The 230,686-nt window shown below is 37.8% G+C and carries 228 protein-coding genes, 1 pseudogene and 1 other annotated feature (1 of these 230 cut by a window edge); of the genes and pseudogenes, 39 read left to right on the forward strand and 190 right to left on the reverse strand.

Annotated features, from left to right (window positions below; translation table 11 throughout):
* The 10 genes from IGM09_RS11195 to IGM09_RS11240 all read right to left on the reverse strand — a co-directional run.
* Positions 1-567, reverse strand: the 5' portion of a protein-coding gene (locus IGM09_RS11195) for a Phi-29-like late activator (RefSeq protein ID WP_087548514.1). Its footprint begins 48 nt before the window's first position; 567 of the gene's 615 nt are visible here — the first part of the coding sequence; the start codon lies at positions 565-567; the stop codon falls past the left edge of the window.
* 77 nt (positions 568-644) lie between these two features.
* Entirely contained in the window at positions 645-1,928 is a 1,284-nt protein-coding gene (locus IGM09_RS11200; protein WP_002365210.1) for a replication initiation factor domain-containing protein, read from the reverse strand.
* Positions 1,929-2,250: 322 nt separating this feature from the next.
* Positions 2,251-2,658 carry a hypothetical protein gene (locus IGM09_RS11205; protein ID WP_002410060.1) on the reverse strand — a complete coding sequence of 136 codons (408 nt, stop codon included), beginning with the start codon at positions 2,656-2,658 and terminating at the stop codon, positions 2,251-2,253.
* Between the two features lie 9 nt (positions 2,659-2,667).
* Positions 2,668-2,955: a hypothetical protein gene (locus IGM09_RS11210; RefSeq protein WP_010827768.1), complete on the reverse strand. Its 288-nt coding sequence runs from the start codon at positions 2,953-2,955 to the stop codon at positions 2,668-2,670.
* Entirely contained in the window at positions 2,945-3,223 is a 279-nt protein-coding gene (locus IGM09_RS11215) for a hypothetical protein (protein ID WP_002371427.1), read from the reverse strand. The genes IGM09_RS11210 and IGM09_RS11215 overlap by 11 nt, the downstream gene beginning before the upstream one ends.
* 18 nt (positions 3,224-3,241) lie before the next feature.
* Entirely contained in the window at positions 3,242-4,750 is a 1,509-nt protein-coding gene (locus tag IGM09_RS11220; RefSeq protein ID WP_113826077.1) for a cell division protein FtsK, read from the reverse strand.
* Complete coding sequence (locus IGM09_RS11225) at positions 4,751-5,131, reverse strand: HepT-like ribonuclease domain-containing protein (protein WP_002402315.1); 381 nt, start codon at positions 5,129-5,131, stop codon at positions 4,751-4,753.
* Positions 5,121-5,447, reverse strand: coding sequence for a nucleotidyltransferase family protein (locus IGM09_RS11230; protein WP_002394268.1), 327 nt, complete (start codon positions 5,445-5,447; stop codon positions 5,121-5,123). The genes IGM09_RS11225 and IGM09_RS11230 overlap by 11 nt, the downstream gene beginning before the upstream one ends.
* Before the next feature lie 59 nt (positions 5,448-5,506).
* Positions 5,507-5,800, reverse strand: a complete 294-nt coding sequence (locus IGM09_RS11235) for a hypothetical protein (protein WP_002394269.1) — start codon at positions 5,798-5,800, stop codon at positions 5,507-5,509.
* Between the two features lie 41 nt (positions 5,801-5,841).
* Positions 5,842-5,994, reverse strand: a complete 153-nt coding sequence (locus tag IGM09_RS11240; RefSeq protein ID WP_113826078.1) for a DUF6906 family protein — start codon at positions 5,992-5,994, stop codon at positions 5,842-5,844.
* Between the two features lie 226 nt (positions 5,995-6,220).
* Here IGM09_RS11240 and IGM09_RS11245 point away from each other — a divergent pair, with 226 nt between their 5' ends.
* Complete coding sequence (locus tag IGM09_RS11245; RefSeq protein WP_002394271.1) at positions 6,221-6,409, forward strand: hypothetical protein; 189 nt, start codon at positions 6,221-6,223, stop codon at positions 6,407-6,409.
* On the opposite strand, the gene IGM09_RS11250 is transcribed toward IGM09_RS11245, so the two are convergent.
* From IGM09_RS11250 to IGM09_RS11265, 4 genes are all read right to left on the reverse strand, one after another.
* Positions 6,396-6,557 carry a hypothetical protein gene (locus IGM09_RS11250; RefSeq protein WP_002394272.1) on the reverse strand — a complete coding sequence of 54 codons (162 nt, stop codon included), beginning with the start codon at positions 6,555-6,557 and terminating at the stop codon, positions 6,396-6,398. The genes IGM09_RS11245 and IGM09_RS11250 overlap by 14 nt on opposite strands.
* Before the next feature lie 22 nt (positions 6,558-6,579).
* Complete coding sequence (locus IGM09_RS11255; protein WP_002380876.1) at positions 6,580-6,996, reverse strand: DUF961 family protein; 417 nt, start codon at positions 6,994-6,996, stop codon at positions 6,580-6,582.
* Positions 6,996-7,322 carry a hypothetical protein gene (locus IGM09_RS11260; protein ID WP_002365226.1) on the reverse strand — a complete coding sequence of 109 codons (327 nt, stop codon included), beginning with the start codon at positions 7,320-7,322 and terminating at the stop codon, positions 6,996-6,998. The genes IGM09_RS11255 and IGM09_RS11260 overlap by 1 nt, the downstream gene beginning before the upstream one ends.
* Before the next feature lie 85 nt (positions 7,323-7,407).
* On the reverse strand, positions 7,408-7,659 hold the full coding sequence (locus tag IGM09_RS11265; protein WP_113826079.1) for a hypothetical protein: 252 nt from the start codon (positions 7,657-7,659) through the stop codon (positions 7,408-7,410).
* A gap of 745 nt (positions 7,660-8,404) precedes the next feature.
* Between IGM09_RS11265 and IGM09_RS11270 the strand changes: the two genes are divergently transcribed.
* From IGM09_RS11270 to IGM09_RS11280, 3 genes are read left to right on the forward strand one after another with little or no spacing between them, the layout of a single operon-like run.
* Positions 8,405-8,788: a helix-turn-helix domain-containing protein gene (locus IGM09_RS11270; protein WP_002394275.1), complete on the forward strand. Its 384-nt coding sequence runs from the start codon at positions 8,405-8,407 to the stop codon at positions 8,786-8,788.
* A complete protein-coding gene (locus tag IGM09_RS11275; RefSeq protein ID WP_002365229.1) occupies positions 8,785-9,438 on the forward strand; it encodes an ImmA/IrrE family metallo-endopeptidase in 654 nt (217 codons plus the stop codon). Before IGM09_RS11270 ends, IGM09_RS11275 begins: the two co-directional genes overlap by 4 nt.
* A gap of 38 nt (positions 9,439-9,476) precedes the next feature.
* The gene (locus IGM09_RS11280) at positions 9,477-9,812 is read left to right on the forward strand and encodes a winged helix-turn-helix transcriptional regulator (RefSeq protein WP_002402309.1); all 336 of its coding nucleotides are present in this window, start codon (positions 9,477-9,479) and stop codon (positions 9,810-9,812) included.
* 37 nt (positions 9,813-9,849) lie between these two features.
* On the opposite strand, the gene IGM09_RS11285 is transcribed toward IGM09_RS11280, so the two are convergent.
* The 4 genes from IGM09_RS11285 to IGM09_RS11300 form a co-directional block, all read right to left on the reverse strand.
* The gene (locus IGM09_RS11285; RefSeq protein WP_113826080.1) at positions 9,850-11,181 is read right to left on the reverse strand and encodes an FAD-dependent oxidoreductase; all 1,332 of its coding nucleotides are present in this window, start codon (positions 11,179-11,181) and stop codon (positions 9,850-9,852) included.
* A gap of 99 nt (positions 11,182-11,280) precedes the next feature.
* On the reverse strand, positions 11,281-12,216 hold the full coding sequence (locus IGM09_RS11290) for an aldo/keto reductase (protein WP_205216848.1): 936 nt from the start codon (positions 12,214-12,216) through the stop codon (positions 11,281-11,283).
* Positions 12,217-12,230: 14 nt separating this feature from the next.
* The gene (locus tag IGM09_RS11295) at positions 12,231-12,650 is read right to left on the reverse strand and encodes a MerR family transcriptional regulator (RefSeq protein WP_002365234.1); all 420 of its coding nucleotides are present in this window, start codon (positions 12,648-12,650) and stop codon (positions 12,231-12,233) included.
* A 16-nt stretch (positions 12,651-12,666) separates the two neighbouring features.
* A complete protein-coding gene (locus IGM09_RS11300; RefSeq protein WP_002380883.1) occupies positions 12,667-13,248 on the reverse strand; it encodes a histidine phosphatase family protein in 582 nt (193 codons plus the stop codon).
* A gap of 221 nt (positions 13,249-13,469) precedes the next feature.
* Here IGM09_RS11300 and IGM09_RS11305 point away from each other — a divergent pair, with 221 nt between their 5' ends.
* Together IGM09_RS11305 and IGM09_RS11310 are read left to right on the forward strand one after the other, a co-directional pair.
* Positions 13,470-13,799: a winged helix-turn-helix transcriptional regulator gene (locus IGM09_RS11305; protein ID WP_002365236.1), complete on the forward strand. Its 330-nt coding sequence runs from the start codon at positions 13,470-13,472 to the stop codon at positions 13,797-13,799.
* A gap of 78 nt (positions 13,800-13,877) precedes the next feature.
* Entirely contained in the window at positions 13,878-14,486 is a 609-nt protein-coding gene (locus IGM09_RS11310) for a hypothetical protein (protein ID WP_002371732.1), read from the forward strand.
* A gap of 126 nt (positions 14,487-14,612) precedes the next feature.
* On the opposite strand, the gene IGM09_RS11315 is transcribed toward IGM09_RS11310, so the two are convergent.
* The 15 genes and pseudogenes from IGM09_RS11315 to IGM09_RS11385 all read right to left on the reverse strand — a co-directional run bounded on the left by IGM09_RS11315 (position 14,613) and on the right by IGM09_RS11385 (position 30,578).
* A complete protein-coding gene (locus tag IGM09_RS11315) occupies positions 14,613-15,662 on the reverse strand; it encodes a hypothetical protein (RefSeq protein WP_113826082.1) in 1,050 nt (349 codons plus the stop codon).
* Positions 15,663-15,912: 250 nt separating this feature from the next.
* Positions 15,913-16,140, reverse strand: coding sequence for a hypothetical protein (locus tag IGM09_RS11320; protein ID WP_002380886.1), 228 nt, complete (start codon positions 16,138-16,140; stop codon positions 15,913-15,915).
* A 90-nt stretch (positions 16,141-16,230) separates the two neighbouring features.
* Positions 16,231-16,430, reverse strand: a pseudogene (locus tag IGM09_RS11325) (cold-shock protein).
* A 748-nt stretch (positions 16,431-17,178) separates the two neighbouring features.
* On the reverse strand, positions 17,179-17,976 hold the full coding sequence (locus tag IGM09_RS11330) for a GH25 family lysozyme (protein WP_010824191.1): 798 nt from the start codon (positions 17,974-17,976) through the stop codon (positions 17,179-17,181).
* A 210-nt stretch (positions 17,977-18,186) separates the two neighbouring features.
* The gene (locus IGM09_RS11335; protein WP_010824192.1) at positions 18,187-18,684 is read right to left on the reverse strand and encodes a PepSY domain-containing protein; all 498 of its coding nucleotides are present in this window, start codon (positions 18,682-18,684) and stop codon (positions 18,187-18,189) included.
* 79 nt (positions 18,685-18,763) lie between these two features.
* The gene (locus IGM09_RS11340) at positions 18,764-19,051 is read right to left on the reverse strand and encodes a hypothetical protein (RefSeq protein ID WP_010824193.1); all 288 of its coding nucleotides are present in this window, start codon (positions 19,049-19,051) and stop codon (positions 18,764-18,766) included.
* A gap of 702 nt (positions 19,052-19,753) precedes the next feature.
* Complete coding sequence (locus IGM09_RS11345) at positions 19,754-20,533, reverse strand: TraX family protein (RefSeq protein ID WP_010824194.1); 780 nt, start codon at positions 20,531-20,533, stop codon at positions 19,754-19,756.
* Between the two features lie 161 nt (positions 20,534-20,694).
* On the reverse strand, positions 20,695-22,833 hold the full coding sequence (locus IGM09_RS11350; RefSeq protein WP_113826083.1) for a bacterial Ig-like domain-containing protein: 2,139 nt from the start codon (positions 22,831-22,833) through the stop codon (positions 20,695-20,697).
* Positions 22,834-22,843: 10 nt separating this feature from the next.
* Positions 22,844-23,836: a DUF916 and DUF3324 domain-containing protein gene (locus IGM09_RS11355; RefSeq protein WP_113826084.1), complete on the reverse strand. Its 993-nt coding sequence runs from the start codon at positions 23,834-23,836 to the stop codon at positions 22,844-22,846.
* On the reverse strand, positions 23,833-24,147 hold the full coding sequence (locus tag IGM09_RS11360; RefSeq protein ID WP_010824197.1) for an LPXTG cell wall anchor domain-containing protein: 315 nt from the start codon (positions 24,145-24,147) through the stop codon (positions 23,833-23,835). The genes IGM09_RS11355 and IGM09_RS11360 overlap by 4 nt, the downstream gene beginning before the upstream one ends.
* 87 nt (positions 24,148-24,234) lie before the next feature.
* On the reverse strand, positions 24,235-24,906 hold the full coding sequence (locus IGM09_RS11365; RefSeq protein WP_010824198.1) for a WxL domain-containing protein: 672 nt from the start codon (positions 24,904-24,906) through the stop codon (positions 24,235-24,237).
* Positions 24,907-25,524: 618 nt separating this feature from the next.
* A complete protein-coding gene (locus IGM09_RS11370) occupies positions 25,525-27,003 on the reverse strand; it encodes a helix-turn-helix domain-containing protein (RefSeq protein WP_113826085.1) in 1,479 nt (492 codons plus the stop codon).
* A gap of 766 nt (positions 27,004-27,769) precedes the next feature.
* Entirely contained in the window at positions 27,770-29,083 is a 1,314-nt protein-coding gene (locus tag IGM09_RS11375; RefSeq protein ID WP_002355107.1) for an NCS2 family permease, read from the reverse strand.
* 143 nt (positions 29,084-29,226) lie between these two features.
* Complete coding sequence (locus IGM09_RS11380; protein ID WP_113826086.1) at positions 29,227-29,997, reverse strand: SDR family oxidoreductase; 771 nt, start codon at positions 29,995-29,997, stop codon at positions 29,227-29,229.
* Positions 29,997-30,578 carry a DapH/DapD/GlmU-related protein gene (locus tag IGM09_RS11385; RefSeq protein ID WP_002375707.1) on the reverse strand — a complete coding sequence of 194 codons (582 nt, stop codon included), beginning with the start codon at positions 30,576-30,578 and terminating at the stop codon, positions 29,997-29,999. Before IGM09_RS11385 ends, IGM09_RS11380 begins: the two co-directional genes overlap by 1 nt.
* Before the next feature lie 107 nt (positions 30,579-30,685).
* Here IGM09_RS11385 and IGM09_RS11390 point away from each other — a divergent pair, with 107 nt between their 5' ends.
* A complete protein-coding gene (locus IGM09_RS11390) occupies positions 30,686-31,570 on the forward strand; it encodes a LysR family transcriptional regulator (protein ID WP_010776129.1) in 885 nt (294 codons plus the stop codon).
* Positions 31,571-31,589: 19 nt separating this feature from the next.
* Here the strand turns inward: IGM09_RS11390 and rbsU are convergent, their stop codons facing one another.
* From rbsU to rbsR, 4 genes are all read right to left on the reverse strand, one after another.
* Positions 31,590-32,477 (reverse strand): ribose/proton symporter RbsU, encoded by an 888-nt coding sequence (gene rbsU / locus IGM09_RS11395; RefSeq protein ID WP_113826087.1) that lies wholly within the window; start codon positions 32,475-32,477, stop codon positions 31,590-31,592.
* A gap of 20 nt (positions 32,478-32,497) precedes the next feature.
* Positions 32,498-32,893, reverse strand: a complete 396-nt coding sequence (gene rbsD, locus IGM09_RS11400) for a D-ribose pyranase (RefSeq protein WP_002355102.1) — start codon at positions 32,891-32,893, stop codon at positions 32,498-32,500.
* A gap of 15 nt (positions 32,894-32,908) precedes the next feature.
* Positions 32,909-33,826, reverse strand: coding sequence for a ribokinase (gene rbsK, locus IGM09_RS11405; protein ID WP_016616800.1), 918 nt, complete (start codon positions 33,824-33,826; stop codon positions 32,909-32,911).
* Positions 33,827-33,917: 91 nt separating this feature from the next.
* On the reverse strand, positions 33,918-34,913 hold the full coding sequence (rbsR, locus tag IGM09_RS11410; protein ID WP_033625158.1) for a ribose utilization transcriptional repressor RbsR: 996 nt from the start codon (positions 34,911-34,913) through the stop codon (positions 33,918-33,920).
* A 211-nt stretch (positions 34,914-35,124) separates the two neighbouring features.
* On the opposite strand from rbsR, the gene IGM09_RS11415 reads away from it, so the two are divergent.
* Positions 35,125-36,099, forward strand: a complete 975-nt coding sequence (locus IGM09_RS11415) for an alpha/beta hydrolase (protein ID WP_016616801.1) — start codon at positions 35,125-35,127, stop codon at positions 36,097-36,099.
* 62 nt (positions 36,100-36,161) lie between these two features.
* Here the strand turns inward: IGM09_RS11415 and IGM09_RS11420 are convergent, their stop codons facing one another.
* The 26 genes from IGM09_RS11420 to IGM09_RS11545 all read right to left on the reverse strand — a co-directional run bounded on the left by IGM09_RS11420 (position 36,162) and on the right by IGM09_RS11545 (position 63,941).
* Positions 36,162-37,529 (reverse strand): PTS ascorbate transporter subunit IIC, encoded by a 1,368-nt coding sequence (locus IGM09_RS11420; protein ID WP_002355097.1) that lies wholly within the window; start codon positions 37,527-37,529, stop codon positions 36,162-36,164.
* A gap of 14 nt (positions 37,530-37,543) precedes the next feature.
* Positions 37,544-37,843: a PTS sugar transporter subunit IIB gene (locus IGM09_RS11425; RefSeq protein ID WP_002367331.1), complete on the reverse strand. Its 300-nt coding sequence runs from the start codon at positions 37,841-37,843 to the stop codon at positions 37,544-37,546.
* Between the two features lies 1 nt (position 37,844).
* The gene (locus IGM09_RS11430; protein ID WP_010823962.1) at positions 37,845-39,854 is read right to left on the reverse strand and encodes a BglG family transcription antiterminator; all 2,010 of its coding nucleotides are present in this window, start codon (positions 39,852-39,854) and stop codon (positions 37,845-37,847) included.
* 165 nt (positions 39,855-40,019) lie between these two features.
* Positions 40,020-40,244: a hypothetical protein gene (locus tag IGM09_RS11435; RefSeq protein WP_002378909.1), complete on the reverse strand. Its 225-nt coding sequence runs from the start codon at positions 40,242-40,244 to the stop codon at positions 40,020-40,022.
* A 46-nt stretch (positions 40,245-40,290) separates the two neighbouring features.
* The gene (locus tag IGM09_RS11440; RefSeq protein WP_016616802.1) at positions 40,291-40,692 is read right to left on the reverse strand and encodes an LPXTG cell wall anchor domain-containing protein; all 402 of its coding nucleotides are present in this window, start codon (positions 40,690-40,692) and stop codon (positions 40,291-40,293) included.
* Complete coding sequence (locus IGM09_RS11445) at positions 40,673-41,806, reverse strand: DUF916 and DUF3324 domain-containing protein (protein WP_010707083.1); 1,134 nt, start codon at positions 41,804-41,806, stop codon at positions 40,673-40,675. Before IGM09_RS11445 ends, IGM09_RS11440 begins: the two co-directional genes overlap by 20 nt.
* 87 nt (positions 41,807-41,893) lie before the next feature.
* Positions 41,894-42,583: a WxL domain-containing protein gene (locus IGM09_RS11450; RefSeq protein WP_010713776.1), complete on the reverse strand. Its 690-nt coding sequence runs from the start codon at positions 42,581-42,583 to the stop codon at positions 41,894-41,896.
* 426 nt (positions 42,584-43,009) lie between these two features.
* Positions 43,010-43,981: a dimethylarginine dimethylaminohydrolase family protein gene (locus tag IGM09_RS11455; RefSeq protein ID WP_010713775.1), complete on the reverse strand. Its 972-nt coding sequence runs from the start codon at positions 43,979-43,981 to the stop codon at positions 43,010-43,012.
* Between the two features lie 111 nt (positions 43,982-44,092).
* Positions 44,093-45,538 carry an alkaline phosphatase gene (locus IGM09_RS11460; RefSeq protein WP_016616805.1) on the reverse strand — a complete coding sequence of 482 codons (1,446 nt, stop codon included), beginning with the start codon at positions 45,536-45,538 and terminating at the stop codon, positions 44,093-44,095.
* Positions 45,539-45,625: 87 nt separating this feature from the next.
* Entirely contained in the window at positions 45,626-47,539 is a 1,914-nt protein-coding gene (locus IGM09_RS11465; protein WP_010776133.1) for an endonuclease MutS2, read from the reverse strand.
* Between the two features lie 344 nt (positions 47,540-47,883).
* Entirely contained in the window at positions 47,884-48,627 is a 744-nt protein-coding gene (gene dagF, locus IGM09_RS11470; protein WP_002361094.1) for a 2-dehydro-3-deoxy-phosphogluconate aldolase, read from the reverse strand.
* 3 nt (positions 48,628-48,630) lie between these two features.
* Positions 48,631-49,734, reverse strand: coding sequence for a DgaE family pyridoxal phosphate-dependent ammonia lyase (locus IGM09_RS11475; protein WP_010776134.1), 1,104 nt, complete (start codon positions 49,732-49,734; stop codon positions 48,631-48,633).
* An 11-nt stretch (positions 49,735-49,745) separates the two neighbouring features.
* Positions 49,746-50,597 carry a PTS system mannose/fructose/sorbose family transporter subunit IID gene (locus IGM09_RS11480; RefSeq protein ID WP_010713771.1) on the reverse strand — a complete coding sequence of 284 codons (852 nt, stop codon included), beginning with the start codon at positions 50,595-50,597 and terminating at the stop codon, positions 49,746-49,748.
* Positions 50,597-51,346: a PTS mannose/fructose/sorbose/N-acetylgalactosamine transporter subunit IIC gene (locus tag IGM09_RS11485; RefSeq protein WP_002355079.1), complete on the reverse strand. Its 750-nt coding sequence runs from the start codon at positions 51,344-51,346 to the stop codon at positions 50,597-50,599. Before IGM09_RS11485 ends, IGM09_RS11480 begins: the two co-directional genes overlap by 1 nt.
* A gap of 23 nt (positions 51,347-51,369) precedes the next feature.
* Positions 51,370-51,864, reverse strand: a complete 495-nt coding sequence (locus tag IGM09_RS11490; RefSeq protein ID WP_010776135.1) for a PTS system mannose/fructose/N-acetylgalactosamine-transporter subunit IIB — start codon at positions 51,862-51,864, stop codon at positions 51,370-51,372.
* Positions 51,865-51,883: 19 nt separating this feature from the next.
* Entirely contained in the window at positions 51,884-52,285 is a 402-nt protein-coding gene (locus IGM09_RS11495; RefSeq protein WP_002367343.1) for a PTS sugar transporter subunit IIA, read from the reverse strand.
* Positions 52,286-52,356: 71 nt separating this feature from the next.
* On the reverse strand, positions 52,357-55,170 hold the full coding sequence (locus tag IGM09_RS11500; protein WP_113826088.1) for a sigma 54-interacting transcriptional regulator: 2,814 nt from the start codon (positions 55,168-55,170) through the stop codon (positions 52,357-52,359).
* A gap of 120 nt (positions 55,171-55,290) precedes the next feature.
* On the reverse strand, positions 55,291-55,818 hold the full coding sequence (locus IGM09_RS11505) for a histidine phosphatase family protein (RefSeq protein WP_002359138.1): 528 nt from the start codon (positions 55,816-55,818) through the stop codon (positions 55,291-55,293).
* 65 nt (positions 55,819-55,883) lie between these two features.
* Positions 55,884-57,332 carry an amidase gene (locus tag IGM09_RS11510; RefSeq protein WP_002409223.1) on the reverse strand — a complete coding sequence of 483 codons (1,449 nt, stop codon included), beginning with the start codon at positions 57,330-57,332 and terminating at the stop codon, positions 55,884-55,886.
* A 96-nt stretch (positions 57,333-57,428) separates the two neighbouring features.
* Positions 57,429-58,094: a helix-turn-helix domain-containing protein gene (locus tag IGM09_RS11515; RefSeq protein WP_033625162.1), complete on the reverse strand. Its 666-nt coding sequence runs from the start codon at positions 58,092-58,094 to the stop codon at positions 57,429-57,431.
* Between the two features lie 380 nt (positions 58,095-58,474).
* Positions 58,475-59,683, reverse strand: a complete 1,209-nt coding sequence (locus tag IGM09_RS11520; RefSeq protein WP_002367350.1) for an ABC transporter permease — start codon at positions 59,681-59,683, stop codon at positions 58,475-58,477.
* Positions 59,680-60,354, reverse strand: a complete 675-nt coding sequence (locus IGM09_RS11525; protein ID WP_002365285.1) for an ABC transporter ATP-binding protein — start codon at positions 60,352-60,354, stop codon at positions 59,680-59,682. Before IGM09_RS11525 ends, IGM09_RS11520 begins: the two co-directional genes overlap by 4 nt.
* Positions 60,347-61,513 carry an efflux RND transporter periplasmic adaptor subunit gene (locus IGM09_RS11530; protein WP_033625163.1) on the reverse strand — a complete coding sequence of 389 codons (1,167 nt, stop codon included), beginning with the start codon at positions 61,511-61,513 and terminating at the stop codon, positions 60,347-60,349. Before IGM09_RS11530 ends, IGM09_RS11525 begins: the two co-directional genes overlap by 8 nt.
* A gap of 171 nt (positions 61,514-61,684) precedes the next feature.
* A complete protein-coding gene (locus IGM09_RS11535; RefSeq protein ID WP_002355066.1) occupies positions 61,685-61,984 on the reverse strand; it encodes a rhodanese-like domain-containing protein in 300 nt (99 codons plus the stop codon).
* A complete protein-coding gene (locus IGM09_RS11540; RefSeq protein WP_113826089.1) occupies positions 61,977-63,626 on the reverse strand; it encodes an FAD-dependent oxidoreductase in 1,650 nt (549 codons plus the stop codon). Before IGM09_RS11540 ends, IGM09_RS11535 begins: the two co-directional genes overlap by 8 nt.
* Positions 63,627-63,941 (reverse strand): rhodanese-like domain-containing protein, encoded by a 315-nt coding sequence (locus IGM09_RS11545; protein WP_033625165.1) that lies wholly within the window; start codon positions 63,939-63,941, stop codon positions 63,627-63,629.
* A gap of 168 nt (positions 63,942-64,109) precedes the next feature.
* On the opposite strand from IGM09_RS11545, the gene IGM09_RS11550 reads away from it, so the two are divergent.
* Positions 64,110-64,370: a metal-sensitive transcriptional regulator gene (locus tag IGM09_RS11550; protein WP_002355063.1), complete on the forward strand. Its 261-nt coding sequence runs from the start codon at positions 64,110-64,112 to the stop codon at positions 64,368-64,370.
* Between the two features lie 45 nt (positions 64,371-64,415).
* Here the strand turns inward: IGM09_RS11550 and IGM09_RS11555 are convergent, their stop codons facing one another.
* Positions 64,416-65,675 (reverse strand): MFS transporter, encoded by a 1,260-nt coding sequence (locus tag IGM09_RS11555; RefSeq protein ID WP_002368361.1) that lies wholly within the window; start codon positions 65,673-65,675, stop codon positions 64,416-64,418.
* Between the two features lie 97 nt (positions 65,676-65,772).
* Complete coding sequence (locus IGM09_RS11560) at positions 65,773-66,981, reverse strand: pyridoxal-phosphate-dependent aminotransferase family protein (RefSeq protein ID WP_002355061.1); 1,209 nt, start codon at positions 66,979-66,981, stop codon at positions 65,773-65,775.
* 171 nt (positions 66,982-67,152) lie between these two features.
* Here IGM09_RS11560 and IGM09_RS11565 point away from each other — a divergent pair, with 171 nt between their 5' ends.
* A complete protein-coding gene (locus IGM09_RS11565; protein WP_002393997.1) occupies positions 67,153-68,778 on the forward strand; it encodes a PucR family transcriptional regulator in 1,626 nt (541 codons plus the stop codon).
* Between the two features lie 117 nt (positions 68,779-68,895).
* Here the strand turns inward: IGM09_RS11565 and allE are convergent, their stop codons facing one another.
* The 6 genes from allE to sylA form a co-directional block, all read right to left on the reverse strand.
* Positions 68,896-69,681: a (S)-ureidoglycine aminohydrolase gene (gene allE / locus IGM09_RS11570; protein WP_010713760.1), complete on the reverse strand. Its 786-nt coding sequence runs from the start codon at positions 69,679-69,681 to the stop codon at positions 68,896-68,898.
* Between the two features lie 21 nt (positions 69,682-69,702).
* The gene (gene allC, locus IGM09_RS11575) at positions 69,703-70,926 is read right to left on the reverse strand and encodes an allantoate deiminase (protein WP_010707067.1); all 1,224 of its coding nucleotides are present in this window, start codon (positions 70,924-70,926) and stop codon (positions 69,703-69,705) included.
* A 181-nt stretch (positions 70,927-71,107) separates the two neighbouring features.
* On the reverse strand, positions 71,108-72,472 hold the full coding sequence (allB, locus tag IGM09_RS11580; protein ID WP_002367359.1) for an allantoinase AllB: 1,365 nt from the start codon (positions 72,470-72,472) through the stop codon (positions 71,108-71,110).
* Positions 72,473-73,969 (reverse strand): allantoin permease, encoded by a 1,497-nt coding sequence (allW, locus tag IGM09_RS11585; protein ID WP_010707065.1) that lies wholly within the window; start codon positions 73,967-73,969, stop codon positions 72,473-72,475.
* A 593-nt stretch (positions 73,970-74,562) separates the two neighbouring features.
* On the reverse strand, positions 74,563-75,075 hold the full coding sequence (locus IGM09_RS11590; protein WP_033625166.1) for a GNAT family N-acetyltransferase: 513 nt from the start codon (positions 75,073-75,075) through the stop codon (positions 74,563-74,565).
* A gap of 18 nt (positions 75,076-75,093) precedes the next feature.
* Positions 75,094-75,546 carry a transcriptional regulator SylA gene (gene sylA / locus IGM09_RS11595; protein WP_010776144.1) on the reverse strand — a complete coding sequence of 151 codons (453 nt, stop codon included), beginning with the start codon at positions 75,544-75,546 and terminating at the stop codon, positions 75,094-75,096.
* 192 nt (positions 75,547-75,738) lie between these two features.
* On the opposite strand from sylA, the gene IGM09_RS11600 reads away from it, so the two are divergent.
* On the forward strand, positions 75,739-76,431 hold the full coding sequence (locus IGM09_RS11600) for a hypothetical protein (RefSeq protein WP_016615580.1): 693 nt from the start codon (positions 75,739-75,741) through the stop codon (positions 76,429-76,431).
* A 163-nt stretch (positions 76,432-76,594) separates the two neighbouring features.
* Here the strand turns inward: IGM09_RS11600 and IGM09_RS11605 are convergent, their stop codons facing one another.
* Positions 76,595-78,256, reverse strand: a complete 1,662-nt coding sequence (locus IGM09_RS11605) for a SulP family inorganic anion transporter (protein WP_002396652.1) — start codon at positions 78,254-78,256, stop codon at positions 76,595-76,597.
* A gap of 176 nt (positions 78,257-78,432) precedes the next feature.
* Between IGM09_RS11605 and IGM09_RS11610 the strand changes: the two genes are divergently transcribed.
* Positions 78,433-79,500: a choloylglycine hydrolase family protein gene (locus IGM09_RS11610; RefSeq protein WP_002367364.1), complete on the forward strand. Its 1,068-nt coding sequence runs from the start codon at positions 78,433-78,435 to the stop codon at positions 79,498-79,500.
* A 103-nt stretch (positions 79,501-79,603) separates the two neighbouring features.
* On the opposite strand, the gene IGM09_RS11615 is transcribed toward IGM09_RS11610, so the two are convergent.
* The gene (locus tag IGM09_RS11615) at positions 79,604-81,016 is read right to left on the reverse strand and encodes a glycoside hydrolase family 1 protein (RefSeq protein ID WP_010713756.1); all 1,413 of its coding nucleotides are present in this window, start codon (positions 81,014-81,016) and stop codon (positions 79,604-79,606) included.
* Complete coding sequence (locus tag IGM09_RS11620) at positions 81,009-82,310, reverse strand: PTS sugar transporter subunit IIC (protein WP_033625167.1); 1,302 nt, start codon at positions 82,308-82,310, stop codon at positions 81,009-81,011. The genes IGM09_RS11615 and IGM09_RS11620 overlap by 8 nt, the downstream gene beginning before the upstream one ends.
* Before the next feature lie 111 nt (positions 82,311-82,421).
* Between IGM09_RS11620 and IGM09_RS11625 the strand changes: the two genes are divergently transcribed.
* Positions 82,422-83,174 carry a MerR family transcriptional regulator gene (locus IGM09_RS11625; RefSeq protein WP_225592546.1) on the forward strand — a complete coding sequence of 251 codons (753 nt, stop codon included), beginning with the start codon at positions 82,422-82,424 and terminating at the stop codon, positions 83,172-83,174.
* A gap of 46 nt (positions 83,175-83,220) precedes the next feature.
* Here the strand turns inward: IGM09_RS11625 and IGM09_RS11630 are convergent, their stop codons facing one another.
* Positions 83,221-84,429: a chloride channel protein gene (locus tag IGM09_RS11630; RefSeq protein WP_016618049.1), complete on the reverse strand. Its 1,209-nt coding sequence runs from the start codon at positions 84,427-84,429 to the stop codon at positions 83,221-83,223.
* Between the two features lie 207 nt (positions 84,430-84,636).
* Positions 84,637-86,295, reverse strand: a complete 1,659-nt coding sequence (locus tag IGM09_RS11635) for a PucR family transcriptional regulator (RefSeq protein ID WP_050588852.1) — start codon at positions 86,293-86,295, stop codon at positions 84,637-84,639.
* Positions 86,296-86,422: 127 nt separating this feature from the next.
* Here IGM09_RS11635 and IGM09_RS11640 point away from each other — a divergent pair, with 127 nt between their 5' ends.
* The 5 genes from IGM09_RS11640 to IGM09_RS11660 all read left to right on the forward strand — a co-directional run bounded on the left by IGM09_RS11640 (position 86,423) and on the right by IGM09_RS11660 (position 93,001).
* Complete coding sequence (locus tag IGM09_RS11640; protein WP_033625170.1) at positions 86,423-87,289, forward strand: DUF2877 domain-containing protein; 867 nt, start codon at positions 86,423-86,425, stop codon at positions 87,287-87,289.
* Positions 87,267-88,826 (forward strand): acyl-CoA synthetase FdrA, encoded by a 1,560-nt coding sequence (gene fdrA, locus IGM09_RS11645; RefSeq protein ID WP_033625171.1) that lies wholly within the window; start codon positions 87,267-87,269, stop codon positions 88,824-88,826. Before IGM09_RS11640 ends, fdrA begins: the two co-directional genes overlap by 23 nt.
* Entirely contained in the window at positions 88,813-90,237 is a 1,425-nt protein-coding gene (locus tag IGM09_RS11650) for a DUF1116 domain-containing protein (RefSeq protein ID WP_033625172.1), read from the forward strand. The genes fdrA and IGM09_RS11650 overlap by 14 nt, the downstream gene beginning before the upstream one ends.
* A gap of 42 nt (positions 90,238-90,279) precedes the next feature.
* Entirely contained in the window at positions 90,280-91,461 is a 1,182-nt protein-coding gene (locus tag IGM09_RS11655) for a hypothetical protein (RefSeq protein WP_010776151.1), read from the forward strand.
* A 100-nt stretch (positions 91,462-91,561) separates the two neighbouring features.
* Positions 91,562-93,001, forward strand: coding sequence for a helix-turn-helix domain-containing protein (locus IGM09_RS11660; RefSeq protein ID WP_162782971.1), 1,440 nt, complete (start codon positions 91,562-91,564; stop codon positions 92,999-93,001).
* A gap of 5 nt (positions 93,002-93,006) precedes the next feature.
* On the opposite strand, the gene IGM09_RS11665 is transcribed toward IGM09_RS11660, so the two are convergent.
* The 10 genes from IGM09_RS11665 to IGM09_RS11710 all read right to left on the reverse strand — a co-directional run bounded on the left by IGM09_RS11665 (position 93,007) and on the right by IGM09_RS11710 (position 104,066).
* On the reverse strand, positions 93,007-95,559 hold the full coding sequence (locus IGM09_RS11665; protein WP_033625174.1) for a cation-transporting P-type ATPase: 2,553 nt from the start codon (positions 95,557-95,559) through the stop codon (positions 93,007-93,009).
* A gap of 149 nt (positions 95,560-95,708) precedes the next feature.
* Positions 95,709-96,971, reverse strand: coding sequence for a serine/threonine transporter SstT (sstT, locus tag IGM09_RS11670; protein WP_002355037.1), 1,263 nt, complete (start codon positions 96,969-96,971; stop codon positions 95,709-95,711).
* Between the two features lie 128 nt (positions 96,972-97,099).
* Positions 97,100-97,483, reverse strand: coding sequence for a potassium channel family protein (locus tag IGM09_RS11675; protein ID WP_002355036.1), 384 nt, complete (start codon positions 97,481-97,483; stop codon positions 97,100-97,102).
* 102 nt (positions 97,484-97,585) lie between these two features.
* Positions 97,586-98,326, reverse strand: coding sequence for a tRNA pseudouridine(38-40) synthase TruA (gene truA / locus IGM09_RS11680; protein WP_002409191.1), 741 nt, complete (start codon positions 98,324-98,326; stop codon positions 97,586-97,588).
* A gap of 243 nt (positions 98,327-98,569) precedes the next feature.
* Positions 98,570-100,336: a hypothetical protein gene (locus tag IGM09_RS11685; protein WP_033625175.1), complete on the reverse strand. Its 1,767-nt coding sequence runs from the start codon at positions 100,334-100,336 to the stop codon at positions 98,570-98,572.
* A 151-nt stretch (positions 100,337-100,487) separates the two neighbouring features.
* Entirely contained in the window at positions 100,488-101,414 is a 927-nt protein-coding gene (locus IGM09_RS11690) for an anti-sigma factor (protein ID WP_033625176.1), read from the reverse strand.
* A 2-nt stretch (positions 101,415-101,416) separates the two neighbouring features.
* Positions 101,417-101,881 carry an RNA polymerase sigma factor gene (locus IGM09_RS11695; RefSeq protein WP_113826090.1) on the reverse strand — a complete coding sequence of 155 codons (465 nt, stop codon included), beginning with the start codon at positions 101,879-101,881 and terminating at the stop codon, positions 101,417-101,419.
* A gap of 139 nt (positions 101,882-102,020) precedes the next feature.
* A complete protein-coding gene (gene gst, locus IGM09_RS11700; protein WP_002370068.1) occupies positions 102,021-102,530 on the reverse strand; it encodes a DinB family glutathione transferase in 510 nt (169 codons plus the stop codon).
* Between the two features lie 39 nt (positions 102,531-102,569).
* Positions 102,570-103,331: a hypothetical protein gene (locus IGM09_RS11705; protein WP_016618057.1), complete on the reverse strand. Its 762-nt coding sequence runs from the start codon at positions 103,329-103,331 to the stop codon at positions 102,570-102,572.
* A gap of 33 nt (positions 103,332-103,364) precedes the next feature.
* Positions 103,365-104,066, reverse strand: coding sequence for a hypothetical protein (locus IGM09_RS11710; protein WP_010707036.1), 702 nt, complete (start codon positions 104,064-104,066; stop codon positions 103,365-103,367).
* A gap of 327 nt (positions 104,067-104,393) precedes the next feature.
* Between IGM09_RS11710 and IGM09_RS11715 the strand changes: the two genes are divergently transcribed.
* Positions 104,394-105,797, forward strand: a complete 1,404-nt coding sequence (locus IGM09_RS11715) for a dicarboxylate/amino acid:cation symporter (protein WP_002387350.1) — start codon at positions 104,394-104,396, stop codon at positions 105,795-105,797.
* Positions 105,798-105,867: 70 nt separating this feature from the next.
* Here the strand turns inward: IGM09_RS11715 and IGM09_RS11720 are convergent.
* From IGM09_RS11720 to rlmH, 3 genes are all read right to left on the reverse strand, one after another.
* Positions 105,868-107,012 (reverse strand): IS3 family transposase gene (locus IGM09_RS11720; RefSeq protein WP_113826046.1). Its coding sequence is split into 2 segments (ribosomal slippage): positions 105,868-106,739 and positions 106,739-107,012, totalling 1,146 coding nucleotides; the frame shifts between segments, so codons are not numbered across the junction.
* A 137-nt stretch (positions 107,013-107,149) separates the two neighbouring features.
* Positions 107,150-111,268, reverse strand: a complete 4,119-nt coding sequence (locus tag IGM09_RS11725; RefSeq protein WP_430619676.1) for an EF3023 family LPXTG-anchored polysaccharide lyase — start codon at positions 111,266-111,268, stop codon at positions 107,150-107,152.
* A gap of 580 nt (positions 111,269-111,848) precedes the next feature.
* Entirely contained in the window at positions 111,849-112,328 is a 480-nt protein-coding gene (gene rlmH, locus IGM09_RS11730; protein ID WP_002355021.1) for a 23S rRNA (pseudouridine(1915)-N(3))-methyltransferase RlmH, read from the reverse strand.
* A 400-nt stretch (positions 112,329-112,728) separates the two neighbouring features.
* Here rlmH and IGM09_RS11735 point away from each other — a divergent pair, with 400 nt between their 5' ends.
* Positions 112,729-114,027 (forward strand): S1C family serine protease, encoded by a 1,299-nt coding sequence (locus IGM09_RS11735; protein WP_033625178.1) that lies wholly within the window; start codon positions 112,729-112,731, stop codon positions 114,025-114,027.
* Positions 114,028-114,073: 46 nt separating this feature from the next.
* Here IGM09_RS11735 and ytpR read toward each other — a convergent pair whose 3' ends face one another.
* The 10 genes from ytpR to pepA all read right to left on the reverse strand — a co-directional run bounded on the left by ytpR (position 114,074) and on the right by pepA (position 120,894).
* The gene (gene ytpR, locus IGM09_RS11740; RefSeq protein ID WP_002361057.1) at positions 114,074-114,694 is read right to left on the reverse strand and encodes a YtpR family tRNA-binding protein; all 621 of its coding nucleotides are present in this window, start codon (positions 114,692-114,694) and stop codon (positions 114,074-114,076) included.
* A gap of 103 nt (positions 114,695-114,797) precedes the next feature.
* Positions 114,798-115,622, reverse strand: a complete 825-nt coding sequence (locus IGM09_RS11745) for a PTS system mannose/fructose/sorbose family transporter subunit IID (RefSeq protein WP_002385250.1) — start codon at positions 115,620-115,622, stop codon at positions 114,798-114,800.
* Complete coding sequence (locus tag IGM09_RS11750) at positions 115,606-116,376, reverse strand: PTS mannose/fructose/sorbose/N-acetylgalactosamine transporter subunit IIC (protein WP_002365320.1); 771 nt, start codon at positions 116,374-116,376, stop codon at positions 115,606-115,608. Before IGM09_RS11750 ends, IGM09_RS11745 begins: the two co-directional genes overlap by 17 nt.
* A gap of 21 nt (positions 116,377-116,397) precedes the next feature.
* Positions 116,398-116,871, reverse strand: coding sequence for a PTS sugar transporter subunit IIB (locus tag IGM09_RS11755; RefSeq protein WP_033625179.1), 474 nt, complete (start codon positions 116,869-116,871; stop codon positions 116,398-116,400).
* A gap of 2 nt (positions 116,872-116,873) precedes the next feature.
* Positions 116,874-117,617 (reverse strand): BtpA/SgcQ family protein, encoded by a 744-nt coding sequence (locus tag IGM09_RS11760; protein WP_010710898.1) that lies wholly within the window; start codon positions 117,615-117,617, stop codon positions 116,874-116,876.
* Between the two features lie 11 nt (positions 117,618-117,628).
* Positions 117,629-118,039, reverse strand: coding sequence for a PTS sugar transporter subunit IIA (locus IGM09_RS11765; RefSeq protein ID WP_002359084.1), 411 nt, complete (start codon positions 118,037-118,039; stop codon positions 117,629-117,631).
* Between the two features lie 14 nt (positions 118,040-118,053).
* Positions 118,054-118,785, reverse strand: coding sequence for a GntR family transcriptional regulator (locus IGM09_RS11770; protein WP_002365323.1), 732 nt, complete (start codon positions 118,783-118,785; stop codon positions 118,054-118,056).
* A 103-nt stretch (positions 118,786-118,888) separates the two neighbouring features.
* On the reverse strand, positions 118,889-119,344 hold the full coding sequence (locus IGM09_RS11775; protein ID WP_002385249.1) for a universal stress protein: 456 nt from the start codon (positions 119,342-119,344) through the stop codon (positions 118,889-118,891).
* 147 nt (positions 119,345-119,491) lie between these two features.
* A complete protein-coding gene (locus IGM09_RS11780) occupies positions 119,492-119,806 on the reverse strand; it encodes a thioredoxin family protein (RefSeq protein ID WP_002355015.1) in 315 nt (104 codons plus the stop codon).
* Between the two features lie 11 nt (positions 119,807-119,817).
* Positions 119,818-120,894 (reverse strand): glutamyl aminopeptidase, encoded by a 1,077-nt coding sequence (gene pepA, locus IGM09_RS11785; protein WP_002355013.1) that lies wholly within the window; start codon positions 120,892-120,894, stop codon positions 119,818-119,820.
* A gap of 306 nt (positions 120,895-121,200) precedes the next feature.
* On the opposite strand from pepA, the gene IGM09_RS11790 reads away from it, so the two are divergent.
* The gene (locus IGM09_RS11790) at positions 121,201-121,542 is read left to right on the forward strand and encodes a PepSY domain-containing protein (protein WP_002355012.1); all 342 of its coding nucleotides are present in this window, start codon (positions 121,201-121,203) and stop codon (positions 121,540-121,542) included.
* A gap of 318 nt (positions 121,543-121,860) precedes the next feature.
* Positions 121,861-123,516 (forward strand): peptide ABC transporter substrate-binding protein, encoded by a 1,656-nt coding sequence (locus IGM09_RS11795; RefSeq protein WP_002355011.1) that lies wholly within the window; start codon positions 121,861-121,863, stop codon positions 123,514-123,516.
* A 66-nt stretch (positions 123,517-123,582) separates the two neighbouring features.
* Here IGM09_RS11795 and IGM09_RS11800 read toward each other — a convergent pair whose 3' ends face one another.
* The 7 genes from IGM09_RS11800 to IGM09_RS11830 form a co-directional block, all read right to left on the reverse strand.
* The gene (locus IGM09_RS11800) at positions 123,583-124,419 is read right to left on the reverse strand and encodes a PTS system mannose/fructose/sorbose family transporter subunit IID (protein ID WP_002396861.1); all 837 of its coding nucleotides are present in this window, start codon (positions 124,417-124,419) and stop codon (positions 123,583-123,585) included.
* Positions 124,391-125,164, reverse strand: a complete 774-nt coding sequence (gene agaW, locus IGM09_RS11805; protein ID WP_010713739.1) for a PTS N-acetylgalactosamine transporter subunit IIC — start codon at positions 125,162-125,164, stop codon at positions 124,391-124,393. The genes IGM09_RS11800 and agaW overlap by 29 nt, the downstream gene beginning before the upstream one ends.
* Before the next feature lie 24 nt (positions 125,165-125,188).
* A complete protein-coding gene (nagA, locus tag IGM09_RS11810; RefSeq protein WP_033625182.1) occupies positions 125,189-126,340 on the reverse strand; it encodes an N-acetylglucosamine-6-phosphate deacetylase in 1,152 nt (383 codons plus the stop codon).
* A gap of 45 nt (positions 126,341-126,385) precedes the next feature.
* Positions 126,386-126,862, reverse strand: coding sequence for a PTS N-acetylgalactosamine transporter subunit IIB (gene agaV / locus IGM09_RS11815; RefSeq protein ID WP_002355007.1), 477 nt, complete (start codon positions 126,860-126,862; stop codon positions 126,386-126,388).
* Between the two features lie 26 nt (positions 126,863-126,888).
* The gene (locus IGM09_RS11820) at positions 126,889-127,326 is read right to left on the reverse strand and encodes a PTS sugar transporter subunit IIA (protein ID WP_002396858.1); all 438 of its coding nucleotides are present in this window, start codon (positions 127,324-127,326) and stop codon (positions 126,889-126,891) included.
* A 146-nt stretch (positions 127,327-127,472) separates the two neighbouring features.
* Positions 127,473-128,567 (reverse strand): acyltransferase family protein, encoded by a 1,095-nt coding sequence (locus IGM09_RS11825; RefSeq protein WP_033625183.1) that lies wholly within the window; start codon positions 128,565-128,567, stop codon positions 127,473-127,475.
* 86 nt (positions 128,568-128,653) lie between these two features.
* Complete coding sequence (locus IGM09_RS11830; protein ID WP_016617012.1) at positions 128,654-129,469, reverse strand: carbohydrate deacetylase; 816 nt, start codon at positions 129,467-129,469, stop codon at positions 128,654-128,656.
* 143 nt (positions 129,470-129,612) lie between these two features.
* Between IGM09_RS11830 and IGM09_RS11835 the strand changes: the two genes are divergently transcribed.
* A complete protein-coding gene (locus tag IGM09_RS11835; protein ID WP_002365331.1) occupies positions 129,613-130,365 on the forward strand; it encodes a MurR/RpiR family transcriptional regulator in 753 nt (250 codons plus the stop codon).
* 68 nt (positions 130,366-130,433) lie between these two features.
* On the opposite strand, the gene IGM09_RS11840 is transcribed toward IGM09_RS11835, so the two are convergent.
* Positions 130,434-130,985 (reverse strand): DNA-3-methyladenine glycosylase I, encoded by a 552-nt coding sequence (locus IGM09_RS11840; RefSeq protein WP_033625184.1) that lies wholly within the window; start codon positions 130,983-130,985, stop codon positions 130,434-130,436.
* 76 nt (positions 130,986-131,061) lie between these two features.
* Complete coding sequence (locus IGM09_RS11845) at positions 131,062-131,838, reverse strand: peptidase C39 family protein (RefSeq protein ID WP_002355000.1); 777 nt, start codon at positions 131,836-131,838, stop codon at positions 131,062-131,064.
* Positions 131,839-132,054: 216 nt separating this feature from the next.
* On the opposite strand from IGM09_RS11845, the gene IGM09_RS11850 reads away from it, so the two are divergent.
* Positions 132,055-132,417, forward strand: a complete 363-nt coding sequence (locus IGM09_RS11850; protein ID WP_002354999.1) for a hypothetical protein — start codon at positions 132,055-132,057, stop codon at positions 132,415-132,417.
* 118 nt (positions 132,418-132,535) lie between these two features.
* Here the strand turns inward: IGM09_RS11850 and thiT are convergent, their stop codons facing one another.
* From thiT to IGM09_RS11865, 3 genes are all read right to left on the reverse strand, one after another.
* Positions 132,536-133,111 (reverse strand): energy-coupled thiamine transporter ThiT, encoded by a 576-nt coding sequence (thiT, locus tag IGM09_RS11855; RefSeq protein ID WP_002354998.1) that lies wholly within the window; start codon positions 133,109-133,111, stop codon positions 132,536-132,538.
* Positions 133,112-133,273: 162 nt separating this feature from the next.
* Entirely contained in the window at positions 133,274-133,927 is a 654-nt protein-coding gene (locus IGM09_RS11860) for a PepSY domain-containing protein (RefSeq protein WP_033625185.1), read from the reverse strand.
* A gap of 76 nt (positions 133,928-134,003) precedes the next feature.
* Positions 134,004-134,789 (reverse strand): hypothetical protein, encoded by a 786-nt coding sequence (locus IGM09_RS11865; RefSeq protein WP_002354996.1) that lies wholly within the window; start codon positions 134,787-134,789, stop codon positions 134,004-134,006.
* Between the two features lie 233 nt (positions 134,790-135,022).
* Between IGM09_RS11865 and IGM09_RS11870 the strand changes: the two genes are divergently transcribed.
* On the forward strand, positions 135,023-135,757 hold the full coding sequence (locus IGM09_RS11870) for a class A sortase (RefSeq protein ID WP_010713734.1): 735 nt from the start codon (positions 135,023-135,025) through the stop codon (positions 135,755-135,757).
* Positions 135,758-135,804: 47 nt separating this feature from the next.
* On the opposite strand, the gene IGM09_RS11875 is transcribed toward IGM09_RS11870, so the two are convergent.
* The 8 genes from IGM09_RS11875 to rpsO all read right to left on the reverse strand — a co-directional run bounded on the left by IGM09_RS11875 (position 135,805) and on the right by rpsO (position 143,250).
* A complete protein-coding gene (locus tag IGM09_RS11875; RefSeq protein WP_002383277.1) occupies positions 135,805-136,035 on the reverse strand; it encodes a hypothetical protein in 231 nt (76 codons plus the stop codon).
* Positions 136,036-136,123: 88 nt separating this feature from the next.
* Entirely contained in the window at positions 136,124-136,594 is a 471-nt protein-coding gene (locus IGM09_RS11880; RefSeq protein ID WP_002378799.1) for a low molecular weight protein-tyrosine-phosphatase, read from the reverse strand.
* A gap of 40 nt (positions 136,595-136,634) precedes the next feature.
* Positions 136,635-137,204 carry a TetR/AcrR family transcriptional regulator gene (locus tag IGM09_RS11885; protein ID WP_002354991.1) on the reverse strand — a complete coding sequence of 190 codons (570 nt, stop codon included), beginning with the start codon at positions 137,202-137,204 and terminating at the stop codon, positions 136,635-136,637.
* A gap of 177 nt (positions 137,205-137,381) precedes the next feature.
* Positions 137,382-138,800 carry a CHAP domain-containing protein gene (locus IGM09_RS11890; RefSeq protein ID WP_002386276.1) on the reverse strand — a complete coding sequence of 473 codons (1,419 nt, stop codon included), beginning with the start codon at positions 138,798-138,800 and terminating at the stop codon, positions 137,382-137,384.
* 331 nt (positions 138,801-139,131) lie between these two features.
* Entirely contained in the window at positions 139,132-139,641 is a 510-nt protein-coding gene (gene mreD / locus IGM09_RS11895; RefSeq protein ID WP_002359075.1) for a rod shape-determining protein MreD, read from the reverse strand.
* On the reverse strand, positions 139,638-140,498 hold the full coding sequence (mreC, locus tag IGM09_RS11900; RefSeq protein WP_002383273.1) for a rod shape-determining protein MreC: 861 nt from the start codon (positions 140,496-140,498) through the stop codon (positions 139,638-139,640). The genes mreD and mreC overlap by 4 nt, the downstream gene beginning before the upstream one ends.
* Positions 140,499-140,679: 181 nt before the next feature.
* On the reverse strand, positions 140,680-142,794 hold the full coding sequence (gene pnp / locus IGM09_RS11905) for a polyribonucleotide nucleotidyltransferase (protein ID WP_002367402.1): 2,115 nt from the start codon (positions 142,792-142,794) through the stop codon (positions 140,680-140,682).
* 186 nt (positions 142,795-142,980) lie between these two features.
* The gene (gene rpsO, locus IGM09_RS11910) at positions 142,981-143,250 is read right to left on the reverse strand and encodes a 30S ribosomal protein S15 (protein WP_002354983.1); all 270 of its coding nucleotides are present in this window, start codon (positions 143,248-143,250) and stop codon (positions 142,981-142,983) included.
* Positions 143,251-143,529: 279 nt separating this feature from the next.
* Between rpsO and def (IGM09_RS11915) the strand changes: the two genes are divergently transcribed.
* A complete protein-coding gene (def, locus tag IGM09_RS11915) occupies positions 143,530-144,093 on the forward strand; it encodes a peptide deformylase (protein ID WP_002354981.1) in 564 nt (187 codons plus the stop codon).
* A 170-nt stretch (positions 144,094-144,263) separates the two neighbouring features.
* Here the strand turns inward: def (IGM09_RS11915) and IGM09_RS11920 are convergent, their stop codons facing one another.
* From IGM09_RS11920 to IGM09_RS11930, 3 genes are all read right to left on the reverse strand, one after another.
* The gene (locus tag IGM09_RS11920) at positions 144,264-145,040 is read right to left on the reverse strand and encodes an HAD family hydrolase (protein WP_002361040.1); all 777 of its coding nucleotides are present in this window, start codon (positions 145,038-145,040) and stop codon (positions 144,264-144,266) included.
* 9 nt (positions 145,041-145,049) lie between these two features.
* Entirely contained in the window at positions 145,050-145,703 is a 654-nt protein-coding gene (locus tag IGM09_RS11925) for a DNA alkylation repair protein (RefSeq protein WP_010715463.1), read from the reverse strand.
* Positions 145,704-145,774: 71 nt separating this feature from the next.
* Positions 145,775-146,578 carry a formate/nitrite transporter family protein gene (locus IGM09_RS11930; RefSeq protein ID WP_002375588.1) on the reverse strand — a complete coding sequence of 268 codons (804 nt, stop codon included), beginning with the start codon at positions 146,576-146,578 and terminating at the stop codon, positions 145,775-145,777.
* A 323-nt stretch (positions 146,579-146,901) separates the two neighbouring features.
* On the opposite strand from IGM09_RS11930, the gene rpsD reads away from it, so the two are divergent.
* The 3 genes from rpsD to lepB all read left to right on the forward strand — a co-directional run bounded on the left by rpsD (position 146,902) and on the right by lepB (position 148,818).
* Positions 146,902-147,513 (forward strand): 30S ribosomal protein S4, encoded by a 612-nt coding sequence (gene rpsD / locus IGM09_RS11935; protein WP_002365342.1) that lies wholly within the window; start codon positions 146,902-146,904, stop codon positions 147,511-147,513.
* A 158-nt stretch (positions 147,514-147,671) separates the two neighbouring features.
* Positions 147,672-148,220 (forward strand): biotin transporter BioY, encoded by a 549-nt coding sequence (locus IGM09_RS11940; RefSeq protein ID WP_002354975.1) that lies wholly within the window; start codon positions 147,672-147,674, stop codon positions 148,218-148,220.
* Between the two features lie 61 nt (positions 148,221-148,281).
* Entirely contained in the window at positions 148,282-148,818 is a 537-nt protein-coding gene (gene lepB / locus IGM09_RS11945; RefSeq protein ID WP_010707024.1) for a signal peptidase I, read from the forward strand.
* 55 nt (positions 148,819-148,873) lie between these two features.
* Here lepB and IGM09_RS11950 read toward each other — a convergent pair whose 3' ends face one another.
* The 10 genes from IGM09_RS11950 to IGM09_RS11995 form a co-directional block, all read right to left on the reverse strand.
* Complete coding sequence (locus tag IGM09_RS11950) at positions 148,874-151,972, reverse strand: WxL domain-containing protein (protein WP_033625186.1); 3,099 nt, start codon at positions 151,970-151,972, stop codon at positions 148,874-148,876.
* Positions 151,959-152,321, reverse strand: coding sequence for an LPXTG cell wall anchor domain-containing protein (locus IGM09_RS11955; protein ID WP_033625187.1), 363 nt, complete (start codon positions 152,319-152,321; stop codon positions 151,959-151,961). The genes IGM09_RS11950 and IGM09_RS11955 overlap by 14 nt, the downstream gene beginning before the upstream one ends.
* A 381-nt stretch (positions 152,322-152,702) precedes the next feature.
* Positions 152,703-153,314 (reverse strand): YktB family protein, encoded by a 612-nt coding sequence (locus tag IGM09_RS11960; RefSeq protein WP_010713729.1) that lies wholly within the window; start codon positions 153,312-153,314, stop codon positions 152,703-152,705.
* Positions 153,315-153,348: 34 nt separating this feature from the next.
* Complete coding sequence (locus IGM09_RS11965) at positions 153,349-153,906, reverse strand: GNAT family N-acetyltransferase (RefSeq protein ID WP_002415462.1); 558 nt, start codon at positions 153,904-153,906, stop codon at positions 153,349-153,351.
* Positions 153,907-153,991: 85 nt separating this feature from the next.
* Positions 153,992-155,212, reverse strand: a complete 1,221-nt coding sequence (pepT, locus tag IGM09_RS11970) for a peptidase T (RefSeq protein ID WP_002408266.1) — start codon at positions 155,210-155,212, stop codon at positions 153,992-153,994.
* 21 nt (positions 155,213-155,233) lie between these two features.
* Positions 155,234-156,877, reverse strand: coding sequence for a peptide ABC transporter substrate-binding protein (locus IGM09_RS11975; RefSeq protein WP_002359061.1), 1,644 nt, complete (start codon positions 156,875-156,877; stop codon positions 155,234-155,236).
* 49 nt (positions 156,878-156,926) lie between these two features.
* Positions 156,927-157,172: a binding site (T-box leader), on the reverse strand.
* Between the two features lie 147 nt (positions 157,173-157,319).
* The gene (locus IGM09_RS11980; protein WP_002419600.1) at positions 157,320-158,273 is read right to left on the reverse strand and encodes a siderophore ABC transporter substrate-binding protein; all 954 of its coding nucleotides are present in this window, start codon (positions 158,271-158,273) and stop codon (positions 157,320-157,322) included.
* 38 nt (positions 158,274-158,311) lie between these two features.
* Positions 158,312-159,067 carry an ABC transporter ATP-binding protein gene (locus IGM09_RS11985; RefSeq protein WP_002354962.1) on the reverse strand — a complete coding sequence of 252 codons (756 nt, stop codon included), beginning with the start codon at positions 159,065-159,067 and terminating at the stop codon, positions 158,312-158,314.
* Positions 159,064-160,029 (reverse strand): iron chelate uptake ABC transporter family permease subunit, encoded by a 966-nt coding sequence (locus IGM09_RS11990; protein WP_113826091.1) that lies wholly within the window; start codon positions 160,027-160,029, stop codon positions 159,064-159,066. Before IGM09_RS11990 ends, IGM09_RS11985 begins: the two co-directional genes overlap by 4 nt.
* Positions 160,026-160,973, reverse strand: a complete 948-nt coding sequence (locus IGM09_RS11995; protein WP_002394759.1) for an ABC transporter permease — start codon at positions 160,971-160,973, stop codon at positions 160,026-160,028. The genes IGM09_RS11990 and IGM09_RS11995 overlap by 4 nt, the downstream gene beginning before the upstream one ends.
* Positions 160,974-161,157: 184 nt before the next feature.
* Between IGM09_RS11995 and IGM09_RS12000 the strand changes: the two genes are divergently transcribed.
* Positions 161,158-161,610 carry a YueI family protein gene (locus IGM09_RS12000; RefSeq protein ID WP_002383256.1) on the forward strand — a complete coding sequence of 151 codons (453 nt, stop codon included), beginning with the start codon at positions 161,158-161,160 and terminating at the stop codon, positions 161,608-161,610.
* A gap of 214 nt (positions 161,611-161,824) precedes the next feature.
* On the opposite strand, the gene IGM09_RS12005 is transcribed toward IGM09_RS12000, so the two are convergent.
* The 3 genes from IGM09_RS12005 to gshAB form a co-directional block, all read right to left on the reverse strand.
* Positions 161,825-161,926 carry a putative holin-like toxin gene (locus IGM09_RS12005; protein ID WP_162780856.1) on the reverse strand — a complete coding sequence of 34 codons (102 nt, stop codon included), beginning with the start codon at positions 161,924-161,926 and terminating at the stop codon, positions 161,825-161,827.
* Positions 161,927-162,256: 330 nt separating this feature from the next.
* Positions 162,257-162,358 (reverse strand): putative holin-like toxin, encoded by a 102-nt coding sequence (locus IGM09_RS12010; protein ID WP_229201437.1) that lies wholly within the window; start codon positions 162,356-162,358, stop codon positions 162,257-162,259.
* A 188-nt stretch (positions 162,359-162,546) separates the two neighbouring features.
* Positions 162,547-164,817, reverse strand: a complete 2,271-nt coding sequence (gene gshAB / locus IGM09_RS12015) for a bifunctional glutamate--cysteine ligase/glutathione synthetase (RefSeq protein ID WP_016618583.1) — start codon at positions 164,815-164,817, stop codon at positions 162,547-162,549.
* 170 nt (positions 164,818-164,987) lie between these two features.
* On the opposite strand from gshAB, the gene IGM09_RS12020 reads away from it, so the two are divergent.
* Together IGM09_RS12020 and IGM09_RS12025 are read left to right on the forward strand one after the other, a co-directional pair.
* Entirely contained in the window at positions 164,988-165,494 is a 507-nt protein-coding gene (locus IGM09_RS12020; protein ID WP_010707015.1) for a cysteine hydrolase family protein, read from the forward strand.
* Positions 165,495-165,683: 189 nt separating this feature from the next.
* The gene (locus IGM09_RS12025; RefSeq protein WP_002354953.1) at positions 165,684-166,580 is read left to right on the forward strand and encodes a YitT family protein; all 897 of its coding nucleotides are present in this window, start codon (positions 165,684-165,686) and stop codon (positions 166,578-166,580) included.
* 50 nt (positions 166,581-166,630) lie between these two features.
* Here IGM09_RS12025 and IGM09_RS12030 read toward each other — a convergent pair whose 3' ends face one another.
* The 20 genes from IGM09_RS12030 to IGM09_RS12125 form a co-directional block, all read right to left on the reverse strand.
* Positions 166,631-167,029, reverse strand: coding sequence for a VOC family protein (locus tag IGM09_RS12030; RefSeq protein WP_002361020.1), 399 nt, complete (start codon positions 167,027-167,029; stop codon positions 166,631-166,633).
* A 119-nt stretch (positions 167,030-167,148) separates the two neighbouring features.
* Positions 167,149-167,634: a cupin domain-containing protein gene (locus IGM09_RS12035; RefSeq protein ID WP_016618585.1), complete on the reverse strand. Its 486-nt coding sequence runs from the start codon at positions 167,632-167,634 to the stop codon at positions 167,149-167,151.
* Positions 167,635-167,792: 158 nt separating this feature from the next.
* Positions 167,793-169,121, reverse strand: a complete 1,329-nt coding sequence (gene ftsY, locus IGM09_RS12040) for a signal recognition particle-docking protein FtsY (RefSeq protein ID WP_002408272.1) — start codon at positions 169,119-169,121, stop codon at positions 167,793-167,795.
* A gap of 2 nt (positions 169,122-169,123) precedes the next feature.
* Entirely contained in the window at positions 169,124-169,951 is an 828-nt protein-coding gene (locus tag IGM09_RS12045; protein ID WP_033625188.1) for a Cof-type HAD-IIB family hydrolase, read from the reverse strand.
* A 24-nt stretch (positions 169,952-169,975) separates the two neighbouring features.
* Entirely contained in the window at positions 169,976-173,554 is a 3,579-nt protein-coding gene (gene smc / locus IGM09_RS12050; protein ID WP_033625189.1) for a chromosome segregation protein SMC, read from the reverse strand.
* Positions 173,555-173,574: 20 nt separating this feature from the next.
* A complete protein-coding gene (rnc, locus tag IGM09_RS12055) occupies positions 173,575-174,267 on the reverse strand; it encodes a ribonuclease III (protein ID WP_002354946.1) in 693 nt (230 codons plus the stop codon).
* 329 nt (positions 174,268-174,596) lie between these two features.
* Positions 174,597-176,375, reverse strand: coding sequence for an oligopeptide ABC transporter substrate-binding protein Opp2A (opp2A, locus tag IGM09_RS12060; RefSeq protein ID WP_002408275.1), 1,779 nt, complete (start codon positions 176,373-176,375; stop codon positions 174,597-174,599).
* 28 nt (positions 176,376-176,403) lie between these two features.
* Positions 176,404-177,327: an oligopeptide ABC transporter permease Opp2C gene (opp2C, locus tag IGM09_RS12065; protein ID WP_002365358.1), complete on the reverse strand. Its 924-nt coding sequence runs from the start codon at positions 177,325-177,327 to the stop codon at positions 176,404-176,406.
* Between the two features lie 27 nt (positions 177,328-177,354).
* Positions 177,355-178,317, reverse strand: coding sequence for an oligopeptide ABC transporter permease Opp2B (opp2B, locus tag IGM09_RS12070; protein WP_002354943.1), 963 nt, complete (start codon positions 178,315-178,317; stop codon positions 177,355-177,357).
* The gene (gene opp2F, locus IGM09_RS12075; RefSeq protein WP_002415658.1) at positions 178,317-179,261 is read right to left on the reverse strand and encodes an oligopeptide ABC transporter ATP-binding protein Opp2F; all 945 of its coding nucleotides are present in this window, start codon (positions 179,259-179,261) and stop codon (positions 178,317-178,319) included. The genes opp2B and opp2F overlap by 1 nt, the downstream gene beginning before the upstream one ends.
* A complete protein-coding gene (opp2D, locus tag IGM09_RS12080) occupies positions 179,261-180,301 on the reverse strand; it encodes an oligopeptide ABC transporter ATP-binding protein Opp2D (RefSeq protein WP_002367425.1) in 1,041 nt (346 codons plus the stop codon). The genes opp2F and opp2D overlap by 1 nt, the downstream gene beginning before the upstream one ends.
* 263 nt (positions 180,302-180,564) lie before the next feature.
* Positions 180,565-180,804: an acyl carrier protein gene (gene acpP, locus IGM09_RS12085; RefSeq protein ID WP_002354939.1), complete on the reverse strand. Its 240-nt coding sequence runs from the start codon at positions 180,802-180,804 to the stop codon at positions 180,565-180,567.
* A 136-nt stretch (positions 180,805-180,940) separates the two neighbouring features.
* Entirely contained in the window at positions 180,941-181,942 is a 1,002-nt protein-coding gene (gene plsX, locus IGM09_RS12090; protein ID WP_002354938.1) for a phosphate acyltransferase PlsX, read from the reverse strand.
* Between the two features lie 102 nt (positions 181,943-182,044).
* On the reverse strand, positions 182,045-184,081 hold the full coding sequence (recG, locus tag IGM09_RS12095) for an ATP-dependent DNA helicase RecG (protein WP_016618587.1): 2,037 nt from the start codon (positions 184,079-184,081) through the stop codon (positions 182,045-182,047).
* A gap of 115 nt (positions 184,082-184,196) precedes the next feature.
* The gene (locus IGM09_RS12100) at positions 184,197-185,873 is read right to left on the reverse strand and encodes a DAK2 domain-containing protein (protein ID WP_002354936.1); all 1,677 of its coding nucleotides are present in this window, start codon (positions 185,871-185,873) and stop codon (positions 184,197-184,199) included.
* 82 nt (positions 185,874-185,955) lie between these two features.
* Entirely contained in the window at positions 185,956-186,318 is a 363-nt protein-coding gene (locus IGM09_RS12105) for an Asp23/Gls24 family envelope stress response protein (protein WP_002354933.1), read from the reverse strand.
* 248 nt (positions 186,319-186,566) lie between these two features.
* On the reverse strand, positions 186,567-187,622 hold the full coding sequence (locus tag IGM09_RS12110; RefSeq protein ID WP_033625307.1) for an ABC transporter permease: 1,056 nt from the start codon (positions 187,620-187,622) through the stop codon (positions 186,567-186,569).
* Positions 187,623-187,707: 85 nt separating this feature from the next.
* A complete protein-coding gene (locus IGM09_RS12115) occupies positions 187,708-188,391 on the reverse strand; it encodes an ATP-binding cassette domain-containing protein (RefSeq protein WP_033625190.1) in 684 nt (227 codons plus the stop codon).
* An 87-nt stretch (positions 188,392-188,478) separates the two neighbouring features.
* Positions 188,479-188,760, reverse strand: coding sequence for a hypothetical protein (locus IGM09_RS12120; protein WP_002367429.1), 282 nt, complete (start codon positions 188,758-188,760; stop codon positions 188,479-188,481).
* Between the two features lie 95 nt (positions 188,761-188,855).
* Positions 188,856-189,611 (reverse strand): LytR/AlgR family response regulator transcription factor, encoded by a 756-nt coding sequence (locus IGM09_RS12125; protein WP_002367430.1) that lies wholly within the window; start codon positions 189,609-189,611, stop codon positions 188,856-188,858.
* 208 nt (positions 189,612-189,819) lie between these two features.
* On the opposite strand from IGM09_RS12125, the gene rpmB reads away from it, so the two are divergent.
* Entirely contained in the window at positions 189,820-190,008 is a 189-nt protein-coding gene (rpmB, locus tag IGM09_RS12130; RefSeq protein WP_002354928.1) for a 50S ribosomal protein L28, read from the forward strand.
* Between the two features lie 102 nt (positions 190,009-190,110).
* Here rpmB and IGM09_RS12135 read toward each other — a convergent pair whose 3' ends face one another.
* The 11 genes from IGM09_RS12135 to gmk form a co-directional block, all read right to left on the reverse strand.
* Positions 190,111-190,755 (reverse strand): thiamine diphosphokinase, encoded by a 645-nt coding sequence (locus IGM09_RS12135; RefSeq protein WP_002361010.1) that lies wholly within the window; start codon positions 190,753-190,755, stop codon positions 190,111-190,113.
* Positions 190,752-191,405 carry a ribulose-phosphate 3-epimerase gene (gene rpe, locus IGM09_RS12140; protein WP_002354925.1) on the reverse strand — a complete coding sequence of 218 codons (654 nt, stop codon included), beginning with the start codon at positions 191,403-191,405 and terminating at the stop codon, positions 190,752-190,754. Before rpe ends, IGM09_RS12135 begins: the two co-directional genes overlap by 4 nt.
* A 23-nt stretch (positions 191,406-191,428) precedes the next feature.
* Positions 191,429-192,322 carry a ribosome small subunit-dependent GTPase A gene (gene rsgA / locus IGM09_RS12145; protein ID WP_002359046.1) on the reverse strand — a complete coding sequence of 298 codons (894 nt, stop codon included), beginning with the start codon at positions 192,320-192,322 and terminating at the stop codon, positions 191,429-191,431.
* Between the two features lie 250 nt (positions 192,323-192,572).
* The gene (gene ireK / locus IGM09_RS12150; protein ID WP_113826092.1) at positions 192,573-194,729 is read right to left on the reverse strand and encodes a serine/threonine protein kinase IreK; all 2,157 of its coding nucleotides are present in this window, start codon (positions 194,727-194,729) and stop codon (positions 192,573-192,575) included.
* A complete protein-coding gene (locus tag IGM09_RS12155) occupies positions 194,726-195,475 on the reverse strand; it encodes a Stp1/IreP family PP2C-type Ser/Thr phosphatase (protein ID WP_002354922.1) in 750 nt (249 codons plus the stop codon). Before IGM09_RS12155 ends, ireK begins: the two co-directional genes overlap by 4 nt.
* A gap of 1 nt (position 195,476) precedes the next feature.
* The gene (gene rsmB, locus IGM09_RS12160) at positions 195,477-196,856 is read right to left on the reverse strand and encodes a 16S rRNA (cytosine(967)-C(5))-methyltransferase RsmB (RefSeq protein WP_010707003.1); all 1,380 of its coding nucleotides are present in this window, start codon (positions 196,854-196,856) and stop codon (positions 195,477-195,479) included.
* A 5-nt stretch (positions 196,857-196,861) separates the two neighbouring features.
* Positions 196,862-197,803: a methionyl-tRNA formyltransferase gene (gene fmt / locus IGM09_RS12165; protein ID WP_002383238.1), complete on the reverse strand. Its 942-nt coding sequence runs from the start codon at positions 197,801-197,803 to the stop codon at positions 196,862-196,864.
* Positions 197,796-198,290 (reverse strand): peptide deformylase, encoded by a 495-nt coding sequence (def, locus tag IGM09_RS12170; RefSeq protein ID WP_002371656.1) that lies wholly within the window; start codon positions 198,288-198,290, stop codon positions 197,796-197,798. Before def (IGM09_RS12170) ends, fmt begins: the two co-directional genes overlap by 8 nt.
* A 26-nt stretch (positions 198,291-198,316) precedes the next feature.
* Positions 198,317-200,749 carry a primosomal protein N' gene (gene priA / locus IGM09_RS12175; protein ID WP_010713714.1) on the reverse strand — a complete coding sequence of 811 codons (2,433 nt, stop codon included), beginning with the start codon at positions 200,747-200,749 and terminating at the stop codon, positions 198,317-198,319.
* A 154-nt stretch (positions 200,750-200,903) separates the two neighbouring features.
* Positions 200,904-201,206 (reverse strand): DNA-directed RNA polymerase subunit omega, encoded by a 303-nt coding sequence (gene rpoZ, locus IGM09_RS12180; RefSeq protein ID WP_162782963.1) that lies wholly within the window; start codon positions 201,204-201,206, stop codon positions 200,904-200,906.
* Between the two features lie 4 nt (positions 201,207-201,210).
* Positions 201,211-201,825 carry a guanylate kinase gene (gene gmk / locus IGM09_RS12185; RefSeq protein ID WP_002354915.1) on the reverse strand — a complete coding sequence of 205 codons (615 nt, stop codon included), beginning with the start codon at positions 201,823-201,825 and terminating at the stop codon, positions 201,211-201,213.
* A gap of 222 nt (positions 201,826-202,047) precedes the next feature.
* Here gmk and IGM09_RS12190 point away from each other — a divergent pair, with 222 nt between their 5' ends.
* Positions 202,048-203,529: a DUF1958 domain-containing protein gene (locus IGM09_RS12190; protein ID WP_002386255.1), complete on the forward strand. Its 1,482-nt coding sequence runs from the start codon at positions 202,048-202,050 to the stop codon at positions 203,527-203,529.
* A gap of 44 nt (positions 203,530-203,573) precedes the next feature.
* On the opposite strand, the gene IGM09_RS12195 is transcribed toward IGM09_RS12190, so the two are convergent.
* The 13 genes from IGM09_RS12195 to gnd form a co-directional block, all read right to left on the reverse strand.
* Positions 203,574-203,879: a hypothetical protein gene (locus IGM09_RS12195; RefSeq protein WP_002383233.1), complete on the reverse strand. Its 306-nt coding sequence runs from the start codon at positions 203,877-203,879 to the stop codon at positions 203,574-203,576.
* 55 nt (positions 203,880-203,934) lie between these two features.
* A complete protein-coding gene (locus tag IGM09_RS12200) occupies positions 203,935-204,819 on the reverse strand; it encodes a YicC/YloC family endoribonuclease (protein ID WP_010824017.1) in 885 nt (294 codons plus the stop codon).
* A 16-nt stretch (positions 204,820-204,835) separates the two neighbouring features.
* Complete coding sequence (locus IGM09_RS12205; RefSeq protein WP_002381076.1) at positions 204,836-205,054, reverse strand: YdbC family protein; 219 nt, start codon at positions 205,052-205,054, stop codon at positions 204,836-204,838.
* Positions 205,055-205,229: 175 nt separating this feature from the next.
* On the reverse strand, positions 205,230-205,700 hold the full coding sequence (locus tag IGM09_RS12210) for an ASCH domain-containing protein (protein ID WP_002354908.1): 471 nt from the start codon (positions 205,698-205,700) through the stop codon (positions 205,230-205,232).
* 167 nt (positions 205,701-205,867) lie between these two features.
* Entirely contained in the window at positions 205,868-206,521 is a 654-nt protein-coding gene (locus IGM09_RS12215) for a bifunctional 4-hydroxy-2-oxoglutarate aldolase/2-dehydro-3-deoxy-phosphogluconate aldolase (protein ID WP_002359031.1), read from the reverse strand.
* A 4-nt stretch (positions 206,522-206,525) separates the two neighbouring features.
* Positions 206,526-207,599: a mannonate dehydratase gene (uxuA, locus tag IGM09_RS12220; RefSeq protein WP_033625309.1), complete on the reverse strand. Its 1,074-nt coding sequence runs from the start codon at positions 207,597-207,599 to the stop codon at positions 206,526-206,528.
* A 23-nt stretch (positions 207,600-207,622) separates the two neighbouring features.
* Positions 207,623-208,075, reverse strand: a complete 453-nt coding sequence (locus IGM09_RS12225; protein ID WP_002354905.1) for a PTS sugar transporter subunit IIA — start codon at positions 208,073-208,075, stop codon at positions 207,623-207,625.
* Positions 208,076-208,151: 76 nt separating this feature from the next.
* Positions 208,152-208,658 carry a PTS system mannose/fructose/N-acetylgalactosamine-transporter subunit IIB gene (locus IGM09_RS12230; RefSeq protein ID WP_002354904.1) on the reverse strand — a complete coding sequence of 169 codons (507 nt, stop codon included), beginning with the start codon at positions 208,656-208,658 and terminating at the stop codon, positions 208,152-208,154.
* Positions 208,659-208,679: 21 nt separating this feature from the next.
* On the reverse strand, positions 208,680-209,552 hold the full coding sequence (locus tag IGM09_RS12235; RefSeq protein WP_002354903.1) for a PTS system mannose/fructose/sorbose family transporter subunit IID: 873 nt from the start codon (positions 209,550-209,552) through the stop codon (positions 208,680-208,682).
* A gap of 20 nt (positions 209,553-209,572) precedes the next feature.
* A complete protein-coding gene (locus IGM09_RS12240) occupies positions 209,573-210,409 on the reverse strand; it encodes a PTS mannose/fructose/sorbose/N-acetylgalactosamine transporter subunit IIC (protein WP_002354902.1) in 837 nt (278 codons plus the stop codon).
* A 12-nt stretch (positions 210,410-210,421) separates the two neighbouring features.
* Complete coding sequence (locus tag IGM09_RS12245) at positions 210,422-211,525, reverse strand: iron-containing alcohol dehydrogenase family protein (protein WP_010713712.1); 1,104 nt, start codon at positions 211,523-211,525, stop codon at positions 210,422-210,424.
* A gap of 14 nt (positions 211,526-211,539) precedes the next feature.
* Positions 211,540-212,541: a D-isomer specific 2-hydroxyacid dehydrogenase family protein gene (locus tag IGM09_RS12250; RefSeq protein WP_016617396.1), complete on the reverse strand. Its 1,002-nt coding sequence runs from the start codon at positions 212,539-212,541 to the stop codon at positions 211,540-211,542.
* A gap of 12 nt (positions 212,542-212,553) precedes the next feature.
* Positions 212,554-213,489, reverse strand: coding sequence for a phosphogluconate dehydrogenase (NAD(+)-dependent, decarboxylating) (gnd, locus tag IGM09_RS12255; RefSeq protein WP_002378821.1), 936 nt, complete (start codon positions 213,487-213,489; stop codon positions 212,554-212,556).
* Positions 213,490-213,863: 374 nt separating this feature from the next.
* On the opposite strand from gnd, the gene IGM09_RS12260 reads away from it, so the two are divergent.
* Positions 213,864-214,751, forward strand: coding sequence for a MurR/RpiR family transcriptional regulator (locus tag IGM09_RS12260; protein ID WP_002383224.1), 888 nt, complete (start codon positions 213,864-213,866; stop codon positions 214,749-214,751).
* A 257-nt stretch (positions 214,752-215,008) separates the two neighbouring features.
* Here the strand turns inward: IGM09_RS12260 and IGM09_RS12265 are convergent, their stop codons facing one another.
* From IGM09_RS12265 to yfmF, 7 genes are all read right to left on the reverse strand, one after another.
* Positions 215,009-216,793, reverse strand: a complete 1,785-nt coding sequence (locus IGM09_RS12265) for an ABC transporter ATP-binding protein (RefSeq protein WP_016617397.1) — start codon at positions 216,791-216,793, stop codon at positions 215,009-215,011.
* Positions 216,793-217,392 (reverse strand): MarR family winged helix-turn-helix transcriptional regulator, encoded by a 600-nt coding sequence (locus IGM09_RS12270; RefSeq protein ID WP_002359022.1) that lies wholly within the window; start codon positions 217,390-217,392, stop codon positions 216,793-216,795. The genes IGM09_RS12265 and IGM09_RS12270 overlap by 1 nt, the downstream gene beginning before the upstream one ends.
* 248 nt (positions 217,393-217,640) lie before the next feature.
* Entirely contained in the window at positions 217,641-218,219 is a 579-nt protein-coding gene (gene pgsA / locus IGM09_RS12275) for a CDP-diacylglycerol--glycerol-3-phosphate 3-phosphatidyltransferase (protein ID WP_002365382.1), read from the reverse strand.
* 98 nt (positions 218,220-218,317) lie between these two features.
* Positions 218,318-218,530: a hypothetical protein gene (locus IGM09_RS12280; RefSeq protein WP_002359021.1), complete on the reverse strand. Its 213-nt coding sequence runs from the start codon at positions 218,528-218,530 to the stop codon at positions 218,318-218,320.
* A 124-nt stretch (positions 218,531-218,654) separates the two neighbouring features.
* Positions 218,655-219,521: a helix-turn-helix domain-containing protein gene (locus IGM09_RS12285; RefSeq protein WP_016617398.1), complete on the reverse strand. Its 867-nt coding sequence runs from the start codon at positions 219,519-219,521 to the stop codon at positions 218,655-218,657.
* 167 nt (positions 219,522-219,688) lie between these two features.
* Positions 219,689-220,993, reverse strand: a complete 1,305-nt coding sequence (yfmH, locus tag IGM09_RS12290) for an EF-P 5-aminopentanol modification-associated protein YfmH (RefSeq protein ID WP_016617399.1) — start codon at positions 220,991-220,993, stop codon at positions 219,689-219,691.
* The gene (yfmF, locus tag IGM09_RS12295) at positions 220,986-222,254 is read right to left on the reverse strand and encodes an EF-P 5-aminopentanol modification-associated protein YfmF (RefSeq protein WP_016617400.1); all 1,269 of its coding nucleotides are present in this window, start codon (positions 222,252-222,254) and stop codon (positions 220,986-220,988) included. The genes yfmH and yfmF overlap by 8 nt, the downstream gene beginning before the upstream one ends.
* A 208-nt stretch (positions 222,255-222,462) precedes the next feature.
* On the opposite strand from yfmF, the gene mscL reads away from it, so the two are divergent.
* Entirely contained in the window at positions 222,463-222,912 is a 450-nt protein-coding gene (gene mscL / locus IGM09_RS12300) for a large conductance mechanosensitive channel protein MscL (RefSeq protein ID WP_016617401.1), read from the forward strand.
* A gap of 40 nt (positions 222,913-222,952) precedes the next feature.
* Here mscL and IGM09_RS12305 read toward each other — a convergent pair whose 3' ends face one another.
* From IGM09_RS12305 to treR, 3 genes are all read right to left on the reverse strand, one after another.
* On the reverse strand, positions 222,953-223,636 hold the full coding sequence (locus IGM09_RS12305; RefSeq protein WP_016617402.1) for a WxL domain-containing protein: 684 nt from the start codon (positions 223,634-223,636) through the stop codon (positions 222,953-222,955).
* Positions 223,637-223,724: 88 nt separating this feature from the next.
* On the reverse strand, positions 223,725-224,423 hold the full coding sequence (locus IGM09_RS12310) for a WxL domain-containing protein (RefSeq protein ID WP_010824023.1): 699 nt from the start codon (positions 224,421-224,423) through the stop codon (positions 223,725-223,727).
* Between the two features lie 379 nt (positions 224,424-224,802).
* A complete protein-coding gene (treR, locus tag IGM09_RS12315) occupies positions 224,803-225,516 on the reverse strand; it encodes a trehalose operon repressor (protein ID WP_002354877.1) in 714 nt (237 codons plus the stop codon).
* A 261-nt stretch (positions 225,517-225,777) separates the two neighbouring features.
* On the opposite strand from treR, the gene IGM09_RS12320 reads away from it, so the two are divergent.
* The 3 genes from IGM09_RS12320 to IGM09_RS12330 all read left to right on the forward strand — a co-directional run bounded on the left by IGM09_RS12320 (position 225,778) and on the right by IGM09_RS12330 (position 230,242).
* Positions 225,778-228,522, forward strand: a complete 2,745-nt coding sequence (locus IGM09_RS12320) for a glycoside hydrolase family 65 protein (RefSeq protein WP_016617405.1) — start codon at positions 225,778-225,780, stop codon at positions 228,520-228,522.
* A gap of 14 nt (positions 228,523-228,536) precedes the next feature.
* Positions 228,537-229,187, forward strand: coding sequence for a beta-phosphoglucomutase (pgmB, locus tag IGM09_RS12325; protein WP_016617406.1), 651 nt, complete (start codon positions 228,537-228,539; stop codon positions 229,185-229,187).
* A 461-nt stretch (positions 229,188-229,648) separates the two neighbouring features.
* Positions 229,649-230,242 (forward strand): PBECR4 domain-containing protein, encoded by a 594-nt coding sequence (locus IGM09_RS12330; RefSeq protein WP_010706987.1) that lies wholly within the window; start codon positions 229,649-229,651, stop codon positions 230,240-230,242.
* A gap of 240 nt (positions 230,243-230,482) precedes the next feature.
* Here the strand turns inward: IGM09_RS12330 and pepG1 are convergent, their stop codons facing one another.
* Entirely contained in the window at positions 230,483-230,626 is a 144-nt protein-coding gene (gene pepG1, locus IGM09_RS12335; RefSeq protein WP_002392696.1) for a type I toxin-antitoxin system toxin PepG1, read from the reverse strand.
* Positions 230,627-230,686 lie beyond the last annotated feature (60 nt).

Below are 230,686 nucleotides of genomic sequence, written 5' to 3' on the forward strand. Positions count from 1 at the left end.
CCATTTTGCAAAGTCTTGCTTAAATCCATCTACACTGTACAATTCTTGTAATCCAGCTTCTTCTCCATCAGTTGGATCTAAATAAGTTGGTTTATCTTTAGGTCTAGCATAAACGCCAATCCATCTTTCAAAATCTCCTTCAAATGGACTATCAACAATATACCCTTTCTTTTCTAGCAACACTCGAGCTTGTTTTTTTAATTCTTCACTATTTTTAGGCTCAAAATATTTATACTTCTCTTTAAAATTGGCAAATTCTGAAAGCTCTTTATCATACAATTTTTTTATACTGAAAAATTCTTCCCAAATTGCTTTCTCTTTAACCGCCATTTCTGCTTCATGAACCACATAAGTATATTCATATCTTGAAATTTCTTTTAAAAGCTCTTCATTTGATTCTGAAAGCTTTTCAAAAGTAATCTTTAAATAAGGAATAGTCAATTCCCCTTGTTCATCTAATTGAACAATTTTTTCTTTTGTTTTTTGTAAATCATTTTTACCTTTTTTCATTTTTTCAGTAATAGAAATTGCTACTTTAGTATTGCGTTCAATAAATTCTCTACTCATAAATCATACATTCCTTTCAACTAAACTAATATCTATTTAAAATAACGAATCAATTACATCTATATCCCACTTAATCTTTAAAATGGATATACTTCCTCCAAATCAAATTCTTGTTCCATATAAGATCGAACACTGCTATTTTGATTAGTGGTAAACAATAAATCTTTCGCATCAACACAGACCATTTCAATTATTTCTTCATGTTTCTCTTTTAATTCTGCTAAATCGATACGTTCCATCAGCTCATTTGTTCCTAACAAATGATCAATTTCTTTAATCATCTTTAATGAAGGGGCTAAATAATTTGATAACCACCGAAGTGTTTTCTCAATAGACGGTTTTTCACCTTGAACAGACAATTTTAAACCTTCCAATTTATCAACAACATCATACCAAGCTTTGCAATAGACTTTCATATCATCTTCAATGTCATAGACAGTCAAAGATTGATTAATAATTTCCTTGACTAGCCAATCCAACGTTTCACCACTAGAAAGAAAATATTCTACAAACAAAAACGCCTTTTCATCAGAAAGGCGAATTTCGTACCGATTTTTAATTTCATGTTTTTCTCTTGCTTCCTCAACACTTATACTTTCTTTTCGTGCTAACTCATAATCTTTTTGGTAAAAGTTAAAATACAATGGCGATTGACGACTACCAAAATAAAGAGACAAACCTTTATTTACCATTTTTTTATTTTCATAAGCAAAGCCCCCGCTAAAATCAAAATTCTTAAAAGTGGTATCCACAAGCCCCTGTTCCATTTTTTCTTTCAAAACATATAAATCAAAATTTTCTTGTTCTTTCACAATCAATTCATCAAGAGCAATATCAATTCGAGTTATTTTTGTATCAACTAAAACACCTTGCCCGAAAATATCATCATCATAGAGTGAGCGAAAAAATTCTGTCCACGATCGCTTGTTGTCTTCTTCAAAAATTTCTTCTAATTGACGACAACCTTCGCCAGACAAGTCCAACATAATTCCCATATTCACGTTTTCTGGATTCCGAAAAATCCGAATAGAGCTATACGAAAATGTTTCAGTATAATGATAAAACCCTCTAGGCTCATGAGTAAACCAGTTCATATCCATATGCAACAACTTCTCAATAACTGTCCGAACATCTAATGTTTTAAATCGTATTCTTAAAAAGTCAATTTTTGCTTCTACCGAAGCGTGCCCACCATCTAAGTTCAACACATCAATAATCTTTTGTTCTAACTCTTTAGAAATAACACGTTTTCCAGATTCTATTTTTGAAATTAACGAACGCTCAATTCCTAATTTACTTGCCAATTCTTGCTGTTTTAATTTTAGCTCTTTTCTATATCGCTTTAAATCAACACCTCTCACTGCTTTAAACCTACTTCCAAAAAAATGTGACAACTTTAGTCAAAAAATGTGACAAAAACAAAATCGCTCAATCCCTTGTGGGACATAGCGTTTAAGTAACTTTTTTATATGGTATGTTAAATTCTACCCCCATGTTATAAAACGGGGGGTAGAAACTTTCGAGGTGGGACAAGCCCACCTCACGACTAGAAGTATTTGGGATATACGTTGCTACTTTTGTTAACGATAGAATAGGGGCGGGCGCCTTAAGGCGCCGCCCCTATTCTATCTACAAAGCACGCAACAATCCCTAGCAACTTCTAGTCTACTCTCCTACCATTCCTTACTTCATTTCTAAAACTTTCAAGCGTTTTTTTATCTCTGCATTATCTGATAGTACGTCCTTTACTAAATCGATTAGCTCTTTCACTGTTGCTTGATTTTCTCGAAACTCTGCTTTTGTTATTGAAATAGTTTCCTTCTTCTTTTTCTCTTCTTCCGACATAAAAACATCCGAAATAGCTATATCTAAAGGAATATTTTTACTTCTTAGATCAATTAATTTAAAAAAGGATTCAACATCATTAGAACTGAAAACTTTAAACGAATAGGTATAACCTTTAGAATTTTTCGCATATTTCCTTTCAAATTTTTTATCTGTTAATCTCTCTATTTTATTCGCCCAGTTTTTTAATGTTTTTAGTGCAATTTTATTTTCAAGTTGTAAAATCACTTCCTCAAACGAAAACATACTTAACACCTACTTACCAAACATTTCTTTCCAAGCAGAATCCATATGCTCCTTAAATATTGTTTCTAAATACTTATCAACTTCTTGTGATGTTGAGAATTTCTTTTCCTCAACTGGTCTATCTTCATCATAAAAAGCTTCTGCATCTAAAATAGAAGTCACTAAAGACTTATAATCAAGCAATCTATTATTATCTGAAACTCCTTCTTTTTCTGCTCTTCGGTCAATTTCTTTAATTATTTTTTGTTCCTTCTCTTTTACATAACTTAGCATTTGTCCTTGCGATTTAAATTTCACTTTCTTTTTCCTCCTTTTTATTCAAAGCAAAGATTACTTCTTCAACAATTTTAGTTCCCTTATTTTCTATAAATTTTTCAAACTCAACAGGATCAGTTAATTTTTTTATTCGCTTTCCATTAGAAAATCGAACTAATTTTGCATAGCTTTCTGATTGTTCATAGAGAATGTCACGAATACGTGTATCTAAATCAGGCTTTTTATATCGTTTCTTGACTTCAACATATACTCGTTCTCTAACGTGTTTGATTATTTCATTAGAATCCAATAAAAAGCTCCTTTCTTATTATCCAAATTTTTTACTTAACTTAGCTAACTTTGCTTGCCCTGCTTCTAACTCTTCATCAATTTCAGCAAGGGCTTCTTTATCCACATGTTTTGATATTTTTTGAGATACTTCTTCTTGAACTTCTTTTGAAATTTCTTCATATCCTAGTTCTTTAGAAATCTTGATAAATTCCTGAATGAAGTCAAAATCTTGTGGTACTTGCGGGCTATAAAATTCTCTTGCTACTGAACCTCCTTGTGCAACATAACCACGACCATAGACTTTTTGACCGTCAACTTTTTCAACATATTTAAAGTTTTTATTTTTATTTTCATCACCAAAAATCATCAAAATACCTGTTTCTGAAAGACGGCCAACTGACATTCGAAACATAAAATTATCACGTAAAGCCGTTTTGATAAATTCACCATCTGGACGTTGCATTGCAACGATAAAGAAAATCCCTGCTTGACGAGCTTTTAAAATAAGTTGGGTTAAATATTCATCTACATCGCCATCAATCGCATAGTCATTCGCTAATTCTGCTTTAAATGCTGCAAATTCATCAATCACAATAAACTTAGGCTTTAAACCATAGTACGCATAATTTTTACCCATTTTGTAATCAGGGCTATTATTCATCATTTCAAAACGTGCATTCATTAATTCAACTGCATTTTTCAAGCAATTAACAATATCTATTTTTCCTGTATGCACTTTTCCTGCAAACATTGGTAACTTACCTAGTGCCATCAAGTCAGAATTTTTTGGATCACAAATTTCCATTTCACCCACACGGCAAAGTGCATAAATTAGAGATAAAATGGTAAAAGTTTTACCTCCGCCAGTTCCACCACCTAATAATAAATGTGGGTCTTTATCAAAGTACCAATAAAACCCTTTCATTAATTGAACCTTTCCTTTATCAGCTTGCATATCCTTTATCCAAATACGCTTATTGTAAACATCAGAAGCTAGTTCATAGGTAATAAAGCCTTTTTCATCAATTTTATTTAAATTGTCCGCATGAAACGCTGTTTCCAAAAAACCACCAATGGTTTCAAATTTTTCCTGAAATTTATTACCTGCTGTTTCAAATGAAACGAAAATACTATTTTTTGCAGACTTATAATAAATTTTTGGGAACTTTATTTTTTCTTTTGTTTTACCATCACTACCTTTAACTTGCTTCTTCGTATAATAGCCATTGTCGATAATCATACGAGCTAACACTTGACGTTGTTCTACTTTAGAAAAATAGCCCGAATTGATAATTGAAGCCTTAACAAGCAATGTAATTAGCACGATTGAGCCTATCGAGACACCTATAATGATTAACGCTGGTACAATATATATTTTCCAATCAGTTGGATTTGAAAGATATAAAGGATACATCCATTTATAGCCCACAAAATAGCCTAAACAAGCAAAAATTGGCATAAAAAATAACACTCTATAGAGTGCCAACAAATTTCTTGAAGAATAACGAATTCTTCTACCTCTATATCTAAATAATTTTTTTACCATTTACCTACCTTCTTTTTTTAACCGTGCTAATTCTTGTCTACAAAATTCTTTATACACTGGAATATATTCTGTAGCCATTCGAAAAATCTGACGTTCATTCATTGTGCTATACGAATGTGCAAACATATTCCTCATATTCCTAAGTCTTTTCCAATCAACTTTACCACTATTTTTCTCTTTAAATTCTTCTGAAAAGCCACTGTTCCCAACAGTATATTCACCAATTTGCATTAAACACATACTGATTGCATTAAAAAACACTCTATCATGATAGAAGGTTTCATAATCCCTTCCAAAACGATTGAGTGTCTGTTCTATATCTTCAATGTAGATCAGCGTTCCTCTTAACAAACGTAAATCCTTTGCTGTACTATCTCTCAAATACCTTTACACCTTCCTTTAAAATGGTAGCTAACAATTCTCTTCTTTCAGGTTTATCTTGTGTATCAACAAGAGTTTCTAGCTCCACTAAATCAATATCATGCGCTACAGCTTCTTTTAATTCTTCAAAGAAATCTCCATATAAATTCCAATAGGCTTCTTCTGATTGTCCTGTAATATCTACAGCAAAATCAATATCACTGGTTTCTTTCGCTTCATTACGTGCATAAGAACCAAAGACATAAACGACTGGTACATTGTGTTTTTCTGCTACAGGTTTCACACGCTCTTTAATTTCATTCATTGTCATCACCATTTTTCTCACCTCTTCTAACGTCTATTCTAAAGCCATTATAAAGCATTCAAATTTCACAATCAATTCACTTTACTTGTGTATTCCTCAAAGAAAACACCCTTATCAAAATCTTCATGCAGTTTATTATTATATGCTTTAACTAATTGTTCTAAAAAATTATCTAACAAGTTTAAAATAGCTTCATCACATTCAAAAAATAAATCATCTAACAATAAAAACTGGATAAGATACTCACTAGTTTCGTTATAAAGTTTTAAATACAATGTACTATAATAACTAAAACTTTGCCACATACGATAGACTCTAATTTTTCTCTCTAAAAACCTCCTATATTTTTCTTGTTTTACACCCATTCTTTCCGCCAAGTCTAACACTACTTCTCCGCCACCTACTTTCAATAATAAATTCCCTTCAAATTACCACTTTCTTTATGAAGAAAAATCACACTACTCTTCAACCGTCTTCCTACTAACCAATTTGTTGGATTCAATCGGCAACTTTTCAACAACTCTTTTTCTTTCCTAACTAGGCGTTTCCCTTGTTTCATTTAACCTCTCCTTTTCTTTATTATTAATGTCTATTAACAAATCTTGTTAACACAAATTAATAGTAAAAAGGGCACTCGTTAGAATGCCCTTTTTAGCTGTTAAACGGTGCTACCGATTCGTCTGAATATGATATTTACTTTCGTTTCAATTCCCACATCCAATTAATTTTTTCAGAAATTTCTGGTTCAGTGGTAAAATATTAACAAAAGGAGGTGTCCTATAATAATGCTAAAAACAATTGAAAAAGCATGTGAAATAGACATGCAATCCGTAACAATTATTCTTACCAACAATCAAAAACTCAAAATTGAAAAATTCCAATCAATTATTGATGATAAAATTTTAGAGTTTATCAGTTCTAATATTCAATACTACATCCCTGAAAAAAGTATTCTCTATTTTACAACGTCTTAAGAGATACCATTGTTCGTTTCATTTCATAATCTATTTTAATTGAAAGATAATCTAGCGTTACTTTTGCTTGTTCAAAGGTAACGTTTTTTTGTGCCAAAACTTCATACAATTCATCACCTATTTTTTTTAATTCTTCTCTTTTGCTCATTTAATCTACCTCAATCTAATATTTATTTTTGCTCATTTGCTTGATTCTTATTTTCTTTTTGTAGTGTAGGTTGAGCTGGTTTAACAGCTCCTACTTTTTTTATACCCACTGCACGGACTTTAAACGCTTGTTCTGTTTGTACATTGTCATTAAAACCTTTGTAAGCATTAAGCCATCCACGAGCTGTTACATTTCCAGTCAACTCGATTTCATCATCATAATTGATATCACTAACGTCATAGCCTGGATCAATCGCAATTTCTACTTGGTCATTTAATTTGCTAGAATAAACCGTTACTCGTTGTTCACGAACATCGTCAGTCACATTTCCTTCACCATCACGTTCATTAATTGCAACTACTTCTAAGAAATTCATCGTACCAAATGTTCCTACTACATCAAAATTTTCAATCGTGTTATTTTCAAATGATAATCCCATTATTTATTACCTCCAACTACTTCTAAACGTTTTGCATAAACTACCATGTCAATTGAGCGACTATTTCCAATGTTATTCCGTTTTACATTGATTCGTGCTACTGGATCAATTAATTTTACTTCTTCACGGCCATTCAACATTTGTGAATTTCGTAAATGAGGAACAAAAATCTCAAAATCACGTTGCTTTTCGCTTGAAGCGGTGAACACACGACCACGAACAGGTGCTCCATTTACATAAATATCACGTTCTGTTTTATAAACAGCTTTAATTTTACTTCCTAAATTTTTATCACTTAATGCAATTTCTTGAATTCTATTTGCCAAAATAATTTCCTTCTTTCACTAATTTTTATACAAAAATAAACAGTCAACCATTGACTGCCTTTCTCTCTTTATGCAATTCTTCTTATTAACTAAAAAACACAACTTGACAAGGTTTATGATAACCTGTCATTTTATATGTTCGTTGTAAAATCTGATTTTTTAATAATCGACTTTCAATTGTTAAGCGTTCCATGTTTGTTAACTTAACCGCACTCTTACCTAACTTCTTACGTTCTAAGTTATAGCTCTTTTCTATATCCAAAATAGAAAAAGTTTTTTTCTGTCGTTTCATACGTTCAACAAACTTCTCAACAAAAAGTAATAGCTCTTCTTTCATTTTTATCCTCCTTATTCACTTAATAACAAATTCTGTTCTTTCATTTAAAATAAAAAAGTACAACTAAAATAATACAGTTGTGCTTACTAAAGTTAATATTGAATATTCTTTTAGAAAAAATCTTTTCCACGCTTAAAAATAACAACTTTAATTGTATTTCAATTTTAGATTCTTACGTTCATCACAATACATAGAATCATCTTCAATGGCTAGTGACTCTTACATTCCATCACATCACGGCACATTAGATAGTACTGTAATATACGGTGTACAGCTCTCCTCCTTTTATTGAGCTTGCATAGATTTTTTTATTCAATCTAGTTCAGCAACTATTTCCAGCGTGTCTCACGACATGGTTATTGAAAATAATCTGACAGCTCTGCATTAATCTGTCATCAATATGGCTCTAGTTAAAGATACTACTGCCACCTTGCGTCCCATTCAACGGCTGGTACGCACCACCTCAACAAGACTTACAACATTTAATGAAAACTTCACCCTTGTTTTATCTCGTCAAATACCGTACAATAAAAGTGTCTAAGTTTTATTTTACGGCGTTTACGAAATGGAGATTCATTTTCTTCTCGTGAACGCTTTTTTGTTTATCCAATCGAAAAGTTAAACATTTTGTTTAACTAGTGTTAAGAATATACCTTTTAAAATAAATTGTCAACACTTTTTGTTTAACTTTCTCAATTTTGTACACAAAAAGTTTATAATGTACTTATAAGAGGAGGTAAAACCAGTGCAACCATTAGCAAAAAGACTACAGCTTTTAAGAGAAGAAAAAGAATGGACAAAAACATATGTTGCAAAACAACTAGGCTTAAATAACTTAGGAACCTATGCAAACTGGGAATATGGAACACGTGAACCAGATTCGGAAATGCTATCAAAAATTGCTTCCTTATATGATGTATCTACCGATTTTTTACTAGGTAGAACAGAGGAAAGAATACATCTAAACGACAAGGAAAAAATTGGAAAAAATATCATTTCTCATTTTCGTTTAAATACTTCTGATATGGACATAGAAGATATAGAAGAATTAGAAGAGGAATTAATCGACTTTCAAGATTTTCTTATAAAAAAAGCAAAAGAAAAAAAGGAACGTAACAAAAAAGATTGATTGGACTGTTGTTGGTGGATTTTATTAGTAAAGAACTCTATTTTGAAGCATTTAATTTTTCAAACGAATTAATAAAAGAAGTATCTTACTACTCTTCCAAAAATATTGAACAAGTTAAATGCTTTGATATTGAAAAATATGTAAAAGAAGTTGAAGATGTTGAATTTGTTGAATACACGTTTCAAAAACAACTTAAAAGACGGATGCTTGGTTCAATATCTAAAGTAGACGATGAAGTCATTATAACAACAAACAAAGAATTAATGTTAGAACGAAAAAATTTCACTAAAATGCATGAGGTTATGCATTACTACATAGATATACCTAAAATTAATAATGCAACTCATACTTTTTCTGATATTCTTTTAAAAAATGGTTACTTGATGGAAGATTTTCCAAAAGAATATCGTGCTAATGTCGGTGCTAGCATGTTAATGGCAAATGACCAAGCCTTGTTTTACGCATTAAAAAAATTTTATTCATTCGAAGAAATTGCACAATACTTTTTTATGAGCAAATCTGCATTAAGAAATAGACTCATCGAACATCTTATGTATGTAAATAACTGTACTTTTGCACACGCTAATACACTTTTTAACAATTATTACTTTCATAAAGAAACTGACATCTACAGATTTATTTTCAATTAGTTTTTATTTTTAATGATTCATAAAAGGAGTGTTATATAATGGATAAAAACGTAGAAAAAAAATGCCCTGTAGAGGCTTTATCTAATATACTTGGAAAAAAGTGGATCCCCCAAATAATAGAATCCCTAAACGGAGGATCTATGCGCTTTGGAGAAATTTGCCGATTGCTTCCGAATAGTTCTCCAAAAATGATCAAACAACAACTAAAACTTTTGGAAGACAATGAGATTGTTAAGAATGAAAAAGAAGTTTTCAATAATACTACTTCGTCTACTTATTATTTGTCTGAAAAGGGAAAAGATTTAGCAACTATTGTTTTACAGATGAAATTATGGGGTCAAAGAGAATTAGATTGTACAAATCTAAAAAATTGAAGTTCATTTCTATGGTTATGAAATGAACTTCAATTTTTTATTTTAGTAAATCATTTAAAGATTCCGACATAGTAGGGTGGGTATACACTCTATCACGTAATACTTTATAGTCCATATTAAAATCCATTGCCAACGAAATAAGATTTATTAATTCATGAGATTCTGCACCATATAAAGAAGCTCCCAAAATCTTTTCAGTTTCTGCATCTATTATTACTTTAAAAATTCCTATTGTCTGATCAATAATATGGGCTTTAGGTATAGCTTTTACAGGTAAACTAAAAACTTTATAGTTTACTTTGCTTTTTTCTAGCTCTTTTTCTTTTATTCCAACACTTGAAAAAGGCGGTGTTATAAATACACTGTATGGTATATTACCTCTATTCATAGTATTTCTCGTTTTGTCACCATAAAGATAATCCACGATTATTCTATAATCATCTAAAGAAATATAGGTAAATTGTAGGCCCCCTTTTACATCACCTATTGCCCAAATATTTTCGACAGATGTTTTTAAAAATTCATCTACAACAATAGCCCCATGACTATCCGTTTTTATATTTGTATTTTCTAATCCTAAGTTATCTGTATTAGGTCTTCTACCTGTAGCTACAAGCAATTTAGACACTTCTACTTTTTTTCTTTTACCAGCTTGAGTATATATTACTTCAGTATAATTATCTTTATCTATGATATGGTTTATAGATACCCCTAACTGAATATCAATTCCCTTATCTAAAAAATCTTTATATATTAATGTTGAGATATCTTCATCTTCTCTAGGTAAAAATTCAGAGCTAGCATCTAAAATACTAACTTTGCTTCCATAAGAATTAAACATTGATGCAAATTCTAACCCAATGTAACCAGCACCTATAATAACTATTTTTTCTGGTGCTATCACTTGTTCCATAGCAGTTGTAGAATCTAAAACATTTTTACTTTTATTTAACCCATCTATAGGTAATTTGATAGCTTTTGAGCCCGTATTAATAAAAATACGTTCACCTTCAACTTGGATTTTCGTATTATCTGTCTTAGTGATTTGTATGATTTTATCTGATAAAAATTTAGCTTTTCCATTTAAAATAGTTATATTCTCTTCTTCAAAAAGGTTATTGTAATTTTTTTCTCTCAACTTACTTGTCAAACTATTTTTTATTGAATGCGCCGTTGACATATCTAAATGTTTTTCTCCATTAATTATTAAAGATTTTGATGGTATACATCCTACATTAATACATGTCCCTCCATACATTAGTTCAGATTCTTCAATCATCAATACCTCTTCACCACGCATAGCAATTTCTTTTGCTAGTGTTTTCCCTCCCTTTCCAAAACCAATAATTATATTTTTATATTTGTTCATAACAATCACTTCCTTTCTAAAATAATTTTATAAGGTTTTATTATAGCTAGCAATTAGTTACTTTAAAGTAACCATATAGACCTATCTTTTTTAACTCCTTTAATCCACATTAGTTTCAGTGTCTAGCATTCTATTCATAAACCATTCCACTTGCTGTGGTGCGTCATGATCAAAGAAAGCAGATTCTTTCATGTCTAAATTCGCTATCTTTTCAATGTCTTCTTTTGAAAGCTCAAAATCAAAAATATCTATATTTTCAGACATTCGTTCAGGATGGACTGATTTTGCTAAAGCTACAATCCCTCTTTGCATTAGCCAGCGAAGCACAACTTGACCAATTGACTTGCCATATTGCTCACCGATTTCTTCTAATACTGGATTTTTGAATAGTTCATGGCGGCCTTCTGCAAATGGTGCCCAAGCTTCTATTTGCACTTCATATTTTTCGTGCCATTCCTGATCTTCAATTCGCTGATTCCATGGATTCACTTCAATTTGATTAATTTGAGGTTTTACTTCATTCAATCCAACAAACTCAATCATTTTAGCTGACTTGAAATTTGAAATTCCTATTGCACGCAATTTCCCTGCTTTTTGAGTAGCAACCATTGACCGCCATGCACCATAAATATCTCCATATGGTTGATGAATAAGATAAAGATCAAGATAATCCAATCCCATTACTTTAAGAGAATGTTCAATCGTTTCCTTAGCTTTGCCCTCTGATGCTTGAAGAATAAACAATTTAGAGGTAATAAAAAGTTCATCTCTAGTGACCAGATCTTCATTGATGGCACGTTTGATTCCCTCACCTGTTTCTTTTTCATTTCCGTAAATAGAAGCTGTATCGATCAAACGGTATCCTGCTTTAATGGCTTGATAGACTGCTTCAGCTGTTTCTTCTAATGGAATTTGATACACACCAAATCCCAATTGAGGCATTTCTACACCATTATTCAAAGTAATTGTTTGCATATTGTTTTCCTCCTCTAATTTCTTTACATGTTCTATCCTAAATCTTAGAGTTAAATACATAAAAAGAAAAAAATTTATTTTTTTCGTTCCCATAGTTTTTCGACTTTATCAGGATCCAATTCACCAGCTTTAAATTTTGCAATATGATCCTCATATGTTTCTATCTTGTACACAAGTAATTCTCTTGTTTGTTGCATTTCCTCTAGCTTTTTATCTAATTCTACTAACTGTTCTTTTAAAATATGCTTCTGCGCATCTTCTACATTTTGTTTATCTCTAAGTTGTGCTAAAGTTGAAAATTCAATCAAAGATTCTATAGATAAGCCTGCATTACGAAGATTTTTTACTAAATAAACCCAATTTAAATCTTTAGTTTTATAGTCTCTATATCCACTACTGTTTCTTGATACAGGAGGTATTATTCCCACTCGTTCATAATATCTTAACGTATCTACTGTTAAATTAAACATTTCTGCTGCCTGTTTTATATTCATTATTGTCTTTACCTCCTTACTCTAAATGTGAAAAATCATGATTAATAATCTCTTCTAAGTAAAACTGATCATTCTCAAAACAAAATTTCATAATACTACAGTTACCAATAGGAGCTTGCGGTGTAATATCACTTAAATGCGCCCACTCTCTTATAAATTGCCTACAAGCTGCTCCATGTGAGACTACTAAAATAGTTTTACCTTGTTCTTTCTGCATAATATTTACTAAGCATTTTGTTACTCTTTTTCTAAACTCTATTTCTTCTTCACCACCATATTGTACAAAAAAATCTCTATAAGGTAATGGTGGATTTAAATATTCATGCTCCGCTTCTAATCTGCCAAAATTCCATTCTTTTAAGCCTTTATGCCTCTCATAGTTTATTTCTGTAATTAATTCTAATGTATCTGAAGCTCGTTCAAGAGTAGAAGTGTGTGCACCATCAAATACAATACCGTTTTTTTCAAAAAATTCTTTAGCTATCTTAGCTTGTTCAATTCCTTGTTTTGTTAAAGGAGAATCGCACCATCCTTGAATTTTTTTTTGTTGATTGAACAATGTTTGACCATGTCTCATTAAATAAAGTGTCTTTTTCATCTATCTAACTCCCTACTATCTATTTTTCATCATTATAAACCTTGAAGTTAACTTCAAGGCAACTGATTATGTTTTAAAATATATATCTATAATTTTTCACACAATATTAGCTAAAATAGAAAGTCTATTAATAAAATTTTATTAGATATTTCCGTTGAAATTATCTATAAATTTAATTTATACTATAGATAAATTAAAAATTCTATTCGGAGAACAAAATTATGAAAAAAAATCCACAATTACCTATTTGTGATGTAGAAACAACAGTTAAACTAGTTAATAGTAAATGGAAGGTCTTGATTATCCGGGATTTAATGACTGGTTCCAAAAGAAATAGTGAGTTAAAAAGATCATTGAGTGGAATTTCACAAAAAGTTTTGACAGCTAGTTTAAAGTCAATGATTAAAGATGGCCTTGTTGAACGTATTGATTTTAAAAAAAATCCACCCCATGTCGAATATAAATTAACTAAACTAGGAAATACATTATTACCTGTAATTGAATCTATGAGAGAGTGGGGAGAATTTTACAAAACACAAGTTAACATATAGTTACATTTTTGTACCTACTTCTCATTCTAAAAAAAATAAGCTATCCTTATATTATAGAAAATTAGGGAGCGTGAAAACATGGATATAGAAATGTTTGATTTTGAGCAAGTAAATGTAAATGCCAAACTTACTACTTTAAAAAAAGATATTGTTTTAAGAGTTGTAAAATCAAATAAAATAATGGAATTTGATGAAAATACCTACGCTAAAGTAACTAATTTTTCTTTTCATAATGGTATAATTGAAGTAAAAATGTTAAGTAGGTTATTGTCGAATGCTCCAAACTTTGCTCGAGGTTTTATCGGTATTGCATTCAGGATAAATGATGATGATTCTAAATTTGAATCTTTTTATATACGCCCTACCAATGGTCATAGCGAAGATCCTATAAGAAAGAATAGAGCAGTACAATATTTTTCATACCCCAACTATACCTTTGAATATTTTAGAAATCTTAATATAGCGGATTATGAAGGTTCAGCTGATATTAAGCTTAACGAATGGATTACTTTAAAAGCCATAATTCAAGAATCTAGAGGTGAATTTTATATAAACAATAATGAAACTCCTTCTTTGGTTGTAGAGAACATGAAACTTGGGGAGGCTGCTTCTGGTAGTATAGGATTGTTCGTTGATATCGGTACAGAAGCGTTTTTTAAAGATTTAAAAATTATAAAATTCGATTAAATAATAACAATTGCATGCAATAAAAAAGTCTGAAAAGCATTAACAATAATGTTCTCAGACTTTTTTTATAAACAGTTCAAAATATTCATTACAGTGATTATTAACATTTAAATTACTTTAATGTTCTTACATTTTATGCTCTCTTTCAGGATTTTTTACTAAGTTAGCTCCTAATAATCCAAATAGGGAAGTAATAATTAAGCCAACGACCATTGCAACAAATCCCCAAATAGATGCTTTAGCTGTCGTGTTTGATGCATCCTCTGCCGCTTGTCTTGCTTCATCGATTGATTCTTTCAAATCATCTTTAGCTTTATCTAAATTAGTACGCGCAGTGTCAATTTGTTTTTGGGCTTCATCACTAGCAGTTTTTAATTCATTGTAAATATTATCTGTTGCTTGTTGTGCTTCTTCTTGAGATAAGTCACTATTTTTCGCTACAGCATTCGCAATCGCATTTTTATCTACGGAATCGCCAATTTTTTTCGCTTGGTCTTGTAAAGAATCCGCTGTAGAAGCAAAAACCTTATCTGCATTTTCAGGATTTTTTACAATTTCTTTACCAGCATCTTTGATTTTATCAGTAGCTTCACTCATTTGATCTTTTAAATAATCTGGTTGAAGTTCTGGAACATCCGTATCTTTTAAATATTTATTTACATTGTTTTGTAGTTCTTTTGTATTGACCGTGCCAATTTCATTAGTTACTTTATCAAAACCTTTTGAAATCGCATCGCCAGTAGTAGAAGCAACTGCCCCAACACTATCCCCTACACCAGAAGCAACATTTCCTAAAAGGGAACCGATTGCTGAAAATGTACTAACTGCTGTATAACTCACTAAAAGCATTACTACAATCATACTTGTTGCCCATGTTAAGAAACCGTGCAATAAACCAATTCTTTTAGCCGCTACACCAGATACAAATCCTGCAGCCATCAGAGATAACACAATAGTAATAATCGTCCAAATAATGAGTCCAGTCCCAACGCCATCTAAAGGGTTACTTGATGTCGGTTTTAAAGTACCGAACCCAATCGCTGATCCAATAAGTCCAAGAGTCATAAAAATAGATAAAAATGTGATTACTCCAGCAAAAACTGACCCCCAAGAAATATTATTTCCAGCTTCATCTTCTGTAAAATAAGTTCTGAATCTTGTATTTCTTTTCCCCATTATATATATCCTCCTAATTTTTATTTACAATAAAATTATATAGGATGTTATTTATCTATACAAATATTTTGATTTTCTATAATTATAAACTGTTATTTAAAATCATTTATTCAATTTGTTTTATGTGATAAATACCCTGTTATAATTCAATAAACTAATTACGAAAAAATTATCAAGTATAACTACTAGTTAATACTAGTTTGCATAAAATTTTTTTAGATTTTAATAATTCATTAATTGTAACTATTTATCATTCATGCTTAGATCCATATAATTTGTCATATCCAATCACAATTGTTTCATTTTTTTCTTTGTGACCTTTGATGCTGTCCAATTCTATAATTGCTGAATTGGTCAATAAATCTTTTATCTTACCACTTCTTATTTCTTTTCTATACATAAAAGACACATGTTGATTTTCAGAAAATTGTTTACTACTCTCAGAAGGCACACTTGGTTTCCATCCATTAAATCCCATAATTTTTCCTCTTTTCTGTAATTTCAAATTTTTTCATACAATAAATATTAAAAAATAACGGATCAAAAATTGATCCGTTATTACTCGTAATTAAGCTTTTGCAATATTAGCGGGTTGCGGCCCACGGGACCTTCTTCAGTATCAAACGTTACGATTTGTCCTTCATCTAAAGTTTTAAATCCATCTGTTTGGATAGCTGAAAAATGGGCAAATACATCATTGCCATCTTCACCTGTAATAAATCCAAAACCTTTGTCTGCGTTAAACCATTTTACTGTACCATTGTTCATATATATTTCCTCCTAGTGCACTAAAACATGCAAATTATTGCAAAAAATGTTGAGTGGCAAAAGGAGAAGTATAGTTTTTAGATATATAACTCAAATTACTTGTTAAAATTGATTACTTATTCACTATATCACATTAATAAGGAATAAACAAAACTAAGTCTTTTTGAGATATTTTAGATAGTAATTAATTCAAAATTATTAAGAATCAATTATATTTAAAAATAAAGGTAACTAATATGAAAATTAATGTTAGAATTTACTTGTGTCAGAAAGTAGGTGTTCATATGAATACTAATTTTTATCCAATAAAAGTTTACTCTTTAAACTACAATCTATATTCTTCACGCTCAAAAGCTTTTTTAACAAAAAAAATAAACAATAATCAAACAGTTGATTCTTTCTATGCCGTTTTAAATTTAAGGGAGATAAAAAATATTGAATTACGTTTATCCATATTAGATATTGATATTGATAAATATAAAAGACTTGATCACGCAATTAATCGTTGCAAGGAACTCATGTATATGTATAAGTAGTTAAAAAATTTATTCACTAATTAAATAAATTTTGCTCTAAAAACACTATTATTTGCCAATAGTGTTTTTATTTTATACTCCACTTATATCAATGGGATTAACTTTACTCAAATTATAAACAACTAAAATAAAAAAAGAAGACCAAAAATCGTAAAAAGATTTTTGGTCTTCTATTCTATGATTCTTAATCCTCATATCCTATTCTATTTTATTCACTTAGTAGTAAAGCGTCCTAAGTAATCCACGTTATAATCAAAGTTAATTCCAGGAACGAAATCAAAAGAGCCTTTACTGCTCCATTGCCAAGCAGCTGTGTCTGTGTGTAGTAAATTATTGGCACTTGGGTTCGCTGGCCATTCTGCCACCCAACTGTTTCCTTTACCTAAAACGTCATATTCCATCCAATTATTATTGAACCAACTAGCGCTAGAATAATGGACAACATTTTTGAAGCCGCGTTTTGCCAATTGATCTCTAAAGTAAACAGAAACTTTTGTAGCATCCGCGTTAATCATTGGCGCTGTTTCTGCATCATTAACCATGACACTGTTTTGGGATAGCCCTAATTCTTCTGCGTAATCTGCATAGTAATTAGCTTGATCGATTGCTTCTTGTTGATTTTCAAACCAAGAAAAATGATACGTTGAAACAGTTAGACCTGCTTTTTTTGCATTGGTAATTTGACTAGGTGCTAATGGATTTTTGTAGGTTGTTCCTTCAGTTAATTTGACTACTACTCCTTTAATTCCCATATTTTTCATCTTTTGAAATTGTTCTACAGAAATCTCTCCATTATGAGAGGAAATATCGATAAAATCTACTCTCGGAGGTGTTTCACTGAGGCTGCGTTTACTTCTTAGCAAGGAATAATTGACAGGGTCATTTTGAGCAAAACTTCCTAATTCATAGTTACTCGTCACAATATTTTTTGCTTCTGCTGGAACACTCGTTATAAGACCTCCAAAAGTTAGTCCTATTCCTAAAGCAAATAACTTAGTTGAAATATTCATTTAACCATTCCCTTCTTTTTTTGATATAAGGTACATTAACAGAATAGATCTTTAATGAAAAATACTAAACGCTTATAAAATTTCTGATTAACTATTCTTATTAATTACTACTGTGTGCTGAGGATAGATATATTTTTTAATTAAAAGAAATCTGATGTAATTGTCTTTTACAAAAAATGCTATTATTATGTTTTTAATCAAACTTAGAAATTATTTTGCATTAATTACAACTCTTTCAGATCCTGTATTTGTCTTAACATTAATATCATAAACTAATGTTCCATCTTTTTTCTCTAATCGCCAATCCAATACCCGTGGAGAAATCCCTCCAATTTTATTTTTAGCTTCTTCTAAAACTTTTTTTGTCGATTTAATCCCTTGAATCTCTCGTACGTTAAATTTCTCTTTATTATTCTCTCTACCACTAGTATCACTTTCTTTTTTTACTTTTTCATTTTGTGGATTTATATATATTTTTTCATCACTATTAATAAAAATATACTCATATTCTTTAGAACTCTCTCCGATGTCAAAGTTAACAGACAGAATTTCTGAATTATTCGTATTTGCTTTATAAATATTTGTTGCATTTTCAACATTAACTTTATAATCTGTGTTTGTAACCTCATCTTTTCCTATACCACAGCCAGTAAAAACAACAATTCCTCCTAATATAGTTATAGCAAAAAAGATTTTTTTTAACTTCATTCAATCATCTCCTAATCTATATTTGTCATGATATGATATTCTAATAAAAAAGAGTAGCTTATTAATATAGTGCATTACTTTATATTTTGTAAACACTTTCTAAACTGTAAGTTTCAATCATCCTAGTGACTTCTTCTTTTGTCTTAGGATTAACACGTTTAAATTCTTTCGCTAATTCTTCGAATTTTTTTATGGTTCCATCAGACATTCTAGTGAATATGAGATACGGATCACTTTCTTTTTTTACACTATTTCGATATAAAGATGCAGTTGTGGTCGATATTCTTCCGTTAGACATCTTTTCAATAGAATAAGCTGTCATCATTGGATTTCTTAGTAATTCAATAATGTCTTTTTGTGTACACATGTTTCTTTAGTCCTTTCTTTTATAATTTAATTGCAATTTTATCCAGAATAAGTTTGAAAAGTAAATCTAATTTAGATAATACATCGAGATATACTTAGAAAAAAAGTAATCATTCTAAAGATAATCATCATGATTTTCATAGCAAGACTTTATTCCAGCTAAAACAATTACTATTATCGAAACAAATTTTAACGATAGTAATAATAGCAAACTAAATTCTCCTTTATACATTTATTATTCAAAGTATTTCCCACCATCTTTTTCCTAACTTTAAAGTACCTAACACTATTAAACTATATTAAGAATAAACATGGCTATTGAATAATATAAAAATATACTAACAAAAATGAAAGATTAACTCCTCGTTGATACGAGTAATTCTGTTACAAAGCGTTAAAACGAACTATTAGTATTCCCATGATTTAAGTACGATTGAAAAGCTAAAAGATTTTATTCTTTTAAAGTATATCCGAGAGGTAACTGCATTGTTACAAAAAAATTAAAATTCAATTTTTCATCTTTATTTAATACGCAAAATATCAAGACAGTTTCAAACAATATATAGAATTTGGTTTAGATAATTTTAAGTTCTTAGACTATATAGATTAAAATACTACTTAAATGACAAATTTTAATCTAATCATATATAAACAAAGACAATATATTCAGGATTAGATTTCGCTTTTTAATTCTCTACTATACCTATTGACGAAGTAGAAAAGAGAAAATGGCAAAAACAATTATATGTGCAGGATAAAAATAGTAGAAAAAACTCTTTAATCCCTTACCTTTCTCTCCATTGTACAAAATAATAGGTATCGCTGAGAAAAACATCATCCATTGATAATTGTTAGAAAATAGATCTGAAAATCCGTTTGCCGCTGCCGATATTATAGATATAATGCCTAACGATAAAATTTGAAAATGTCTTTTTCCATGAAAAATATAAAACAGTACTCCTAATACTACCATCAAAAATCCGCCTTCTGTAACGAATAAAGATGGTAAAAATAAGGTGTATAGTTGTAAGCAAATCAGTTTTATCTTACTCATTTCACCCATCGTAAATATAAATGAAATTAATCCTATTAAGATCGGAATAAAGAACCAAAAGAAACTTGTTACAAATTTCCTTTCTTTTAAATATGCGATAGATTGCATATAAACTGTTCCTAAAAATAAAGTACTAAAAATATTATTTGCAATAATGTCTCCATTAACTAAAAAATATTCATTCAATATTAGATTGATAAAATTCATTCCCCAAAAACCTATTAGTAATCGTAGCATATATTTTTTTCGATTACTCGTATGAACAAATCCCTCAGAACTTTCAAATAAAAATATAGGAGCAGTAATTCTTCCAATCCAATGGAACCATACTGGCACCCCTAAAAAATTGAAAAATTCTGCTAAGTGATCAATTACCATTGTAATCAATCCAATAATCTTTAATTGAAATCCTGTTAAATATTTCTTCATGTTTACAAGCCTCACTATCAGTTTTTCAAGTATATCAAGAAGTTGAGATTCCAACTTCTTGATAACTTCTTTATTTAATTCAAAAATATACCCTTGTTCTTGATGAAATATATTATTCGTTTGAATAGTCTTTATTTCTATTCCAAGTCGCCATTAACACTTTATCCAGGTACATCTAGTAGTGTCCAATGCAATGTAGATTCATAGTTACCTGTTTTATTTTCTGATGGGACAGACAAAGTTATTCCTTTTGTTTCCAATTTATTTCTCCAACGACCTTTACCTTTTGTTTTCGTTCCATGCATTAAAATACTCGCTTTTCCATTTGCTTCTAATTGACAATCATATTGGGTGGGTTCCTCTGTTTCTAAATCAGATTCTAGTTTTCCTTTCGGAATAAACAAGCTTACTCCTTTTAAAATATTTTTTTTATTCTTTTTGTCTAGAAACGGAGATAATTCAACTTGTAATTGCCAATTTTTTCCCGTAATTGCAGGGGTTTCTAATTCAATTGAAGGATCTTCTTTCTTATTAACTACTGATTTATTTGTTGATGCAAGAATATTATCCTCAAAGTCAAAATTGGGCACCTTTTTTATTGTAAAACTTTCCTCTTTCACAGTAACTGTAACTGTATTGCTATAAATATACTTATTTTGTGCATTTAATATAGCTACATATACTGTATGCTTACCTGGTTTACTGGTATCTATTTCTCTGACTGGTTTCTGATCATCTATCCATACCCATTTTACCTCTTCTGGTTTAATTGGCTTTCCATCTTTATCTACTACATTTTCGAAGACTCTTCCCAAGTCCCATTTCTCACCTACGTATAACTCATCATCTTTTAATTTTGCTTTCGTTTGGTCTTCTTTTACCGTTACTGTAACTGTATTGCTATAAATATACTTATTTTGTGCATTTAATATAGCTACATATACTGTATGCTTACCTGGTTTACTGGTATCTATTTCTCTGACTGGTTTCTGATCATCTATCCATACCCATTTTACCTCTTCTGGTTTAATTGGCTTTCCATCTTTATCTACTACATTTTCGAAGACTCTTCCCAAGTCCCATTTCTCACCTACGTATAACTCATCATCTTTTAATTTTGCTTTCGTTTGGTCTTCTTTTACCGTTATCGTAGCTACATTTTTTACAGTTTCAAATTTCCCGCTAAAAATATACTGGATAGGTTGAACTCGTGGAGCACTTGTATCAAGTTTTTTAATATTCGTAGTAAGACGTGAGTGTCCCCAAGGAATGGATTTCCCGAATTCATTAGTTGCACTGACAAAATTATCTTTAGGGTCCCATTCTGTTCCCACATATATCGTACTATCTTTTGTTTTTAGAGTTGGTTTGTATGGTTTTACGGTTACATTAGCCTCAGATGTTACATATTCATTTTCATCGAGAAAGGAAAATTTGACTTTATAAACTCCTGGTTTATATTCATCCACACTTGCTGAATTGTATGTGATACGTGAAAAAGGGACATTTTTCCCCTCTTTATCAGTTGCACTGACAAAATTATCTCTAGCGTCCCAGTTTGTTCCCAGATATATCGTACTATCTTTTGTTTTTAGAGTTGGTTCGTGGTATTTTACTGATATCTTAACTTTATTACTAGATTTTATAAAGTTAGAAGCTTTCATCCTTACTTGCATTGTATACTCACTTGGTTTACTGGTATCTACTTCAGTAAAGGGCCAATCATTTATACGGATTTGACCGTCGTATTCTTTTAGTACTTGTTCCCAGGAAACAGTCTCGCCATCATGATTATATGCTTCTACGAAGGCCATTTTAGGGTCCCACTTCTCGCCTACAAACAGAGTGACATCTTTTAATACAATATTTGTTTTGTCTATTCTATGCGTTACTGTAACTTTAACTATATTACTATATCTATATTTGTAGCTTATTTGTACAGTGTACGTGCCAACCACATCAGTATTTAAGTTTTCTTTACCGCTTGGATCTCGACCGGTCCAATTGCCGTTTATATAGACATTTAGACTTGGGTCTCTGACGGAAATTGGGTTTCCATTTTCGTCGGTTACCTTATCAAAGAGATCAGTAAGATAAAGATTCGCTCCACTCATCACAGTTATGTCCTTTAATGATAATATAGGTGCTTGCAGTTCCATTGGAAACGGCTTTATTCCATGTTCTGCTGTTATTGTTGTTGGTGCTGATGAATTATTTAGAGTTTCTGATTCAGAAAAAGCAATACCTCCCTGAGTTATACAGAGGAAAGACACCATAAGTGATAATAAAATTTTATTCATATCTTTTCACCTACTTTTTTTTATAAAGTAAAAACATAATAGTTAATATAGAAAAAACCAGTGCAAAAATTAAAATTTTTATAATAAAATCTTCATTTACTTGTTCTTCCACATCTACTGCTTCTTCATTATATTTTTTTGCGTCGTCTTTTATCTCAAATTCTTTATTAAATGACCACTTATGACCAGCTTTATCAACTGCGGTTAGTTTCAAGCTGTACTTTCCTGGTTGAAATGATTGATTATCCCACGAAATAGGAAAGTCATAATTCGAATTAGGTGCCATTGATTGATTATTTTTCACCGTTTTATGAAAAACTTCTTTACTCTTTTCTTTATATACTTCAGCGGTAACAGTCATATCAGTAATCATTGTAGCGGTAGTATTTTGAAGATTAGCAAACAATGTCGTTCGGTAGTTGTTTAAACCAGGCTTAACTGAGTTTAGTTTTAATTCTGGCGTTACTTTATTTTCTGTTTCTGTCAGCTGTACCCCTATAACATAGGAATAATCATTTTTTATTTGAACTTTCTGATTCGTAGAATCTTCTTTCTCCTTCTTATGAATATGAAAACCACCTAAAAGAATTCCTTCAAAGGTTTTATCAGGCATCGTGATAGTATAAGGCACTTCTTTTTTTTCTTTACTATTCAACTTTATAATTTGGTCACCTGTTATCAGTTCTTTTAATTCATACTCTAGACTACTATCTTTTCTTTCTTTTGTTCCTTTATAATCAATAACACCATTGTCATTTGTTTGTGCTGTGTTATAATTCACTTCTAATTCAATTGGTTTTTCCAAATGATTTTCAAACGTAATACTTATTGTTTGTTTTTGTTTAGGTTTCATTAATAAATCGAAATAGGTATGTTCTTTGTTCCGCTGATTTTCTGGCAAGTTCGCCTTTACACTATACGCCATATCTGATGCACTAGCTTTATATGAAGGAAATAGTGTAATAAAACAAATTATACAGAGTGAACAGATGATTTTTTTCATAATTTATTCCTCCTGTTTTCTCTTCTTCTCGATAGAATAGTAGTACTTAGAAAAAATGCTAAAATACCCAATATAAATAATGACCAACTCGTTTTCGAACCTGTACTAGGCAAAAACATTTTTGAACTTCTACTTGGATTCATATTCTGAAAATCTTTTCTTATTATCTGTTCATGCTCTGATGAACTTTCTACAAATGTTATTGTGACTTGACTTTCAGCACTTGATTTTTGTTGTGCATTTGCAGCGTATGCTTCATCTTTGATTAAAAAACTACTTAATATACACAAGAGAACAGCTAATTTTTTCAAGATTCCTCACCTCTAACTTATATATGTTGTATGTAATCTCGCCAATAGCCAAAAACTAGTTTTTTGGCTATTGGTGAGTTTTTTTTATTAGGCTGGTGCATCGCTTAACTCCCAATGAATAATGCTGGAATAACCTTGCTTAGCTCGAGCTGATCCAGCGGGTACTTTTAATTGTACATTTGGATTATCATCTTTTTTCCCAGAAAATACATCTAACCAAGTTCCCATTCCTTGATCCGTTTGCGCTTGCATGATTACTTGTAAATCTTTATTTAAGGTAACATTACTTCCCTGAGGTTTTTCAGATACATTTCCACTTGTTGTCTTGATCTTTCCATTTTTTAATGAAAGTTCTGCTCCTTTTAATGTCTGTTTCTGATCTTCATTCTTAAATTCATCAATAGAGACTTTTAAATTCCAACCAGCTCCTGTAGCTCGTCGATCGGATACTTGAACATAAGGATGTTCTGTCTTAGCATTATAAGTAGCTTCTTTCTCTTTAATTTCCTGTTCGCCGAATTCAATGATAGGAACATGATCGATTGTAAGTGGTCCGGTATTACCTGTACCTGGTTTATCTGGATTTGGTTTATCTGGATCGGTAGGATCTTTAGGGACTATTGGATCAGTGGCATCTCCCGGAACTGTTTTTACTTCACTTTTTGATTCCGCTTTACTTTTCACTTCCGCATGCGTTGTTTGAGCACTAATGAAAAGTGACATGACAAGTACACTGGTTCCTAAAAATAGTTTTTTCATTCGTATATTTCTCCTCCTGTTTTATTTCTTCATTTCATTAAAAATTCTAAATTGCTTCTACTCTATTTTTTTTATATTTATAGACAAGGATTATCACTAAAACAATTTGTACGACATAGCATAGCTGTTTATTAATGGATATTAGTCTCTATGCGTGTGATTCAACTGTAATCCCTCCTTTCCTAAGATAACCAAACACATATGTCAGTCTGTACTTGTTTCAAAAATAGGGGGAATTTCTTATGCATCTACTATGGGTATAGTAATATTTTGTGTTTATATACCGAACATATGTGTTTGGGATACACCTATTATTAGCCTTAATGAGATACAGTATTAATTGTATTAACTGTCTAAAATATTGTTAACTTATGCATATGACTCTTTACCTCTAGTTAGATGGACAAAATAGGTGCATACTGGTATCTCAATTAAAAAATATCATCTTTTCCCTCCAATGTCTTATCCTGTTTTTTTTGTTTTTTTACTTTTTTGGATAAAAACCGATCTAATTGTATAGGTCAAAAAACTAGGGTTTTGTTGTAACTAATATATTCAATCGTATACTGATACAAACAAAAAAACCTCAAATTTTATTAATTGAGGTTTCGCTTAAATTTATTTAGTATCTAAATTATTGTTAACATATTCAATGATGGAAGAACACCAAGTATGTGGAGATAAAGCATGACGAATTAAAAAATAAGTTTTTCCTTTAAAAGAGGTCGAAGGGGTATCAGAAATAATAATATCTGCCAATATATAACTTTCTACTATTTCTAAAATTTTTGTACTATATCTGTGTTTTAATGCATTCACAACAATCATTCTGTCTTCTGAATGATGTTGGAATTCAACGTATATTTTTAGAGGCTGTTCCGCAGCTAGCTTCACATAACTAGTGACTAAAGGAATTAGGCTATATTTTAATTTTGCATATGACCTTTCATTTTGATAACTATAAAAATATTTATCAAATAATACTTCAACACGTCTATCAACAACACCTTTAAATTCTACAGTATGTCTCTCAAACATAAACTGGTGCAACCCTAAATGATGAACAACAACTAACCTTTTACATAACGTATATAGCAGTTCATAGTAACAATCTTGAGATATCGAAAAGTTTTGTTTGATATCCTCTAGAAAATACATACACATTTGTATGATTTCATTTTCTTCAAGTGTCGTATAATTCTTTCCAACTAGAATTTTCTGATTTCTATCTCGTAATTCTTGTATGAAATAATGAACCATGAATAAGAAATGAATGTTTCGATCATCATTTAATACGTCGACAGTTTGATTTATATAAAATGGAAATTCACCATCGTTATCCATTACTTCACCCATCTCAACAATACTCTTAGGTAAGTAAAGCAATGATTCGTTAGCATGAGAGGTTATTTTATAGATAGCTAAAATATTCAAAATTTTATCTCTATTACAGTTGGTGAGTAACTCTAATTTATCTAATATTTTTTGGGGTTGGTAAGATAACAGCACTTCTTTTTCACTATCTTGAAATACCCAATCATTTCCATGAGACACTAACATTACTAATAAATAGTGAAAAATTATTTTGGAAGATTCACTCCCCTCAATATAAATATCAGATTTATTAACTTTCACTAATCTTAAATCTGTTTCTAAATAATAGAAAAAATTTTTCAACCTTTTCATTATTTTATAAGTATAAGAATCACTATAGAACAAGTGATCTGCTAATTCTTGCAAACAAAAATAGCGTTGCTCTAATACGAATAGCAATGCTCTATAAACACTTGAAGAAAGTAAATATTTTTTTCTTAACTCCATAAGCAACATTGTATAGGTTGCTTCATTTATTTCAGAATTAAAAGAAATAAACTTATCATTAACTACTATTATATTGTTAACCTTATCAAAAGATTGAAGACTTTCAGCTTCTTCATTCAATATTTTTAGTACTCTCTTTAACTCATGTTTAGAGACTTGGCAAAGGTTTTCTAGCTCATTCATTTGCTTACCTTTAGGATATAAATTATAAACTACAATCAAACACTTTAATTGAGTTCGGCTTAATATAAGACTTTTTAATTTATCTAGTTGCATATAAATTCTCCTTCTTATCATCTATATTTGGAGTTATATACGCCAAATATAGGATTTAAATAAAGGTAGGATTCAAATACAAAGTAGGAAATCAACAAAATTTTAGAACATCAACCAATATACTTGAAGTGTAGTCCTAATACAATAGATAAAAAGATTTAAACATCTATCAATTTTGTAAGATATTTAATACATCCTAATATTATACATACTAAAAATACACGATTGAGTTACAGGTAATATTCTTTGATAAATTAAATGAAACATTCTTAATTACGAAAATATTTTTTTGTATTTTATTCTGCTCCTATACAGAAACTTAATTCTCTATATTATCTTAAATTCAACATAATTTTCTATGTTATGAGATAGAATTTCTATTAATGTTTGTCGGTAAAAATACTTAAATTTCAAGTTCTTTTAATAGCAATTGATTTCCATAGATTACATTGTCCCCAATTAAAAAAAGCAACAACCGCTAACACAAGAGCTAACAATCATTGCTTTTTGAACTTATTTACTGTACGAAAAAAGACCTTAAAAACCAGTATTCTCAATACATTTCAACAGAAACTACTACCTGAAATCATAATTTCTGTATATTTCACTCAATTAATTCCTCTCTGTTCCTGTATCTTCACAGGTCAATGTCTTTGCAAATTATACATCAAATAAGGGGCGTTTTTCTAGTGCTTAGTCGAAAAAAATAGTTGATTCATAAGTTCATTGTCTTATGAATCAACTATTTGATAACTTTCTCTCTTGCTTATTGCGCATTCAGGATCCACATGAATCCGACAAAAACAAAGAACAAGCCATACATAATTGGCGAAACTTCTTTCCCGCGTTTTGCCGCAATCATTGTAATTGGATAGAAGATAAAGCCTAAGGCAATCCCATCTGAAATGCTGTATGTCAATGGCATTCCTAACAAGATTAAGAAGGAAGGAATCGCAATTTCCATCTCGTTCCATTTAATTTTGCTTAAGGATTGTGCCATCAAAACACCAACAATAATCAACGCTGGTGCTGTAACTTGCGAAGTGACAACTGCTAACAAAGGAGAAAATAGCAAGCTGAAAATAAATAAAATCCCGGTTGTAATAGCTGTGATTCCTGAACGACCACCCACAGCAATCCCCGCAGATGATTCAACATATGCACCAACTGGCGATGTCCCTAGTAGAGAACCAGCTAACATCGCTGTTGAATCAGCGGCTAAAGCTTTCCCCACACGCGGCATTTTATTGTCCTTCATAAAACCTGCTTGATTGGCTAAGCCCACCAACGTACCAGCCGTATCAAAGAATGTTACTAATAGGAACGTTAAAACCACGACCCACATTTGAATCGTATTGATATCTTTCACATGTCCTAACGCCACTAAAAATGTTGGTTCTAAACTTGGCGCGCTTGAAATAATCTTATCAGGCATTGGAATAACCCCTGTCGCTAAACCAACAATCGTTGAAATCGCCATTCCAATAAAAATACCACCTGGTACTCGACGAACTAACAAAATTGCAGTTACGACTAAGCCGACAATGGTGACCCACGTTGAACCAACATTCAAAGGTCCTAAGCCAACAAGTGTCGCATCATTAGCCACAATTAAGCCACCTTGGCTTAAACCAAGAAAAGCAATAAACAACCCGATTCCACCTGAAATAGCAAATTTCAAGTCTGCAGGAATTGCATCAATAATTAGCTCGCGTAATTTAAAAATTGTAATTAAAATAAATATCAATGAAGCCACAAAAACGCCTGCTAATGTCGTTTGCCAAGGAATCCCCATACCAACAGAGACTGAATAAGCAAAGAATGCATTAATTCCTAAAGCTGGTGCTGTCGCAATCGGATATTTCGCCAACACACCCATTAAAATACAACCTAAAGCACTCGCTAAAGCGGTGGCAGTAAAAACAGCGCCTTCGTCCATGCCAGAAGCACCAAGTACGGTTGGATTAACGAACAAAATATACGCCATTGAGATAAATGTGGTGAAACCAGCTAACATTTCTCGTTTCATATTCGTATTCAATTGTTCAAGTTCAAAATATGAACTTATTTTTTCTTTCATGTTCCGTCCTCCTAAAATCTAAATATTTTACAATGTTCGTAAAATATTCAATTTATTAATGAAACAACGTGTTTAATCATATAATAAACCAACAAATAAGTAAATATCAAATTCTAAATTCTGTAAAAAACGAACAATCACGATTAAAAAAAGTATTCCTTTCTAGGAATACTTTTTTTAATCGTTTGTGTGGTCGGGCGAACAACCATTTCACTGATTGACATACGATCTGGCGTGTCTATGGCAAAGACCACTGCTTGCGCAATGTCTTCCGCCTTTAAGCCCCAACTTAACTGTTCTAGATGTAACGTTTCAGCTACTACTCGATTAGAAATTGTTTGATAAAGTTCTGTTTGTACAGCACCTGGTGAAATAATCGTTGATTTAATGTTATTCTCTCTTTGTTCTTGTCGCAATCCTTCCATAATTGCTCGAACAGCAAACTTTGTTCCACAGTAGACAGCCGAATCTGGATAAACGACATGTCCTGCCACAGAATCAGTAGCAATAATCTGCCCTGATTTTTGTTCAACCATAATTGGAAGAACTGCCGCAATGCCATTTAAAACACCCATAATATTAATATCTAGCATTTGACGCCATTCTCCTTTTGGTGCTTCAATAAGAGGCGCCGTTGGCATAACTCCTGCATTGTTAAAAAGAACATCAATTCGTCCATATTTTTCCATTGTAAGCTTGATTACACGCTGAACTTCCTCTTCTTTCGTTACATCTGCTTGTTGCACGAGAATCGTTGCTTCAGGAAGTTCTTTTTTTATAGCAATTAAACGTTCTTGTCGACGTGCTGCAATGACTAACTTCGCTCCTTTTCTGGCAAGTAAACGGGCTGTTGCCTCACCGATGCCACTGGAAGCGCCCATGATAACAATAACTTTTTCTGATAATGATTTCATTATATTTCCTCCTTATCTTCCTGAATCCAACGAATAATTTTAGCTGGTGTTCCTGCAACAATAGCGTTAGCTGGCACATCTTTAGTTACAGTCGCATTAGCTGCTACGATAGCATTTTCACCAATCGTAATACCTGGTAAAACAGTGACACCCGCACCTAACCACGCAAATTTTTTAATGGTAATTGGTGCTAGCAATACGCCTCGCCGTTTCATTGGCATTTCCGGATGATTGACACTTAAGAGATTAACGCGCGGACCAATTAAAACATTGTCTTCAATTATAATGCCCCCTAAATCAACAAACATAGCTGCCCGATTAATAAAAATATTTTTACCAAAATGTATATTGCGTCCAAAATCTGTATAAAAAGGCAATAAAATCGTAACGGTTTCGTCAATTTTGTCTTGGATAATCGTGGCAAGAAGATTCCTTACTTCATTATGTGTATAGGCTTGTTGATTTAATTCTATTAAATAGCGACTATTTTCCTCTTGAATCTGATGAATAAGTTGAAATAGTGGTTCATCTTTATCAATGCTACCTGTTGCAATTAGTTCTTGGAGATTTTTTGTAAGCATTCCTAATCGCCTCCTTTTGCTAAATTTATCGTAATACGTGACAACTCCTCTGTCTAATACTTATAATAAATAGATAAGTATGCGTTTTAGTTATAGGAGGGAAAGTAATGGAATTACGAGTGATTCACTATTTCTTAGCAGTGGTCCAAGAAAAAACGATTAGTGGCGCAGCCAAACAATTGCATGTATCACAACCAACATTATCTAAGCAATTAAAAGAATTAGAGGAAGAATTAGGCGTGACATTATTTATACGAGGAAATCGACAAATACAACTAACACCTGAAGGAGAATATTTAGCTAAACAAGGGCAAGATATTTTAAGCTTAGCGAATAAAACAGTCACCAACTTGTCGCAAAATGAATTCATTAATGGCGAAATCACGATTGGTGGCGGCGAAACAAAAGCTATGTCTTTTTTAGCGAATGCACTACAACAAATAACAAGCCATCACTCAGCTGATATTCACCTTCATTTATACAGTGGGAATGCAGATGATGTAATAGAACGGCTAGACAAAGGATTATTAGATTTTGGTTTAATTATTGAGCCTGCACCTAAACAAAAATATAGCTATTTAACATTACCAATTGTAGATACATGGGGCTTAATTACTGTAAAGGACCATCCCTTAGCCACTAAAAATGTTATTACTGCAGCCGATTTAAAAGAAGAACCTTTATTTATTTCTCGACAAGCACAAGTTCCGAGCCAACTCTCTGATTGGCTCGAAGCAAGTCTAGATCAGTTCCGAATCGTTGGGACCTACAACTTACTTTACAACGCTTCACTGATGGTAGAAGCTGGGCTAGGTAGCGCCCTAAGCATTGATGGTATTCTAGAAACAAAGCAAACAAATTTACGTTTTATCCCGCTATATCCTGCTTTAACAGCCAAAATTAGTTTAATTTGGCGCAAAAATACGGTTCTTTCCACAGCTGCTGCATTATTTTTAGAACAAATAAAAAAAAGTATTCAACGCCCTGAATAATAGGTCGTTGAATACTTTTTTAAATCATCACTGTGATCGTAGCTGCTGCCAAAATCAAAACTAAGCCGATAATCGTTACGGTCATTTCCTTGGCTGTTTTCTTTTGACCTAAGAACCAAATACCTGTCAACGTTGCAAGCACAACTGATGTTTGGGATAGAATAAAGCCCGTTGCCAAGCCGTTCATATCTGGCTGCGCTGAAATTAAATAAGTTAACGCTGCAAAGGCGAAGAAAAAGCCTGAAAAAATTTGTTTGTAAGAAACAGCTTCTATAAATGGCGATATTTCCCCACCCTTAATAGTGACAACTGCTGAGTAAATAACTGCGACAATTACCATGCCTATTGCTTGTGGTAAAAAGGCATGCATGCCATCAATTGCCGTCGCTTGGGGTGCTGCAGAGTACGCCCAATAGCCGATTTCACCAACGGCTAATAGAAGAACTGCTTTTTTCATAATCCCAACACTCTCAGCGGACTCCGTTTCCGACCAGACCGTCATTTTGGCACCAATCATGATTAACACTAAGGCAAATGCGCCTAACAATTTGGCTGTCGCACCTGGCCAGTTTCCTAAGAAAAAGACACCCCAGAGAGAAGCACCTAAAAGTTGGAACGCGGTCGTTACTGGCATAGCACGTGATGACCCAATCATCGTGAAGCATTTAAACGTAATGATTTGCGCACAGGCCCAACCGACACCAGATAAAATTGAAAAGAATAAATCCATGCCCGTTGGAAAAGCTAAACCATTAATCATTGAAAAAATAGCGGCAAAAATTAATGTTCCTAAACTGGTCCCGAGAATTTGATTCACTGGACGACCACCAATTTTGGAAGCGATTGTTGGGAAAAGCCCCCAACCTAGAAGCGGTCCTAAACCGATTAATAATGCAGTCGCATTCATCTCTATTTCCCCTCTCTCGTTTAAAAGACAACGTTACTTTCTAATAAAATATTTGCGTAAGGGGTCATTTCCCCTGTCCGAATAAATGCATGGCAGTTGTTTAATTCTTGTTTCATTTCTGTATGAGGAATAAAACTGATGGGAGTTTCTGGTAAACGAGTTTTAATTGCTGTCAACATATCAGGATTTTCTGTTTTAATTTCTTCTGCTAAATAAATTCGTTGAACTGCCAATTCCTCAAGAACATTGTTTAAAACTTCCATAAAACTAGGGACACCATTGGTAACTGCTAAATCAATTTTTTCTGTAGTTCGAGGCACTGGCATGCCCGCATCACCAATACTTAATTTATCAAAATGACCCATTTGTGCGATAACGCGGGAAATATCTGAATTAATAACTTTTGTTTTTTTCATGTCGCTCGCTCCTTTTTATTTGTCTGCCAATTCGTGTTGATAAGGAATCGAAGGTTGGGCTCCAAAACGTTGAACAGTCAGTGAGGATGCCTTGTTTCCATAACGAATAGCTTCTTCCAAATTGCTAAAGTCTTTCTCTAATATACTACTTAATGCGCCAATAAAAGTATCGCCAGCAGCCGTTGTATCAACCGCTTTCACTTTAAAAGCAGGCACAATACCACTTCGTTCATTGACGTCATAAAAGGCTCCTTTACTACCTACTGTAATAATTACTGCTTCAATCCCTAATTGATGAAGTGCTTCTGCGGCTTTACGCATACTCGCTTCATCTGTGATTTTAATGCCTGTTAAAATTTCGGTTTCTGTTTCATTTGGTACAATCATATCTGTCACGTTTAGTAATTCTTCAGGAACTTGTTCTAACGCAGGTGCGGGATTTAAAATCGTTTTGACACCTGCTTTTTTAGCAATTTTAAACGCTGCAATCGTACTATCAATCGCACTTTCAAATTGGGCAATCACAAAATCACTTTTTTCAATAATTTCTTGATGTTCCTGGACTTGTTTTGGCGTAAAGGCGTTATTGGCTCCCGCGTAAATCATAATGCTATTTTCACCAGCGTTATCTACCATAATAAAGGCTTGGCCAGTAGCTGTTTTCTCTAAAGTGGTGACCCCAGTTAAATTAATTTCATCTTGACTCATTAAATCAGTCATCATAGCTCCAGCGCCATCATTTCCCACAGCACCAATAAAATATGTTTCTGCACCTGAACGTTTCGCTGCGACTGCTTGGTTCGCTCCTTTACCACCACCCGCTGTAAAATGTTCAATGGCGTGAATTGTTTCGCCTGGTTTTGGCATTTCTTTGACTCTTAATGTTGTGTCTAAATTGATACTCCCGATAATTGTAACCGCGTTCATTTTCATCCACCTCAATAAAATTTATTTTTTCATTCTAATTAAAACGTTTTAGTAAAACGTTTTAATTCCACAACAAAAATATAGCACACCTTGAAAGCTATTTCAAGGGTGCTGTCGAAAATCGTTCAATCAGTTGGACCGGTAAGGTTTGCTCCTCCCAACCTTTTGCAGGCTGATGGATTCTTTCCAATAATAAAGTCGCCGTAGTTTGCCCCAATTGAAAAACAGGTTGAGCAATTGTTGTTAGCGGCGGCGAAACATACTCGCACATATCAACATTGTCATAACCAATAATACTATAATCCTCAGGAATTTTTTTGCCCGCTTCTGCTAATCCTCGATATAAACCAAAAGCAATTTCATCATTGATAGCAAAAATTCCGGTGCTCTCTGTTTTTAAAATTTCGGGGACAGCTTGGTAGCCGCCGGTTTTTGATAATTCTGTTTCGATCAACTGGACCTTTTCCGTATAAACAGAACAAAAACCTTTTAACCGTTGCTGAATATTGACTGGCGCATGTGGTGGCATTACCACGACGACCTGTTCATGTCGTTGCTCTTGTAAATGCTTTGCTGCTAGTTGCCCACCTCTATAATCGTCTGTCAAAACAGCGTCGCTAAAGCCTTCTGCTTTTTTTTGGTCAAGTACAATAAACGGAATCTTTTTCGCACGTAGCGTTTCATTAATCGTTTGATTGGAAATTTCAGAACTTGCAATCACAAAACCATCGACACTGCGACGAATCAACTCTGTTAAATATTCATGTTCTCTTGTAACATCTTGGTCCGCATTGCATAACATCAGTATAAAATTTTCTTTGTATAAAACACTTTCAATTCCTCGAATCAATTGCGCAAAAAATGGGTTGGTAATATCAGGTACGATTACGCCAATCGTCTTACTTTTTTTCATCACCATACGTTGCGCAAAATAGTCGGGTTGATAGTTTAATCGCTCTTTTGCAGCTAATACTTTTTCGACCGTTTTCCCACTAAACCGTGCCCCATTCCCGTTTAAAATTTGTGAAACGGTAGTAATAGAGACACCTGAGTCATTGGCAACATCTTTAATTGTAACCTTTTTATTTGTCATCCTACTTCTCTCCTTGCCGTGAACGCGCCCATTCACCGGACCTCTTAATCTCATTTAATTTACTACAATCATTTACTTTACGCAACCACAAATAAATACGTACATTCGTTTAAACCGTCCTTTCATCCCTTCAACAAATTTCGTTGTTCTACTTTTAAAATGTTATACTGTAGAAAAAATGATTTACTTTTTGCTGAATGGAGGGCCCTAATTGAAAAAGAAATCGATTGGTTTGTTGTTAGCTAGCGCATATTTGTTCCACGCACGTTCTCGTCAAAAATCCTTAAAAGCCTGTCTTTTTGAAGATTCTTTACGTCTTTCCCAAATTGCTCGACTTGAACGAAATCCGAAAGTCACCAAGGCTTTTTATCATTGGCAACGATCATTAAATGAACAAGTAACTTTGCCAAAACATTTACGTCATCTTTTTCCTCTTCAAGAAATAACTCAATTTCCTACGATGTATCGCATGTCAAACTCCGTTATTGCACCTACCAAGAAAGCTGTACTGTACCTGCATGGTGGGGGCTTTACATTGAATCTCGCCTATAGCCAATTAGACTTTAGTTATAAACTAATTGAAGATCTCTCTTTTGCAACAGATTATTTTATCCCTGTATATCCATTAGCACCAAATAAGTCTTTTGCTGATATTTATAATCATTGCTATGCTGCTTATCAAGAAATTTTACAGCATTATGATCCCGAAGATGTTATTTTATTAGGTGATTCTGCTGGTGGCACATTGGTTTTAAACGTATTGCAGAATTTAGCCACCGATTTCCCTGAACGCTTACCCAAAGCTGCTGTTTTAATTTCTCCTTGGTTAGATGGACATTTAGACATTCCTGTTGCCAAAAGTTATCAAAAAAAGGACAAAATGATTGGCATGAACTATTTACAATTAATTGCCCAAGAGATTGATGACACGGCTAATCACTCCACGCTTTCTTTAAATTGCTTGTCCTTTGATTATCAAAAATTTCCGCCACTTTTTTTCGTGGGCGGCACACATGAAGTTTTTTGTCCTTCCTATCACCAATTTTTAAAACAATTAGGGCCACGACCACAAGATACTTGCCGATTGGTGCCTGGCATGCAACACGTTTTCGCAATGAAACAATACTTGCCAGAAGGACGACAAGCGCGGAAACAAATTGCACAGTTTATCCAAGAACAATGGTAAAAGGCAAATGGGACAGAAGTCAAAACGACTTCTGTCCCACTTGCCTTTTTAGAACAAAGCACTTAGTTTTCTTCGGCGACTTTTTTCTCCCGCATAGTCAAAACAGCGCTAGCCAAAAGAACAACCACTACAAAAGCAATGATTCCTCCTACTAAAAGACTCGGACCTGCCTCACCTAATTTGCCTAAAAATAGGCCTGGGATTAAATAATCTGTATCCGCAAACGTTGAGGATGCTAACTGTAGATCACCCAAGACTGGTAAAATGAATAACGGTAACCAACTAATTAATAAGCCATTAAACGCAGCCCCTAAAATCGCTCCCCGACGTCCCCCTGTGGAATTTCCAAAAACGCCTGCCGCGGCACCACAGAAAAAGTGCCCGACAACACCTGGTATAATCACGGTGGTATTCAGACCAACCATCGCTAACATTGAAATAGTTCCCACAATAAAGCTCACAAAGAACCCAATCAAGACAGCATTTGGCGCATAAGGAAAGATAATGGGAACATCAAGTGCTGGTTTAGAATTAGGCACTAATTTTTTAGCAATTCCTTGGAAAGCTGGCACAATTTCTCCTAAAACCATCCGCACACCCTGTAAAACCACTACGAAACCAGCCGTAAAGGTTCCTGCTTGAATTAATGAAAAGATGATCGCATTTTCGCCATTGCTTAACTCATGCTCGACATAGCCTGTCCCAGCCAGCAAAGCCAAAATCACATAGACAATCGACATCAAAATCATAATTGAGATGGTTGAGTCTCTTAAAAAACCAAAACTTTTAGGAATTTTAATATCTTCCGTTGACTTTTCTTTATTCCCAAAGACTTTTCCAATAAAGCCACTTGCCGCATAACCAATATTCCCTGTATGCCCCATTGCTACTTTATCATTTCCAGTAATTTGTTTCATAAAGGGCTGACAAAGAGCAGGTGTCACTGTTAATAAAGTTCCTTCAAATAAACCACCTAAAAGAATCATTGGTAAACTAACGCTAAAACCGGCCCCCACTAAAATAACGGCTGTCAAACACGAAACGTACATCATCGCTTGACCTGTCAAAAAGATATATTTAAAACGTGTAAAACGCGCCAACAGAATATTAACAACCATGCCTACCAACATAATCAGAGCAGTTGGTGTCCCATATTGTTGCAAGGCAATCGCTACAACTGCTTCATTACTAGGCACCACGCCTTGTGTATTTAATGCGGTTTGAAACATCTCCGCAAAGGGCGTTAATGAGTTCGCCAATAGCCCTGCGCCACCAATTAAAACTAAGAAGCCGACGAATGTTTTCAACGTTCCTTGAACAACATCAGAAAATTTCTTTTTCTGTAAAACTAATCCCAACAAAGCAATTAATGAAACCAGAATCGCTGGCTGGCTAACAATTGAAACAAATAAATTCAATAAAGTTTCCATGTTTTTCCTCCTTCTTATTGATGTGCAATGCCATTGTCATCTAAAACTTTCAAGACTTTCTCCTTCGTTTCATCGTAATCAATAATCGCATTTAAAGGAATGATTTTTTCAGCAGGAATTGACCCTAAAGCATCTTGCAATGTTTTTTCGACAAAGAAGTAATCAGCCATATCACCACTGGCACTCCCGACATCTGTGTGATCAATTTGAAAATTATCTGTATCAACACCGACTTCCTCTAAAATTTGTTGGATATTCATTTGCACCATAAAACTTGTTCCTAAACCACTTTGACAAACTGTAAAAATCTTCATCTTATTTCTCTCCTTCTTGGATAATTGATAGTATTTCTGGGACGGTTTCAGCCGCCACTAAGCGATGTAATGATTCTTTTTTTGATAGAATTTTTGTCAGACTAGATAAGGCCCGTAAGTGTGTTTCGTTATCTGAAGCAGCTAAACAAATAAAAAGGTGAATTTCATGCTTAGGATCTTCTAATAAATCGACACTTTTTTGGATTTTTAGTAATGACATGCCTAACTGATTAACGCCATCTTCTGGTCGCGCATGAGGCAATGCTACGTCTGGACAGATATGGATAAATGGCCCAAACGATTCGACTTTTTGAATCATTGCATCAATGTACTTTTCCGTAATACTGCCATTTTTTAATAACGGCTTGGCAGCTTCTGTGATTCCCGCTCGCCAGTCTGCAACTTCAGGCAGGACTTGGACTGTTTCTGTTGTTAATAATTCCGATAACATTGGACGCAGATCCTCCTCTTTTTCTAAAATTTTGTTCATTTTACGATGCAAGACACGATATAACTGCGCTTCTGTGACTCCTTTTTTTAAGGAAATGTAAGGTTTTAACGCATCTAAAATATCTTTAACATCTGGCATGGAAATACCTGGCAATAACCAATCTGATTGAACTTGGTGCATCAATTGATTTTTCTCCAAAGAGCTCATAATGGGCTTGGTAAGATAAACCTTTTTGGCTGTTTCAATAGGGACCGTTGAGAAAATGATGTCATAACTTTTTTCAGATACATTCTCTATTTCCCTCACCGCATTCGTTTCTTTAAATTCAATCATTGGAAATAGCCGACGCAATTCCGATTGCAAAATCAACGAAGAACTGATACCACTGGGACAAACAATTAGCGCTTTTAGCTTTTCTTGCCGCTGTTCATTTTTTTGCCCGAAAATTTCTCCACCAAATAATATGGTGAAAAAACCGATTTCCTCTGGCGGGATTGAACGTTTCGTTAATTTTTCTAAAGGAGCTAACGCTTGTTCACAAAGATGATAAAGCGACCGATACGATTGTCGAATATCCTTGATTAAAACATTCGGCAAGTAAAAGCCATAGTTAATCCGAAAATAAGCAGGAACCAGATGATAATACACATTCATGAGCAATTCACGAGGCTGTTCAAATTGAACAACGGCCAACAATTCCATTTTCCGAATAATTTCACCAGAAATATCTAATAAAAACTCTAACTTCGTATCTCGCAATTCTCCTTGCAAGGCTGTCATTAAACAAATCGTGAAAAAAAGACTCTCAGTTTCTGCATTCGCCACTGGCCCAACTAAATCACTTAAAATACGACGACTGACGGGATAAGCGCGTAAGGACTGAATTAACTGGTTCTCAGGCCAGACGACTGTTTCATATTTGCCTAATCTTTTTTGAGAAAAAGCAAGAAAGTAACTAATTTCATCCAATCTGCTGGGTACCAGTTGAAGCTGCGCTTCCTGGACGGCTAATTGAATGCCGTCACGCATTTTTGCGTATTGGCTCATTTGATGCTGACTGAGCCAGCAAAATAAAGCAAAGGTGCCCGACTTTTGTTGTAAGAGGCGGGCAAGCCAATTTTTCCCGAAACGACGAATCCGAAATTCATCTCCTTCTAGGTAAAACCCTCGTTTTCGTTCGTAGGATAAAGCAATATTTTCAGTTGCTAGTTGGTGTCGTACTTTTTTGATGTCAGCTAAAATAGTACCTTTCGAAACATCTAAAAAATTTTGGTAATGATACACCGATAGTTCTTCGATTTCTGAATAAGTGAGCAAAAAAATAAGTGCTTGTCTTTCTGTTTCGCTATAAATCACTTGACGTTGTTGAAAAAGTTGTTTTCCCCATTCATTTGCGGAAAGGTTTGGAATGCTGACGATATTCTGTTGAACTTCTCCGCCTATTGTCGAAAGTTGCGTCACTAATTCTCGTTGCGAAAGATCGGTTATTTGTTGAGCCAAAGAGAGCGCAATTTTTTGCCCTGCATACTCGTCAAGGAGATAACTTATTTTATAATTCACAGCTGTGTCCTCCTCCTGTAATTATCATATAATGATAGCGCTTTATTTTCTATCTAAGTTGGGTACAAATGTCTACTGTACTTTTTTGATAAATTGTACCGTTCTTTATTTTAAAGTTAACAAAAACCCGTTGCAAGTTTCTCAAAAACTTACAACGGGTTGTCTTTATGTTAATTGTGTTTGTAATGCGATATTCAGCAAGATAGCTATTGCTACCCAGCCACCACACATCACCAGAAGCAGCCAACTAAACATTGATTGTTTTACTAAAGACTGCTTAGGCTTTGCTTGATGAACAAAATTCATGCTATTTACTAAGAACAGTAAAAATAAAGCAAAACAAAGGACGGCCAAGCCAGCACAAATCCAAATCCACATCGTAATCTCCATCTATATTCCTCCTTCTACAATTGACTCTGTTTATAAAAACAGCACATTATTTTTCCTTTTTCCTTTTTTTATTCAAATAATAGAAACTTATTAGTACTACGAGTAAACATGCAATACCAAGGCTGTAAAGCCACGTGCTATTTCGTTCACCTGTCCTTGGTAAGGACGTCTGTGCAGCTGTGGGATTCGTCTTAGCAGTGGTTTTTCTGCTCACTTTGTCTTGTTGTTGTGACGTTTTTTTACCTTTATTAGTGACTGGTTGTTCTGTTGACTTAGTGCCACCTTTCGTTTTTAGAGGTGCCTTCCCTCCATAAAACGTCACACCGATATTCGTTTGTCCCGCTTCTTCTGCAAAGCTCTCAGAAGAAGCGGTCAGAATCGCAATGCTGACGGTTAAAAGTATTCCCAATGTCACCAGAAGTGATCCTTTACTTTTCGCTGTCATCATCGCGCACTCCTTGTCTATTTTTCAAGGCTGCCTGTTTTTCTTGTTGTAAATAGGCTTGTTGTTTTAGTATCGCTTTCTGTTGTGTAAAACGCCAAATAGCTAGAATTAGACTCACAATTGTTGCAGCTAACAATCCATAAAAAGCTTGATTCCACCAAGTCGGTAGGACCAATTTCACTACTGCTTCTTTGTTTAATTTCTTGGCTTCTTGACTACTGATGGTAAATTCTTGCTTAAACGGCCACACTTGTTGTTCATCTTCTTTCAAGACCGCTTCTCCTTCAAAAATATAGGTTCCTGGACGTACATCTTCTTTTCCAAAATCTAAGTGGAAGTTCATCGTTGAATTCGGTGCAAAACGAACACTTGGTAAAATCCGTTTGGCATATTCTTTCGTTTCGCCTTTTTTCGTTACTTTTCCTTCTAAACGTACTTCAGGAAAAATAGCGGATGTCGGATTCTGAATAACCGCTTGGACCGATTTATTTCCTAAAGCAATGGTCGGAACTAATTTAACTAATTGAAGAGTCTCTGCTAGATACATCGGTGTATCTTCTGACATTCGTAAAGCAATTGCTACATTAAATCCATATCGACTGGTTAAACCCGTTGATTTTCCTTTTTCTTCCTTTTCATCTTCTGCAAGCGAAGCATAAACACCACCCAAAACTAATCCTTGGAAACCATTCGCTGGAATTTCGACAGTCATTTTGGCTGTTACGGTTTTCTTAGCGGGAACTTTTACATGTTCCTCAGGTAATTTAATTAATGTTGTCAATGGTACTTTTAAACTTGAATCTGGTTTTTTCTCAAAATCATTGTACACAATTAAACCATTGTCATTCGTCACAGCATTCGCCAAATTTAAATCAATCGTTAATTCTTCATTTGTTTTATTAATTAATGACAGTTCTACTTCTTGTTTCTGTCCTGGTTTCACAATGAGATCGTAGTAGGATTGCGTATTTTTCGCTTGATTCTCTGGAATATTGGGTTTAACTGTAAATTTTGTATTCATGTTGTCATCCGCTTCTTCTGCTTGTACAGCAGAAGGGATGCTTAATGCCATCACACAAATAAAAACTGTGACGATTAGCCAGCGCATTGTCTTCATTATTTGTTCCTCCTATGTATCGAAAAGGAGCCGTGCACCAGTGCGCAGCTCCTTTTCTAGTAATGCAGTATTCTCGTTAGTAACTGTTTATGGCGCAGCCACTAATGTCCAAGTTACGTTACCTGTATACGCACCATTTGTAATTTTTGAACTAGGTGTTGTAATGTTTAATTTTACATTTGATAATTCAGAATCCCATGTACCTTGACCTTTACCAACTGCTGCTGTAGCAATTGATACAGCTGCTCCACCTACTGGAATAGTTGTTCCAGCAAATTCAGGGCTTCCTGGGTCTGCTGCAAAGGCAGCCACATCACGTGAGTATGTTTTTGCTGTTTCATCGTATTTAGCTACCGCACCTGTTTGCGCAAAGGTAATTGAACCTTCTAAAGTAGCAGTACCATTTTTCATTTCAGCAACGCCTGCAGTAACTGACCAACCAGCTTGTGTTCCACGAACATCCCCGACCGCATAACGTTTTGTTTGTGTACCATTTGCATCTAATGAAATCGCTGATAAATCAGAACTAACTTCTGTCGAAGCAAATTTGAACTCTGTTGGAACATATAACAAATCAAAATTTGTATTCGAGCCTGGTTCTGGTTCTTGTGTGCTTCCGTCATCTCCATCACCATTACCACCTGGCAATGAACCACTTGTCATCTCTACGTTTGCTGGTGTTGTACCAGTCGTTGTTGCATGTGCTGCTGCAGGAGCGATGCTTGCCCCTAAAATTGCCGTTCCTGCAAATAAAGTTACCAATGTTTTTTTCTTCATTTTACTCTCTCCTTTATTATCTTGGTTGATTAATGAATAAAAAAGTGAAAAACTTTTCTATCTCAGTAGAACGTAAACTAAGTATAGCGAAAAAAAGACTGCTTGTGATTTCAAATTTTAAACACCTCATGCAAAAAAAATGAATTTACTATAACATCACGGTTCCAACGACTTTTCGTGTCTTTGAAAACGTAATTTTCAAAAGAGATATTGTTTTTCCCCATTTATAAAGTGGTAATTTTATAAAAAAACAGCGAGAAAACGTCAAAACATTAGTAATGAACACTAACATTTTGACGTTTTCTCGCATTTATTAAATCAAAATTTCCTCAATATTTTAAAAAAAAATAGTGAAAACTAAAATTATATCGTTTTCATAGACAAAACGTACATTTTTTCTTACGAAAATTGATAATCACTCGCTGACTATTCTCTAATCAACGCTTGCGTTGTACAACGGAAAGAACCACCTAACATTCTAGAAACATGGTAATCAATTGCCTCAACTTTGATACCTTTTGCTTCTATTTGAGGAATTAAGGTTGTAAACGATTGGTCCGTTATATACGTTTCTTCGTTAAGCGGTAGACCATTTGTCACTAAATACGCTGCTTCTTGCAAAGTAACGTGAATTTTTTCCCAGTTTGCTAATTGCGCAGGAAGTCCATCCAAAAAGGCCTCTTCACAAACAATCATCAAGCCTTCTCTCAACAAGCTTAACGCACAATCTAAGTGGAGAATATGCGGATGTAACCGAACCGGTACCACTTCATAACCAAAATGACCAATCATATTGGCTAACCACTGAATTCCTGCTAGGTTACTTGCCAAGCCAGAGTAGCCCACAAAAATTGTTTTTCCTAGAACTAAAACATCGCCGCCTTCAATAAAGGGACCTGCTTCACTTAAAGCCCCTTCAGAAATGTCAGGTTGTGGCGCAGCAAAATAATAGCCTTCTGCTTCTTGTGTCCACTGCTGAATAATCGGACGAATTGGTAAAATTTCTTGTCGACGGTGTTGAAATCTTAAGTTTCCTTCTATTAAGAGATTGCCAATTGTAAAAAAAGGGTCTCGTGAAAAGAAGTTACTATATCCTACGCCCAATTCCTTGCCATGTTCTTTTTCATAGTTTGTCAATAAACGTGGACGAAATACTTCTACGCCATAAGATTCTAATACTCCTTGCATGACTTCTTTTTCTTTTTCCCAACGAACTTGTTGTTCTGGTGCAAAGTCTGCTAAATCACGCCCTTCATTATTCTGTGTTAAACGGGCATTTTCCTCTGTTAAAAAAGTCGTATCCGCTTCATCAAATTTATCTGGTAAACAAAATTGCGATTGTGCTAAAACAACTGAACGCAACGGTGCAAATTCACTTTCAACATGCATTTTTTTCATTATTTGACCTCACTTTTATCTGGTTACCTTCATTATAACAGAGATAAAATTTTTATGCCTTTAATGAAGAAAAAGCAGAACGTATAGAAGTTCTGCTTTTTCTTTATTTTGTTATTTGCCAATACCTTTATCTTTAATCTCAGCTTTTTGCCCGGTGCCATCTACTAAGCCAAAAATAATCTTAGCTTGGTCTGTATTATCAATTTGTCCTGAAAAAGCTTCTGCTTGTGGGCCATAAGCATAGACATTTACATCTTCTCCCGTGTGTCCGCCAGTAGTCCAACCAGTATTCGATCGTTCATCAAAAATCTTTCTTAATGCCTGAGCGATTTTTTCAACATCTTTTGACTCCGCAGCTGTTTTCACTGCTTTCAATTCAGCCTCACTTAATTGAAAATCAATATACTCAGTCACTGTTTTTTCCACATTACCATTTTTAATAATTTCTTCTGCCATGAAATCAGGCGTGCGTTTTGCCGCATGTAAAGGCTCCGTCAACCAGTTGTATTGATCTCCTTTGCCTAAAGACAAGCCACCTGTTGAATGATCTGCAGTTGTAACCACCAATGTTTCACCATCTTTTTTGGCAAAATCGATAGCCTTTTCAAACGCCGCTTCGAAATCTTGCATTTCGCTCATCGCGCCAACAATATCATTGCTATGCCCGGCCCAATCAATTTGACTACCTTCAACCATTAAAAAGAAACCTTTTTCATTTTTATCTAACCGTTGAAGAGCCGCTTCTGTCATATCAGCTAATGAAGGGACTTCTTCCGTTCGGTCAATCATTTTAGGTAGCCCGCCTGGTGCAAACAAGCCTAAAATTTTGTCGTCTTGGTTCTCATTTAACGACTTTTTATCTGTGACATGACCATAACCCGCTTGGGAAAATTCTTTGACTAAATCACGATCTTTCCGCGCAAATAATTCGGAGCCGCCGCCAAGTAACACATCGACTTTGTGTTGTCCGTCGATTTTATCATCAAAATAGTCATCGGCGATTTCTGCCATATTTTTGCGTGAAACATTATGTGCGCCATATGCAGCAGGGGTTGCATGTGTTATTTCAGATGTTGCTACAAGCCCCGTTGATTTCCCCACTTTTTTCGCACGTTCCAGCACTGTTTCTGTTTTGGACTTGTCATTATCGAGCGCTATAGCATTATTATAGGTTTTTACTCCGGCAGCCATCGCTGTCGCTGCGGACGCTGAATCGGTGACATTCTCTTCTTCATCTTCTGGATAAGTGGCTTGTTGCCCAACCAAATAGGTATCAAAAGCTGTTTGGGGAACACGCTTGTCTGAGTGATTGGCTTTGAAATAGCGATAGCCCGTTGTATACGGATTCCCCATGCCATCTCCAATCATAAAAATAACATTTTTTACTGGTGCTTTTTCAGATTCAGTTGCCTTCGCTTCAGCAACCTCTGTTTGTTTTTCGCCGCTTTTCTGTTCAGATAAATTTGTACAACCCGCTAATGTTGTGAATGTTAATAAGGTAACCCCTAGCAAAGCTCTTTTCTTCATTTCCTTGTTTCCTCCTTCATATCTACCCATACATTGACTATAACAAGTCTTAGTTGATTTCTGATAAATAACAAGTAAACAAAGTGTTAAGTTGTTGTATTGCTTCTGTTAAGTTCCTTATTTGTCGCGTCTTGCTGCTCTTTTTTCGGCCTCTTTGCGTAATTGTTTCTGCGCTTTTTTTGAGCCGCGTTCAATATCTTTGAGTTTCTTTCGTTCATGGAAATCTGTAAATAAACTTTCTAAATCATAGTCTTGCGGATATAGATCTTGTGCTTTCGCTTGTAATTTCAACCGTCTTCGTGGTACATTTTCAATTTTATCATTCACAAATACTTGGATTTCTTGTTCACCCTCATCTGTAAAAACCAACCCAATTTGTTGTGTTTCTGTCAATAGGACACGATCACCTTTTTGATAACGGTGTGTTTCTTCTACAAACGTGGCAAAGGTCGTTTCTTTTGCTTTCAGGGGTTTAAATAGACTTCGATTAGTAGGGTATTCTTTCCGCTGAATATAATGAGCCGCCTTTTCAATGAGCTGTGGCTCCATCTTCATTTTACGTGCAATCCAAAGCGCCTGACTATCGCCAACTTCACCAATTTTCAATTGATATTTGGGCGTTAATGTTTCACGATCGAAGGCCATTGCGGCGGGCACAAAATCGTCATGCTCTTGGGCAAAACGTTTAATTTCACCATAATGGGTCGTTGCAACTACCAAGGCTCCCTTTTGATACATCGTTTCCATGATCGCAATCGCTAAGCCAGCTCCTTCGTTCGGCTCGGTGCCACTGCCAATTTCATCTAATAAAACAAGTGTGTGTCGCTTAACGTTACGCAACATTTCCGCAATATTTTTCATGTGCCCAGAAAAAGTGCTTAACGCATTTTCCAGATTTTGCTGATCACCAATATCGACAAAAATTTCATCTAATACTGGAATCTCTGTGCCCGCTTGTGCTGGAATTTGCAACCCAAATTGTGTCATGACAGTCAATAAGCCCACCGTTTTCAAGACAACCGTTTTACCACCAGCATTGGCACCTGTAATGACAAGTCCTCGATACTCTGCTCCTAAAGAAAACGTCAATGGTACTGCGTGTTCTAATAAAAGAGGATGTTTTCCTTGAACAATGCGCAAGCGTTCTTCTTTGTTTACTTTTGGCGTAATCCCACCAATTTCGCGACTATACTTTCCTCGTGCAAAAATAATATCTAAGGTGGTCATTGTATCGACGGCTTGATCGACTAGTCGTTCTTGCTCATTGATTAACCCTGTTAGTTCTGCCAAAATTTGATATTCTTCCGCTGTTTCTTCCGCTTTTAAGAGTGTCAATTGTTCATTTAATTTACTAATTGCTACAGGTTCAATAAAGACCGTTTGTCCTTTATTGGATTGCTCAATGATTGTGCCTGAAACCTTATTTTTATAGCTAGCTTTGATTGGTACCGTGTAATGTTCCCCTTTTTTCACCATCATATTTTCTTGAATATACAGTTGATTATTTTTATTGCGTAAAAATTTGGTGACTTTTGTTTCAATGTCTTGTTGGCATTCATTGATTTGACGCCGAATTTTTCGAAGTTGACGGGAAGCATCGGTGGCAACTTTTTGGTTATGGATTTTCGTATAAATTTGTTCTTCGATTGCTCTGAAATCAGCTAAGTGCTGACTGTAACTAAATAGGCGTGGTGTTTGGTATTGATTTTTTTCAAAAAACTTCTGGATTCGCTGACTACTTCTTAAAAAGTCAGCCACCTCAATCAATTCGTTTGGTGTAAGAATTAAGCCTTTTTTCACTTGTTGAAGCAAGCGGGTAATTTGACTCAAGCCCATGAAAGGGACGTGTTGTCCGCTATCAATAATTAAGCGGGCCTCGGTTGTTTCCGTTAAGCGGGACTGCACTGTTTCTAAACGTGTTGCAGGGACCATTTTTGCCAACCGTTCTTTACTATACTCGCCAATCGCACGTGTTTGAACTTCTTTAAGAATTGTTGTAAATTGTAATTTTTGAATGGTTTCATGATTCATTTTTTTTCTTCCTTTCTATCACGAAAAGAATACCTGGCGCCTTTAAATAAAAACCAGTTTCTATAGAAAAAAGAGGACAGCGTTCTACCGCTGTCCTCTTTATCGTTGGATAAAGGTTACTAAAGAAACCTCTTTTAAGTGAGGTATTTAGTAAATGAGATGACTGACAGGTATCACTTTCTAAGCACACCAAATAAACCTTGCTTGGTTCACTGGTTATTCAACTTATCAATTAGATACCTACGACACTCACCAAAATACCCCACATTCATTTGTTGGTTTTTATTTATTCTCCACTTGAGAGTAGCAAATCTGGCGGAGAAAGTCAACTAAAGATTGGCCCTTTACTTATTCAATGTGTTTTTCATCATGGTTAGTAACGTTTTCACGTCTTCTGTTCTAGTGTCCCCTGTTTCTTGATCGATAATTGAGCTGTAAACATGAGGAATGATTTTTTTAACGCCCGCATCCACCGCAATTTGAACAATTTCTTCAAAGTTTTCTAAATCAATGCCCCCTGTTGGTTCTAAATAAAAGTCATACTTGGCACAAGCTGCTGCTACTGCTTGGTATTCTTCTTTGTGAGCCAAGCCTTTCATCGGGAAATATTTAATGGAACTGCCCCCCATGTCTTTCAACAATTTGATGGCGGTTTCGATAGGTACTTCCGCCGCTGGCGCACCAGAGCTTAACGGACCTGTCGCAATGTTGACATAGCCAACTTTGCCTGTGGGTGAAACCAAGCCATTAATCACTGTTTCGTCTTGACGAAGTAAGGCCCGCGAAGCGCCGACACCTGTGAAGACTTGGTTCACGTGTTGCGGTTGTAAAACTTCTGATAAGCGAGCCACCATTTGACTTTGATTAGGATCGCCAGCCCCTAAGCCAACAGATAAAGCGTTGTTGGTTGCTGCTTGGTATTTTTTCATATCGTCAATGGCTGCTTCATCGGTTTCATAGTTTTTTGAAAGGACGCCTAACACAACATGCCCTTCTGCTGCTTCATAACAGGCTTGGGCATTTTCTACTGAATTGGCTAAGACGTTTAAACAAATGCGTTCTTCTAAATAATTAGGTTTTAATGACATGACTTATTTCTCCTTTGTGTCCATAATTTCTTGTAATCGTTGCACGATTTTGTTCATTTCTTCTTGATTGACAGAACGAATGTCAAACTCAATGATGCCATTGTTGGCTTGATATTCTCGCGTATAAATGGCTGGACTTTTTGCTTTTAATGCTTGGATGACTTCCTTGGCGGTTTTTCTGCCGTTCACTTTGACACTGGCGCGATAAATGTCTCGGCCAGCGCCATCTTGGACGATTTTGGCGGTTAAATCTGACAGGTTGTTGATGGCTTCAACAAACGGTTTTAAGCGTTCTTGCATCGAAACCCCTGATTCACTGCCATGCGCCAAGTATTCTTCCACTGCTTGCGTAAAGCCCAGGATATTGTCTTTGCCAATTTTCATTGCTCGACCAATGCCTTTACCTTGTAGGCGCACCCAGTCAATGTATTCTTTTTTCCCGACCACTAAACCGGCACTTGGCCCTTCAATGGCTTTGGCGCCGCTGTAAATCACCAAATCAGCGCCTGCTTCAGTGTATTTGAAAAGATCTTCTTCTGCTGCCGCGTCAACAATTAGCGGCACCTTGTGGCGTTGCGCCACTTTGGCCGCTTCGGCCACCGTCAGCATACTTTTTTGCACGGTATGATGGCTTTTGATGTATAGAATGGCCGCTGTTTTTTCGGAAATCATCATTTCCACGTGTTCTGGACTGCACATGTTGGCGTAGCCAGCTTCCACCACTTGGCCGCCGCCTTGCGCTACCATGACTTCTACAGGCGTGCCGTAGTCCACGTTGTGCCCTTTAGGTAAAACAATCTCTCGCTGTTCGATTTTTTCTGTATAGGGATGATATGCGTGGTACAAGCTGCCTTTTCCAATCAAGGCAGCCACCGATTGGGCAATCCCCGCCGAAGCCGAGGAAACGATTTGGGCATCTTCTACCTTCAACAAGTTGGCTAAAAAGGCCCCTGTTTGCAGACTAAGTTCACTCATTTCAAAGAAATGTTCGCCGCCGAATCGTTGAGCCGCTAGGACTGCCTCCGAAACTTTGGAGACACCTAGAATGGTCATTTTCCCAGAAGCATTGATGACTTCTTTTAAGTGGAATTTTTCGTAACTATTCATTATTTTCTCCTTTATAACAAACCAAAGAATGAAGTGACCAAACTAACTAAGACTATCGTGCCGATAATGATACCGTAACGTGGGCCTTTTTTTACCATGAAAAAATAAATAGCCATGACTGCTGCTAAAGGAAGTAAGCCTTTCATAATTTGATCTAGGATATCTTGTAAAACAATTGTGGCACCGCCAGTAACTTTAAACGTCATCGGGCTAACAATTTTAACATAACTCGCACTTAAAGCGCCCATCATCATCATTCCTAAAACATTCGCTGAATAAATGACTTGCTTAATTTTGCCGTCTTTTAACAAACTTAAGATTGAATTACGCCCTAATGTATAGGACTTATTCACTAACGTCCAACTGATGTATAACGTAATGGCTGTGTACAGAACCAACGGACCGATACTTCCAATCACGTTACCTCCTTTAGCCATTGGAATAAAAATGGAAATGATTAACGGCATTAATGCTGCCCAAATAATTGAATCGCCAATCCCAGCCAGCGGACCCATCAGCCCAGTTTTAATCGATGTGATCGCCGTATCAGAGATCGCTGCGCCATTGGATTTTTCTTCCTCCATAGCAATTGCAATCCCTTGAATGGAAGCTCCTACTGTTCCTTCAGTATTAAAAAAATTCAAATGACGTTTCAGAGCTTCTCTTTGTTGTTCTTCATCGTCTGCGTAAAGTTTTTTAATTGCAGGAATCATCGATGCACAAAAAACTAAACTTTGAAGACGTTCATAAGAATTTGATAATTCACAGCCTAGTTGATAAATCCAAAAGGCTTTGGATAATTCTTTTTTAGTAATTTTTTTCTGTTCCAATTGTTGTTCATTTGCTTGTGTCATTTGTTCCATTATGCTGCCTCCTCACTCAATGCCTTGTTTCTAACTAAAAAGGCAATACAGATTCCTAAAATAGCGACGGCCATAACTTCTGCGCCAAAATATACTACTGCAACAAAACCGATTAAAAAATAAGGAATCAAATTTTTCTTGCCAATTACCATAATTGTTAAGGCGAATCCTAACGCTGGTAAAATACCACCCATTACTTCAAAGCCGTGCATCAACCATGCTGGGATAACTTCTAAGACTTTATTCACCACAGATTGACCAAAAAAGTTCGCCGCAAAAACCAAAGGAAAGCGAATTAAAAATCCCGCTAAAGCTGGATAAACAAACGCAGCTCGGTAAATCCCCCCATAATTTAACTCTTCTGCATATTTATCAGCCATATGCACCCACGTCGCATTGATGGTCCGCCGTAATTGATCCATAAAGACGCCTAACACACCAAAAGGAACAGCTAGTGCAACAGCCGCCTCGGCATTCATTCCCACACCTAAAGCAATTGGAATCGCAATTGCTGAAGCTAAAGCCGGATCACTAGGCACATTGCCGCCCGGTGTGGAGGTGACTCCTAGATAAACAAGTTGAATCCCCGCACCTACAACCATTGCTTCACTAAGTTTTCCTGTTGCTAAACCAGCCACCAACGCTGCACCTAATGGCTGAGACAGCATGCCTGAAAATGTGTACCCAAAACGCAAACGTGCAAACCAATAATAAAGTCCCATAATAATTGAAACACCTAAAACGCCCATATGATTCTCTCCTTTTTCTCTGATTATAGTGATTGATATTTTTCAATTAATTTTTGAATTGGTAGGGGATTTTCTTCGGGAATCGCTTGGAAGAAAACATGGATGCCCTTCGTTAAAAGTTCAGTCAAAATTGCAACATCTTCTTCAGATAAATTGATATTTTTTAAAACATTTTTCCGATTTGGTCCGCCACCTAAGCCACCAACTTGAATCTCCTCTTTAATAATTTCTTGGTCCACCATCGCTTTTAAGGTCGTTAAATCTGGCACTAAAAATAACACCTTTTTCTCTTCCTTTTCTTGCGATCCCCAATATTCTTTGGCACTTTCAATCCCTTTAATTACTACAGAAACCCCTGGAGGCGCCGCCATTAAATAAATACTTTGTAAAAATTCATCTTGCTCTAGTTCATCACTCACTACCAAAATTTCATTTGCACCTGATTGTTGTAACCATTTAGTCACTACTTGTCCATGGATTAAACGGCTATCGACTCTTGTTAATACGATTTTTGACATTCTGTTCACCTGTACTTTCTTATTTTGGAATTTCTAAAATTTGACAACTGTCTACTGCTGCTTGTTGAATCATCTCTGCATCTTGTAAACGAAACCCAGGACCACTTTGTTTCATGACGGATTCTAATAATAACGATGTGCATAATCCGGACACAATCAAGAGATCATAATCTTTTGATAAACGCAATGCAACATTACTAGGTGTGCCGCCTTTAACATCTGTTAAAATTAGCAACTGGTTGTGCCACGTTAATTGTTCAATTTTTTCTGTGACTCGTTCTAAATAATCCCCCAGTGAATCCTCTGCTTGTAATGCTACTTCATGTACATTTGTGACTTCTCCTACAATCATCTGGACGCTTTTGACTAATTCCAAGCCCCAACCATTGTGTGTTAAAAGTAAAATTGGTTCATTTTCCATAAACAAACTCCTTTGCTAATTAATCATTTTATTAAAAGCAATAAGTGTGCCAACTTTCATTTCCGTTTGAATTAAGCCTTTTCAAAGAGCAATTCATAAATATAACGCACTTCCAAAGGTGGAATCAACAAATTATAGGACACTTCAATCGGTCGAAACGCCATTTTTATGACAGATACTGCTTCTGGCAACTCTCGATATGACACTTCATAAGCTGTCGGGTCATATTCTGGATTCAACAATTGCCGTTCTAACATACAAGCACAATGAATGATAAAACGAAGTAAAACCTTTTCGTCACTTTTTATTTTAGTTTGCAAGCAAATATCTGAATAAATCTTAGCTAATTCGATTGAAATGGTTGTAGGATTCAAAACCGTTAGTAAGTCTGTAATAGCTTCGATTGATAATCCTTGAATATATTTAGCTGAAACTTTTTTTAGTAACTCTTGGTTTTGTTTTTCTTCTAAATGATGGCCTAATAATTCGAAAACTAGCTGAATGCCCCGCTTCGATAGTAAATCTTGTAAAGAAATAAACGGAATATCTGGCACTTCTGTCTTTACGGTGCCAATGATACCAACGATTTTCTCTTCTTTTCGAACAAAAGAATGCAAGCGATCAATGTCTTCCACTTCTCTTTTCTCTAAAGTAATGATGCGTACATTCGTTAGTAATTCATTGGGAAAAGTTTTTAGTAACAACTGTTCAATTTTAATAGCAGTCCCCATACCAGTTAGACAGGAAATAATGAGAACTTTTGCCTCGTTGAAGCGACCTTTACTGCAAATCAAGGCGCGATGATTTTTTTCTTTTAAGACTGGTAATAGATACTCAAACGCCGTCGATTCATAAATGACTTCTCGGGCCACTTCTAGCAATGTTAAGAGATTGATATTGCTAATTAGCAGCACTTCCATTTGAAACGTTTGACTGATAGCATTACCAAAGTAAACCAGGGAACCGATGTCCACCATTAAAATAATTTTTTTATACTGATTTTGCTTTACAATTGTACGGACTTTTTCTAATGTTTCTTCCACTGATTGATTAATCGGCATATCAACTGCACGCATGACAGTTGTTGAAAACAGAAGGTTGGTGTACTCAACCATGCTACTGGCCGTCGCGGCACCATGTGCAACGACGATAACGCCACAGTTTTCTTCAACTGAGTGCGCTCTTTTTTTAGCTGTGACTTTACGAATAAATAGATCAAAAAAGAGGATTTCCGTATCAGCAAAAGAAATCCCAAACAATGTTTGTAGAAAGTCTACCATGGTCTTAGCAGCTTGATACTGGGTTACTTTGCCAGAATAGATATTTTTGGTATCTGAATAAAATGTTTCATTCATTTGTGCAGAATAAAAAACAGCAGAATAAAGGTGGACAATTAAAATATTCTGGAAATCCTCTGTCAATTTTTCTTGGATTAATTGTTCAAAAAAGACAATGGCTTCTTGAATTTTTGGCTGCAATGTTTCGTCAATGGCCTCTATGGCTAGCGGTTCTTGAGCAAAAATATCCATATCATAAAGTTGCTCGACTTTGTTTTGCATGATTGCTAGCGCATCCTCTGTCGAAAGAGTTAATTTTTTCAAATCCGCATATTCTTTCAATAGAAAATTATAAAAACGATCATTTTTCAGACTTTCCGATTTGAGTAACTCTTGACTGCTTAAATAAAAATGGTTGTATTGAATCGTGAGGCCATCGTTAGGTATCCACTCATTAAAAGCCAGCAGACTTTCTACATCAGGTTGCTCTTTGACTGTCCCCTCGTTTGCTTCAATGCAAATAGTTTCCGTTAATTGATCGAACACTTCTAAATAGGCTTGTGCGCTCATAAATTGAATCGCCGCTTTCAATTCGCCAACGTTGGCTTCAAAATGAGTAAACGTTAATTGTTTCAACGCCTCATAACGAATATGGATATTCTTTTGAATCCGTTGACTTTCTTCTAAGAAAAAGGACAAAATCAATTGAATTTTTTCTTTCATAGAGCGCTCGGCTAAAGCTGGAATGGCTAATGTCACAGGGATCCTTCTTAAAAACGTTTTCAAAAAATGTTGATTGACTGCTTCGGTTGTTGCAAAAATAAATTTTATCGATACATTTCTTTGTTTTTCGGCTTCGCCCATCCGTGTAAAATACCCTTTATCCAAAACTGTAAACAATTTTTCTTGGCCTTCGCTCGTTAATCGATGGACTTCATCTAAAAATAAAAAACCGCCATCTGCCAACTCCACTAAGCCTTTTTGGTCATTGACGGCACCAGTAAAACTGCCTTTTTTATAGCCAAACAGATGCGAAGTTAATAATTCTGGATTGTTGAAATATTCTGCACAATTAAAATAAATAAACGGGACTTCTTGGTTCATTTTAACTTGATAAAATTGGTGTAATTGTTCTGCAATTAAGGTTTTCCCCACCCCAGATTCTCCAGTAAGTAAAATATTCAAGCCATTAGGCGGATATAAAATAGCGGCTTTCAACTTCTTGATGGCGTCTGCTAAGCTCCCATCAAAACCAATTACGTTCGCAAATGGATTCATTTTCAGTAGCTGCTTTTTATTATGTATCTGTTCTGCCTGTTGATAAATGTCCTCTTGCAGCGAAGCGAGGGAATCGTAGCACGTGCTACTTTTAAAAAAAGGAAACTGTTCCTCTAAGTAGTCTTTATCAAAAAATAACACCGGTCTTGATTTAACTTTAACGACTTGGTCTTTTCTCACTAATTCTGAAAGCTCTTCACTAACAGCGGTTCGGGTATAGCCAGAGGCCTGACTTAATTGCGAAGCCGTTGCGGGCAACAAGGTTGCTTTGCTACTTGGATTTTGTACGTGAAACTGTTTTAACGCTTGATGAATATTATCAATTCTCATAGTCTTTTCTCCATTTCTTTTTTGATCCAAAAGTTAATTTATTATACATTAAAACGGAAGCGGTTTCTTATTTACCATAAAAAAATCAAGTCTTTAACCAAAAGATTAAAGACTTGATTTTTATTCTCCGTATTGTACAAGTTGTGTATTTTCACAATGAAAGTCCAAGAAATCTTGGATTTTTTTGCCATTGAAGTAGTTATCAATGACTCGCATAACCGCATTGTGGCAAACAAATAGGTAAGTTTCCTCTGAAGCCAAGGCTTCCTCAATCAAGGGATAAATTCGACCCGCGACATCTAGGACTGATTCCCCTTCTGGAAACGGCAAGGAAATCTCAGAACGATTTTCTTGGAAAGCCGTTGTTTCAATCGGTTCACCATCATAAATGCCAAAATTCATCTCAATTAAACGAGGTTCTGTTTCAATCGTCAATTGATTTCGTTCCGCAATTTTACGGGCTGTTTCTTGCGCCCGTTTTAAAGGGGATGCCAGTAAACGGTCGATTTGAATTCCTTGTTTGGCAATTTTTTCAGCTACCAATTCCGCTTGTTGATAGCCTTTTTCGGTCAATTGCGCTTCCGCATGACCACAAATTCTACGGGCCACATTATAATCTGTTTCACCATGTCTCACTACGTACAGCATTTTTCCACCTCAGTTTTTTGTCTTGTGTCTATTTTATCTGAAATTTGGTCACAATAACACCCTATTTAGCGGTAACTTTCTGGTAATTTAAATTTGCCTTCTTGCTCAAACTGTTCACCTACTTGGAACAAGAGATCTTCACGTCCACGAGCAGCCAACAATTGAATACCTAAGGGTAACCCCGTTGCTGTCACATGTGTGGGCAAGCTGATGGCTGGTTGTCCTGTCAAGTTAGCTAGTTGAGTATACGGTGTTAGCTGTAAACTTTTATCAAAATAATCATAGATTAATTCAGCTAGCTCTGCTTCTGTTAATTCTGCTGCTTGCGCCATTCGTTGACGAATGTGCTCACTTTGCAAATCTTCGTTAATTTTTGGTGCTGAAAAAGCCGTTGTTGGGGATAAAAACAGATCAAATTTTTGAAAAAGTTCTTCCATCGTTACTGCTGCTTGATCCCACAACTGTAATGAATGAACATAGGTGGCTGCTGGAATCTTTTGGCCAAATTGATGCATGGTCCATGAAAAAGGTTCGATTTCTTCTTTACGAATTGGGCGCCCGAGCCCCTGTTGAATGCTATTCATCATCGCTGTAGTTTCTGCGCCGTTCATTTGATAATAGGAGCGAATCAGCGCTGCACCATCGACTGGATAAGGAATCTCAATGATTTCATGACCAGCTGCTGCCAGAAAATCAGCCGCTTGTTTCGCCGCTTGTGTTGCTTCTGGCGAAATCAGTGAGCCGATAGGCGAAGCGGTACACAGAGCAATTTTTAGCCGTTGTTTTTTAGGGTGTGTTTGCCATTCTGCCAAGGGCGCTTGGTAGGGGGCGCCACTGTGGCTACCACGTAGGCCATAAAATAACGCTTTGGTGTCTCTCATAGAAATAGTCAACGCAAAGTCAATCGAGGCACCTTGCCAGCCTCGCCAGCCTTCTGGGCCGACAGGCATGGAGCCACGGCTAGGTTTTAAGCCAATTAAGCCACTAAAAGAGGCGGGAATTCGGATGGAGCCACCGCCATCGCTAGCGCCAGCGATAGGAACAATCCCGCTAGCGACAACTGCGGCAGCGCCGCCACTGGAACCGCCTGGCGAATGTTCCAGGTTCCAAGGATTGCGGGCTGGCCCGTAAAGCGCAGGATCCGTAATATTTTTAAAGCCAAACTCTGGAGCGTTGGTTTGTCCTAAGGGCATCAAACCAATCGTTTCTGCTTGTTTGACAAAGTTAGAGGTCGTTGTTGCAGTACTATTTTTAAAAAGTTGCGAGCCGGCCGTTGCTGACCACCCCGCTTTTTCTTGGCCTAACATTTTCAATGGAAATGGCAAACCAGCAAATAGTGTGTCCTGCTGTTTATTTTTTTGATAAGTTGCTTCTGCTTCTTGGCTATCAAAAGTTACAAAGCCATTGATCTTTGGATTTAACTTTTGGACTTTTTTCTCAATATCCTTTAAGAGTTCTGTGCGACTTACTTTCTGTTCTTTTAATTGTTGTACCCAATATAGTCCGTCTTTCATACAGACCCACCTCCTATACTATTCCGTATTAGTATAGCATGGTTTTTAGGGGGCATCCTGTGATGGTGATTTTCATTCGTCAAGTGCTTCTCTAATTTAAGTAAATAATTCGCCAATGTAAAGAAGCAACTGCGGATGCAGTTTGTAGCCTTTATACCGTGTATTTTGGATACCTTGTTTTTTAAAGCCCCCTACTTGAATTTTTTTATTTAATTTTGTCAGCTGTTTGGTCATTTTTTTTCGATTATTGGCTGTTTCTTCTGTGTCATATATTAATTTACAAAGGCGCTCCATTGGTAAGTGTTCTTTTGGCGTACTATACAAGACAGCCAGTAGTGCACGTTCTGTGGCTGTTAGCTTTATTCCCTCTACATCTAACTTTTCATCTTCTCGTTGGATGGGTTTATTTAATTCTGCCAAAAGGAGATTTTCTCTTAATGTATCCAAAGTCGCATCCAATCGTAACCAATTGAGAATGCCATATTGATAGCTAATGCTCAATTCTTCCGAGGTAGGAATGTCTTCCGAGCGAAGAAACAACGGCGTTTTAACTCTGGCTAATTCCTTTAGATATAAATATTGTTCTTTGCGAGGAATCGTTTCGCTGAGAATGATGGCATCAAATTTTCGATAAAACAAATGACTTTCCTTAATTTCACCAATCAAACACGTCGTACAAAAAACTTGGTGATCTAAATGCTGTAAGCGGTTTTGAAAAGCAGTTTCTGATAAAATATTTTTTGTGATGACCATTATTTTCATTCTTGATTCCTCCTTAATTCTTTTTTAGTTCAAAATTTTCTCAATTTTCGTGTTTTGTTTTGATATATTTAGTATACTGGAAATTTTTCGAATTAAAATTTAGAAATTTACAAGCAAATCAGTCATTAACAGTCATTCCTATAATCCCTGATTTATAAAGGCTTTCTAATAGTCTTATTTAAAAAATATTTGTTATTTAATCCTCAACGTGCTATTTTTTCAATTTTTTTCTTTTTTATTTAGCTGACAAACGTCAAAAGGTTGGTAGCTAATATCAACCTTTTGACGTTTGTCAGCTATTTTCTCTTGAAATCTTTGGATTTTTTTCTACTTTCACTAAAAAAAACAGCCAAAAGTGGCTGTTTTTTTGCTGTTTGTATTTATTTCATAATATCGATCAAGTCTTTTTTCGAAGCTGCCGAGGCAGGGAAATAGCTAAATACAACCCCGATAAAGACAGAAATCCCAATGGCTAATGAAACGGTCATTAAATCTGGACGAACAGAAAACGGTAGTGCCATTGATGCTAAGTAGGCAATAATCATTCCTAAAAGATAACCAGTAATTCCGCCGATTAAGGTCAAGGCAATTCCTTCTGTTAAGAATTGCTTTTTAATATCACTGGCTGTCCCGCCCAATGCACGTCGGATACCAATTTCCTTAATCCGTTCTGAAACCGAAATGTACATCATATTCATAACGCCGACCCCAGCAATTACCAGTGAAATGGCCGCAATTGCGGAAATAAACAAGGTTAAATTATTTAATAAAGAGCCCATTTCTTTGATGGTATCTTTAACATTATATTCTTGATACGTCCCGCTGTTTTTCATGGTTCCTTGTTGAGAGAGAGTTTTTATTGTTTCTTTCAATACTTGATCTGGTTGATAGCCAGGTGCTACTGTTAGCTTCAACGTAGATGTATCTTTTAGCTTGCCGAAATAATGTTCATAGGTCTTTTTGGGAAAATAAAGCAATGAGTCATCATTACCTGGACCAATGGCACCGCTGGTATTGGTTGTCACGCCAACAATGGTAAAAAGTTGATCTTTATACGGAAAAGTTCGATTAACTGCTGCAGTTGGGTCTTGGTAGAGTTCTTTGGCAACCAGTTCATCCACCACCACTGTTTTATCCAGTTTTGCATTGTCTCCATCATTCAGTTGGCGTCCCGCCAACAATTCTTTGGTGGTTTTGTTGGCAAGTTCATAGGTTACAGAAAGATTTTTCGGTCCTGCTTGAAAATTCAGTGTACCTTTTTGGGCGCCATCAACTTCTCTTTGATCAAAATCAATTTTTTCTACGCCAGGAACCATGCGCACGACCCCTAAATCATTGTCGGTAAACATCGCTTGGTCACTAAACATATCCGAAGTGTTGTAGGCCGAAAAAGAAATCTTTTTCACATTTTCTTTTTGTTTTTCAGCAGATAATTTATCGACCATGTCTTCTTTAAAGCCGTTACCGATAGCCACGATGGTAATCACCGAAGCGATCCCGATGACAATCCCTAGCATCGTTAACAAGCTGCGTCGCTTATTTTTCAAAATGGAACGGAAGGCGGTTTTCCAAATAATTGAACGTTTCATGTCAGCACCTCCTCTAAAATCTTTCCATCACGAACTTTAATCAAACGATTGCAGTATTCAATTGTTTCTTCATCATGTGTCACTAAAATAATGGTGACACCTTCATTGTTTAATTGCTGAAAGAGCGTTAAAATTTCTTCCGATGTTTTACTATCTAAAGCCCCAGTTGGTTCATCTGCAATAATAAAACTTGGCCGATTGACAATCGCACGCGCAATAGCCACACGTTGTTGTTGTCCGCCCGAAAGCTGTTTTGGATGCTTCTTGCCTTTATCTGGCAAGCCGACTTTTGTCAGAACTTCGTGGACACGATCTTTGGCTTCTTTTGGGGTTAACCCACTATATAAAAGAGGTAATTCAATGTTTTCTTCAACTGTTAGTGTTTCAATTAAACTAAAATTCTGAAAGACAAAGCCGACTGCTTCATTTCTAATTCGGGATAGTTCCTTATCAGAAAAGTCGCCAATTTCACGGTCTTCAAATAAATACGTTCCTTCAAACTTTTTATCAATAAAGCCTAGCAAATTAATCAAAGTCGATTTCCCAGAACCAGAAGGACCCATAATCGCTAAAAATTCTCCAGCGTCTACTTGGAGGTTAATATCATCTAACACATGCAGTGTTTCTTCTTCGGAATAATAATATTTATGAATATGGGCTAGCTTAATCATTGGCAGCTACCTGAACATCTTGATTATCTTTTAATTCTTTATTGGGATTGGCAATCACTTGGTCTTTCCAATTCAAGCCACTTTTGACAACTTTACGACCTAAATTTGTTTCTGTTTCAATCGGTGTTTTTTTCGCTTTGCCCGCTTTGTAAACATAGACAAATTCTTTTTCGCCTTCTTTTTGGATTGCTGCTGTCGGTATAATCATTTGCTTTTGTGGCACAGCGATACTAGTAGACAAGCCTTCTGCCCAAGGAAAATCACCTTCTACTGTAAATTGATAACTCACTACTGGATTGCCTTCATTTTTAGCTATTGGGGTTTGCGCAATGGAAACAATTTTGCCTGGCGCTGATTTGCCTGAACCAACGGTCGTCACTGTTACTTCTTCCCCTGTCTGTAATTTATCGTAATCATATTCGGTTACTTTTCCTTGAATATTTTTCTTTTGTGTTGCAATTTTAATGACTGGTTTGTCGGTACTACTCATGGCACTAGCATCGACAGTGACTTGGCCATCAATTGGTGCTGTAACGACTGTGTTAACTTTGCCACGTGTTTGTTCAAGCGTGTTTGCTGCTCCGACGGCATCACTGTTGGCTAATTGAAGGGCTTGGTTAGCTTGGGCGACTTCACTATTCGCAGCACTAACGGCTTCATTCAATTGCTGAATTTCCGCATTTAGTGTTTCTTTCTCTTCAGCCTCTTTTGCGGTGTTTAATTTTTGCTTGGCTGCAGCAACTTTGTTTAACGCTTCATTGTATTTTTGAGTGGCTAAGTTAACGTTCTCTTGTGCTTGTTGAACTTGAAGATTGTTCCGATTAACGGCATTCGCTTGTTCTGTTTCTGTGGCTTGGATGTCTGAGTTATTGTACGTTAACAATGGACTATCTTTCTTGACTTCTTTACCATTTTCAACATTTATTTCGGCAATTTTTCCTAAAGAAGGATCAAAGAAAATATCCCGAGTATCTAGAAAACTCACTTGACCATCTAATTTTAATGAGGCCATTTCTGTAATGGTATACGTTGTGTATTCAGGTTCAACTTCTTTTGAAGAAAAAACTGTTTTTGCTCCGATAAATCCGACGACGACCACTGCGGCACCAATACCGAACCACACTTTTTTATTTCGCTTCTTCTGGCCTAACTTTTTCATTTATTTGTTCCTCCTTGATTTCTGTTGACGAGTTTGTCATTTTATTTAGTATATAATGAATAAAAAAACTGGTCCCTTCATCTTCCTATCATTCCTCTTACAGTTTTGACACATCTTTATCTAACAAAAAAACGTTTATCCTGTGTAAAAGGATAAACGTTTTTTGTTATTTTATTGTTCTAATTGACCCAACCAGCCAGATGTACCGCCTAGAACATTGGTTACTTGATACCCTTGTTGACTGAGAAACGCACATGCTTGTGCGGAGCGCGACCCCATTTGACAAATCAGATAATAGGGTTGGTTTTTATCTAATTGCTGATAATTTTCGGTTAAAGTACTTAAAGGTAAGTTGATGGCCTGAGGGACATGCCCCAGTTGGTATTCCATTTCTTCTCGTACATCAATAATCGGTAATTTTTTTCGTTTTGCTTCCTGATAAAATTCAGGCATGCCAATCGTGTTATACATTTTCTAGTTCCTCCGGTTTTACCATTCGATATAACGCAAAAGCACCATCTAAATTTTTGGCTGAGATGCCTGCTTGTTTTAGCATCCGTTCTGCGATATAACTACGCAAACCGCTGTGACAACTAACAATGTACTCCGTTGACTTGTCTAATTCCTCCAAACGTTCTCTTAACTCATTTAAAGGAATAGACACAGCATTTTTAAATTGACCATTGGCTCGTTCGGCGGGATTACGGACATCTAATAAAACAGCCCCATTAGCTAATTCGTTGGATAACTCATACCATTGAACGTTTTCACTCAATCCTTCTACAAGGTTCATCGCTGCATAGCCTAACATGTTCACAGGATCTTTAGCTGAACCAAACGGCGGCGCATAGGTAAACTCTAATTCAGGCAAATCAAAAATAGTTAACTGTCCTTTAATAGCGGTCGCAAGAATATCAATCCGCTTATCTACGCCCTTGGCCCCAATTCCTTGTGCGCCATAAATTTCCCCTGTCGTAGGATGGAAAACTAATTTTAACTGAAGATCTGTTGCGCCAGGATAATACCCCGCATGGTCTTTTCCACTGATATGCACAACAGCTGTTGTTAGTCCAGCAGCTTTAGCAGCTCGTTCGCTTAAACCAGTTGAAGCGGCGGTTAAATCAAAGACTCGCACAATGGCGGTCCCAATGCTTCCTTGATTTTTTCTCTCTAACCCAGCAATCACATCCGCTACTTGACGTCCTTGGCGATTGGCAGGAGAAGCTAAAGAAATCAGCGCATCTTCTTGAGTGATTTGTTGTTTCACTACAATAGCATCCCCAACCGCATAAATATCGGGTTGATTCGTTTGATAGTGTTCATCAACAACAATACCGCCACGTAAACCAGTTGCTACACCTGCTTCAACTGCTAAGGTATTTTCTGGTTGGACCCCCACCGACAAAATGGTTAAATCAGAATCTAATGTTTGACCGTCTTCTAAGCGAATCACTTGCCCTTCTTCTTCAAAAGCAACCGCAGATTGTCCCGTAATTACTTGAACATTGTTTTTGCTTAATTCAGCTTTGACAAAAGCGGCCATTTCTTCGTCTAATGGCGGTAAAACATGGGGTGCATTTTCCACGAGAGTGACTTCTAATCCGCGTTTTTGCAAGTTTTCTGCCATTTCCAAGCCAATGAAGCCTGCGCCAATCACGACGGCTCGTTTTGTTTCTGGTGTCAAGGCTGTCATAATTTGATCTAAATCAGGAACATTTCTTAATGAAAAAACATTTTTGGCTTCTGCCAATCCTGTAATTGGTGGCACAAAAGGTTTCGCCCCTGGTGATAAAATTAATTTGTCATAGTGTTCTGTTAAAATTTCTGTTTCATGTTTCACTGTGATCACTTTTTCTATTGGATCAATCGCCACCACTTCATGGTGAGGACGAACATCTAAATTAAACCGTGCCTTTAACGCTTCGGGTGTTTGAACAAGCAGTTGCTCTCTTTCTGCGATTTCGCCAGAAACGTAGTAAGGCAAACCACAGTTTGCAAATGAAACAAAAGGGCCTTTTTCCATGACAACAATTTCAGCATCTTCCATTAAGCGACGTAAACGTGTCGCTGCTGACATACCACCAGCCACGCCTCCGATAATTACAATTTTCATTTATTTTCCTCCTTTAATTTGACCAGACCATTGGGACATCCCACCACGAACGTTAATCACGTGATAGTTTTTTCTCGCTAAAATTTTGGTCGCATTTTTGCTGCGCATGCCGGACTGGCAAATCACATAGACTTCGTTAGCGGATTTGTTGTAGGCGGGAATTTTGTTAAGTGGGACATTAATCGCTTGTGGAATATGCCCTGCTCGGTATTCGCTAGGTGTTCGGACATCTAATAACGTTATCTCTTTAGATAAACGTGACTGCAATTCCTTTGCTGAAATACTTGGCGTTTTTTTAAACAATTGAAATAACATCTTTTTCTCCTTCTCTTATATACCTTATGGGGTATATTTAACATGAAAAAGTTAGACTTGTCAACTGAAGAGATTTCTGCCATTTTTAGATTCAAAGAAAAGATAGTTGACAAAAATACCTCGTGTAGGTATATTTTAAACCAATCACTACTCTTAAGGAGGGGCAAAATGACTGAAGAAAAAAAGAAAGTGCTGAATCGTTTACGCCGCACAGAAGGCCAAATTCGCGGGATTCAAAAAATGATTGATGAAGAAAAAGAGTGTATCGATGTTATCACTCAGTTGAGTGCGGTCCGTTCTAGTATTGATCGCGTAATGGGGATGATTGTTGCGGAGAATTTAAAGCATTGCTTTGAAAATCCTGAAAAAGATCCTAAAGAACAAGAAGAGCGATTAGCACAAGCGATTAATATGATTGTCAAAAAGTAAAACAACGCAAACTTATTCAACGAAAGATAAGTTTGCGTTGTTTTTTTATTTATTAGACGAATCTGCCCCGCGTTTTTTTAAATTGACAAGCATAAAAAGAATCGTGCCAATTAGTAAAATCACGACGGCGATATAAAAGCCCATGACTTTCGAACCCGTTGTGTCTGAAATTTTCCCAGTCAAAGCTGGGGCGATCACAGATGACATCATGCCGAAAAAGTTAAACACGCCCAAAGTAGTGCCAATTCCAATTTTTGGTGCATTTTCACCTAGCCAAGAAATAATAATCGGTTCTACAGCTAATTTTCCTAAGAACCCATACATAATTAAAGCAATTAATAACAACGTCGCATTACTTACTTGTACAGTTAACAAGAGCATGGCTGTTGCTAAAAATTCTAAAACAACGATGAATTGAACTTTTTTATGCATGTACTTATCCGCCAACCGACTAAAAAATAACGCTCCTGGAATAGAGGCAAATGCGACCAGCGAAGAGGATAATCCTATCGCCGCTCCTTGGAAACCACGTTCGGTACTTAAAAAATTAGGTAACCAAGTCACAATCATATAATATGCATAACAAGTGCCAAAATATAAAATATACGCAAATAGCATATGTGGCGCAAACAGTTTTTTAAAGGGCACTTTTTCTTTTACCGCTCCGTTATCTTTTTCATCAACAACGGTTGGCTGAATCAAGGCCATGTCTTCTTTATGATTGCGAATAATCACTTGAAAAGCCACTAACATACAAATAATCATAAAGGCGGAAATGTACATCATCACTTGCCAAGGCAATCCTTTTTGGGCAACTAAATAACTAGATAAAATCATCCCTAAACCTGAACCAACGGCTGAACCACTGTTGACAATAGCTGTTGCAAAACTTTTTTTGGCTTGAGGAATGTTTTGCGACGTCAACGAGTAAGCCGAGCCATAGAAAGAACCACATCCTAAGCCTGCCAATAAGCTACCTAAGTAAATTGTTCCAATCGTTTGGGCTTGGGCAATCAGTAATGCTGCCAGCGCAAACAAGATAAAGCCTGGAATTAATACACGTTTTTTCCCAATCTTGTCTACCAAGAAGCCTGCAGGAATCTGCATGACTACGTAACCGAGAAAATAAAAGCTAGAAATGGACCCTAGGGCCGTATCGGAAGCGTTACCATTTAGAGACGCACGAATTTGTGGATAAACGGGAGAAAGCGCGGAACGATAAATCCAGATTGTTACCCAGCCCATACATAGTAAAATAACGATTTTTTTCCAATAAGCCAACGAACTTTTTGTCTTGTCTGTCATTTTCTTTTCCTCCACCAATCATTTTTTTGGTTAACGTTTCACAAGGAACAAAAGCACTACGCTTTTTTACGTAGTGACCTTTGTCCTACCTTCTTTTTTAGTTTAAATACTCAGCCAATGCATGAGTACTACCGCTACCGCCTTCAAATTGATAGCCTTGGTGTTTCAGTACAGTCTCAAAGGCACTTAAGAAATGCAACACATTGTCTTCGCGACTGCTGTAACCCATATTACCGACCCGCCAAATTTTTCCTTTTAAATCACCGAAGGAAGAGGCAATTTCAACTTTAAAATGATCCAGTAATAAGCTCCGCACTTTTTCACCATCAATTCCTTCTGGAATGACCACAGGAATGACTGTTGGTGTTTTTGTGTCTAACTTCCCGAAAATTTCTAAGCCCATTTTTTGCAGACTTTCAACTAAAATACGATCGTTTTTCCGATGGCGTGCGTAGACATTTTCCATGCCTTCTTGAAGTAACAAGCGCAACCCTTCATGTAGCCCATAAATCATTGTAGTCGCTTCTGTATGGTGATTTAAGCGCTCTGGTCCCCAATATTTTTCTAATTGCGATAAATCCAAGTAGTTACTTTGAATGAACCGTTCATTCCGCGCATCCGCACCAAGTCCTAACTCTTTTTGGTAACGGCCCGCCAGATAATCGGCCACACGTTGGTTGTAAGTAATCAAAGAAAGGCCTGAAGGTACACTGACACATTTTTGAGTGCCTGCTACCGCAATATCAATCTTCCAATCATCGACCTTTGTTTCGACACCGCCGTAAGTCGCCACCATATCTACTACGAAGAAAATTTCATTTTCCCGACAAAAGGCGCCAATTTGATCCAGCGGTTGCATTTGTGCATTCGCCGTTTCGCCGTGGACCATCGCAACAATTTTTGGTTGATGTTCTTTAATCGCTTCAATCACCGTTGTTTGTTCAAACGGTGCGAGCCAGTCCTTTTCTAAATAAATGACTTCGGCCCGGGCGCGTTCGCAAATTTCACCTAATAAATAAGCAAACCGTCCATACGCAGGCACAAGCACTTTGTCACCTGGCTCAATCAATGCAAATAACCCCGCTTCTAAGCCTGAACGTGACGTGCCATCAATGGCAAAGGCTTGTTGATTCTTTGTGGCAAAAGGTACTTTAATCATTTCCCGAACTTCGTCCATAATCTGTAGAAATTCTGGATCAAATTGCCCTAAAATTGGTTGACCCATTTGACGAAGTACCGATGGATGGGCTTCGACTGGTCCCGGCGTCATGATTGTTCGCCGTACAAAATTTGGTTGTTGATACATAGTAATCCCTCACTTCATTTTTAATTCTTCTCTTTTATTATCTTTGGAAAAACCCAGAAATTCATTGTTCAATTTGCACTATTTTGACTTTGTTTTTTAGACATATTCAATAACTATCTTTTGTACTCCTTTTTATTCTTCGCTATACTATAAAAAAAGGAGGTTGTTGTGATGAAAATATTAGCTGAGGTCTTGGCTTTACCAAGATTTTCTGACTTACAATTATTATCGTCTCACTCAAACTTAACACAGCCCTTGGAAAGTGTAGAAATCACGGAAACACCTGATGTGGCTGATTTTATCCCTAAAAATGTCATGATTTTAACAACGGCAATGATTTATAAAGATGATCAAGAAAAATTGAAACCTTTTATTGACTCGCTAAAACAAGCAGAGTGTACGGCTTTAGGAATCAAAGTTGGGCGGTTCCTTGACGAAATTTCACCAGAAATTGTTGCCTATGCCAGTGCCGTTGATTTACCCCTGATTAAAATTCCTAGCACACAGCCACTAGGCGGGTTGTTGCATGAAATTGTAGGCTATCTTCGTGATAGCAAAACCGAACAGATGTCTGTAGCATTTGACATCCAAAAGCGTTTTTCAACATTATTAATGCAAGATGTTGATGCTACGCGCTTCATCGCTGAATTTGCGAAAATTTTAAATGCGCCAATTATTTTATTAAGTCCTTGGCAACAGGTGATTGCCCACTCGAATTATTTTTATGGCAATCAAAAATCAGCGGAGTTTTTTATCAAACAATTATCAAAAGACCACTTTCAACAATTGGCACAAGAAAAGAAAATCTTTCGTTTACAGGATGAGCGACAAGAAAACATTCAAGTAGCTGGCTTTCCAATTCGTGTGAACGATTATTTTCCCTATTATTTATTGGTCTTATCTCCTGAACAGATTCCTTATCCTATTTCTGAATTTGCCATTGATCAGGCCATTTTAGTTTTGACTTTTATGTTATTTAAAAACCAGAAAATTGCTGAATCTTTTGAACATCTCAAAACAGACTTTTTGGACCGCTTGCTTGATACACATCAAGAAGCACTGAGTAAACATCAAAATTGGTTGGAACTTTGGAAAAATTATCGTTTAATCAACAGTGATTATTATCAATTAGCGATTGTCTACGGCGTGACTAAACCAGAAAATGAAACCCATATTCGTTATCAGCAAGCGGAAGGGCAACTAATTTTCCAATGGCTCAAAGAACAATTGCCGGAAATCCTGCCAGATGTCGCCTTGTTTAAATTAAAAAATCAAAATAAAAGTATCTTGATTTTTCAATCTAAGAAAAATGACCATTTGATGATTTTGCAAAACCTCGCTGAACGTTTGCAACAGGCTTTGCCTATTACCATTCGCTTTGCTTTAGGCAATGCTTATGAAAACCTAGAAGATTTGCCTAATTCTTATATTGAAGCTTCCTCGACATTAGAGGCTTCTTTACACGCTCAAAAACCAGCAACTGTGCAATTGTTCCATCCCAAAGGCCTAGCTGGACTTTTTGAAAAGATTGGCACTGAAGATGTTGAATACTTTTGCCAGCAACAATTGAAAGAGTTGGCCTATCCGACGGAACCGACGTTACAAGAATTACGAAAAACCTTGAAAGTTTTTTTAGATTTCAATTGCGAAATTACTAAAACGGCCAACGCTCTTTACCTTCACAGAAACACCATTAAATATCGCATGAATCAATGTGAAAAATTATTAGACACCTCTATTCAAGAGCCTGAGACGAGTTTACTCTTACGGGTAGCGCTAGAGCTTTCAGAAAAATAATTAACAGGAAAATAGCCGAATAAAAGTAACGTCTACCAAGAAAAAGGACTCTACCGTTCACCACTGCGTGTTCAAATCCTATTGTTCCGAGGTCATTACTTTACATTCGGCTTTTCGTTATAATTCTGGTTCACGATTGGCATCTTTGGAATAAACGTACATTAGCGGTTCTTTACGGCCAACCGCATAGGCTGCTTGTGGCACATAGGCACTCATGAAAATATAGTCCCCTTTTTCCACTGGATACCATTCATTGTCCAAATTGTACATCCCTTGGCCACTAATTAAATACGCACCATGCTCTTGGACATGCGTTTCAATATAGGCATGACTAGCGCCTGGTTCAAAAGATAAGATATGCATATTCATATCAAAGTCAAACTCTTTCGGCAATAAACTCCAAAGTAAAACGTCTGTCATTCCTTCATATTCTTCGGGTTGTTGGTCATGAATTGACCCAACCACTTTATAAGGTTGATGGCCCGCCAACGGCTGATAGCGTTTTTTATATAAGAAAACTTCTGTGTCCGCTTCCTGTGCGTTCGCTAAATACATTTTCATTTCAGGCGTAAAGTAGGCGTAGCCCCCGGCTTCAAGCTCATGGGTTTCTTGACCATCTGAAACGCGCAAACGACCGTCAATGACATAAACCAACGTTTGAATCCCGTCGCCACCAAAACCAGTTGTTTGTTGACCATTTTTATGAAACGTAGCAATGTAATCCACAAATGTCGCACCTAATTTAGGTGATCCCAAAATGGAAATATCGACATTTTCAAAACCAGGTACTGCATTTTGCACCAAACCATCATGGGGAATAATGGCGTAATTGTCTTTTTTTATCACAGCTCTTGATGTTAACAATTCTTTTTGGTAACCAACTCGATTATTTTTATAACCCATCACAATTCTTCCTTTTCTATCTTATTTATACGCTAATTCATATAAGGTATCTGCTAAAAGCTTGACGCCTTCAACCAAATCTGGAAATGCCGTTGCTTCTGCTGGATTATGACTAATCCCACCAATACTTGGCACAAATATCATCGCTGTCGGGTAATGGGGCGCAATAATTTGCGAATCATGCCCAGCACCACTATGCATCATACGATACTGATACTTGCCTTCTTTGGCTTTTTGTTCAATAACTTCTACAATTGCTTGATTCATCGGTACAGGGGCTTCATCCATCCAGCGGTCAATTGCAATCGTCAAGCCTAATTCTTGAGCAATTGTCTTCATCCGTTCTTCTAATTCACCTGTAAAATGTCGTAAAAAAGCAGCGTCGGTATGACGGCAGTCAATTGTAAATTCCACTTCTCCAGGCACCACGTTGACTGTATTGGGTTTCGGAATGACTTTGCCGAATGTTAAAACTAACGGATCCCCAATTTCGTTCGCACGATCAATGGCTTCTGCACAAATTTTAGCAAAGCCATATACCGCATCATGACGGTAACTCATTGGCGTAGTGCCTGCATGATTGGCTTGCCCTTTTAAGGTAACCGTGTAGCGACGTTGCCCTACAATACTATGAACAACACCGACTTGGAGCTTTTCGTTCTCTAAAATATTGCCTTGTTCAATATGAATTTCGACAAATGCTTCAATGTCCTCACGTCTTGTTTGCTCCTGCCGAAAATCAAAGCCTTGGCGATGCATCTCATCAACAAACTTTTTGCCTTCGTTGTCAGAGATGTCGACTACTTCTTCACGTTTGGCTTCACCAACGACATTTTTGCTTCCCCAGAAAACCGTTGGAAAACGACTCCCTTCTTCTTCAGCCATGGAAAGCACTTCTAGAGAACGCCGTGGTTTCCCATATTTGTCTAATAAATATTGAACAGCCGTCATGGAAGCAATAACACCATATTGACCATCTAAGGTCCCACCATTAACTACTGTGTCGATATGTGACCCAGTTAAAATCGTTTCCTGAGGAAATTCCGTTCCTGCCACTCGACAAAACAGATTCCCGACTTCGTCAAATTGCGTTTCCAGTCCAAACGCCTCAGTTTGGCTTTGCACATACTTTTGTGCTGCCAACCACGAATCTGTATAAAGTAAGCGTGTCATCCCTCCTGCAGGATCACTCCCAATTGCTGACAACTCTTCGATTCTTTGTTTTAAAACTTTTTCCAAGTCCATCACAAAACCTCCTGACTGATTACACTCTGATTGTAAACGTTTCCCTAGCTATCTTCATTGTACTTATCAAACAAAATTAAGCCTTTTTTTGTGCAAAACAGCCAACGAACATCCTCTAACTCGTGGACAGAGGCGCTAATTCAATCACGCTTCTGTCCCTTTCCATTTCTAAAATAGGTGTTTAATTTTTGATAAATACGCCGTTAAATGCCTCAGTTACTCCAGTTTCTTGTGCGTAAATTGTTTCGCCTCTTAAAATTGTTTGAATCACTTGGGCCCCAATTTCACGACCAATGTAAGGACTAATTTTATTTCGGTATTCTAAATCTTCTGCTTTTAAGATATACGGCGCATTAGGTTTAATTAGTACAAAATCGGCATCCTTACCAATGCTGATGCGGCCCTTTTGTGCTAAGTGATAACGGTCAGCTGGGTTTGCTGCAATCATATCCGCGAATTGTTTCAAGGATAAACCACGTTTTTGGACGGCTTCATCGAATAACACATCGACGTTATTTTGAACACCAGAAATGCCGCCCCAAGCTTCAAAAGCATTGGTTGTATCTTTTAAGTCTGGCGTACAAGGAGAATGGTCAGAGGTTACAAACGCGATGCCGCCTGTTTGCACGTGGTTCCATAAGGCGGCTTGTTGATCCGCGTCACGAATCGGCGGCGAACATTTGACAACTGGACCAATGGCATCAAGTTCATCCGTAGTAAAATATAAATAATGCGTACATGTTTCACAAGTCACATCTACCCCTTCTGCTTGGGCTTTCAAAACTTCTTCCACGCCTTCTTGACAAGCCACATGACAAATATGAATCCGACAACCTGTTTCTTTGGCAAATAAAATGGCTTTTTGAATCGCTTCAACTTCGGTAAACACAGGACGTGTAGCTACATATGCCGCTAAAGTCGTTTCACCATTTTGATAAGCTAACGCGCCTAATTTATCCGTAATAGGTGCATTTTCTGCATGGATTGCTAGCACTTTGCCAGTCTTGGCGACTTGTTTCATTCCTTCATATAGTGAATAATCGTCGACATTTTGAAAGTCTCCTTCAATTGAACGATCGCCACACGTTCCTAAAAAGCATTTATAGCCGGAAACGCCTCCTTCATCAAGTTCCTGAATCCCACCAGCCAAATTGGTCGGGACAACGCCGCCAAATGACCCTACATCTACTTTTAGTTTATTTTCTCCTGCCTTGTATTTGATCTCAAGAGAGGTCTTATCCACAGTTGCTGGAATCTGATTTAAAGGCATTTCCATAAAGGTCGTCACGCCCCCTTTGGCACAAGCGGCCGTTCCTGTGACATACCCTTCCCATTCATCGCGGTAACCACCACCAGGATCGGTAATATGAACATGAGCATCCACCATCCCAGGACTAACGACTAAACCCGTCGCATCAATCACACGTTCTCCTGACAAGTCTTGCCCAATCGCTACGATTTTTCCTCCTTGAACGGCGACATCCGTAATGACTTCTCCAGTTTCTAAAATAACTAACCCGTTTTTAATCACTAACTCTGCTTGCATTTATTTTCCCTCCTGATAAGCTGTTTCTTTCACTTTTTTTGAATCCCAAGTCCATTTTTTTAACACTAAGTACAGCACAAAACCTGTGGCAAAGCCCACAAACCACGAAATATCAGCAATGATTTTAACCTGTGGAATAAATTGACCACTTAAGGAAAGAACCAACGCCAGAATAGTAGCGACATACGCCGGCTTGTTTAATCCGTAAAAAGGATTGGCTTCCTCTTTTTTGCGTTTATCTACATATAAAGCATTTAAATCTATTTGTTGCTTTTGAACAAAATAATAATTCGCAATCATCACGCCAGCGACTGGTCCTAAAACAGCCCCAATTGCGTTCAGAAAAATAAAAATACTATCGGCGTTTTCCATCAGTTTCCAAGGCATAATGAGAAAGCTAATAACACTGGCAATCATGACGCCTTTTTTATACGTCATTTTTTTAGGAAATAGCGCCGCCAATTGATAACCTGCCGGAATGATGTTCCCTGTTGCATTCGTTGAAATAGTCGTTAATAAGAAAACCGACATGGCTAAGACCACCACCGCCACATTATCTAAACGATCAATAATGTTTAAAATATTCCATTCTTGAATCCCAAAATACAGCGAACCACCTAACAGAATAACCACACTGGAAAAAGCGAAAATCCCATAACCAACAACTAAACCTGCTGTTTGCCCCACAACCTGAGCACGTGTCGAGCGCGCATTCTTAGTAAAATCCGCCACACTCGCACCAGGCGCTGACCAAACGGCCACAACCGAGTTAAAAATAATCAGATACGCCACCAGTGGATTGACTGAACGAATCGCACCAGAAACTTGATAGGACAAAATTGGTGTTAAACCGCCCCCAGCTCGAATGGCCCAAATCGTTAATCCAATAATAACGACATAAATCAACGGACTTAAAATGGCGGTAAACCGGTTCAAAATTTTGCTACCACCGAAACCTATTGCCACATTTAAGAGCCAGAAAAGAGTAAACGCCATTAATTCAGGTAGCCTGAGACCAAAAAACTGGAATGATCCACCAATTTCTAAAAAGTTCGGCCAAAATTTCCCGAGAATAATTAATAAAGCCAGCGATCCTGTAAATGTTTGCAGACCAAACCAAGCAATCGCGGCCACACAACCTCTTAAGAACCCTGGCAGTTTTGCCCCGAGACTGCCGTAAGTAGACTGTAAGTGCATCGCAAAAGGAATGCCATATTTAGAGCCAGCCACGCCATTCAAATTCATGAAAGTTGCTACAATGAATGAGCTTAACACAACTGCCAGCATAACTTGCAGCGGCGATAATCCTAAGAAAATAAAGCCGCCCACTGCTGCATAATTCGGGATATTATGAATCGAACCCATCCATAATGTAAAAAAATTGCGCGCGCCCATCGTCCGTTGTTTCGGGCTACTTGGCAACAAATCCTCATTGTAGCCACGTGCTTTCAGCGCTGTTTCTTCTTGAGCTGTTACTTGAGACACATTTTTCTCCACGACAAACTCTCCTTTTTATTAAAATTTTTTTCTATTAAAACACCCTGCCTTCTCTTTTTTGTCACTTTTGCACAAACATGCGTACTACTCTCATCACACGAATTGTAAGCGCTTTTTATAACAAGAATCATTAGTTACCCCAACTAAATAACAAACGATTCTTTGTTCACTTTGAACGAAAAAATAGCAACCTTTTTTATATCGCCCTCTCACTCTAAAAAATAAGAAACAAATCTTTTTATTCACATATTATGTACAACTTCTCTTTTTCAATGCTAAAATACGCTTATTATTAAAAATGACATAAATAAATTATACAGTTAAATGAAACCCAACACAACATTTTTTAATCAAACACACACAAAACAGATAAACTGAAGTGGATTTTCAGGAAGAGACCCATCCTGAAAAAAGACACTGACAAAAGAGTTTTCTCACAAGATCGACAACTTTTCACAGATTCAAAATCTTCTTTTTCAATTTTTACGTTTTTAAAAATAACATTTTGAAAATAAAAAAATGCTTAATTTTAGTCAAAAAAATAAACAAAGATTTCTGATTTTATCAGAAATCTTTGTTTCTAAATTTTCTTGCTACAATTCCTTTAACAAAATAAAATCCGTCTGTTCATCGTCTCCCATAAAAAATGAATGTTGACTATAATAGCGGTAGCCAATCGTTTTATAAAATGCCCGCGCCGCATCATTGTGTTCCCAGACACCTAGCCACAGTGCGTTTTTACCAAATTCACGAGCTTTTTCTTCCGCCAGTTCTAACAATTGTGTTCCCAGCTTCTTTCCTTTAAATGCAGGTAAAATATACAATCGCTCAACCTCGAGCTTTTCTGACCCCATCGGTTCCGTTTGTGCCGTCTCACGATTTAATTTCATGTAGCCAGCTAATTGATTATCGACAAAGATAAAATAAAAGTCAGAGTGGGGATTAGCCAATTCCTTTTGTAATTTTTCTAAATTGTAAGCTTCTACTAAATAGGCTTGCATATTTTCTGGGGTATTATATGGTCCGAAAGTATCTGTATAAGTTTCAATGCTGATTTCTTGTAACGCTGGTGCATCTTCTATTGTTAATTGTTTTATTTCTCCCATCAATCAGTCGTCCTTTCCTTAATAATTTCGAGTGTTCCCTTTTTTGACAAATTCCCAATCTTCGCTGACATTTTTACGCATCCGGACTAAGTACTCTGCCAATTGTGAAATTTCCACTTCTGACAAGCCTTGCAAAGCAACTTGATTCGAGTGTTGATTTTCGCGCACAATGATTGGATAAACGTTTTTCCCTTTTTCTGTGGCATAAATCCGCTTAATTTTTTTGTTGATTGCATCTTCTTGACGATAAATAAAGCCTTGTTCTTCCAAACGCTTAATCGCCCGCGCCGCTGTGGTTCGATCAACTTTAATCAGTTCGGCGATCTTTTCTTGGATAATTCCAGGATTTTCACAGACCCTGACCAAATAAAGATATTGTCCTCGTGTTAAAGATAATTCCTTAAATTCAATATTACTGATTGAATCTAAGGCCCGCGCAATCATGCCAATTTCTCTTAAAATATCTGTCACTAGGACACTTCCTTTCGCTAATATTTTATGATTGTCATTACTTTAACTTATTTTTGTTGCAAATGCAACAAAAATAAGTATAAAAACTACAGATTTAAACAATTTGAGCATTCGTGAAAATAAAATAATTATTTCTTTTGTTATATTAACAAGTAAGATAAAATTAGTTATAGCGTCTATAGGAGGAATAGTATGAAAAAATTATTTTGTGTTATTTTAGTTATTTTTTTAACAGGTTGTAGTTCTCAAAAAGCGAATGAACCTAAAAAACAAGAAAATTCTACCAATCATACAACATCAATGAAAAGCAGTGCTAATCATTACAGTTCTGGCACAGAAACAAGCTCTAATAATAAACTAAAAGAAACTTCAGAAAGTGCCAGTACCACTCAAGCTTCGGCAAAGTCTAAAAATGAAGTATCCACAAATGTCGAAGAAGCAAATTCTTTAGAAGCAACACCTTATGCTGTCGATCTTAGTAGTTTAAACAATCCACTCGTATTTAATTTTAAAGGAATGAATGTGCCAACTTCAATTACGTTAGAGAACTTAAATTCAACACCAACTGCTACCTTCCGAACTAAATTGTTTGGGGCTGAAAATGGTCAAGTGAAAGAAGCCATTAATAAATATGAGCTATCTATAAATACAATTCCTACAAAAGAGATTAGAATATTTTCAGCGGCCGATAACAGTATTCGCACCGTTAAAGTAAATACAGAATTAATTTTAGGAACTAATATTTCTTCAAACGATGAACAAAATAGATCGGGCACTTTATACTTATTCAACAATAAAAATGGTTCGATATCTTTAATTACTCCTAACTACGCAGGCAATGTTACGGATGATCAAAAAGACGTTATGCTAGAAGCAATTCAATAAATAACAAAAAAAATAATAAAGAGAAAACTTCATACTGAGAAGTTTTCTCTTTATTATTTTTTAGGAACTCCTCTAGAAACTCGTTTTAGTCCCCACTTATTTTTCTTATTTCTTCACCCATTAAGCATGCAATAGAAAATAGAACATTTCATTTGAAAATGAATTATTGTTCTGCAACATGCACCGTTTGTAAAAATTCTGCGACTGAGAAATGGTATTCTTTCTCTTGATTTCCTTGAATGGTTCGAATCATTTTTTCAACTTCTGGTTGCAGAGCGGCAAATTGAACTTGTTGTCCACGACCTTCTGCTGCAAGACAAAATTCTTCTAAAATATCTAACGCCGTACTATCAATGCTAGGAACTCCTCGCATTGAAAATACTACACCACTTTTTGTTTCCAATTGCAGTAACGTTTGTTTCAATCGTTCAGAAGACATGAAAAATAACGGGCCACTCAAATAAACCACCACCCAATTTTCCGTACAATCGGTCGGTACTAGCCCCATTCTTGACCAATCAACTTCCTCGACATTAATCGTAATCACGGCACTTTTCGCAATGAAAAACAGGCAACCAGCTAAGACCCCTAAAACAATCGCTAAACTCAAGTCAAAAATAACGGTCGCTACCATCGTTAAAAAGAATAAACATAAGGCTGTGTGGAAACGTTTCTGGAAGAATTCTTTAATCACCGACCATTCATTCATTCGCCACGCTGTCACCACTAAAACACCAGCTAACGCAGGCATGGGAATTTTAGACATGACTGGCGATAAAAGCAACATCGATAACAATAAAAAGACTGCATGAAAAATACCCGCTAAACGTGTTTGTGCACCAGATTTAATCACTACGCTTGTGCGGGCAATCGCTGCTGTCGCAGGAACGCCACCGAAAAATGGCAAAATTAAGTTACCAATTCCTTGTGCCACTAGTTCCTGATTACTGTCTAATGGTTTCCCTGTCATGCGACCAGCCGAAGCGCCACAAAGCAAACTTTCAATCATACCTAACATAGCAATGCTAATTGAAGGCACCAAAATATCCTGAAACGCACTTAATTGAAGCGAACCAAGTTCTAAACGTGTATCACTAAAAATACTTGTCGGAATTTTCCCTACAGTGGCCACTGGCAGTTGAAAAACCACTGTTGCTAACGTAGCTAAAATAATCATCACCAATGAAGCTGGTATCATCGCATTCCACTTTTTCGGAAAGAATACTAATCCAAGCACCACTAAAATCGACATCACCGTCGTTGGTATACTTAAATCAAAGCCCAATGAACGATAACTGCTGATTTTCTCAATTAAATTGTGGCCTTCTGAACGAACCCCAAAGAAATTATCAAGCTGCCCCAACGCAATAATAATAGCAATTCCTGAAGTAAACCCGGTAATGACCGGTGACGGAATAAAAGAAGTCAAGCTCCCTAAACGCAAAATCCCTGCCAAAAGCAAGAAAATCCCCGCCAAAAAGGTGGCCAACAAAATCCCTTGCATGCCATGCACTGCCGCAATTGACATTAAAATAGCTGCCATCGCACCTGTTGGTCCTGAAATTTGATAAAATCCACCCGAAAGGCTCCCAATCACAATTCCAGCGATAATCGCCGTGATCATGCCAGCTGCTGCAGTGGCGCCGCTAGAGACCCCAAACGCTAACGCTAATGGCAACGCGACGGCTGCGACAGTCAAACCTGCCAAGAAATCTTTTTTCAATTTTTTTTGATTATACCCTTTAAATTCATCCCTTATCATTTGTGTGTACTTTTTAAACATTCGCATCCTCTTTTCATGAAATTTCCATTCTAAAGATATCATATTTTCGGAAAGATAATAAGGTGTTTTGTGAAGGAAATCGCTAAAAAATTTTTTTCACCTCATTTAGACAAAATTGTCTAATATTTTAGGAATTTAGCCACCGCTGTTTCCTAGAGTATGATATGCTTAACTAGTAAACAGGCTTCACAAACTTACATTAATTGGGGGAAACTATTATGTGTACAGGCATCAAGATTATTTCCAAAACAAATGATATTTTTTATGGACGTACGATGGATTTTACGTTTGACTTTTTTGGCAACGAAGATCCAATTGCACCAAAAATCCCTACTCTAATTGCTCAATTTCCAAAAGGTACAGTTCTAAACAGCCAACTAAATCCTTGGACGGCAAAATATGCCTTTATGGGACTAGCAATGTCAGGCACAGATCAACCAGCGAACGATGGTAAAACCGTCAGCCTTGCTATCACAGATGGTATCAACGAAGCCGGCTTATCTGGTGATATTCAATATTTAATGGAATCTTCAACAGCACCTGCTGAAAGTTTAGCAGATCGTGGTTTAACACCTCATATTGCAGAAGAAGTACTTGCTTATATTTTGAGTAATTTTGAAAGCGTTGACGAAGTAAAAGTAGCTTTTGAAAAAATCGGCCTGTTAGATCAAAAATTCCAACTTGATTCATTGGGGGAAGTTCATTTTACCTTACACTGGACCATTAATGATAAAAATAATAATAGTATCGTTTTGCAACCAACAGATAACGGAGCGTTCGTCATTTATGATTCGATTGGCGTAGTCACAAACAGCCCAGAATACAATTATCATTTAACCAATGCACGAAACTATATCGGAATGCGCAACTACGCTATTAAAGAACCTTACACTTTAAAATCAGGCGCAACACTTGACCCAATTGAAGGCGGGACTTCTTACGGACTACTAGGAATCCCAGGAGACTTCACTTCGCCGTCACGCTTCATTCGTGCGTTATACTATTCTGACAATCTCCAAGAATTTGATAGCTCTGAAGGGATTATGCAACTCTATCGCGCCTTCCAAACAGTGATGATTCCTCGGGGGATTGGCCATTTAGGTCAAAGTAATTCTCTGTCTGATTTCACACATTATTGGTCAGGATATGATGTGACTAATCTAACCATGTATGTCCAACCAGAAAGTACTACCTCATTTACAAAATACACTTTGGATCCAGCTTTAACAGAAGTTACTACTTTTGCTGTTTCTAACGAGCTACTACTAACAGATTTAAATCAATAAAAACACAAACAACGTCTCTGACCAGGTAATTGGTCAGAGACGTTGTTTCGTTCATGCGTTTAGTTGTTCAGTTATTTTATCATACCACTCCGGAAAATAGAGCTTACAACTCTGCACCATTGGACTCAATGATCTTTTGATACCAATAAAAAGAGGCTTTCTTTTTTCGAGCCAGCGTCCCCTGACCTTCATCATCTAAATCTACATAAATCAAACCATACCTTTTACCAATTTCTCCAGTTGAAGCACTAATTGAGTCGATGGCACTCCAGACGGTAAAACCAATTACTGGCACACCATCTAAGACAATCGCTTGTTTCACTGCCAGCAAATGTTGTTGTAAATAATCAATGCGATAATCATCATAAATTTCACCATTTTCTGAACAATGATCAACTGCTCCTAAGCCATTTTCAACAATCATAATTTCTTTCTCATATCGTTGATACAAACGATTTAAACTAATCCGCAGTCCCAGTGGATCCACTTGCCAGCCCCATTCAGATTGCTCTAAAAATGGATTTTTCCCTCCTGTTGCCATATTTCCTGCTGCTGTTTCTGGTGCAGTAGTCCAACTCATATAATAACTTATACTAACAAAGTCCACCACACCTTCTCGTAAGTCTTGTTCATCTTCTTCTGTAATAACTAGTTGGACACCCAGTTGCTCCAACATTTTTTTAGCCCACGGAGAATAATATCCTCGAATCTGAATATCACCAAAATAATAGGTTTCCTCATCATCCATCATTGCTTGAAAAACAGATTCAGGGTGACAATTGTGCGGATAAGTCGGGCCATACATAAGCATTGTTGCAAAACGATAGTTACTTGAATATTTCCGACCTAATTGAACCGCTTTTGCACTTGCTACTAACTGATGATGCGCCATTTGGAAAATTTCTTGATAATTTTCCGTATGAATCCCAGTAGAAAAATAAGGCATATACGTAATAACATTAATCTCATTAAACGGAATCCAATAGCGGACACGATCACTGAATCGTTGAAATAGCGCTTCACAAAAGCGTAAATAGAACGTAATGACTTGGCGATTTTTCCACGAACCATATTTTGTCACTAAATTTTCTGGTAAATCAAAATGTGAAATCGTTATAATTGGTTCGATTCGATGACGCTCTAGCTCGTCCAAAATTTTTTCATAAAATAATAAACCTGCTTCATTAGGCCGTTCCTCTTCTCCAGTTGGAAAAATGCGTGACCATTGGATTGAAAATCGAAGACTTTTAAATCCCATATCAGCGAACAGTTGGATATCTTTTTGATAACTTTCATAAAAGCCAATCGCTCGATGAGAAGGATAGTATTGATTTACATCCACTTGTTGAGTTATTTGACGTTTCTCCCCTTTTTTACAACGCAAAGCTAAATCTAAATTACTCAAGCCTTTTCCGTCACGGTTATAGGCGCCTTCTACTTGAGTAGCAGAAATTGCACCACCCCACAAAAAATCATTTGGCATACTGCTCAATTGTTTTTTTTCACTGCTACTCATTTTCTTGTTCTCCTGTCGCTAAGGTCTGCTCTTCTTTCACTGCTCGTTCATCAGCCATACGGAAAAACGGATAATATAACAACGTCAGAGCAATTACCACAGCAATCATTGCCAACCCAAAGCGAATGCCGCCATAGAAAGTTTCTGCAACAACTGGTGGTGTCACCCAAGGTAATTCAACCGTTGGATTATAGTAATTTAAGAAACCAACTTTATAGAATAAATGTAACACCAAACCACCGACAGCTGTTGAACTTACCAACGGAATAAAGAAAATAGGGTTCAGCATAATCGGAACACCGAAAATCAATGGCTCATTAATATTGAAAATACTTGGTACAACACCTAATTTACCAAGGGATTTGTATCGTTCTGATTTTGCTCTTAACATACAAAAGGCTAAACCAATCGTATTCCCAGTTCCGCCAACCATAATAATACTAGAGAAAAACATAATTTCTGGATAAGGCAACGCTTGACCAGCAATAAATGCATTAATATTAGCTAGAAAGACTGGCGCCATCACAGCAAAGAAAATATTAATAATTGGACTTGGATGAATACCAAAAAACCATAATAGATTTGCTAGTGTAAAGACTACAATAACCGTCATTGGTGATTGACCTAATGATGCAATTGGTTTACTCACTAGCTCGGTTAAAAAGCTCATCGCATCCCCCGAACCAGTATATGTGAAAATAGCTTTGACTAATAAAGCTACCACAAAAATTATCATGGCTACAAAGGTTGGACTTAACGAATCTGTCACCATCGTAGGAACGGAATCAGGTAATTTAATTCGTAAAAATTCTTTTTTCATTAAATAACTATATAACATAGTTACACCTAAACCGACTAGAATAGCTACAAAAATCCCGTCAGTCCCAATTGATGCTGTTTTAATGACAACTGTTTCTTCTCCACCTAATTTAACGGCAAACTGTGGTACCAAGATCAAGAAAAATGCCAAAGATAAAATAACACTAGTGATGGGATTTTGTTTTTCCATCTTCGCAGTTTCATACGCAATAGTACAAACAATGTAAACAGCGTACAAGCCACTGGTCATAGCAATGACTTCTTGAATGATTGGAGCTAACCCAATGGATGTTAAAAATTCTTGCCAAATTGGAATAGGAAAATTCCCTACAATTGCGATAAAAGCAACCCCTAAAGAAACGGGTAAAACAGCCATCATCCCATTAGTTAGTGCTTGAATGACCTTACTTTTTTGCATTCTTTCAGCGATTGGACCAATAAACTTTTCTAAAAAACGTTGAAACTTATCAAACATACAATTCTCTCCTCTTTCAAATTTACGTTGAGTATACACCTTAAAGTTACTTCAAGGTAAAGCGGTTTTATAAACTAATTTTGTGTTATACTAAAATTGAGGTGAATGCTGATGAACCAAGACCATCTTTACTCGCTAGAAACGATTGCTTCCTTGTTGAAACTTCCTAAGTCCACATTGCGCTATTGGGAAAAAGAACGGTTGATTCATTCTGTTCGAGGCGATACAAATGATTATCGACAATACACAACAGAACAGCTGATTGCTATCTGTGAAATCAAGTTTTATCGCGACTTAAATTTTTCCATTAAAGAAATTAAAAACTTATATACCAACCCATTATCAGATACCCAGAAATTACTAGAAAATGCACGTCAAGATTTAGAAGAACGCATTACACAGTTAAAACAAATTCACAGAAACTTAATCACTTATCAACAAAAATATGAAGAAGTCAGCCAACTACAAGAGGAAGTCTTGAAAGAAGAAATACCGCCGTTTAAAACTCTTTACTATTTCCACCCTGCAAAAGCAGAAAATCTTTTGCTTTACTTGAATGATCCAAGTATTTTAGGCTTTGTTTTATCACCAGATGAACAAACTATTGAACATTTTTCAACGACTAATAAAGACAGCGCCGCTTTCCCTTTAGTCTTACACTGGGAATTCGATGCTTCTAAAAGCTACTATAGTCAACTGATTCGTATAGAAGAAAGTAGCAATCAGTTGCAGCCACAACAAATTCAGAAAAATCTAATTTACTTAAAAGAACAAGGCTATCAAGTCCATCAACTATTGGGCCGCTATCTGCTTTCAAAAAAACATCAAGATTACTATCAACTATGGTTTGAGTGTTCTAATTAGAAAAACGTCAAATCGGCTTAATCCCCTAAGTCGATTTGACGTTTTTCTAGTTACTCTTAATAATTTTATTTTTCAATAGCCATTGTAAAAATAACACAAGGACTACAACTGGCCAAAGCGTGATTGGGAAAAAGAGCCCCACAAAAATGCCTGGTACAAGAATCGTCCCTAAAATCTGGGTTGTTAAACTCGTAGCAAAAATTGCGACAACAAAAAGCGAGTCAATTGTTGGGAAAAATTGTGCGACCGCAAACCCGATTAAAATAGCTGAAAAAACGACGGGAAAAATATCGCCACCTATCCAACCTGTCTGTAAACAAACTTGTAAAAATACTAGTTTCATTATCGCAGCGACCACCAAGATATACCAGGCTTGTTGACTACCAAAACTAGGAACTAAATGCATAAAAGATTGTCCTGAAAATAGTAATCTTGGCATTAAAATAACAAAGAGAAAAATACAAGCTGCGCCTAAACTTACCAGTATGCTTTGCTTTTCTTCAAAAGGTTGGCATAGTTTAGCCAGAGCAGCTTGCAACCATTGATAGGCGTTACCAATCACAAAAGCAGTTAATAAAGCGGGTAAAATCAGCCATAACGAAGCCATTTCAACTTTTCCAGTTCCTAACTTCGTAATAAACGATGGGTGTCCCACCAATTTCATTAAAAAGGTAAACACCACCAACCCGTTCACAATAAATAACCCGTTCATCACTTGTTTCAGTTTCTTTTTATCTACAGGAGCGAGCATCGTATCGTAGCGCTGAACAAACTGTTGCGGATGCAGCAAGCGCTGAATTTTTGTCCTAAATGCTTGCTGTTCTTGCTCGTCATAATGAAAATAAAGGTACCTTAACTTATCAGATTGCCAGACTGACAACGAAATAATTGCTCCCAACAATGCGGCTTCAGGACCGACACCAGCCCCGAAAATTAAAATTACCAAGGCGGCCAATAAATTTCTAAACACTCCTGAATAATCGACCGATTGTTTCGCCTTCAATTCTGTCAGCGCCTCGTGCGCCGTTTGTGGTACTTGTCCGAAGCGTTTCTTCAGATAACTTAATACCAACGCTCCTAGCACACACAAGATAAAATAATAGAGGATTGGCCATTTCATTTGCGCTGGCAACACCTCCCAGAGCAGAGTCGTTAGCTCTCCTTCAATGATTAAAAACGCTCCTGAAATTCCCGCGATGATACTACTTAAAAATAACCCACTGACGATAATTGTCCACATTTTTCTGTTACGCATACTTCCTCCAAATGATAGTTGTTTCTTTATAGTAGCAGATAGTTAGTGGTTTGTGTTTGAAGATTTTGGGAAGGATTTATTTTTTTGAAAAAAATTGAGGTTATGAAAAGATTCCATTTTTTATTGATTAAATTATCCTTCTTGTATAATCGTTTCTTTTAGCTATATATATTCCATTAAATTAAAAACCGCCACTTATATTGCTTCTTAAGTTCCCACAAACAACGCCACTTCCAGCGCCAACAAGTCCACTTCCTTATCAAAATCCAACAGCACTAGCTGTTCAATTTTCTCCAATCGTTGTAACAAAGTATTACGATGAATAAAGAGCTTTTTGGCTGTTTGAGACAAGTTTCGTTTTGATTGAAAATAGACATTCAGTGTATGGACAAAGTCGGTATGTTGCTGTTGATCACTTTTCTGCAATGGTTGAAGATATTTGTTTCTGAGGGTTGCTTGTCCTTCTTCTAAAAAATAACATTGTAGTGTCTGTCTAAAATGAAAATTCGCGTAGGAAGCAATCCTCATTTCAGGTTTTTCCGCAATGAATTGACGTTGAAAGGCTAAAACGTCAATCGCTTGTTGATACGATTCATGAATCTGGGTCAGACCTTGAATCTTAGGTCCTATTGTTAGGAAAAGTTCCACATCTTCTTGTACTTTCATTAACTGATTTATGCTACTTTGCGCTAGGCGTTGCATCATTTTCAGATAATCGCCTTCTTTTTCAGGTGGATCGTCAACTAATAAAATAAAGGAACTATCAATTTCAATACAAACAATTTTTTGTTTATCCCCTAAGATAACTTGGTTTAGCTGGTTACCTAAAATAGACATTCTTTCTTGCCTTTGGCGTTCATTTAAGGTTAATGAAATTAGCAAAATCGCATAGGGCTTATCTATTGCCAAGCGATAATATTGTTGAAATTGTTGGAAGACAGCTTGGTCCCTCTTTTCATGCGCAATCAGCTTAAAAAATAATTCGTTTCGTTGTTGGTATTCTTCAAATTTCCGTGAGTATTCCAATTGCAATTGTAAAAGTAAGTAATGAGCTGTGATTTTAAAATGAGCCACGTCGACTGGTCGTAATGGAGCCAAGGTGTTCCAGACGAGTAAATAATATAAAATAACATTTTTCTTTTTAATTGGATAAATTTCAATTGGCACCACTTGGTTCTGGAGTTTCAACTGTAAATGAATCGGTTCTTGATAAAAGCGTAATGATGGATGACTTTGTTCAAGTAATTGTTTTTGGAACTCTGAGGTTTCTTTTCTATCTTCTAAAATGCTAGAAATACGAATTGGATTTTTAGGCAAGTCAAAAAAATTAACTCCTTCAAAGTGGTCATTCAATAACAAGACAGGATTTTGAATGGTTTCTGCTAGATCCTGCAGCAAATGAAAACTGCTACTTCCCGTTTCTAAGATTTGATAAATTTTATTATGCAATGCGGTTTCTTGCGCATTCATGTCAAATTGTTCTAACGTGACACGACTTTTCAACACGTCAGCAATTTGCGAAAAGGTGTAATTGTAAGGAATTGCTAAAATAGGAACGTTCATTTCATCTGCTAATTTGATTAGGTCTGGTGGAACTTCTTCAAAATAACGTTGGGTTTTAAATCCTAAGGCAGCACAATGGTGTTTAGCTAGTTCTTTCAAAAAATTTTTCTGTAATTTCCGATCATCTTTAAATATGTACCCTGTCGTTAACAGCAGCTCACCTGCTGTTAGCCAATCTAAAATATCAGGATTTTCTAAAATATTGACTTTTAAAATCGGTTGGTCCTGATTTTTATGTCCTGCCACTAAGGTAATGCCAGGTAATTCTTCTAACGTTAATAAATCACTCACTTTTAACATCATTTATCCTCCCAATGTACAAATTGTCCATTCAAACTTGTAAATCAATGTCATTTTTAGCAATTGTTTAGCGTGCTGGATTCTTTTATTATGAAATTGTGAAAGCGCTATTAAAAAGGAGGTCGTTGGAATGACAAAAATTTTAGCTTATGACCAAACGATTTTATCGAAACTCCCTCATCAAACATTGACTAGTTTGCAATGTTTTACGCACGCTATTAATTATGGTCATGTAGACACCCAAGAAATTCTCTTGACCATTTCAACGCATCCCGAACATATAGCACCTAACACGATTATACTCGATGAAAAAAAACTTAGCCATTTCGCTGATTTACCTGTCCAAATTGAGCCCCTGTTTATCCGGTTAGGCCGACGACAATTAACCCTAGCCGATGCCCAAATTTGGCAACCAACGCCACTTTATTTAACACCCAGTAAAATAAAGATAGCTATTTTTTTAACGTATATTCAGCAAACTCGTTTCAATCCTTGGCAAACGCTTTTTCCTGCTTCGTCGTCAACCTTTCTTTTTGATTCTTATAGTCGGACCCAGATTCAAAAAGAAATGGTTCATTTTCAACAAGCTTGGGAGCAAAAATCTTTTAAAATAGCTCTTGATTGTTTAACGAAGATTTTGGGATTGGGGATTGGTTTAACTCCCACTGGCGATGATTTTATCACAGGATTACTTGCTAGTTTTTCTGCATTACAGCAACTTCCCTCGAATTTCCAACAGCTGGCTGTGCTAGCTAAGGAACGAACGAATGCGGTCAGTTATGCGGAAATCCATGAAGCAGTGAACGAACAGTTTTCTCAGCTAGTTCAGCGTGTTTTTTTATCAATTGAAAGTGGAAATACAAACGAAATGGCTCAAGCGGTTTCAGCTTTAGAGGAGGTGGGCTCAACTTCAGGAAGCGACATACTTTGCGGCATTATTTTTGGTTTAAAACTATTTTGTGAGGAGAATAATCATGACAATTCAAACAGTAATTAAAGAGAACGCCTATTTTGATTCAGTTACTTTAATGACCATTTCAACACGAGCCAATGAACTGGCTGGAGTTAAAACCGCAATGATTGGGATGGGAACCGACATGAATCTTGAAGTGATTCGGAATGTTGGTTTATATACACCCGCCTTGGATCATGTTACAACAGGTGATTTATTAATTGTTTTAGATCTTGATGACCAAGCGAACTCAGAAGAAATTTTACAGCAAGTCGACGAGTTATTTACGAAGAAAAAGAAAACCGCTTCTTCTGAAGTAACCTATAAGACGTTAGATTCAGCCCTTCATGAAGAGCCTGATGCCAACTTAGTTGTAATTTCTGTCAATGGAAAATTTGCTGCACGGGAAGCGCATAAAGCTTTAGATCAGCAAAAACACGTCATGCTCTTTAGTGATAACGTGACGGTTGACGAGGAATTAGCGTTAAAACAAAAAGCACACGAAAAAGAACTGTTTGTGATGGGTCCTGATTGTGGAACAGCGATTATTAATGGCGTTGGGTTATGTTTTGCTAACGAGGTACGTTCAGGAGATATTGGAATTGTCGGCGCTTCTGGTACAGGTAGCCAAGAAGTTAGTGTCCAAATCCATAAATATGGTTATGGGATTTCACAATTAATTGGTACTGGTGGCCGTGATTTGTCTGCTGAAATTGGTGGGCTGATGATGCTTGACGGGCTGGATGCTTTAATGGCTGACGAACAAACTAAGACAATTTTGCTTATTTCTAAACCGCCTGCTCCAGAAGTAACAGAGAAAATTTTAAAAAAATTAGCTGTTTCAACTAAACCAGTTGTTATTTATTTTATCGGCAGTGAACAAACGGAACGAAAAATAGACAACGTCACTTTTGCTACTTCTTCTCTGGATGCAGTTCAAAAAGTGATTCAATTTAGTCAAACACAGGAAGCGGAAACCAGCCTCTATCAAAATCCGACAGGCGCAACGTTAACAGCCATCCAACAGCAACAAGCCCCTTCTCAAAAATTTGTTCGTGGGTTGTTCTGTGGTGGCACTCTTTGTGATGAACTTTTATATGCTTTAACAGAAGTCTCTGATGATGTTTATAGTAATATTCATAAAATTCCTGAACGACAATTAGCAAATCCTGACCACAGCCAAGCACATACATTGATTGATTTCGGTGATGATCGTTTCACAGAAGGCCGCCCACATCCAATGATCGATCCGACTTCTCGGATTACTCGCATTCTTCAAGAAGCCAAAGATCCTGAAGTGGCGGTTTTAGCGTTAGATTTTGAATTAGGTTATGGTTCTCACGAAAATCCCGTTGGCGTGTTAGCGGAGGCGTTAAAGGAAGCCAAAGCAATAGCGAAAGCAGATGGTCGTGAGTTAGCCATTATTGGCTATGTTTTAGGGACCGAAGAAGATCCACAAGATATTCATGAACAGCGGAAAATTTTAGAAGATTTAGAGGTTCTCGTTGTCGACAGCAGTCATCAACTTTGCGAAGCCACCAAAACTTTTGTAAAAGGAGCGAACGAACATGAGCAGAAATGATCTTTTTAAACAGCCTTTAGATACGATCAATGTAGGCATTGACTTTATTCATGAAGATATGAAAAAACAAGGGATTCCTTCACATCAAGTAAATTGGGCACCGCCAGCCAATGGTGACCCAGAGCTATTGAAATTATTGGATCAATTAAAAAATCCAACGCTTTATGAAAAAATCCAACAAGCCAACGAAGAAGCGGTTACCCGCATTATTCAATCAAAACCTATTTTAGTGGGATTTGATAAAGCAATTAATGTCATGCCCAATATGACTGAAACGACCATTTTACATGCTGGTCCACCCATTACTTATGAAAATATGTGCGGACCGATGAAAGGTGCCGTTCAAGGAGCGCTTGTTTTTGAAGGATTAGCAAAAGATCTAGCTGATGCCGATCGGGTTGCTCGTTCTGGCGCGATTACGTTTTCTCCTTGTCATGAACATGATGCCGTTGGTTCTATGGCTGGCGTGACTTCTCCGAATATGTACGTTCATATTATCAAAAATGAAACGTACGGCAACACAGCTTTTACTAATTTAAGTGAACAATTGGCGAAAGTTTTACGATTTGGTGCAAATGATCAATCCGTCGTGGATCGCCTGATTTGGATGCGCGATGTTTTAGGTCCATTACTTCATGATGCCATGACTTTTTGTCCAGAAGGCATTGATTTACGCTTAATGCTTTCGCAAGCCTTGCATATGGGCGATGAGTGTCATAATCGCAATGTAGCTGGAAGTACGTTGTTAGTCCAAGCATTAACACCTTACATGGTTCAAACTGATTTTTCTCGTGAACAATTAAAAGAAGTATTTGAATTTCTTGGCAGTTCTGACTATTTTTCTGGTCCAACTTGGATGGGCGCCGCTAAATGTGCGTTAGATGCTGGGCATAATGTGGAGAATAGTACAATTGTCACCACCATGTGTCGCAATGGGGTCGAATTTGGAATTCGTGTCAGTGGGATTGGTGGAAATCACTGGTTTACGGGGCCTGCCCAACGGGTGATTGGTCCGATGTTTGCTGGTTACACACAAGAAGATGCTGGTTTGGATATGGGCGATAGTGCTATTACAGAAACGTATGGTGTTGGCGGATTTGCCATGGCAGCTGCACCAGCAATTGTCCCATTAGTTGGCGGAACAGTGGCAGAAGCATTGAATTATTCAAAAGAAATGCTGGAAATTACTACGAAAGAAAATCCCAATGTCACGATTCCTGTTTTAGATTTTATGGGGATTCCTTCAGGCATCGATGTCTTAAAAGTCTTAGAAACAGGGATGCTGCCTGTCATTAATACTGCTATTGCTCATAAAGAACCGGGGATTGGTATGATTGGCGCTGGATTGACTAATCCGCCAGCGAATGTCTTTAACGAGGCACTAAAGGCTTTAGTAGTTACAATAAACTAATTTCAAAAACTTAGTAAAATGTCATTTTTTTGGAGCGATCATATGAAAAATAAATCGATCAATTACGAAGCCGTTTTAGCTCTTGTTGTAAAATTTTTTTTGGGAATGTTCCTGTATTGGATCATGAATGGCTTTCGGCATGTGTCTAACTTTTTCCCTTACAATGACGTAGTTACCAAAGTGAATCAGCAGGGATTTTACAAATTTATCTATTTTGTTATGAACTTCACGGAAGGGGAATTTTACGGTGGACTTTTTACAACGCTTTTCTTACTAATCGGCGGTCTGATTGCTTGGCAACTTTATCGAAAAAATTCAAAATGGCAGGGATTTGCAATTGCTGGTGGCTCTGGTGCTTGGCCTTGGGTACTTGCTTCTCAGCTACTTTCCCTCTTTTTAACTATTTATGTTTTTGATTTTACACGCTTTTTTACAAAAGAAGTGTTGTGGTTACCAACATTTATTGTGGTGGTCGGCACGCCGCCAGCTTTAACGCTCGTTTATGGTCCTGGCTGGAAAAAATTAGGAACGATTTCTCTGTTGAGTGCGCTTTTCACCTTTCCGTTTGCCAATTGGCTGAATGCGCAATTGATGCCCCTTTTAAATGTACCTGGGACAGTTTCCAACGTTACCACAATGGCTTTTGTTGGCTGGATTGTTTCAGCCATCTGTCATCAACTTCCTTGGATGGTTCCTTCTGTTGCACCAATCGCTCAGAAGCGGCAAAAACAACCTAAAATTGAAAATACGCAAACCTTTCAATGGTCAATACGACGCACTTTTGCTGACTTCTCCGAAGCTTGGTTTTATGGAAATGAGTTAGTTGGAGGTTTGGTAATTCTAGGCGTTTTAACAGATTGGTTTGTCAATATTAATCATATTACAAATGGTTCTGGCTTGGTTCCTGACATTTTAATGGGACAAATGATTGCTTCGGCTGTGGGTGTTTTTCTTTATCGAAAACATTTCGCTGAAGAAGGTTGGTATCCAACATTTATGCCACTGGTCAGTATTGTTCCTGGTGTGATTTTAATGATGGGTGGTGGCTTTTGGCTTTCCCTGACCATCGCCGTTTTAGCAGGAATCAGTGCGGCCCCTGTCGGTAGCTATATTGCTAAACGATTACCTCCGTTTGTTCCTGGTGCTGTCGGCTTTGTATCAGGAATGGCTGTTGTAACCATTTTATTGTCAGCCGTTTTGCATACATTTGATATTTTTGTATAGTGAATAAAAAGAAGCGAATGACGATTCGCTTCTTTTTTTAATTGACCAATCCCCTTTTTATCCGTATTCTTAAGCAAAAGGAGGTTTTGCCATGTACTCCATGTTAAAACGTGTGATAACGGAAAAAGATTTGCTTCGGCAAATTCGTTTGTTGGAACAGTTGTTAAATGTTCCTCAGCTGACAGCCAAGCGTTTAGCCACGCAAATCCAGACGACAGAGCGAACCGTTTTTTCGGATTTACAGTATATTCGCAGTCAATTACCCGCCGACTGGTCCATTGAAACCGATAGCAGTGGTATTCGGTTACGTAATCAGGGGAATGCGCAAACCAATGAGCTTTGGTCATTATTTTTACCTCAATCCATTAGTATTCAACTATTAAAAGAGCTACTATTTACGAAAGAGTTAGTAACAACTTCTTTTTTGAGCACTAGTGGTGTTTCTTATGAAACTTTGAAGCGACATATCAAAAAAATGAATCTGGCCTTACGTGATTTTCATTTAACGATTCAACTAACCACGACGACCATTCAGCTAATTGGGGCAGAAAGCAATATTCGGATTTTTTATCACCGTTTGTTGGTGCCTTTTACTCATAATAATTATTTTTTTGACGATTATTCTATTCATGAGGAGCATTATTTTCAATTTTTGAAACAAGTTTACAGTAGTGAGTTGATGGTGGAAACGGAAGAAATTTTTGGTGCTTGTTGGTTTTTCATTAACACGATTCGCAACAAAGCCAATTGCCGAGTGAGTCAATTTTCTTTTGACTCAAAAGATGTCTTGTTTCAACTTTATCAACCGTCCTTGGCAAAGCTTTATGCTTCTGAAGGCATCTATTTGCAAGGGGAAGAAAGTTTTTTTGCCTTCTTTTGTTTCTTAGAAAGCTGGAATTACGATAATGTCTATGGCGAAACGTTGGCTTCTGCGCTCCACACTCATTACAGTCAGCTGCGAAAGTCGTTACAACAGTTTGTCACTAATTTGTCCACTGAAGAAGCCCGGCCTGATTTAATCCAAACAAATTTATTGGATAATCTGTTATTGTTATTCATTAAATATACCGAGTCCCCAACACTTTCTGAGCAATTTCAATTGGAATATCAAGAATTAATGACCGAACAAGCCGCAGAAGACCTTGCGTTATCAAAGAGCAACCAAGAACTTTTGGAGATTTTATCTCGCTACACCACGATTGAAGAACCAACTTATTTTCTTAGTTTGGCTTCTTTGTTAGAAAAACAAGCCAGTTATTCTATTCAGGCGCAAACGATGACCGCCTATTTCCTCTTTCAAGGGGAACCTGCTTGGAAAGCTTTTTTGCAACAAGAATTAGCTGCTTATTTAGGTACTCGTGTGAAATTACAAGCTATTGAATATGTGGAACTAAGCCAGTTGACGTTAAATGAAGCCGACATAATTATTTCCAATTTCCCCTTGGATCATCTTGATCTTCCTGTCTTTTATCTCTCTTTAATTCCAACAAAAAATGAACTCCGCCGACTAGCAGAGCTCACTCTTCATTCTTATTTTTAAAGGAACTAGCGAGGACATTCGCTAGTTTTTTGGCTTTCTTTCGTCATGAATCGTTTGGTTATATATTTTTCCCCTTCAACAAGGAAAAACAGACTCACAACATGGACGAAAATCATTGCTAATTGAAGGCCATTTAAAGAAGTTGTGCCAATTAATTGCTGCGCTACTGGCCAGTAAACTACTAGCGCTTGTAGTAAAAAGAGGATTCCTAATGAAGCAAACAACACTTTATTTTGGAAAAATCCTGTGCTTAACGACGGATCAACCAACTTACGACAGTTGATCATATACGCTGCTTGCGCTAAGACGATACTTTGTAAGAGGAACGTTTGCTGTAAGGCTTGGCCCTCAAATTGTAACGCCATGAGGTAACCTGGTACCATAATGAGTACCGACACATAGATGATTCTAAAAATACTGTACTTTGTTAAAATGCCTTCGTTGACATCTCTTGGTGGTCGTTTCATGGTATCAGCACTCGCTTTTTCAAAACCTAATGCATAAGACAAAGTAATCGTAGTTACCATGTTTACCCATAATATCTGGACAGGTGTCAACGGTAGAGGATGATTCATTAAAAGCGCCCAGACAACAATTAAACCTTGTGCTAAAGAGGTTGGCAAGAAGAAGGTAATCGTCTTTTTCAAGTTATCAAAAATGCGGCGTCCTTCTTTCACGGCTTTAGCAATCGTATGGAAATTATCATCTGCCAAAACCATATCTGCGGCTTGTTTGGTTACTTCACTTCCTTTAATTCCCATGGCAATTCCGACATCGGCTTTCTTTAGTGCTGGCGCATCGTTCACGCCATCGCCGGTCATCCCGACAATTTCACCATTGTTTTGTAAAGCCGTGACAATTCGTAATTTATGTTCTGGCGTCGTTCGTGCAAATACATCGACTTTTTGAACGTGCTGAGCTAATTCTTCATCTGACATAGCATCAATTTCTAATCCTTCAAGGACTTTTTTCGTATGCTTTAAACCAACTTGCTCGCCAATGGCTTGCGCTGTATCTTTATGGTCTCCGGTAATCATTTTGACGGAAATACCTGCTTCTTGAGATTCTTTGACGGCTTGAATGGCACTTTCTTTTGGCGGATCGATGATGCCTGCCAGTCCAGCAAACGTCAATCCTGACAATGTTTCATGTGTCAGTTCCTGTTGTGACGTAACTGTCTTATAAGCGAAACCTAATACCCGTTGTCCTTTTTGCGCTAATTGCGCAGCTTGTGCTTGCCAAGCACCTTTTTGATTATCAGATAACGTAGAAAGTTGTAACAATACTTCTGGCGCACCTTTGACATAAATAATTGAACCTTCTGCTTGCGGATGGCGAGTGGCCATGTATTTATAACTTGAACTAAACGGAATTTTCTTTTCTACAGGGCGTAAAGACAGTTGATCCTGATCAACATATTGTAGTAAAGCTAACTCGGTAGGATTCCCTTGCAAGTCGGCGATTTTTTGTTGGTCTTGTAATTTCAATTCTTGACAGTTGGCCATAATCTCTTTGACAATGGCCATTTCTTCAGTCACTACATCCATTACCGTCATTTCATTTTTAGTTAGCGTTCCTGTTTTGTCTGAACAGATAACTGTCATTGAACCTAATGTTTCAACGGAAGGCATGCCTTTAATAATCGCATTTTCTCTAGCCATCTCATGAACACCCATCGATAAAATCATCGTTAACACAGCAGGTAAGCCTTCTGGAATCATTGCTACAATTAATGCAATCATCGCAGAAAATAAGAGGCTCCATTCCATGCCATGACGAAAAGTGGTAAAGAAAATCAGAAACAAGATCAAGACCATAATCCCTTGGAAAATTTGCTTGTTTAATTGGTGCATTTTCCGTACGAGCGGCGTTGTTTTTTGATCTACTGACTGCAACGCGTGATTAATTTTTCCAACTTCAGTGGAATCTCCTGTTTCTACTACAACACCTAAGGCCGAACCTGCTTGGACAAGTGTTCCTGAAAAAGCCAAATTCTTTTGATCGCCTGTTGGCAATTCTTCATTCAAGGAACCGGTAATTTTCTCCACGGCTTCTGATTCGCCTGTCAAAATTGATTCTTCAATCATCAGATTATGAACATCAAATAAGCGCAAATCTGCTGGAACTACATCGCCAGCTTGTAACGTGACTACATCTCCCAGAACCAATGTTTCAGAAGAAACGGTTGTTTTTTGTCCATCAATTAGAACGACTGCCTCTTGGCCCATCATCTGTTTCAGGCCGTCTAATGATTCTTCTGCTTTACGCTCTTGCCAATAACCGACAAAGCCATTGACAAGCACCACTAGAAAAATGATACTTCCTTCGACCACTTCGCCTGTGGCAAATTTTAGAATTGCGGCAGCGAGTAAGACTACCATTAGTAAATCTGTAAAATGTTTGGCTAGCTTTTGCCACGTTTTCAGTTGTTGTTTTTCTTCAATTTTATTTGGACCATTCGTTTGTAAACGTTGCTGACGTTCTTTGCTAGAAAGACCCGTTTGCTTCGTCTTAGTCTGCTCGATTACTTTTGTTGAGGAAAGTTGATACCATTTCATTTCGTGTACCTCCTATTTACTTGATACCTTTATTATAGAGAGGATTTTCTTCACAAAATGGTCGATAATTTCAGTGGCCCCTGAAAAAAATGGGGCCGAGATTATTAAAGAAAGGAACAACCCGCATTTTAGCGGGTTGTTCCTTTCTTTTAAATATTTTCTTGTTCGACCACCAATTGACTTTTGCCAATTAACGCTTTGACATCAATAATTTCACCATTTTTACGTCGGTCTGCTAACTCAACTGAGGTGGTAAACAACAAGTCACTAGAAGAGTTCAACGCTGTTTCAATGGAATCTTGGACTACGCCGACGATAAAGCCAACGCCGACGACTTGCATGGCAATGTCATTGGAAATGCCAAACAAACTACATGCAAGCGGAATTAACAACAAGGAACCACCAGCAATTCCTGAAGCCCCACAAGCAGAAACAGCGGCGATGATACTCAACAATAATGCTAAATAGATTGGCACGGACATGCCTAATGTGTGGACTGCCGCCAATGTCATAATGGTAATCGTAATGGCTGCGCCGCCCATATTAATCGTTGCGCCTAGCGGAATAGAGACCGCATAAGATTCTTCATTTAAATCCATTGCTTTCGCCAATTCCATATTAATGGGAATATTGGCCGCAGAACTGCGTGTAAAGAATGCGGGAATCGCACTTTCCTTTAATACAAAAAAGACTAACGGATACGGATTTTGCCGAATATTCCAAAAAACAATCGCTGGATAAACGACTAAAGCAACCACGGCCATCGTACCAATTAACAATAATAATAACTGACCATACTTGGCTAACCCTGCAATGCCTGTGGTTGCCACCGAATGAAACACCAAACCTAGAATTCCAATTGGCGCAATGCCGATAATCATTTGAACGACCGTGGTAATCCCTGTTGAAAGATTGGCAATCACATCCTTGGTAGCGACCGAACTTTGACGTAACCCAATACCGATTAATGAGGACCAAAATAAAACAGATAAATAATTGCCTTCAATCATCGCTTGAATCGGATTTTGGACAACGCTTGTTAACACATTACTTAAAACATCACTAAGTTGCGTTGGGGCTGCTTGCGCTTCCTGCGCCGCCTCCAAGACAATCTTAACGGGAAACAGATAGCTTGCCGTCACGGCAACAACAGCTGCCAAAAATGTCGCTAACAGATACACAACTAAAATTGATCCAACATATGTTTTCGCCCCAGCCTTTTGTTGGGCTAGCGACGCAATAATTAAGACAAAAACTAAAATCGGCGCAATTGCTTTTAAGGCGCCCACAAACAATTCACCAAGAACGCTGATGAAGGTCCATTCAGGCACCAAGAAACCCAAGGTGGTTCCAATCACAATCCCTATCATGATTTTTTGAATTAACGATAATTTCCGAATCGCTTTGACCATTCACTTCACGCTCCTTTAAAATAAAATACAGTTTGGGACATACTACCATAATTATTAAGATAAAAAAAGAGTGTTTCTCAAAAAACTTTCATTTTTCGAGAAACACTTGGTCAACTCATCAATTTCGTCTATTTTTCTGAAGACTTTTCCGCTGAATGTTCTTTGTTTTTATGGTGATGGTGGTGATGACTTTGTTTAGAATACAAGTAGGATTTTGCTACGACCGAAATAAACATAGCCATAATCCCCAAGCCTACTGTAGCATAAACCATGGTGAAAATTTTTCCCAAGTCAGTAACTGGATGCACATCTCCATAACCAATCGTGGTTAACGTCATGAAACTTAAATATAACGAATCTAATGGCGACAATTTTTCCACTGTTGAATAAAAAATGGTCCCACTCAACAACGTGGTTGCCAATAAAAAGAACAAGGCACGAGTGTCTTCTTTTTTTAAGATACCTAAAAAAGATGAAAATAATTTTTTGACAGAAATAAGTAAAGATAGCAAAAAAATGACCTCTTTCTATTGTTAATCTCTTCTTAACGTTAGCACTTTTTAGATGAAGTTCAACTTTTTAATTGGTGTGGTTAAAGAAAATTTATTTTTTTGTTATTTATAATACACTTCATCTAAAAATAACCCTTGTGCAGGAGCCGTTTCACCTGCGCCTTCTCGGACTTTTGTTGCGAATAATTCGTCAATTATCGCTAATTCTTTGGTGCCTGCACCAATTTCTAAAAGTGTCCCAACGAGGATGCGGACCATTTTATGCAAGAAACCATTGCCCACAAAAGTGAACTGTAACATTTCGCCGCTTCTTTCAATCGTAATCTTTTCAATCGTTCGAGTAGTTGATTTTTTGGTTTTTTTCAATGCTGAAAAGCCAATAAAATCATGGGTCCCTATTAATTTTTGGCAAGCTTGTTCCATTTTTTCTTGATCCAACGCTTTGGGAAAGTGAAAACTATGATACCGTTCAAAGGCATTAGGAATTGGGCTATTCCAAACATAGTAGCTGTATTGTTTGCCTGTGGCGTTATACCGTGCATGAAAACGTTCAGGCATTTCTGTAACTTCTTTAACAACAATATCGCCAGGTAAATATCGATTTAAAAAGGATAACATTTCGGTTGTTGTTAGTGAACTAGTCGTTTTAAAATTCGCTACTTGACCACGTGCATGTGTGCCGGCATCCGTTCTGCCTGAGCCAATAATTTCAATCGGTTCACCTGTCATTTGTGTTAAAATACTTTCAATTTTCCCTTGAATCGTTTTCTCTGAATTGCCTAGTCGTTGCCAACCTGAGTATCTTTTACCATCGTATTCAATGGTTAATTTTATGTTGCGCATGGGCGAAGCTCCTTCGTATTCTTTTTCTCTCTTATCATAGCAGAAATAAGTGGATTTTTCTTCTTTTCCAAGAGAGCCTGGGACAAAAATCACTTTGGATTTTTGTTCCAGGCTTAAAAATTGATAAACGGCGGGAACAAAAGCAACTCCTTCGGAAATAAGCCGAAATTCTCCAAAAATTAAAGAACAATTTTCGGAAATTCCTTCTTATTTCTCGGAGTTAAACACTTCTGTCCCGACCTCTTAGTTTAATCCTGCAATTTTCAATTCTTCAACATTCGCTGCTTTAGCATTTTCAGTCACTACGGCTTTAAATGTCACTTGGTCGCCCTCTTTTAAGAATAGCGCCAGCGGACTGTTATTAGTCGTTACGCTAAAAATGGTTTTTTCATCTTCTAGTAAAAATGAAACTACCGTTTGCGCTTCCCCAGCTACTACTGAGACACGAGCTACTTTACCTTGCATCGTTTTCAAGTTGGCTTTGTCTGTATTTTCATTGTTGCTTCCTTTGGTTACTAACTCAATTCGATAAGCGTCTAATGCGCCTTGTGCCGTGTCTGCATCAATCACAATATCATTATCTACAGCATTTATATAGACATATTTTTTGAAAATCCCTTTACTGTCCATTAACGAAACAATCCACGTTGGCACGCCATCAATATTATAAAGGACTGGCATACTAGCTTTCCATTTCTTTTCTGGATAAATTTTTGAGGCGATAGAAATGGCGCCATCACTATCCATAATGCCGACTTTAGTATCACGATAATACGTAACTTGGCCTGTTCGGGCATTGATTAAGGAGTAGCCTAAAGCGGAATCTTGGTCTTTTTCACTACTTGTAAAGTCCGTAAAATAAAGCAATTGGTTCCCTTCCTTGTTCATCATCGGCGTAATTTGCCCTGATGCATAAATACCATTTTCAGTTGGAATTTTAACATCTTTTTTGGCGCCAAACATTGTCTGGTTCCACCAGCCTTGACTGTAACGACCAAAGAATTCATTTAAGCTATTCGCCGCTGAGCTAGTAATCGGCGCATCAACGAAACTTGGGGCTTTTTGACTGTCATAAACGTTAACTTCTCCTGTTGTAGCATTTAATACCGCCGTTTTAAATTCATTATAGTGCATGCGACCAGAAACCCCATACTCTTTGTAAAGCGTTTGAATATAGTAAGGATTCCCTTGGTCGTCCAGCTCTAAATTGATTGTGCCAGTTGCTGCATAACCTGGATAAGCGGAATAAATTTTTCGTGCGGCATCTTTGCCAAAGTAAGCTGAAGGAGTATAAACAATTGGTTTTTCTACAAATTCTGGCTGTGCGTTGATATCTGTCGCACTAATGATGAAATAGCCAGGTACTTCCCCCAGTTTTAGCCATTTAAAGAAGCCATTAAATTCGACTGTTGCTACATAAACATACTCGCCATTGACGACTTGTGCCGTTATACCATCCAAAGTAAACATATTGGAATTGGGAATGACAGAAAATTTCTGTAACATTTTTCGTTTCGCCGTTTGTGGTGCAATCGCAATGGGTGTTTCTTTCGCCGAAGTTAAAACTTCAGCTTTTTCTTCCGTTTTTAAAGGAATTGTTTGATAAATTTCATCAATGGAAGAAATTCTGGTAATACTACTGACAATAGTCAACAAAATCATTGCCAAAACGGCAACACCCAAAATTTTGCCAGACCAGTCTTTGTTAGCCGTTTTGTTGGTATTCTTCCCTACTTCTTTGCGGCCCACTTCGACTTTACTAGCTAAGCGTGTACTTAATAACACCCCACTAGCAATCACTGCGCCAATCAGATTAATCCATAACACGGTTGAAAGATTTTTACTTGGCAAAGTCACAAATAAAAAGATACCTAACAAGAGCAATTCCATCACCATTAATAGAATGGTCCCCTTACTCTTTTTCCCTTTATTCGCTACAATTTTGGCGCCATTCGCAACTAAGATCCCGATACCAAAAAATAACGTTAACCCAATAAAATTAAAAAACATTCACTTGCCCTCCTCATAGATAAGTAAAAAAAGTGCTCCCACGCATTGTAGAAGCACTTCCTGTGATCCATTCTATTATAACGTTTTCTATTTTTACTGACAATATCGTTGAAGCAAAATCAGTCGGAAGGCTTAGAGTTCTGAAGAACGTTTATTTCTCTGGCTGAATATAAGGAACGATAGGTGCGGTCACGCCAATTGAAGCACCACGAACAAAAGGTTCATTTTGTAAGGCTTTGAAATTTTTAGTTTGTCCGGTGAGCATGACTCCCCAAACAGGTAATTTTTCGACTTTTTTATTTTTATTTTGTTGGATAAACTTTTGGCCTTCTTGGTTGTCAGCAAACATGGGGGATTTTTCTAAGGTTTCAAAAAAGTGTTGCTTGTCGTTTTCAGGATCAAATATTTCGTTTTGATCGTCCATGCTTAATTGAAAACCATAAGGCAGCGTACCAGAAGGACCCTCTTTTTCATTAACCGTTTCGGAGTAAACATAGAGCCAAACTAAGTTGACATTGCTCGGTAACATTTTGCGGACTTCTTCATATGGATAAGGTTTATCAAAAGAAATCGCCACTTCCGCTACTTGGTTTTCCATTTTATCTAATTCACTTAATTCGTTTTTAACATCATCATAGTAATTGGTAATCGCTGGGTTATAAAAAGTTGCCACTTTCTGCTTGGTTTGTCGGTTGTATTCATAGGAATTCTTAGAAGAATAATAGCTACCAAGATAGGCTTCATTCCGGTCAATCGAATTTCTGAAAAAGCTATATCTGCTACGTAAATTACTCCACTCCACCGTGTAACCATCAATATTTTTTGAACGATTAGTTACAACTTCGCCCCCAAAAGGCGAACTATTAGCAATTACTTGGGAGTCTAATTGAGTGTTTGGAGAAGCAATCATTTCTTGATCATTAATTACTTCTAGTAGGGTATGATAGTTTTTCGTCGAAAGTTTATCCATTCCCACAAAAAAACCGACAAACAATACAGCAAAACTAACAACGGTTATGGCACCAATCACGATAAATTGTTTTCTTTTCGCTTTACGAATACTTTTTTTTAAATCCACTTCTATTCCTCCAGTTCTTTTTTTAGTTTTTGACGTGTGCGATACAATTTTTTGCGAACATTTTCAACAGATAATTCTAAAATCAACGCAATCTCGGCATACGATAATTGATAATAATATTTCAAAAGCAATAGTTCTTGTTCCTCATCTTTTAAGGAATCGATCAATAATAATAGCTCTTGCCCTTCCATTTTTTCTATTGATTGCACAGGATGGCTGTTTGCCACAAAAGTGCGTTCTCGTTTCTTTTTTCGATACATCGTAATGTAGTAATTAAATGTTACTCGGAAAAACCACGGGCGTAGATTTTCTGATGTAATTTCAGGTAATATTGAAAAAATCGTTGTATACGTTTGCGACACTGCATCTTGTGCATCTTCAAGACTTGCTCCTCGGTGAATCAAGACTTGGATGACTTCTTGCCCAAAAGAAAATAGTACTTCGTCAAAATTTGCCTCCTTTTTCATCTGATTTCTCCTTTCACTTATACAACGTTTCAACTAGGGAAAAAGTGGACAGTCCTTCGTTCATTATTTTTATGTATTTTTTCTCTCAATAAAAAATACTCCTGCTTAGGCAGAAGCATTTTTTGTTTTTTCTTATTTATCATTTTCCAATGACTAATCTTCGTGTATAAACGGCTTGCCCAGAATGCATCACTGCATCATCAATCACTGAAACTAAACGCACTTGTCTAGTCACCGGCGGGGTCCAATTTTTATCAATCACGTCTGACAATTGTTCTTCTTTGATTTGGTCTAAATAGCTTTTGGTAAGTGCCACACTGGCAGCCAAATAGTCACTAAGCAATTGCTTTTCTGCCACCACGACTTTCGCCGCTTCTTCTGGTGTGTGATGCCAGTCTTCTGTTTCATCTGGCAAATCCAAGGCAAATTTTTCTGTCCAGTGTTGGCTAAGCCATAACGGTTCACTATGATTAAGTGCGGAAATTTGTAGGTCTAATTCTCTGGCTGTGTGCCACATCAGCCAAGTAACAGACTTGATTAATGGTGCGGGCATCGTGTTTGCTTCGGCAACGGTCATTTGCGCAAGTGTTTCTTCAAAACGTTCATGCGCTCGGTCAAGAGTTTCACTAGAAAGTTGAGTGACTTTCATAAAAATACCTCCTTTGTGTTGGTGCCTGTTCTTTCGTTTCTATTTTCTATTATACTGCAAAAGAATCCGTTGTAGCTCTTTTTTGGCTGCGGTATCTGCGGAAAGGGTAAATGTTTGAATAGGCCTTCCATTTTCTTGCCGATTGCCTTTATCATCCATCTCATAAAAACCATCTGTAAAAGAACCACTACTGTGATATTCATAAATTTCACCATCATCACCAAGTAAATATTTTATAATTGGTTTTCCTAAATCAGCAACTTCATTATAGCCTGCTGCTAAAGCCGAAGTCATTACTTTATCAGACCGGCCCAAGGTGCCATCTTTCGAAGTATAAAATGTTACCCCACCCAAGGCTTGAATAGGGTAGCTATTTTGCCTAGATGGATCTTGCCGCTGAACTAAAATAGCTTGCCGATCTGGTGTTAATGCATACCAATCACCTTTACCACTCGCTCCATGATCAAAAAATCTAGTGGTAACAGCCATTCCACCAATTTCTGCTCGTTTACTAGCCCAGAGCAGAAATTCATTAGTTATTGCTCGCTTCTCTGACTCCGTATAATTCATTTCGTTTAATCTTGTTGAACTATTTTGCTGTGAACTCATTGTTTGAGGTATGGTTTTCAAACTCTCTTTACTAATTTTTGTTGTTTGGGTTGTTTTGCTGGAACTTTTTGTTTGTTTTTCAGAATTTGTCCCACCAGTAACAATAAGAAAAATAAGTAAGCCAATAATGACTAGTAGCAGTATAATCACAACAAAGAAGTATTTATTTTTTTGGTGACGATGATTAAACATACGCTTTAACTCCTTTTCTAAATCAGTGCTCTATTACTTTATAACAATCTGATCCGCCACTCGATTCATACTACTTAAATCACCCACATCAAAAAAATTTTTCCAAATTTTATTCATATTAGCTTGTCCCAAGTTTATCGCTGTTGGTTGAGCGGATGAATTATCCAGTTTCGTTTTAACAACATAATAGTAAATCATTTCCCCATCACGTCCGAACGCATAGATTTGCGAAGGAACACCGCCAACACCTTGTATATTTTTTCCAGTTGCAAAAAACATTTGATCATTTTCACTAGTGTTATCACTTAACTTACTACTTACTTTGGTTAACGTTATGGTATTCATATTGGACAAAGCAATCTCTTGAACTGATTGATTCGAATTTTCTTGAGCTGGATAGCCATTAAACCGCCATCCTGAAGGCGCACCCAAAATAACTAGCGCCGCACGTTGGCTAGTGGAGAGTTTTTTTACTGCTTCTGCAGCCACATTTTCTTCATCTGAAATAGTAGTAACTTCTGAACTACTTTCACTTTCTTGCACCACTGAGGTACTTGAATAACTGCTAACGGTCTTTGTAGAGGAAGATGGTGTTGCATCTACTTCTTCTACCGTCTTTCTTTTTAAATTTGTTTGCCCATTCACTAAGATGAATACTAATAATCCAATAATAACAATTAATAATCCAATCACTATTCCTAAATACTTGTTATTATGATGTCGATCACTTCTCATTAAAAATACTCTCCTATCATATAGAAAGGTAATATTTCCTTTCACTTATTCTACTAATGATTATTTTAACACAATCATTAAACAAAAAATGAAAAACGTCTGTTTCTTTCCTTTCTTTCTTCAAAAATAACACCCCCCCTAAGTAAAAAAGAATTGACAATTCTCTTAGTTTCCCTTAGTATGTGGAAAAGTACCTTTAAGATAGTCCGAGAGGCTAACAAGGCAAAGTTCTGTAAAATTCTGTATTTTTGTATAGTGAATGATACGAGATGTCTTGCCCTTTTTTTGTGTGCAAGGCTTTTTTTGCGCGGTGCTTAATCAATTTATTTGGGAGGCAACAAAGTGGAAAAGAAAAAACGTGAAGTGAAAGGTATCTCATTTACCAAAAAAATGGTGATTTCATTGGTGGGAGGATTAATCGTTGGGCTCGGCTTTTTATTTTTAAGAGAGCACCTTATTCGCAGCAATCAAGGCGCTGTGTGGCAGACAATCAATCAGATTCTTTTCCAAGATATTTCAGATCCTGAAAAAGGACAATCTGCGATTGGGCTTTTCTATATTATTGGTCAACTATTTATCAACGGCCTACAATTAGTGATTGTGCCGATGGTCTTTACTTCAATTACTTTAGCCATTTGTCATATTACCGATACGCAAAAATTAGGACGAATTTCCTATAAAACGATTTTTGGCTTTTTATCGATGTCACTGATTGCTCTATTAACGGCTGGAATTGTGGGCTATAGCGTATATTTAACTGGCGCTTTTAATGTGTCGTTATCTGAAACGCTAGCTCCTGTCGAAGTAAGTACGAGCGGCAACCCATTAATGGTGATTGTCAATGCTGTCACGAAAAATATCGGTTCTGCATTTAGCGACAATGGTGCGATTTTAGCCGTTGTTGTGTTGGCAGTGATTACTGGTTTATGTATTAATGCATTAGGGGATAAAATTCGTGTTTTCAAAAAATTAATTGAAGAAGTCAATGCGATGGTCACGTTATTTTTAACCTTTGTAATTACTAAATTTGCTCCTATCGCCGTCTTTATGTTGTTAGTTCGGACGTTTGCTTCTTACGGGATTGATTATTTAAAACCAGCGTTAGTCTACGTTGTAACAACGACAGCGACGCTCTTAGCCTTTTTGATGATCGGTTACCCATTATTTATCTTATTTGCGACAAAATTAAATCCTGTTCCTTTTATTAAAAAGATTATGAAAGTTGTGGTTTTTGGATTTTCTACTTCTTCTTCGGCAGCCACTTTACCGTTAAATACAAAAACAACGGTTGAAGAGTTAGGTGTCGACAGTGATGTTGCCGCCTTTGTCTTGCCGTTAGGAATGACTATTAATATGAACGGCACAGCGATTATGCAAGTAATTGCGGCTATTTTTGTAGCGGGCGTAGCTGGTTATGAAGTGACACCAGCTAATATTGCCTTGATTGCCATTTTAGCTTTAATGTCATCCATTGGTACACCGGCGGCACCTGGCGCTGGCGGAATTATCCTTTTCACTATTTTAACTGGTTTAAACTATAACAATGAGATTGCGATTGCGACGTATTCATTAATTTTAGCCATTAATCGTCCAATCGAAATGCTCGTTACTAGCCTAAACGTGGTGGGTGATAGCGCCACTGCGATTTATGTCGCACATTCGGAAGATTTGTTGGATGAAGCCACTTATCTGACTGATGTTGCTGACTTGCAAAATGCGGAAGCGGAGTAATTAATAAAAAAGCAGACTTCTTGTATGGAACTGACCTAAGATTGTGAGACAGGAATAAAAAAGCATTTTCCTAGACTGCTGATTTCCGATAGTCTATCGGCGATTGGTAGTCTAGTTTTTGTTGAATTCGACTTTCATTATAATAAGTAATGTATTTTTTTACAATTTCTATTACAATAGATGTAGGTTCACTTGTGAGCCCATCTAAGTAGAACGTTTCAGACTTTAGTGAGGCATGAAACGATTCGATGCAGGCATTATCTGAAGGTGTCCCTTTGCGGGACATACTCATGGTAATGCCTTTTGCTTTTATTTGATTCTGGTAGTCAAAAGAAGTATAAACAGAGCCCTGATCACTATGCAATAGACAATCCGTTGTTTGGGGCAATTGATCAAGTGTATCCAGAACAAAAGCCGTATCTTGCTTATCACCGATGGTATAGGCAATAATTTCACCATTGTATAAATCCATAATTGAAGACAAATACAATTGCTTTTGACCAAAAGGCAGATAAGTAATATCTGTTACCAATTTCTTTAAAGGAGCGTCTGAAGAAAATTGTCTATTTAGCTTGTTCTCGACAACCGTGTAAGGTTGTCCCACTTTACTGCGTTTCTTCATTTTCACGCGACAATTCCAATGATATTTCTGCATAATCTTTTGTACGGTGTTTTTGTTTACTTTGTATTCCTGATTAATCAACGCAGTAATCTTTCGATAGCCATATCGAAACTTATGCTGGAAGCAAAGTCGACGAACGGCTTCTTCAAGAGGTGTTAACTTTCCTAAGTCTTTTCGATGAGTCCAACGATAATAAGTAGCTCGCGAAACGCCGAAAAGTTGACACAATGCAGTAATGGTTATTTTTCCTTTCATTTTTTTAACTAATTCTACAAATATTTCTGGCTCCACGTCCTTTCCAATTCTTTGTACTTTTTTAGCACCTCAATATGCATTTTTAAATAGTTATTTTCATTTCTAAGCTGTTGTTCATTTGATAGAATTTCTGGACCTTTTCCATAAGCATATTGTTTTCCAACGGGTTGAACCAGACGATGATTCTCGCCATTACGGTACCAACGCCACCATGTTTCAATTTGTGTTTTGTTTTTAATGCCTAATTCTGCCATAATCGTTTTTACAGGAATATTCTCTTTTTTCATCTGTATAGCCATTTCTTTGATGTGAATCGGATAAGACACTCGATTTCCCATTGAAAAAGCACCCCCTAGTTAAATTCATTTTAACGTGAATTCAACAAGAGGTGCTTTTTTATTTTGTCTCAGTTTATTGGGTCAGTTCCGTATGGAAGTCTGCTTTTTTATTATGTTTTTAGTGAATCCGTAATTTTTTACTTCTTCGATTTACTTTTACGAAAAACTAAAAGACACCCACTGGCGATAACTAGAAGACCAATAATCACAAGCGCGATCGATTTCTTTTCTCCTGTGCTCGGTAAAAATTGGCTAGCTTTTCTGAAACCACCTTGGCTTGATGGCTTAACTTGTTTCGTACCAGTTTGATCAACTCCCGCACTAGTATTTAAGTGTCCATTATTCCCCCCATTTTTTTGTTCCGTTTTATTTTCCCCACTATTTTTCAATGTTAATTGCTTCACTGCCGAACGTAGTTTTGCTTCTGCTTGGTCTACTTCTGCTTGCGTTGCTGTTGTTTGATCTGCCACAGTTTGTGCTTGTTTCAATGCTTCACTGTAGACTTTCCAGCTACTTGCGGTGTAGTCTTTTTCTTGGTGTTTCTCGTTTTCTTTGATGATTTTCAACAAGTTGGTTTTATCTACTTCTTTAGTTGGCACTTTTACCAATTGCTTCACTGCCGAACGTAACTCTGTTTCTGCTTGGTCTACTTCTGCTTGCGTTGCTGTTGTTTGATCTGCCACAGTTTGTGCTTGTTTCAATGCTTCGCTGTAGACTTTCCAGCTGCTTGCGGTGTAGTCTTTTTCTTGGTGTTTCTCGTTTTCTTTGATGATTTTCAACAAGTTGGTTTTATCTACTTCTTTAGTTGGCACTTTTACCAATTGCTTCACTGCCGAGCGTAGTTTTGCTTCTGCTTGGTCTACTTCTGCTTGTGTCGCTGTTGCTTGATCTACCACAGTTTGTGCTTGTTTCAATGCTTCACTGTAGACTTTCCAGCTACTTGCGGTGTAGTCTTTTTCTTGGTGTTTCTCGTTTTCTTTGATGATTTTCAACAAGTTGGTTTTATCTACTTCTTTAGTTGGCACTTTTACCAATTGCTTCACTGCCGAGCGTAGTTTTGCTTCTGCTTGGTCTACTTCTGCTTGCGTTGATGTTGCTTGATCTACCACAGTTTGTGCTTGTTTCAATGCTTCGCTGTAGACTTTCCAGCTGCTTGCGGTGTAATCTTTTTCTTGGTGTTCTTTTTGTTCCTGAATTAATTTTTCTAACGCTTCTTTCGTTACTTCAGGAGTTGTTTTAACTGTGATTGAACGCGAGCTGCCATTTAACCCCGCACTATTTAAAGTGATAATATTTTGGTCAACAGAAATTTCTGGGTCCGCTGCGACTACTTCAAGAATGCCCTTATCAAATTCAATAGAAACGGATGCATTATTTTGTAAAGGATTCGCAAGAGTTAAGCGATAAACACCGTTATCAATTTTTTCTGAAATAACCGACATTGGATCATACGCATACAGTCCTGCAATTTCTTGGTCATTATTCCATGTATTCATCATGACATAATTACCTGCTTCAATGGCTTGTAAGTTTGCTGTATTTTCTAGAACAGTATAGCCTTTGTTTTTAGAAAGAGCTGCGATTTCTTCATTCGTTTTCCCAACCACTGTTAAATATTCGTAAGTACCATTTTCAACAGTCTTGCCATAATTTTTACTAATTTTAGCAAATGTATTTGTATAGGTTTTATCATTAACAAAGTATTCGTTAATATCTCCGTAGCGACCAGAGCGTTCTTCTATTTGAACATCAAGCGTATTCATTGAATTAGGAAAAACATAGCCAATGTTATTCAATGGATTCGCTGCGCTTAAACTAATCCAAGAATTATCTTTGTCTGAACCTTGGTTAAGCTTCACTTCCTGTGGATGAATCATCCGATTATCGAGGATTGTTTCAATCGAAGCATCTGTCGTACCAGTAATGCCACTTCCCAAATTAATGATTTGACCATCTAATAAGAACCAAGATTTTTTAGCAACTAAGTTCATTCCTTCATTATTTTTATCTAAAAACATTCCTATAGAGGCAACCTGTCCATTATTTGAGCCACCTACCCATGACTGGGGACTGCGTTTCCCTGTATAAGCACCATTTGCCAATTCTCTTGTGTCAACTGTCGTTCCTGGTAATCGATATGGATCGATCGTTGCCCAGTATCCTTCATCAAACTGAGCAAAGTCTTGATTGTATAAATAAAGCATGCCGTCTGCTGTATGCCAGCCTTTTTTATTTTCCGTATTCCCAAATTCATAGTTTCCGACACGTTGTGAATACATACTGATCCCCACCGCATATTCGTTATTTTTCTGTAGGACTCGATCCATCGAACCATATACATTTAAAGATTGCATTGGTGTCGCTTGGGCAGGTGACGCACTATTCACCACATTTTTCAAGTCAATTAACGCTTCAAAATCTCTTGGTTTTTTAAAGAAATGATAGTATGACCCACTTTGTTGAAGCCACGTTTGGACAGATGTATAAATGTCATTTCTTAAATTTTCTGGTGCAAATTTTGCAATTAAGGTTAAATTAGCTATTGTTTCTTTACCCGATTCAAACTCTGTAGTAAAAGGATTCGTTTCTGGCGCTCTGGAAATACTTCTACCAGAAACCATCGATGGCATTTTTCCATTTACCATCAATTGTAAGTAACCTTTATCAACAACATTAAATAAATTACTAATGTTAGGGTCATTCATCTCCCAGTCGGAACCTTGTAAAATAGTCTGAATTCGTCCAAACCCTTTTAGCAACTCATTCCCGTAACTGCCGTTGTACGGAAAATAACCATGTTGAATCAAGGAACCATCAGGATATAAGCCATCACCAGAGGAAACACTTTTTAAAACGGACGGAACAGCTTCTTGTACTTGTACTAGGCGTTGATTATCTTCTAACAAAAGTCCAGTACCTAAAACGGTGATTGAAATATCTGTTAAGTTAGCCCCTGTTGCACGATAAATTGGCCATTGTATGTTTGGATCTTTTGCATACAGCATCAGCGGAGCAGTAAATTTATTTAATTTTTCTGCATCTGTATTCAATAGGTCATCATGTAATAAAATCAATGTATCTGTTAGCGGCTGCGCGGAACCAATTTGCCAATCCCACCAGTTACCTGTGTAATACGTTCCATTGTATTTTTTTGTATCAATCATAAATTCAATGCCTTTAACAATCGCATCATAAACTTCTGGTTTTTCAAAAAGCTCACTTGATGGTTCATAGTAGCCTAACGCTAATTTTTTAATATTGGTAAATTGAGTCGTGTAATCAGCAGACACTGTATCCGATGGTTTTCGTTCCCACAGATACCCACGATCTGCTGCTTGATTAAGCGTTTGCCACAATGCTAAACTCTCCGTAGCAATCTGGGCACGATACTGTTGCACATCTGTATCGTTATCATACTGCGTAGTACCCAACAATCGCATTTTCCATTTTGCTCGCATTTCCGCATATTGTTTATTTTCTGCTACAACAGTCACAGGAATTGTATCACTAATTTCTGTTCCTTTAATTTTGACTGTTACTTTCGCTTCACCACTCTTAACTGCTGTTAAATTACCCGTTTGGTCAACCGTCACAACAGTAGGATCACTACTTGACCACTCAATCTGATCCTCTGTGATATCTACTCCAGCTGGTGACACTTCAAAGGCTAGCTGTTGCTTTCTTTTTTCACTAATAGTCAGGTTCTCTGTTAAAAGTTTAATCGCTTCTGGCAGTCGTTTTTTTTCATATGCTTCAAACGAAATAATACTTGAACTGTAAAATTGCTTATTTGTGTGTTGCCACATTTTCATCTGCTGATATTTTACAAAACGTGCTTGGACATTATTGCCATCAATATATTTTTTAGTAGGTTGGCCGCCTTGCCCATTCTCTTCTTTAAAGATAGATTGATAGCTTTCACCATCTGTTGAAACTAAGATTTCATACACAGGACTTTCTGCATGCAACTGTAAAACGAGTTCGCCAATGTTTTTTACTTCACCCAAATCAACAATTAACCATTGTTCATCTTGCTTATCAGCGGACCAGCGTGTTGTTTCATCGCCATCGACAGCTTTTTCGCCAACAAATTGAGGGTATTTCCAATTCTCTCCAATTTTTCCTCCTTCTACACCAGAATATGTCACTTCTTTTTGTAAAAATAAATCAGTTATTTCTTCTGCAGAGGCACTCATCGCAGTTAGCGAGAAGCCTGTAAGCATGAAAGCAACAACGACTATTATTTTTTTAATCATATTTTTCCCCATATCTTTCTATTTTTAAGCAACCAATCCGACTTTTCCAAACACTTTTTTCTGATAATTTAATCAACTTCCTCCTCTACTAAGTATTCTATATAAAAATTAGGCATGAAAAGACAACCTAAAGTAATTACTTCAGACAGACTTTTCATGCCTAGTTTTCCCTAGTCACATGAAATATTATACATGTTTACGCTTTCACTTTAAGGTAATTTTTGGTTACTGTCAATAGCGTTTTCTTCATTAAAGAGCTTATTCAACTTTTCACGTTAAAAATATTGATTTTTATGATAATCCCTTAATTTTTTCTCATTTTAAAATAATAATTATGGGTGCTGAACCTATTTCTGAGGCACAACAATCGGACAATTTTAAAAAAAACGAGAGGAATGACCATTGTTTTTTGCCATTCCTCTCATTTTTATTTATTGTTTGAACGGTAACGTTTCTCTCAATCCAGTTTGATTGAATTTTTTTATTTTCTATCAAACAAACAGACTAAAGATATTTTACTTCATATATTTTTCAAGCAATGACTTGATTCATAGAACTTACTGAGCAACCAGCCTACTTCCTATTTATGATACGGTTCCCCTTTCATAATCCGAAAACCGCGATAAATTTGTTCCACTAATACCAAACGCATTAACTGATGTGGATAAGTTAAGCGGCCAAAAGAAATTTGTTGGTTACTTCGCTGAAGGACTGAATCACTGAGACCTAAGGAGCCACCAATGACAAAGGTTAGATTACTTTTGCCACTAATCCCTAATTGTTCAATTTCTTTTGAAAATTCTTCACTAGATAATTGTTTGCCATTAATGGCTAAAACAAAGACGTATTCGTTGTCATTAATTTTCCCCAAAATACGTTGGCCTTCTTTTTCTTTGACTTGAAGCATTTCAGCGTCACTGAGTTTCTCCGGGGCTTTTTCATCTGGTACTTCAATGATTTCCATCTTGGCATAGCTATTTAAACGTTTCAGATATTCATTAATGCCTTGAATCAGGTATTTTTCTTTCAGTTTTCCGACTGTTACTAGTTTAATTTTCACCTATTCCACTACTTTCTCGTTTTCTCTTCTTTCTTATTTTAGCACGAAGTTTGGCTACTTTCCACAACGTTTCCACATACTTATACACATATACACAGAGTTATCCACAGAACAAACTAAAAAATTACTTTATTTAACAGCTTTTTCAATACAAACACATATTCGCCACTGATTTGTCCACATTATCCACATTCTGTGGATAACTTTCTTAAAAACTATACACAGAGTTATTCCCGATTTGTTCACATTTTTCTGTGTATAACTTTTTCATTCGTATTTTTTCTGTAATTTTTCCCTAAGTTGTTCATAAAAAATTCAAAGCTATTCGATAGACTAAAGGAGTAGGAAACAGATATACTTAATATAGAAAATTCAGATGCACTTATTGGGAGGTTATTTTATGCAACGAAAAGATGTTACACCTAATTCAGATAAAAAAAGTTTATTGCAAAAATTTGGAATTGGTTTAGCTGGCGGCTTACTTGGTGGCGCCCTTATTCTAGGAGGCGCTTATTCTGGGATTATTCCCACACCCAACGGCGGAAATAATGCAGCGACGACGACGTCCACTAATCACGGCGACACAAAAGTCAGCAATGTAAGTTACAATGTTTCTAGCGATGTCACAAAAGCCGTGAAAAAAGTTCAAAATTCTGTGGTTTCTGTCATTAATATGCAAAGTGCTAGCAACAATTCTTCGGCAGATGATCCTTTTGGGGGATTGTTCGGTGGGAATGAAGGTACTCAAGACTCTTCCAGCAACAATGGTAACGATTTAGAAGCAGCCAGTGAAGGTAGTGGGGTTATTTATAAGAAAGATGGTAAAACGGCTTATGTCGTGACAAATAACCACGTCGTAGATAAAGCGCAAGGATTGGAAGTTGTTTTATCTGATGGTACCAAAGTGAAAGGCGAATTAGTCGGAACCGATGCTTACACGGATTTAGCCGTGATTAAAATTTCTTCCGACAAAGTTGATCAAGTCGCTGAGTTTGGGAATTCTAGTAAAATCACAGTCGGTGAGCCTGCTATTGCGATTGGTTCCCCGCTAGGTTCTGATTATGCTAACTCTGTCACACAAGGAATCATCTCTTCTGTGAATAGAAATATTACCAATAAAAACGAGTCTGGTGAAACCATCAATATTAATGCCATTCAAACCGATGCTGCCATCAATCCAGGAAACTCCGGTGGTCCACTAATCAATATTGAAGGACAAGTCATTGGCATTAACTCAGTAAAAATTGTGCAATCAACTAGTCAAGTGAGCGTTGAAGGGATGGGCTTTGCCATTCCAAGTAATGACGTAGTCAACATTATCAACCAATTAGAAAAAGATGGTAAAGTGACACGGCCAGCTCTTGGGATTACGATGTCTGATTTAACAGGTATCTCTTCACAACAACAAGAACAAATTTTAAAAATTCCAGCTTCTGTAAAAACTGGCGTAGTGGTTCGTGGTGTTGAAGCAGCGACCCCTGCTGAAAAGGCTGGATTGGAAAAATACGATGTTATCACGAAAGTTGACGGCCAAGACGTAAGCTCTACTACAGATTTACAAAGCGCGCTTTACAAGAAAAAAGTTGGCGATAAAATGGAAGTGACTTATTATCGTGGTTCTAAAGAAATGAAAGCAACGATCGATTTAACCATTGATAAATCAGCTTTAACACAACAAAATAATCGCAGCAATCAATAAAAGAAAGAAACGACCTGTTGTTCAGACAACAGGTCGTTTCTTTCTTTTATTCTCCTACCGCAAATGCAGAACCAACTTCTGCATCAAAAGGCAATTCTAAGATTCCTTTTTTAGCAGGTGCATTTGGTAAACGTAATTCTTTTGCTGAACAAATCATTCCAAAACTTTCTTCCCCACGTAAAACCCCTGGCCAAATCATTAAACCATCAGGCATCATTGCGCCTGGTTTGGCCACAACTACTTTTTGTCCTGCTTTGATATTCGGTGCGCCACAAACAATTTGTAAGATTTCGCCGTTGTCTACTTCTGTTTGTGTGATAGATAAATGATCTGAATCTGGGTGTTTTTTACATGATTTGACAAAGCCGACCACAATTTTAGGGGTGTCGTCTTTTTCAAGGGTTTCTGAAAATCCCGCATCTTTAATCGCTGTATTGACTTTTTCGATTTGTTCGTCTGTTAAAGTCACTTGGCCAGTGCCATTAATGTCACCTAGAAGCGCTGAAGCATTGAAAATATTCCAAGCTACCACTGTTTCTGGCGCCTCAACTAAACTTACACGTGCCACATCGCCGACACGTTTTACTTGGTTTTCCGCCCCTTGATCGTCCGCAACGATGACAAGTAAGACATCGCCAACGTGTTCTTTGTTATATGCAAAAATCATTTTTGTTCCTCCTAAATTTGAAAGCTATAGGCTGGATAGCTAAATTCTCTCCTGTCCTATAGTAACAAAAAAAGTGGAAAGTTGCACTTACAATTATTGAATTTTAGGCAATCCCTAATGCTGCCAAAAAAATAGATAATAGAATAACCCCAACTAAAAGTGTCGTTGTTTTCACTTTTTTCCCTAATAACCAGTAAATAACTAAGAAGAATAAAGCCGGGAAAAAACCTAACATAATTTGGTCGATATATTCTTGTAATGGCGTGGCGATTTTTCCAGAGCCAACTTTGGCAGTTAACTCAAACACGACATTAGAAGCCGTCATCCCACCAATAACCATTAACCCTAAAATAGAGGCAGCTGTGGTAACTTTTTCGATTACGCCGCTATCTTCAACATCACTAAAAAATTTAGCACCTAATTTAAACCCTTTATCCAAACAGATATACCGTAAAGCAAAATGCGGAATATTGATAATCAGTAAAAAGGCAATCGGACCAAAAATATTTCCTTGTTTAGACAATGAAATAGCTACACCTGTTGCGATAACTTTTAAGGTCCCCCAAAAGAAAGAATCCCCAATCCCAGACATTGGTCCCATTAAACTAGTTTTCACTGCATTAATACTAGCTGAGTTAAATTCATGATTTTTAGCATTTTCTTCTTCCATTGCTCCAGAAATTCCTAATAATAAGGTAGAGATATGCGGGGTGACAGACATAAACTCTAAATGTCGTTCTAAGGCCGCTTTCTTCTCTTCATTATTTTTATACAACCTACGTATAATTGGAGCCATTGCATAAGCATAAGCTAAATTTTGCATCCGCTCATAATTCCATGATGCATCTAACGTTAAAGAGCGAAAAAATACAGACCAAAAATCTTTTTTAGTAATGACAGATTTTGTGTTTTTAGAATTCATTGTCATCGACAACAGCCTCCTTTGTTTGACCATCACTCATATTCATATATAGTAGGACAATCACGATGCCAAACAAAGCAATCCCCACTACTGAAATTTTTAAATAAGCAGCGAATAAAAAGCCTAATAATAGAAATGGAATCATCTTTTTTGTTACCATCATTCTTGCTAACATCGCAAAACCAATTGCTGGAATAATACCTGCCGCAATATCTAATCCATGCGTAATAAAGTCTGGGACATAAGACAATACCTTTTCAATAAACGGCACGCCTAAGTAAAAGCCTAATGCCACAATTAGAGCTAACAAAACTTTATTGCCAATTCCTGCAATTAGTTGAATTCGCTCTACCCCTTGAATATTGCCTCGTTTTGCTTCCTTATCAGCTAAATGGCTAGCGCCTGTAAGTAAAAATGTCATCTGAAGATTATCGATTAAAAGTACTAATGTAGCGATTGGAACAGCTAAAACAACCGCACTAGAAATTGATTGCCCACTCATAATTACATAAGCTGTTGCAATAATCGTTCCTGAAACAAAATCTGGTGGATTACTTGCGCCAACAGGAAATGCACCCATAAATACCAACTCTAATGTTGCGCCAAGCTTAATTCCCGTATCTAAGTCTCCTAAAGCTAACCCTACTAGCGGAGCGACAACAATTGGACGGTTCCACATCGTTGAACCAAACCAGCTATGCATGTAGGCAAAAAAGGCAATTAAAAACATTAATAGAACCTTGATAAATGTCACTTCCATCTATTTGACCCTCCTATTTATTTAATTTAATAACTTGTTTATGGCAACCTTTTGATCGTCAGGGACTAATTGAACGGTTAATTCGATTCCTTCATTAGTTAGTTCTTTAATTTGTGCAATGTCGGTTTCTGATAAATGAACAGCTTTTGAAATTTGTTTGCGCGTTCCCCCATTTTTCATTCCACCTAAATTAACTTCCTTAATTGTTGGCACTTCTTTGACCAATTGATACATATCAGCAACTGATTCACATAAAATAAATAGTTTATATTTATCTGTCACCCCAGAATTTAACGCCTTAATTGAATCATCAATCGTTTTCATAACTAATTTAACACCTGAAGGTTTTGCCATTTTCATAGCGCTCATTCTTAATGGATCCTCAACCAACGTATTACTAGCAATCAAAATACAATCTGCTTCTAAAAATTTTGTCCAAGTAAACCCGACCTGACCATGAATCAAACGATGGTCCACTCTTGTCATTTTAATCATCCTTATTCACCTCTCAGTTCTTTCACAATTTTCATAAACGAATCAACATAAGGAGCATAAATATCTCCCGTATCTTTTCTCGTATCTTTGAAGTTACTCCCTACAATTGCTGCATCGCAAATCGCCAATTGTTCTTTCACATTTTTGTCATTTAAACCCGCTGCGACAATTAACGGAAACTCAGGTAATTGTTTTCTAAACAACTTAATCTTTTCTAGTGATGTCTCTTCACCCGTTGCATTTTCTGTCACTGCAATAGCATCACAACGTTGCTGTGCAATTTTCAAATCTTCTTCGACTGATTTTTCAGACAACATTGGTTGATATTTGAAGCGCACGCCACCAATTAATTTTGCTGTTGTTTTTGCACGATATAAATCAAAAAAAGCTTGTAAGGATGCTTCATCCCGCGGTTTCACATGACCAACCACAGAATCAATCTGTAAAAATTGTAAATGATATTTATTGGCTAAATGAAAACCTAATGGGTCAACATTTAACACATTTACACCAATAGGAATCGGTAAATCTAATGAAGTAACATATTGGAGCGCTTTTTCTAGCTGAACATAATCCCCATAATAGTTCTCCATCAAAATTGCATCTATCCCATGTTCACTGTAAATTTGAATCTCTTTTTTTGCTCGCTCTTGAATCTCCTGATCTGTTTTACCTTTTAAATGAATCACCCCAATAATTGGTTTTTCAACTGCAAACAGCTCTAAAAAATCAGCTTTTTTCTTCATTAATACTCCTCCTAGAAATCATCATTTTCTATCTCTTCGATATGAACGCGTTGAATTCCTTGTCGTGCATTTCGAATAATTACCTGAATCTTTTCATCTGTTAATTTTTCTGAACCTGCTAGCATAAGCTCTAGTGCCAAATTCAAATTAACGCCAGAGAAAACGATTACATTTTCAAGCACAGTTAGCCCCATCATAGCTGTAACCACACTTGCACCAAATAAATCACCCATGAGGATAAATTCATCTTCTGGCGCTTGTTCGGCTTTCTTTTTTAACTCTCCAAAAAAATCAACTGCACTTTCACCTGGATACAGACTATATGTATGAACGGCAGCTGCAGAGTGTCCCGCAATCATTTCTAGCGAGTGTTTAATCCCCTTAGAAAAATCACCATGTGAAGCAATGTAAAACCTTCTCATTTCATAAACCTCCTTTATTTATTATATGAACGAATGGCTACTTTGTAGGATTCGCTACGGATATATTGCTCATTAAAATATAAAATTTGATTATCATTATCCACAACTGTTTGATTAATTTTGACCAACGCTTCTTCTTCACTAATCGCTAATGCTTCTGCCAACTTTTCATCGGCCAAGGCAATTTCAATGATATTATCAAAATAGCTAGCAATTACCCCTCTATATTGCCGTAAAATATCTAATAATGAAGTATCTGTTAATTCTAAGTCCAACATAAACTGATCTTCTTTTCTAAAATAATCAATCTCGAAAATTGCAGGCATATTATCTAACGAACGGAGGCGCTCAATAACAATAACTTCTGTCGCTTTTTCAACACCCAATGCTTCTGCAACATGCCCTGTTGCTTTTTTCAAACAAATTGATATGATCTTAGTTGTTGGTTTACGATTCATTTTTAAACCTGACTCAGTAAAACTCCCACCAGCTGTCATGCTCTCAACATAGGATGGCATTGAAACAAATGTCCCTTTTCCATGCCGTTTAATTAAAATATTTTCATCAACTAATTGTTTAATCGCATTACGAACGGTTACTCGGCTCACTCCGTAAATGGTCATCAATTGTTCTTCTGAAGGGATTTTTTCTCCTACTTGATATTCACCACTTCTAACTTTATTTAAAATAGCATCGTATAATTGTTGATAAAGCGGTGCTTTTTTATTTGATTCTAATTTATCCATTAATCATACACCTCATTTTAATACGTCTTAATACGTCTTAAAAATAGCAAATAAAAAAGAGAATGTCAAGAAAGAGTTTCCTTTCTTGACATTCTCTTTTTGCTTATTTTTCTTCAGAGTGAACAATTAAGACATCGCAAGGTGCTTGACGAATAATGTAGCTACTGACGCTTCCCATGACCACACGTTCGACTGCGTTTAATCCTGATTGTCCCACCATAATTAAATCAACATTGTATTTTTCAGGTAATTCATGACTCATGACTTCTTTGGGTGAACCAAACATGGTAACTGTTTCAACATTATGAAAATCAACGCTTTCAGCATACTTTTTACAATCGGCCATTAATTCTTCCGCAGCGGCTGTTTCTTGATCAATTAATTGATCATTTAACGTCGAATACCCCATCATTGTATACACTTGATTTTCTAAAATATTTGCAACAATGACTCGGCTTCCGTTTCGACGAGCAACCTCAATTGCACGTTCATAAGCTAAATTGGCTTGATCACTACCGTCTACGCCGACAAGAATATTTTTATACATTTGTTCTTCCATTTTCGTCACCTTCCCGATGGAGGCTGATCTAAAAGGCTTCTTTGACTAAGAAACTAGAGTCAAAAATGAATTTAGGACCCTTGCGCAGAACGCCCTTTTGTCCAGCTGATTCTCTCTTAATTTAATGGTTCCTCTGGTTCATGAAAATTAGCCTAAGCTAGTTAAAAATGCACTGATTTCTTCTTTTGTTTTTCGATCTTTATTTACTAAGCGTCCTAACTCTTGACCGTTTTCAATTACGACAAAACTCGGAATACCAAAAATATTCCACTCGGCAGCCACGTCAATAAACTGATCACGGTCGACTTCGATAAATTGAAAAGCTGGAAATGCTTCTTCAATTTCAGGCATGACTGGTTTAATGAAACGACAGTCTCCGCACCAATCAGCAGTAAAGAAGAAAACATTTTTACCTTTTTCAACATAAGTTGCTAGTTCTTCTAATGAATTGGGATAAATCATTTAAACATCCTCTACTTTCCGTAAACAATTGTATTAACTGTTGATTTATCCAAGCCACGTAATGCTTGTAACAACATTTCCCGCGCTGCTTCATAATCCGCAATACTAAACATTGTTTGATGCGTATGGATGTAACGACCACAAACGCCGATAACTGTACTTGGTACACCATTATTAGTTGTGTGCGCTGCCCCAGCATCCGTTCCGCCTTTAGAAACAAAATATTGATACGGAATATTGTGTGTCGCAGCTGTATCTAATAAATATTCACGTAAGCGAGGCAATGTGATCAAACCTGGGTCGAAAATCCGTAATAACGTTCCTTCACCTAAATGACCATATGTCCCTTTTTTCGTGTGAATATCATCTGCCGCTGAACAATCCACCGCAAAGAAGATATCTGGATTAAATTTATGAACAGATGGTTTAGAACCACGTAAACCAACTTCTTCTTGTACGTTTGCTCCAGCAATTAATGTGTGGCCTAATTCTTCATTTTGTAACGTTTCCAATGCATCTAATACCAACGTACAACCATAGCGGTTATCCCATGATTTACTGATAATATTTTTGCCATTGGCTGTTTTAATCGTTTCTGTTTGTGGAACAATGGAATCCCCTGGACGAACACCAAAGCTTTCAGCTTCTTCTTTTGAAGAGAATCCTGCATCAAATAACACATCAGAGACTTCTAATTGTTTTTGACCACTCGTACCACGCAACAAGTGTGGCGGAATAGATGAAGAAATACATGGATAGTTCCCTTTACTTGTTTTTAACGTAAAACGTTGTGCTGAAACAACATAGGGATTCCAGCCACCTAAAGGAACCACTTGGAATAAACCATTATCGTTAATTTGAGTTAACATGAAGCCAACTTCGTCCATGTGGGCTGCTACCATTACGCGTGGCGCTGCTTCCACTTTTGAACGTTTAATCCCAAAAATACCACCTAAACCATCATATTGAACATCGTCCACTAACGGGGTGATATGTTCTTTCATGTACGCGCGAATGTCGTCTTCAAATCCGCTGGTTCCTTGTAATTCAGTTAATTCCTTGATTCGTTGAAATGTTTTTTCTTCCATAGATGTATGTCCTATTGCTTTTGATTTGTTGGAAATTACGCCAACCAAGCGTCACTTTTTCTCTAAAAAGTCACTTTATCCTGTCGATAAAAATAGGTACTCCTTTCATATGATTTCACTCTTATTATAACGCAAATACTAGAAAATGCACATCGCTTTCTCTTTTTAAACGTGACAATGAGAATGCCCTAAAAGAATGATTGAAAAACTTTTTTTATTTCTCAGCGGCCCCTTCTCTATGGTAAAATAAGAGTGATACTGACAAAAGTAATAGTAAGCAGAAACCGACCAAGGGAGGTCATACAAATGAACGAAGAAAATGAGTTGACATACTTTAAAGGCGGCTTAGCGCTAGGCGTTGGTCTTGGTTTAGTAGGCGGCATTGCCTCAACCTTGTTCTACCATAAGAAAAAAACAATCTCCGCTGATCTCGTCTTAGAAAATGTAAAAGCTGCTTTTTTAAAAGAAGGACCGATTGAAGGTTCGTGGATTGAGTTTGAGAAAAAGCCCTTGCGGAAATTCGCCATCCACTCCAAAACGTATACTGGAGGAATTTGCCGCATTGAAGACGACGGCATTGTTCAATACGAATTTACTGCAGATGCCTACACAGGAACTGTCATTGACATCCAACGATTAAAAGATTAAAAAGATTGTTACAAAAGCACTTATTTGCTTTTGTAACAATCTTTTTTTCTTCTCATTTGTTTTTTGTAAAAGGGATGTTTATTTTATGTCAAAAAAATCAAATCAATGATGAATAAATACTCAAAAATCGAATGTTTTCTGTATGGAAATCACCTCAAATCTTTACTTATCAACGTTTGTCCACTTTTTTCATAAAAAAGATTAGACATTTTTTAAAAATTGATAAAAGAATAATCATTTCTAACGATTTTTTAATTTCTCCTTTTCATTTTTACATTATACTGAGAGTATTGCTAAAAATGAAAAGGAGCGTGTCAAATGAAGAAATCTGTTTTATTTACTTCATTACTTGTATTATCAAGCTTAGCTTTAGCGGCCTGCGGCGGTGGCAGTGACGATAAAGGAGCAAGCAACGGCGGCAGCGACAACCAAGTATACACAATGGTTGAATCCCAAGAAATGCCTAGTGCCGATCCGTCCCTTGCGACAGATGAAGTGAGTTTTACCACTTTAAATAATGTCTACGAAGGAATCTATCGTTTAGATAAAGACAACAAACCCGCGCCTGCTGGTGCAGCCGAAAAAGCGACTGTTTCAGAAGACGGTTTAGTTTACAAAGTTAAATTACGTGAAGAATCAAAATGGTCTGATGGCAAACCAGTTACTGCTGCAGATTACGTTTACGGTTGGCAACGAACAGTGGACCCTGCCACTGCTTCAGAATATGCCTACATGTTTGAACCAGTAAAAAATGCTGAAAAAATTTCTAAAGGGGAACTACCTAAAGAAGAATTGGGCATTAAAGCAATCAATGATCATGAATTGGAAATCACTTTAGAAACAGCAACACCATATTTTGACGATTTATTGGCTTTCCCTTCTTTCTTGCCGCAACGTCAAGATATCGTTGAACGTTTTGGTAAAGATTATACAAAGAGTAGCGATAAAGCAGTCTACAATGGTCCGTTTACGCTAACTGAGTTTGATGGTCCCGGAACAGATACTAAATGGTCTCTAACTAAAAATGAAGAATATTGGGACAAAGAGACTGTCAAGTTAGATAAAGTCGCTATCAACGTGGTGAAAGAAGCCCCAACTGCCTTAAATCTTTATGAAACTGGTGAAGTGGATGATACGTATTTATCTGGCGAACTGGCCCAACAAATGCAAAACTCGCCTGACTTGGTCCAATTAAAAGCCGCTTCTTCTTTCTATTTAGAAATGAATCAAGCAGATGAAAAATCACCATTGACCAACGCAAACTTACGTCGTGCTATGTCTTATGCCATCGATCGCGATTCATTAGCTAAAAACATTTTAGCCAATGGCTCTCTTCCTTCACAAGGCTTCGTCCCTGTGGATGTCGCGAAATCACCAAAAACGGGTGAAGACTTTGTTAAAGAAGCTGGTAGCGACAAATTAGTCAAATACGACAAGAAAAAAGCTGTGGAATACTGGAACAAAGCGAAACAAGAACTTGGTGTTTCCAACTTAACGGTTGATTTAATGGTAGACGACTCTGAAGGCGCTAAAAAAATGGGCGAATATCTTCAAGGATCACTGTCTGATACTTTGGAAGGCTTAAAAGTAACTGTGACGCCTGTCCCTATGGCTGTTCGCTTAGATCGTACCTTAAAAGGGGATTTCCAAATCGCTGTTCGTGGTTGGAGTGCCGACTATTCAGACCCAATTAACTTCTTAGATTTATTAGAAAGCTCAACTTCTAATAACCGTGGACGTTACAGCAATCCTGAATACGATAAATTCATTGCTGCGTCCAAAACCACAGATGTTAACGACCCTGAAAAACGCTGGGAAGATCTAATCAACGCTGAAAAAACAGTAATTGCTGATATGGGTGTTGTGCCAATTTACCAAAAAGCAGAATCACACTTACGTGCACCAAACGTGAAAGAAATTATTTATCATCCAACAGGTGCTAAATACGACTTCAAGTGGGCGTATAAAGAATAATCACTCGATTAAATTTAGAAAAAGATTTGGAACAATAGCGATTTTGGCTATTGTTCCAAATCTTTTTTATATAATCCCGATTAAAGAACCTAACAACCCAAAAATCACAGTAAAAATAATTAAAGCAATCGGCGTACGTCCTTTTTTCAACATAATAAAACAAAACAGCGTAAACACTAAAGGTAATAAATTGGGCATGATTGTATCAAACAATTGTGTTTGAAGGTCTAACTTAGTGTCTTTCAAGCGAAAAACAAAAGTTGTCGTTAATTGTACACTCTTCGGAATCAACGCGCCCACCACGGAAATTCCTACAATTGTTGCTGAACGAGATAATTTTTTAGTACTTTCGCTTAAAACTGAAATTGCTTTGACACCCATTTTATAACCTAGATTAATTAACCCAATTTTGGCAGCCATATACGGAATATTAAATAACAACAAGAAAACAATTGGTCCTAAGATATTGCCTTCTAATGATAGTTGTGAACCAATCGCTGCTGCAATCGGCAAAACGGTTAAATAAAATAGCGCATCCCCAATTCCGCCTAACGGGCCCATCAACGCTGTTTTAATCGCTTGAATGGATTTTGGTGATTCTTTTGACTCTTCCATTGCAATAATCACACCATGCATGAACGTCACCAATTGTGGATTCGTGTTCATAAATTGTAAATGATTTTCCAAAGAAAGAGCTAAGTCTTCTTTATCACGATGAATCTTTTTCAATCCTGGAATTAATGAGTAGGTCCAGCCGCCTGCTTGCATTCTTTCATAATTAAATGAAGATTGTAGCAGATACGAACGGAACATTATTTTTTTTAACTCTTTTTTTGTTATTACTTTTTCGGATATCGTATCATTATATGTTTCTTCAGATGCCATCTTCTTCAAACCCTCCATTATTATTTGATGCAGTGACTGTATTATTTCTTTGTGCGTAAAATTCATATAAAGCAATTGCGACAGCTAAACCTGCAACCGCTAATGTATCTAATCCTAGATAGGCAGCCATAACAAAACCAAAAATAAAGAACGGCGCGTAGGATGTTTCCCACATCGTTTTTAATAACATGGCGAAACCTACTGCTGGCATCATACCACCTGCAACGCTCAAGCCATGAATACTCCATTCGGGTAGAATAGAAATGAAACTAGATGCTTTATCAGCACCAAAGAAAATACATAAAAATACTACAAAAAAATAACAAATGAATAAAACGATTGGTAAAAAACTAGACATTCTTTCGATGCCTCTTGTATCTGCTTTTTTTGCATAAGCATCAAATTTATGCATAATTGGTGACATCGCTGTATATAACAAGGTAATTAACGCTTGCGCTGCAACTGCGAAAGGAACAGCCAACCCTACGGTCACTTGTGGGTCAGATTTTGTGATAATTGCTAACGCTGTTCCAATAACTCCCCCAATTACTACGTTGGGTGGTTGCGCACCGCCGATTGCTACTGCACCAATCCAAACTAACTCTAGCGTTGCCCCAGTGATTAACCCTGTGTTGACATCTCCCAATACTAAACCAACAATCAGCCCTGTAACAATCGGACGATGAATATGTGTCTGTAAGACAAGCTTATCAACCCCTGCTATCCCAGCCCAAATTCCTACCAAAATTGCCTGTACTAACATTTTTTTCCTCCTATTAGACTTCGTCTACTTTTTATAAACTGTTTCACCATTTACTAAGGTTTCTAGCACTTCGTATTTCTCATCAATAATTGTAAAATTACCTAAAAGCCCTAGTTTGATTTCTCCCATAGATTCGTTCACATTCAACAAACGAGCTGGATTTTTCGTGACTGAATTAATTGCAATCACTTCTGGAAGTAATGCTTTTTCAACAAGGTTGCGAACCATATTATTTAAATGGTTCGTACTTCCAGCTAACTTGCCATTGGCTAAACGGACCACATTTTGTTCATCAATAACCATTTCGATCCCTTTTTCTGGTTTTGGATAAACGCCTGGTTGACATCCTTTGGCCCAGATAGAATCTGTCACAGCAATTAAATAGTCCTTGCCTTTTAGTTTGGCTAACACACGTACTAATGAATAATCAACATGTACCCCATCAGCAATAATTTCAGCAAACGTTTCTTCACTATCCAAAGCAGCAACTACTGCGGTTGGTTTCCGGTGACTGATATCTTCCATCCCATTAAACGTATGGGTAAAACTTTTTGCACCTGCTTCGACAGCTGCCATTGCTTGTTCATAGGTCGCAGCCGTATGGCCAATTGAAATGACTACATCATGTTCATGACAATATGTAGTTAAGGTATTCTCTACATCATTTTCTGGTGCCAACGTCATTAATTTTATGTGCCCTTTTGCTAACTCTTGCCATTTTTTAAATGTCTCAACGGATGGTTTTACTAATAACTCTGGATTATGAGAGCCACGAAATTCTTCAGAAATCATTGGGCCTTCCGCATGAATCCCTAAGATTTGTGCCCCGTTGGTTCCTTGGTCTTCCTCAATAAATGAACCAATCACTTCAAATGAATGTTCCAAGTCTTTTGGAAATGTGGTTGACGTTGTTGGTAAAAAAGCTGTAATCCCTTCTTCTGGAAGGTAAGCTTGCCACTCTTTGATAAATTCATGATTGGCATGATTGGCATCCCCACCATGCCAACCATGATCATGAATATCAATAAATCCTGGAAGAATGCGATTTTCTCCGTATTCTTTGTCGACAGCTTTTTCATTGTACGGTAGAATTGCAACAATTCGTTGTTCTGACACTTCAACTTGAGCTGGTTGAAATTGTTCGTTAATCCATACGTTTTTACTTTGAATAATCATTCTTCCCACTTCTTCTCTTCAAAATTATTGTCCAACATTACTTTTTTATGAAAATAATGCATCTAAACTTTCTTCTGGCGTTGACGGGACACGTTGAATCGAAAGTTTAACACCTAATTCTTGTAGCTTTTTAAAGGCGTCTACATCTGTTTTATTAACCGCAACAGCGGTAGCTACTTGTTTTTTGCCTTCTTCCATATGCATATTACCAATGTTTAATTTTTCGATTGGCACACCACCTTCTACCAAGCGCAATGCATCAACAGGATTATCAACTAACAGAAAAATCTTTTGTCTTTCTGAGGCTTTATGAATGACCTCAATCGTTTTCTTAATGGAGAAAAAACGGGTTTGTACTTCTGCAGGGGCCGCCATGTTTAACAATTGTTGGCGCATTGTATCCTCAGAAATTGCATCATTTGCGACTAAAATTAAGTTGGCGCCTAAAGAACCGTTCCATTGTGTTGCGACTTGACCATGAATCAAGCGATTATCAATTCTTGTTAATAAAATATTCGGCATAGTGCTTCCTCCTCTTTTCTAATTGGTTAGATTCCGTCTGCTTCTTCTTGAGTATTTGCTTGTGGTTGTTCTAGTTTTTTATGAACAATCCCGTCTCTGGCTGAATCTGTGACCATTGAAACAAAATCTTCTACGTTCGTGCTGATTGTGCGTAATGCAAGCCCTTCAAGAACCATCGGTAAATTTGTTCCTGCTAACACTTCAACATTTTGATAATTACTTGCGACAGTCATTGAAATTCTAAACGGTGTACCCCCTAAAAGATCAGTTAAAATGACCACTGCTGGACACGTCTCCAGCATAGAGTCAACGGCTTTACGAATGTTTGACTCTAATACATCAAGCCCTGTATCATTGAAAAAAGGGACCGCCTGAATATTTGGTTGTTCTCCTGCAATCATACTAACTGATTGATGCATTCCAGTTGAAAATACCCCATGTCCCGTTAAAATAAGACCTATCATTTATTCTTTCTCCCCTAACTATTTACTGAGCTTACTATTTAATTGGATAAGCAGAACTTATTCCTCAAAGAGTGTAACAATTCTTGTAACAATTGAGTATGCTTTCCCATGATTTTGGACGATGATTTCTATTTAAGAACATGTCCCTATACAGATACAAGGCGTCCCAACTTAAAGATGCTTTTGAAAAAATGCTCGATTACAACCGTGAGTCCAAACGAGCCAACAAATGTACCCATATACAACACAAGAATAACCAAGCTGACTGGTTGATTGGTTAAAAACGGGTGGACCAGTTTCAAGACCACTTGAAAAATAAAAACATTCGCTAGATAACTGCGATACGCATAAGTGGCTATCCATTTAACCATTGGTAAAAGACGAATCTTTTTGGCTATTCCTTGCGTTCCCAAATAAAAAACCAACCCGATAATCAATAAACTATAGGCACTTTGAAGAGGATCCAAATAAGGTAGATCGTTCGGAGTCATCTGTGTTCCATCAAATAAATTCCCTTGGACTGCCTGCCAAAAAATAAACAGAAACAACAGAAATAGTGCCACTCTCGTCTTTTTCAAGAAAGTAAAAATTTCCCACTGATACTTCGCTGCGATGACCCCGAAAATACCATAAATGAGATAACTAAGCCCTAAACGATCTATTAAGTACCAAAGAGAAGTTTCTGCATATGGAAAAATCATTTTCTGGTACCAGAAGCACCAAAGGATATGCGCACCGATTGTAAAAAAAACAATTGGTAAAATCACTTTTTTGTTTTTTGTAATTCTTGTTGCCAACCAAATAAAATACGGCATAAATAATTGGAATTGCAACATCATTACGGCATACCATAGATGTGCCGCGCCATCACCACTAAGAATTTCCCCTAGAAATCCTAGGGGCGTTTCATAGGGTATTCGTTGTTGTAAACTAGGAAAAGCATATAGATAGAGACTGGACCAGACCACATAAGGAAGCACCAATTCATAAAATTTTTCCTTTAAAAATTCAAGATACGATTCAGCTTGACTCTTTAACACCGTGTTGTAAATAATTGCAAAAATAAACATGGGTGCCGAATATTTAGACATTCGGTAAAAACTACCGATTGAATTCATTGCTTCCGTTTGCGGAGAATGTGTCAACACGTATGATAAAACCGTTTGTAAAATAACTGATGCTACAGCGAAAACTTTTAAAAAATCGCTGATATTCAGATTTATTGGTTGTCCTTTACTCATGTACGTCCTCTTTCTTTCAATAATTTAGCGTGTAAGTAAGCGCTCAGATTAAGAACTTACTCACACGCTATTCACGCTTCTTTGATTTACATTGCTAGCGATTCATAATTGGCTAACAAGATGCCGCGTTCTTCAATCGCTTCTTTGACTTCTTGAGACGTTAATATTTCCACTTCACGAATTCGAGGCATACAATACCCTGATTGCTTTTGTAAAATAGTATCGATAAACGCAGGATGACAATTGATTTCAAAGACCTCTCCTTCACTACAAACAACCATATCAAGCAATTGCAAGATGGTTTCAGTTGAAATCGCCTTGTCATAAAATTGGTACAACATTTCATCTGGCGTGCGAACATCCTGATATAACTCTAAATAGTCTTTTGTTTCAATACTTCTTGAAGCGTTACGTAAAGGTAATTGATATTTGCGAGCAAGTGCCAAAGCTACGCCTAATAACTTTTTATTTTTTCCGTGAACGTTATGATGAGAATCAATATGATCAGGGCGTCTGCCACTTTTCATAAATGAAATAATTTGAGCATCCCATTCGTTATAAACCTCTTCTAAATTGACTTTTTCTTCAAAAATCGATTGATGCCAAAAATAACCAGCTTCATCTACTAAGGAAGGAACCATTTCTCGAGGTAAAATAGGTTTTGCTTGGTTCAATGTCAATGTTAAATGGACACCAATAGCTAAAGTCGGTGCACTGATTCGAGCACTCTCCATGGCCTCTAAAAAATAAGGAGAAGTTGGTAATGCGGTTGTTGAAGTAACCACGCCACGTTTGTGTGCTTCAATGATTCCTTGCGTTACCGCTGGCGTGTAACCAAAATCATCAGCGTTGATAATTAATTTTTTATTGCTCATTTTTCCCCACTCTCTCTTCTGTTTCATGAATTTTTAGTTGTTTCTCTATTGATTGTAGCTAAGTGACGCCTTTTTTTATAGCTAGTTTTCTGATTGAGTGCTATAATCTACAAATAAGACCATGTCCCTAAAAAAGGACATTACGTTCACAAATGACAGGAGGGATCAGCATGCTGTTTTTAACCTATGATCCACAATTAAATCCAACAGAATTAGAGATTTACAAGTATATTAGCCACAATATTGAAAAAGTTCCTTATATGACAATTCGAGAATTAGCAGATGAAATTCATTTCAGTAAAACGGCAATCTGGCGTTTTTGTCAAAAATTCGAGTGTGAAGGCTATACAGATTTTAAATTTAAATTGAAGAATTATCTAAGCGAACGAAAAAAAACAGCCCAACCAAAATCTTTAGATGAAACAATGCTGATTCATTTTTTGCAACGCTCATCAGAAGAATTATTAGAAGGACGGATTGTTCAAGCTGCGGAATTACTGGCAAAAAAAGAATTTGTTCTTTTTATTGGCGAAGGAACGTCCAAAGTCCTAGCTGAATTTGGTGAAATTTATTTTTCCAGTATCTATAATTTATCTGCTTCTGTATCCCACCTTTTTTCCCATCCCGTTAGCAAATTATCCGAAGAAACGGCTAAAAAAGTGGGCGTTATCGCCTTATCAGTTTCGGGTGAAACACAAAAAGTTCGGCAAAATATTGATTATTTTATCGAAATGGGGATTGATGTAATTGCTATTACAAATAGTGAAAAAAGCACGATTGCTCAACTTTCAACAGTCACGATCCCCTACTATATAACAACCGAGAAAAGTTCCATTGCAGACGTAACGTCCCAACTACCTGCACTATTCTTAATAGAAAAGTTGGCGAAAACTGTTTCAACGATGTTAAATGAGTGTCCATAATCACTGCAAAAAAAGGAAGGAACTAGCCATTCGTTTTGCTAGTTCCTTCCTTTTTAATTCTTCTATACTTATTTATACTGACACATTTCTAAATGATCATTCACCAATCCCGCCGCCTGTAAAAAGGAATAGACTGTCGTGGCACCTAAAAATTTAAATCCTCGTTTTTTTAACGCTCGACTAATCTGTTGCGATAATTCCGTGGAGGCTGGAACCTCTTCTGGGTGCTGCCAGTGATTAACGATTGGTTGCTGATCGACAAAGTTCCAGAGGTAGCGATCAAAGGAGCCAAATTCTGCCTGAACTTCTTGAAAAACTTGCGCATTCGTGATGGTCGCTTGAATTTTTAAACGATGACGAATCACACCAGGATTTGCTAGTAAAGCTAAAATTTTTTCCTCATCATATCGCGCAATTTTCCGATAATCAAACGCATCATAAGCTGCTCTAAGCGTTTCTCGTTTATTCAAAATAATCGCCCAGCTTAAGCCCGCTTGCATACTTTCTAAGGTCAATAACTCAAATAACTGTTGCTCTTCATGAACTGGACGTCCCCATTCATCATCATGATAGGCTTGCATCTCTTCAGTTGTATTCGTTGCCCAAGTACATCGCTCCATTGTCCTGCCTCCTTTTATTTGCTAAAAAAGATGCGAACAAAGGGTACTGCCTGTTGTTCCACACCTTTTCTTATTCCTAATAAAATGCCCAGAAGTTTAACGCTTCATTCATCACTTCTTCGGCTGTAAATGTCCGTTTTGAATGGCCCTTTTCTTCTGAATCATTTGGATCATTAATCCAGAAATCGCCTTTTTCATCCACACCACTCATCACCATAATGTGACCAGTTGTAGTGAAATAGCCCGGTTTTACAGAAATAATGACTGGATGACCTTCCTTCAAGAAAGCTGCCACTGTTTCAATATCCCCAATTTCTTGACAGTTATAGCCTTTCATTTCAGCATATGCACTAAAAATAGACCACGCCGTCCCTTGTCCTTCCATAAAGAAGTCATTTTTTGCCCAAGCTAACACATCCAGAGGGGTAACTTCTTGGTGATCCATGTATGAACCAACCATTGCAAGCGACACAATCGCACAGCCATTAATTTCGATTGTATTCGGCTTATCTACATTGCCAAATCCGTACGCGGTGTCTTTCCATTTAGCATCTGTCTGCAATTCTAACGGCAAATCCAGATGTCCATTATATTGCTTCTTTTCAATTTCTTGATTGACCTGTTGTCCATAGCTTAAAGGTTTGACTTTTTTCTCAATTTTAACTGGTGCTGGTTCTTTTGTTTTACTTGATTCAGCACTAGCTTTGACATATGAATCATCAAACCAACTTGAAAACCCACCTGATTTCATCGGCGAAAACTGCGCTAACAACCCGCCAAAGCCAAACGATACCAACAACACCGTGAGAACTTTTTTTTGGTAACCTGATGGTTTTTTTGACATACTATTCATCCTTTTCTATCTATTGACTACATCCGATAATCTTATGTATTTCTTATATGCTCACACATTATACTACTTTCTTTTTCGAAAAACAGAAACGTTGGTAAATTCTCATAATTATTGAAGGCGAACATATTTTCTTGAATTTTATCACAAAATTAGGTAAAATACAGGTAATTAGTCATTTGAGTTTTATTCTATTTTATTCGTAAAGGAGGCAGAAGAATGGATCAACATAAAGCTACCATCAAGAGCATTTCTAAACTGATTACGCTCTCTTCCCAACATTTCTTTTCGGCATTTTTAGAAGATTCTCAAGATCAAAAGAATAAAGAAAAGGAACGCAGTGCGCTTTTACAAGAGCTCCAAGTCGCTGCCGCCCAAAAATCCTTAGTGGTCTTACAATTGAAAGAAGTCCCTACAGCGCATAAATTCGAAACGGTGATCGGCTGGATTGTCTCAAAAAATATTTCGGACAATATCGTTGTTCGTTTACAAACGGATGAACAACAGTTGCGCATGATTCCTGTTGCTTCTGTCATGAAAGTCAGCACGTTAGCCAATCGTCACCAACGTCAAATTCACTAGAATATTGAAGTCTTTATAAAATAAATGGAAACCACCAACCCTGGCGATTGCAGGTTGGTGGTTTTTTTATTTATGACTTTAGTCAAAATCCCATGAAACTTCTGACTTAGGACTCAACTTATTTCTTAGGAACAAATAATTGCGGTGCTACTTTTGCCAATAAGCCTAGAACTAGACTTACATATAAACAATTGACGACGGTACTTGTACCGTTTAGAACAAAGGAATAGAGATATGGGCTCATTCCTTCTGGTGCATACATGCCCCAAACCAATACACCCGCCCAAAAATGCCAAAACCAGCGGGCGAAGACTGCGACAACACTTCCTAAAATAATCGTACGAATGGCTGATTTTAAACGATTCGCTTGAAAATACAGTTGAATTTTTCTAGCGAATACGCCACCCATTCCTCCAAACGCAAAAGCAAAGGGATATTCAAAAATAATCTGTGGAACGGACAAGAAATTTTTCATGGCTGTACCGAGAATAATATTTAACATGCCCCAAACAAAGCCTGCTGCAACTCCAGGAAGCAACCCACGACGAAACGAATAAAGAACTAATGGGACCATTCCCAACGATAGGTCCAAGCCACTATTGGCAAATTCAATCGGTAAAAAAGAGAGGGCCATTGCCATTGCTGCGACGACTGTTCCTTCTACCCAAATACGTAAATCCATTTTTCTAGCCAAACAAATTTCCTCCTATGTTCTGACGCTCTCAACCACTAATACATCGTTATTTTACCATAGGGACTTTAGAAAAACACGTTTGTCGAACAAGCAAAAAATAGCTGGACCAACGTTTAAGGGAATCAGCTCCTACTCAAACGCATGCCAGCTACTTTTTATCCATTAATCGTCCCGCTCAGTTGTCAAAATTTTACCAGAATGAGCATCGATTTTTACCTCTATTTTTTGTTGCCCTTCTTTCACTTTCACTTCCCAATAGGTGATTCCTAATTCTTTCTCTAACTTCCAATCTGTTGCCTGGCCGACTTTCGCTTCTTTTTCAGCCAAGGTTGTGGCTTGTTCTCTGGAAATGATCTTTGTTAAATCAAGTGCCTCTTCTTGCATTTTAACGCCATTTTGTTCATCGGCATCCAAGGTTTCGACTTTTTCTTTTGTGAATTCGCCTGTCTCTGCGTTCACTTCAACTTGATATTCTTTTTGCTGATCCACGCCTTCTATTTCATAAAAATAACGTCCAAAATCTGTATCTAACTGCAGACTTGTTATTTTAGCTTCTGGATATTTTTTCTCAAATGCTGTCGTTACTTTTTCTAAAGAGACAGCTACCGCGCTTGTCTTCTCTGATGTCGTCGTTGCTTCTTGTTGTACGGATGAACTTATTTCACTAGTTGATATTGCTGTTTCTTTTTGTTCATTTGTTGATGAAACAGCAGTAGGCGTTTTGGGTGTACAGCCAGCTACCAAAAAGAGTGCCAAGCCAGTCAGAGCGCCATAGAGTATTTTTTTCATTAAACAACCTTCTTTCCTTTTTATCATTTTATTATACTTGATTTCTCATTCAAATCATAGCTACAAAAAGAGCCCTACTTTAGTTGATAAAGTTAGAGCTCTCTCAGCCTTCATGGGCTAACATAAAAATTTCACCGAAATCATTCTCTTGTTCAATGTGCCAAATGCGTTTTTCACTATTATAGACAAGCGTTGCCAAAATTTCTTCTTTTTGGTAAGAGGTATTTTTCATCTTGCTAAGTGAATCTTCCACCAAGTAAATAGGAATCCGATATTCTTCTTTATCCACTTCCGTTTGTTGGAAGCAAAAAATAACACCTTCTTGCAAGATACCTTTCATATTTTTAAGTAATTCAGGACTTAATTTTTCGACAGGCGTATTTCGTTTAAAGAAGGCCTTTTTCTGATTCACTTTTTCTAAAACAACACGTGTAATTTTATCAGCAAAGATTCGATAAAATTCATCAATATAACGATAATAGACACGCGTCATCTGATCTGCAAATTCAAAAAAGACAAAATCATTTTGTAGCTTATAAAAGAAAGGCGAATGCAAACTATTCTTCATGTGTCCAAAATAAAGAAGTTCCGAAATTTCTAATGGCGTTAGCTCTTTTAGCATCGTCACATCGGAAAAGTCAATCCATTTAATTTCTTCAGTCATCCAACGACGTTGTAGCGATTGAAAATAGCGATTGACGCTTTCTTCTCCACGAATAATTTTCAAACCTGAATGCATATCGTATTCGCCAGCTTCGGCAGAAGGATCTAATAATAGTAAGTTCTGTGGATGATGCACAATTGAACGAACAAAATCGGAATGGGTAATTCCTTTAGATAAAACCGCATTGCTGGTTACATCTATATGTACATAAATTAAATCAAGCAAATTCCCATCTCCCCTCTACTAGCCTCCTTACCATTTTACAATATTTTCAAAAGAAAAGCTTGTTTCTTTTACTTTAAAATTCCATTACAAAATGAGGATTTTTTTGAAAAATCAATCGATTCAGTTGTTTTTTATTAAATCAAGGTCCGGTCTGCTTACCTATTCCCCAAAGAAAATAAATAGGTTTTTCAAATAAATTGTGGTAAACTTGATACATTAAAAGGAGGGAGAATATGCGCCCAAAAGAGAAAAAAAGAGGAAAAAATTGGTTAATCAACAGCTTATTAGTTTTACTATTTATCATTGGCTTGGCCTTAATTTTTAACAATCAGATACGCAGTTGGGTGGTTCAACAAAATAGCCGCTCGTACGCCGTTAGCAAGTTGAAACCAGCTGATGTGAAGAAAAATATGGCTCGTGAAACAACGTTTGACTTTGATTCAGTTGAGTCCTTGAGCACAGAAGCGGTGATGAAAGCCCAATTTGAAAACAAAAACTTACCTGTGATTGGTGCCATTGCGATACCAAGTGTCGAAATTAATTTGCCCATTTTTAAAGGATTGTCAAATGTCGCTTTATTAACTGGTGCCGGGACCATGAAAGAAGATCAAGTCATGGGGAAAAACAATTATGCCTTGGCTAGTCATCGAACGGAAGATGGTGTTTCCTTATTTTCACCTTTAGAAAGAACCAAAAAAGACGAACTCATTTATATCACTGATTTATCTACTGTTTATACATACAAAATAACTTCTGTAGAAAAAATCGAACCAACCCGTGTTGAGTTAATTGATGACGTTCCTGGTCAAAATTTGATTACCTTAATTACCTGTGGCGATTTACAAGCAACGACGCGAATTGCTGTTCAAGGAACATTATCAGCAACGACGCCTATTAAAGACGCCAACGACGATATGTTGAAGGCTTTCCAATTGGAGCAAAAAACCTTAGCCGATTGGGTGGCTTAATAAAAAAATCCTTGAAAAGTTTTGACACTTTTCAAGGATTTTTTGCTTTATTTCATCGCTTGACGTTCTTGCTGTTTCAAACGAGCAAAACCATAACGAATACCTGCAAATAATAAAACTAACGGAGATAAGAAAACAGAGATCATTAACCATTCACTTGTATACATACTACTAAAAGATAAATGATACGTGACAGCATACACTAGCGGCAGACTCATTATCAACAATAAATAATACAAACTCAATTCAAAAACATAGGATAAATAACTACTGTTCATCTTACTTCCCTCCTGTCTCTTTTTCCCTGAACAATTTGTTAACACTATTGTACCAAGGGGAAACAGAAAGTACTATCGGACTATAGTCCTAATCTTTCAGCTGTGCTTTTATTTTTTTCAACCATTCTGAGGTACCTGCTTCCACTAAGCGGTAAGTTTCCTCAAAATCTCCAGTATAATAAGGATCAGGTACGTCCATGGTTTCTTTACCAGCCACAACTTCCATAAATAAATGAATCCGCCGTTGCTCTTCTTGAGGAGCTAATGCTTTTAAATCTGCCACATTATTCGCATCCATCCCAATGATATAGTCATATTTTTTAAAATCACTTGGCTGAATTTGTGTCGCCCGCATTCCTTGATAGGAAATTCCTTGTTGCTCCAAAATTTTTCTGGTTCCCTTATGTGGCTGACTGCCAACTTCCCAGTGACTAGTAGCTGCTGAAAATACTTGAATAGTCGATTCTAAACCAGCTTGTTGGACTTTCTGACGAAAAATCGCTTCTGCCATTGGCGAACGACAAATATTGCCTAAACAAACAAATAACACAGTTACCACAACGTTTCACTCCTTCATAAAACTTTTTATCCTTCACACATTACTCATTGGCTTCTTGTTCATACAAATGATAAGCCATAAATTCTGTATCTTTCGCTAAACGGAATAATTGCGTCGCCATTTCCAAAGGAGTCTGAGGATATTCCTCAAGAATCCATTTCGTTAAGACGCCGCTACATCCATAGGAAAAGAAATTCGCATAAAATTGTTTGTCTTTATCTGTTAAATGGTTCTCAACATCGACTTGTTCAAATAATGATATAAATAAGCGATTGGTCGAAGCGGAAAAAACATTAAGAAGAACTTCTGAATCTGAGGTCACCGTTGTATAGTAAAAATGACTCTTCTCTTTAATCGCTTTTAATAACTTCAGGGCTTGTTCCTCCCAGTTTTCCAAACAAATATCTGTTTCCAAGTAAATCAATGCATCGTGACGATAAATCCAACGTAATAAATCATATTTATCTGTAAAGTGATAATAAAATGTTTGACGATTCAAGCCCACTTTTTTGGTAATATCTTGGACACTTATTTTACGAAAATCCTTTTGTTCACATAATTCTATTAAAGCTGAAGCGATTGCTTGTTTTGTATCGTGCGTTCCGCTCATGCTGATTCCTCCGCTCCTAATATGTATATACCTCTATAATTGCAAAAAAATGGCCAGATTACAATATTTTCAGATACATTTTATGCATATATTTAAAATTAAATGAATAAAAAAAGCGGCAACTAACGATTTTTGTTAGTTACCACTCCTTGTTATCAATTATTAATAGATGACTATTTAGCCTGGAAAACGCCATACAACAGCGCGGAATCCTGCTGGTGGTGCTGGTGACCAGTTAGAGTTAGAAGAAACATAACCAGAACCTCCTGGGTTGTTTGCTTCAACGATTTGGACACTTCCACCACTTACACCTGTAACTAAGACAGTATGCACGCCACCAATCCAGCTATCTGGACTATAGGCACTTTCATATTGAACAACATCGCCTGGTTGCACGTTACTCCAGCTAACTTGTGTTGCGCCAGAAGCAACATAGCCACTGTTTGGACCACCATAACCGAAGTTAATACCGCCTGCCGCTAACCAGCGACGAACAGATACTAAACATTCGCCTGGTTGATTCCAACCTGTTGCATAAGAATTACCAACATCTGCTAAAGCTGCATTAATTGCGGCTTGTTTTCCTGAAGTCACGCCACCATTCCCTGGTTTTGCTTCATTACCTTTTTCAGGAGTCGTTGGGTTAGTTACAGGAACTTCTTTTTCTTTTTCAGGTGCTGCTGCAGGTGTTGTTACAACACTTTCTGTTTCAGTACTTGAAGTTGTTGTTTCTTGCGTTGTGGTACTTTCAGTAGTTGTTGATGATTCTACTACTGGTGTTGCGGCTTTTTCTTCAGCAGCAGATGCTGCTGCCTCATTGGCTGCTTTTGTTGCTTGCGCTTGCTCTGCTGCCGCTTTTTGTGCTGCGGCTTGTGCTTGCGCTGCCGCTTGTTCTTCTGCTTTTTTAGCAGCTGCACGTTGGCGTGCTTGTTCTTCTGCTAAACGTTTTTCCGCTTCTTTTTTCTGTTTAATGAAGCCATCTTTTTTCCCTTGTTCTTCAGAACGTTGTGCTTCTAAATCATTTTTAGCCACTTCTTGTTGAATCTTCAATGTTTTTAATGATTCTGTTTTATCATTTAATTCTTTTGTTGCTGCTTCTAATTCAGCAATTTGTTTTTCAACATTCTTTGTTTTCTTTTCAACAGTCGCTTTGTCTTCTTTTTGTTGTTCTAGTAATTCATTGTTGGCGCTCATCATTGTTGAGACCGCTTGAACGCGACCAATTGCATCTGCTACTGAATCTGCATCTAAGACAGCATCAATAATTGAATCACTTTGACCATTCACTTGGACATCGCGTGCTTGTTTTGTCATTTGTACTTCACGTTTTTGAATACGGACATTCAAATCAGAAATTTCACTATATAATTTAGATACTTCTGATGATAGCTTGTTCTTTTTAGCTGTTAATGTATCGATTTGTTTGGCCGTTTCAACCATATCATTTTCAATCGCAGCAACTTTTGCTTCTGCATCTGACATTTGGCTAGTTAACGCATTAATTTTTTGATCTTGTTGTTGAATCTTTGTATCGTATTCATCTGCAAATGCTGCGGATGGCAACGCTACGCTTGTTAAGGTAATGGAACATACCATTAGAGCCGATAATACACTTTTCTTCAATCTGTTGTCCTCCGAAAATCCTTTTTTGTTAAGCTTTTTTATTATTTATTAAAATTTGAATAAATTTCTCTTTTTCAACGATAGAGCAATTGTAGCATAGCTGTATGTCACTGAGATAATATGGATGTTACAGTAATATTTCAATTTTCTTCTTGTAAATGACAAAAAAAAGCTTCACTTTTTTCACAACTTTCTTCATGGCTCCAGGGTAAGCTTCTCATTGTTTTGTTATTTTAAAAAAATAAAAAAAGCGAGAAATGCTAACAAATTAGCGCTTCTCGCAAACGAACAAAATTTTCAATTTTTATTTTACGGAAAACAGTTTTTTCAGCGGATAAGATAAAATAACATACCACACCATGTTCAATAGCAATGTAGGGCCCAACACACGCGTAATAAATAAAATCGGGCTGACATCCGCTAAATGAAAGGCCACTTGAATCAGTACCGCAATCAGTTCATACAACGTGGTAAAAATAACGATCCCAAAAAAACCAGTTAGTAAATTTGTTTGAATTACTTCTTTAAATGTATACATCAACATAACCGAAATCGTCAGTGCAACTGTATAAATCCCGATAATGCCAATGTAGTAGCTATCGCAAATAAAGCCTAAAATTAACGAAGTAATTAATAAATAACGTTTAGAGAAATTAGGAACGGCAAACATAAACGCAAGTAATAGCAGATGAGAACTGGCGAAGTAAACATTACTTGTCCACGTTTCAAAAGACTTTGTTAAATGAGCATCAATTAACATTAAGAAAAACAAGAGAATAGGTGTGACGTATTTTAAATACTCTTTCCGAATCATTCGCTTTCCCCTGCCGATCTTTTCACGACCGTCACAACGGAGATACCATAGACATCCGCATAAGGTTTCACATACACTTCACGATCTAAACCAAAACTATCTGGTTTCACTTTAATAACTGTCCCTACCGCTAAATCGGCTGGGGAATTACCACCTAAGCCAGAAGTCTGAACGACATCGCCTTCTTTCAGAGTAGCATCGCCAGTTAATTGTGACACAATTAATGCATTTGTCTTATTGTCGTAATTTTTAAGTAAACCAAACGATTCGCCATTTGCGGAAGTTACTCGCACAGGGAAATGGTTTGAGTTAACATTTTTAGACGTTAGTAGTTCCACTTTTGCAGTCGTTGCATTGACTTCAATAACACGCCCCACTAACCCTTTTTGCGCCATGACCGCCATGCCCGCTTCAATGCCGTCATTGGTTCCTTTATCGATAATTAATAAGTCTTGCCAAGTATCCGGCGAACGCGTAATGACATTCGCAGTTACTTTTTCATAGTTGGCCAACGTTTCGTTCAGATTCAATTCTTGTTTTAAACTATCAATTTCACGTTTATAGTTATTGTTTTGGACAGCTAATTCATTATAGCTATCAATTTTTTCTTTTAGACGTTCGTTTTCTTTAAACGTGTTAATTAAATTGCCCATTGAAGACAAGCCATTTTCCACCACACGAGCTGGAAAAGAAATCACACGATCCACCATACTAACGCTATTGTTGACACCACCTTGAACGACATTGGTTTTGCCTTTTTCAGAACGTTGCGCAGCAGTTAAACTAATAATGGTTACTAAAATAATGACTAAAATTAAGGTAATGATTATATTTTTATTTGGATTAAATTTTTTCACAAAGACACCCCAGATATTCTTCAGACTGATAGTATTAATTTTACCACTAATTGACTATAAACAAAAGAGTTGGCGATCGTCTTTAGCTTTTTTTATCATTTCTTTTTTAGGGCTTGTTTTCAACGAAAAAACCAACGAAAAGAAAGGAAGCTTCCTTGGTTTTCGTTGGTTTAAAAAGAAATTATTTTTCTTTGTTTTCTTCGTTTAATAATGCTTTTCTTGACACGTTGACACGGCCTTGTTTGTCAATTTCAGTTACTTTGACAAGGACTTCGTCGCCTAATTTCACGACATCTTCAACGTTGTTCACACGTTCGTTTGCTAATTGAGAAATATGGATCAAGCCATCTTTGCCTTTAATTAGGTTAACAAACGCACCAAATTTTTCAATGCGGACAACTTTTGCTAAGTAAACTTGACCGACTTCGACTTCTTTGGTTAATTCTTCAATAATCTTGATGGCTTTTTTAATCATTTCAGCATCTGATGAAGCAATACTTACGTTACCGTCTTGATCGATATCAATCTTAACACCAGTTTCATCAATGATGCTGTTGATTGTTTCGCCACCTTTACCAATGACATCTTTAATTTTCGCTGGTTTAATTTGAATCATTTCAATTTTCGGTGCATATTGACTTAATTCTTCACGAGGGGCAGCAATCGTTGTTGTTAATTCTTCTAGAATTTCCATCCGTGCTTTCTTCGCTTGGTCTAATGCTTCCGTTAAAATTTGTTCTGTAATTCCTTGGATTTTGATGTCCATTTGTAAAGCAGTGATTCCGTCTTTCGTTCCCGCTACTTTAAAGTCCATATCGCCAAGGTGGTCTTCTAAACCTTGAATATCTGTTAAGATTGTATAGTTTTCACCATCACTAACAAGACCCATTGCAATACCTGCAACTGGCGCTTTAATTGGCACACCCGCATCCATTAATGCTAATGTTCCCGCGCAAATACTTGCTTGTGAAGAAGAACCATTTGATTCTAACACTTCTGCTACTAAGCGGATTGTGTAAGGGAAGTCTTCTTCTGATGGAATAATTTGTGCTAAGGCACGTTCACCTAACGCACCGTGACCGATTTCACGACGACCTGGTGAGCCCGCGCGTCCTGTTGAACCAACAGAGAATTGTGGGAAGTTATAATGATGGATGAAACGTTTGCTATCTTGGACACCCAACCCATCGATAATTTGATGTTCCCCTAAAGGCGCTAATGTACAAACGGATAAAGCTTGTGTTTGACCCCGAGTAAATAAGCCAGAACCATGCACACGTGGTAAAATACTTACTTCTGATGATAAATGACGAATTTCGTCTAATTTACGGCCATCCGGGCGAATCTTATCGATCGTGATTAACTCACGTACAACATCTTTTTCAAGATCTTCCGCAATTTGTTTCACTTCTTTTAGTAATTGTGCTTCTTCTTCGTGTTCCGCAAATTTTTCAGCGTAAACTTCTTTGACTGTATCTTTTACTTTGTCAATTTCAACTTCACGTGCTAATTTTTCTTCCGTCATTACGGCTGTTTTCATTGTATTGTAGTACGCATCAAAAATTTCTTTTTTAAGATCAGCGTCCACTTGTAATAAGTCCACGTCCATTTTTGGTTTACCTACAGCGGCAACGATTTCTTCTTGGAACGCCACTAGTTCTTTGATGGCATCAAAACCGAAAAGTAAGGCACCTAACATATCTTCTTCTGATACTTCTTTGGCACCACTTTCAACCATGTTGATGGCTTCTTTTGTTCCAGCAACAGTTAATTCAATATCTGTTTGTTCTGCTTGTTCTACCGTTGGGTTTAAGACATATTCGCCATTAATACGACCAACGTCAACGCCAGCAATTGGTCCGTCAAACGGAATATCTGAAATTGCTAACGCTAAGGAAGACCCAAACATTGCAGCCATTTCTGGTGTACAATCTTGATCAACACTCATAACGATGTTCGTAATTTGGACTTCGTTACGGAAGCCTTCTGAGAACATTGGACGAATAGGACGGTCGATTAAACGAGCGGTTAATGTCGCACGTTCACTTGGACGACCTTCACGTTTAATGAAGCCGCCAGGAATTTTTCCTACCGCATACATTTTTTCTTCATAGTTTACAGTTAATGGGAAAAAGTCTACATCTTTTGCTTCTTTAGAGGCAACAGCAGCACTTAAAACGACCGTATCGCCGTAACGTACTAAGACAGCTCCATTGGCTTGTTTGGCTAATTGGCCGATTTCTACTTCTAGTGGGCGGCCGCCCCAAGTTGTTTTAAAGACTTGTTTTTCTGTCATAATTCTTCTCCTTTACTCTTGCTCTTTGGAAAAGTCAGACGGCTACTAAACAAATGAAAAAGTAACAAGTCGTTGCTGCTCTTTCATTTGGTTAGTAGTTCCTAAAAACTTTCCAAAGAGGACCTTCAATAGTGACAATAAGATAAAAAGCGAGATTCTGATTGAACCTCGCTTTATACGTAATGATTAACGACGTAATCCTAAACGTTGGATCAATTCGCGGTAACGTTGGATGTCAGTTTTACGTAAGTAAGCTAACAAGTTACGACGGTGACCGATTTTTTTCATTAAACCACGGTAAGAATGGTGATCTTTTTTGTGTGTACGCGCATGTTCGTTCAATTGGTTAATGTCTTCAGTTAAGACAGCAATTTGTACTTCTGGAGAACCAGTATCTCCTTCATGACGTGCGTATTCTTTAATGATTTCGTTTTTTCTTTCTTGTGAAATTGCCATTTGTTCCACCTCTTTCTCTATTATTCGTCTGATCACTGAGTGAAGCGTTGGTGACTCGCTAAACCAAGTGATAGATGGTGTGTTTCCACACAAGCTTACTTTACAGGAAACACCGCTAAAATGCAAGCTTAATCTCTATTATTCGATAGTTTTTTTAAACAATCTAGCCCCTTTTTTGGTGATTTTGTGATACACTAAATGGTGGTAAACAACTGATTATTTCAGCGCATGAATAAATAAAAGAAGAATTTTTTTATGTTTCAAAGGAGGAACCATTGAATGATTACAATGAAAGATATTATTCGTGAAGGGAATCCCACACTTCGTGCTGTGGCAGAAGAAGTGCCTGTCCCTATCACTGAGGAAGACCGACAATTAGGTGAAGACATGTTGACTTTCTTAAAAAATAGTCAAGATCCAGTCAAAGCTGAAGAATTACAATTACGTGGTGGCGTTGGTTTAGCTGCACCACAATTAGATATTTCTAAACGAATTATTGCTGTCCATGTTCCTAGTAACGACCCAGAAAACGAAACGCCTTCATTAAGTACGGTGATGTACAACCCTAAAATTTTGAGCCATTCTGTGCAAGATGTATGTCTAGGTGAAGGGGAAGGCTGTTTATCTGTCGATCGGGATGTACCTGGATATGTCGTTCGCCATAACAAAATTACCGTCAGTTATTTTGACATGGCTGGCGAAAAACACAAAGTTCGTTTAAAAAACTACGAAGCGATTGTGGTTCAACATGAAATTGATCATATTAATGGCATCATGTTCTACGATCATATTAACAAAGAAAATCCATTTGCTTTAAAAGAGGGCGTTTTAGTCATCGAATAAAGGAGCGTGGGACAAAAATCACTTTGGATTTTTGCTCCACGCTCAAAAACTAATAAACGGCGGGAACAGAAGCAACTCCTTCGGAAATAAGCCGAAATTCTCCAAAAATTAAAGAACAATTTTCGGAAATTCCTTCTTATTTCTCGGAGTTAAACACTTCTGTCCCGACCTCAAATGGCCTTCATTTCTTTTAAGGCTTTCCAAATCCCATCATTATCATTGGTATCTGTGACCATCGTGGCCACTTTTTGAATGGAAGGACTCGCGTTGCCCATTGCGACGCCAATTCCTGCATGACTTAACATTTCTCGGTCATTTTCGCCGTCCCCAAAGGCAATGATATTTTTTGCATCAATGCCCACACGTTTGGCTAAATACGTTAACGTAGCTGATTTTGAGCCATCTTTAGGCACAACATCTACGCTATGTTGATGCCAGCGAATAAAGCGAAATTCTGGGTATTCTTCTTCAAACGTACACTGATCTTCTGCGTCATAAAATGCCAGCGCTTGATAAATATCATTTTGACGGTAAAAGTGTTCATCATAAGCAGGTGAATGAAAATGAAAAGAGTTCATCGCAATTTCCATTTTTTCAGCACGGTGCTGGTTGCTCTTCTTAATATCATCTAAGCCCACACAAGCAAACCCTAAGCCGCGTTGATCACTATCTTGTGCCAAACGTTCCAACGCTTCAGCGTGCAATAAATTTTGATAATATTGCTCATGATCCACAAAAGCCGCGGCGCCATTACATAATACGTAATTGGTAAAATCTAAATCCCAAATCACCTCTTGCGCCATATAACGACTTCTGCCAGTTGCCAGCGTAACTAAGTGTCCTTGCTCCCGCAATTTTGCTAGCGCTTCTCTCGTGCTATCCAATGCTTTCTTCTCCGAATTTAACAACGTCCCATCAATATCAAATGCAAAAAGTTTTCTTTCCATCATTTCTCCTTATTCGCTCGCTTTCGCTAAATATTTACTGCCTTCTCGTTGTGCTAAAGGACTCAACACTAATTCATTCATCAATTCCTCGACCCATTGCGGATTCGTTTTACTATATTGGCGTAATGACCAGCCAATCGCTTTTTGAATGAAGAACTCCTCTGTAGTTCTATCATAAATAATCGCCTTTTTCAACAGGTCCTGATTGGTCTTTTCTTTCAACATCAACTGTAAATTCAGCGCAACACGCCGATTCCAGAAATTTTCAGCGCCATAAAAAAGGGCAAAAATCGTTGGCAATTCAGTCAGATGCAACGCCACCCACGACCCAAAAAATTTTCGCCAAGCATCCACACTATCCCACCACGCTTTTTGTGGAACATAGGCTTTAAACGCTACGACCTCTTCTAATGAAAATCTCCGAACATTTTGAAGGGCTAAATCAATAGCGACATACTGATATTCTCGTTCTGTTTTTTGATAGTAAGCCTCAATCTCTTGGCATAATTTTTCCTTTGGCCACGTATGACTTTCTTTTAAAAGTTGTTTACTTAACGCTTGACGTTCTGGGGCGGGGATGCCTGCAAAAACAAATTGGTGTTTCATATAAGCAGACATTTTTGCTGCTGTTTCTGGGTTCTTCTGAAATTGAAGTGTGTCCATTCCTTCGCTCCTCATAATAAAAAAACTATACTAAAACAGTGTACCATGTTTTAGTATAGTTGGTTGGTCAATTAATCAAAATACGTTAAGTTTTTGTTGTCTTTATCTAACCAAGCATAGCCGAGACCCATAATTAAGCCACCACCGATAAAGTTACCGATAAAGGCCCAGAAAAGATTATGAATAACATTACCAGCTGTGAAAGCTTCAATTGCGCCGTTTGAAGCAAAGTAAGCTAAACTGAAGGCTGGGAAGTTGGCAATCACGTGTTCAAAACCAAGGAAAGCAAAGATAAAGATAATGAAAATAATGGCCGCGACTTTGCCGGCGTCATCTTTCATTCGCATACTCACTAATACGGCTGTATTAACCACAATATTGGCGAACATAGCTTCAACTAAAATTTGCAGGGTGGTTTTTTCTAATTTTCCAGCAATCGACGTAAAGAAGAAACTATCTTTTGGTAAATCTTGGAACGGCACCGTAAGTGATACCAAGAAACCAAATAAGACACCACCAATTAAATTGAATAAGATACAGGTAAATAAAATTTTTGCAGCTAAGGAAAAGTTGACTTTTTTACGATAGACGCCAACAGTCATGTACAACATATTCGAGGTACCAAGTTCGGCATTCATATATAAAATCATCACAAGTGACCAACTGAACATGAAGGCGTAAAGCATTTTCCCTAAACCATGAGAAATTCCTTCTCCTTTAATTGCGATTGCAAAAGCAACGGCTGTTCCCAACGTTAAAAATAGACAAGCAAGCATTGCACGAACAGCGTAGCGGGAAAAGCTGTTTGAGAATAAATTCACTTTCTTGTCGATGGATTTATCAATTTGTTCAAACAATGGTGAACCAGACTTCATTGTAAACTCCCTTTCATTCCGTTTTCAACTTATATTTTCAAAACATCTCTCCTTATTCTAATGAGGAAAAGTGTTTTTGTCTACCTTTTTTTCATATTTCACTTTAAAACCTTGACGTTTCCTATCCTATTAAGTATACTAGATTTTGTGTAAAATAATTGCAGCAGAAGAATAATAACTCGTCAACAGTTCATTGCCAAACTTGGTTCAACTGCGTAACCGCGGCTGCAAAGGCGAAGGTTGAAGAATGAACTGAACGAATATGAATTTTTCATCTAATTATTTTACTCCAAAAAAACATTTATTTATTGGAGGAATTTTTAATGTCTCGTTATACTGGACCATCATGGAAAGTATCTCGTCGTCTAGGTATCTCTTTATCAGGTACTGGTAAAGAACTAGCTCGTCGCCCTTACAAACCAGGACAACACGGACCTAACAGCCGTGGTAAAGTTTCTGAATACGGAATGCAATTAACTGAAAAACAAAAATTACGTCATATGTATGGCATGAACGAACGTCAATTCCGTACGTTGTTCATTAAAGCAAGCAAAATCAAAGAAGGTAAACACGGTGTTAACTTCATGGTTTTACTAGAACAACGCTTAGATAACGTTGTTTACCGTTTAGGTCTTGCAACTACTCGTCGTCAAGCACGTCAATTAGTTAACCATGGCCACATCACTGTAGACGGCAAACGTGTTGATATTCCATCATACCACGTTGAAGTTGGTCAAGTGATCGGTGTTCGTGAAAAATCTCAAAACATCTCAACAATTAAAGAAGCGGTTGAAGCAACTGTTGGACGTCCAGCATTCGTAAGCTTTGACACTGAAAAATTAGAAGGTAGCTTCACTCGTTTACCAGAACGTGATGAACTTTACCCAGAAATCGACGAAGCACTTGTCGTTGAATACTACAACCAAAAACTTTAAGATTTCAAAAGGTCGAACTGCGGTTCTTACCTTCTTTCAAAACCTTGCCTTTCTTGGCAAGGTTTTTTCTTTGCCCTCTTTACAAAATTGTTTACTTCCGCTAAACTATTGTTAACCAAATAAAAATAATTGGTTAACAATAGAAAGTGAGGCTTCTTATGAATAAAGCATCGTTACGCTCTTTAATTTTAGCAGCAGAATTCGCTGTGATTATTGCTGTACTTTCACAATTTACAATTCCATTGGGGATTGTCCCCTTAACTGGACAAACATTTGCCATCGGCTTAACCGCTACCGTTTTGGGCAAGCGAACGGGGACCTACGCTATTTTAATTTACTTCTTATTAGGATTAATTGGTTTACCCGTTTACGCTGGGATGTCTAGCGGGTTCGGTGTACTCTTTGGACCAACTGGCGGCTATTTAATCGGCTTTATCTTTAACGGCTTATTAACTGGTTATATTTTAGAAAAAACAACCTTTAACTATACTTGGGCCATTATCGCAAATATTGCCGGCGCCTTAGTTACCTTAGTTTTCGGTATGATTTGGTTGAAATATTCCGCAAATCTACCGTGGCCAAATGCTTTCGCGGGCGGGTTTGCTCCGTTTATTATTCCTGGTATCATCAAGGCTGTCGCAGCTGCTTATGTTGGTATTTTAATTCGCCAACGCTTTATGAAACGTTTTTTAGCACACCTTTCTTAAGGGGAAAACTTTTTTCTTTTCCTTGTCTGTAGTACACTAAAAGGACAAAGGAGTGAAGTCCATGTCCTCATTATTAAAACGATTGGTTCAGTTGGTTTTGTTAGTCGGCGCTGTCTTGCTAATTCGACACTATGTTTTCTCCCCTGCTGCGGTGAACGGCTCTTCAATGGAACCAACACTTCATAACAACGACCGTTTATGGGTGACCTCGATTAAAAAGCCACAGCGCTTTGATATTATCGCTTTTCCCAGTCCTCGCAACGGCCAACGAGTAGCCAAACGTTTAATTGGTTTACCTGGCGAAACAGTCGAGTATCGCGATGATACCCTTTATATTAACGGTGTATCACTTAGTGAAGATTACTTAGCAAGTGCTAAACGAAATGTCTCTAAAAATGAAAATTATACCCAAGATTTTACGCTAGAGACCTTAGAAGCAACCCAATCCCTGACCGTTCCAGAAGGCATGTATTTTGTCTTGGGGGATAATCGCCCACGCTCAGATGACAGTCGTTACTTTGGCTTTGTTAAACAAGCGAGCGTGGAAGGTGTTTTGACTTTTCGTTATTATCCGTTAGATAAAATTGGCTTTCCATAAAAATAATAAACCGCCCTCAAAAAGTTAGACTTTTTGAGGGCGGTTTACTATTTTTTTAAGGTCCAGTGACTAAGTTCCACGTCACCGTTCCTTGATATTTCTCATTTATTTTCCCTTGATTGGCAGGGACTTCTAATTTCACATTGGCAAAATCAAAATCTAATTGATAGACATCATTACCTGTAAATTGGTTATTAAGAATTACTGGTGTAGATGTGCCGTCACTCGTCAAAGCTAACGGCTCCGTAATTCCAACTTTATTCGTTAATTCTGTGACTTGATTATAGTTTTCGATTGTTGCAACGTCTGCATTGCCTAATAATAAGCGCGTACTAGTTGGCAAACTATCGGCAGACGCTTTTAGCTGTGATAATTGTGCTGTCAACTGCCAATTGGGTTGGCTTTTCTTTATCCGCAAATACGGATTACGTGTGCCATTCCCATAATAATCAGCTGCTTTTTTCAGGCCGTACTGCTTAGTACTACCGCTAATCATAATTTTTCCAAAGTCAAACGTCGGCGTACTAATGAAGCCTTCTTCTGCTGGTGTTGGCTCAATCGTTTGATCTTCGCCTTGAATACGTACAAAGTTACTAGCTGTCACTGGGAAAAAATTCCCACTTGCTGTCATTTCTGCGGTTAAAAGTTGTCTTGGTTCCCCAGTGATTTTCGCTGTGTTCACTGTCACTAAAGCTTCACCATTCACCGGAATTTCCACACCCAAGTTAACTCCTGTGCGCCATTGTTCTGCCGTCACTGGAATAATTTTATTTGGCGTATTACCAAGGCGAACAGCTAATTGGGTCGGCGCCGAAATACCTGCCGCCCATTTGGCCGTTGGTGCTAGTTTAACGTTGGTCAATGGAACTTCACTAGTGTTTTTTAGCCTAACTGTCCAAATCATAGAAGCTTCATTGGAGACAACTTCTAGTAACCGACTAACGGTCATTTCTGCCGTTGCTTGGACTTCCTCATAGACTGCCGTCATGTCGTCTTTATCATCGTAAGTTACGGCATAACTTGGCGTTTTCGTCGTTTTCAACGCAGTTTTATCAGTACCTTTGTACCAACCTTTGAACTTGTAGTTTTTGTCCCCTACTGTGTAGGTGGCTGGCAAGGCTTTGGCACTGGTGTAGGTGAAGCTGTTACTTGTCATTGGTGTTTGTTTCCCTTGCGTGAAACCTGTCGGTGGCGTAATTTTAGCACCAGTGGCATCAACAAAGTTTTCGGTGACTTGTTTTCGTGTGACTTTATAGTTTATCGTTTGCTTGTAGTCGCTAGTTCCATCGAAACCAAATAATCTTGGTTGGGAATTTGCACTAGTTAGAAATAATAGACTAGGAAGGACATCTCTTGTTAGTCCTGATTGGCCCCACCTTGCCTTAACAGAAAAAGTATTGTTCGTCTCTCTGTTAAACACTGTTTCAAAACTAGTAAAACTAGTCGTTGCTGAATCTGATAGAAGGTTGGTGCCAATGTCACTAATGGTCTCGTAGTCGTACAACGTAATGGTTTTCGTTGTTGCTTCCACTTTGTCAACATACTTCAATTCATTCGTAATATCAAAGTTGTTCAACGCAAAACCTTTATTTAAAACACCTGTTGGTAGATCAGAAAAAAGTTCATAATCATTAGGAATCAAGACGTTTTGCTTGGTTTCTACTTTATAGCGATTAGCAACGGTTGCCTCTTTACTTCCCACCATTGGGTAAAGCGAACCTGTTGCTTCAAAGGGACTAGTGGCGGTTTTTCTGAAAAATTCTGTATAGTTTCCAGAAAGCGTAAGTGGATTCGTGAACGCTTGACCTTGTTCATCGACAAACTCTGCGTAGAATCCTGGGTGAACAGTGATTTCTTGCACTTCTTCATAGACTGCCGTCATGTCATCCTTGTCATCGTAAGTGACGGCATAACTTGGTGTTTTCGTCGTTTTCAGAGCTGTTTTGTCAGTACCTTTGTACCAGCCTTTGAATTTGTAGGTCTTGCCGCCTGCCTTGTACGCATCTGGCAAGGCTTTGGCACTGGTGTACGTGAAGTCATTGCTCGTAATACTTGTTTGTTGTCCTTGCGTGAAACCAGTTGGTGGTGTAATTTTGGCACCTGTAGCATCTACGAAGTTTTCGGTGACTTTTTTGTGGGTAACTACTAAAGCGTAATCTTGTTGTGTAACATAAAATGCGCTAGCAGAAATATTATAATCTTCAGTACTAGCTGCTGGAGATGAGCGGATTTCTGCTTGATAACCAATTGGTGGTGCTGGCGATACTGGCCAAACAGATGCTTTAGGTTGATTAATTACATACGTATCGTTCGTTTTCACTAAACTAACATTCATAGGATAATCTCCAACATTTGGAGGATTTCCTATTCCCGTAGCACCAATATAGCGTCTGTATGTGTAGCCATTCGCAGGTGCTTTCAATTCAACCGTATCTATATACTTGGGTACAGTCAACTCAGGATCTTTCAGATAGTAAAGGCTTATATCTGATCTGTAAACAAAACCAATTACGGCTGTTTGACTAGGTAAAATAATATCAATCCCCGTCTCTGTGGGGATATTAGGGGCTACCATAGTTTGATCAGAATGGACAAACCACCCACTCGTAGTAGTAGTTTGAATCCATCTCGTTAGGCCCATCTCTGTTTTTAATTTGAAGTCTGATGTATTTAATGGCGTGTTATCCTTCGAAGTAAGATTAAGTCCCAACCGTGCTTCTGGAGTGACTAGTTGCGTCCTATTCCTTTCATTTCTAGATAACTCCCTAAATTGGGAATCAAGCGAGGCTAAATTTCCTGCCTTAACCCCAATCGCTCGATTCTGGATTTGTACTGGGAGTTGCGGTGTGAGTTGCACCTCCTGCTGAGCTTCCGCTTCTTTTTGCTCCGCTTTCACTGGCGGTGCTTCCTTCTTTTCTACCGCCACTTCTGCTTGTTTCTCTATTTCCTTTGTTACTTCTTCTCGACTTGTTTCAGTCGTTGTTTCTTGCGTTTCACTACTTGCTTGCGTTTCTTCCTTGACGCTACTTTCAGCGGTCGGACTACTTTCAATCGTGACGGTTTCCGCAACTGCCGTCACGCCCGAAAAGGCATTCACTAGCAAAGAACCACATAAGCCAATAGCTGCAAGACGTTGCCATTTATTTCGCTTCATGTCGTCCCTTCTTTCTATGTACCATTCCGACAAGGCCAATTAAGACCAAGCCGAGAATGCTAAGATTTGCCTGCCGCTTACTCCCTGTGCGCGGTAGCTGTTTATTGCCAGTGGTAATGGCGCCTTGACCACCTGCCATACCTTGATTAGTGCTCGTCTGTCCTGGTCCTTTCCCCTTGGGACTTGCCCCTGGTTGATCTGTTTTCGGTGAGGGCTCTTCTTTCGGGGGTGCCTTTTTGTAAAATTCAATCCCCACCGAACTAGAACCACGTTCAGACGCTTCAACATTTATAAAAAAACTAGGGGAAAATAGTAGGAACACAATCATTAAATAACGCTTTTTTTTCATTTAAAAACCTCCTTTTAATTCAACAACAGATTTGAGTTTCTCTACAATTACTGCTCAAACCACCTTTTTTCATATCTCTATAATAACAAAGAAAAAGCTTTCCAAAACACCATTATTTTCCATTTGACAACCCTATTTCCCACAAAACCCTTATATAACAAGCGTTTCGTGCTTTGTTATTTAAAATTATCCTTTGAAAATGATTGTCGAAACACGTTTATCCTTTAGAAATCGCCTTTAATTTCTTAAATTTTTGCTAACCAAACCTCAGAAAAGCTCACAATGTTAGTTTTCGATACTAACATTGTGAGCTTTTCTCATTTTTGACGATTAGATAATTCGATAAAATAACACTAAAACACAAAATGCTGTCTGTTTCTCTTATTGGGCAATAGCCAATTGGTACAATGGCAGGAGTTGTTGATAGGTTGCCAACATATACGCTCGTGCTTTTTCAGGGTTTTGCCACAAAGCACTATCTTTGGGAATGATGCGCCCAATTTCAAACTCACCTTTTTTTACATCTCTAAAACGAGTTAAGGCTTTTTCTAAATCCGTTTCCGGCAGCGGAGTAATTTGAGGAACCGTGTGATCCAAGGAAACATACGTATCTTCTGGTAATGCTTGGAATAATTGCTGATTCTCTAAAAAGGCTTGCGCAATCTGCTTTTCATTTTTAGGATTATCAATAAATGACAACCACATAAACACATAGTCGCCCCAAATGCCTAATTGAAAATGCGGCTGCATTTTATAGCCGCGCTTATTCGGACTGAGTGCGGACCAAGTATTTTCTGGTGGATACACGGTGCGACGGCGATGTTGCGCAATATGGACAAACAACTCCGTTCCTAGTTCAGGCGCTAGTTGTTCGGCAAAATACGTGTCTAATTCTTGAAAAATAGGTTGAATTTGCGCACGGATAACCGCCATTCGTTCATCTAATCCAGCAACTTCAAAGGCTGCGAATTCTTTTTCTGTAAACATCAACATTTCTCTAATTCCTCTCTCAACTTGTCTTACGCTTCTATTTTTGTCGATTTTGCCATGTTTCCAGTGTCATCCCACGATAAACATCTGTGACAATTTTCCCTTTACTAATTCGAGCATTGGGTAGTGTTCCTTCGTAGGTAAAACCAATTTTCTCCATGACACGACCAGAAGCTGGATTGTCTTGATCATGTAAAGCAAAGATTCTCATGAGTTTCATTTTTGCAAAACCCAGTTCAACTAACGCCGTCGCGGCTTCAGGCATGTAGCCATTGCCCCAAAAGGCACGGTTCAAGACATAGCCTAATTCTCCAACATTATTGGTTTCATTGACCCGCAAATCAATCGTGCCAATCATTTTGCCCGTTTCTTTCACTTCAATCCCATATTTTCCTAAAGGTTCCCCCATAAAATATTTAGCAATGTTTTGTCGTGTTTCAGCGATTGTTTGGTTTTTCAAAAACACATAGCGGACCGTTTCCTCATCTGAAGCATATTCGTACATATCTTCTGCATCGGCTAATGTGACAGGTCTTAAAATCAAGCGTTCGGTTTCAATTCGTTGGTTTTCTGCAAAAATCAATGGATAATTCATGAGCAAAACTCCCTACTTTTCTACATACTTTACCGAAAAACAGCGAAACACGCAAGGAAAATCGGCATTTCCCTCGCGTGTTTCTTTAATTGGCGTTTAAGCGAATGATGGCAATGATCGTTTGAACAGCTTTGGCCATTGATTCAACGGTAATAAATTCATATTGCCCGTGAAAATTTTCGCCTCCTGTAAATAGATTAGGCGTGGGAATGCCCATGAAAGAAATCTTAGAACCATCTGTCCCGCCACGAAATGGTGTGATGATTGGTTCAATGTCACAACTTTCCATTGCTTGGACGGCCAATTCTACAGGCGTCCAATCTTTTTCGATGATTTCCTTCATATTATAGTATTGGTCTTGGAAAGTAATTGTTAGTCTGGGTTTATCCGCCAGCGCATTTAAACGTTGGACTTGTTTTTCCAAAAATTGCTTTCTCGCTTGAAAGTTTTCTTGATCATGATCCCGAATGATATAGACAAGTTCTGCTTTTTCAATACTTCCTGTAAATTTATTGAGTAAATAAAATCCTTCATTTCCACGTGTTTGTTCTGGTACTTCCTTTTGCGGCAGTGATTGATCAAGTTGTTCGCCTAATTTAATGGCATTTACTAACGAACCATAGGCCGTTCCCGGATGGACACTGGTTCCCTCAATTGTTATCACAGCTTGAGCAGCGTTAAACGTTTCATACTCGAAATGCCCCACGCGGCCACTGTCGATTGTATACGCAAAAGCGACTGGGAAGTTCGGCGCATCAAATTGATCGGCCCCGCGTCCAATTTCTTCATCTGGACCGAAGGCGAGCCAAACATCCCCCCGCGCTACTTCTGGATGTGCCAAAAAATACTCAACAGCAGCTAAAATCTCGACAATTCCCGCTTTGTCATCTGCTCCTAAAAGTGTTGTTCCGTCTGTAGTAATCAACGTTTCCCCTTGATACTCTTTTAAATTGGGAAATTCAGCAACCGATAAAACGATGCCTTGTTCTTGATTCAAGAGGACATCTTGGCCATCATAATTAGTGATGACTTTGGGACGGATATTTTCTGCTGAAAAATCCGCCGTATCCAGATGTGCAATCAACCCAATACTCTTCGCTGCAGGTTGGTTACCCGGCAACCGTGCCGTTAAAAAGCCGTTTTGTTCGTTATAATGCACATCGGCCAAGCCTAATTCATGAAGTTCTGTTTCAATCATTTTGGCTAAAACCACTTGACCGACCGTCGTCGGTGTGGTTTGACTATTGGCATCTGAACGGGTGTTAACTTTCACGTAAGTTAAAAATCGTTCGACTAATTTTTCCATTTTTTACTCCTTCTTCCTGAATCATTCTGTTAAATAAGCATTGCGCAAGTGGAAATAATCCCCATACAAGTGATAACTAATGCCTTTCAATTTAGGATTGATTAGATAATTTGAGGCACTTTGATACAGCGGTACTTGGGCAGCATCTTGGTTCAACAAGATGTCTTCCGCTTCTTTGTATTCTGCAAACTGTTTCTCTGGATTATTGGCATTAATCGTTCGTGCATCTTCTACCAGTTGGTCGTATTTGGCATTATGATAATTGCCATAATTGTAACTTGATTCTCCTGCATATAAGTTAAAGTAAGAGTCTAATTCACTACTGCCGGCAATCCATCCTGAAAGAGACAACTCATAATTTTTTTCACGTCGCGATTGGTTCACATTATTACTTGGTTGCGATGAAATGGTAATTTCTAAACCTGGCAGATTTTCTTGCAACTGACTTTGAACATATTCAGCAATTCGTTTTCCTTGATCTGTATCTGCCGCCAGCAATGAAAGTTTCACTTTTTTACCGACATCCGCTTGGGCTTTCGTCCATTCAGCTTGAGCTTTTTTGACGTCATTTTTCAAATATTCGCCACTGTAAGCTCGGAAATCTTCATCTGTTTCTGGATTCGCATAAAGTTTACTTGGAATCAATCCGTTAAGCGGCTTTGACCCATCGTTTAAGACACTTTGTGTTAAGGCTTCTTTATCAATTGCTTGGCCAATCGCTTTTCGTAAATGAACATTCGCTAATGGCGTTCCTTCTTTTTTGTTGAAATCTAAGAAGTAGTTGGCCACATCTGGATGACTGACATAGCCTGGATCATCTTGATATTGTTGAACATATTGTCCGTTAATGCGAACTAAGTCTAGTTCATTCGCTTGATATAAGTTAATCCCAGTATTATCTTCTTTGATTGTGCTAACCGCAACTTCTTCCAGTTTCACTTGATCCGCATCATAGTATTCTGGATTTTTTTTCAATGTCCAAGTATCTGAAGTCGCATCCCAATTGGCTAGCGTAAATGGCCCGCTATAAAGTAAATGTTCACTATCCAAGGCATAATCTTTACCTTGCGCTTCGACAAATTTTTGATTTTGTGGCGCTAACCAAGCAATCGAAACGACTGCTAAGAAGGAAGGTTGGGCCTGTTTTAATTCAACAATGAATTCTTTGTCATTAGGGGCTGAAATCCCTAATTCATCGACTGACTTTTCACCGTTGCGTATTTCAAAACTATTTTTAACACTATCTAGTAAATAGGCATTCGGTCCAATCGTCGCTGGTGTCACCAGTTTTTTCCAAGAATAAACAAAATCTTGGGCCGTGATTGGCTCGCCGTTGCTCCACTTAATCCCCTCCCGCAAGGTAAAGTGGTACTTGCGCCCATCGTCACTAATCTTGACATCTTTAGCTAGAGCTGGCACCGTGGCACTATCATCATCAAAACGATAAAGGCCTTCAAATAAATGTTGTGCCATTGTAAAGGTATTTTTATCTGTTGTTTGTGTTGTATCCAATGTTGAGATTGGTGCAGGTGAACTAATACTGATTTTTTGTTCAGCTGCTAAATTTCCCGAATCTACTTTCTCTGCCGCTTCTTTGGTTCCGCCACATGCGGCTAAAAGAAACCCTGTTGCAATCAAACCTACTACTTTTTTCCCCAATTTCATGTTGTTGCCCCCTCATATTTTTTAAACAAATAAAAAAAGCATTCGTCCTAAAAAGGACGAATGCTTATGCAATCGCGGTACCACCTTTGTTGATCTCTTCGCTAAAAAAGATCCGCTCGTTTCCAGTACAATCATACTGTAGCGCTATAACAGGCGCACCTGAATTGGTTTAAGCGAACGGCTTCAACCAACCTGTTCAAAGGCCATTTTCCCCTTTAACGTCACTACCTCTTCTCACCAAACGAGGCTCTCTGCAAGCTATTTTAAAAAGTACTTTCCTTCTCATCACATTTTGTTCTTTTATTTGTTTCATCAATCATACTGATTTACGGATAGTTTAGCAAACATTTTCGAGGCCGTCAACCACATTTTTAATTTAAAACTTTTTTGTTTTTCATTAAAAAAAGAAAAGAGGTTTCAATCCCTCTTTTCTAAAACAATTTTACTCTAATCCTTTTTTAACATCTTCTATCATCAAATGCATTGATTCTAATCCACCACCGCTTAGATACCAAACATCTGGTTGAAGCATAATGACTTTATCATTTTTACCAGCATCGGTTTTTTGAATCAATTCGTTTGCAGCGACGTTATCTTTTGAATCGTCGCCACCAATTGCTTTGGTGCGATCTACCACAAAGAGAATCCCAGGATTTTTTTCTAAAACATATTCGTAAGAAACACTTTGCCCATGAGTGGAAGCTTCAATCTTATCGTCTGCTGCTTTGAAGCCAAATGTATCATGAATTAAACCGAAACGAGAGCCTTTTCCGTAAGCGGAAAGTTGTCCTTCGTTAACTAACACAACAAGCGCATTATTCGCGCTAGCTTCTGCTTGTTTTTTCACGTCAGCAATTTCTTTTTCTAAGCCGGTTATTTTTTCTTTAGCTACCTCTTCTTTACCAAAAATAGTGCCTAACGTTTCAATATTTTGTTTCGTTGATGCCCAAGGATTTTTGGCATCTACAGCTAAGTAAATGGTTGGCGCAATGGCTTTTAATTGTTCTTGATAATCTTGTTGACGACCAGAAATAATAATTAAGTCTGGTTTTAGTTGATTGATTTTTTCTAAATCTGGTTCTTTAATGCCGCCTGCTGATTCAACTTTTTGGTATTTTTCCAAATACGCAGGAATATTTTTGGTTGGCGCACCTACCACGCGGTCACCAACACCTAGTGCATCCATTGTATCCAAGGAACCATTATCAAAAACAACGACTTTCTTAGGATTTTTGGGAACGGTTAATTGACCATTGGTGTCTTTGACTGTGACTTCCGTTTTAGCTGCTGTTTCTGTTGTTGCAGAATCTGCTGTTTTTTTATTTGTTTGACAAGCACTTAACATTAATAGTCCCATCATTGAAACTGCCATCATTGCTAAAAATTTCTTTTTCATTCTTTTCCTCCAAAAACGTTATTTTTAAATTGTCCGATTTAGTGATAAAGACAAAAGCGTTTTCCTTCAATTTCACAAATCCGGATATTCATTTCATAAAGATCATTTAAAATACTTGTTTGAATAACTTCCTCTGTTGCGCCATGCGCATAGAGCTTTCCGCCTTTCATGGCGACAATTTCATCTGCATAGCTTGCGGCAAAATTAATATCATGTAGAACAATCAGAATTGTTTTTCCTAGTTCATCCACTAAGCGTTTAAGAATCTGCATCATTTGAACCGCATAATTCATGTCGAGGTTATTTAAGGGCTCATCCAATAAAATATAATCGGTATCTTGGGCTAAAATCATGGCAATATACGCCCGTTGTAATTGCCCTCCAGAAAGGGTATCAATGTATTCTTCCGCCATTTCAGTTAAGCCCAATTGTTCCAGTGCTTCTGTTACTTTTTCATGGTCAGCGCTTTTTAAGCGACCTTTGGAATAAGGAAAGCGGCCAAAATTGACCAGTTCTCGCACAGTTAATTTAAGTTGTACACCGTTGGCTTGTTTTAAAAGGGCAATTTTTTGTGAAAAAGCCGATTGCTTCCAGGTTTTTACTTCTTGCTTGTCCAGATAAATTTCCCCGGTATCTTTGGGAATTAAGCGACTCATCATGGCTAGCAGCGTGCTTTTCCCAGCGCCATTCGGCCCAATAAAGGCCGTTAATTTGCCTTCAGAAATAGGTAAATCAATGTCTGAAACGACAAATTTATCGCCATATTTTTTTGATACATCACTCATCTGGATCATGTGCGTTGCTTCCTTTCTGCAATAATTTTCCATATAAAATAAACGCCCCCAACAAATTGAATCACCACACTGAGCGGGGTATTCAAATGAAAGACCTGTTCAACCATCAATTGACCAAACACCAGTAAAAAGACTGCTATTAAACTCCCTGCCACAAACAGTTCTCGGTGGCGATAGGTTTTCATGAATTGATAACTCATATTGGCCACGATAAAACCTAAAAATGTAATCGGTCCCACTAATGCTGTTGATAAGCCGACCAGACTACTGATCAAACACAACAACACTAATTGAAACTGATTCACAGCAATCCCCAAATTCTGGGCTTGATGGTTCCCTAAATGTAAAACGTCTAAACGATAACTTTCCCGCCAAAGTATCCCACAAATCATGAGTACCGCCACACCAACGAAAACGAGATACTGACTATTGACGTTACCGAAACTGGCAAACAACTTTCCTTGGAGTAAGTCGTATTCGTTAGGATCCATAATCACTTGTAAAAACGTACTGATACTACTGAAAAAAGTACCTAAAATCATGCCAATCATCAATAATAAAAATAAATCGGATTGATTTTTGCGTAATAGAAAATACGATAAACTAGTACTTAAAAACACCATTAAAAAGACGTTCATCAAAAACGAGCCAAGACTTACTTGACCTAACGCTTGTGCGCCTCCTAAAAGAAAAAATAACAACGTCTGCACAAAGACATACAAGGAATCCATCCCTAAAATGTTTGGCGTTAGGAAATGATTTTGCGTGACTGTTTGAAAACTAATAGTTGAAAAAGCCGCAGCGATTCCGACAAAAATAAAAGCCAATAACTTTTTCCCTCGTAACGCCAAAGCAAAGGACCAATTGCCATACGTGTTATAAGTTAAATAACAAAGACTCACAATTACTACGGCAGCTAAAAGCAAAAGTAATGAAAGCCATTTTTTTAAAGGCCGTTTCATCGTTTGCGCCCCCTTAGTAATAATAAAATGAACAAAATGCTCCCTAATGTTCCGACAACCACGCTGACAGGAATTTCATAAGGGGCAATCAATACTCGTGCTAAAATATCACAGATTAACAAGAACAAACTCCCGCAAATCCCAGTTAACCACAAGGTATTTTTCATATGATCGCCATAACGTAAAGACACGAGATTGGGAATCACAACCCCTAAAAACGGAATATTCCCCACCATCAATAAAACGATGGCACTTGCTAAAGCAACCAGCGTCAAACCTAAAAACTGAATTCGCTGGTAATGGACGCCAAGACTATTTGCAAATGCTTCACCCATACCAACGACAGTGAAATGATAAGCAAATAAATAAATAACAAACCACAAAGGAATCATTAAAAATAACCATTCATAATTCCCTTTCATAACTGTGGAAAAATTTCCTTGTAACCAAGCAGACATATTTTGAACCAATTGGTATTGATAGGCAAAAAATGTGGCAATTGAGCCTAGAATGTTACCAAACATCACGCCCACCAAAGGGACCATTACTTGATTCTTACTTGGTAATAATCGAATGAGCGCTAAGAATAATAAGGTCCCGCTTAGCGCAAAAATAAAAGCAATTGCCGTTCGATAGAGAAACGGAGCTGTTGGGAAAAATAACATTGCAACTAAAATACCCAACCTTGCACTATCGGTTGTTCCAGCGACACTAGGAGCGACAAATTTATTTTGTGTGAGTTGCTGCATAATCAATCCAGAAATACTCATCGTACTACCAGCAATGATTAAACTCAACGTGCGGGGAACACGGGTGGTAAATAAAACAAATTGTTGCTGCGCATCTAATTGAAACAACTGAGAAAGTGCAATGTCCTTCACCCCTATCACTAATGACAATAAGCTGAAAAGTAATAGTAGAACAAACAAACCAATCTTTTTCATGAGAAAACTCCATTTTTATTTAATTGAGAATGATTCTCATTCTTAATTACAGTGTATGAGAAAACCATCACAAATGCAACCACTTTTTTTCCTTTCTTAAAAACTTCTTCTCAAGCCGACTGACCAACGACTTATCTAAGATATGCTATAATGGAGGGAAACGTTAGGAAAGGAGTGTTACTGAATGGCGAATGATGACTTACAACAACGTCTGGATAAAGGAATGTACGGTACGCCCCTCGTCAATCCTGAAGAACAACACAAATACATGGGCACATTTCGTGAACGCTGCCGTCTCTCCATGACCGTCGCTGAAATGAAAGATGCACAGAACCAACAACATTTATTAGAAGAATTAGCGAAGCATCCTGAAGTTACAGTACTTTTAAACGGCGAAATCTCTTCTGACCTGCAAAGTACCTATATTAAATTATTAAATCAGCATGGCGCAACCTTTAAGATTGTTAACAATTTTGTGGAGAACAACCCTGACTCTCTCGGCTTACTGTTAGCTGAAAAACATGCAGTCGATGAACCTGTGATTGACGTTACAGAAAAATATCCTCAAGCAACCGAAACGCCAAAAGAAGAGCCAAAAGCTAAAAAAGGCTTCTGGCAAAAACTATTTCACTCATAAAAAGCTCAAGAAAAGTTATGAGTCATTGGATTGTTTAAACATAAGTTATGAGCGCTTCCATTTATAATAGAATTGTGCTATTATAAAGATGAAAAAGAGAGGTATGCGGGTACATACCTCTCCTTTATACCAGCGCCAGTTATAAGAACTGGTGGCTTACTGAGTTAAATTTTTGTTACTATTTAACCGTTCAGCCGTCTAAGCTTATGAACGGTTATTTTTTATTGTTTTTCGTTGCTTCAAGGATACCGAAAATCAGTAACGCAACAAGGGTTGCAAAACTAATCATCAATTCCAATGTCGCTTCGATTGACAAAAAAAATGCTCCTTTCGTTAAAGTGCATCGGATACACATAGGCATCACCTGCCTCTCTAACTCAGAGCCACCGTCATACAACTTTCATTGGTAATAGCTTTAGTATAACCTATTGGGTTCACTAAGAAAACGTTTTTATAGGAATTTTCTATAAAATGATATAAGTTATGAGCGCTTCCATTTTAAATAGAATTATGCTATTATGAAAATGAAAAGAGAGATATGCTACTACATACCTCTCCTTTTATACCAACACCAGTTATAAGAACTGGTGGCTTACTGAGTTAAGTTTTGAATCTTAACCGTTCGGCCTACGAAGCTTGTGAACGGTTATTTTTTATTGTTTTTCGTTGCTTCAAGGATACCGAAAATCAGTAACACAACAAGGATTGCAAAACTAATCATCAATTCCAATGCCGCTTCGATTGACAAAAAATGCTCCTTTCGTTAAAGTGCATCGGATACACCTAGGCATCACCTGCCTCTCTAACTCAGAGCCACCGTCATACAACTTTCATTGGTAATAGTTTTAGTATAACCTATTGGGTTCACCAAGAAAACGTTTTTATAAAGAATACCGCCAAAAAATCTATTATGAATTTTTTGGCGATATTCTTTTTTTATTGAACCACTTCTGGGTATAAAAGTTTTAAAACGTCCATTGTTAAACGGCGTCCTTTTCCAGCGTAAGGATACACATGCATGTGCATGGCTGGATTAAAGTTTGCTTCGATAATCCCGTACGTTAAGCTATCACGTGTGCCTTTTACGTCTTTGTCAGGAATGATTAAATCAATGCCACAAATTTTGGCTCCTAAAGCAGCTACGGCCTCAATGGCGATTTGTTTATAACTATCATCAATGACATCGGTCATATCAATCGAATCCCCGCCCGTGCTAACATTAGAATTTTCTCGCAAGTACACGATTTGCTCTTTTTCTGGCACAGAATAGATAGTTAAACCTTGTTCTTTCAACATTAGTTTTTCTAAATCATTTAACTGGATTAACTCTAGTGGTGCACGGTGATTGGTCCCCCGCAATGGATCACTATTTTTAGCGGCCACCAATTCTTCTACAGTGTGTTTGCCATCTCCGGTAACATTGGCTGGCACGCGCAACATGATGGCTTTTACATCATTATCTAACACAAAGAACCGATATTCTGTTCCAGGTAAAAACTCTTCAATTAAAACCGCTGTGTCCTCTTTAAAAGCAATCCGTAACGCTTCCGTAAAGTCTTCCAACGAAGCGCCTTCTTTAAAAATGGTAATTCCTAAACCGTAATTCGTTGATTTTGGTTTCACGACAAACGCTTTATTGGCGTAGCGTAAATGTGCTTCTTGTGCCTCAATAAAAGATGAAAATTCTTCACCGCCAGGCACATGGAACCCTGCTGCAGACAAAATTTTCTTTGTCACGGTTTTGTTTTCCATAATCAATGGTACCACGTAGTTATCTTTGCTAGTCATGTTGGCATTTTTGACGTATTCAATGTGCTCGCCATGTTGCAGTTTCAAAAATTGCTCTTGTTCATCTAAAATTTCGATTTCCAAACCTTTTTGAATCGCATCAAATAAGAAAATTTGTGTGGATAATTCCATCTCACGGAAACCAGCTAATTGATAAGGGCGTTCAAAGGCCATACTTTGATATTGGTTTCCAAAAATATTTCCCAGTTCACTGTTGGAGTTTTCTTGAATAATCGTCCACATTTTGCCAGAAACGGTGTCTTGTGGATTCCGCAGTTGTTGATAATACTTACCGACAACTTCTTTGCCTTTACGAATGCCTAGAGCATCTAACATATCAATCATTTCTGAAAAAATCCGATCGCCTTCTGCAATTAACTTAATCGTTTCATGAGGATGACCAAGAGCCACTTGTTCATTAAAAATATCGCCAGTTTTTACCCATTCATCCGCTTCTTCTTTTTCATCTGTCCACAATAAATACAACATAAAATAATGTAAGAAATCCACAGTATCTTCCACAATGCCTAAACGCGAAAAAGGATTTAAGTCTAAATTACGCAACTCGATATAGCGAATACCTGTTTTAGGCAGATCAGACATTTGTTTCCCACCACGTAAGCGCACAGGCGCATAAAATTCTTTTTCTTCAGAAAGTAAACCATTTTCCACCATGCGATGAATATCTTCTAAATAGCGTTCCAATGAGGCATACGATACTTTCACATTGTCATGATTTCTGTAGCCATACGTACTATTCCGAATACTGCGAATAGGTTCTTGCGGTTGGTCGTCATAGACCCTAAAGTAGCCGTCTTCACTAACTGGCGAAGCCCCAAAAAGATACGTAATTAACCAACGATAACGTAAAAAGTTACGGGCAACTTTCATGTACACTTTCGTTTTAAATTGTTTGCAATCTGTCACTTCGGATTGTTCATCATATAATTGCTGAATCAGGGCTTGGTCATATTCAAAATTAAAATGAATTCCGCTGACCATTTGTTTTCGTTTGCCATACTCTTTTGCCAAATAACGACGATATAACACCGCATCATATTGATCTAATTTAGCGATTTTAATCTCTTCATCTTTTGTTGGTAATCGTGGCGGCATACTTAATGGCCACAGCATTTCATCTTCTGGAATCGAACGACGAGCCACATCGTGAATGGCATCTAAAAAACGAAGCATTTCTGTGCCGCTATTTGCTACAGGCGTGATTAGTTCTAATTGTGTTTCACTAAAATCTGTTTGAATATATGGATGATAAGAACGGTTACCAAAAACCGTGGGATGATCAGTTGTCGCTAAAAGCCCTTCTCGTGTACTACGTTGGTTTTCTTTTTCTAAACCAAAACGAGCCATCAATACGTAAGGACGAACATTTTTCTTTTGCATTAATTCTCTATAATTCATCTTGTCGCCTTTCTTTCTACAAACTATCTGTTTCTCTTACTATTATATAGGAAAACGAGTAAATATGCTGTTTTTTTGAACGTTCGCTTGGGAATTTTCGAGACACTTTTAGAGAGCGCCTTTTTCCGTTATACTGAAAACAACTAGTTTATAGAAAGTGGGGATTGCTCATGAAAAATCGTGCATTACTTTTAATTGACTTTCAAAAAGGCATCGAAAGTCCGTCGCAGCAATTGTACCGTCTGCCAGCAGTGTTGGATAAAGTCAATCAGCGTATTGCTGTCTACCGCCAACACCATGCGCCCATTATTTTTGTTCAACATGAAGAAATCGAATTACCTTTTGGCTCAGACTCTTGGCAACTTTTTGAAAAGCTGGATGCACAGCCCACAGATTTTTTCATCCGCAAAACACATGCGAATGCCTTTTACCAAACAAATTTAAATGATTTATTGACGGAACACGACATTCAAACGTTAGAAATCGCTGGTGTCCAAACCGAGTTTTGTGTGGACACTACAATTCGGATGGCTCATGGTTTAGGCTATACGTGTTTGATGACACCGAAAACCACTTCCACCTTGGATAATGGACATTTAACCGCGGCACAAATTATCCAACATCATGAAGCTATTTGGGCTGGCCGCTTTTTGACTTTTTTGCCTTCAATAAATTGAGGGCTTTTCCAAAAAATTGTTTGTTCACTATGTTTTCTTGTCGTATTTCATGTTAGTATAAGGAAAAAGTGTTCAGTTGATTAGTTGAAGATTTAGAGTGTGGGACATAAGTCGATTAGGCTTGTCTCTCATGTTCTGTCTTTTTTTATGTCATCATTCACTAAACTAATAAATAATTGGAGGTATTTCATGAATAAATTTTTTACAGCCCAACGTTTAAAAGACACCGCCTATGTAACAGTCGGTGCATTCATTTTGGCCATTTCAATCAATGCGGTCTTATTGCCAAATAAACTTGTCGCAGGCGGAGCCAATGGCATTAGTATTGTTATTAATTATGTTTTCGGGATTAGTCCCGCCATTGTTCTTTACGCCATCAATATTCCTCTTTTAGTGCTTTGTTTCTTACTTCTTGGGAAAGAGGTCGGTGTCAAAACCATTTATGGTAGTCTTATTTATCCATTTTTTGTAGGAATTACTTCGGGGATGCCTGTTTTAACACATAATATTTTTCTAGCAGCATTATTTGGCGGTATTATTACAGGTGCTGGCCTAGGCTTGGTTTTCCGTGGCAATGCCTCAACTGGTGGCACAGCAATCATTTCACAAATTGTCAATAAATACTTCAAAGTTTCCTTAGGTATTGCTATTTTATTCGTCGATGGTTTAGTCATTTTATCAGCAATGTATGCTTTTAATGCAGATATTGTGTTATTCTCTTTAATTTGTTTATTTACAATTGGTCGTGTCGTTGACATGATTCAAGTTGGTCTGGTTCGCTCGAAGAATGTGATGATTATTTCACCAAAATATGTCGCTATTCAAGAACGCTTATTACGTGAACTAGATAAAGGTGTGACCTTGGTGCCAATCGAAGGCGGTTATCGAAACGCGAAAGGCATGCTCTTAATGACCGTCATTCGTGAAAAAGATTTTCCCCGCTTAAAAGAAGCCATTCTTGAGATTGATGAAGAAGCCTTTTTGATTTCAATGAGTGCGAGTGAAGTCTACGGAAAAGGATTTAGCTTGAAAAAAGTAGCTGATTCTTATGGCGTTGAAGCAACTAATGCCAATAATTTACAATAGTTTTTTGTAGGAAAAGAGCCGCAAAATCTGTAGAGATTTTGCGGCTCTTTTTACATCTTCATCCAGACAGGTTCTAAGCTATTGCCATCCAAATCTTGCACTTCTAAGCCATACATTTGCTCTTCTGGTATTCCCATATCAACTCGGTAGCAGTTGCCTCCGTTAGCTTTGGCGGTTTCGCCAAACTGTTTTACGGCTTCGACACTCTCTAAACTAAAGGAAATTAATGCCCCACTGGTTGTTTGCGCATCAATAATTTGCTTTTCTTGGATAAATTTTCCATAAAAGTCATGGTTCAACAACATAATCCAAAATTGATCATCCCACATCATCGAACTAGCTTCCTCTGTTGAAAATTCCTCGTTCTTTTTGAATCCAAGTTTTTCATAAAATGCTGTAGAACGTTGGACATCCGCTACTGGGAAGTTAACAAAAACCATTGTGCCCATGTGATTCATCCCTTTCTTTTAATCATCTATGGCAGCTAACTGTGCGTTGCGACAAAATCAACAAGCTTGTTTGATTTATACTAGCATATTCATAAAAGAAATGTTACTAAAACGTTTTCTTAAAGTAATTCTCGATAAGCCAAGTGCTGAATGATTTCACTATGTTGTGGATAATCGTTTAACAATTCCGCTTGAGTAAATAACTCGAAATCTTCAAACTCAAAGCCTGGTGTAACCACACAACTGACTAACGCAAATCCTGTCGCTACTGTAGAGCCAAAGATTGTGCCGGCAGGAACTGAGAACGAAAGCTGTTGTCCTTGAACTAAGTCTTTCCCTAACTGAACAGCTTGATACGTTCCATCAGGAAAAATACAGTGAACGGTTAATGGCTGACCATCGTGAAAAAACCATAATTCATCCGCTTTTAAACGATGAAAATGTGACGGACTTTCTGTATTCAATAGAAACAAAATCGCTGTATGCAACGCCCGTTCGCCTCGTTTGGTCGGAATCAATTGTTCACTTTTATTGGTTTGTTTAAAATAACCGCCCTCAGGATGCGCTTCTAATCCTAACTTCTCAATCCACATTTGTTCTGTCATCTTCTCCCTCACTCCTTCATTTTTTCAGAAACGATTTAGGAAGAACTTAGAACATCCGTCCTAATCCTAAAATAAACGGCGGGACAGGAGTAGCTTCTTCATTCTTGAAGCTAAATACTCCTGTCCCACGTTCTTCCCAAACCTGTTATTTTCTACAACTAAACATCTTTTAATAAGCCTTTAAATAAGCCCATTGCGAAATCGTTGGCATTAAATGGTTCTAAATCGTTAATTCCTTCACCTAGACCAACTAATTTCACTGGCAAGTGTAATTCATTCCGAATAGCAATGACAATACCTCCTTTGGCTGTTCCGTCTAGTTTGGTTAAAACTAAGCCAGTGACATCGGTTGTTTCTTTGAACTGTTTGGCTTGTGTCATCGCATTTTGCCCAGTAGTTGCGTCCACGACTAAGAGAACTTCGTGAGGCGCATCTGGAATTTCTCGTTGAATGACTCGTTTAATTTTTTCTAATTCCTTCATTAAGTTGACTTTATTTTGTAAACGACCTGCTGTATCCACTAGCAAAACATCGGCCTGTTCTGCTTTGGCACGTTCCACTGCATCGAAAACGACCGCTGCTGGGTCGCCGCCAGCATTTCCACGTACAACTTCAACGCCAGCCCGTTCGCCCCAAACAACTAATTGGTCGATGGCGCCCGCTCGGAACGTATCGGCAGCGGCCATTAAAACTTTCTTTCCTTCCAACTTGTATTGATGGGCTAATTTACCAATGCTGGTTGTTTTACCAACTCCATTAACACCAACAAATAAAATCACGGTTAAGCCATTTGGCTGTAAGTTAATCGCGTTATTTTCATTAATTCCTGCTTCTTCATACAAATCAACCATTTTTTCAATGATGGTATTTTGAACTTGAGCTGGTTTTTTCACGTTTCGCAGTTTCACTTCTTGTCGTAAGGCTTCTGTAATTTTTAAGGATGTATCAAAGCCTACATCTGCACCAATTAACGTTTCTTCTAATTCTTCAAAGAAATCTTCATCAACGCTTCGGAAATTAGCAAACAATTCGTTCAACCGTTGACCAAATGTTTTACGCGTTTTTTCCAAGCCTTTTTCATATTTTTCTTGGACCTGCTCTTCTTTTGACTCTTCAATTTCTTCTGAAACCTGCGTGTCTGTTGGTTCTGCCAAAGGAGTTACGACACTACTTTCTTCCTCAGGCGCTTCCACAACAACTTCTTGTGTTTCCTCTGTCAAGATTTCTTCTGGCTCTTCTTCTAATGCTTCTTCTACGCCAGCTAATTTTTCCATTTCAGCGTTATCTGTTAAATCGGCTGTTTCTGCGACTTCTTCCGCTGCCGTTTCTGGTGTTGTTTGCGCCTCTTCTGCTGCGGTTTCTTTTGATTCAGCAGGCGCTGATTCATCACTTGGTGTTTCGTCTACTGTTTCTTCAACAATCTCTTGTTTTTCTTCTTCCTTTTTTTCAGCGGAAAAAGCTTTTTTAATTTTATCAAAAAATCCCATTCTTATTGGCCTCCTTCCAACGGCGTTAAAATATATTTTTCGACCGCTTTGGCAACGCCATCTTGGTCATTCGTGTCTGTAACGACATCTGCGGCTTCTTTAACTAATGGAATCGCATTTGCCATGGCGACACCTAAGCCAGCGTATTCAATCATCGGTAAATCATTTTCTTCGTCCCCTAGGGTCATGATTTCTTCCGCACGGATTCCTAAATCTTTGGCTAACAAGGAAATACCATAGGCTTTCGTAATCCCTTTTGGCATAAATTCTAATAAGTTATTTCGCGTTTTAATAATTTCAAAGCGCTCATAAAAGGAGGCCGGAATTTCCTTGATGCGTTCATTTAAATACGCTTCATCAATCGCAACAACAACTTTGTTATAAATTCGATTTGGGGTTAACTCTTCTAATTTGTAGGACTCAAAGGTTAATAATTTGTTTAGAGAACTATAAATTGAAGGATAATTAGGTGCAGAAGGCAGTTGCATCACGACCTCATCGGATAAGACATCAAACGGCATGTTGAGTGTGGTTGCTAATTGGTACAGCTCATGAATCTCTTCCAAGGGCATCAATGTTTTCTCAATAATGGCCCCTGTATCATTTTTTTGAACCAACCCGCCGTTAAAAGTAATGCTATAATCGCCTTCCTCTTGTAAACCTAATTCTTCTAAGTAAGGACCAATAGCTGCCAAAGGTCGACCTGTGCAGATAACAACTTTCACGCCTGCTTGTTTCGCAGCCATCAGTGCTTGTTTATTCCGTAAAGAAATCTCTTTTTGGCTATTTAATAATGTTCCATCTAAATCAATAGCAACTAATTTTATCAAACGTTCGCTCCTCCTTGCTTCTGGCTAATTGCTTTTTTCAATTGCGCCACCTTCTTTGACCTCTTCCAAGCGAACTGAAACGATTTTTGAAACCCCAGATTCTTGCATAGTCACGCCATATAAAACATCTGCGGCTTCCATTGTCCCTTTACGATGTGTCACCACAATAAACTGTGTACCATCTTCAAATTCGCTTAAATAATGGCCAAAACGAGCAACGTTGGCTTCATCTAAAGCTGCTTCTACTTCATCTAAAATACAGAACGGAACGGGTCGAACACGAATAATTGAAAAGAGTAACGCAATCGCCGTTAATGCCCGTTCGCCTCCAGACAACAAGCTTAAATGTTGTAATTTTTTCCCTGTTGGTTGCGCCTCAATCTCAATCCCTGTATTCAAGAGATCCTCTGGATTGGTTAGCACCAGTTCTGCCCGTCCGCCACCAAACATATTAGGAAATACCACTTTGAACTGGCCACGAATTGCTTCAAAGACTTCTTTAAACCGTTCTTTCACTTCTTGGTCCATTTCATCCATGGTTTCAAATAATTGTTCTTTCGCATTTAATAAATCATCACGTTGACTGACTAAAAATTGATGGCGTTCATCGACTTGTTCAAATTGCTCGATGGCACTTAAGTTAACAGGTCCTAACCGCTCAATTTCTTGTTTTAGGCGTTTCACTGTTTGTTGCGCTTGCGCCAAATCATCGATTGGGAAATACGCTTCATAGGCAGCTTCAAAGGTTAAGCTGTATTCTTCCTGTAAGTAACTTAATGAGCTATCTAATTGCATTTCTGCACGATTTTTTAGGACTTCAATTTGTGTTTTATCTGCTAAATACTGTTGTTGGCGTTTGTTTTCTTCCGCTAATTTTGTATCTAACTCGTCTACTTCTTCTTGCAACGCTTGTCGTTGACTACGTGCCGTTTGTAAAGACGTTTGCAACGCTGTTTGTTTCTCCGCTAATTGAGCGACTTGTGCCGCTAAGCCTTCTTCGGTTAACTGGTGATCGCTAGAATGGCTACTTAATTGTTGTAGCTGTTGACGGATGGCCGTTTCTCGAATCAACAATTCGTCCAATTGTTCTTGTTTGTCTTGCTTTTGACGAGCAAAATGGGCACATTGTTCCGCCGCTACTGCTTGTTCTGCTTGAACTGTCGTCAAGCGTTCTTGCGCTTGGGCTTTAAAGGTTTCCATTTGGCTAGCTTCTTGTTCCACTTGTTTCATTTCAGCATCTAAACGTTCTTTCGTTGCTGTTAAGCTTGCTTGTTGCTCTGTCAATGTGGCTTTTTTCGTTTGATATTCGGTTAAGAATTGATGTAATTCTCGTGATTCATATTCAAACAAGCGTTTTTCTTTTGTTAAACGAGTAATCGTTTCTGTTTGATTGGCTAATTTATTATCAATTTCTTGTTGTTTTAAACGATTTTGTTCACCAGCAGAGCGCAACATTTCTGCACGTTCCGTGGCTGTTTTCACTTCTTGCGAGAGCGCTTGGACTTCTTGTTCTACACTTCTTAGTTGTGTTTCTAATTGAGTCATTTGTTCAGTAATTGTTTGAAGTTCTTGCGCTTGTGAAAATAGGCTTCCTTGGTTGCCACGTTTATTGGCTCCCCCAGTCATCGAACCGCCAGGATTCATCACATCGCCTTCCAATGAGACAACACGATATTGGTAATTGACTAATTTTGCTAACTGGTTGGCACTCGTTAAATCTGCCGCTAAAATCGTGACGCCTAAGAGATTTTGAATAACGGTTTGTACTTGTTCTGGATAACGAACTAATTCACTGGCAATCCCCACGAAGCCCGGTGCACCAGCCAAACGATTCTGAACCATCGCCGATACAGAGCGCGGCTTAATGGTAGTCAATGGTAAAAAGGTTGCCCGGCCACTGTGTTGTTGTTTTAAGAAGGTAATGCCTGCTCGACCATCTTTCTCATTTTCCACAACAATATGTTGCGCCGCACCACCTAGGGCCGTTTCAATCGCCAACGTATATTCTTTAGGCACTTCAATTAACTCAGCCACTGCGCCAACAATCCCAGTTAATTGGTTTTTGTGACGCAATACAGCTTTCACGCCTTGATAGAAGCCAGCGTAATTTTCTTGAATTTCTTGCAAACTTTTTTGGCGTGCCTTCGCTTGTTGCACTTGATTCATCGCTTGGTACATATCATTTTGACGCTGTGCTAATCGTTCACGTTTGGCTTCAAGCGTTGCTTTCAACGCAGTGTATTCTTCCAGCTGTTCTTGTAAGCCTTGTTTTGCAACTTTTTGCTCTTTTTCTAGCGTTTCTTTCATTGCAAGAGCTTCAACCATCTGTTCTTCTAGCGCTTCGTGTTTTGCTAGCGATTGTTGATTTTTAGCTGTTTCTTGTTGATATTGTCGTTCTAAATATTTTAAGTCATTGGCTGTATTGGCTTGTTCTTGCATGACTTCCACATACTGACTGCGCAATTCTTCCATCAATTCTTTAGAAGACTTACTATATTTTTCCACATCTTTCGTTGCCAAAGCCAATGCTTCTTTTAACGTCTGACGTTGTGCCGTTTTTTCTGCGATTGCTGTTTCCAGCGTCTGCAATTCTTCTCGATAACGAACAATTTTTTCGGCCGTTTCTGCCAATGTCTCTTCGTATTCGCTTGCCGTTTGGGAGGTGTGTTTGGAACGTTCAATTAAAACATTTTTTTGTCCTTCTGCTTGTTTCAACGCTTCTGTCACTTGTAATAATTGTTGTTGTTCCGTTTCAATTTGTTCATCTAAACGATTGCGCTTGCTTCGTAAACGTACCAATTTGCCTTCTAAGTCATGGACTTGCTTACTTGCGCCAGCTAACTTTTCTTCAATGGCTGTTAATTCTTGCGTTTTCGTTTCCCAAATAGCTTTTGCTTCTTGAATTTCGGTCACAGTTAAATTGACATCAATTTCGGTAAGTTCTTCTTTCAAAGCTAAATACTTTTTAGCCGCATCTGCTTGGGCGGCTAGAGGAACTAATTGGTCTTCCAATTCGTAAATGATATCTTGGACACGGCTTAAGTTGTCCTCGGTTTCGAAAAGCTTTTGTTCAGCCTTTTTCTTTCGTTGTTTGTATTTTAAAACGCCCGCTGCTTCTTCAAAAATCCCTCGACGGTCTTCAGGTTTACTATTAAAAATCGCTTCAACTTTCCCTTGCGAAATAATTGAAAAAGATTCTTTGCCTAACCCTGAATCCATAAATAAATCTTGAATATCTTTTAAACGGCACGCTTGTTTATTAATAAAAAAGTCACTTTCGCCCGTTCGTTTTAAACGACGGGTGACACTAATCTCACTATAATCCAATGCTAAATAATGGTCGCTGTTGTCTAACGTCACGGTAACTTCCGCAATATTTAGCGGCTTACGACCTTCCGAACCGGCAAAGATAATGTCGTTCATTTTGCCACCGCGAAGGTTTTTCGCAGATTGTTCACCTAATACCCAGCGAACGGCTTCCGTGATATTACTTTTCCCACTTCCATTCGGACCAACCACTGCTGTCACATCATCTTCAAATTCAATAATGGTTTTATCTGCAAATGATTTAAATCCTGTAATTTCAATTCGTTTTAAATACACGAATATTGCTCCTTCCAGCCTTACTGAGGAATACTTTTCAGTGCCCGCTCAGCGGCATCCTGTTCAGCTAACTTCTTCGATTTTCCTTGGCCTAACCCAATGAGTTCACCATTCATGTAAACTTCAGTGAAAAAGGTGCGGTCATGAGCAGGGCCTTCTTCTTTAATTAAGCGATATTCAATTGAAACATCGCCTTTGCGTTGTAAAACTTCTTGTAATTGTGTTTTGTGATCCATCTCATGTGAAAAAGCACCGGCATCAATTTTCGGAAAAATAACGTCTTCAATAAATTTCTTGGCTGCGCCAACTTTTTGGTCTAAGTAGAGGGCACCTAAGAAGGCTTCAAATAAGTCACATAATAATGATGCACGTGTTCGTCCGCCCGATGCTTCTTCTCCTTTACCTAATAAAATGTAGTTGTCGAAGTGACATTCTTTCGCAAATTTGGCTAAACTATCTTCCCGAACGATGGCTGCGCGCATCTTCGTTAATTTTCCTTCTGGAAGTTCTGGGAATTTTAAATACAAATATTGTGAAACAATTAATTCTAAAACTGCATCTCCTAAAAATTCAAGACGTTCATTATCGGATAATTTTAAATAGCGATGCTCATTCACATAGGATGAATGAGTAAAAGCTTGCTCTAATAGATTGACATCATGGAAAACAATGCCGTAACGTTCTTTTAACTCTGTTGTTAACTGATTGTCCATTCTCCACATTCCTTTACATTTATTTACACCTTGTTTCATTATACTTTTTTTTTCACTTTTTTTAAATGGTTCTATTCAGAAAAAGCCTGTTATTCACTGTGTTCTCATTATTTTTTAGAAAAAAATAAATAAATAGAGCTATGATTGAGATAAAAGCGTTTGTTTACGTAAGAGATAGAAAGAGCGTGGGACAAAAATCACTTTGGATTTTTGCGCCACGCTCAAAAACTGATAAACGGCGGGAACAGAAGCAACTCCTCCTTATTTCTCGGAGTTAAACACTTCTGTCCCGACCTCGTTCTATCTCTATTAAATCAGCGGAACGTTGTTTAACGTTTTTCCGCAGTGACACCCACTGTTGCCCATGGATTATCTTTCGTATCAACTGCCCAAGTAAAGTCAACTACACGGTCGTTGACAGGCAAGACTTCATTTCTGTAAAGCGTTGGGATTACAAACGCTTCATCAATGGCATACTCTTGCCAATCGTAGAAGGCTTTTTTACGTTTTTCTTCATCAAATGATGCTTTTGAATCAATCGCATCAAGTAATTTAGTATTTTCTTCTGACTCAAAACGTGTATAGTTAAAGGCTGAGTTTGGACCATATAAGCCGGTTGGTGAAGGATCTGAACCTGTGCCCCACGCGCCTTGATAGATATCTACTTCTGGGTCATCATTTTTCAATTTATCATAGAATGCTTGGAAATCAATTAAGCGTCCTGTTGTATACGTTACGTTTAAGCCAATTTCTTTCCATTGTTGGACATAGTAATCAGCAAGTGGTTGTGCAGTTTCGCCGCCTGACATTGAAGCAAACTTGATTTCTAGTGGTTTGCCTTCTTTGTCTTCGCGAATGCCATCGCCGTCTACGTCTTTATAACCAGCATCGTCTAATAATTTTTTCGCTTTGTCTAAATCAAGCGTATAGCCTTTCGCTTCGCTATCATGCAAGCTCTTGAAGACTGGTGGGATTAACGTTGTTGCCCCTGTTCGTAAGCCGTTGTAGAATTTTTGGCCGACTGCATCATTGTCAATTGCATAGCCCATGGCTTGACGTAAGCTTTTATCTGCCATTTTAGCTTTTGGATTGTATTTCACTGTATTTGTTTCTTTGTCAAACGTGCCCATTTTAAAGCCAATATACGTGTAGGCTTGTTCGGGACGTCCTAAGATTTGATACCCTTCAGTATCTTTGTATGTTGGATACGTATCTGTTGGCATTGATAATGCAATATCGTATTGTTTCGCTTTCATCGCTTCTACAATGCTCGCAGAAGGCACAGATTTGAACACTAATTTATCTAATTTTGGTTTGCCACCGTAGTAATACTCATTTGGTAGGTATTCAACAGATTCACCTGTCACAATATTACTCATGTAGTATGGTCCAATAGTTACAGGGTTTTTACGAACTGCATCGCTTGATTCCATGTCTTTAACAGCAATTCCTTCAAAGGCATGTTTTGGTAAAACTGAACCCCAAACACCGCCACCTAATTGTTGCATTCCTGGGTGAACTTCTTTATAAGTGATTTTAACTTCTTTATCATTGACTTTTTCTATGCCAGAAATGGTTGGCGATTTACCATCATGGTAGTCTTCCATGCCAACAATATTCGTAAAGTTATCATCATAACGAATCCCTGTATAGTCTTTATGACCAATGACTTCATAAGAGAAAATCACGTCATCTGCCGTCACATCTTTACCGTCAGACCATTTCAAATTGTCACGTAATTTAATGGTTGCTGTATTGGCATCTTCATCTAATTTCAGATCCGCAGGACCCCCATCGACAATCTTAAAGTCTGCATCATTGTTAAATAATGGCTGTACCGTTGGAAGCATGTATTGTGCATCATAGTTGTCTTGATAAAATTCTTGCTGGAAAAGTCCTTGGAATTGTGTATCCATAACTACAGCGACATCTAATGTCCCGCCATCAATTGCTTTTTTATCATTTTTAACAGCGATTGGCATTTTTGAAATGTCTTCTGTTTCCGTTGCTTTATTGCCCCCGCCTTTATTGCCGCCACCACATGCAGCTAACCCGAATACTAACACAGAAGCTAACGTGATTGCACCTAAAATCCGTTTCTTGTTCATCTCTTTTCCTCCCTCATTTTTTGGCTAATTAGCCTAATCGTTGTCGTGCATCTGCTGAGCGCTTAAATGCTTGTCCAACATAGTTTATACTTAACATCAAGACTAAAATTAGAATTGATGCAGGTAACCAAACCCATTGTTTATTGACTAATACATCTCCACTGCTGGCGTAGCCAATTAAGGTTCCTAAACTTGGGACACTTTGTGGTAACCCGAAGCCTAAGAAAGTTAACGTTGTTTCGATCCCGATATTGGCCGCGAAATTAATCGTTAAGTTCGTAATAATTAATGAACTTAAATTCGGCATAATTTCTCGAAACATAATTTTAAAATCGCTTGTTCCCATTGTCTTAGAGGCACTAACGTAATCTCGGCGCCCTTCAGATAACGTTTTACTGCGGAACAACCGCGCTTTTCCAACCCAATAAAACGCACACATAATCCAAATAAAGGACCAGATACTATATTTAGGAATCACGGAAACGAACACAATAATAATTAACATAATTGGCAAAATCATAATAAAATCCACGATACGCATCAAAATATTATCAATCATGCCTCCATAATAACCGGAAATAATCCCTAAACCGACCCCGATAATAGACGTAATAATCGTAATGGCAAAACCGATTAAAATCGAGTTTCTAGCCCCGATAATCAATTGTCCTAAAACATCACGACCCCCTTCATCGGCACCTAAAATGAACTTGGTGCCATTCATTGTAACGGTACCTGGTTCCGCATATTTATCTAAAATACTTACATGCATAACGGCACTTTGGTCTAACACTAACGAACCGATAAAAACGGCTAATAAGATAATGACCAAAAGGATTAAAGAAAACATCGCCATTTTTTCTTTGACGAATTCTCGCGCAATCATCCGAAAGCCCATTGGTGGAATACTTTCTTGTAAGACTTCTTCTCTTTTTTCTTCTGTCAATTCCATTTTTATCACCCTTTCTTCGTGTTTTTTCTACTGAATTCGAATTCTTGGATCAACAATACTCATTACAATATCAGAAATTAAGGTTCCGATAAGGGTTGCCAATCCCAAAATCAACACGAGAGCGGTAATAACGGAATAGTCACGTTGAATGATACTATCAATAAATAATTTTCCAATTCCTGGGAAAGCAAAAATCTTTTCAATAACGACTGATCCGGCAATCAAAGCAGTAATTTCATAACCTAATTGAGAGGCAATTGGTAATGCTGCATTTCTAAAAATGTGTCGATTAAAAATTTTATTCGTTGGCACTCCTTTTGAACGAGCAGTACGAACAAAGTCCATGTTTTTAACATCAATCACTTCACTGCGCAAATATTGAATAGTGACCGCTGTCCCTAGCAACGCTTGAGTGACCCCTGGTAAAATTAAATGCTTCAGTTTATCTAAATAATACGGCCACGTTCCCTCAGCCAAACCAACAGTCACGGTTCCACTCGTTGGGAACCAGTCTAAGCGATACCCAAAAATAAAGAGCATAATCAAGGCAAAGATGAATAATGGTACGGCAAAACTGAAGAAGTTGTAGATAACCACCATTTTGTCAAACCATGAATTTTGGTAACGGCCAGCAATTAAACCGAAAGGAATGGCGATTAAATACGTGATTATAACTGACACAGCGGCCAATGCAATCGTATTCCCCACCCGACCAGCAATGAGCGTGGACACAGGTAATTTAAAGATAAAACTATGACCAAAATCTCCATGTAAGGCATTGCCAATCCAACGGAAATATTGTTCGTACCAAGGATCATTTAACCCGGCAGCTTCGCGCATGGCTTCAATCACTTTCGGGTCTTGGTTCGGATTAATCAATCCTGTAAACGGATCACCTGGCATCATTTTAGCCAACAGGAAAATCAAGACACTTAAAATAATCACTTGCGGAATCATCAATAACAAACGGCGTAAAATTGTTTTCCACATTATTCAGCACCTCCATTTTTTAACGCTACTTGGTGGGTTGGACTAATCGAATGTAAGTTATAAACCCGCCCATTTTCATCATAATAGTCTTTATGATTTTCCCGATACTCTTGCTCAACTCTTCTTCGTTCTTCTTTGTGAGCTTCTCGGTTCGCTACGTCAATTTTAGGAATTGCTGAAAGTAAGCGTTTGGTATAAATGTGTTGTGGATTAGTGTAAATATCTTGGCGTGTACCGATTTCTACAAAACGGCCTTTGTACATAATGGCAATGTTGTCACACATATGTTTAACTACGCCCAAATCATGGGAAATAAATAAGTAACTTAACCCATATTCCTGTTGAATGTTTTTCATAAAATTCAATACCTGTGCTTGCACAGATAAGTCCAGTGCTGAAACAGGTTCATCTGCAATAATTAATTTGGGGCTGGTAGCCACCGCTCGGGCGACGCCTAAACGTTGGCGTTGCCCACCAGAAAATTCATGAGGATATTTGTACAACGCATCTTCTGGCATCCCCACAATGTCCAACAAACTTTTGACTTTTTTCTTTTCTTCTTGGTCACTTAACCGTTCAAAATTTCGAATTGGTTCGGCGATAATATCTAGTACTCGTTTTTTAGGGTTTAAACTTGACATCGAATCTTGGAAAATCATTTGGACATCTTTGTTGTATCCGATCGCTTTTCGACTTCGCGGCTTGGTTACATCTTGTCCTTGATAAATAATTTCACCATTTGTAATTTTTTCTAAACCAATAATTGCTTTTCCTGTCGTTGATTTTCCAGAACCCGATTCACCAACTAACCCATACGTTTTACCTTGTTCAATCATGAAATCCACACCATCAACCGCCAAAACATGATCAGTGATTCGATTGAAGAAGCCGCTGCGAATTGGATAATGAACTTTTAAATCTTTAATTTGAATAATTTCTGTCATTACGCTTCCCCTTCCCCGTCTCTAAAATGAAAATGTTTATAACATGTACAACGAACATAATGATTCGGTGCAACTTCATGTAATGTTGGATTTTCTTCATGTTCCGATGCATCAATCCAAGGAATTCGTGGGGCAAACCGACAACCTTTTCTAGGTAATTTGGTTAACGAAGGAACAATCCCTTCAATCACATGAAGTTCTTCTTCATCGGAATTCTCTTGGGGAATGGACTGAAGTAAGGAACGTGTATATGGATGTTTCGGATGACTAAACAATTCTTCAGCAGTGGCTACTTCTACAAACTGACCCGCATACATAACCGCTACACGATCAGCCATTTCCGCAACTACACCTAAGTCATGGGTAATTAAAATAATGCCGCTTCCCGTTTCTTCTTGTAAATCTTTTAACAAATCGAGAATTTGTGCCTGAATGGTAACGTCTAAGGCCGTTGTTGGTTCATCTGCAATTAAAATCGGTGGTTTACACGCGATTGCAATGGCAATAATCACCCGTTGGCGCATGCCGCCAGACAATTCATGAGGATACTGTTTCCCGACACGCTCTGGGTTGGGAATCCCCACTTGATCTAACAGTTCAATGGCCCGTGCTTGTTTTTGTTGTGCAGTCATTTTGGTATGATACGTGAGACTTTCTTTAATTTGGTCTTCAATTCGCATGAGCGGATTCAGTGCAGACAACGGATCTTGGAAAATCATCCCAATATCGTTTCCTCTGACTTTGTTGTACAATGTTTCATTAAACGTAGTTAAGTTTAAATTGTTGTATAAAATTTCCCCAGTAATTTTGGTATGATTGGGATCATGTAAGCCCATAATCGTTGTTGCTAAGGTACTTTTTCCACAACCAGATTCTCCGACGATTGCCAGAATCTCATTTTTCTTCAATTCAAATGAAACATCATCGACGGCATTATAATAATCATCTTTGATTCTAAATGCTGTTTCTAATCCTGAAACCTCTAATAATTGTTCATTTCCTTGCATCCATACGCACCCCTTACGTCCTTTCAAAAACATTATATAAATTAACTAATATTTAATGATAGCACTTTCTAATTTTTATCAATGTTAATTTACAGCTCATTGTTTTTTCATAATTTTATAGAATTATTCCATAAAAAGCAAGATAAAATAACTTTTTTCGCAGTTATTTTTTTACATGTATGATTTTTTTTACAAAAATATGTGTAAAAATAGCCTTATTGCTTAATAAAATAACCATTATGTACGCAAAAAAAGTCGATTAACAGGAATGTTAATCGACTTTGTCTTATTATTTTTTATGAATTACTCACAATATAATCTACAGCGGCACCAACTGTTTCAATTTTTTCTGCATCTTCATCTGAAATCTCTGTTCCAAATTCATCTTCAAGTTCTAAAACAAACTCCATTACGCTAATTGAGTCAGCGTTCAAATCATCTTTAATGTTTAATTGATCTGTTACTTGATCCGCTTCAATATCAAAGTGGTTTGAGATAATCTTCGCTACTTTTTGAAGTACTTCTTCACGAGTCAACTGTATTCACCTCCACTGCTTTTGAAAAAAGGTTCTTTCTTTTACTAAAACGCTAAGATACATTGTACTCACAATTTGGGTATTTGTCCATCTTTTTTTCATTTGAGTAACAAACTGATGTCAAGACAATTGCAAATTACTCTGCTTTGCCTTCATAATATTCCACTAATTGTGGGACAACTTGGGTTTCTAACATTGTATGAATTTGACGAATGGTGTAGCGGACGGCATCAGGACCCGTGGCCCCATGCGTTTTAATGACTGGCGCTTTTAAGCCAAATAAAACCGCTCCCCCATGTTTTGAGTAGTCCATTTCGTCTTTCATGCCACGCAACGCATTCTTTAATAATAAGGCGCCCATTTTTCCTTTGACACCTTCAGAAAGAATCGCTGTTTTCAGCAAGCTCATCATGTTCATAGCTGTGCCTTCGATAGATTTTAAAACGGCATTCCCTGTGAAGCCATCTGTCACCACCACGTCAGCTACGCCATTTAATAATTCTCGTGCTTCAACGTTTCCGACAAAATTAATCGTTTCATCTGCTGCTAACAATTCGAAGGCTTTTTTCGTTAATTCACTGCCCTTTGTTTCCTCAGTTCCGTTATTTAATAGACCGACACGAGGATTCTGAACGTTCCGAACTTTTTCAGCATAGAATGAACCTAAAACGGCATACTGAACCAAATGTTCTGGTTTATTGTCTGCATTGGCTCCTAAATCTAACATGTCAAACCCTTTGTCTGGTTCTCCCATGACAGGTAAAGTTGACATCAAACCGGGACGTTCCACATTTTTGATGCGGCCGACAATGAAAAGACCCGCTGCTAATAGCGCTCCGGTGTTGCCTGCAGAAAAAATCGCATCGGCTTCCCCATTTTTAACTGCTTGCGCTGCTAAAACCATGGAAGCAGTTTTCTTACGACGGATTGCCTTCACTGGCTCATCGTCACTAGCAATTTTTTCATCGGTATGAATAATCGTAATGTTTTTTTCATCGGTGATGTATTTTTTTATTTCGGCTTCTTTTCCATATAATTGAAATTCAATGTCTGGGAAGTCTTGTTTGGCTAGCATAACCCCTTCAACAATTGCTTGTGGGGCGTTATCTCCACCCATTGCATCTACAGCAATTTTCATGAGTGATTCCCTCCTACTTTTTTGTTTCCTAACAAGTATAACATATTTTTTTCAAAGAAATACGTATTGGCTTTTACTTTCTGGCTTCAAAAATTACCTCTTCTAATCGAAAAATTGGGCTTCCTCATCTTGGGGTTTCACTCGATTGGCTAAGCCTTGATAAGCAGGATATTGCCACCACTCTTTCACTTTCCATAGGGCACTTGCTTCTTGGCGCGCAACTTCTAAAATGTTAAAGTCCGTCACGATATCTCCTACCGCAAATTGAGGCACCCCTGATTGCCGTGCACCGAACACTTCCCCAGGTCCGCGAAGTTCCAAATCACGCTCACTCAAGACAAAACCATTGGTGGTTTCTGTCATGATTTTCATACGCTCAACGCCCATTTCATTTTTCGGATTGGCCACTAAAATACAATAAGATGCACTGGAGCCACGCCCCACACGTCCCCGTAACTGATGTAATTGTGCTAACCCAAACCGGTCCGCATCCATAATTAACATCACTGTGGCATTTGGTACATTCACGCCAACTTCAATAACGGTGGTAGAAACCAATAATTGCAGCTGATTGTCTTTGAACTCCTGCATAATGTCATCTTTTTCTTGGTTTTTCATTTTACCATGTAGTAATCCCACTTGATATCTTGGGGAATAAAAGCTTTGCATATGTTCAAAAATTTCTGTTGCGTTTTTCACATCTAAGGCTTCTGATTCTTCAATCAAGGGACAAATAATATAGGCTTGATGTCCTCGAGCCAGCTCTTTTTCCATCCATTCTAAAACAGTATCTAACTGCGGCGGCCGAATCCAACGTGTTTCGATTGGAATCCGTCCAGCTGGCATTTCATCAATGATTGATACATCCATTTCGCCATAGGCTGTAATGGCCAGCGTTCGAGGAATCGGAGTGGCCGTCATAAATAGAACATCTGGTTTTAAGCCTTTTTCTCTTAATATTTTTCTCTGATTCACACCAAAACGATGTTGCTCATCGGTGATTACCAAACCTAATTGATGAAAACTGACATCTTGTTGTATCAAAGCATGGGTCCCTACCACAATGTCAATCTCGCCATTGGCCAGTTCTTCGAGAATTAGACGACGTTCTTTCGTTTTGGTGGAACCTGTTAATAAGGCCGTTCGCACTTCTAATGGATCAAACAACTGCTGTAAGCTTTCCATGTGTTGCTGCGCTAAAATTTCAGTCGGAACCATTAACGCCCCTTGAAAGCCAGCGGTCATGGTGGCGTATAGCGCAATCGCAGCCACTACCGTTTTCCCACTCCCCACGTCACCTTGAAGCAATCGTTGCATATGCTTCGGACTTCGCAAGTCTCGACAAATTTCATTGGTCACTTTTTTTTGGGCGCCTGTCAATTCAAACGGCAGTCCTTGGGTGAACGTTTTTAAGCGATCCACGTCATATTGAATAGCTAAACCATTTTTTTCCGCTTTTTCTTGTTTCTTCAATCCTTGCATTTTAAGTTGGAAAAGGAAAAACTCTTCAAAGACTACTCGTCGTTTAGCTTGATGGCTTTCTTCTGGATTACTGGGAAAATGCATCGCCCACATTGCTTCTTTTCTAGGCATCAAGCGGTACTTTTCTAATAAATCATTCGGTAAAATCTCTTCAACCAGTGAACCATACTCTTCAAAAGCAGTGCGGATTAACTGAACCAACGTGCTTTGGCGGACTTTTTTATTCACATGATAAATGGGGGCGAAATCTTCATTGTCTCCTTTAGAAGCTAAGATTTTCATGCCATTTAATGATTTTCTCTTGGCATCCCATTTGCCATAAACAGCAATTTCTTCGGAAAGAACTACTTTGTCTTTTAAAAAAGGTTGATTGAAGAAGGAAACATTAATGACCGCATGTTCTTGCATCATTCGAAACGTTAACCGGCTCTTCTTATAACCGTACCGACTAACGACTGCTTCCGAAACCACTAGCCCTTTTAGCGTAACTTTTTCCTGATCCTGAATCTCACTTAAATCCTTTTCTTGGATATCATCGTAGCGGAAGGGATAATACGTCAATAAGTCTTCAATTGTAGCAATCCCCAGTTCTTGTAAATTTTCAGCACGTTTTGGGCCAACACCGGGCAATACGCTGACTAAATCTGTGATGTCCATAAAATCCCCTCCTCATTAATATACGCAAAAAAATGGATCATTCATTAAATAGGCTGGTTCATTAGCCCTAACTAATGAACCAGCCTATTCGTTTTTATTTTTTCATCACGAAAACCTATTCTGCTGAGAATAAGTATGGATATACAGGTTGTCCACCTTCATGAAGTTCTGTTTCTAGTTCATCGTTTTCAGAAACTAAAATAGCGATTAGCTTTTCAGCTTCTTCAACCGAGCCATCTTCGCCGACAATAATTGTCACGATTTCAGTGTCTTCATCAATCATGCGGTTCAACGTGTCTAATGATGCATTAAAACGATCTGCTTCAGAAACGACGATTTTACCATCAATCATTCCTAAGAAGTCATCTTTTTTAATTTCAACGTCATCAATGGTTGTGTCACGAACAGCTGTGGTTACTTGACCACTCACAACGCTGTCTAACATTTCCGTCATACTTGCTTTGTTTTCTTCTAATGATTGTTGATCATTGAAAGCTAACATTGCTGTCATTCCTTGAGAAATGGTTTTAGATGGAACAACCGCTACTGGTACATCGGCAACTTCTGCTGCTTGATCAGCCGCCATAAAGATGTTTTTGTTGTTTGGTAAAATAATGACTTGCTCTGCATTCACTTCTTTGACTGCTTTTAAAATATCTTCCGTACTTGGGTTCATTGTTTGGCCACCACTAATAATGTAGCTTGCACCTAAACTTCGGAATAATTCTTGAACGCCTTCACCGGCTGCAATAGCAATCACAGCAAACGGTACGCGAACTTTTTCAGTCAACGCTTCTTGCTGAGCATCGCGTTCAACTAACGTTTCATGTTGTAAACGCATATTGTCTACTTTTATTTTTACTAACGAACCAAATTTTTGGCCGTAGTTCATCACTTCACCTGGATGCTCAGTGTGTACGTGAACTTTGATAATTTCGTCATCGTTAACGACTAATAGAGAATCGCCTAGTTCATTTAAGTAGTTTCTGAATGTTTCATAATCAAAAGCGCTGTCCACGGTTGGGCCTTCGCCGATACGAACCATAATTTCTGTACAATAGCCAAATTTAATGTCTTCTGTCGCAACGTGGCCACTAACACCACGGTGATGTTCAGCATTAACCATTTCGTCCATTTCGGCAGGACTTGGTTCATACGTTTCAGTTGGTAAAAATTCACCACTAAGCGCTTCTAAAAATCCTTCATAGATAAATAGTAGTCCTTGACCCCCACTATCTACAACGCCGACTTCTTTTAGGACAGGTAATAAATCAGGTGTTTTCGCTAAGGCACGTTTAGCACCTGCTACAACAGCTGTCATAACTTCGATACAGTCATCTGTTTCTTTCGCTTTACGTTCACCAGAACGCGCCGCTTCACGAGAAACAGTTAAGATTGTTCCTTCAACGGGTTTCATCACTGCTTTATACGCTGTTTCTACACCATGTGTAAATGCAGCGGCCAAGTCTTTGGCGTTTAATGTTGTAACCTCAGGAATTTGTTTTGAGAAGCCGCGGAATAATTGAGATAAAATAACCCCAGAATTTCCACGAGCACCCATTAATAACCCTTTGGATAACGCACCTGCTAATTCTCCTACTTTTTCAGAGCGAGAATCGGCCACTGCCTTTGCACCACTGGTCATTGATAAGTTCATATTTGTTCCTGTATCACCATCGGGTACAGGGAAAACGTTTAATGAGTTGACATATTCTGCATTTGTGTGCAGACGAGTCGCACCTGCCTGGACCATTTCCTGGAACTGACCTGCGCTGATTTCTGTTACATTCACCTAAAAAATCCTCCTTCAGATTTACCGCTAACGGCAACACACGACTTTCTTGTGCAATTGCATCGTTGACAGTACACTACCTCTAATCCGGTAATACACGAACTCCTTGAACAAAAACGTTAACTGAATTCGCAGTGACACCTAATAATGTTTCAAGATTATATTTTACTTTTTCTTGGACGTTACGAGAAACTTCAGAAATTTTTGTACCATAACTAACAATCGTGTAGACATCCACTGCGATTCCGTTGTCTTCTTGACGAACAACGACACCACGTGAGTAATTCTCACGACGTAAAATATCGTTTAAGTTATCTTTAATTTGATTTTTGCTTGCCATTCCGACAATTCCGTAAATATCTGTCGCAGCTCCGCCAACTACTGTAGCGATCACATCATTGGTAATCTCAATGGTACCTGCGGGTGTTTGAATTTTTACAGCCATTGATGAAAGCCTCCTTATAAGAGCACATTCGCCCTATTTTCTTCCATAACATTTTATCATATCCAGCCTTTAATTAAAAGGAAGTTCGTCAGATATTATAGACCCTTCCTCATAATTACCAACATTTGTACAATTTACAACGTTTGTCGTGCATTGTCAATGCAGAAAAAGACAAGATTCGACTTGGTTCATTGAATCTTGTCTGCTGATTTTGTTTCAACTGTAAATTAAGTAAGCCTAGGAATTTATTACATCGTTTCAAAAATCTTTACGTTATTTAAAAAAACAGCTGACAAATAATTAAATGCCATCGCACAGGCGCCTAATATAATAAAACCAACTAAATAGACGTTCTGTGGCATCTGTAATTCTTGTAATGTAACAACTTTAAATATATCGATATAGCTGTAAGGAATAAATTTTTTCACATTAGTAAGTAGTTCGCTTTGTGCCACTAATGTATAACCAAAATAGGAAATAATTACAATTCCTATTGATGCTAGCGATTTTTTGACGAGAGCACTAATCATTGTTAGGAAAGAACTCAGAAAAAAAATAACCACTAAATAGTAAGGAATAAAGCGAAATATTAATTCCCAGACAGTTATCGTAGAATAGCCTAATTGTTCATTACCGATAATCAGTGGATAATCCCCTGTATTGAAACCGTTGAGAATTCCAGCAACTAGAAAAACAAGTCCTGCACTCCCCAGTAAAAGAGCAAAACTTAGGAACGTATTACTGAGATTCTTTTTTAAAATCAGTTGTTTAAAACCTTGCAACACGGGAGCATAGAGATAAAAACTTTTATTTTCAAAATCTCGTGAAAGGCTGTCACCCATTAAAACGATAAATAAAATAATAACTAAGACCGATGAGAGAAACTGACATAACCCGATTAAAAAAGGAAAAGCTCTAATCGGCAATCCAAGGTCCATTTCAAAGTCCAGTTTTCTTTTATTTAATTCTGTAATTAAAAGCTGATCATTTTCCAAACGAATTCTTTCTTGTAAAGAATCTTGCCCTTGCACAGATTGTGAATTCAAAAGGATATCCTTCTTCTTACTTTCCAAATTCCAATATGTTTTGTAATTTTTTGTTGCCAAACTATCTAACTGTTTTTCTAAAAGATTTAGCATTTTTTCTGTCGATGCAATATATTCTTGAATAAATTGTTTTGTCTTATGATCAATCGAAGCTTGTTGCTCATCATTTTTAGCAGTTTTTATCTCTTCTGATAGAATAGTAATATTTTCTTTTATGCTATTTTCACTATTTATTGCAAATGTTCCCACCATTCTCATTGCCGAAAATAATTGCAAGGTACATAATAAGAAAAAAACAATTGCAAGGATGCTATTTTTTTTATTTTTCAAACTTTTCAACAATTCAAATTTCATGGGCTCCCCCCTCTATCAAGTTTTCATATAATTGATTCAAATCTAATTCTGATTTGTTGCTATAAATTTCTACTTTCTTGTCATAAACAAAGGCAATCCTGTCCGATATATCACGGACATCATATAATTGATGGGAGGACACTAAAACAAGTTTAGTTTTTTTCAACTTTTTCATTAATTGAATCGTTTTTCTTCTATTTATTGGATCTAAGCCATTCATCACTTCATCGAAGATAATAATTGGCGTATCCAAACTCACTGCTAAAACAATCAGCAAGAGCTGACGCATTCCTAAAGAATAGTTACCCACTTTTTTCTTTAATATCTCTGGTACAGCATAATAAGCAAGTAATTCATACGCTTTTTGTAATTGCTTTTCATTTAATAATAAAAGATGTTCTTCTCCACTTAATCCATCCACTAAAATTGTATCATTCAAAAAGAAACTAACTTTGCCTACGACATCGAAGGTATTGCTGACTTTGGTCCCAGCCAAATGAACAGTTCCTTCATCCACGGGGGCCATCCCTGCAATTATTTTCAGTAAGGTACTTTTCCCAGCACCATTTGGCCCCACAAATGATATCAGTTTCCCCTTATCAATAGATAGTGTCACATTTTTTAAAACCTCGTTATTTCCGTAACGCTTGCTTATGTTATCAAGTTCAATCATTTTATTAGCCTCCACCAAAATGTTATGTAAGCGGATACAGAATAGCTTAAAAAATCCTGTATCCTGAGAGCTGATTTTTTCCTATCACTACCTGTAGCTGTAATAATAAGCAGTTGTTTTCGTTTTATAGATTCCGTTCGAACCCCAATATGTGCCTTGACCACTGCGATAACAATATTGATTATAATAAATTGTTCGCCAATAGTTATCAATACGAAAAATATTTCCAGCCAAATTATAATTATAGACCATTGAGCTCTTCACTGTAGTAGCCATTGAAGCAGCTTCTACCTTTCTTCCAGAATAAAACAAGCTCAAACCTACCAATAAGAACATCGCAACAATTATTTTAAGTTGTTTTCTTTTCATAGACTTTCCTCCTAATTACTATCAGCTCTTAGAATAAACTTAGCATAATTCTTAAATAAAATACCCGTTTTTTCTTAAACGACTACTAAAAAAGCCTACTTGTATTTTATATTCCGTTCTATTAATTTTAGTTTTAATTGTTTCATTCCTCGTACCGAGACTAAGCAAATATCCTCGTTGCTCATTCTAACTAATCGGTCTTTTATTGATACTTGTTTTATATGGTTTAAATTAACCAGAAAAGATTGATGACATCTACATAGGATTTCAAACTCTTTTTCAAAGTCCCTTAAGGTTCCATAAATTTCAAAATACTCAGTTGCTCGATGAATAACTATTTTATGCGGAATATCAGAAGATTCTAAATATAATATTTCTGATAAATCGACAGTTCTTATTTGATGTTTTTCTATTAACTGAACTGTTCCTCTGAATAAATTTATTTGTTTAAAACGTTGATTTGCGACTCTTATGCACTCATGCACCCTTTTTTTCAATCGTTCTTTTTCCGTTTCTGTAATAAAATCCATTGCCTCTAGCTTATAATCATAGGATTTCCTTAGAAAACAAGGATTACTTGCTAAAAATACTAATTTACTGAAACCATCATCCAATTTTCTAACTGCTATCGCTGCTTCTAAACTATGTACATCTTCATTCTCTTCAATTCCCCAAAAAATCAGCCTCGGTTTTAGAGGATTTTTTTGAATATAAGTAATGACTTCGGAGCCCTCATTAACAGATAAGACGATTTTCATTTCAAACTTTTCTATCAGTATCAAACGAGGAATCCATTTCTCCAGCCATTCTCTGCGCCTTTTTTGTTTTTCACAAATAATTATTTCAATCATTCCAGTTCTCCTTTCACGTTTCTAATTAAATTCTAATCTAATTAGTAATTTCCTGTCAACTTTGTTCTAGACTTGTGGTTTGTTGAAAAGCTAATTTTATCACTATCAACTAAAAATCTTCTTGCAAATCAGTGCCTAATATGATAAATTAAGTTAGTATGAGCTGAATATTATCGCTCCAAGATCAAGGCAAAGGAGGAAACTTAAAATGGCAAAAGTATGTTACTTCACTGGTCGTAAGACTTCAAGTGGTAATAACCGTTCACATGCGATGAACTCAACAAAACGCACTGTGAAACCTAACTTACAAAAAGTTCGCGTATTAATCGATGGTAAACCTAAAAAAGTTTGGGTGTCAACTCGTGCTTTGAAATCTGGTAAAATCGAACGTGTTTAATAAACTTAAATAAGCAAAGCTGGACGTTCGTTGTTCGGCTTTTTTTATTGCAAAAAAAAAGAGGTTGGACCTTCAGCAAAGTGCTGAAGGTCCAACCTCTTTTTACTTGTCTTTACTTTGAATAACTGCAATCATCCCTGCATCGAAGGAAAAAGCAGCGGCTTCTTCGATAAATTCATTACTTGCATACGATGTTGGGTAAGGAACATCTTGATTGGTTAATAAATATTTACTGCGTCGTAGCGTCAAGTTTTCTACAGGCGTCAAACAGCAGTAGGCCAGATATTCTTTATCTGGCTCTTTCGGTACGATATACGAACCAGGGGCGTAATACTGGATGCTATTTTGACGATCGCATAGACGGATTTGGCGAAGTACGCCTTGAAATCGTGGTTCAAAGGGTAACCAAAGATTGGCTAACAGGTGGTCAATTCTGCCCCCTGTCGCACCGATAATCGTCATCTCTGCTTGTGGAAATCGTTGTAAAGCTTCTTGCAGCGCTAATTGTGTATCTGTATCATCTTTTTCAGCAGGTGCTTGAATGAGTGTTTCGGCAGTTTCTTGGACAAAATGGTATTCTTCTCGTGATAATGAATCAAAATCGCCCACCGCTAATTGTAACGGTAAATCGGCCTCTAATAAATGGAGACAGCCGCGATCAATACCTACGAAATAATCATACGTAGCTGGTTCAATGGTTGGCCAATCACTTGGATTACCCCCAGCTACCAGTAAGACACGACTCATTTGTCTAGCACTGCTCTCAGTGCATCGATTCGTTCTTGAGGATTTTCAGCATTATAAATGTAGGAGCCTGCAACAAACACTTCCGCACCAGCTTCTTTGCAGCGTGCGGCAGTTTCAGGAACAATCCCGCCATCGACTTCAATTTCATAGGTGTATCCTTTTGTTTCTTTCCATTCTTTTAATTGAGCAATTTTTTCTAGTGAGTTTTCAATAAATGATTGTCCGCCAAAGCCTGGATTGACAGTCATTACCAAGACTTGGTCTGCTAAGTCTAATACATTTTCAATCATCGAAAGTGGTGTCCCAGGATTGATGGTTACGCCAGCTTTCACACCCGCATTTTTAATCATTTGTAAGGCACGATGAATATGGGGTGTTGCTTCTTGATGGACAGTAATAATATCCGCACCAGCTTCCGCAAAAGCATTGATATAATTTTCAGGTTGTACAATCATCAAATGAACATCCAATGGTAGTTTTGTCACTGGACGAATCGCTGAAACGATATTCGGTCCTAAGGTAATGTTGGGCACAAATTGACCGTCCATGACATCAACATGAATATAATCTGCTCCTAATTCTTCTACTAAACGGATATCTCTTTCTAAATTGGCAAAATCGGCACTTAAAATGGATGGTGCTAGTTTCATTTGGCTCGCTCCCTTTATATTTGCTATGATTTTTTCTTATAAACAGGTCGTCGATTCTCGATTTCCATTAAAAACTGTAAATAATTTTCGTAACGACTCGTCGCAATGGTTCCCGCTTCCACTTGGCGTTTCACTTCACAGCCAGGTTCTTTGTGGTGCATACATTCACGAAACTTACAGTGAGAGGCTGCGGCAACAAATTCAGGAAATTGCTTTGGTAATTCCACTGCTTCCATCTCCAAGAAATCGATGGCACTAAATCCTGGTGTATCAGCAACCAAACCGTCGTATAACGGAATCAACTCCACGTGACGGGTCGTATGTTTGCCCCGTCCTAAAGATTGGGAAATTTCCGCAGTTGCTAGTTGTAATTCTGGTGAAATTTGATTCAACAATGTTGATTTTCCAGCGCCTGATTGTCCCATAAAAACAGTCAACCGTTCTGGGAAAAAGCGTTCTAATTCTTTGGTGGCTTCTACGTCTTCCGAAGCGATTACCGCATAACCTAACGCTTCATAAATCTGTTTAATTTCAGTGACTTCTTGACGTTGCGGCTCATCTAATAGATCAACTTTCGTTAAATAAATAACTGGTTCTATATCCTTATACTCTAAGCTGACTAAGAAACGATCCAACAAATTAAACGAAAAATTTGGCGAAACCATACTCATGACAACCACGCCTAGATCCACATTTGCAACAGGCGGGCGCACTAATTCATTTCGTCTTGGTAAAATTTCCAACACATAACCATCTGTTAAATTATCGCTTTCAAAAAGTACTTCATCTCCCACGAGTGGCGTAATTTTTCGATTACGAAAATTCCCTCGCGCTCTTGTTTGATATGTTTCTCCATCTGCGTATACATAATAAAAACCGCTTAACGCTTTTCTGATTTGACCTTTCAGATAAACCACTCCTAACTACTTTCGAATATACAGGATAGTGGCAGAGAAATCAAGGGAGCCTCTCGATTCTATTAATTAAAAAAGAGCCTAGGACATAAGTCGAAATGACTTACCTTCCTAGACTTAAATCTTAAGATAAACGGCGGGACAGGAGCAGCTTCTTCAGAAATAAGCCGAAATTCCTCGAAAGACGAAAAGCATCTTTCGGAAATTTCTTCTTATTTCTTGAAGCTAAACACTCCTGTCCCAACCTCTTGTCTTAATTACTCGTACTACTTTCACTAGTGGTGCTTTTTGAATCATTTGCTTTTGAATAATAAACTGTAACAGCGTCGCCTTTTTTGACTTTGCTGCCAGCGGATGGGCTAGTTCGTTCAACGACTTGGCCATCGCCAGAGCCAGATAATCCTTGTTCATTGATTTTAAGGCCAGCGTTATTGATGCTGTCTTCTGCAGCTTTTGGCGAATAACCTGAAATATCGGGAACAGTTACTGAGTCGCTGTCTTTGCTGACATGTAAAGTAATCGTGTCATTTTTCGGATCAACAGCGGTACCAGAAGCTGGTTCTTGACTAATCACGGTATCTTTTTCAACTTTGTCGCTTTCTTCGTCCACTCGTTTTATTTGAGATTCTGGGATACCTAAAGCAATTAAGCGACTTACCGCATTATCATAAGAAATTCCGCTATAATCAGAAAGTGTCACTTTGTCGCTACCTTTACTTACATATAATGTCACTTGACCATTTTTAGGTACTACGGTGCCCCCTGGTGCGGGGTCTTGCGTAATGACTAAACCTGGTTCTACCGTATCGCTTGCTTGGTCGACACGCGTAATTTGAGATTCAGAAATACCTAATTGTGCCAGTGCATTTACTGCATTTGTGTAAGAATAACCGGCGTAACTAGGCAAAGTAACCGCTTCTGGTCCTTCACTGACCGTTAAAGTGACGTTGTCTTTTTTCGGATCAACTTTTTTACCTGCAGCTGGTTTTTGTTTAATAATGTTATCTGTAGACACAGAATCACTGTATTCTTTTTTCGTTGTAATTTGGTCTTCTGAAAACCCTAGTTTTTTCAAGGCTTCGACAGCAGATTCATACGATTCCTTTGTATAATCGGCCATCTCAATTTTTTCTGTTCCAGAGCTGATATATAAAGTAACAGATCGGCCTTTTTTCACAGATGATTTTGCTTCGGGGTCTGTTTTGACCACCTTGCCTTCTTCAATCTTATCGTCGGGAATTTTTTTGGTTTCACTATCGACTTTCAGCCCGGCACTTTGTAGCGCTTGTGAAGCGGCCGCTTTCGTTTCATTTGTAACATCAGGAACTTCAACGTCTTTACCGCCCGACATTGCAAAGGCTAAGCCACCTATTGCTAAAGCAATTAATGCCGCAATTGCTAAGCCAATCCACAATTTTTTGCGGTTTTTCTTCGGTGGTTGTTCAGCTAAAATGTCATCTGCGATATCTTCTGGAACTTCGACAGGCGTTGTCTCTTCCGGTTCAGCGATGTCTTCGGGAATCGGAGTTAATACTTTCGTTTCTCCTAATAAAGCCGTTGGTTCCCACGCAGGTTCGTTTAAACGACTGGCTGACAAGGACGTGTATAAGTCTTCTGCCATCTCATTCGCTGTTTTGTAGCGATCGCTTGGGTCTTTTGCGGTTGCGTGACGAACCACATTTTCCAATGATTGAGGAATCCCTGGATCAAACATTTTGACAGAAGGAATTTCTTCTTGAAAATGTTTTAAGGCAATCGTTACGGCTGATTCACCATCAAACGGTACATTCCCCGTTAACATTTCATAGAGAATAATTCCCACAGCGTAAATATCTGATTGGTTAGTCGCCATGCTTCCGCGCGCTTGTTCTGGCGATAAGTAATGCACCGAACCTAACATTGTGTTCGTTTGCGTAATTGACGTTTCTGACAAAGCAATCGCAATCCCAAAGTCAGTAATTTTGACTGTGCCGTGTTCGTCAATCAGAATGTTTTGCGGTTTTAAATCCCGGTGAATAATTCTATGTTCATGTGCCATTGCGACAGCAGATAAAATTTGTTGCGTAATGTCCACAACTGTGGAATAAGGGATTGGGAAATGCGTTTGGATGTAACGTTTTAAGTCCATTCCTTTCACATATTCCATGACTAAATATTGTAGTCCATCTTCTTCGCCTACATCGTACACACTGACGATATTCGGGTGAACCAGCTCAGTTGCGGCTAGTGCTTCACGCTGAAAACGTCGGATGGCGGCTTGATCGTTTTGGAAGTCAAAGCGCAAGACTTTTACTGCAACGTCTCGGTCTAAAATTAAATCGTGTGCTAAATAGACGTTGGCCATGCCGCCGCTTCCGATGCTGCCAATAATGTGATATCGACCATTCAGCTTCTTGCCGATTTCTATCATTGGTTTTCCTCCTTCTGTTCGTCAAAGTGTATCACTAACACGGTAATGTTATCTAAACCACCCGCTTCATTTGCTTGGGCAACGAGTTGGCTTAATTTGGATTCTAAGGGATCTGACGTCTCTAAAATTTCTAAAATTTTTGTCTCAGGAACCATATTGGTTAAACCGTCCGAACATAACAGTAAATAGTCATTAGGCAGCCATTCATGATTGGTTACATCGACTTCGACAGTGCCAGGCATTCCCAAAGAACGTGTTAGGACATTTTTTCGTGGATGATTTGCAGCCATCTCACGAGTAATCTCCCCTGATTTTACTAGTTCATTCACTAAAGAATGATCTTCTGTTAATTGTAACATGTGTTGGTCACGAACTAAATAAGCACGACTATCCCCCACATTTGCTAAGACAAATGAATCCGGTAAAAGAATGGCACCAACCACGGTTGTCCCCATTCCTAAATACTCTGGTTTCGATTGTCCGCGTTCATAAATTTTTTCATTTTCCTTTTGAATTGCTTGAATTAACCACTGTGCAGATTTTTCAGCTGAGTCGACAGACGCATTGGACCAACTCTCACCTAAATTATTGACTGCCATTTGGCTAGCGACATCACCTGCTTGGTGACCACCCATGCCATCTGCTAAAACAGCAAAGGTTATGTGTTGTTGGTTCTCAAAAACGTTGGCATAATCTTGGTTCGTATTTCTTTTGCGACCGACATCTGATTGAACGTTGATTTCCAAATTATTTCACCTCATTTGAACTAACTTTCCGCATACAGCAAATAAAGAAGCCATCTGTCATGTATTGATGGGGATACAGAACCAGTTCTTGCTCTTTTACTACTGCTTGGACGTTTTCATTTGCAACAATTTCAATTTTTTCAAATTCAGGGTGTTTGGCTAAAAAGGCTGCCACTACTTCCTGATTTTCTTCTGGCGTAATAGTACAAGTGCTATAGACCATTATACCCCATTGTTTTAGTGTTGGGGCAACACTTTCTAAGATTTCTAACTGAATTTTAGGTAAATTTTGAAAATCATTGGCCGTTTTATGGTATTTAATGTCTGGTTTACGGCGCATTAGCCCTAAGCCTGAACATGGTGCATCAACTAAAATCCGATCAAAGGTTTCTGCGGGAAATTCTTCGGCCACTTGTCGCGCATCAAGCTTTTCTGCTTGGACGACTTCCGCCACATGGAGGCGTTGCGCATTTTCATTAATTAGCTTAATTTTGTGCGCATGAATATCTAAAGAAGTCACACGACCACCTGCTTCAGCCTCTAAAAAAGTTGCGATATGAGTCGTTTTGCCACCAGGAGCCGCACAAGCATCCAATACACGATGATGCGGTTCAATTTGCATCGCTGGAGCCACGAGCATAGAGCTTTCATCTTGAATGGTTAAACAACCGTTAATAAACAGTTCACTGCCAGCTAAGTAGCCTTTTTCAGCGACAACACCATAAGGGGAAAGTTGACTTTCCTTCGCGGCAATCCCTGTTTCTTGTAATTCTTCCAGCGCTTCTTCTCGTGAAATAAACCGTGTGTTTACTCGGCCACTCGCATGGCTTTTTTCAAATAATGACAAACCCAACTGCCGTGTTTCTTCTTCGCCTAATTGGGCAAGTAATTTTTCTGTTAACCAACGTGGCATGCTAATTTCCGTTGCTAAACGATCAACTGGATCGCTAATTGCGGCCAAACTAGGTGCTCCATTTCGTTGGAACGCCCGCAGCACGCCATTCACGAATTTACCAATCCCAGGATTGCCACGACGTTTGCCAATTTCAACCGCTTCATTAATGACTGCATGATCAGGCACTTTATCTAAATAAAGTAATTGATATAACGATAAAATCAATAAATTTTTCACCCAATTATCGACTTTTTGCGGTTTCTTAACAAATGGTGTTAAGTAGTATTCCAACAATAATTTGCGACTAATTGTGCCGTAGACAAGTTCTGTAAACAAGCGGCCATCTTTCTCGCTTAGTTCTGATTTTGTCATCATTTCATTAAGTAAAAGATTGGAGTACGCCCCACCTTTATCCACACGTTCGATGGTTTCTAAAGCAACGTATCGAACAGAACGTTTTAATTTCTTGGGGATTTTTTCAGCCATTTTTGTTAGTCCACCTTATCTTTTTCTGCGACATTTTGACCAACGCCATTTAAAAATTCTTGAATCGTTAATTGACCTTTACCTGCTGGTTGCAGGCGATCAATTTGAAGAACTGTCCCTTCGCCACAAGCAATCCATAGCGCTTTTTTACTACGTTGGATAATCGTTCCTGGGGCGCTGGTTGTTGTTTCAGTCAGTGGTGTCACTGCCCAAATTTTCCAGTTGGTCCCTTGATAGGTTGTGAACGCTGTTGGCCAAGGACGCATACCACGCACTTGGTTATCAATTGCCTCAGCAGTTTTTTGCCAGTCAATTCGTTCTTGTTCTCGAGTAATATTGGGTGAAAAAGTAGCCTCTTCTTCCACTTGTGGAATAGGCGTAATTTCGCCAGCAATTAGCTTAGGTAACGTCTCTAATAAAAGTTCTTTTCCTAGAATGCTTAATTTTTCAAACATGGTGCCTACATCATCTTGTTTCGTAATCGGAATTGCACGTTGCGATAAAATCGCGCCAGCATCCATTTTTTTCACCATTTCCATAATCGTGACGCCTGTTTCTTTTTCTCCTTCAATAATCGAGTAATGTACAGGTGCGCCGCCACGATATTTTGGTAAAAGTGAGGCATGGACATTAATCGCACCTAGTTTGGGCGCTTTTAAAATTTTCTCTGGTAAAAATTGTCCAAAGGCTGCTGTCACAATTACATCTGGTGCTAAGTCAATCACTTTTTCCATTTCAGGAGAACCTGAAATTTTCTCTGGTTGTAAGACTAATAAGTTATGTTTTAAAGCTGCTTCTTTGACAGGCGTTGGGGTAATCACTTTTTTTCGGCCAACTGGTCGATCTGGTTGCGTGACAACCGCTTGAACGTCATAGCCTGCCTCGATTAAACTTTCTAAAATCGGAACCGAAAAGGCTGGTGTGCCCATAAATACAATTTTAGTCATCAAAATGTTCCTCCATATACGCTTCTAAATCTTCTGGTGCAATTTTCTCAATCATTTTGTCGATAAATAACTCGCCATTCAAATGATCAATTTCGTGTTGAAAAGCTCGAGCTAAATAGCCGTAAGCCGTAACTTCCATTTCTTCACCTTCACGGTCAAAATAACGGACAGTCACTTCATCTGCTCGTTCAACGGTTCCATATGTTTCTGGAATACTTAAACAGCCTTCCACATCAATACTGGTTCCTTTTTTTTCAATAATCACAGGATTAATTAGTTCAAAACGACCAGATTCTTCATCGATTTCAATCACTGCCATTTGCAAATTTTTACCAATTTGCGGGGCTGCTAAGCCAATCCCATCATGGGCCAGCATTGTTTCATACATATCCTCTAGTAACTGCACAATTTCATCGGTAATAATCGTCACAGGTTGAGCCTTCATTTTTAAGTGTTCGTTCGGGTGAATCACAACTGGATAGCGCATAAGTGCTCCTTTCAAAGCTGTATTTTTTAAATAAAATTCATGGGTTCTGCATCAATGGAAAGCTTTAAGCCACGAGCCGTTGCTCGTTGTGTATCGGTTAAAATTTCTTTCAATAATGGTTGAAGCATTGGTTCTTGTTTATACTTGATAATCACTTGATAAAAGTATCGATTATTGACACGCATAATTGCGTTGGGCGTTGGTCCCAACAAAATAGCTTGCGGCGATAAGCCTTGTTTTAATTTCGTCGCGATTTGAAACATTTGTTTCGCTGCTTCATTTTCTTCAGGATGGCTAGCCGTAATTTGGACCGTAAAATAGTACGGCGGATAATCCCCACGATGACGGATATACATTTCTTTTGTATAAAAATCTTCATAATCTTGGGCTTTTGCCAATTGTATCGCATAATGCTCGGGGTTAAAAGATTGAATGATGACTTCCCCCGGTTTTTCAGCGCGACCAGCGCGACCGCTGACCTGTGTCAATAATTGGAAGGTCCGTTCACTGGAACGAAAATCGGGTAAATTCAAGGCGGTATCAGCATTTAAGACACCGACTAACGTCACATTTGGAAAGTCCAGTCCTTTGGCAATCATTTGTGTGCCTAATAAAATATCCGCTTGTCCTTCACCAAATGTTCGCAAAATCTTTTCATGCGCACCTTTGCGACGGGTCGTATCAACATCCATTCGGAGAATACGACTGTCTGGTAACAACGTTTGTAATTCTTCTTCTACTTTTTGTGTGCCTGTTCCGTAGTAGCGAATTTTATCTTGGCCACAGTTAGGACAGCGATAAGGAATCCGTTCTTCATGTCCACAATAATGACATTTCATTGTTTTACTATCCATATGCAAAGTTAAGGAAATATCACAATTCGGACACGGCAACACATAGCCACAATCGCGACACATCACAAATGACGAATATCCACGGCGATTAAGTAGGAGAACACTTTGTTCGTTTTTCTCTAAGCGTTCTTGGAGTTTTTCTTGCAACGACATGGAAAAAGAAGAGACATTGCCATTTTCTACTTCTTGCCGCATATCCACTACATCAATCGTAGGCAAAGTTGCCGCTTGATTGGCACGCTGTGTTAATCGTAACCGCTGATAAACATTTTTTTGTGCGCGAGCGCGTGATTCCAAGGACGGCGTGGCACTACCTAAAACAACAGGGCAATGATGGTACTCCGAACGCCAAATCGCTAAATCTCTCGCGTGGTAGCGGGGGGTTTCTTCTTGTTTATAACTTGCCTCGTGTTCTTCATCAATAATGATCACACCGATGTTTTCGATTGGCGCAAAAATGGCAGAACGCGCGCCAACCACCACTTCCGCTTCTCCTCGTTCAATCTTCCGCCACTCGTCGTATTTTTCACCTTGCGATAAGCCACTGTGCATTACAGCAACATGTTCGCCAAAGCGACTTTTAAAGCGTTGCACCATTTGCGGAGTTAAAGAAATTTCAGGGACAAGCATAATGGCTGTTTTGCCTTGGTTAAGAACTTCTGCAATGACCTGTAGATAAACTTCTGTTTTCCCGCTTCCTGTAATACCTTCCAATAAGTAGGTTTGGCTTTGCTGTTCTTGGACCGATTGTAAGATTGTTTCCACAGCCACCTGTTGTTCTGCATTCAAAGATAACGCAGTCGTTTTTTCAAACGTCTGATTAGCAAACGGATCACGATACGCTTCTTTTTCAATGAACGTTAGCCAGCCGTTTTTGGCCGCTTCATTTAAAAGCGCGGTACTGAAACCTAATTCTTTCATTTCCTTCACAGCGGTGACTTTTTCAGTGCCCAAGCGTTGTAAATAGTAAAGAAGTTGCTCTTTCTTCTTAGCTCCCTTGCGTAAACCCAAACGAATTTCCTCTAATTGTTCAAATTCCTTAGCGGCTTGAATGAAGCGGACCATTTTGACTTTATTTCTCGTCGTAACTTCGTAGCGAATATCGACTTTTTGCTGTTTACGCAACGCCATTAGTTGAGGCAAAAGCCCACGTTCTTGCGCTTGGTCCCACGAAATTTCCTCTAAACCATAAAATAACTGATCTTGTAATTCTTCAGAAAGCTCATCCGTTAAATAAATATATTTTTGGTAATCGGCACGCATTACGCTAGGCAACATGGTTTGCAAACAAGTGATTTTAAAAGCAAACGTTTTTTCCTTCATATAATCAGCTAAAGCCAACATTTCTGTATTTAAAACAGGTTTTAAATCCAACACCGCCACTAGTTCTTTCAACTGAACATTGGTTTCGTCAAGAACCGTTGCAGCCACTGGTTCAACGGCTAGAACAAACCCTTGAACATGCCGATTACCGTTACCAAAAGGCACTTCTACACGCATGCCGACAGCCAATTGCTCATTTAAATTTTCAGGAACTAAATAAGTGAATGGTTGATCGGTTTGCATCGTTGGTACATCCACAATAACTTTGGCTACTTTTTGCATGGTGCGTCCTCCTTTTTATGTAAATTCTCTTTGCCTATTGTACTAAAGATTGACTGATTTGTCTTGTGTGTCTCGTTGGCACCTTTCAGAATAAACGAAGAGAAAGCCTCTGAAATAGACAGACGGCTTTCTCCATTCGTTGACAATCATTCAATTAATTTTTTTCGTCACGTAAACGGTTTTCTAATTCTTTTTGTTCTTGTTCACGTTGGCGTTTGCCTTCTTCACGTTCAATGCGTAGACGTTCGCGTTTTTCTTCAGGATTTGGATCACTGATCACTGTTCCTGCTTCGATTTCTTCTAACGCACGACCCACACTTTTTACAGAATCAAAGGATTCAACGGTTGGTTGAACACCTTCATCTAATTCATGCGCACGTTTGCTTGCTAAAATAACCAAAGAATATTTTGAAGGGACTTCTTTTAACAATGAGTCAATTGACGGTTTTAACATCATAAGGCTACATCTCCTCTAACATTTTAATATATTTTCCAATTACACGGTCAACACGGAAGTGCTCACTCGCGATAATGTCTTTAATTCGTTGCACGGCTAAAGGAACTTCATCATTCACTACCGCATAATCATACAGCGCCATCATTTCGATTTCTTCTCTGGCCACAGCCATTCGTTCTTCAATCACAGACATTTCGTCTGTTCCGCGGCCAATAATTCTTGATTTTAATTCCGCTAAATCGGGAGGTGTCAAAAAGATAAATACGCCATCAGGCACTTTGTCTTTGACTTGTTTAGCCCCTTGGACTTCGATTTCTAAAAAGACGTCTTTGCCTTCATCTAGCGTCTGGTTAACATACGTTAATGGTGTCCCATAATAGTTACCAACATATTCCGCATATTCCAACATTTCTCCAGCTTCAATCATCGCTTCAAATTCTTCTCTTGAACGGAAATAGTAATCTACTCCATCCACTTCGCCTTCTCGCTGTTTCCGAGTGGTCATTGAGATTGAATATTGAAAATCATTTTCTTCACTGTCGAAAATAGCCTTTCTTACAGTCCCTTTCCCCACTCCTGAAGGACCTGACAATACGATTAATAACCCGCGCTCTGACATAACGACTTCCTTTCAAAACATAATTTCACAGTATTAGTTCTATTTTGCACTTTTTTTCTGCAATTTTCAAGACTTTCTTGGAGATTCACTGAAAAAATAACATTTCTTCTTTAATTTGGCTTTCATAACTTGTTCTTTTTTTAAACAAATTACCTAGAATTCCTATACAGGCAGCCATTTTTTAAGTAAAATGAAGTGATGACTCCTTTAGGATGAAAAAACGTGAATAAGAAAGGACTGAGAAACATCGCACGAATTAAACCATTTACATTGTTTCTGCTAGGCTTAGTTGTCAGTTGTGGGGCCTTTTTTGCCCAACCTACTGTGACTCATGCAGAAGAAGATATTACCGCGATTGCTAAAAAAATGGGGACGACTCTGAAAGCGGATGGCATTCCCAAAGCAGCCATCGTTGTTGATGCTGATTCTGGAGAAATTCTCTGGTCGCAGCAACCAGATTTAGCGTGGAATCCTGCCAGTATTGCCAAAGTGATGACCATGTACTTGGCCTTTGAAGCAATGGAGCAAGGAAAATTTACAATGGATACGACTGTGACTGCTACGCAAAAAGATGTCGATATTTCTAAAATATATGCCATTAGTAATAACAAAATTACGTTAGGTGTTGCTTATCCAGTCCGTGAACTGTTAAAAATGATTGCTGTCCCCTCTTCTAATGTGGCGACTCTCATGTTGGCAAACTTAATTTCAGGGAACCAGCCTACTGACTTTGTTCATTTAATGAATCAAAAAGCGGCTGAATTAGGGATGACAAATACTACCTATTACAACTGCAGTGGGGCGCAAGCAAGTGCCTTTAACGGCCTGTATCAAATGCAAGGAATTGACCCAAATGGCGATAACGTCTCTACAGCTAGAGATTTAGCTTCACTAACCTATCATTTTCTGAAAAATTATCCAGAAATTTTAGAAATCACCAATAAACCAGTGGTGAAAACAATGGTCGGCACGCCTTACGAGGAAACGTTTGAAGCGTACAATTATTCTTTACCAGGCGCTAAGTATGGTTATCAAGGCGTGGATGGTTTAAAAACAGGCTCTAGTCCAACAGGCGGCTTTAACTATATTGCGACTGTCAAACAAGGAGATTTCCGTTTAATTGAAGTCATTTTAGGCGTTGGTAATTGGCAAAACCAAGATGGTGAATACGAACGGCATGTGGCTGGTAATGCTTTGCTGGACTATGCCTATACGACATACGAACGCAAAAAACTTTTAGACAAAGGACCACAAACCATTGATCACAAAAAAGTCACTTTGGCTAACGATTTATACGGTGTCGTTCCCAAAGGCAGTCAGCCTACTTTTAAATTAGTAGCAGGGCAGGTGCAAGTCGACACGCCTTTGACATTGTTAAATAGTACTGTTCAAGCGCCTAAAGTGGCTTACCAAGAAGTTAAGCCAAAACAAACAACAGCTGAAGCTGCGGAAGAATCAAACGAACATTCTGGGGATACCACCGTTGCAGAACCGAATCATTTTATTCCCAAATCGATTGCCACAAGTGTTTTAGTCCTTTTCGGGCTGATTTTCTCAGTAATTACCCGTCAGCTTCAAAAACGTTTAGAACGTCAGAAAAAACACGGCAAAGAAAGCAGTAAAACTGCATCCATGCGGACAATCTTTTTAAGTGCCGCAGTTCTTTCTTTCCTATGCGCCGTTGGCTTGTTTCTTTTATTCTAATTAAAAAAAAATACCACCAAGCGTGAAATGCTTGGTGGCATTTTTTATAAGCCCATATTAGAAAGCGTATTGACCACGTTCATCAATTCATCGCGACGACGAACTTGTTTGTCGACAGGGCCGTCAACTTCTTTCACGTCAATGCGAACAACAAAGTGACGATTCAAAGTAACAAACGTGTCTTCGTTAATTTGGATATTTAACTCTGTTTCAGAATAGCTTGCACAAGCATCTTGCCAGACGTCAAATGGTTCTCTGTCTGAAGCGACTTCTGTTTTTACCACAGAACGACCACTTAATTCTTGAAAGGTTACATCATAAAATTTAGTCATTGCTTTCACCTCTGTCATTTATTCGTTACTTCTATATTATAGCGTTTTCTGGAAAAACACGAAACCATTTTCTCTATTCGACATTTTGAATTTGTTCCCGAATCTTTTCTAAGGTTGTTTTCATTTGAACGACACTATTTTTTATTTCAATTGGACTTGATTTCGAACCAATCGTATTGACTTCACGGTTCATTTCTTGAATTAAGAAATCTAGTTCTCGGCCCACTGGTTCTGTTTCGTCAAGCAACTGATGCAACTTATCAATATGGATATTCAAACGATCCAATTCTTCATGAATATCGCCTTTTTCCAATAAAATGGCCATTTCTGTTAATAAGCGTGTTTCATCCACTTGGCTACCTAACCATTCGTTTAATTTCGCTTCAAAACGTTGACGGTATTCTTGTTCAAAAACGCCCACAAATGCTTGCAGTTCTTGAATTGATTGGGTCAACACTGCTACATAGTCAAGCAGGACTTGTTTAATTTGCGTTCCTTCTTGCACACGGCTTTGGTCAAGACTAGTGATGGCTGCTTCAAATGCTTGAACAAGAAATGGTTCAAATGTCTGATCAACGATTTCCGCTTCCACTATTTCGACAAAATCATTTTGCTTTAATAAATGGTTGACCGTGCTCCCTGCATCAAACGTTGCTTCCGGATAGTTTTCCTTTAAATGTTGATCTACCGAAGTTAATAATTGATCAATTAAGTCCCACTGCACGCGTACTTCTTTTTGATTGTTGCCGATTTTTTGGAGATTTACATAGACTTCCACACGTCCACGTTTTAACGTGCGTTTGATTACTTGCCGAATCACCAGTTCATAGGCATTCAGTTCCTTTGGCATACGCAATTGAATATCTAAAAACCGCTGATTAACACTTTTGACTTCGATATCCAATTGATAATTTTCATTTTGAATGGTCTTTTTTCCAAATCCAGTCATACTTTTCATTGACAGGGTGCTCCTTTTACATGGATTTAATTGTTTTGCTTAATTCAGCAAATTCTTCGTTGGTTAAGGTGATGCCTTTACCCATTTTTTCGTGATCAGGGGCCCACTCACGCAAATCAAATTTTGGTGGACGACCATTCCAACTAATTAAATTCAATTCTTTACGCCAGCCACGAGCATTCTCAGATAACACAGCGACTTCTTCTAAAATTTCATATGAAAATTCTTCTTTCATAACATTCACTCCTTGTTAGTATTCCTTAGGTTATTGTACCATCTTTTCCTCGACACTTAAAATACACATCTCTTTTCTATCACCCTGTCTATATAAACATACGCAACTTTTTCAAAAAATCAGTAAAAAAAGCGGCGACTGCTCGTTTCAATAGTGTCAGTCACCGCTTCTCTGTCTATTCTTTTTCTGTATAAAGATCCACCACTTCAAAACTTTGGCAAACTAACAGCATGTCGGGATAAAATTGTAACTGATAGGGGGCCAGTTCTTCTTTAAAGAACCGCGCATGCTCTTCATACCAATAATCCAGCGTCAAATCTCCTTCACCTTCCGCTTGTGCAAAAGATTCTGAGACCTTATTCATGGGCATAATTTCAACTTTGGTTGTTCGAATAATAGCCAGCGGTTGAGACTGACCATCTAAAATTATGTCGTATTGACCAGCTTTAGGGAGTTGTTCTTCTTCCATCTTATAAATATCTAAAGAAGAACATGTCGCTGTCTTACGACCAGAAACAACCAATTGACCCAAACGATTACCCATCTCAGAAGAGCCATCACCAAACATCCACACATCGGGCATCAACATATCTAATTCATGTTTATCTAAAAAGTTTTGCCAGAACACTTCTACATTTTTTAACATCCTTTGCTCTCCTTTTTATTTTTACTTCACGCAACCTTCTTTCACTAATTATACATAACTGATTGCTTTTCTCCTATACTATTTTTACAAAATGAAAACTAAAATAATGTCAGTAGTATTTGGACAGAAAAAAAAGAGGACTAAGTAACAAAACTTAGCCCATCTTTTTATTTTGCTTGTCGTTCTTTGATTTTCGTGAGTAAAGATTGAACATGCTGGCGTGCCGAAGCTTCATCTTCTTGAAGCATCTTTTCCGATAAAATAAAGGAGCCGCCCACTGCTAATACTTCTTCTGCTTCCACATACTCTATAAAGTTTGTTTCATCAATCCCACCAGTTGGTAAAAATTGAACATCATAAAACGGACCGCTTAAACTTTTAATGGCTTTTAACCCGCCGTAAATATCGGCTGGGAAAAATTTAACCACTCGTAAGCCATACGCCAGCGCTCGCTGAATCTCCCCAGGCGTAGCTGTTCCTGGAAAAATAGGCACCTCATTTGCCAGACAAAAATCAATGACTTCTGGAACAATCGCTGGGGAAACAATGAACTGTGCACCGTTCGCTACTGCCTCTTGGGCTTCTTTCAAGGTTCTAACAGTTCCTGCGCCCACAATTAAATTCCCTGAAGCAGCAAGTTGTTTGATGGCAGGCAAGGCCAGCTGACTCCGAAAAGTGACTTCAATAAACGGTAATTCGTTTTCTACTAAGACCGATTCTACTTGTGGCAAATAGCGTAAATCTGTTGCAGTGTATAGTGGTAAAAGTTTACATGTCGCTAATTGTTGATACAGTTGATTTTTTTCAACTTTTGTTTCCATTCTGTCACTTCCTATTTTGTTTGGCTTTGGTTACTTCGTACAGTCCTTGAATATAGGTCAACCCCATTGCTCGATCATATAAACCATAACCAGGCATCGCTTTTTCATCCCAAATTGCCCGCCCATGATCAGGACGAATAACACCTTCATACCCTACATCTACCAGTGCTTGCATTAATTCCGCCATATCTAACGAACCAGCGACACTCGGATGCGCCGTTTCTTCAAAACGATGCTCACCTAAATACTTCACATTGCGGAAATGAACAAAATTAATTCTGTGACCTATTTCACGAATCATAGTAGGCAAATCATTCGTCGGGTCCGCACCGAGGGAACCTGTACAAAATGTAATCCCATTTGCTGGTGAGTCCACCAAGGAAAGGATCCGTTTTAAATCCGCTAAATTTTTAGTGATTCTTGGCAAACCAAAAATTTCCCAAGGTGGATCATCGGGGTGAATCCCCATTTTGATATTTTCTTCTTCACAGACAGGAATCACACGTTCTAAAAAGTAGCGCAAATTTTCGACCAAATCTTCTTCTGTTACGCCGGCATACATGGCTTTCAATTCTTGAAATTGTTGCAAACGCTCCTCTTCCCAACCTGGTAACCGGAATCCTTTTGACTGACTGTGAATTAATTGATACATGTCTTCTGGCTGCATGTTCTCTACCACAGCTTGATCAAATAACAACGATAAGCTGCCATCTTCATTCTCATACGCCAAGTCCGTTTTAGCCCAACCAAAAATAGGCTTGAAACTATAGCACACTAAGGAAATTCCGCATTTCCCCAAGTTACGCAACGTCTGGCGATAATTATCAATATAGTGGTCTCGTTGATCCGTCCCCGCTTTAATGGCGTCATGAATAGCGACACTTTCAATTCCTAAAAGTGCTAATCCTTCTTGTTCCACCGATTGTTTAAGTGCCTGAATTTCGGCTACTGTCCAAACATCACCTGGTAGTTTATTTAACAAGGTACCGACAACGCCAGTAATTCCTGGAATCTGTCGAATATGTTTTAACGGAATGGCATCGCCTGCCGCTCCGTACCATCTAAATCCCCATTTCATTGCTTTCACCCTTTACTACATTCTTAAAAATCATCGTCCTCATCCTCTTCATCCTCAAAGGAAGTCATAGAAATATCCCATGCTTGCACACTTTCTTTGCCTTGCGCAACAATTGCTTGCGCCGCTTCAGCAATCGGTGTGCCCAATAATTGATGGTTTATCGCTTCTAAGACCATTGGTAGGTTGGTACCACTCACCACAAAGATTTTCTTTTGTAGAGCTGGTTCGAGTTCGTTAATCACTAAAACTGCCTGATTGTAAGGACTCGCACTTAATAAGTCAACCATGACCAACACGCCATCCCCTTGTTGGACGTTCTCAATCGCTGTTTTAATTTGTCCGCCTAGTGCTTGGACATCGTCTCCACTATTTAGATTAACAGTTTCGATATTTTCGGTTGCGCCCATAATCACGGTAGCTGCGTCTTTCGCACCGTCACTTAGTGCACCATGTGTAGCAATCACAATCCCTAACATAAAAGTTCCTCCTTCAATTCAGTGGCTTGAGTCATTACTTCAAACAGTCATGCAATGACTCAAGCGACTGGCCTTTTTATAAATTAAATTTGCCTAAAACCTCTTTTAAACTAGTTTTTGGTGCAGAAGGCGTTGCTTGGAAATAAATATCTTCTACGCCATACACCTCATGTAGTTCTTTTAATTTTTCAGCATCTTCTTTGTTTAAATAAACTGATTTGGTTACTAATAAATCTTTTTCTGGATTTTTCTGTGCAATACCGCCGATGTTTAACTCCTTCATAGGGACTCCGTGTTTTACTAAGTCATAAATTACAGAGACGGTTTTAGCGATTAAAATACAGTTGTACTCTTTGAATTGGTATTCATCCCAATAAAATTTAGCTTTTTCCGGCGTAATGACAATGGTTTTTTGTCCTGTCCGACTGCCTGCACTTTTGTATAAATCACGCATAAATTTATCCTTTGCCACCACTTCATCGACAACGAAAATGGAATTAACGCCACTTTTTTGGGACAAGGTCACCATCACTTGTCCATGAATTAATCGTTCATCTACTCTTGCTAAATTTACTACGCCCATTTGATTCACGTCCTTTTCTTTTTATAAAATACCGACTGTTGCTAAGACAATTAAGATACCTGTTAACCACAATAATGCTTGCGTAACTTTCAAGCCTTTTTTCGTATAGAACCAATACACGCCCATCACGACAGCTAGCGGCAAGAGTCCTGGGACAATCTGATCAAGGATATCTTGGACCACAAACTCACGGCCAGAAAGTTTAAATTGAAGGGTTGAAGAAACTTTGACATAATTACCAGCTAAAATTCCCATCATGAACAACCCTAAAACAGATAACATTTCAATGGCTTTTTGAATCCCCGCACTTTGCATTAAGCCTGTGGCATTCCGCCCCATTTTGAAGGATTGTCTCGCAAAGAACACACCTAACAGTACTTGATAAAGGGCAAACGCCACAAATGGGAAAATCGCACCTAATGCGCTACCTTGTTGCGCCCACGGCACCGCAATCGCAATAAAAATATATTGAACCGTGCCTGAGTCAATCGCATCACCAATCCCCGCTAACGCGCCCATCAATCCAGCTTTGGTGTTATACATTAAATCATCTTGCATCATGATTTCGCGGCCTTCATGTTCTTCTTTGGCCCGCTCTTGTTCCATGGAAGCCATCAGCCCAGTAATGACCCCGCCGCCCCAACTTAATTGCGTATTGAAAAACAGCAGTTGACGCATATAAGCGGCTTTTAATTGTTCATCGTCTTTATATAATTTCTTTAAAAGTGGCATCATTGCGTACAATAACGAAGGCGCCAAGTAACGTTCAAAGGAATGGGGAATTTCATTGGCAAAATGCCAACGGAGATAGGCTTTTGTAACATCTTTATTGGTAATTTCTTCTGGTGCTAAATTCGTTGTTTTCGGCACGACTTTTTCTGTTGTTTCCGTCATTTCAGTTCCTCCTTTTTCTTTTAAAACCCGTCATCGTAATCGTCATCATCATCAAAATCAGTGGTGGCACTGGCGGAACCAGCACTTTCTGCTACAGGTTTGCCTTTTTGGACTTGCACAAAAATTAACGCAATAATTACGCCAAAGATGGCATACGTTACCATGGTAATTTCCAATGACTTAAAGACGATACTCATGAAGTATGCAAGGAAAAAGAAAACCAAGAAATCTTTTCGACCAATGACATAGACCGTTGTCGCAATCCCAATTGCGGCTAAACCACCACCTACTACTTCTAACACGTGAATCACAACGGTTCCTTCTAATGCTTTAATAATATCGGCAATGACTGGTGCCCCTAAATAAAGAGCAAAAAAGACTAATGGAACGAATAAAATAAATGAGGCAATCGTTGGATACCAGATAATTGAGCGGGCAATTTTTTTAGAATTTAGTTCAGCCACCGCACGATCGGTATACTTCCCTAAAAACGTGTTAATAAAGAAACGGAATTGATATAAATAACTTCCTAAAAGACCGACAGGAACCGCTACGGCGATAGCGGCTTCCGGCTTCAAATTCCCTAGCAACGCAACTGGCACAGCAATCGCTGCCGCAATTGATGGTTCTGCTGGCATAGAGCCACCTGGTGAAAAAACACCCATGTAAATCATTTGTAATGCTGCGGTGACGATCATCGCTTTCGGGACATCGCCCATCACTAAACCTGCTACTAACCCTGTCATTAAGGGCGAGAAACGCAACGTTAACGTTGCTCCTCCTCCAAGCCATCTGGACATAATTGCTGCCACCCAAAGCGCCATTATCAAACTTTGTAAAACACTTAACGTTTCCATAGTTCCTCCTTCTTATCCTTGGTTTTGGATATACTTTTCTAGCTCTTCAATCCCTTGACGTAAACGTTCTTCCGAAATCTCAATAGGAATTAAATGAACCTTTTCTTTTGAATCAATAAATTGAACCATTGCATCGAGTACTGTTTCTTCTGGGTAAAGGCCCATTTGTCGTAACGACATGGGCAAGTTTAGCTCTTGATAAAAAGGGATTAATGCGTCTATGATGGCCCACCTTTTTTCCAATGCTAATTGATAGAAGATGCCGTAAGCTACTTTTTCGCCATGTAAATAGTCATGACTTTTTGGTAAAAATTTACTCATAGCATCATGCATGGCGTGTGCTGCTGCATTGCGGGCGTATTTGTCGCCGAAGCCGCCGACTAATCCAGAAACAGCGAAAACAATTTCTGAAAGATGGACAAATTCAGGCGTGAGTTTGCCCTCGTCCATCGCTGCTAAGGCTGCTTTTGAGTCCCGCATAATCGCTTCTTGCGAAAGCTTGGCGGTCGCTCCCGCTAATTGTAAAAAGGGTTCCCCTTGCAAATGGGCTTGGCGTAAAATGGTCTCTGATTCATACCATTTCGCTAACGTATCAGCTAAACCAGCGACAAAATAATCACGGGGTGCATCAAGAAGCAACTTAGGATCGGTGATTAAAAACGCAGCTTGGCGAAAGAAATGTTCCGTTTTGCCTTCGGCCGCGCCATTTTCTTGATACATCACAGCTAACGGTGTCCACGGCGCACAGTTACTAGCCAAAGTGGGGACCAAGCCAAAATTCAGATTGTTTAAATGGGCGCTGTAGCCCACTAAATCGGCTAACTTACCGCCGCCGACTCCCAGAAGAAAGTCAATCTGGTGTTCCTTTATTTGCTGTGAAATTTGTTCGGCGCCAAAATAACTACATTCTCCTGTGTAAGTGTGATAGAAGAATTGATACTCTGAATCTGCCAAGAAGGGCAAAAATGGCTGAGCTTTTTCAAAGGATACGGTGCCATGCACCACCAAAATTCGTTGGGCGTGATATTCCTTGAAAAGTGACGGCACCGAAGCTAAGGCGCCTTCGTGGTAACGATAAAATTGCGGTCCAACTTTCACTTTTAAATCAGTTAACATGCTCCTCCTCCTTCTTAACTAACGTAACGACTGACTTCTTGCACTGTCCGTTGAGGTAAAATACCTTGCACCACGTCTTCCACATCTTGCACGCATTTTTCTCCCATCGCTTGCAGGCATTCCATGGTATAAGCGGAGGTGTGCGGCGTCATTACTACATTTTCAAACGCAAGATAAGGATGATTTTTCCGACCTGGTTCCTCTTCTAAAACATCTGTCCCAAGCCCAGCAATTTTGCCCGATTGTAAGCCGACAATCATGGCTTCTTCATCAATCAAGGCGCCTCGTGCGCTATTGGAAAGATAGACGCCGTCTTTCATCTTGGCAATTTCCGCCGAGCCAATCATGTGATAACTTTCTTCAGTTAAATTGGCACATAAACAAATGATGTCAGCTGAAGCTAGCAACGTATCTAAGTCTACTTTTTTGGCTCCATAACTTTGCAGATAAGTGGCGGATTTATAGGGATCATACGCTAATACGTCACAGCGAAATCCGTTTCGTAACGTCTCAACGACACAACTTCCTGTGTTCCCAACACCAATGACACCCACAGTTTTGTTAAATAACGTCCGACCGACAAAATTCGCTCGTTTTTCCCATTGATCTGCTTTAACGCTGGCATCTGCAGCCACGGTTTGCCGTAAAACAGCTAGTAAATTTGTGATATTGTTTTCCGCCACGGCATCTCGTTCTACTAAAGCTGGGATGATGGAAACAATTGTGTCATGCTGTTTTGCAGCGTCTAAATCGATGTTGTTATACCCAATGCCGTGGCGAGAAATCAGCAATAATTCATCTTTATGTTCAAAAAATTCTTTCGTGAAAAATGGCGTCACGCTAGCAATAATAATCGTATATCCTTGTAAACGTTCCGCTAACTCTTTGCCACCAATTTCACTGTCGACTGTAAAATGCTTCACGGTGCCTATTTTTTCTAAGCGCGTCAAGTGTTCAGGAAAAATTTGACCAAAACTACTGGAATTCACTATGGCAATTTTTTGTTTTTTTAACATGACTAAACTCCTTTACTGACTTTTTACGACTTCATGCCCGCCAAATCCTTGTCGCAAAGAAGCGACCACTTTGTTTGAAAAATGATTTGCTAGCATACTTTCATTTCGAGTAAATAAGGACAACGCTGTCGTTGGGACGGGCATCTCCAAACGTAATGCTTCTTCAATCATCCATTTGGCTTCGCCATTTGCTGCAACTTTCCCTTCTAGATTGGCTAACGTAGGATTTTCCGCAAAAACCTCTTTCGCTAAGCCCATCAAGCGAGCTTCAATAATCGAGCCGTGATTCCACACATCGGCTACTTTCTCCAACGCAAAATCATATTCGGCAGCTTCTAATAAATTGAATCCTTCGCCCATGGCTTGCATCATGACGTACTCAATCCCGTTATGCACCATTTTCAAATAGTGACCAGCTCCTGATTTCCCAGCATAAAGATACCCTTGTTCACAAGCTAAATCTTCAAAAAATGGGGTTAACACCTTGACAGCTTCAGGCGCACCGCCAACCATTAAACACGCTCCTTCCCGCGCTCCTTTGATGCCACCAGAAGTACCACAATCAATAAAATAAATTCCTTTTTCCTTAGCAAGCTGAGCATTCGCGACACTATCATGAAAATTTGAATTGCCACTATCCACAATGATATCCTCTGGTGCTAATTGCTCTACCAATTCTGCCACTAATTGATTGGTAATCTGACCAGCGGGGGTACTTAAAAAAATCACCTTCCTTTTATTAAGCGCTTTCAATAATTCTGACAACGAATCTACAACGGAAAGACCCTGTTCTCTAGCAGTCGCTCTTGCTTCCTTTGTCACATCAAAGCCAATAATGGGCCAGCCTTGTTCGTGAACATTTAATGCCATGTTCAAACCCATTTTCCCAAGTCCAATAAAGCCAATGTCCATTTTTCTTTCACCTGCCTCTTTTGATACTTCAATCATAAAGGATAAAAAAAATAATGTAAACGATTACACTAATTAAAAAATATTTTTTATTTTTTAGCAAAAATCTTGCCTACTCAAAAGGTAAAACGTTTTTATTTTTAAGGAGCTTTCATACAAAAAACACAAGTAAATCTCTTGGTATCACGTTCTTTTTACTGGCTACTTTCTTTAGTTGAGAGAAGTCTTTTCAAGACCCCTTCATTTTTCAGAAAAAAGATTATTTATTTTTTTTGGCTTTTTTTAAAGAATTTCTTTTTTGTGGAGAAAAAGAGAAATTGTATTTGTCCTCTTTTTCCACTATAATCAGTCTATACCAACAATGAAAAGGCATTCATTCTATTTTTAAAAAATAAGATTGGAGGAACGTGTTAATGAAAAACCACTATTTGGATCAACGGATTCGGATCAAAAAACCGAATTTGAGCCTCACAGAAAAGAAAATTTCCGATTACTTTGTTCATTCTGAATCATTATTGACACAAATGACGTTAGAAAGTCTGGCCAACGAAATTGGCGTCTCCCAATCTTCCGTATATCAATTTGTAAAAAAGATTGGCTATTCTGGGTTCCAAGAATTTAAAATTGATATCGCCAGAAATTCTAATTATCAGCCGACTTTTCAAAACGTCAATAGCGTGAATGGCGCCGATGATATTTCACCAGATGATGATAGTATTACGATTGCTAAAAAAGTCTTACAAGCCAATATTTATTCCCTCAGTAACGCCACACAGTTCTTAACAAAAGAGCTGTTAGATAACGTGTTGGCTTTGATGTACTCTGCCAAAACGCTTCACTTTTTTGGGCAAGGCGGCTCCTCGATTGTGGCTTTTGATAGTTTCCATAAATTCATTCGGACCAACTATCGATGCAACTACATTTTTGATTACCACATGCAGTTAAGTTTTGTCACAAAATTAACCAGTGAAGATTGCGTGTTTATTTTTTCCCATTCAGGCAAAACCAAAGAATCAATCAACCTAGCACGACAAGTTAAAAAAACCAACGCAAAAATGATTACGTTAACCGGTAACAGCGGTTCAGAGTTGGCAGGCTTGTCCGACGAAGCAATTATTGTCGTCACCGAAGAAGGCTTGTTTCGTGCGGAATCCTTGGCTTCACGGATTAGTTACTTAACGGTAATGGATATTTTATACACAAATACGATGTATCACAATTTTGATCAAAATGCCGATTCCTTGAAAAAAATCCGTGATAACATTAGCACGACTAAGACCGATCCGCATTATTTGTCGTAAAGATCTGAATGGTGCTTATTTTTGTAATATCGGTCCTCGCAAATTGGCTTTATACCGTGACTCTACATTTTATGAAGCAAGTGAACTATCATGGAGGTATTTCAAAAGCGACCAATTTTTTGGTCGCTTTTTATCTTGTGGGTAAAAATAAGTTAGAAAAAAGAACTTGGGGGTTATGTCCAAGTTCTTTCTAAATCTTAAGACAATTAGTTAATGCACGTGTTGTCTTAGCTTCATTTTAAATTTGCTTATTTCGTTCATTCCGTTACTTTAAATTGTTCGGATACATATTTAGCGTAAGTTTTATGTTTACTTACTAGCTCATCATGTTTTCCTGAACCAGTTACTTTCCCTTTTTCAACAAAGTAAATGCTATCCGCATCAACAATTGTCGACAATCTATGGGCAATAACCAATGTCGTTCGGCCCTTCATTAAATTAGACAATGCCTCTTGGACCTTCATCTCAGATTCTGAATCTAGGCTAGCAGTAGCTTCATCTAACATTAAAATCTTGGGATTCCGCAAGAATGCACGAGCAATTGCAATACGCTGTCTTTGTCCTCCAGAAATTTTAACGCCACGTTCACCGACTTCCGTATTCAATTTATCTGGCATTTCTTCTACAAATTTTCGCGCATATGCTAGTTCCAAGACATCCCATAGTTGTTCATCTGAGAAGTTTTCTGCTAAGCCATACGTTAGATTATCTCTGATTGTCCCTGCCATAATCGCAGAATCCTGTGATACAAAGCCGATTTGACGACGATAATCTGATAATTTGATATCTTTTATGTCAATATCTCCAAATTTAATTTGTCCTTCTGTAGGTTCATAAAACCTTTCAATTAAACTAAAAATCGTCGATTTCCCGCCACCTGATGGGCCAGCAAAAGCAATTACTTGGTTTGGCTGAGCAGTAAAAGAAATGTCTGTTAAGATAGGTTCCTCTGGTGCATCTTCATAAGAAAATTTTACATTTTTAACTAATAAAGTCTTTTCCGATAAATCAATATCTTGTCCACTTTCAAAGTCTTCAGGTTCTCTAGATAACAATTCTTGCACTCGTCGCGTTGATCCTGCTGCTTTAGCTACTTCAGAAAATAACGTCGCAATGATTGGCATGGCACCAATAAGATTAAATAGATACATTAAGAAACTCATCAATGTTCCGATTGTCATCACACCAATGGCAATTCGATGCATCCCATATGCCAATAGCCCAAATACCATGCTCATAAAGACCATCATCATAATTGGTTGCATAGATGCATCAAATATTGCTTCTTTTTTCCCTACATTAAATAACCGATCCACTTCATTTGCAGCACGAACCTGCGCCTGAGATTCAGCATTAGAAGTTTTGACTAAACGAATTTCACTCAACGTTTCAGTAGCAAGTCCGTTAAATTGACTCATAGCATCTTGGCGAATGTGACTAACTTTTGAACCAAATGCCATTACTGGAATCATACAAAGGATTACAACAGGAACAGCAATTACCATAGCAAGCGACATATGCCAATCCATTTTAATCATCATATATACCGTACCAATAACTGTAATCACACTGGCAACTGTTTGAGGAAAAGTAACGGCTAACAATTGCTTAACTTGATTAGTATCATTTACGACCCGGCTGGATATTTCACCCGCTTTAACAGAGTCAAAATAAGAAACTTTTAGAATAGTTAATTTATTCCATAAGCGTTTACGCATATTTTGGATGACATTTTCACCAAAAATACCTAAAATTGTCCCTCCTAATGCAGAAACGAGTGCTGAAAATATAAATAATCCAACAACTTTACCTAATAAACTATAATCTACTCCCTTTTGAAAATTATTGACTAAACTTGAAGCAAGTTTTGGAACGTACACTTGGATACTAGAAGAAATCACAAGAAATACCATCCCAATGCCAAGCAGTAAATAGTTAGGCTCTGTCATCTTGATTAAGCCTAAAAATTCTTTAAACGAAAATTTTGTTTTATCTGCTCGGATAGAATCATGACTATTTTTGCCGCCTCCACCTACTGCCATTATCTTCTCCGACCTCTCTTCCATCCTTCAAAGCCACCGTATTCACCATTGAATTCACCAAATCTACCAAAGCCATCATGTCCCATCATCTGTTCTCTAGCTCTACCATATCTAGCTGATATTTTTCTGAAATGTTCCCAATTTTTATCGTCGCCAAAAATTGTTTCAATTTTATCTAAAAATTCTTCACTAGAAATATTCTTTTCTATACGTTCTAAATAATTATTTAAAGACTCTAGTTCCTCCTCTGAAAAGCCCTTAAACATTTCTTCATTAAATCCATTAGAAATATTTCCTTGAGTACTTAAACTTTCTCGTCCTTTATCGGTCAATACAACGAATGTGACCCGAGCATCTGATTCATTTTTGACTCGTTTAACTGCTTTAACAGACTCTAATTTTTTTATGATTTGTGTCACACTAGAAGGTTTTATATCTAAATATTCAGCGATTCTTCCAGCTGTTACATTTTCTTCAGAAGCAAGCAATTTTAACGTTTCAAAAGTGTTATCTGGTTTCTCCTCTATGCTAGAAGCAAAGATTAAGTAAGGTTGTTGAGCAATTTTTAATAGTTTATTTAAAATATCTGTTTTTTTCATAATTTCCTCCAAAAAATTTATTTAGTTTATATATAATCTAACGAACTAAATAGTAATCTATTTAGTTTACTTTGTCAACAACAAACTAATTATTTGTATGTAGATATAACCAAAATGAAAAATAGCATACAGAAACTGCCGATTTGTTTTATCGATTCATCTGTTCCTCTACTTAAAAATCTATTTGTCCATTCAATCATGAATACTAAAAAAACGCTTGGCACAAGCCAAGCGTTTTGATTCTCTCTTTACATCGAACCTTTAAAAACATCTTTATTCTTAGCAAAATAATCAACACCAGAGTAAATGGTGAAAATCAAGCAAGCATATAGCATGATTTGATCTAGTGGTAGATGAAGTGCTGAAAATGGAATGTTGTTAATGAACAGTAAAATAATTGCAACCATTTGGGTAGCTGTTTTTACTTTTCCTGGCCAAGCTGCTGCCATTACTTCGCCATGTTCGACTAATAACAACCGTAAACCAGTTACTGCCAATTCACGACAAACAATAATTGCTACAATCCAAGCGGGTACTTTGCCTTGACCAACTAAGACGATAAAAGCGGTCATCACTAGCATTTTGTCCGCTAATGGGTCCGCAAATTTTCCGAAGTTCGTCACCAAGCCTTGCGCACGGGCAATTTTGCCATCCAACCAGTCTGTAAAACTAGCAACTGCAAAAATAATCGCGCCCACTAATTGGGTAACGGCTAACGTTGTGTCGCCAAAACTAATCGTTCCCCAGTCCATTGGCACTGACACAATAATAATAAAAATCGGAATCATAAATATTCTTAAAACTGTTAATTTATTTGGTAAATTCACTTCAATTGCCCCTTCCTTCTCCTGTTCTATTTTACGTTATCTTGCTGGCAGTGTCACGAAAAAAAGAAAAGAATCTGGAATAATTGCCGTTTGACCGTTTATTCAGAAATATTCTTGCCTTTTTTTAGAAAGAGCTGGTAATAGCCTAAACCTAAATTAATCATTCCAATCAATGTGATACTGTCTAAAAATTTAGAACCATAGATAAAGTAGAAATACAGTTGTAAGCCAACAATCAAGAAGCCCATGACCAACAGAGCGATTGAAAATATGGTGATAAGATTAAATTTTTTATTAACTATTTTAAGCATTGATAACCCCTTCTCTCTTGAATTATTATTGTCGTCTTTTTAACCATTCGCTGTTAATTATAAAAGAAAAGAATCTGGAATAATTGCCGTTTGACAGTTTATCCAGATTCTTCTTACACCATTTCTAACGATACGTAATCCCTAATGTAACATCCTTACGAATTAAAACTGGCGTTTTTTCCAGTGTTAAATCGGCGCCATCGACTTGAATGGCGACATTATTTGAGGCGCCTAGAATCAGTGTTGCATTGGCGGCATTCGCAGGTAAAGCTGTTGTTTGGGTCTCTCCTGCTTGCAGGGTGTGTTGGTACGTATAGTTGCCATCGACCATCACGCCAATCCAGCAAGAGCCTTCAGTGCCTTTAAAGGTAATGTTGATTGGACTATTCGCATCTTTAACCGTTGCAGTTACTTGATTATTGGAATCACTCACCACAGCCACAGCTGTTTTCTTCTCTGGTTCGCTTGAAGAAGACGGCGGTGTACTACTTTGTGTGCTACTTTCTGGGGCTTGACTTGATTCTTTGGGTTTTTCCACACTGGCACTAGTTGCCGGTGTTTGAATAATCGGTTCGGCTTTTTGATCTTGCCACATAATGTACAACACTACGACCGCAATGGCTAAACCAATTAACGAAAAGGCAATGGCTGGTAAGTTCCGCAGTAACCAACTGGATTGCTTCTCTTCGTCATGCAATTGCTTACGTGATCCTTCAAGCTCTTCATACACTGGCTTGGGTTCTTCGACAATTTCAGGTTCTTTGCCATCATAGATATCTACCAATTGATTGCCATCTAAGCCGACCGCACTTGCATATTGGCGGATAAACGCCCGCACATAAAAGGTGCCTGGTAAGGACTCAAAATCGTTTTGTTCAATAATTTCTAAATATCTTTTTTGAATTTTTGTCATTTGTTGCAGTTCATCAATTGAGATGTTCTTCTGCAATCTTGCTTCTTTTAGTGTTTCTCCAATATTTACGCTGGCCACTCGTCCATCTTCTCCAGTCTATTTTGTTAATTTATCGATTGTCTCATCAGTCTTTTTCAATTGCCAAGGAAAACATTCCCGTCCTTTAAGAATACCACAAAAGAAGCCAACTGAGGATAACAAAATTGAAAGATTTCAAAGATTTTTCTTTTTCTTAAACAGTTGGTTTATTGCTCGGTTTCTCCTTTAGGATACATGTAGAAACGGCTCAATCCTTCTTCACGAATCAAGGTCTCTGCTACTTGGCGGACGTCGGCTAATTGAATACTTTCAATGACTTCAATCTTATCAAACAGCGTGGTTTCCCCAAACAATGATTGTGAAAATTGGTTGGCGATATACTCTAAAGAGTTTAAGGATTGGAAATATTTACCAATCATTTTTTTCTTCAATAAGGACAAATTTTCTTCCGTTAATTCTGGACTTGTTGTGGCAGATAATAAAATAGCTTCAATTCGTTCTGCTAAGACTTCTGGTTGCTCACTATCGCCGCCAATATCCGCAAAATGGAAACTGCGATCTAAATTAAAGTCATAACTAAAACTATCATCTAACAAGCCTTCATCATAAAGAGCCAAATAGTTTTGAGAGGTATTACCAAACAATAATTGTAACAACAAGTTCACGGTGACTTGATATTTCATTAAATCACGACCCGTTGTTGGCACTTCATCTAAGCCTTTCAAGCCAACAAGCACTTTTGCCCGTGTGACCGCCATTTCAATGGCGCTCTCTTTGACAATGTCGGCAGCTGTTTCTTCAGGAAAATGCCGACGAATAGGTTGGGCGGCAGGAAACTCTTTCGCCGCTTGGTTTTCACGAATGAACGCCATTAACGCTTCGGGGTCCATTTTCCCTACCACGAATAAGGTCATATTACTTGGATGATAAAACGTATTGTAGCATGTATACAAATCCTCTGCGGTAATCTCCGCAATACTTGCCACTGTACCGGCAATATCAATGTGCAATGGATGTTTCGGATAAAGGTTGCCTAAAATCCCAAAGAACAAGCGCCAGTTAGGATCATCTAAATACATTTGAATTTCTTGTCCGATGATGCCTTTTTCTTTTTCGACCGTTTCCTTCGTGAAATACGGCGATTGCACAAAATCAAGCAACGTTTCTAGATTTTGTGTCACTTGATCCGTCGTTGAAAACAAATAACTCGTTTTCGTAAAACTGGTAAAGGCATTCGCTGAAGCCCCTTGTTGCCCAAATTTTTGGAAGACATCGCCATCTTCTTTTTCAAACATTTTATGTTCTAAAAAGTGGGCGATTCCGTCAGGTACTTCAATCATTTCCTCTTGACCAATTGGCACGAACGTATTGTCAATGGAACCATAATCGGTCGTAAACAAACCATACGTTTTTTGGAAATCATTTTTCGGTAATAGGTAAATCTTTAACCCATTTTCCAGTGTTTCTGTATACAATGTTTCTTTAATTTGTGCATAGTCTTTTTTAATCATTTTCCGTTTCTCCTTCCAAAAAGAAGATCGCTTGAAGTTCCAAGCGTTTGGCTACTTCTTGGATTTCTGGAATAGTCACGGCATTAATCCGCGCAATCCATTCCTCCGCCGTCAGTATTGTCTGCGGCATTAATTCGTTCAAGTATTCTTTTTCCAGCCACGCGCCTGCATTATCTAACGCTAAGATATACTGATTTTTTAACATTGCTTTCGTTTGTTCAATTTCTAATTCGCTAATCTTACCTAAGCGAATATTTTCCAATTCTGTCGAAATCAAACGCAAGACCTGATTCCGATTTTTGCCATCGATTCCTGTTTGAACCGTCATGAAGCCACGGAAGGTGTCGATACTACTAGAAGCATAATACGCTAAATGCTCTTTCTCACGGACATTCATGAATAATTTAGAATGCGGGAAACCGCCAAAAATCCCATTAAACACTTGCAACGCAAAATAATAGCTATCGCCATAATAAATATCTGTGTTGTAAGCCAAGTTTAATTTCGATTGGGCTAACACCTCACGCTCGGTCCGCTCTTCAATCACATTGCGAATTGGTTGATTGTAGAAAATCGCGGCTTTGCCTTCTTCACGAGGCGTAAACGGTAATTGCTTGAATAGTGGCACTAACTCCGCCTCATTGACATCGCCTAAGACAAAAATATCCACTTGATCTTCCGCCAGCATTTTTTGATAATACGCTGCTAATGACGCCGCTGTTTCCTCAGCTAACGCCGCAACGGTCCCGAAACTAGGGATTTTTTGATCCTCCGATTGATTAAAATAGACACTTTGAAGCGCCAAAGAAGCATAGGTTTGCTTATCCTCCACAATACTTTCCAAGTACGCTTTCAAGTTCTCTTTCTCCCGTTGGAAGGTTTCCGCCTCGAATTGGCCCGCTTGAATATTGGGGGCAAAAATAATTTCCTTCAAAAAGTCCACCGCTTCGGCAAGCACCTGACTATCCTGTAAATAATGATCATTGACAATGTTCATAGAAATATTAAACCAATGTTGATTGCCTTTTTTGGAAACGCCAATCCCAAAGCTGGCGCCGTAAAGTTCCGCCAAACGCTCACTTAACTTGACTTGATTCGGGTAATTCAAGCTGTTGGTTTCCATCAAACTGGACAACAGCGTTCTTTTTGTAATGGTTTCATGATTTAATCGTGTATTAAAGCGGACTAAAAGACGCACCGTTTTATATTTTTCTGTAGGAATGACGTGTAAATTCACGCCTTTAACTAATTGAACAGACATTGCCGCATCGCTCCTTCATTTGCTTCATCTTACCTAAAGAATGCTGTGAAATATATGTATCGCGTAAATTCTAAAGCATTTTTTAATGTTTTTTCCAATAGCTCCATTATAACACAGCTTCAGGTGCTTTCTGAATGATAAGAGTTTTTCAGTTCAAATTTTCAAGAAGATTCGGTATACTGTTTTTAAAGTGAGGAGGGAAAAAAGAATGATTAAAGAATTTAAAGAGTTTATCATGCGCGGAAGTGTCTTAGATCTAGCCGTCGGTGTTGTCATTGGTAGTGCGTTTACTGCAATCGTGACACAAGTGGTGGAAGGCTTGATTACCCCGTTAATTAGTCTGATTTTTGTCTTGACGACTGGGAAAAAGAGTGCCGACGATGCATTAGGTGCCCTTGTTTATAAAGTCGAAGGCGTTGAATTCAATATTGGTAGCGTGATTAGTGCACTTATTACATTTTTAATTACGGCTTTCGTCCTCTTCTTGATTGTCAAAGCGGCCAACAAAATGAAAAACCGTGGCAAAAAAGAAGAAGCGGCAGAAGAAGAAGTGATACCAACGAGCGAAGATTACTTAAAAGAAATTCGCGACTTATTAGCGGCGCAAACACCGCCTGCTGAAACTGTCAAAACAGACAGCACCGTCACAGAGAAATAAGCAAAAAGTCATCCTAAAGGGATGACTTTTTTGTTTGGTCTTAGAGAGATGGTCCTGCGACGAGGTTCCACGTGATGTTACCTGTATAGGTCCCTGCTTTGAGTTGTTGGTAAGGGGTTGTGATGTTTAAATATTTTTCGGTCATGGCAGAACCCCACATTCCTTGGCCTTTTCCACTCACTGCATTCCCCACTAATGTGGCACCACCACCAATTGTAATACTACTGCTAGCTGAAAATTCAGGAACAGCAGGATCGCTATTGTAATCATAACCTGTTATTGGTTCAAAACGATTTCTCTCTTCATCATATGTCACAATATATCTTAGTTGTTTAAAAGATAATGTGCCTGTCAACTTTTCTTCACCATTGACCATTTCAGGAATTGTGGCAGTAACATGCCAGCCCTCTTTCGTTCCTCTTAAATCCCCTACTCCATAGCGAGCAAAGTTGTCAGAAAAAAGAGCAGATAAATCAGCAGAGATAGCCGTTTTAGGAAATAAAAGTCCTACAGGAACATAAAGCAAGTCAAAATCAGTGTTCGAGGCATTAGGATCGGGATCTTTTCCGCCAGCATCACCATCACCATCTGGCAACTTTCCTCCACCAAACTCCACCTGCACTGGCGTATTCCCTGTCGTTACCGCCTGTGCCGACAGTGGTGCTAAACTAGCACCAACCACTGCGCTACTTACCAACAAACTTGCGAGTAATTTCTTTTTCATTTTACATACCTCTCTTTTTTTAATTGATTGTTTAAGAACGGACGGAAGACCATTTAAACAGCTCTTCCGTCCGCTATTGTTTACATGCTTAAATCGCTGGTCCTGCGACAAGATTCCAGGTGACATTTCCTGTATACGCGCCTTTTTTCAGTTCTTGCATTGGTGTCGTTACATTTAACGTTAAGTTATCTAGACGACCTGACCAAGTCCCTTGCCCCTTTCCTAGAGGAGCGTTAATTAAAGCCGCGGCGCCGCCACCAATCTTAAGGCTCGCACCGTTAAAGCTAGGGGCCGTTGGATCATTAGCGATATTCATGCCGTTCAGAGTGTTGAAGCCCCCGTAAGAACTCGTACTTTCGTTGAATATGGCATAGTATGGTGTCATTCCAAAGGTAATCTGTCCATCTAATGTATCTGTGCCATTACTCATGCCCACTACTTCGCCAGTGACATGCCAGCCTTCTTTGGTCCCACGGACATCACCCACCATGATCGATTTTGGCGCAGTTGAAATGGGTCTAATAGCGGTTATATCCTCACCAATTTTTACGGGAGAAAAGTCAAAAATTTTCGGAATGGCTAATAAGTCAAAATTCGTATTCGGTTGCGTCGGATCGGGATCTACGATTGGGCCAGTATCATCCCCCTGATCTTGCAATGTTCCACCTTCAAATTCTACCTGTACTGGTGTATTTCCTGTCGTGACAGCCTGTGCCGAAAGAGGCGCCAAGCTAGCCCCAACAACTGCGCTGCCAACGAGTAAACTTGCAAATAATTTCTTTTTCATCTATGTACGTCTCCTTTTGTTTAAGAATTTCCAGAATGTACTTCTGAAGCTATGGCCTTAATTATACAAGATTCCCCTGTGTCTGTGATTTTAAATATTTAACCGCGCATAGAAAAAATCAACAGTTCTTTTAATATCAATGATATCTCTTGGTTTTAAACATAAATTTCAACACTTTTTGACATCCGAAAGTGTTATTTAATGATTTTCGCGGCAAAATCGATTAATAAACAGCAAGAAAACGTCAAAAAGTAAGGGTTCAACTCTTACCTTTTGACGTTTTCTCCTAAATTCTTATAAATTTATCCGCGATTTCGGCGAAAAAATCTTCAAATTTCATTTAATGACAGCCGTTTTTGCGTTTGCTAGTCACTGCGCCTTACAACTTGCGGCGACGGGCGAATTCCACAAACTTAAATTTGTTTAAGCGGTGACGGGATTCCGTATAGCCAAAACAGCGAGTATCTTCCAAGTTCATGATACTGCGGACCACGACGACATGATTGCCTTCGACTTCACCAATCAGTTGCTTGTCCATCTCTGTGAGCGGTTCCACGGTAATCTCTTTCTGGGCGTAACTAATCGCCAAGCCAAGGTCGTTTTCCAAATAATCGAAAATCGAATCTTCGGCACGATGCTTCGGCAGTTCAGGGACAATCTCTTTAATCAAGTAATCAATATCTAAAATATCGACTTCCCCTTCAATCTCCCGTTGCCGAACTAAGCGCCAAACAGGGGCCCCTTCGGTCCAACCAGTCAACTGAGCCAAGTTGCGCTCTACAGGAATTTCTTCTAAGGAAACCACATGAGTATGACTTTCAATATGTTGCGTTTGTTGTAACTCCTTGTAACTGGTCACCCCTGAAATAGGAAAATTAAATTTTTTAAAGTTTAAGACAATCGAGCCTTTGCCTTGCTTTTTCTGAATGTAGCCAGCGTTAATCAGTAAATTCAAGGCTTTCCGAATTGTTTCACGGGAAACATTGTAAGTTTCCACTAATTGATTTTCACTAGGTAATAAATCGCCTGGCTGATAGTCGCCTTGGACAATTTGTTGTTCTAATTCTAAAAATATGTCATGAAACTTGTTCATGCCGATCCTCCTCTACCAACAATTTCTTTTCTAAAAGCATAGCATATTCCCTCCGAAAAACCTAGAGCTGGTCAGAAAAATCCCCCGCACTTTCTGCCTTGCTTACGCCACTGACTCCCCCAGCCAAACCACTGCTTGACCGCCTTTTTTTCGGACCCAGCGTAGTCGGTTGCAGCCACGTTGTAGAAAAGTTTTCCCAAGAATCTAGGGAAAATCCTTGTAATTCTGATTCGTTCATACTATACTGTAGTCAAACACAACATGTCTATACAAGTTTACAAGGAGGCGCCAAACATGACTATTTTAGAATTAACATTCGCACCGAACCAACTAACGACGACTTTTTTTAACCATAAATTGGAACCGCTTCACCAAAAATCGTTCCCTTTTGAAGCCTTGACTATCGAAGAAACGGTTCCTGAACTGTGCCAATTGATTGTGGCAGAGGCTGCGCCGATTCTGGGGGGAATTGTGGCTGATTTCCCAGCGGACTTCTTTTCGCCAGAGGAAACGTTGGCGCTGGTTCCGCAAGCGGTGATTCAAGCATTCGCGGAACAGTTGAACACGCCACTTTTAACGGCAGCCGAACAAGCGGCGGCACCGAATCTGCTGGCAGCATTTGAAGAAAAACGGCAGTATCTGGCTTGGCATTTGGACTATTATGGCTACGTGCCTGGGAAAAATGAATATGCGGTGGAGTCCCTGTTAACTGTCGGCAATGGCTTTTTAGGTTTGCGCGGCACAACCCCTGAGATGACGATTTCTGATGATCATTATCCAGCGACCTACATTGCGGGGCTTTATAATACAGCGGCTTCGGAAGTTGCGGGTCAAGTAGTGGAAAATGAAGATTTCGTCAATGCTCCTGACAACCAACACATCGCTTTAAAAATTGGCGATGCCACTGACTGGTTAACGATTTCTCCAGACACGCTACAACAATTACACCGTCAATTGAACTTGAAAACGGGATTGTTTGTCGCAGAAATGATTTTGAAAGATGCGGACAATCAGCAAATTAAATTAACCACGAAAAAAATCGCCAATATGGCACAGCCGAATGACTATCATCTGCAATATACGTTTGAGCCGTTAAACTTTTCAGCCCCGATTACTTTGAAAACCGTCACGGATGGCAGTGTCTACAACTATAACGTGGCGCGGTATCGCAACTTAACAGCGAAACATTTTCAGGTGACAGCATTAAGCGCGCAGGAAAACAAAACCGTGATTGAGGTTTGTACCAATCAATCCAACTTGAGTGTCCGAGAAACGGCCTTGATAACCGGTGATTTTTTTGAAAAAGAAGCCATTATGATTCAAGAAGAAGCGGAAAAAATCGCCCAAGTGGTGACCGTGATGGCGCACCAAGGCACGCGCTATACGCTAGAAAAACAAGTCTATGTGCAAGCCAGCCACGCCGAACAAAGTTGGCAAGTACCGTTTACGCCGAAGGACTCTTTTGCGGCCGCCGCTCAGGAAAGCGCCCGCGCTTGGCAAACTCTTTGGCAACAAGCCAACATTACCGTGACAGGCGATTTGATGTCTCAAAAACTTTTACGGATTCACAGTTATCACTTGCTGGCTTCGGCTTCGCCTTTTAGTAACCAAGCGCAAGCATTGGACGTCTCGATTACCGCCCGAGGCTTGCATGGTGAAGCGTATCGTGGACATATTTTCTGGGATGAAATTTTTATTTTACCTTTTTATATTCAACATTATCCTGACACGGCGAAACAATTGTTGCTGTATCGCTACCATCGATTAGAGAAGGCGAAGGAAAATGCGGCGGCTAGCCAGTATCGTGGCGCAATGTATCCGTGGCAATCAGGACGTGACGGGCGTGAAACCACGCAAAAACTTCACTTAAATCCGTTGAATGGACATTGGGGCGAGGATCATAGCATTCTGCAACGGCATGTGTCCTTGGCGATTGCTTACAATGCTTGGTTGTATTGGCATAGTACACAGGATCATGAATTTATGAAACAATATGGCGGCGAAATGTTGTTAGAAATCGCTCAATTTTGGAACAGCGCTGCGACGTTAGATGACGCAACAGGACGGTTCTTTATTGATAAAGTGATGGGACCTGATGAGTTTCACGAGGGCTATCCAGACCAAACGGAAAGCGGCTTGAAAAACAACGCCTATACGAATTTGATGGTGGTTTGGCTATTCGAAGAATTAACCAACATTTTGGCACTTTTCTCTGAGGAAGAACAGGCACAACTTTTTGCCAAAACGCAGACCACTTCGGCTGATTTAGCCCGCATGCAACAAATTCAAAATTCACTGGAAATTGAAGTTAATTCTGACGGCATTATTGCGCAATATGAAGGGTATTTCGGCTTAAAAGAGATTGACTGGGCAGCGATGAAAGAGAAATACGGCAATATTTACCGCATGGATCGAATTTTAAAAGCCGAAGGGGAATCCCCCGATGATTACAAAGTGGCGAAACAAGCCGACACGTTAATGTTGTTCTACAACTTAGACAAAACTCGGGTGGATCAAATTTTAGAAGATTTAGGGTATCAATTGCCTGCGGATTATTTGGAAAAAAATCTTTTGTATTATCTAAAACGGACGTCTCATGGTTCGACTTTGTCACGAATTGTTCATGCCCAATTGGCAGAAATGGCGCAATTCCATGAGCTATCTTGGCAACTTTATCAAGAAGCGTTGTATTCCGATTATCGTGACATTCAAGGTGGCACGACCGCTGAAGGGATTCATACAGGGGTCATGGCTGCGACGATTCACGTTACTTTAGCGACGTATGCAGGCGTTGACACGCGCCAGAACGAGTTATCAATTTGTCCAAACTTACCTGAACATTGGCAAGCGCTGGCCTTCCAGTTTATTCATCAAGGCGTGACGTATCAATTTTCATTAACACAAACCAGTGTCACGATTACAGCAGATAAAGATACACAATTATTGGTTCAGGGCGCGTTGATTCCGTTAACCGCCGAACGACCAAAAGAAGTACATTATCAATAAAGGAGCGAACCACAATGACGATTGGATTTATTTTTGATTTGGATGGTGTCATTACTGACACCGCCAAATTTCATTATCAAGCTTGGAAAGCGTTGGCCGATTCGCTAGGTATCCCCATTGACGAAACCTTCAACGAAACATTAAAAGGCATTAGTCGGATGGATTCCTTGGACCGCATTTTAGCCCATGGCCACCGTGAAAATGCGTTTACTCCAGCAGAAAAAGAAGCCTTAGCTCAGCAAAAAAATGACCACTACGTTCAATTATTAGAACATTTAACGACAGAAGATGTTTTACCTGGTGTCGTGCCATTGCTACAGCAAGCCCAAGCACGTCACATTCCCTGTGCCGTGGCTTCGGCTTCAAAAAACGCCCCCCTGATTTTGGAAAAATTAGGCGTGCGCGCGTACTTCGCCACAATTGTCGATCCCGACTCGTTAAGCAAAGGCAAACCTGATCCTGAAATCTTTTTAGCCGCCGCTGACAGTATTGGCGTGCTACCGCAAAACGCCATTGGCTTTGAGGATGCACAATCAGGCATTGACGGCTTGAAAGCCGCGGGCATCTATGCCGTCGGCTTGTCGGCCAGCCAACCCTTAATCGGAGCCGACATACAAGTCTCTGAAATGACTGAACTAAGCGTTGATGCACTGCTCAATCGCTAAAGAAGGACAAGAACCTTTAGCAGCAGGCACCTCTTTTCATCTACATTGTATCTATGCTAGAATGTAGATGAAAAGAGAGAGATGCGTCAACGTACCTCTCTAGTGTAGAGCCGTTTGAGACGGTGACCTTTTGGATTATTTAAAAATAACCGTGCTGGTCAAAGTTGACGGTTATTTTTTATTGTCATTACACTCCATTATTGGATTAAAAAGGATTGAGTTGAACGTGGTTCTGTGGTAGACTTTTATTAGAAACAAGTAGATGTTTCTTGATGATCAGGCATCATAATAACTCAATACTGAAATCGGAAGTAATAGCCGATAGTTGGCGAGCAACAGAAAAACTCGATATAGAATTGGACGTAGAGCCAATAGTTGGTGAGCAACAGAAAAACCTGAATTATATTTGAAGTTTAAAGAAGGCAAGCTAAGCTTGGCTTCTTTATTTATAGGAGAAACTAATGATTGAGAAAAAAGATTTTGACACAATTAGAAAGGCGTTCTTAATTTATGACACCAACTTCAATAATCATATGTTCACTTATACATATCAACATCGGAAAACAAAGAAATTGTTAGAAATGAACGTTCAATTTGAAGCTGGGAATTTTATGCATTTATGCGGAGTTGACTATTATCAAATAGATAAACAAGGGAGCTGTAAATTTCGTTTTAAGGCTACTCAATTTTACAGAGCTTTAAAAAATAATAAAGTTTCACTGCGCGGGATTAAACCTAAAGATGATGGAACCACAGGCCAAAAATTACAAGTAATTTCTCTATTAGAAATGCTTATTTCTCCAGGTGTACGAATATGCGATGGAGGAAAATTTTATAATTTACAGTATGAAAAAGCAATTCGTTCAGGCAAAATGATTGTGGCGTTAACATGTAAAGAGAATAACAAAAAGTACGTCCCACAATCTTTATTATCGTTAATAAATCAGCCACGAAAGAGCCAATCGAAATCTTTAACTGAATCCCATGAAGTAATTAAAATAAGTAAGTCTGAGCTGAATAGCACCTCAGTAATTGAAGTTTACGATAAATTTTAACAAAAAAGCGGGCTAAACAGACTATAGGCAAAGAGAAAAAGCCCAGAGGTTTTTCTCCTCTTTAACAGCTTTTAGGATTTCACGGATTAACGCTAAATTTATTCGTACTTTTCGGGAAAATATGCTATAATAAAAACGAAAAGAGAGATATGCGTCAACATACCTCTCTGATGTAGAGCCGTTTAAGACGGTGACTTTTTGAATTATTTAAAAATAACCGTACTCGGTCAAAGTTGACGGTTATTTTTTATTGTCATTTTTAAGCAATTTCACAATCAGTGCAATCAAAGCAATGGTAAACATACCAAACCCTAGGATCGTCTGAATTGTTTCATATGCTGACAAAAGGCCTCTCCTTTCCGTAAATTTTGGAAGTACGCTCATACGCACCACCTCACTTTCAGATTAGATAGCCACCGTGTTAACTTCTCTACACTTATAGTA

It is taken from the genome of Enterococcus sp. DIV0167 (assembly GCF_050541555.1).
Lineage (GTDB): Bacteria > Bacillota > Bacilli > Lactobacillales > Enterococcaceae > Enterococcus > Enterococcus faecalis.

What these genes read in the sequence shown, in the direction of transcription:
- rnc (WP_002354946.1), bottom strand. Translation starts at nt 174,267, where the DNA reads ATGGACAATCAGTTAACAACAGAGTTAAAAGAACGTTACGGCATTGTT.
- mreD (WP_002359075.1), bottom strand. Translation starts at nt 139,641, where the DNA reads ATGATTCGGAAAGAGTATTTAAAATACGTCACACCTATTCTCTTGTTT.
- IGM09_RS11545 (WP_033625165.1), bottom strand. Translation starts at nt 63,941, where the DNA reads ATGTTATTTCAATTGTTTAAAAAAACGCCAAGTATTTCAGCAAAGGAA.
- IGM09_RS12035 (WP_016618585.1), bottom strand. Translation starts at nt 167,634, where the DNA reads ATGACAGAACAAATGTGGATTGAGAAGTTAGGATTAGAAGCGCATCCT.
- IGM09_RS12215 (WP_002359031.1), bottom strand. Translation starts at nt 206,521, where the DNA reads ATGGAAACAAAAGTTGAAAAAAATCAACTGTATCAACAATTAGCGACA.
- IGM09_RS11550 (WP_002355063.1), top strand. Translation starts at nt 64,110, where the DNA reads ATGACTGAAGAAAAAAAGAAAGTGCTGAATCGTTTACGCCGCACAGAA.
- ytpR (WP_002361057.1), bottom strand. Translation starts at nt 114,694, where the DNA reads ATGATTTTTGCATATAACAAAGAACACGTTGGCGATGTCTTACTTGTC.
- IGM09_RS11750 (WP_002365320.1), bottom strand. Translation starts at nt 116,376, where the DNA reads ATGGAAGTGACATTTATCAAGGTTCTATTAATGTTTTTAATTGCCTTT.
- IGM09_RS11230 (WP_002394268.1), bottom strand. Translation starts at nt 5,447, where the DNA reads ATGGTGATGACAATGAATGAAATTAAAGAGCGTGTGAAACCTGTAGCA.
- IGM09_RS11300 (WP_002380883.1), bottom strand. Translation starts at nt 13,248, where the DNA reads ATGAAAAAGACACTTTATTTAATGAGACATGGTCAAACATTGTTCAAT.
- ftsY (WP_002408272.1), bottom strand. Translation starts at nt 169,121, where the DNA reads ATGGGATTTTTTGATAAAATTAAAAAAGCTTTTTCCGCTGAAAAAAAG.
- IGM09_RS11305 (WP_002365236.1), top strand. Translation starts at nt 13,470, where the DNA reads ATGAAAAAAAATCCACAATTACCTATTTGTGATGTAGAAACAACAGTT.
- fdrA (WP_033625171.1), top strand. Translation starts at nt 87,267, where the DNA reads ATGACAATTCAAACAGTAATTAAAGAGAACGCCTATTTTGATTCAGTT.
- IGM09_RS11355 (WP_113826084.1), bottom strand. Translation starts at nt 23,836, where the DNA reads ATGAAAAAAATCATCTGTTCACTCTGTATAATTTGTTTTATTACACTA.
- IGM09_RS11390 (WP_010776129.1), top strand. Translation starts at nt 30,686, where the DNA reads ATGGAATTACGAGTGATTCACTATTTCTTAGCAGTGGTCCAAGAAAAA.
- IGM09_RS11965 (WP_002415462.1), bottom strand. Translation starts at nt 153,906, where the DNA reads ATGAATTATCCATTGATTTTTGCAGAAAACCAACGAATTGAAACCGAA.
- IGM09_RS11565 (WP_002393997.1), top strand. Translation starts at nt 67,153, where the DNA reads ATGAAAATATTAGCTGAGGTCTTGGCTTTACCAAGATTTTCTGACTTA.
- yfmH (WP_016617399.1), bottom strand. Translation starts at nt 220,993, where the DNA reads ATGATTAAAAAAGACTATGCACAAATTAAAGAAACATTGTATACAGAA.
- IGM09_RS11495 (WP_002367343.1), bottom strand. Translation starts at nt 52,285, where the DNA reads ATGGAAAATGAACCAATTTTACTTTTAACACACAATGGTTGGGGCTTG.
- IGM09_RS11760 (WP_010710898.1), bottom strand. Translation starts at nt 117,617, where the DNA reads ATGAAGAAAAAAGCTGATTTTTTAGAGCTGTTTGCAGTTGAAAAACCA.
- IGM09_RS11710 (WP_010707036.1), bottom strand. Translation starts at nt 104,066, where the DNA reads ATGAGAAGTGATCGACATCATAATAACAAGTATTTAGGAATAGTGATT.
- allE (WP_010713760.1), bottom strand. Translation starts at nt 69,681, where the DNA reads ATGGGTTATAAAAATAATCGAGTTGGTTACCAAAAAGAATTGTTAACA.
- rbsU (WP_113826087.1), bottom strand. Translation starts at nt 32,477, where the DNA reads ATGAATGCGACTGCATTATTAATCGGTTTAGGACCGCTTCTAGGTTGG.
- IGM09_RS12235 (WP_002354903.1), bottom strand. Translation starts at nt 209,552, where the DNA reads ATGACGGAAACAACAGAAAAAGTCGTGCCGAAAACAACGAATTTAGCA.
- gshAB (WP_016618583.1), bottom strand. Translation starts at nt 164,817, where the DNA reads ATGAATTATAGAGAATTAATGCAAAAGAAAAATGTTCGTCCTTACGTA.
- IGM09_RS11955 (WP_033625187.1), bottom strand. Translation starts at nt 152,321, where the DNA reads ATGAAAAAAAAGCGTTATTTAATGATTGTGTTCCTACTATTTTCCCCT.
- IGM09_RS11890 (WP_002386276.1), bottom strand. Translation starts at nt 138,800, where the DNA reads ATGGTATGTTCCATTACCTTAACAAGCGTAGCGTTGCCATCCGCAGCA.
- IGM09_RS11630 (WP_016618049.1), bottom strand. Translation starts at nt 84,429, where the DNA reads ATGCGTAACAGAAAAATGTGGACAATTATCGTCAGTGGGTTATTTTTA.
- IGM09_RS11755 (WP_033625179.1), bottom strand. Translation starts at nt 116,871, where the DNA reads ATGATTAAAATGACAAGAGTGGACCATCGTTTGATTCATGGTCAGGTC.
- IGM09_RS12230 (WP_002354904.1), bottom strand. Translation starts at nt 208,658, where the DNA reads ATGGGCGTAGTAAATTTAGCAAGAGTAGATGAACGATTAATTCATGGA.
- IGM09_RS11485 (WP_002355079.1), bottom strand. Translation starts at nt 51,346, where the DNA reads ATGGGCGTTTTAGGTGTTTCAATTATTATGGGACTTTATTATTGGTTT.
- IGM09_RS11365 (WP_010824198.1), bottom strand. Translation starts at nt 24,906, where the DNA reads ATGAAAAAACTATTTTTAGGAACCAGTGTACTTGTCATGTCACTTTTC.
- IGM09_RS11825 (WP_033625183.1), bottom strand. Translation starts at nt 128,567, where the DNA reads ATGAGTAAAGGACAACCAATAAATCTGAATATCAGCGATTTTTTAAAA.
- IGM09_RS11960 (WP_010713729.1), bottom strand. Translation starts at nt 153,314, where the DNA reads ATGTTGATGTTTACAGAAAAAGAATTCGCAGCCTTTGAAGTTGCTGGA.
- IGM09_RS11705 (WP_016618057.1), bottom strand. Translation starts at nt 103,331, where the DNA reads ATGTTTAATCATCGTCACCAAAAAAATAAATACTTCTTTGTTGTGATT.
- IGM09_RS11455 (WP_010713775.1), bottom strand. Translation starts at nt 43,981, where the DNA reads ATGAAAAAAATGCATGTTGAAAGTGAATTTGCACCGTTGCGTTCAGTT.
- IGM09_RS11870 (WP_010713734.1), top strand. Translation starts at nt 135,023, where the DNA reads ATGCGCCCAAAAGAGAAAAAAAGAGGAAAAAATTGGTTAATCAACAGC.
- IGM09_RS11555 (WP_002368361.1), bottom strand. Translation starts at nt 65,675, where the DNA reads ATGACAGACAAGACAAAAAGTTCGTTGGCTTATTGGAAAAAAATCGTT.
- uxuA (WP_033625309.1), bottom strand. Translation starts at nt 207,599, where the DNA reads ATGAAATGGGGATTTAGATGGTACGGAGCGGCAGGCGATGCCATTCCG.
- IGM09_RS11480 (WP_010713771.1), bottom strand. Translation starts at nt 50,597, where the DNA reads ATGGAACAAATGACACAAGCAAATGAACAACAATTGGAACAGAAAAAA.
- IGM09_RS12125 (WP_002367430.1), bottom strand. Translation starts at nt 189,611, where the DNA reads ATGATTGAAATAATTATTTGTGAAAAACAAAAAAGGCGCAGAGAATGG.
- opp2A (WP_002408275.1), bottom strand. Translation starts at nt 176,375, where the DNA reads ATGAACAAGAAACGGATTTTAGGTGCAATCACGTTAGCTTCTGTGTTA.
- IGM09_RS12120 (WP_002367429.1), bottom strand. Translation starts at nt 188,760, where the DNA reads ATGAAAAGAAAACAACTTAAAATAATTGTTGCGATGTTCTTATTGGTA.
- IGM09_RS11655 (WP_010776151.1), top strand. Translation starts at nt 90,280, where the DNA reads ATGAAAAATAAATCGATCAATTACGAAGCCGTTTTAGCTCTTGTTGTA.
- IGM09_RS12195 (WP_002383233.1), bottom strand. Translation starts at nt 203,879, where the DNA reads ATGACAGAGGTGAAAGCAATGACTAAATTTTATGATGTAACCTTTCAA.
- IGM09_RS11660 (WP_162782971.1), top strand. Translation starts at nt 91,562, where the DNA reads ATGTTAAAACGTGTGATAACGGAAAAAGATTTGCTTCGGCAAATTCGT.
- IGM09_RS11665 (WP_033625174.1), bottom strand. Translation starts at nt 95,559, where the DNA reads ATGAAATGGTATCAACTTTCCTCAACAAAAGTAATCGAGCAGACTAAG.
- IGM09_RS11450 (WP_010713776.1), bottom strand. Translation starts at nt 42,583, where the DNA reads ATGAAGAAAAAAACATTGGTAACTTTATTTGCAGGAACGGCAATTTTA.
- IGM09_RS11850 (WP_002354999.1), top strand. Translation starts at nt 132,055, where the DNA reads ATGGATCAACATAAAGCTACCATCAAGAGCATTTCTAAACTGATTACG.
- IGM09_RS11795 (WP_002355011.1), top strand. Translation starts at nt 121,861, where the DNA reads ATGAAGAAATCTGTTTTATTTACTTCATTACTTGTATTATCAAGCTTA.
- IGM09_RS12115 (WP_033625190.1), bottom strand. Translation starts at nt 188,391, where the DNA reads ATGATTGAACTTGATAACATAAGCAAGCGTTACGGAAATAACGAGGTT.
- IGM09_RS11240 (WP_113826078.1), bottom strand. Translation starts at nt 5,994, where the DNA reads ATGAAACAAGGGAAACGCCTAGTTAGGAAAGAAAAAGAGTTGTTGAAA.
- IGM09_RS11615 (WP_010713756.1), bottom strand. Translation starts at nt 81,016, where the DNA reads ATGAGTAGCAGTGAAAAAAAACAATTGAGCAGTATGCCAAATGATTTT.
- IGM09_RS11625 (WP_225592546.1), top strand. Translation starts at nt 82,422, where the DNA reads ATGAACCAAGACCATCTTTACTCGCTAGAAACGATTGCTTCCTTGTTG.
- IGM09_RS11820 (WP_002396858.1), bottom strand. Translation starts at nt 127,326, where the DNA reads ATGATAGGTCTTATTTTAACGGGACATGGGGTATTTTCAACTGGAATG.
- agaV (WP_002355007.1), bottom strand. Translation starts at nt 126,862, where the DNA reads ATGCCGAATATTTTATTAACAAGAATTGATAATCGCTTGATTCATGGT.
- IGM09_RS11995 (WP_002394759.1), bottom strand. Translation starts at nt 160,973, where the DNA reads ATGAAAAAGATTGGTTTGTTTGTTCTACTATTACTTTTCAGCTTATTG.
- IGM09_RS12025 (WP_002354953.1), top strand. Translation starts at nt 165,684, where the DNA reads ATGAATAAATTTTTTACAGCCCAACGTTTAAAAGACACCGCCTATGTA.
- IGM09_RS11220 (WP_113826077.1), bottom strand. Translation starts at nt 4,750, where the DNA reads ATGGTAAAAAAATTATTTAGATATAGAGGTAGAAGAATTCGTTATTCT.
- IGM09_RS11445 (WP_010707083.1), bottom strand. Translation starts at nt 41,806, where the DNA reads ATGAAGACAATGCGCTGGCTAATCGTCACAGTTTTTATTTGTGTGATG.
- IGM09_RS11985 (WP_002354962.1), bottom strand. Translation starts at nt 159,067, where the DNA reads ATGATCCAGATGAGTGATGTATCAAAAAAATATGGCGATAAATTTGTC.
- IGM09_RS11790 (WP_002355012.1), top strand. Translation starts at nt 121,201, where the DNA reads ATGAACGAAGAAAATGAGTTGACATACTTTAAAGGCGGCTTAGCGCTA.
- IGM09_RS12260 (WP_002383224.1), top strand. Translation starts at nt 213,864, where the DNA reads ATGAAAAACCACTATTTGGATCAACGGATTCGGATCAAAAAACCGAAT.
- IGM09_RS12270 (WP_002359022.1), bottom strand. Translation starts at nt 217,392, where the DNA reads ATGAAAAAAACAGATATTTTAAATAAACTATTAAAAATTGCTCAACAA.
- IGM09_RS11290 (WP_205216848.1), bottom strand. Translation starts at nt 12,216, where the DNA reads ATGTATTTAACTCTAAGATTTAGGATAGAACATGTAAAGAAATTAGAG.
- IGM09_RS11425 (WP_002367331.1), bottom strand. Translation starts at nt 37,843, where the DNA reads ATGAAGATTTTTACAGTTTGTCAAAGTGGTTTAGGAACAAGTTTTATG.
- IGM09_RS11735 (WP_033625178.1), top strand. Translation starts at nt 112,729, where the DNA reads ATGCAACGAAAAGATGTTACACCTAATTCAGATAAAAAAAGTTTATTG.
- IGM09_RS12310 (WP_010824023.1), bottom strand. Translation starts at nt 224,423, where the DNA reads ATGAAAAAGAAATTATTTGCAAGTTTACTCGTTGGCAGCGCAGTTGTT.
- IGM09_RS11885 (WP_002354991.1), bottom strand. Translation starts at nt 137,204, where the DNA reads ATGAGCGGAACGCACGATACAAAACAAGCAATCGCTTCAGCTTTAATA.
- IGM09_RS12330 (WP_010706987.1), top strand. Translation starts at nt 229,649, where the DNA reads ATGATTGAGAAAAAAGATTTTGACACAATTAGAAAGGCGTTCTTAATT.
- IGM09_RS12105 (WP_002354933.1), bottom strand. Translation starts at nt 186,318, where the DNA reads ATGGCTGTAAAAATTCAAACACCCGCAGGTACCATTGAGATTACCAAT.
- ireK (WP_113826092.1), bottom strand. Translation starts at nt 194,729, where the DNA reads ATGATAGAAATCGGCAAGAAGCTGAATGGTCGATATCACATTATTGGC.
- IGM09_RS11490 (WP_010776135.1), bottom strand. Translation starts at nt 51,864, where the DNA reads ATGTCAAAAATCGTATTAACAAGAGTCGATAGCCGTTTAATCCATGGA.
- fmt (WP_002383238.1), bottom strand. Translation starts at nt 197,803, where the DNA reads ATGACTAAAATTGTATTTATGGGCACACCAGCCTTTTCGGTTCCGATT.
- IGM09_RS12020 (WP_010707015.1), top strand. Translation starts at nt 164,988, where the DNA reads ATGAAAAATCGTGCATTACTTTTAATTGACTTTCAAAAAGGCATCGAA.
- IGM09_RS11775 (WP_002385249.1), bottom strand. Translation starts at nt 119,344, where the DNA reads ATGGAAGAACAAATGTATAAAAATATTCTTGTCGGCGTAGACGGTAGT.
- IGM09_RS11350 (WP_113826083.1), bottom strand. Translation starts at nt 22,833, where the DNA reads ATGAATAAAATTTTATTATCACTTATGGTGTCTTTCCTCTGTATAACT.
- IGM09_RS11590 (WP_033625166.1), bottom strand. Translation starts at nt 75,075, where the DNA reads ATGGGAGAAATAAAACAATTAACAATAGAAGATGCACCAGCGTTACAA.
- rbsD (WP_002355102.1), bottom strand. Translation starts at nt 32,893, where the DNA reads ATGAAAAAAACAAAAGTTATTAATTCAGATATTTCCCGCGTTATCGCA.
- mscL (WP_016617401.1), top strand. Translation starts at nt 222,463, where the DNA reads ATGATTAAAGAATTTAAAGAGTTTATCATGCGCGGAAGTGTCTTAGAT.
- yfmF (WP_016617400.1), bottom strand. Translation starts at nt 222,254, where the DNA reads ATGTCTGTTCAATTAGTTAAAGGCGTGAATTTACACGTCATTCCTACA.
- IGM09_RS11990 (WP_113826091.1), bottom strand. Translation starts at nt 160,029, where the DNA reads ATGAAACGGCCTTTAAAAAAATGGCTTTCATTACTTTTGCTTTTAGCT.
- IGM09_RS11845 (WP_002355000.1), bottom strand. Translation starts at nt 131,838, where the DNA reads ATGAATAGTATGTCAAAAAAACCATCAGGTTACCAAAAAAAAGTTCTC.
- rpsO (WP_002354983.1), bottom strand. Translation starts at nt 143,250, where the DNA reads ATGGCAATTTCACAAGAAAGAAAAAACGAAATCATTAAAGAATACGCA.
- def (WP_002354981.1), top strand. Translation starts at nt 143,530, where the DNA reads ATGATTACAATGAAAGATATTATTCGTGAAGGGAATCCCACACTTCGT.
- pgmB (WP_016617406.1), top strand. Translation starts at nt 228,537, where the DNA reads ATGACGATTGGATTTATTTTTGATTTGGATGGTGTCATTACTGACACC.
- IGM09_RS12135 (WP_002361010.1), bottom strand. Translation starts at nt 190,755, where the DNA reads ATGAGTCGTGTCTTACTGGTAGCTGGGGGTAATCCAAGTGATTGGCCA.
- IGM09_RS11320 (WP_002380886.1), bottom strand. Translation starts at nt 16,140, where the DNA reads ATGGGATTTAATGGATGGAAACCAAGTGTGCCTTCTGAGAGTAGTAAA.
- IGM09_RS11830 (WP_016617012.1), bottom strand. Translation starts at nt 129,469, where the DNA reads ATGAAACAGAAGAGAGAGTGGGGAAAAATGAGCAATAAAAAATTAATT.
- rbsR (WP_033625158.1), bottom strand. Translation starts at nt 34,913, where the DNA reads ATGACAAATAAAAAGGTTACAATTAAAGATGTTGCCAATGACTCAGGT.
- IGM09_RS11265 (WP_113826079.1), bottom strand. Translation starts at nt 7,659, where the DNA reads ATGAAAGAAGAGCTATTACTTTTTGTTGAGAAGTTTGTTGAACGTATG.
- opp2F (WP_002415658.1), bottom strand. Translation starts at nt 179,261, where the DNA reads ATGACAGAAATTATTCAAATTAAAGATTTAAAAGTTCATTATCCAATT.
- IGM09_RS11530 (WP_033625163.1), bottom strand. Translation starts at nt 61,513, where the DNA reads ATGAAAAAGTTAGGCCAGAAGAAGCGAAATAAAAAAGTGTGGTTCGGT.
- IGM09_RS11765 (WP_002359084.1), bottom strand. Translation starts at nt 118,039, where the DNA reads ATGAGAAGGTTTTACATTGCTTCACATGGTGATTTTTCTAAGGGGATT.
- IGM09_RS11500 (WP_113826088.1), bottom strand. Translation starts at nt 55,170, where the DNA reads ATGAGAATTGATAATATTCATCAAGCGTTAAAACAGTTTCACGTACAA.
- IGM09_RS11370 (WP_113826085.1), bottom strand. Translation starts at nt 27,003, where the DNA reads ATGCAACTAGATAAATTAAAAAGTCTTATATTAAGCCGAACTCAATTA.
- plsX (WP_002354938.1), bottom strand. Translation starts at nt 181,942, where the DNA reads ATGAAAATTGCTGTAGATGCAATGGGTGGAGATAACGCCCCACAAGCA.
- IGM09_RS11975 (WP_002359061.1), bottom strand. Translation starts at nt 156,877, where the DNA reads ATGAAATTGGGGAAAAAAGTAGTAGGTTTGATTGCAACAGGGTTTCTT.
- IGM09_RS11465 (WP_010776133.1), bottom strand. Translation starts at nt 47,539, where the DNA reads ATGAATCATGAAACCATTCAAAAATTACAATTTACAACAATTCTTAAA.
- IGM09_RS11380 (WP_113826086.1), bottom strand. Translation starts at nt 29,997, where the DNA reads ATGAAATCATTATCAGAAAAAGTTATTGTTATCATGGGCGCTTCCAGT.
- IGM09_RS11925 (WP_010715463.1), bottom strand. Translation starts at nt 145,703, where the DNA reads ATGGACACACTTCAATTTCAGAAGAACCCAGAAACAGCAGCAAAAATG.
- agaW (WP_010713739.1), bottom strand. Translation starts at nt 125,164, where the DNA reads ATGTTAGTACAGGCAATTTTGGTAGGAATTTGGGCTGGGATAGCAGGG.
- IGM09_RS12210 (WP_002354908.1), bottom strand. Translation starts at nt 205,700, where the DNA reads ATGTTAAAAAATGTAGAAGTGTTCTGGCAAAACTTTTTAGATAAACAT.
- treR (WP_002354877.1), bottom strand. Translation starts at nt 225,516, where the DNA reads ATGAACAAGTTTCATGACATATTTTTAGAATTAGAACAACAAATTGTC.
- IGM09_RS11435 (WP_002378909.1), bottom strand. Translation starts at nt 40,244, where the DNA reads ATGGAGATTACGATGTGGATTTGGATTTGTGCTGGCTTGGCCGTCCTT.
- IGM09_RS11770 (WP_002365323.1), bottom strand. Translation starts at nt 118,785, where the DNA reads ATGGATAAATTAGAATCAAATAAAAAAGCACCGCTTTATCAACAATTA.
- IGM09_RS11745 (WP_002385250.1), bottom strand. Translation starts at nt 115,622, where the DNA reads ATGACAATGAATTCTAAAAACACAAAATCTGTCATTACTAAAAAAGAT.
- IGM09_RS12110 (WP_033625307.1), bottom strand. Translation starts at nt 187,622, where the DNA reads ATGAGAATGGTGGGAACATTTGCAATAAATAGTGAAAATAGCATAAAA.
- IGM09_RS11460 (WP_016616805.1), bottom strand. Translation starts at nt 45,538, where the DNA reads ATGGGTAGATATGAAGGAGGAAACAAGGAAATGAAGAAAAGAGCTTTG.
- IGM09_RS11640 (WP_033625170.1), top strand. Translation starts at nt 86,423, where the DNA reads ATGACAAAAATTTTAGCTTATGACCAAACGATTTTATCGAAACTCCCT.
- IGM09_RS12320 (WP_016617405.1), top strand. Translation starts at nt 225,778, where the DNA reads ATGTCTATACAAGTTTACAAGGAGGCGCCAAACATGACTATTTTAGAA.
- IGM09_RS11285 (WP_113826080.1), bottom strand. Translation starts at nt 11,181, where the DNA reads ATGAACAAATATAAAAATATAATTATTGGTTTTGGAAAGGGAGGGAAA.
- IGM09_RS11780 (WP_002355015.1), bottom strand. Translation starts at nt 119,806, where the DNA reads ATGATTTATCCCAATTCATTAGAAGAACTAGCAACTTATGTTGAAAAA.
- IGM09_RS11515 (WP_033625162.1), bottom strand. Translation starts at nt 58,094, where the DNA reads ATGAAAATAATGGTCATCACAAAAAATATTTTATCAGAAACTGCTTTT.
- pepT (WP_002408266.1), bottom strand. Translation starts at nt 155,212, where the DNA reads ATGGAAAAATTAGTCGAACGATTTTTAACTTACGTGAAAGTTAACACC.
- gnd (WP_002378821.1), bottom strand. Translation starts at nt 213,489, where the DNA reads ATGATTGAAGTATCAAAAGAGGCAGGTGAAAGAAAAATGGACATTGGC.
- IGM09_RS11860 (WP_033625185.1), bottom strand. Translation starts at nt 133,927, where the DNA reads ATGATAAAAAGGAAAGAAGGTTGTTTAATGAAAAAAATACTCTATGGC.
- IGM09_RS11840 (WP_033625184.1), bottom strand. Translation starts at nt 130,985, where the DNA reads ATGGAGCGATGTACTTGGGCAACGAATACAACTGAAGAGATGCAAGCC.
- IGM09_RS11335 (WP_010824192.1), bottom strand. Translation starts at nt 18,684, where the DNA reads ATGAAGTTAAAAAAAATCTTTTTTGCTATAACTATATTAGGAGGAATT.
- opp2D (WP_002367425.1), bottom strand. Translation starts at nt 180,301, where the DNA reads ATGTTTTTGAAAGGACGTAAGGGGTGCGTATGGATGCAAGGAAATGAA.
- IGM09_RS11695 (WP_113826090.1), bottom strand. Translation starts at nt 101,881, where the DNA reads ATGAAAAAGGAGGCAAATTTTGACGAAGTACTATTTTCTTTTGGGCAA.
- IGM09_RS11340 (WP_010824193.1), bottom strand. Translation starts at nt 19,051, where the DNA reads ATGTGTACACAAAAAGACATTATTGAATTACTAAGAAATCCAATGATG.
- dagF (WP_002361094.1), bottom strand. Translation starts at nt 48,627, where the DNA reads ATGTCATTAAAACCTAATTATTTAGAAGAACGCATTTGTTTAAACGTC.
- pepG1 (WP_002392696.1), bottom strand. Translation starts at nt 230,626, where the DNA reads ATGAGCGTACTTCCAAAATTTACGGAAAGGAGAGGCCTTTTGTCAGCA.
- rsmB (WP_010707003.1), bottom strand. Translation starts at nt 196,856, where the DNA reads ATGGCTGAAAAAATCCCCAAGAAATTAAAACGTTCTGTTCGATACGTT.
- IGM09_RS11875 (WP_002383277.1), bottom strand. Translation starts at nt 136,035, where the DNA reads ATGAACAGTAGTTATTTATCCTATGTTTTTGAATTGAGTTTGTATTAT.
- IGM09_RS11420 (WP_002355097.1), bottom strand. Translation starts at nt 37,529, where the DNA reads ATGGAAACTTTATTGAATTTATTTGTTTCAATTGTTAGCCAGCCAGCG.
- recG (WP_016618587.1), bottom strand. Translation starts at nt 184,081, where the DNA reads ATGGACATCACAGATTTAGTCAGCGTATTGCCCGGTGTTGGCCCAAAA.
- rpmB (WP_002354928.1), top strand. Translation starts at nt 189,820, where the DNA reads ATGGCAAAAGTATGTTACTTCACTGGTCGTAAGACTTCAAGTGGTAAT.
- IGM09_RS11375 (WP_002355107.1), bottom strand. Translation starts at nt 29,083, where the DNA reads ATGAAAGAAAAAATAAGTTCATATTTTGAACTTGAACAATTGAATACG.
- IGM09_RS11605 (WP_002396652.1), bottom strand. Translation starts at nt 78,256, where the DNA reads ATGATATCTTTAGAATGGAAATTTCATGAAAAGAGGATGCGAATGTTT.
- truA (WP_002409191.1), bottom strand. Translation starts at nt 98,326, where the DNA reads ATGCGCAACATAAAATTAACCATTGAATACGATGGTAAAAGATACTCA.
- IGM09_RS12250 (WP_016617396.1), bottom strand. Translation starts at nt 212,541, where the DNA reads ATGTTAAAAAAACAAAAAATTGCCATAGTGAATTCCAGTAGTTTTGGT.
- IGM09_RS12305 (WP_016617402.1), bottom strand. Translation starts at nt 223,636, where the DNA reads ATGAAAAAGAAATTACTCGCAAGTTTGTTGGTAAGTAGCGCAGTGGTT.
- IGM09_RS11560 (WP_002355061.1), bottom strand. Translation starts at nt 66,981, where the DNA reads ATGTATCAACAACCAAATTTTGTACGGCGAACAATCATGACGCCGGGA.
- IGM09_RS11980 (WP_002419600.1), bottom strand. Translation starts at nt 158,273, where the DNA reads ATGAAAAAGAAATTTTTAGCAATGATGGCAGTTTCAATGATGGGACTA.
- IGM09_RS11205 (WP_002410060.1), bottom strand. Translation starts at nt 2,658, where the DNA reads ATGTTTTCGTTTGAGGAAGTGATTTTACAACTTGAAAATAAAATTGCA.
- gst (WP_002370068.1), bottom strand. Translation starts at nt 102,530, where the DNA reads ATGAAAGTCACTCAACTTTCTAGTGAAACTCTTGACCGAGCGCATGAA.
- IGM09_RS12200 (WP_010824017.1), bottom strand. Translation starts at nt 204,819, where the DNA reads ATGAAAAGTATGACTGGATTTGGAAAAAAGACCATTCAAAATGAAAAT.
- IGM09_RS11385 (WP_002375707.1), bottom strand. Translation starts at nt 30,578, where the DNA reads ATGCTTACAAAAAATCTCCAAGAACTAATTGCAACAGGTAGCATTGAT.
- IGM09_RS11440 (WP_016616802.1), bottom strand. Translation starts at nt 40,692, where the DNA reads ATGATGACAGCGAAAAGTAAAGGATCACTTCTGGTGACATTGGGAATA.
- IGM09_RS11835 (WP_002365331.1), top strand. Translation starts at nt 129,613, where the DNA reads ATGCTGTTTTTAACCTATGATCCACAATTAAATCCAACAGAATTAGAG.
- allC (WP_010707067.1), bottom strand. Translation starts at nt 70,926, where the DNA reads ATGGACTTGGAAAAAGTTTTAAAACAAAGAATCGAAGAGTTGTCAGCA.
- IGM09_RS11600 (WP_016615580.1), top strand. Translation starts at nt 75,739, where the DNA reads ATGAAAAAATTATTTTGTGTTATTTTAGTTATTTTTTTAACAGGTTGT.
- IGM09_RS11920 (WP_002361040.1), bottom strand. Translation starts at nt 145,040, where the DNA reads ATGGAAAGAAAACTTTTTGCATTTGATATTGATGGGACGTTGTTAAAT.
- IGM09_RS11535 (WP_002355066.1), bottom strand. Translation starts at nt 61,984, where the DNA reads ATGTATAACACGATTGGCATGCCTGAATTTTATCAGGAAGCAAAACGA.
- IGM09_RS11520 (WP_002367350.1), bottom strand. Translation starts at nt 59,683, where the DNA reads ATGAAACGTTCAATTATTTGGAAAACCGCCTTCCGTTCCATTTTGAAA.
- IGM09_RS11280 (WP_002402309.1), top strand. Translation starts at nt 9,477, where the DNA reads ATGGATAAAAACGTAGAAAAAAAATGCCCTGTAGAGGCTTTATCTAAT.
- IGM09_RS11255 (WP_002380876.1), bottom strand. Translation starts at nt 6,996, where the DNA reads ATGGGATTATCATTTGAAAATAACACGATTGAAAATTTTGATGTAGTA.
- IGM09_RS12240 (WP_002354902.1), bottom strand. Translation starts at nt 210,409, where the DNA reads ATGGAAACGTTAAGTGTTTTACAAAGTTTGATAATGGCGCTTTGGGTG.
- IGM09_RS11330 (WP_010824191.1), bottom strand. Translation starts at nt 17,976, where the DNA reads ATGAATATTTCAACTAAGTTATTTGCTTTAGGAATAGGACTAACTTTT.
- IGM09_RS11610 (WP_002367364.1), top strand. Translation starts at nt 78,433, where the DNA reads ATGTGTACAGGCATCAAGATTATTTCCAAAACAAATGATATTTTTTAT.
- rpsD (WP_002365342.1), top strand. Translation starts at nt 146,902, where the DNA reads ATGTCTCGTTATACTGGACCATCATGGAAAGTATCTCGTCGTCTAGGT.
- IGM09_RS11475 (WP_010776134.1), bottom strand. Translation starts at nt 49,734, where the DNA reads ATGAATAGTTACGAAAAATTCCACTTAAAAGAAGTCATCAATGCTTCT.
- def (WP_002371656.1), bottom strand. Translation starts at nt 198,290, where the DNA reads ATGCGCTATCCAGTTGTGATTCACCCGAACGAACACTTAAAAATGAAG.
- IGM09_RS11505 (WP_002359138.1), bottom strand. Translation starts at nt 55,818, where the DNA reads ATGCTGTACGTAGTGAGACATGGTGAAACAGATTATAATGTGGCCCGT.
- IGM09_RS11245 (WP_002394271.1), top strand. Translation starts at nt 6,221, where the DNA reads ATGCTAAAAACAATTGAAAAAGCATGTGAAATAGACATGCAATCCGTA.
- rbsK (WP_016616800.1), bottom strand. Translation starts at nt 33,826, where the DNA reads ATGAAAATGAACGCGGTTACAATTATCGGGAGTATCAATTTAGACACA.
- IGM09_RS12030 (WP_002361020.1), bottom strand. Translation starts at nt 167,029, where the DNA reads ATGGGCACAATGGTTTTTGTTAACTTCCCAGTAGCGGATGTCCAACGT.
- IGM09_RS11250 (WP_002394272.1), bottom strand. Translation starts at nt 6,557, where the DNA reads ATGAGCAAAAGAGAAGAATTAAAAAAAATAGGTGATGAATTGTATGAA.
- opp2C (WP_002365358.1), bottom strand. Translation starts at nt 177,327, where the DNA reads ATGGAATTGACAGAAGAAAAAAGAGAAGAAGTCTTACAAGAAAGTATT.
- IGM09_RS12205 (WP_002381076.1), bottom strand. Translation starts at nt 205,054, where the DNA reads ATGAAAGAAGAATTTTCATATGAAATTTTAGAAGAAGTCGCTGTGTTA.
- IGM09_RS12265 (WP_016617397.1), bottom strand. Translation starts at nt 216,793, where the DNA reads ATGGCAGTAGGTGGAGGCGGCAAAAATAGTCATGATTCTATCCGAGCA.
- IGM09_RS11540 (WP_113826089.1), bottom strand. Translation starts at nt 63,626, where the DNA reads ATGAAAATTGTAATTATCGGAGGCGTGGCTGGTGGTATGTCAGCAGCG.
- IGM09_RS11635 (WP_050588852.1), bottom strand. Translation starts at nt 86,295, where the DNA reads ATGATGTTAAAAGTGAGTGATTTATTAACGTTAGAAGAATTACCTGGC.
- IGM09_RS11930 (WP_002375588.1), bottom strand. Translation starts at nt 146,578, where the DNA reads ATGAAGTCTGGTTCACCATTGTTTGAACAAATTGATAAATCCATCGAC.
- IGM09_RS11940 (WP_002354975.1), top strand. Translation starts at nt 147,672, where the DNA reads ATGAATAAAGCATCGTTACGCTCTTTAATTTTAGCAGCAGAATTCGCT.
- IGM09_RS11345 (WP_010824194.1), bottom strand. Translation starts at nt 20,533, where the DNA reads ATGAAGAAATATTTAACAGGATTTCAATTAAAGATTATTGGATTGATT.
- IGM09_RS12280 (WP_002359021.1), bottom strand. Translation starts at nt 218,530, where the DNA reads ATGCTTAAAATAGTTAATAAAAAATTTAATCTTATCACCATATTTTCA.
- pepA (WP_002355013.1), bottom strand. Translation starts at nt 120,894, where the DNA reads ATGGAAGAAAAAACATTTCAACGAATCAAGGAATTAACTGAATTACAA.
- nagA (WP_033625182.1), bottom strand. Translation starts at nt 126,340, where the DNA reads ATGATTATTCAAAGTAAAAACGTATGGATTAACGAACAATTTCAACCA.
- IGM09_RS11650 (WP_033625172.1), top strand. Translation starts at nt 88,813, where the DNA reads ATGAGCAGAAATGATCTTTTTAAACAGCCTTTAGATACGATCAATGTA.
- opp2B (WP_002354943.1), bottom strand. Translation starts at nt 178,317, where the DNA reads ATGTGGAAAACAATTTTACGCCGTTTGTTATTGATGATTCCGCAAGTG.
- IGM09_RS11315 (WP_113826082.1), bottom strand. Translation starts at nt 15,662, where the DNA reads ATGGGGAAAAGAAATACAAGATTCAGAACTTATTTTACAGAAGATGAA.
- priA (WP_010713714.1), bottom strand. Translation starts at nt 200,749, where the DNA reads ATGCAAAAAGTAGCCAAAGTTATTGTGGATGTACCAACGATGCAAACC.
- IGM09_RS11685 (WP_033625175.1), bottom strand. Translation starts at nt 100,336, where the DNA reads ATGTTTTTTAATTTTATTGGGTTAACGTTATTTTTTGGTATCGGGATC.
- IGM09_RS11950 (WP_033625186.1), bottom strand. Translation starts at nt 151,972, where the DNA reads ATGAAGCGAAATAAATGGCAACGTCTTGCAGCTATTGGCTTATGTGGT.
- IGM09_RS11510 (WP_002409223.1), bottom strand. Translation starts at nt 57,332, where the DNA reads ATGAAAGACGGACTATATTGGGTACAACAATTAAAAGAACAGAAAGTA.
- gmk (WP_002354915.1), bottom strand. Translation starts at nt 201,825, where the DNA reads ATGTCAGAGCGCGGGTTATTAATCGTATTGTCAGGTCCTTCAGGAGTG.
- IGM09_RS11525 (WP_002365285.1), bottom strand. Translation starts at nt 60,354, where the DNA reads ATGATTAAGCTAGCCCATATTCATAAATATTATTATTCCGAAGAAGAA.
- IGM09_RS12225 (WP_002354905.1), bottom strand. Translation starts at nt 208,075, where the DNA reads ATGTTAGGGATTGTGATTGCTACACATGGTGCACTAAGTGACGGTGCG.
- sstT (WP_002355037.1), bottom strand. Translation starts at nt 96,971, where the DNA reads ATGGTCAAAGCGATTCGGAAATTATCGTTAATTCAAAAAATCATGATA.
- IGM09_RS12000 (WP_002383256.1), top strand. Translation starts at nt 161,158, where the DNA reads ATGGCGAATGATGACTTACAACAACGTCTGGATAAAGGAATGTACGGT.
- IGM09_RS11235 (WP_002394269.1), bottom strand. Translation starts at nt 5,800, where the DNA reads ATGGGTGTAAAACAAGAAAAATATAGGAGGTTTTTAGAGAGAAAAATT.
- rpe (WP_002354925.1), bottom strand. Translation starts at nt 191,405, where the DNA reads ATGAAACTAGCACCATCCATTTTAAGTGCCGATTTTGCCAATTTAGAA.
- rpoZ (WP_162782963.1), bottom strand. Translation starts at nt 201,206, where the DNA reads ATGATGTTAAAACCGTCAATTGACTCATTGTTAAAAGAAGTCCCTTCA.
- IGM09_RS11310 (WP_002371732.1), top strand. Translation starts at nt 13,878, where the DNA reads ATGGATATAGAAATGTTTGATTTTGAGCAAGTAAATGTAAATGCCAAA.
- IGM09_RS11620 (WP_033625167.1), bottom strand. Translation starts at nt 82,310, where the DNA reads ATGTTTGATAAGTTTCAACGTTTTTTAGAAAAGTTTATTGGTCCAATC.
- IGM09_RS12245 (WP_010713712.1), bottom strand. Translation starts at nt 211,525, where the DNA reads ATGTTAACTGATTTAAAAGTGAAAGTTGGACCGCAATTTTATCGTTAC.
- IGM09_RS11800 (WP_002396861.1), bottom strand. Translation starts at nt 124,419, where the DNA reads ATGGAGGGTTTGAAGAAGATGGCATCTGAAGAAACATATAATGATACG.
- IGM09_RS11295 (WP_002365234.1), bottom strand. Translation starts at nt 12,650, where the DNA reads ATGAATATAAAACAGGCAGCAGAAATGTTTAATTTAACAGTAGATACG.
- allB (WP_002367359.1), bottom strand. Translation starts at nt 72,472, where the DNA reads ATGCAAGCAGAGTTAGTGATTAAAAACGGGTTAGTTATTTTAGAAACT.
- lepB (WP_010707024.1), top strand. Translation starts at nt 148,282, where the DNA reads ATGTCCTCATTATTAAAACGATTGGTTCAGTTGGTTTTGTTAGTCGGC.
- IGM09_RS11725 (WP_430619676.1), bottom strand. Translation starts at nt 111,268, where the DNA reads ATGATTAAAAAAATAATAGTCGTTGTTGCTTTCATGCTTACAGGCTTC.
- pnp (WP_002367402.1), bottom strand. Translation starts at nt 142,794, where the DNA reads ATGACAGAAAAACAAGTCTTTAAAACAACTTGGGGCGGCCGCCCACTA.